Below are 200,936 nucleotides of genomic sequence, written 5' to 3'. Positions count from 1 at the left end.
ATGAATCACTTCATAAACCTGACTTACTTTAGTGTGAGACTCTTGATACTTTTGCTATCTGATCCGAAGATCAGCTCGCTGCCATCAAGCGCCCACACTTATCGGCTGTTAATTTTTAAAGAGCATTTCTGCGAGGAACTTCGTGTTTCCCAGCAGCGCTGCGTTTTCAGCAGCAGAGAAGCGAGATTATGAACCGCCTTTCTTCGCTCGTCAACAACTTTCTGAACTGCTTCGTTGCGACCGCGAGGGGTTCAGCTTTGTATGCCCAAGGCCGCTACCGCTGACCCAATCGCACCGCCTCCCTTCTTCTCCCGCGCCGCGTTTCCGTTGGCGCGAAAGAGGCGTGATTCTAGGCACCCGCCCGCGGCCGCGCAACCCCTTTTTTGAAATTATTTTGACGCGCGCTACCAAGGGGCCGTTGAGCCGCTCCATTGATCATATGCAAGCAAAGCGGCGGAATCCGTGTCGGTCACCCGTGAACAGTCCCGCCGCCCTTGCATGACGCGCCGTCGCTCACCGCCCGACCATTGCCCTCACCACACCATCCCGCCGGATCAACCCGTGATACAGCGCAGCCGCAAAGTGCGCGATGAACGTCAGGAAGAACAGGTAAGCCAACACACGGTGCGCGACCCGAAGCCACGCAAACGTCACTGGATCAGCGGAGACTAGTGCCGGCAATTGCACGCCGCCGCCCAACGTCACCGGATAGCCGCCAGCCGACAGCATCGCCCACCCGATCAGCGGCATCGCGACCATCAGCGCATACAGCACCAGGTGCGACCCATGCGCGGCCACCTTCTGCCACCAGGGCAAATCGTCAGGCAGCCCCGGTGGCTTCGATGAAAGCCGCACCGCGATCCGGACGCAAACCATCACCAGCACCGCGATTCCCAATGGTTTGTGCAAAGCCACCAAAAAGTCATGCCGCCGGGAAACCGACGCCACCATCCCCACGCCGACGAACAGCATCGTGAGAACCATCGCGGCCATCACCCAATGCAGCACCCTCGCCGGCAAACTAAACGTCGTAGCAGACTTCATCACCGTCCCTCCGCACTCAACCGTGCCACACCGGCTACGCCGGCCTCTTCACTCGTCCTGCGCAGATACGAATCCGCATACGCGGCCGACCGCGCCGCCAGCAACGGATCGCCCGACGCCTGAATCCCCTGCGGCAGCACCGTCGGATCGTAATTCACGTCCCGGCACGGCCCGCTGTCCTGCGGTTCCACGCGATCGAGCACGAACGTGCCCGCGTCGATCGTCGTCCGCTGCGCGGGCCACGTCTTGGTCGCGTCGTCCACCGGGTCGCCGGGCTCGGCCAACGTGACCAGCAACTTCCATTTCTGCGCACCTTCCGCGATGCGCCGCGTCAGGTCCTGCTGAAGCACGTTCGGATCCGCGGCCGTCGCGACATCGCCGGCACCCGCCGTCTGCTCCGGCACGACCCGCCACCGCACCGCCTGACGCTTGCCGGCCGCGTCGACAAAGTAGAACGCGTTCAGCCCGTAATAGCTTTCGGTGACGTAGCTCGCGCTCGGTTTCGCACCCTTCACCCATGCGCGGAACGCGGCCGTCTCCGGATGTGCGCCGAAAAACGCCTTCACCTTCGCCGGATCGGGCTTGCCCGTCGCCGGATCCGGCTGCGTCGCGCGCAATTGCGCGTAGAACGCCTGCGGCGTTGCCACCGGAAACACCGGCATCGCGTTCATCCCGGTCCGCCATTGCTGGCCGTCCGGCGCGGTGAGCTTCAGCGCCAGGCTGCGGATCGGCACGCTGCTGTCCGGCGCATACGGATTGCCGCCAGGCAGCGCGAACCGGCCGACCACCGGCGTACGCACCGCCTTGAAAAACGGCGCCACCGAATACGCGCTCGCGGCGCCGTTGCCTTCGAAGTAGCCGGTCACGCATACGCCCTTCGCGTGATTGCGCCGAAAGCCCGGATGCTCGCCGCCGCCGGCCGTCTGCAGCGCGTCGACGAGCCGGTGCGGCGTCAGGCGCGCCGGCGCGAGCCAACCGCCGACATACCCGAACGCGACGGCCACGCCGGCCACCGCGCCGCCGATCGCTGCCCAGCGCCACCATCCGCGCGCCGGCTCGCGCGGCGGCGAGGAAGAGGAAGATTGCTTCATGGATGCACTCCCGATCGTCTGATCATTGTCGAACGCACGTAGGACGCCGCCCGCACCGCTTTATTCCATCAACACATTTTTCGTATGCTGACGGAATAAGCGGCGCCGACCGGCGTCCTACGCGGTATCTCCACGCTTATCGGCTCGCGCCCCGGCCATGCCCTCAAACGCCCCCGACGACGACGCATTGCGCGAACTCATTCCCCGGCTGCGACGCTTCGCGCTCTGGCTGGCGCGCGACGTCCATGCAGCCGACGATCTCGTCCAGTCGACGCTCGAGCGCGCGCTGTCGCGCTGGACGAGCCGCCGCGACGACGCGTCGCTGCGCAGCTGGCTGTTCACGATCCTTTACCGGCAGTTTCTCGACGGCAAACGCAGCGCGAAGCGCTATGCGTGGCTGCTGGGCCGCATCGGCTCCGACGACGAGCCGCACTGGCCGTCCGCCGAACGCGAAGTGGCCGCGCGCGCAACGCTGGAGGCGTTCGGGCGCCTGTCCGACGAGCAGCGCAGCCTGCTGCTGCTGGTCGCGGTCGAAGGCTTCACGTATCAGGAAGTCGCCGACCTGCTCGACGTGCCGATCGGCACGGTGATGTCGCGGCTATCGCGCGCGCGGCAGGCGCTGCGCCAGCTCAGCGACGGCGAACTTCCTGCCCCTTCCTTGCGGTTGATGAAGAAATGAACATTCCTCCCGACGAACACGATCTTCAAGCCTATGTCGACGGGCAACTCGACAACGACGCACGCGCCGCGGTCGAGCGGTATCTCGCGCTGCATCCCGAGCGCGCCGAACAGGTGAAGCAATGGCGCCAGGATGCGCAGCGACTGCGCGCGGCGCTGGAGCGCGCGCGGATGCCCGACGACAATCCGGCGCTCGATCCGGCAGCGATTCGCGCGCGGCGAGCGGAGCGCACGCGGATGCGGTTCGCGATGGCCGCTTCGTTCGTGTTCTGCATCGGGCTCGGCACGTTCGGTGGATGGCAGGCGCGTGGCCTGGACGCGCAGCCGGCTGTCGCGCCGATGAGCGACGCGGTCAGCGCTTACCGGATGATGGCGGTCGACCGGACGGCAAAGGCCGATTACCGGCCGACCGGTGCGAACGATCTGCAACGATGGTTCACCGCGCGCGTCGGCGCGTCGGCGAAGCTGCCGGATTTGAGTGCGGCCGGGTTCATGCCGGTTGGCGGCCGGTTGTTTACAACGGATCGTGGAGCCACGGCGGTGATGGTGCTCTACGAGGACGATGCCGGGCGGACGCTGAGTTTTTATGTACGGCCCGCGGAATCGTCTCACCGGTTGCTGCCGCCCGGGCAACGCGTGGACGGCGCGCTGCTGGCGCGGTATGGATCGGTGAACGGGCTCAACTTTGCGGTGGTCGGGCCGGCCGGTAATCTGGGGGAACAGGCCGTTCAGCGGGCGCTCGATCAGCAGATTTGAGTGCGGCTATGCGCGGCCCGTTGGTGGCCGACATGTACTGCTACGGCTCGGCGATGCGGTTGCGCCCGACGAACCGATACACAGCGTTCCGATTCGTTTGCGCGGTGATTGTCCACAACGGTCGCAACCGCGCCGCCTGTTGAACCGCTCGCCTTGTGAGCTGCACAGCATTCGCAGTGATTCCGAGTGTCAATACCCGCAACGCCTCTGCCGGTTCGGTGCACAGGATTTGGATTCGTTTGGTCTCGGATTATCCATAGGCTCGCGTCAGCCCTCGGTGGATGCCAACGACGAGCTGCACAACGTTTCCGTTCGTTTTTTGTCCGGCATTTCTGCGCGTCCCGACTTGCCGAACGACGCATACGGGGCAACCTCTTTGCCACAAGCGTTACACAGATGACGTCGAGGTGCTCGAACCCGATGTCACCCGAGCGTTTCTGCATCCGGTGTACGACGGTGTCGGTATCGAGGGTATCGATTCGCGTCGATGAGGAATCAGCCGACGGTCCGGCGTTCGAGGTCCAGGCTCTACGGAGCAATCGGTCCCCCGACTGACCGCTGGTCTCACAGACCGCCGATCCGTTTGTCGATCCGTCCGGCAGTGCACATCTTGCGCCGAGCACAGTCGTCTCACTGTGCTTATCCAAAGGTGTTAACAGAGAACGTATACATACGTAGTGATAGTTAACAAGTGCGCGGCAGCACAGTGGATAAGCTCCGTAACAGCTTGAATTCTCAGGCCGACCCGGAATGCATAACCACCGGCAATGCACAGGCAAATCTCTGTGGAGCGCAGAACAACTTTCCGTCGATTCACGGCTGCCTCGACATATCCTCAATCGTTCCACTGTGAATCCAGAGGCTTGCCGGATGGTTATCCAGAGGCGAATGTGGATAACGTCACAGTGCATCGACGCGTTTTGCTGTGACGAGAGCGCGTGAAGCCGGCGCACTTGCATCGAGGACACACATCGATCTGCAGCGTCGTCACGCGTACGATTAAAAAAATTTTCACGAAGGGGCTTGTGCTCCGTACGAAGCGTCTCTATAATTCGCGGCTTCTTAGGCTCGTAGCTCAGTTGGTTAGAGCACCACCTTGACATGGTGGGGGTCGTTGGTTCGAATCCAATCGAGCCTACCAACGAACAAATCGAAGGGGTCGGCAGCACGCATTGCCTTAAGGCAATCCGGCCGCCAAACATACGAACGCCACGCGGCAACATCGCGTGGCGTTTTTCTTTTTCGACACGAAAACGCACGTGCACCGTCCGCGCACGATGCAATCCGCGGGCGCTCCCTTCGTCGCCGGTCCCGACTTCATCGCGCCACTCAGCGGCCACTGCCGGCCGAGTAGAATCACGTTCGCATCGCCGAGGCCGCGTCGAACGACGCACGATGCACGACCCATCAAAACGACAACGCGCGTCGCGCGCGACCGAGAGCACGCCATCATGTCCGAGATCACGACAACCGCATCGCCCGCGAACAACGAAGAAATCGCCGCCTATGTCGGCAAGAAAGCGGCGTGGTACGAGAACAAATGGGCAATCGCCGCATCGCGCAAGAACCGCCTGTCGTGGAACTGGGCTGCGTGCTTTCTCGGTCCGGTGTGGATCGCGTATCGCTGCATGTACTGGCAAGCGGCCGCCGTGCTCGGCGCGACGATGGCGGTCCTGTTCGTCGAGTTGCTGTTCTTCCCGAAATACGTCGAATCCACGTCACTCGATCCGGTCACGATCGCGATCGCCGTTACGCTCGGCTGGTGTGCGAACGGCATCTACAAGGCGCACGTCGAGCGTCGGATCGAGAAGCTGCGGCCCAGCGCGACATCGCGCGAATCGTTTCTTGCGCTGTTGAGTGCAGAGGGCGGCACGAACTGGCTCGCGGCGATCGGCTTCGCGATCGCGACGCCCGCGCTCGGCTATCTGATCCTGATCCTTTGCAATGCCGCCGGCGGCATCGAATAAGCGCCAAAGGCACCGGCGCAAAAAACGAGGAGGGCGACGACGCGGAGCGCAGCCGCCGCCTCGAACGCCCGTGCCGCGATGCGCGGCCATGCATCAATGCAGATGCTTCAGCTTGTCCGGATTGCGCACCACGTAGATCGCGACGATCTTGCCGCCCTCGATCTCGAGCGCAGTGGTCTGCAGCTCGCCATCGGCTTCCAGCGTGACGAATCCCGGCAGCCCATTGACGAATCCGGCGCGCACGAGCTTCGACGCGTGCGTCGCGAACAGCCCGGCCAGATACTCGTGCACCTTCATCACACGCTCGAAGCCGAACACCGGCTTGCCGGCGGCCACGCGCTTACCGCCGCCGTCCGAATGCAGGCTCACGTCCTCGGCGAGCATCGCGCCGAGCGTGCGCATGTCGCCGCTGCGTGACGCCGCGAAGAACGCCTCGGCCAGCTCGATCCCGCGCTGCTTTTCGACGTGGAACCGCGGCCGCGCGTCGCGCACGTGCGTGCGCGCCCGCGCGGCGAGCTGCCGGCACGCGGCCGGATCGCGTTGGATCGTCGTCGCGATCTCGTCGAATTCGACGCCGAACACGTCATGCAGCAAAAACGCCGCGCGCTCCAGCGGCGAGAACCGCTCGAGTGCGAGCATCAGCGGCAGCGTGACGTCTTCCTGCTCGTCTTCGTCGACGACCGGTTCTGGCAGCCACGGGCCGATATACGTTTCACGCTGGCGCCGCGCAGACTTCAATTGATCGAGACACATGCGCATCACCATGCGGCGCAGGAACGCTTCGGGCACGCGCACCTCGGTGCGATCGACCTCCATCCAGCGAATGAACGCCTCCTGCACGATGTCCTCGGCGTCCGCGACGGAACCGAGCATCCGGTACGCGACGCGGATCAGCGTGCGACGCAGCGGGTCGAAGCTCGCCGCCGCATCGGCATGGTGTGCGGCGCTGCCGGGCGCCGGATCGACGCTCGTCATCAAGCGACCATCTTCGCGGCAGCAGCCTTCGCGTCGGCCGGATCGATCCACAGCCCGAAGCCGACGGCGAGCCGGTTCCAGCCGTTGATCACGTTGATCATCAGCGTGAGTTTCACTTGTTCCTCCTGGCTGAAGTGGTCGTTGAGCGCCGCGTACGCGGCTTCGTACCCGCCGCGGCCTTCCGACAGCCGTGTCAGCGCATCGGTCCAGCCGAGCGCCGCGCGTTCGCGGTCGGTATAGCAGGGCGCTTCGCGCCACGCGGCAAGCAGGTTGATGCGCTGCTCGGTCTCGCCTTGCTCACGCGCCTCGGTCGTGTGCATGTTAAGGCAGTTCGCGCAGGCGTTGATCTGCGACGCGCGGATCTTGACCAGCTCGATCAGCGTCGGCTCGAGGCTCCCGGCAGCGGCGACCGATACGGCCATCCAGTTCTTCATCAGCGCGGGCGCAGCGGCAAACGGATTGAGTTTCGCAGCCATGATTCCTTCTCCTTTCGTGTGGGTTCCGTCGGTATGACGAGCGAGCACCCCGCGCGTGTGACATCGGCGCAAAAAATTTTCAAAAGCAGGGAAGAACAGGGCGGCAAGCGAGGTTGTCCGGCACACCGAAGGTCGCGGCGTGCGGCGCTTCGCGCAGCACCCTGGCCGACACGAAGCCGCGTTGCCGGGGTACCGACGCGACCGGACCTTTCGTGCATACCGCGCGGCTGTCACGAGGCGTCGGCAGGCTGGCGTGCAGGCACGACGCTTGCGTACCCCGGCCTGGCGCCGCGCCGACGGGGGCACGCGATCGATCACGTCGCCAGATCCTGCAATGCGATTCCTTTCATTTTCATTTCTGTTTTGTTTCACCCGAAATCCGATTCGCGACGTTCACATTTCTGGCCCATACTGTTCTGCACGGGCAGATGGAGTGGTGCCGCATCGGCGGCCCGGCGCGCGCGCCGGTTGCCCGACGACGCAGCAACGAAGGACGCACGTCAGCCGCGCGCATTCAAGCGCAAGGCTTTCCTTTTTCCGGCAACGCAACGCAGCGAATCGCGACGTGGACGGTAAACCGATGAGCCTCCCAGCATCCGAGCTTCAGCGCCGTTACCAGGACGTGCGCAACCATAGCGTCGAATTGACGGCGACGTTGTCCGCCGAAGACCAGGCCGTGCAGTCGATGCCCGACGCGAGCCCGACGAAGTGGCACCTCGCGCATACGACCTGGTTCTTCGAAACAGTCGTGCTGATGCGTCGCGTGCCCGGCTACGCGCCGTTCAACGACGCATTCCAGTTCCTGTTCAACTCGTATTACGAAGCGCTGGGTCCGCGTCACCCGCGGCCGCAGCGCGGGCTGCTCACGCGTCCGTCGCTCGCCGAAGTGCATGCATATCGACAGCACGTCGACGAAGCGATGTTGAATGCGCTCGCCGGTGCCGATTCGACGCTCTTCGACACGATCGCGCCGGAGGTCGAGCTCGGGCTGCATCACGAGCAGCAGCACCAGGAGCTAATCACGACCGACATGCTCCATGCGTTCTCGTGCAATCCGCTGAAGCCGGCGTTCCGGCCGCGCCGCGAAGCGGACCCGCACGCACTCGCCGCCGGCGACGCCGGCCCGCTGCGCTGGCTGCGTCAGCCGGGCGGCCTCGTCGAAATCGGCCACGACGGCGACGCGTTTTCGTTCGACAACGAGCGGCCGCGCCATACGGCACTCGTGCGGCCGTACGAGATCGCGAACCGGCTCGTGACGAACGCGGAGTTCGCGGCGTTCATCGCCGACGGCGGCTACGCGCGCCCGGAGTTCTGGCTGTCGGACGGCTGGGCGACCGTGCAGCGGGAAGGGTGGCAAGCGCCCGCATACTGGCTGTCCTCCGACGACGGCGCGACGGCGCCGCACGAATGGCGCACGTTCGGGCTGCACGGCGTCGAGCCGTTTGCACCCGATGCGCCGGTGTGCCACGTGAGCTTTTACGAAGCCGCCGCGTATGCGGAATGGGCGGGTGCGCGGCTGCCGACCGAGTTCGAATGGGAAGCGGCGTTCGGCGCGGACGGTATTCGCGAAATGCTCGGCCACGTGTGGCAGTGGACACGTTCGTCGTACGAACCGTATCCAGGCTTTCGGCCGCTTGCCGGGGTAGCGGCCGAATACAACGGCAAGTTCATGGTCGGTCAGCAAGTGCTGCGCGGCAGCAGCATCGCAACGCCGCCCGGGCACGAACGGCCGACGTACCGCAATTTCTTTCCGCCGGCCGCGCGCTGGCAATTCACGGGAGTGCGACTTGCGCGAGACGTCTGACCTGACGGCCACGAGCGGTGGCCTGCAACCCGCCCGCGATTCGCGGCCCAGCGCGTTCGAGCGCGACCTGATCGACGGGCTGTCGCGCACGCCGCGCAGCATACCGCCGAAATATTTCTACGATGCGGCGGGTTCCGTGCTGTTCGATCGCATCTGCGAACTGCCCGAGTATTACCCGACGCGCACCGAACTCGCGATTCTGCGCGATCGCGCGGCCGAGATCGTGCAGCGCGTCGGCCCGCACGCGGATATCGTCGAATTCGGCGCGGGTTCGCTCGAGAAGATCCGCATCCTGCTCGACGCGTTCGCCGGCAACTACGCGAATGCACCCGCGCGCTACGTGCCAATCGACATCTCGGCGGACTATCTGCATGGCGCGGCCGCCCGGCTGCGCGCAGCGTATCCGTGGCTCGACGTCGCGCCGATCGCGGCCGACTACACGAGGGCCGAGCAACTGGCCGAGCTGACGGAGACGCCGCGGCGGCGCATCGGCTTTTTCCCGGGATCGACGATCGGCAACTTTTCGCCGGAAGAAGCCGATGCGTTCCTGCGCGATGCGGCGCGACTGTTGCGCGGCGGCGGCCTGCTCGTCGGCGCGGATCTCGTCAAGGACGAACGCACGCTGCATCACGCGTACAACGACGCGCAGGGCGTGACCGCGCAGTTCAACCTGAACTTGCTCGCGCGCGCGAACGCGGAGCTCGGCGCGGACTTCGACCTCGACGCGTTCTCGCATTGTGCGTTCTACGATCGCGAGCGGCAACGCATCGAAATGCATCTCGTCAGCGATATCGCGCAGACAGTGCACGTTCGCGGCCACGTGTTCCGCTTCGAGGCCGGCGAGCGCATTCATACGGAGAATTCGCACAAGTTCACGATCGACGGTTTCCACGTGATCGCGCGGCGCGCGGGATTCGAGCCGGACACCGTATGGACCGATGCGGACAATCTGTTCAGCGTGCACTGGCTGCGCAGCGTCGACGACATCCGCGCGTAGCGCCGTTGCGAGGCGCAATCGTGCGGGCGAAAAGTTCGCATGCCGGCTGCGTCCCCACGCTCGATTTCCGGGAAATATTCCCGCCTTTACCGATTCGACGCGCCGTCGCAACGGCGTGTCGAATCGCGGCTCTCCCTTTCTCCGCAACGCGTTGCGCCGCCTCGTAAACGGCCGTTACCGGTCTCGCAGACCGGTTTCACCTGTGTCTGCCCGCGATGCCTAGACTCCAAACCGTAGTCACATCAAGCACGACACGTGCAGGGAGTCGCGAAATGAGCAAGAAACTTATTCTCGGTGCAGTTCTCGGTGTAGCCGCGCTCGCAGCGTCGGGCGTGGCATCGGCCCATGTCGACCTGTCGGTGGGAATCGGTGTGCCGGGCGTCTACGCCGCGCCGGCGCCCGTGTACGTCGCGCCGCCTCCGCCGGTGATGTACGCACCGGTCGGCTATCGCGACGACGATTGGCGTGCGCGTCAGTGGCGTGAACACGAGTGGCGTCGCCGCGAATGGCGCGAACACGAGTGGCGCGAGCGCGGCTGGCGTGACGGCGGCGGCTGGCGCGGCCGCTGGGACTGACGGCCGGCGACTGACCGGCGACGGCAGCATCGACCCGACCTCACGACGACAAGGAGTGTGAGCGCATGAAACCCATTCGACACATCAGGTTGTACGCCACGGCAGCAGTCGTTGCGTTCGCAACGATCGGCAGTGCGCACGCAGCGGGCTGCATGAAGGGTGCGGTGGTCGGCGGCGTCGCCGGCCACTACGCGGGACATCACGCCGTGGCCGGCGCGGTTGGCGGTTGCGTCGTCGGCCACCACATGGCGAAGAAACACGAGAAGGAGCAGGCCGCGCAGCGCAAGGCCGCCGCGCACGACGATCAGGCGTCGCAGTAAGCGCGTCCACCGTCGCAGCGGTGAACGCCGCTGCCGACTTTCAAGTTCCTTGTTCGAGGGCGCGCGGCCGCGCAGTCCGCGCACGCGGCAGCCACCCCGGAATTGATCGGACGAATGAGCTGCGGCGCATGCCGTTACGATCATTTACAACGCCGCGTAGCGCGGAAACGGCGCGTTCCTAGAATGCAATCATTCCAATGCGCTCCAGGGAGCAACAATGAAAACGCAACGATATCTGTCCGTCCTCGCAGCCGCGCTGCTCGCACTCGGCGCCGTCTCCGCGAATGCGGCGGGCGGGGGCAACGGCGGTGGTGGCGGTGGCGGCAACGGCGGTGGTCATGGCGCCGGCGGCATGGGCGGGATGAGCGGCAACGCGGGCGGCATGTCCGCGGGCCATATGAGCGGCCAGGCGCTGAGCAATTCGAAGAGCTTCAGCGCAGGCGACCGCGACAAGGGCCTCGCGCGTGCAGCCGACCGCTCCGACACGATCGCAGACCGCGCGGGTACGCAGCCAGGCCATGGGCATACGCACGGCCATACCGCGCATACGAAGACGTCGACGCATCACGGCCATCGCAACGCGTTCGGCCGCACGCTGTAAACCGGCGCACCACACATCGGGACGGGCGCTCGATTCGGCTACTTTTCTCGGCGCGGCGGTCAATATGCGTGTCGCGGTGAAACATCGAACCGACCCGATTTGCAACCAGCCGTAACCGCTCGGCTGCGCCGCCGACAATGCGAATCGCTTTCAGCGGGATGACAACTGGATTGGCGTATCGAAACGGAGCAGCAGGGGACACATGAAAAAAGGGCGGCTCGTCGCCGCCCTCCGCCCGTCGTTTCAGCGCGCCGCGCCCGCGCGCGGCGACCCGACCGATGCCGGCTCGAACAGCGCATCGACCCGCGTCACGCGGACGAAGCGCGCCGCGTCTTCACCATCCACCAGCGCACGGAAATGCGCTTCGCCGCAAGCGAGCTTCGCGCGTTCGTGCTCGGTCGCGACATCGCCATCCGCGTTCGGCGTATCGACGACGAAGTACAGCCGCTCGCCGCCTTCGTGCTCCGCGAGCACGGCCCAGTCGGGATGATAGCTGCCGAGCGGCGTCGGCACGCGGAACCACGCCGGCAGCTTCGCATACAGCTTCACGCCGTCGTGCGCTTCGAGCGCATCGGCGAACGCGCGCTCCGCATCCGTATCGCACACCACCGCCTCGTGGATCGACTTGCGCGCATCGAGCCGCAGGCTGCGCAGATAACCAGTCAGTGCTTCGCTTTCGAACGACTCGAGCGCATGCACGTGGCGATCGCCGAGCTTCCGGTAGGCGATGCCCGCGACCAGCGCGAGCCGCTTGCAGCGGTTGATCGCCTCGGCGGCCAGCGCGATGAACTGCTGCGGATTCACGCGGAAGTCGTCGAGCCTGCCGCTGTCGGCCAGGATCGTCGCGAGCGAACGGCGCGTGAGCTGCGTGCGGTCCTGCAGCTCGGTGAGCAGGTCGGGGAGCGGGAGCTCGCCTTCGTCGATCAACACCGTGCCGGCACCGGCGACTTCGATTGCTTCGATGCCGGCCTTGCCGATATCGATCTCGGCCTTGCGCCATTGCAGCCGGGCACGTGCGATGTCCGGCGCGTCGCGCAGCGCGGCCGTGCAGTCGCGCACGAGCTTCGCGTTGTCGAACTCGACGCTGTACACGGTGCGATGGCGGATGCGGTCCCACAGCGCGCGGAAGTCGTCGCCGAACACGACGGCCTTGCCAGCAGCATCGCGCCGCAACGCGATCGCGCGACGTTCGTCCGCATTGCGCACCGCGAAGCGGCCCGACAGCTTGCGCAGCGTTGCGACGATCGGCGCGCGCAGCGTCTCGAACGCTTGCGGCAGCACGAGCGCGCTCTGGCGCAGCGCGTCCTTCAGCCGGTCGAGCACCTTGCCCTGCGCGTCCACGTAGCCCTGCTCGTGCAGATGCGTCCACAGCACGCGCGACAGCTCGACGCCGAGTGCATGCGCGGGCCCGTCGCCTTCCTGCACCGGCAACGCCGCGAACTGGTGTTGCTCGACGATGCCGAAACGGATGCCCGTATCGGCCTCGATTTCCTTCTGCAGATTCTCCGCGAACGACTCGTAGCGCTCGGTCGCGATCACGGTGAGCGTATTCACTCCCGGGTCGCGCACGCGTTCGCCGTCCTGGTCGACCGCGAGGCGCAGCCCGCGGCCCAGCGTCTGACGGCGCTCGCGTTCGGTCTGGATGTCGCGCAGCGTGCAGATCTGGAACACGTTCGGGTTGTCCCAGCCTTCCTTCAGCGCCGAGTGCGAGAAGATGAACTTCAGCGGCGTGTCGAACGACAGCAGCGCTTCCTTCTCGCGCATGATCAGGCCGTACGCGCGCTCCGCGTTCTCGCGGGCCGCGGCACTGCTTTCGCTCGTGTCGGTCCAGCCGCCCTTGCGGTCGATCGAGAAGTAGCCGTTGTGCGCACGCTCGACTTCGCGCGCGATGTCGACGCCGTCGAACAGCGCACGGTAGGCCGGCACGCGGGCCGCACGCGCGTATTCCTCTTCGAAGATCAGCGCGTAGTCGCCCTTCACGGGCATCCCGTTCTCGTCGTAGCGGCGATAGCGCTCGACCGAATCGACGAAGAACAGCGACAGCACCTTCACGCCGCGCTCGGCCAGCCGCAACTCCTTGTCGAGATGCTCGCGGATCGTGCGGCGGATCATCTCGCGCTGCACGGCGAGCGTGTCGATGTCGCCGAAGGCCTCGCCGAGCGACAGAAACGCCTCGCCTTCCGGATGGCGCAGCTCGACGTACTCGGCGCCCTTCGCCGCATGCACTTCGCCGATCCGAAGCCCCGCATACAGCGCGCGCTTCGTCAGGCGCTCGAGATCGTCGCCGTCGGTCGCCGACACGATCTGGCGCTTCACGCCGGCCGCGGTCGCGACGTCGAGCTCGATGCGCGCGCTGATCGCGCCGCGCCGGTTCGATACACCGACGAGCCGCACGTAAGGCTTGTTGTGCGCGTCCTCGACGATCGCCGATGCGATCTCGATCTGCTTCACGAGCTTGCGCTCGTACGCGTCGACCGCATCGAGCCGATACACCATGTGGTGACGATCGACGTGCGTGGCCGAATAGCGCAGCGTGCAGAGCGGCGCCATCGCGGCCAGCGCTTCACGCCCGCGCCCTTCGAGCCCGCCGTCGACACTCTGGGGCTCGTCGACGATCACGATCGGCCGCGTCGCGCGGATCAGGTCGATCGGCTTCTCGCCGCCGGTCTTCTCGCTGTCCTTGTAGAGGTTGTTGATCTCTTTCTTGTTGATCGCCGCGACCGTCATCACCATGATCTGGATCGCCGCGCTCGCCGCGAAGTGGCGCACCTGGCCGAGCTTCGCGGAGTCGTACAGGAAATAGTCGTACGGCACGCCCGCGTACAGCGCGCGGAAGTGATCCTCGGTGATCGAGAGCGTCTTGTGCACGCCTTCCTTGATCGCGATCGACGGCACGACGATCACGAACTTCGTGAAGCCGTAGCGGCGGTTCAACTCGAAGATCGTGCGCAGGTACACGTAGGTCTTGCCGGTGCCGGTCTCCATCTCGACGGTGAAGTCGCGCGAGCCTGGCTGGCCGGATGGCGGCAGGCCGCCGCGCAATTGCACGTCAGCGAGATTGCGTGCGAGCGCGTCGTCGGTCAGCGACAGCCGGTTGCCGACGCCTTGCTCCGATACCGCGAAGCCGAGCGAGCCTTGCGCGGCGGCCGTCGTGCCAGGTGCGGCGTTCGCGAGCACGCTGAAGTCGCCGCGATACGACTCCTGGCCGCGGAACAGGTCGCAGACGGCGTCGATCGCCTCGCGCTGGTAGTCGAGATCCGCTTCGAAATGCAGCCGCATCACAGGCTCCGCACGCGCTTCACGCCGTGCTGTTCGAGCAGCGCGGCGAGATTGAGCTTCGCAACGTCGTCGACGAAACCGCTATCGCGGAACAGGCACGTGACGTCGCGCGTCGCGCCGGTCGCATCGAGCAGGTCGACGATGCCGTCGGCGAGCGGGCCCGCGTCGTCGCGCGACAGCCGCGCGTCGAAGCACGCGACGATCGCACGGCCGATCAGGTGCACGGTCTTGCCGGCCACCTGATGATGCTCGACCGGTGTGCACAGATCCAGGCCGAGCTTCAGCGTCAGCTCGGCGAGCAGGTCGTCTTCGGTGCGGCCCGTCTTCACGTGCTCGACAGACGCGAACAGCGCGTGATCGAAATCGTCGCGGCGCGGATCCCATTCGATCACGTTGGTCGTGTCGAGCCGGTATACGCGAAAACCGAGGTCGCCATAGCTTTCCGGATAGTCGCGCGCGACCTGTTGCGCAGCGCGGCGCAGGCGCTCCTTCGTGATTTCCGCGAGCGTCAGCGGCTTCTTCAGCTTCGCGCAAAAATCGGCGGCGGCGGCTTGCGTCTTGTCGCGGCGATCCAGCGCTTCCGGCAGCTGCACGAGGATGTAGCGGCGCGCGCCGCCGTCGGTCGCGTTCACCTGCATCACCGCGTGGCCAGTGGACCCGGAGCCCGCGAAGCAGTCGAGCACGATGTCGTCGCCGCGCGTGCACCAGCCGATCACGGCCGCAGCGAAGTCGACCGGCTTCGGCTGGTCGAACGGAATCCCGAGCGCCTTCAGCAGCGCGTCGTCGGAGCCCGCGAACGGCAGCACCGACGGCACGTTCTCGTACATGTTCTCGTCGAGGTAGTAGATGCGTTGCGGCTGCGTGGTTTCATCCGGGCCGAATTCGATCTGGCCGCGCTCGATCAGCGCCTGCATCGTCGCGGGCGGATTGCGCCAGCCCCGCGCCGGCATCGCGCACGGCTTGCCCGTGACGGGATGGATCAGCGGCGTGAAATATTCGTCCGGCGCCTTCTTCTTGTTCGGCCATGCCATCGACACAAGCCGGTACACGCGCCCGTCGGCCGACAGCCGGTCGTACATCGCTTCGCCGCCGGACAGGTTGGTCTGCGCCTTCATCCACGCGCGGTACGCCTTTTGCGCGTCTTTCGCGTTGCCGCTGCGGTACACCGCGTCGTGTGCGGCATCGAGCATGCGCTGCGCGTTGCGCTTCGGGCGCTTCAGCGGCGCCTGTTCGAGCAGCGTCTCGGCGTTGCGCGCGAACAGCACCAGCGATTCGTGCTGGTACGCAATGCCGCGCGCGTCGCCCTTCGGGTTGCGCTTGTCCCACACGGCCACGCCGAGCTCGTTTTCCTCGCCGAAGATTTCGCGCAGCATCAGCACGAGCGCATGCACCTCGTGCTCGTCGATGTGGACGGCGATCAGCCCTTCATCGGACAGCAGCGCATGCGCAAGCTTCAGGCGCGGGTACATCATGTTCAGCCAGTCGGTGTGGAACCGGCCGTTCGCCTCGGTATTGGTGCTGCGCTTCACGCCGCCTTCGGTCTGGCCCGTCATCGACAGGTAGTGACGAATGCTGTCGCTGAAGTCGTCCGGATAGACGAAATCGCTGCCGGTGTTGTACGGCGGGTCGATGTAGACGAGCTTCACCTTGCCCGCGTAGCTCTTGTGCAGCAGCTTCATCACGTCGAGGTTGTCGCCCTCGATCACTAGATGGCGCGTGTCGTCCCACGCGACGCTGTCGTCGGGACACGGGCGCAGCGTGCCGGTCGAAGGCGTGAGCGCGGCCTGGCGCGCGCTGCGCTTGCCGTGCCAGTGGAAGCCGTAGCGTTCGTCGGCATCGCCGACGGCGCGCTCGCCGACCAGCGCCTTCAGCACGTCGACGTCGACCGATGCGCCGTGCGGGCCTTCGGTCACGAGTTCGGGGAACAGCGCCTTCAGGCGCGCGACGTTGTCGGCGATGAAATCCGTCGACATCGCCTGCGGGCTCTCCGCATCGAGTTTCTGCATCGTTTTTTCCATCGAAGCCCGGCCGCGGCGCCACGACATCGGGCGCACACGCGGCAGCGGCGGCAATGGCCACCCGGGCAAACCCGAAACGCTAGCGAGTCGGTCGGCGCAGGTCAAGCACCGATGTGACGCGATCGTGCGCGCATCGGCCGCGAAACCCCGCCACACGGGCCGCCAGCGGCTTCCGGCCGCTTCCCGTGGGGGCAGGCCGGCGCTCGGGTGCAGGGCGCCCGGGAACCGCGCGACGCAGGTGAAACGTCGACGAAAAAAGGGCACGGTCGGCGCAGTGCGCCGGCGTGCCCGCATGGAAAATCCCGGATGGAGGATGCGGCGGGGCCGACGGGCCCCGCCTGGTGTCAGAACCGCGTACGAATGCCCGACGTCAGTTCGAGCTGGTTCTTTGCGCCGAACGTCGACGACACCGTGTAGCCGCCGTGCAGCTTCATGTAGTCGCCGGCCAGGTACAGTTCCGTGCGCTTGCTCAGGTGATAGAACACCGACCCGTAGATCGTCTCCTTGAAGCCGTTGCCGACGCCGTTCGTCAGGCTGAACGCGCCGAGGTTCGCGTTCGGCGTGAAGCCGTCGGCGTTGTACGCGGCATTCTTCACGCGCATCTGCTGGTAGCCGAGCTCGTAGTCGAGCGGGCCCGTCGGCGCGATTTTCATCGACACCGTCCACGAGTCGTCGTGACGCTGGCCGAGCGAGCCCTGGTCGCCGTTGTAGCGGAAGTAGCCGGCATTCAGGCGCACGATGCTGAACGAGTAGTTGCCACCGACCGAAAACGTCTGGTTGCGGAAGCCGTTGTGATTCACGTGGTTGTAGAAGCCCGACACGGCGAATGGCCCGCCGTTGTAGCCGAGCGCGACCTGGTATGCGGAGCCGGTTGCGAACGAGGTCGAGTTGCTGAACTGGTAACCGGCGCTCGCGAAGATGCCGTTGCTGAACAGTTTCTTCCACGCGATGCCGTTGTTGTAGCGCGTGCCGGTCGGGCCGGCGGCGTAGAAGATCATCTGCTTGAAGTTGTTCGAGTTGGTCCAGCCGCCTTCCTCCGTCGTCAGCTTCGCGGAGCCGTACGCATCGCCGTAGATCGCCGATGCGTCGCGCGCGATCGTATTCTGGAAGCCGGCCGTCAGCTTGCCGAAGCGCTCGTCCTCGACGCCGACCCACGCGTCGCGATCGAAGATCTGGCCTTCGTCTTCCATCTGTCCGTTCGCAACCACGTATTCGCTTTCGAGGCGGAAGATGACCTTCGTGCCGCCGCCGATGTCTTCCGCGCCTTTCAGGCCCCAGCGGCTGCCGCTGAACCACGGCTCGCCTTCGTTGCCCATCCCGATTACGTGATTGCCGTTCGCGTCGGCGTGGGTCCGGTATGTCGGAAAGCTCAGGTCCATCAGCCCGTACAGCTGTACGCTCGACTGCGCGTACGCGTGGGTGGCGCCGCACAGGCCGGCCGCCGCGATGGAAAGGGCAAGGGTTTTTCGTTTCAAGATCGTCTCCTCCGAGCTGCCGCATTGAAATCTGTTCGTTGGCAGTACGTAATGTATGCCGAGTATTGCCGACCACAGCGAGAGGCCGACGCATGGCATCGTAGAGGGTGCAATCCTTCACCACGCTTTCCCGGAGGAAAGAATCGGATCGGTGAAAACACCGAATCCGCAATAATCGTGAATCGGGCACGCGTAATCGAGCCCGAATCCGACGACAGTATCCACCGGGTACGCACCGCACCACGTTTCGTGCTACGAATCGGTTTTCGACCTGCGGTGCGACGCGCGGGTCAGTCCTGCGCGCTCTTCGCGCGCAGGATATAGCCGAGCCCGCGCAGCGTAATGATCTCGGCCGTACTGCCCGCAAGATGCTTGCGCAACCGATGGATGTAGATGTCGATCGCGTCGGCGCTCGGCTCGTCGTCCAGTGCGAACACGCTGTCCATCAGCCGCGCCTTCGACACCGTCTTGTTCTGCTGCAGCATCAGCGTTTCGAGAATCGCGTGCTCGCGGCGGCGCAGCGCGAGCACCGCGTCGCCGCAGCGGAACTCGCGCGTGCCGAACGCGTAGACGAGATCGCCGCATACGAGCTGCGTCGTGCCGACGCCGGCCTGCCGTCGGATCAGCGCGCGGATCCGCGCGACCAGCTCGCGCGATTCGAACGGTTTCACCACGTAGTCGTCGGCGCCCGCACCGAAGCAGTCGACCTTGTCGTCGACCGAGCCGTGCGCGGTCAGCATCAGCACCGGCACGTTGTCGTTGCGGCGGCGCAACCGCGCGAGCACTTCCTTGCCGCTGATCCCCGGCAGCCGCATGTCGAGCAGCACGGCGTCGTAGCGTTCGGTCTTCAGCACCGCGTCCGCGCGTTCGCCGTCGCCGACGCAGTCGACCGCGAAATCTTCGCCGCGCAGCAGATTCACGATCCAGTGCGCGAGCTCGGCGTTGTCTTCGACCAGCAGGAGTTTCATGGCGACTTCATCTCTCAAGGAACGCCGGGCGCCCCGAGTTTCGTTAATCCCGTTGGAGGGCCGGGCGCTCAGCGACGGCGTTGGGTCGACTTTTCAATCGTACGCGGGCAACCGCACGGTCACGACGATACCGCGATTGCCGGCCCCCGGCGCAAGCGTCGCGGTGCCGCCGTGCGCCTGCGCGATTTCGCGGACGATCGCGAGGCCGAGGCCGGAGCCTTCGGTATCCGCCGACACGCGGTAGAACCGTTTGAACACGTGCGGCCGCGCCTCGGCCGGAATGCCCGGGCCGTTGTCGATCACGTCGAGCACGACCGCGTCGCCGTCGCGGCGCGCGGCCACCGTCACGCAGCCCCCTGCCTGCGTGTAGCGCACCGCATTGTCGACGAGATTCATGACCAGCGCGGTCAACAGGCTGTCGCTGCCCGCGACGTCGAGCCGCTCGCCGAGATCGGCGCCGAGATCGATGTTGCGGCGCTGCGCGAGCACGATCGTTTCCTCGAGCACGCTCGATATCACGGCCGCGAGATCGACGCGATGCGTGAGCAGCGTCGACGGCGTCGCCTCCGCATGCGCGAGCAACAGCAGTTTGTCGGTCACGTCGGCCATCTTGCGGCTGCTGCGCTGCATGCTGTCGAGCACCGCAGCGAGATCCGCATCGTCGTTGCCGCGCTGCTGCGCGTACTGGATCTGCGTGTCCAGCACCGCGATCGGCGTGCGCAGCTGGTGCGCGGCATCGGCGATGAAGCGGCGCTGCGTGGCCGTGTGCGTGTTGAGCCGCGCGATGCACTGGTTGATCGCGTCGACGATTGGCCGCAGTTCATGCTGTAACCGCTCCGGGCGGATCGGCTCGAGCTCCATCGGTCCGCGGTCGGCGACGTCGTCTTTGAGCTTCATCAGCGGTCGCAGCTCGAACGTGAGGCCGAGATAGACCAGCACGATCGCGAGCACCAGCATCAGCGACAGCCGCACAAGCTGCGGCCGCCAGATTGTCGCGACCATCGCGTCGTCCGAGCGAGTCGTCTTCGCGACGACCACCGTGACCGTCTCCACCTGCCCCTCGTCGTACAGCTGGCGGTCGTAGGCAGCCGCGCGCAGCCGCTCGCCGTCGAGCGACGTGTCGTACAGCGTCGGCTCGACGCCGTGCCGCGCCGGCACGTCGAGCGTCGGATTGCCTGCGAGCAGCCGGCCGTGGCTGTCGATCACCTTGTAGAAGACCGAATCGCGCGACGGCGATTCGAAGATCTCGAGCGCGGCGGGCGGCACGTCGGCCGCCGGCATCCCGTTGCGCCATTCGACGTCCTCGCCGATCGTGCGCGCCGACGCGACGAGCGCGCTGTCCTGCACGAGCGCGGCCGTGCGCCGCGCGGTGTCGTACGACATCGCGCCCGCGATCAGCACGAAGGCCGCGAGCGGCAGCAGCAGCCACCACAAGAGCCGCCCGCGCAGGCTGTGCGCCATTCCGTCTCCTCAATGCCGAACCGCGCCGGGAGCGCCGGCGCGGTTCGGGCGTGTCATCCGATATCGCGTGCGTTGCTCAGAAAGCGGCGGGCCGCCACTTCAGCAAGCGCTTCTCGAGCCAGGTCAGCAGATAGTCGGCGGCCAGCGCGACGACGGCCAGCACGATCATCGCCGCGAACACGCCGCTCGCATTGAACGCGCCCTGGGCGGTGGAGATTAGCAGGCCGATCCCTTGCTTGGAACCCAGGAATTCGCCGACCACCGCACCGACGAGCGCGAAGCCGAAGCTCACGTGCAGGCTCGCGAGAATCCAGCTGAGCGCGGACGGAATCACGACGGATGTGGTGATCTGCCGACGCGACGCGCCGAGGATTTGCGCGTTCGCGATCAGGTAGCGATCGGCTTCGCGCACGCCCTGGAATGCGTTGCCGAACACGACGAAGAACACCATCACGACGGCCAGCGCGATCTTCGACGCCATCCCGAGGCCGAGCGCGATCACGAACACCGAGCCCAGCACGACGCGCGGAATCGAGTTCGCGATCTGGATGTACAGGCCGAACACGTCGGCCATCAGCTTGTTGCGGCCGAGCACGATCCCGCAGATCACGCCGGCGACCGAGCCGATCAAAAAGCCGATCGCGGTTTCCTCGAGCGTCACCCATACCTGCGTGAGCAGCGGGCCCTGCGACGTGCCGTTTACGAACCAGTCCTGAATCTGCTCGAAGATCAGCGACGGCATCGAGAAGAAGAACGGATCGATCCACTTGAGCCGCGCGGCGAGTTCCCAGCCGCCCAGCACGACGACGAGCACGGCAATCCGCAGGCCGATGATCAGTTGCCGGCGGCGGCGCAGCCGGGTTTGCGCGGCGCGCGACTCGTCCTCGAGCGACGTCGCCGCAATGGCGGTGGGGGGAAGCGTCATGTCGGTCATGCTCCTGTCCTTGCTGCTGTCAGCCGATCTGCACTTCTTCGCGCAGGTCGTGCCAGATGTCCTTGGAAATCTCGATGAAGCGCGCGTCGTAGCGAATCTCGGATGTGACGCGCGGACGCGGCAGGTCGATCTCGTACACGCGCTTGAGCGTCGCGGGGCGTGCGGTCAGCACGAACACGCGGTCGGCGAGTGCGATCGCTTCCTCGAGATCGTGCGTGACGAATACGACGGAGCCCTTGTTCGCGGACCACAGCTGCAGCAGCTCGTCCTGCATCAGCGTGCGGGTCTGCATGTCGAGCGCCGAGAACGGCTCGTCCATCAGCAGGATTTCCGGCTGGTTGATGAAGGTCTGCGCGAGCGCGACGCGCTTTCTCATTCCGCCGGAGAGCTGATGCGGGTAATGCTTCGTGAACTTGTCGAGGCCGACCTTGCGGATCCATTCCTCGGCCTGTGCGTACGCGACGTCCTTCGAGCGGCCGCGGAACAGCGGGCCCGCCGCGACGTTGTCGATCACGTTGCGCCACGGGAACACGGCGTCCGCCTGGAACACGAAGCCGATGCGCGGGTCGATCCCGTCGACCGGGCGGCCCATCACGCGCACCTCGCCAGACACGGGCTTCAGCAGCCCGGTGATCAGGTTCAGCGTGGTCGACTTGCCGCAGCCGGTCGGCCCGACGATCGCGATGAACTCGCCGCGCGCCACGCTCATGCTGAAATCGCGCAGCGCGACGGTGGCCTTGCCTTCCGGCGAAATGAAGCGGCACGACACGTTGCGAAACTCGATCGCCGGTGTGCTCGGGGAAACTGCCTGGTTCATTGCATTCGTCCTGCGGGTGAGGAGGGCGTCGCATCGTGGCGCCGCCGGGCCGGCCAGCCGGGCCGGAACGGGGCGCGCGCGGCGGCGGGATCGCCGCGGCCGGCGCGTCTGCGACGGTCGATTACTTTGCGTTCACGAAATCGTTGGTATAGGTGCGAGCCAGGTCGATATGCTTGCCCTTCACCGAAGGGTTGAATGCCGACAGCACCTTCAGCACGGTTGCCGGGCCGTCGGCCGGCATCTTCGCGTCGGCGGTGTACATCGGCAGCGACGCCTTCAGCGCGGCCACGTAAAGGCCCTTGTCCTTCTGATAGTCGGCCGGCATCTTCGCGGCGATTTCCTCGGCGCTGTGCGTGTGGATGAACTGCATCGTCTTCGCGAACGCGTGCGCGAGCTTGGTCGCTTCCGCCTTGTGCGAATCGGCCCATGCGGACTGCACGTACAGGCTCGCGGCCGGATAGACGCCGCCGAGCGCGGCACGCGTGCCGTCGACGGTGCGCAAGTCGACCAGCACCTTCGCGTCGCCCATCTTCTCGAGCGCGGACACCGTCGGCTCGGTCGTCATCCCGGCGTCGATGCGGCCCTGCTTGATCGCGGCGATGAAGCTCGCGTCGGCGCCGACCGGCAGCATCGTGTACTGCGTCGACGGCACACCGTGCTGCAGTGCGAGATATTGCGTGAGGAAGCTCGTCGACGAGCCGAGGCCCGTCACGCCGAGCGTCTTGCCTTTCGCGTCGGCCATCGACTTGAACGTCGGGGCCGCCTTCGTCGACACCATCTCGACCTCGCCCGGCACCTGGCCGAACACGGCGATCGCCTTCACGTCCTTGCCCTTGCTCTGCAGGTCGATCGTATGGTCGTAGAAGCCGACGACGCCCTGCACGGCGCCCGCGAGCAGTTCGTTCTCCGCGTCGACGCCGGCCGGCTGCGACAGCAACTCGACGTCGAGCCCTTCGGCCTTGAAATAGCCGAGCTCCTGCGTGAGCCGCGCGGGCAGGTAGATCAGCTTCGCGATCCCGCCGACCATGATCGTGATCTTGCCGCCGTCGTCGGCGAAAGCGGGATGAGCGGCAAGCGCGCAGCTCAGGCTGGCTGCAACGGCGAGGGTGCGCAGGGCGGGTCGCATCGGGTCGTCTCCTTCGTTGTATTCGTATGGCGCGATGCTTGCTGCATCGTCACGACGAGTATAGGGACGCGAAACCTTCCGCAACCTTTCGCGGGCCGGCGATTCCGTTAGGGGTTTTCCACGAAGCCGGCGCGGATGCTCGAAGAGCGCTGCGCGAGGCGGTTTGGGCGGCGGGGGGGGGGGGCTAGCGGGCCTATCTATGCCGATTTCTCGGCATTACGCTTTGGCGAGCACAAAGAGACTCATCCATTGCGCTCCAACCAACTGCGGCAGCATGGCATCACGACAAAGGTGCTGGTCGACGGGGACGCATCGCGTAGCGCACCGTGCCGACTGTGATTTCTGGTCCGCGGTTCGCCTACTGACCTGATATTTCGTTTCGACGATCCAATGAGACCAACCACCATCGCCATTGCCGACGACCATCCGTTGGTGATCGAAATGCTGAAGCGCTTGCCGCAATGGGAGCCGGATTTCCTCATCTCGCAGTGCTGCAATAGCGGGGAGGGGCTGATCGACGCATTGGCGCGCTCCCCGGCCGATCTCATCGTCGTGGACTATTCGATGAATCGCGGCGAGAAATCGACAGACGGTCTGAGGTTGCTGCGCAAGCTGCGCGACATCGCGCCTAGTGCGCACTGCGTGATGCTGACCGCGCAAAAAAATCCGAGCATCTTCGCGGCTGCGCTGCGACTGGGAGTGAAAGCGATCGTCAGCAAGGAAGACGGAATCGATGAGGTCGTGCATGCGTGCCGACATGTGCGCGCAAGTCGAACGCGATATTTTTCGCCGACGGCCCGTGCGATCCTGGGGCAGTCAAGCGCGAACGGCGGCGATGCACTTCCAACGTTGACGCAGAAGGAGCTTGACGTCGTGCGCCTGTTCGCGTTGGGCTACTCGCTCGCGAGCATTGCGAAGATGCTCGGGCGCTCGGTCAGCACCGTGTCGACGCAGAAATACACGGCGATGAAGAAACTGCAGGCGGATACGAATGGGTATTTTACGATGCCCGAATTTCCATCGGGCAAGTACGCTTCATATCCGGCGTTTCCGTTTAAAAAACTGCCGACAACATTACGAGGGGTGGGCGCATGATTTTTGTCGCCAGAATAATCAACGCGATTCTCTCGATTGTCGCGATTAATTTTCTAAATATGAAGTTCACGATCCTGCCGGCGGGAACGGCATATACGCTGCTGGCCACGGCGATAGGTGTCGCATTGAGCGAGTGGTTCTTTTATCTTTTTAATCGAAGGAGATAATAAAATTGGCATATTTGGTCCATAGCAAGGAAAGGATGCTTGCCTGCGATGCGCTCGATACCAGCGATATACCTTCGGCAATATTCACATTCTGTTCATGATGGGTTCCCCGCGGAAGGCGCTGGGTCGTCAGCGCGGCAGCCGATGCTGGCGACGTCATCGTCGCTGAGCGTGCCGAGCGCGGCGGAGCGTTGCAGGCGCGCCCGCAGGTAGCGATCGCGGACGTCGGCGAGATCGCAGATCGCTTCGAAATAGTGCTGCTGCGCATCCAGTTCGTCGATCTGCGTGCGTAGCCCGACTTCGCGCCCGAGGCGGGTCGATTTCACCTTTCCACGGAACCGGGCCGAGGTTATGCCGCAAAGCAGAGGATTATTCAGCAGTGCATGACAGAACGATATCGTCGTTCGTCCAATTCCGGCGGGTGCCTGCACAATCGCGAATCGTGGAATGCGACTGAGGACCGAGCGGAAATGGCGACGCGCGGCGCAAAGCAGGCCGACCGGCAGAGTCGTCGCCAACCCCCCCGGGCTGAAAAGCCCCCGACTCCCCACGAAACCCTGGCCGCCCGGCCGAAGCAGCGCCCATCGCTCGGGACGAACGTCCCGCTCGTCACCGCCACCCTGACAACACCCGCCCCATCGCATCGAGCCCCATGTCGAACAGGTGCGACACGAACGGCACGAGGTTCGGGATCATCAGTTGCACGAGCAACAGCCCCACCAGCATCGTGACCGGGAAGCCGATCTGGAAGATGCCGATCTGCGGCGCCGCGCGATTCAGGATCCCGAGCGCGAGGTTCGCGATCAGCAGCGCGGCCACCACCGGCAACGCGAGCAACAACCCCATCTCGAACACGGTGGCGCCGAACGCCGCGAGCGTGCGCCAGCCGGGCGCATGCAGCAGGTCGGCAGACACCGGCAGCGTTTGGAACGACGCGGCCAGCGCCGCGAACACCTGCAGGTGCCCGTCCACCGCGAGGAACGCGAGCATCGCGATCGCGTTCAGGAAACGGCCCATTACCGGCGTCGCGCCGTTCGAATGCGGGTCGAAGAACGTCGCGAAGCCGAGCCCCATCGACAGCCCGATGAAGTCGCCGGCCGCCTCGACGGCCGCGAACACGAGCTGCATCGTGAAGCCCATCGCGATGCCGACCAGGAACTGCGTGACGACGATCCAGACGCCCTGCGCGGAGAACACGGTGACGCCCGGCATCGCGCCGAGCGTCGGCGCGACGACCAGCGCCATGAACGCGGCAACGCCGATCTTCACGCGCACCGGCACCGCCGCGTGGCCGATCACGGGCGCCGTCGCGACAAGCGCGAGCATTCGCACGAACGGCCACAGGAACGCGGTGAGCCAGCCGTTGAGCTGCGCGTAGGTAACCGAGAACATCGTCGGATAACGAAAGCCGGGCGCGCGGCTCAGCCGGCGCCGAGCGTCGCGACGTGCAGCAGCGTTTGCCGCAGGTAGTCGAGCATCGTCGTCAGCATCCACGGGCCGGCGATCACGAGCGTCGCAGCCACTGCGAGCAGCTTCGGGATGAACGACAGCGTCGATTCGTTGATTTGCGTCGCGGCCTGGAACAGGCTCACGACGAGGCCGACCGCGAGCGCGACCAGCAGCAGCGGGGCGGCCAGCAACAGGCCGACCATCATCGCCTGGTGCGCCAGCGTCATCACCTGTTCGGGCGTCATCGCGCGTTTCCTCCGCTTACGTGAAGCTCTGCGCGAGCGAGCCGATCAGCAGTTGCCAGCCGTCGACGAGCACGAACAGCATCAGCTTGAACGGCAGCGACACCGTCGACGGCGACACCATCATCATCCCCATCGACATCAGCACGCTCGCGACGACCATGTCGATGATCAGGAACGGGATGAAGATCGTGAAGCCGATCTGGAAGCCGGTCTTCAGCTCGCTCGTGGCGAACGCGGGCACCAGCAGCGACAACGGCACGTCTTCCGGCCCTTGCATCGGCGCGGCCTTCGAGATCTTCGCGAACAGTGCGAGATCGGTCTCGCGCGTCTGCTTCAGCATGAACGCCTTGAACGGCGCAACGCCGCGCTGCACGGCCTGCTCCATCGGCAGCGAACCCTCGGAGAACGGCTTGTAGCCGTCGGTGTACGCGCGGTCGAGCACCGGCGACATCACGAAGAACGTGACGAACATCGCGAGGCCGACCAGCACCTGGTTCGGCGGCGTCGTCGCGGTGCCGAGCGCCTGGCGCAGCAACGACAGCACGATGATGATGCGCGTGAAGCTCGTCATCATTAGCAGCATCGCCGGCAGGAACGACAGCATCGTGAGCAGCAGCATCGTCTGCACGCTCAGCGAATAGGTCGTGCCGCCGTTCGGGCCCGGGCTCGTGTTGAAGGCGGGCAGGCCGGTCGCTTGCGCGCACGCGAGCGCCGGGGCAAGGCCGAGGATCAGCACGGGCGCGACGCGCGCCGCGCGACGCAGGAATTCGTGTTTCATCGGAATGCGGAGACGAAAATGGGGCGCGACGGCATGTCAGTGGTCCTTGCCGCGCCCGAAGCGCTTTGCGGCTTCGCCGGCGAGCGCGTCGCGAAACCGCGCGCCGAACGTGCCGGGCTGCGCGGGCTGGCCGGGAGCGGCCGATGCGGCATCGGCGGGGGCGGCCGCCGCGGGCGCAAGCGTCGCAGGCACCGAACCGGCGGGCAGCGAATGCAGCAGCCGCACGTTGCCAGGCGCGACGCCGAGCACGAGCCACGTATCGCCGATCTCGACGATCGTCGCGCTTTCCTTCGCGCCGAGCCCGACGCTCGACACGACCTTCAGCGGGCCGCCGCGCCGCGCGGGCTGGAACCCGAAGCGGCGGGCGAGCCACGCGCAGCCGAACACGAGGCCGATCACGACCGCAAGCCCGACGAGCGTCTGCAGCACCGCGCCGACACCGAGCGACGGCGCGGCCGAGCCGACCATCACGCTCGACGCGATCGAACCGGGATGGTTGACCGCGTTCATGTCGGCCGCGCCGGCCGATGCGCATGCGAGCAATAAGCCGACGGCTACCGCCGACGCTGCAGCGCTCGCCGGAACGCGTACACCGCGGCCGGCCTTCGCAACGTTCATCGATTGAGCTTCCGGATACGTTCGGCCGGCGTGATGATGTCGGTCAGCCGGATGCCGAACTTGTCGTTGACGACCACGACTTCGCCCTGCGCGATCAGGCACCCGTTCACGAGCACGTCCATCGGTTCGCCGGCGAGGCCGTCGAGTTCGACGACCGATCCCTGCGCGAGCTGCAGCAGGTTGCGGATCGCGATCTTCGTGCGGCCGAGCTCCACGGTCATCTTCACCGGGATGTCGAGAATCATCTCGATGTCGTTGTGCGTCGAGCTGGGCGCCGCCTTCGACAGCGGCTGGAACACGCCGGCGCCCGTCGCGCCGGCCTGCACCGGCTGATGGTTCTGTTCGGCGAGCGCGGCGGCCCAGTCGTCCATGCTCAGCTCTTCGTCCGCAGCGGCGGGCGCCTTCTCGGCGGCCGCCGGCGATGCCGCCAGCGCCGCGTCGGCGAGTGCCTGCGGGTCGAGTTCGGGCGTCGGGTTCAGCTCACTCATATCCACCTTCCTTCATCGTGTCGCTCGCGCTGATCATCTTCTGCACGCGCAACGCATATTGACCATTGAAAATGCCGTAGCCGCATTCCATCACCGGCACGCCGTCGACCTTCGCGGTGATCGTGTCTTCGATCTCCAGCGGCAGCACGTCGCCCGCGCGCAGGTTCAGGATCTTCTCGAACGTCACCGGGATCTCCGCGAGATCGGCGGTCAGCTCGACCTCGGCCGACTGCACCTGCTGCGACAGCACGCGCACCCAACGGCGATCGACTTCGAGCGCCTCGCCCTGGATCGGCGACGCGAGCACGTCCCGAATCGGCTCGACCATCGAATACGGCATGCAGATGTGCAGCGTGCCGCCGGTCGGGCCGAACTCGATCGAGAACTGCGTGACGATCACGATCTCGTTCGGGGTAGCCACGTTCGCGAACTGCGTATGCATCTCCGAGCGCACGAACTCGAACTGCAGCGGCCGCACGCTCTTCCACGCGGTCGTGTAATGCTCGAACACGAGGTTCAGCAGCTTGCCGATGATCCGCTGCTCGGTGGCCGTGAAGTCGCGGCCCTCGACGCGCGTATGGAAGCGCCCGTCGCCGCCGAACAGGTTGTCGACGACGAAGAACACGAGGTTCGGGTCGAACACGAACAGCGACGTGCCGCGCAGCGGCTTCACGTGCACGAGGTTCAGGTTCGTCGGGATCGGCAGATTGCGGGTGAACTCGCTGTACTTCTGCACCTTCACCTGGCTCACGGAGATTTCCGCCGTGCGCCGCATGAAGTTGAAGATGCCGATCCGCAAAAGGCGCGCGAAGCGGTCGTTGATGATCTCGAGGCCGGGCATCCGGCCGCGGACGATCCGCTCCTGCGTCGCGATGTTGTAGGGGCGGACGCCCGACGTGTCGCGCTGCTCGTCGACTGAGTCGGATTCGCCGGTGACGCCCTTGAGGAGGGCATCGACCTCCTCCTGGGACATGAACTCCTGGTGGCCCATGCGCGCTCCTTGTCCGGCCGCGTTACTGGACGACGAATTCGGTAAACAGCACGTCGTCGATCTTCGCGCGCTGGTTGCCGGGCTGCGTTGGCTGCTCGATCAGCGTCCGCAGTTCCGTCGCGAGCGAACGCTTGCCGTCCGGCGTCGCGAGATCCTCGGGATGCTTGTTCGACAGCGCGAGCAGGATCCGGCTGCGGATCTCCGGCATCCGCGCGGTCAGCTGTTCCTGCGCTTTCGGGTCGGTGAGCTTCAGCGACAGGCCGACGCGCAGGTAATGCTGCATGCCGTCGTCCGACTGCAGGTTCACGGTCAGCGGGTCGAGCGGAAAGAACACCGGCGCGGCGAGCGGTGCCGGCTCGGCGGGCGCGCTCGCGTGGCCGACGCCCGCCTTGCTCAGGAACACGTACATGCCGCCGGCAGCGGCGGCAGCCGCGCCCAGCGCGATGACGGCGATGAGCGCGATGCGCTTGAACTTGCCGGACGAAGCCGGCTTGTCGGCGGTCGGGTTTGCGGTCGTGGAGGCCATGTGAATGCGTGCGTGATGTCTCGTAGCATGCATTGTTCGGCATCCGGGCCGACGCCGATGGGCGGAAAAGAGGGGGGAATTGCGGCTATCTCAGCCGATTGTCGGTTGGCCGCCGGCCCGGTGCAGGGCCGCAGCGACGGGGAAAACGGCCCGCCGGGGGCGGGCCCCGAAGGCGGGGATGCGGGGAGGCGGGCGGCGGCGCCGCCCGCGTCGCATCAGATCGGCAGCAGCGACAGCAGGGGCGCGATCAGTACCATCGCAACGCCCGCGATCATCATCGTGAGGCTCGACACGACGCCTTCCTCGCTGCCGATCTCGCGCGCCTTCGCGGTGCCCACGCCGTGCGCCGCCGCGCCGAACAGCGCGCCACGCGCGAGCCGCGTGCGCATCGGCACCAGCGCGAGCACGATCTCGCCGAGCAGCATCCCGCAGATGCCGGTCGCGATCACGAACAGCGCGGTGAGATCCTTCGGCGCATGGATCTTGTCGGACACGGCGAGCGCGAACGGGGTGGACACCGACCGTGTCATCAGCGAGCGCTGCAGTTCCGGGGACAGGTGGAGCAGCTTCGCGAGCAGCAGCGACCCGCACACGCCGGCGCCGATCCCGACCGCGACGCCCACCGACAGCGACAGCCAGTGCCGACGAATCAGGTCGCGATATTCGTAGATCGGCACCGCGAACGCGATCGTTGCCGGGCCCAGCAGCCACATCAGCCAGCGCGTGTCGCGGAAGTAGACGGAATACGGGATGCCGGTCAGCAGCACCAGCAGCACCAGCACGGCCGGCACGAACACGAGCGGCGAGAACAGCAGCGTCTTCTTGTACGCGTAGAGCCGCTTCGACGCGAAATACAGCGCGACCGTCAGCACGAAACAGCCGACGGAGATCGCGGTGTTCACGTGATCGGCGGACAGGTTCGACAGCAGCGCATGCATCGCAGGCTCCCGCTCAGTGCGCGGACACCGTCGCGATGCGCGCGCGACGGCGCTCGGCGAACACGCGCTGCGCGGCGAGCCGGCGCTCGAGCCTGGCGGCAAGATCGACCGCGACGGCCACGGCGACCATCACGAACGCGGTGCCGGCAAGCATGACCAGCGCGATGCGCCAGCCGTCCTCGCGGAACAGCCCGCCGTACTGGACGGCCGCGACGGCGGCCGGCACGAAGAACAGCAGCATGTCGGACAGCAGCCAGTTCGCGCCGTCCTTGATCCACGCCGGCGCGACGCGGCCCGAGAACAGCAGCGCAAGCAGCACCGCAAGGCCGATCACGCCGGACGGCACCGGCAGCCGGACCGCGCGCACCGCCCAGTCGACGCCCATCCACAGCACGCCGAGCGCGGCGGCCTGCAGCACGATCCGGCCCGTGCGCGCGACGTTGCCGGAAGCGGCGGGGCGAGCGGCGGAGGCGGTGGTCGGCGTGGTCATGGCGGGCTCCATACGGATAGTGCTGTCAATGGCCCAAGTATAGGGTTTCCCCTAACCATAAATAAAATGACTTGTCTCTATCCTTATCATTCCAATTCGGAATTCCGGTGCGCGTTGGCGCACCAAACTGGGGAGTGATCGATGGAATTGCGCGCGCTGCGGTACTTCGTCGAGGTCGTGCGTCAGCAGAGCTTCACTGCGGCGGCCGACCGGCTGTTCGTCACGCAGCCGACCATCAGCAAGATGGTGAAGGCGCTGGAGGACGAGATAGGCTCCCCGCTGCTGTTGCGCGACGGCCGGCAGATGGTGCTCACCGACGCGGGACGGATCGTGTTCCAGCGCGGCCAGGACGTGCTCGCCGCACAGGCGCAGCTGCAGTCGGAGTTGAAGGATCTCGGCACGCTCGGCCGCGGGGAGTTGACGATCGGGATTCCGCCGCTCGGCGGCTCGCTGTTCACGCCGATCATCGCCGCGTACAAGCAGCGCTATCCGAACATCGAGCTGAAGCTGTTCGAGCAGGGCGCGCGGATGATCGAGGCGGCGCTGGTGTCGGGCGAGCTCGAACTCGGCGGACTGCTGGAGCCCGTCGATCCCGGCACGTTCGACCGCCTGCCGATGGTGCGCGCGCCGCTGTGGCTGGTCGCGCCGCGCGAGTCGCGCTGGGAGGATCACGCGGCCGTGCCGCTCGCGGACCTCGCGCGCGAGTCGTTCGTGTTCTACGCGGAAAGCCTGGCGCTGCACGACGCGGTGCTCGATGCGTGCCGGCAGGTCGGCTTCACACCGTCGATCGTGAGCCGCAGCGGCCACTGGGATTTCATGGCGGCGCTCGTGCATGCGGGCGTCGGCATCGCGCTGTTGCCGGAACCGTATTGCCGTCGGCTCGACACGCGGCAGTTCACGTGCCGGCCGATCGTGGAGCCGGAGATCACGTGGGCGATCGCGCTCGGCTGGCTGAAGAAAGGCTATCTGTCACACGCGGCGCGCGCGTGGCTCGATGTCGCGCGGGCGACGCTGCCGATCGCGTCGGGCGACGATCTTGCGTTCGGCGGATTGCGGGCGCGGGAGTGAGGTCGCGCGCCGCATGCGCTCAGCCGGGCGGCGCCGGGGGCCGGATCTCGGGCAACGGTATGAGGGGCGACCGTCCCGAGAACACCGGACACGCCAAGTGATCAATGCCCCATCGCCGGCCCCGCGCCCTTCTTCGGCTTCGTGATCCACACGAGAGCCGCGAGCGCGATGAACACGCCCGCCGACAGGTGGAAGAAGTCGTTGGTCGCCATCATGAAGCCCTGCTGCGTGACGAGCTGGTTAAGCTGCGCATTCGCCGTCTGCCCGACGATGCCGAGTTGCGCGAGCGCGCCCTGGTAGTCGGTGGTGTTCTGCGCGTAGATGCTCACCGATTCCGACAGCCGCGCATGGTGGTAGATCGCATCGTTCTCCCAGAACGTCGAGCTGGCCGCGGTGCCGATCGCGCCGGACAGCGTGCGCAGGAAGTTGGACAATCCCGACGCGCTCGCGAGCCGTTCGTCGGAGATGCTCGACAGCGTGATCGTCGTCATCGGCACGAAGAAGCAGGCGACGCCGATCCCCTGCACGAGCCGCGGCAGAATCACGTGATTGAACGGCACGTCGAGCGTGAACGTCGAATTCCACACCGACACGATCGCGAACACGATGAATGCGAAGCTGGCGACCATCCGCAGGTCGAGCCGATGCATGTTGCGCCCGATCAGCGGCGACAGCACGAGCGCGAGCAGCCCGACCGGCGCGGTCGCGAGGCCCGCCTTGCCGGCCGTGTAGCCCATCACCGTCTGCAGCCACAGCGGAAAGATCACGACCGAGCCGAAGAACGCCATGAAGCCGAACGAGATGATGAGCGCACCGAGCGCGAAGTTGCGGTCCTTGAAGAGCGACAGGTCGACCACCGGCTCCTTCTCGGTTGCTTCCCACACGAGCATGAACGCGAGCGACACGACCGCGATCAGCGCGAGCGCGACGATGAACGTCGAGTTGAACCAGTCGCGGTCCTTGCCGAGGTCGAGCATCATCTGCAGGCACGACACGCCGATCACGAGCAGCGCGAGGCCGACGGCGTCGATCCGCTGTTTCGTCGTCTTCGTCTCGCGGCCGCGCAGCAGGAAGAACGCGCAGGTCGCGGAGAACACGCCGATCGGCAGGTTGATGTAGAAGATCCACGGCCACGTGTAGTTGTCGCTGATCCACCCGCCCAGCAACGGCCCGAAAATCGGCGCGACGATCACCGTCATCGCCCATAGCCCGAGCGCGAGCCCGCGCTTCGCAGGCGGATAGCTGCGCATCAGGATCGTCTGCGACAGCGGCACCATCGGGCCGGATACCAGACCCTGCAGCAGCCGGAACGCGATCAGCGTCTCGAAGTTCGACGCGAGGCCGCACATCGCCGACGCAATCGTGAACGCGAGCACCGACAGCGTGAACAGGCGCACCTCGCCGACTCGCCGCGCAAGCCAGCCGGTCAGCGGCACCGCGATGGCCGACGCGACCGAATACGACGAGATCACCCACGTGCCTTCGCTCGTCGCGACGCCGAGGCTGCCCGAGATGGTGGGCACCGCGACGTTCGCGATCGACGTGTCGAGCACTTCCATGAAGGTGCCGAGCGCGAGCCCGACGGTGAGCAGCGCGAGCGCCCCGCCGGAAAGCGGCGCGGGTTCGGCGGCGGGGGAGGCGGCGGATGCCGTGGTGGCGGACATCGGAATTCTCCTAGATGCGGCGCGCACAACGCGCCGGCACAACGCACGGGTGCGCGATACCGCGCGGCCCGGCCGGGTGGAACGGGGAAACGGATAAACGAAGCGCGTGTCTCGTCATCTTCTGCCCAGACAGACAAATAAGCGAACGCTTAACCTAGACATCGTGCCCCCGCGTTCAGCAGTCGGATTCGTCGGGCTTCGGGCAGCCGAGGTCGTCTGGCCCGTTCGCGATAAAGCGCTGCAGCAGCGCGGTGAGCGTCGTCAGTTCGTCGGCCGAGAAGCCGGCGAGCTGCGCGTTCAGCGCGGTAGCAATCAGCGACGGCAGCGCGCGCGCCGCATCGGCGCCGCGTTCGGTCAGCGTCAGCTCGATCACACGTCGATCCTGTTCGCTGCGCGAGCGCGCCACGAGGCCTTTGCGTTCGAGGCGATCGAGCATGCGCGTCATCGAACCGCTGTCGTACGACATCTTGCGGGACAGCTCGAACGGCGTGCGCGCATAGCCGCGCGACAGCAACAGGATCACGCCGATCTGCTGCGCGGTGAGATCGAGCGGCTCGAGCGCGCGATCCATCCTCTCGACGAGCGCCTGCCGGGCCTTGGTCAGGTAGTAACCCAGGCTCGTTTCCAGCTCGATGGTGTCGGGATCGTAGAGGCCGCCGTTCATGCGATTGCACACGCAGCAACAGTGCGTTTCAGGTCAAAACGCGCCCAGTATCTTGAAAAATGATTGCTTAGTCAATATTATTTCAGGCAACCAGTTACGACGTGCATGTTGCACTGCCGGAGACTATGTTCTGACCGCTTAGCCCGCGCTGCCGGGCCCCCGAGGATGTTCGCGATGCTGTTCCTGAAAAATGCCGCCGGCGTGCTGCGCCGCAACCTGACCGATACCGCTCATCACGTGTTCTCCGGGCCGCACCGCGGCTGGAAGATTGCGCTGTACGTGACGATGCTGGTGGTACCCGGCGGCTCGCTCGCGGCGCTCGGGTTTGCGTGGCTCGATCATCGGCGGCAGCGCCGCGCGGACGGCGCCGGCCGCCGCGCGAGTCAGCCGGCGGCCACGGACGCGTCGTCATGGCGGTCCGCCGCCAAACCTGTTCCCCTTCCGGTGCGCTGCCATTGAAGCCGCGCGGCCCACGCCATTCCGATTGAACGGCTGACGGCTTCACGCCCGCTGGCGGTCGCTCGTCGCGCTTTCGTCGCACGTTTGTCGCATATGCCGCGCGTCATTCCCGTCGCGCCCGCACACGCGCGGTAACGACCGGTAAACCGCGCGGCCGTGCCGGTAACACATGCGCGCCAGCGCGCACCGTACCCTTACGACTGCGCAGCTTTCCCGCCGTCAGTTACCATTTCTCCGCCAGCGGCCAACGACCGCACCGCAGGATCGCACCGCGCGACGCCGCTCGCCGGCCGTCGCGCCCAGACAGGAACATCACGATGCCGTACGCCCCCCTCCCGCGCGCCTTTCGCCCGCTGAGCGCCGCCGTCGCCGTTGCGACGGCCGTGCTGCTCGCCGGCTGCGCCGTCGGGCCCGACTATCACCGGCCCGACACGTCGATCCCCGCCGCGTTCAAGGAAGCGCCGGCCGGCTGGAAGGTTGCGCAGCCCGCCGACCGTGCCGACCGCGGCCCGTGGTGGACCGTCTACAACGATCCGCAGCTCGACGCGCTGATCGGCAAGCTCAATGCATCGAACCAGACCATTGCGCAATCGGCGGCCGCGTACCGGCAGGCACGCGCGCTCGTCACCGAGGCGCGCGCCGCGTACTTCCCGACGGTCGGCCTGACCGCGTCGGGCTCGCGCTCGCGCACGGGCCGCACGTCCACGTCGTCGAATTTTGGCGGCAGTTCGTCGATCAGCAACAGCTACAGCGTCGGCCTCGATGCGAGCTGGGAGCCCGACCTGTGGGGCAAGGTGAGCCGCAGCGTCAGCGCGCAACGCGCCGGCGAAGCGGCTGCCGCGGCCGATCTCGCGAATGCGCGGCTGTCGCAGCAGGCGTTGCTCGCGCAGACCTACTTCCAGCTGCGCACGTCGGACGCGCTGCAGAAGCTGCTCGACGATACCGTGAAGTCGTACGGCGAATCGCTGAAGCTTACGCAAAACCAGTACGCGCAGGGCGTGGCCGCACGCGCGGACGTAATCCAGGCGCAGACGCAACTCCAGAGCGCGCAGGCCGCGGCGATCGACAACGGCGTCGCACGCGCGCAGTACGAACATGCGATCGCGACGCTGATCGGCGAGCCGGCGTCGACGTTCTCGCTGCCGCCGAACCCGCTGACGGCGGAACCGCCGATCACGCCGGTGGACGTGCCGTCCGCGCTGCTCGAACGCCGCCCCGACATCGCGGCCGCCGAACGTCGGGCCGCCGCCGCTAACGAGCAGATCGGCGTCGCGATCGCGGCGTTCTTCCCGACGCTGACGCTGTCGGCAAGCGGCGGCTTCCAGAGTTCGGTGTGGTCGCAACTGTTCACGCTGCCCGCGCGATTCTGGACGGTCGGCCCGCAACTGGCGGCAACGCTGTTCGATGCCGGCCTGCGTGCCGCGCAGACCGATGCCGCGCGCGCGACGTACGACCAGGACGTCGCCGCGTACCGCCTCGCGGTGCTGATCGCGTTTCAGGACGTCGAGGACAACCTGGCGTCGCAGCGCATCCTCGCGCAGGAAATCGACGTGCAGCGTCAGGCCGTCGACAGCGCCGAGCATTCGCTCGCGATCGTGACAAACCAGTACAAGGCCGGCACGGTTGCGTATCTGAACGTGTTGACCGCCCAGACCACCGCGTTCACCGCGCAGCAAAAGCTCGCGACGATCGCCGGCCAGCGGATGGTGTCGTCGGTCGGGCTTGTGAAGGCGCTCGGCGGCGGCTGGAATGTCACGGACATCGCGCGCGAGACGGGCGACGTGGCGGCGCCGGCGCCCGCGCCCGCGAGCGGTGCGGGGGCCACGCCGGTCGCCCAGCAATGAATGTCACGCGCGGTTGAACGACTGCGCGCCAGATCGATGGGCAATCGACACATAAATGCCGAACGCGCGTCGCCGTATTGCATCGCTGCCGGCGACGCTTTCAGTAAACGCCATTCCGCCCGAGCGCACGTTGACGCGTGCGCGAAACCCGCGCGCGCTCAGCGCATCGCATCGCCGAAGATCAGCGAAACCTGATTGTTGCCGATCGGATGGCCCAGCAGGTTCAGCAGCCCGGCGAGGTTCGCCTGCTGCTCCGGCGCCGCATGTGCGGTGCCGCGAAACGAGCCGCGGCCAGGGCCGAAGCTGCCGTGCCCGTCGAGGAACAGCGGGCCTTGCGTGGTCGACAGGTCGAGATCGGCGTCGGTGCCCTTCGCCTGCAGCACCGCCCGGTACGAGCCGAGCGGCTTCACGCGCGACACGCGCGAACTCATCGAATCGATCGTCACCGTCATCTGGCCGAACGCGTTACGGCCGATCATCCGCCAGTCGGTCCAGCCGACCCGCACGTCGCCCTGCAGGTCGAGCGTGTTGAACGGCGTGCCGAGCCCCGCGAGCAGCGACGCGGGCACGGCCATCGAGCCCGCCGACAGCGTCGCGCCGCGCCACGTCGCGTCGAGCGTGACCGCGTCGGGCATCGCCTCGGTCTGCCGCATGCGCATCTGCACGCGCCCTGTCAGCAACGGCCAGAAGCGCGTCGCCCATTCGACGCGGCCCGGCAGCAGCGTCGCCGCGCTCTGGTCAGCGCCCGGCGCGAGCATCAGCGTGCCCGAACCGCGCCACAACGAGCCCTCCGGATCGACGAGATTCACGTGGCCGCCGGTCGCGCGCGCAAACTGCGGCGCGATCCACGCGGCCGGCGCAAGCGCGACGAGCGTCGCCGCCGTCGCGAGGCCGCCGGCGAGCAACCACGGCAACACGGCGACGAGCCGCCTGATGCCCGGCCTCATCGGCCGACCGCCGCTGGTTTCGTCCACTGCGTCATTTCTGCGTCGACGGTTGCATCACGGCCGTCAGGTCGACCTGGCCGTCTTCCTTCAGTGCGGTCACGTGCGCTTCGCCGACCTGCACCTTGAACTGCCGGCGCGCGTCGTCGAGCCACTGCGTCCACACCGGGAACGGCACGTTCTTCATCTGGATCTGCACGCCGTTGCCGACGACCTGCAACTGCGCGCCCTGCAGCCCGTGGTCGGACAACGATGCGGTGAGCGCATCCTTCAGCGCGAGGCCGGTCGGCGCAACGCCCTGCGCGGCCGCCGTCAGCGACTTCGCCTCGTTGGCCTGCGCGGTCATCTGCGCGAGCTCGCGGCGCATCGTCGGCAATTCGCTGCGAATGCGCGCGCGGCCTTCCTGCGCAGGCGCCCACAGCACCGAATACGCGATGGCGACGGCCAGCACGGCGCCGCCCCAGCCGAGCAGCATGCGTTCGCGCGGCGTGCGCTCGCCCCAGAACTGCGCGAGCGTCTGATTCAGTTGTGCGGTGTTCATGAGCGGCTCCGGATCGTCCATTTGCCGGTACTGCTGTCGACTTCGCCGGCCAGCCCGTTGCGCGCGAGACGCTGCGGGAAATCGGGGTCGACCTTGACCTCCGGCTTGAAGCCGACGTCGAGCCGCCGGTCGTGATAATCGAGCGACGCGATGCCGTTCAGCGGCAGCGCGCCCATCGAACGCGACAGTCCGCTCGACAGCGCGAGGAAATCGTTCGGCGACAGCTCGCCCGCCGCAAGCCGCAACTGGTCGAGCTGGCGCTGCATCTGCGCGGGCGGATCGAGCACCGTCGTCGTCTTCGGAAACGCGGACAGCAGCGTCTCGGTGATCTGCGCGGACAGCGCATCGCGTTCGCGCGACAGCTTCCACCAATGCAGATTCATCCCGATCACCGCGACGCCGAGCGTTGCGGCAGCGAGCGCAATCGGCACGCGCAGCCGCTTCACCGTCGCGCGATCGAAGCGCCACGGCTGCGACTCGAATTCGAACTGGCACAGATCGAAGCGCTCGGTCAGCGCGCGACGCGCGAACGCGTCGAACGACAGCGGCTGCGCGCCCGGCAGCAACGGGCCGTCCGCGCGTCCGGCCGACGCGAGACGCGGCTCCGCACCCGGTTCGCCGAGTTCGTACAGTTCGACGTCGGCGCCCCCCGCAAGCGCGGCCAATGTACCGGCGGCCCGCGACGCGGGCGCGGCGAAGCCTTCGCCGAGCGCGCCGCGCGCGATCGCGAGCTCGAGACGCGGCGCACCGGCCGCGGCCGGCTGCGCGCCCGCTTCGACGAGCGCCGGTTCGACCGACGTCGCAATGCCGAGCACCGCGGCCACCGCCGGCGCGCGCGCGGGCGGCTCGCTCGCCACGGTGACCGGATCGGGCTGCGGGAGCTCACCATCGACGGGCGCGGGCGGCACGGCGCCCGCCGCCTGCGCACGCGGTGCGGGCAGGCAGCGCGTCGCGGGCACCGCGCTCACGTGGCGGTGGCCGGCCGCGGCGAACGCGTCGCAGATTGCGCGGAACCACGCGCGGTCGACAACGGCCAGCACGCGGCGGCCGTCGGGCAGCGCAACCGGGTCGAGCGCGATATGGCAGCCGAGCGGATCCTGAATCAGCTGATCCTCGACGATGTTCGGCAGCGCCTGGCGCAGCTTCGGCCCCTTGAGCGGCGGCACGGTCGCGGCGAGCAGCAGCACGTCGCGCGCGGCGACGATCAGCAGCGTCGCGTTCGCGCGCGGCAGCAGCGCGAGCGCGGCACGGCCCGCGCGCTGCACCTGGCCGGCCTTGTCCACGAGCGTAAACGGCAGCTCCGGCCACTGCCACTCCTGCAATGGCGCGGCCGGCTCGCGCGGCGGCAAAGAAACAATCAGCGTGCTCAAGAGCTCCTCTCCCGAATGGCGTCGTTATAGCTGGTCGCGGATGCGCACGACCCGCGTCGAATGCGTGGTCGGATCACGATACACGAGCGAAGTCCGATCGACCTCCGCGCGATCGTGCTGGATCCTGCCATGCACGATGAAATAACTGGAATTCACGTCGACGAGGCTCGAGTCGATCGTCGCGTTCGGCGCGCCGGCGCCGCGCAATGCGAGCTGTACGTCGCCGACGTTGCGGAAAAACACGGTTTCCCGGCGCGACACGAGCGCCTGCGCGGACGACACGCTCATCCCCGGCACCAGCGCCGCGATCACCTCGGCCGGCGCGGTGTTCATGTTCACCGGCGTCGTGGTCGGCAGCACGGTGACGAACGGCCGCAGACGCGCGACCATTTCAGGTGTGACGCCATCGACGTCGAGCAGGCTGTCGACGCTCGTCATCACGAGCGGTGCGGGCCCGCGGTCGCTGTCGGACATGCCGGGCTCGTCGGTGAAGTTGCCGGTCATGTCGCCGCCGGGCACCGGCGCGGTCGCGGCCGTCGCGGCGCCCGGCAGCGTCGGCGTCTGGAAGCGCGTGGCCGAATGCATCAGCCCCGCCCGCATCTGCAGCGCGATCCGCTTCGCGAACGCGCCGTCGTAGCCGAGCGTCGCGAGCAGCCGCTGGAAGGCCTGCAGCTGCATCGCGTTGAGCTGCAGCACGCCGGGCGCCGGCGACGACACGAGATTGCGCAGGTTGTACTTCGCCTGCGCGTCCTCGATCGATCCGGAAATGTAGGTGTCTTCGCCGCCGCTGTCGTTCGGCGCACCGATCCGGCCGAGGAAGTCCGACAGCTTGGTCTTCGCGATCGGCACAGCCCAGATTCCGCCCAGATACGTGATGCCGGGCGCCGTATCGCCTTCGGAGCGCAGGATCATGCGCGTCCAGTCGAGCGCGCCGCGCGCGACCCACTGCGCCTGCGCGATCACGCGCTGGTTCTCGATGCGGCGGATCTGCACCTGCTGGCGCCACAGCATCCCGGACACGAGAATCGCCGACAGCGCAACGACGAGCAGGGCGGTGATGATCGCCGCGCCGCGCTCGCGGCGCGCGCGCACGGGTGCACGAGCGGGGCGGCGGGACCGATGAAGACGCGCGCGCATCGTCATTCCCCGACGAGGAAGATGCGCGTGACGGGGACGCGCAGCGACGTCGCGCCAATGCTTACCTGCAACCCCGTGACCGCGCGCGCCGGCGGCGCGTTGCCGATCTGCGGCACCTTCAGCGCGTCGTTGTTCTGCGACAGCGCGTCGTTGGCCGCCTGCAGGTTCGTGGTCCAGCCGACGCGCGGCACGTACAGCTTCGCATCGATCGCGCCGACGCCGCCCATCAGCGCGACCCAGCTCCAGCCGTCGACGCCGCTGTCCTTGAGCACGTCGCGCAGACGGTTCGCGTCGTCGAGCGGCGGCGATGCATAGCGCACGACGCGTCCGCCGGCGATCCGGTAGCGAATCACCTGCAGCCGCGGCGCGGCGCCCGGCACGTCGAGGTTGCGGACGATCTGCAGCGTATTGCCGGCGACCCCGATCGCCGGCTGGCCGGCTTCGTCGTCGGTCGCGGCGAGCCGCGCGTCGATGCGCATCTGGTCGAACATCTGCGCGAACACGCGCTCGTCTTCCATCGCGGACGCGACCTTGTCGCGGCCGCGCATGATCTGGTCGAGCCCGCGCCACGACAGGATCGCGACCACCGCGAGGATCGCGATCGCGATCATCAGCTCGATCAACGTGAAGCCCCGCGCGCGGCGGCGCCGCGGCGGCACATCAGAGCGGACGGCTGGTTTCATTCGCGACCACCGTCACCATTTGCGCGAGCACGCCGGCGTGCCCCGGCATGCTCACCGATACCTGCACGCGCCGGAACACCGGGTTCGGCGTCGTGCTCACACGCTGCGTGCACACGAGCTGCACGTTGCCCTGCGAACAATCGAAACTCTGCTCGCCGACTTCCGGCCACGCATGCGTGAGGCGCAGTTGCGCGAGCGCGTTGTCGGCGCTCCAGCCGGCGAGCAGCCGGCGATGGAGATCGGAGGCGTTGGTCGCCATCGTACCGACCGCGCGGATCGACGCGGCGAGCGCGACCGCGATGATCGCCAGCGCGACCAGCACCTCGATCATCGTGAAGCCTTGGGAACAGGAAGCGGGGAGGGGCAGGCGACGACGCATCGTCATTGCACCTCATAGCGGCCGTTGCCGGTACCGACGATCGTCGCGCTGCCGACCGCCGAATGCAGCGTCACGCGCACCGGCGTGTCGATGCTTTCCGTACCGAACACGACGCGGCTCGCGCGCGTGTCCGACCCGGGATAGTCGATGTCGGCGCCGGTGACGCCGCCGTCCCAGTCCCGCGCGCGCAGCACGTCGTCGCGCAGCATGCGCCAGCCATCGGGCGAGCTCACCTCGAAACGGAAACCGTGCGCAGTCGGTTGCCACGCGATCGGACGCGCGCGCACCTGCGCTTCGTCGCCAGCCGTCTCGAACAGCAGCGCGATGCGCTGCGCTTCCTCGCGCAGGTCCGTGCGTGGATTGCGCGTCAGCGACAGCGACGCGAGCGACACAAGCAAGCCCGCGATCACGAGCACGACCAGCATCTCGAGCAGCGTGAATCCGCGCGCACGTGCCGCGGTCACGGTCGCGCCGCGCTCCACGCAACGCACGCGGCGGTCGCGGGCGGCGCGGCGAGCGCGAGCGGAGCGCAGGGGCGTGCGAAGGGCGGGCATGAAACTCGGAGCGGGGAGAACGCGGGGCCGGTCAGCGCGTGCTTACTGCCACGACCCGATGTCGGTGTCGTTCCCTTCGCCGCCTTCCTTGCCGTCGGCGCCGTAGCTGAACACGTCGATCTCGCCGTGCACGCCCGGATTCAGGTACTTGTACCCGTTGCCCCACGGATCGTTCGGCAGGCGCTCGAGATAGCCGCCGTCCTTCCAGTTGTTCGGGATCGGGTCGGTGGTCGGCTTCTGGATCAGCGCGTTCAGGCCCTGTTCCTGCGTCGGATAGCGGCCGTTGTCGAGACGGTACAGCTTGAGCGCCTGCATGATCGTGCCGATGTCCTGCTTCGCGGCGATGCGGCGCGCCTCGTCGGGACGGCTCATGATCTTCGGCACGATCAGTGCCGCCAGGATCCCGAGGATCGCGACCACCACCATGATCTCGATCAGCGTGAAACCGCGCTGACGGCGCACGGCCGCATTGCGGCGAGTGATCCACGTTTGCATGACTGACTACCTCTTTCCAAAAAATGTCGTCGATTGAGTGACGCACCCTGCGGATCACGGCATGCGTGCCTGACGGCAAGCTTCCGATACCCGGGGCGCGGAGCACGCATTGTAAGGCGCGCTTTGCCGAGGGCTTTCACCCAACGCAAATTTCATATTGATCCGTACAATAGCGCGCATGAACGCGCTCTCGATCCGGATCCTCTCCCTTGCCCTCTTCGCGGGTTTGTGCGCGACGGCCACTTACTGGGTCGTCACGCTGTCCGCACGCGAAGCGCCGCTGCCCGCCGCCGCCGCGCGGCTGCCGATCCGCACCGAGGACGCCGCCGCGCTCTTCGGCGGACAGCTCGACAAGAATCCCGTCCAGGACATCCACCTGTTCGGCATTCTCGCGCTCGATCATGGCGGCGCCGCGATCGTCGGCATCGGCGGCGAACCGCCGCGCGCCGTGTCGCTCGGCGCGGAGCTCACGCCCGGCGCGAAGCTCGCCGAAGTCCGCAGCCGCTCGATCGTCATCGACCGCAACGGCGCCCGCGCCGAAGTCCAGCTCCCCGCCAACACGCCGTCCCCGGCGATCTACATGCGCTGAACGGGGGCGGCCTGACAGGCGGTCGGGCCGTTACTGCACCATGTTGTTCAGCTCGATGATCGGCAGCATCACGGCCAGCACGATCACGAGCACGATCCCGCCCATCGCCAGGATCAGCAGCGGCTCGAGCAGGCTCGTGAGGAACATCGTGCGCCGCTCGAGCTCGCGTGCCTCGCCTTCGGCCGCGCGATCGAGCATCGTCGTCACGTCGCCCGTCGCTTCGCCGGAACGGATCAGGTGCACGAGCACCGGCGGAAACGTCTTCACGTTGTTCAGCGCGCGCGACAGCGCGGAGCCTTCGCGCACGCGCACGATCGCATCGTCGATGTTCGCGCGCATCGCGCGGTTCGACAGCGTCTCGCCGGCCGCCTGCAACGCGCGCAGGATCGGCACGCCGGCCGCGGTGAGAATGCCGAGCGTGCTCGCGAAACGCACCGTGTTGTAGCCGCGCACGAGCTTGCCCGCGAGCGGCGCGGTCAGCACCCAGCGGTCGAACGCGAGCCTGGGCCCGACGCGCGACAGCGTCGCCTTCACGAACCACACGACGAGCGCGACCGCGATCAGGATCGCCCACCACCAATGCCGCACGAAGTCCGAAAGCGCCATCATCAGGATCGTCAGCAGCGGCAGCTGCTGCTTCGTGCTCGCGAACACGTTGACGACCTGCGGTACCACGTAGCTCAGCAGAAACGTGACGATGCCGAACGCGATCAGCGTGACGATGCCCGGATACGTGAACGCGAGCAGGATTTTCTGCTTCAGCGCGTTGCTCTGTTCGATGTAGTCGGCCAGGCGCGACAGCACGATGCCGAGCTTGCCCGTATGCTCGCCCGCCGCGACGAGCGCGCGGTAGATTTCCGGAAAGTCGCGCGGATGCTGGCCGAGCGCATTCGCGAGCGAATGGCCGCCGAGCACTTCGGCGCGGATCGCGGCCATCAGTTCGCGGATGTAGTCGCGCTCGGCCTGCTCGGTGAGCACGCCGAGCGCTTCGTCGAGCGGCAGCCCCGCGATCAGCAGGCTCGCGAGCTGGCGCGTGAGGATCGCCTGCTCGCGCTGCGACAGCTTGCGGCCGAACGCAAGACGCTGCGAACGCGCGCCGCGGCCCGCGCTCGCGGCCGGCTCGACGACGAGCGGCGTGAGCCCCTGCGTGCGCAGCTGCCCGCGCGCGGCGCGCGCGCTGTCGGCATCGACCACGCCTTTCTGCGCGCGCCCCGCCGAATCGATGGCTTCGAAACGGAATGCCGGCATCGCGCTATGCGCCTCCCGTCACGCGCAGCACTTCCTCGAGCGACGTCGCACCGGCCGCGAGCCAGCGCTCGGCGTCGTCGCGCAGCGTGCGCATTCCTTGCGCGCGGCCCGCGGCGAGAATTTCAGCATCGGCCGCGTTGCGGTGGATCAGCGAGCGGATCGAATCGTCGATCACCAGCAGCTCGTACACGCCGCGCCGGCCCGCGTAACCCGAGTGTCCGCACTTCGCGCAGCCAACCGGATGCCATACGGCGCGGCCGTCCTCGTGCCGCTCCTCCTTGCACACCGGGCAGAGCTGGCGCACCAGGCGCTGCGCGAGCACGCCGAGCAGCGACGACGCGAGCAGGTACGGCTCGACGCCCATGTCGGTCAGGCGCGTGACGGCCGACGCGGCGTCGTTCGTGTGCAGCGTCGCGAGCACGAGGTGGCCGGTCAGCGACGCCTGCACCGCGATCTGCGCGGTTTCGAGGTCGCGGATCTCGCCGATCATGATCACGTCCGGATCCTGACGCAGGATCGAGCGCAACGCCCGCGCGAACGTCATCCCGATCCGCTCGTTCACCTGCGTCTGGCCGATGCCGGACAGGTCGTATTCGATCGGATCCTCGACGGTCATGATGTTCGTCGTCGCCGTTTCGAGGCGCGACATCGACGCATACAGCGTCGTCGTCTTGCCCGAGCCGGTCGGGCCCGTCACCAGTACGATCCCGTGCGGGCGGCCGATCAGCTTGTCGAATTGCACGAGCGTGTCGCGGCCCATCCCGAGCGCTTCGAGGTTCAGCCGCTGCGCGTCCTTCTCCAGCAAACGCAGCACCGCGCGTTCGCCGTGCCCGGTCGGCAGCGTCGACACGCGCACGTCGACCGGCCGGCCGCCGACGCGCAGCGTGATGCGACCGTCCTGTGGCAGGCGCTTCTCGGCGATGTCGAGCTGCGCCATGATCTTGATCCGCGAGATCAGCGCGCCGTGCAGCGCCTTTTTCGGGCGCACGACGTCGCGCAGCGTGCCGTCGACGCGAAAGCGCACGACCGACGCGTTCTCGAACGGCTCGATGTGAATGTCCGACGCCTGCTCGCGCGCCGCCTGCGTGAGCAGTGCGTTGATCATCCGGATGATCGGCGCGTCGTCTTCCGACTCGAGCAGATCCTCGACCTCGGGGATGTCCTGCATCAGCCGCGACAGGTCGACTTCGCCCTCGACTTCGCCGACGATCTGCGCGGCGCTGCCGTCCTGGCGCGCATACGCGTGGTTGATCGCCTGCGCGAGCTCGTCGGCCGGCACACGGTGCACGGAGATCGAGCCGAAGTTGCGCGCGATTTCGGCGAGCGCCGCATCGTTCGTGCGTTCGCTGATCCACACCTCGAGCGTGTCGTCGAGCTGGTGCGCAATCAGTACCTGGCCACTTTTCGCGAAGCCGTACGGCAGCAGGCGAGCGGCGAGCGGCGACGGCGGCTGCCGTTCGCCCGGCGCACCGTCTGCGGCTGAAGACGCGAGCACGTCGCTCACTGCGTGGCTCCCGGCGTGGCGGTCAGCGGTTGCTGCGGCACCGACTGCTGCGGCACGCTTTGCGGCTGCACGGGCGTCTGCTCCGGCAGCGGCTGCGCAGGGACGGGCGCCACCTGGCGCTGCGCCTGCTGGCGGCGCATCTTGTCGAGGTCGAACAGGTTGCCCGCGGGCGTGCCGCCCTGGCTCGGTCCGATCGGCATCGGCGGGACGACCGGGTCGTCCTTGTCGCGCATCACGTTGTTGTCGGACTTGTACGCGCCCGTCACGCCCTGGATGTAGTCGTAGCGATTCGCCGTGACTTCCTGCGCGACGTTGCGATCGGTAATGATCACCGGGCGCAGGAACACCATCAGGTTGGTTTTCGCGCGCTGCTTCGTTTCCGAGCGGAACAGCTGGCCGATCCACGGGATGTCGCCGAGCAGCGGCACCTTGCTGTTCGACACCTGGTAGTTGTCCTGCATCAAGCCGCCGAGCACGATGATCTCGCCGTTGTCCGCGAGGATCGTCGACTGGATCGAACGCTTCGTGAAGGTCGGCCCCGTCTGCGCGCTCGTCGTGCCGGCGACGACCGCCGAATCCTCGGTATAGAGCTGCAGCTTCAGGATCCCGCCGTCGGTGATCTGCGGCTTCACGTGCAACGTCAGGCCGACGTCGCGGCGATCGTACGTGTTGAACGCATTGCTCGTCGTGCCGCTCGTCAGGTTCGAATAGGAGCCGGTCGCGATCGGCACGTTCTGGCCGACGACGATCTTCGCTTCCTCGTTGTCGAGCGTGATCAGGTTCGGCGTCGACAGCACGTTTGCGTCGCTCACGCCGGAGAAATACTGCAGTAGCGCGCCGAGCCCCTGCACCCCGAACATGTTGTGCAGCCAGCCGATGTTGAGGCCCTGGCTCAGCGTCCCGAGATTGGCGGCCAGCCCGGGCGTCGTGGCGCCCGCGGTGCCCGCCGTCAGATTGATGATGCTGTTGCCGAGGCCGGACGTCGGGTTCAGGTTCGTGCCGCCGAGGAACTGGCCGCTCGCCACCTGCCACTGGATGCCGAGGTTGCCCTGCGTCGTCGAGTTCAGCTCGACGATCAGCGCTTCGATGTAGACCTGCGCGCGCCGCGCATCGAGCTGGTCGATCACCGAGCGCAGATTCCGGTACACCGGATCCGGCGCGGTGATGATCAGCGAGTTGGTCGCCGCATCGGCCTGGATCATCCCGCCCGGCTGGTTGTCGTCGCCCTTGTCCTTGTCGCCGCCAAGCAGGCCGCCGCTGCCCAGGCCGCCTGCGGACGACGAGCCGTTGCCGTACGACGACGACGAGCCGCCGAGGCCGCCCGACGGCAGCGGCGGGGTGCCCGACGTGCCGGTCGAGAAGTTGCCGCTCGACGACGAGCCGCCGTTCTGGTTGAAGCTGTTCGCATCGTTGGACGACGCCGACGAGCCGCTGTCGTTGCCGCCCTTGCCGAGCATCCCGCGCAGTGTCTTCGCGAGCTTGACCGCGTCGGCGTTGCGCAGCGGCACGACGTGCATGTTGCCGGGCACCGCGCTCGGCGCGTCGAGCTGCTGCGCGAGGCGTTTCGCAGCGGCCAGACGCGCGCCGCTCGACGCGCGCAGCATCAGCGAGTTCGTGCGCGGATCGGCCGTGACCGACACTTTCAGCGTCGCGTCGCTGTTGCCGATCGCGCCCGGGTCGAGCATCTTTTGCATTTGCGCGGCGAGATCGATCGCGTTCGCGTTGCGCAGCGGCACGACCTGCACCTGCGCGCCCGCGGCGCTGTCGACGCCCGCGATGATTTGCGCGATGCGGCGCACGTTGTCCGCGTAGTCGGTGACGACGATCGTGTTGTTCGCCGGGTACGCGGTAACCGTGTTGTTCGGCGAGATCAGCGGCCGCAGCACCGGCAGCAGGTTGTTCGCCGATTCATTGTGCAGTTCGAACACCTGCGTGATGACCTGGTCGCCGCGCGCCTGCGGCGCATTGCCGACGTAGGTCGGCACGCCCTGCAGCTTCGCATCGGCTTCGGGCACGACCTTCAGCACGCCGTGGTCCTGCACGAGCGCGAAGCCCTGCATCCGCAGCGCCGACTGAAGCGTCTTCAGCGCCTGGCCCTCCGGCACCGGCCGTTCGGCCACAAGATTGAGCTGCCCCTTCACGCGGGGGTCGACGATGATGGTCTTGCCGGTTGCGGCGCCGATCGCCTTGGCGACCTGGTCGATGTCCGCATTCACGAAATTGAGCGTCACCTGGGCGTAGGCGGCCTGCGAAACGATGATGCCCGCGACGATCAGAGTCGTGGCGACGCGCCGCATAACGAAGCGATTTCTTGTCATGGATGAATGGGTCGATGCCGGCTCGGGCCACTTCCGGCGGTAGTGCTGGGATCCAAGTCCTAAAGAGGCGACATTAGCAGTTTTTCATGTCCGGAATATCACATTGATCCGAGGACTGTCTCACATACGACATCCATTCGGCACGGCGTATGCAATATGTAAGCTTGTGGCGCCGTATCGACATTCCGGCCATCGCCGCCCCTTTTGCGATGAATCGACCCGGAAATGCGCTATAAACGGGCTGCCGTCTGGCCCACTGTCGCAACGCGACGGACTGTCGGTATGATACGGGCGGCGGGTTGCCAGTCGTACGAATCACGGGCACGGGTTTTCCCGACCCGTGCATCATTCCCTTATCGTTTTCGCACCATGAAGAGACGGTTCGCTTCGATTGCGTTGATTGCCGCCGGCGTGTGGTTCGCCTGCGGAAACGCTCGCGCGGATTGTTTCGACGAGGCGGCGCGATATCAAAAGGTCAATCCGCTGATCCTGCGCGCGATCGCGTGGCAGGAATCGCGCAATCGCCCCGATGCGCTGAACAAGAATACGAACGGCTCCGTCGATTACGGGCTGATGCAGATCAACTCGATCCATCTGCCAACGCTGTCGCGCTACGGCATCGGCCGCGACACGCTGATGGAGCCGTGCAAGAACGTCTATATCGCCGCGTGGCATCTGCGCCAGAAGATGAATCGCTACGGCAACACGTGGCAGGCCGTCGGCGCCTATCATTCTGAAACGCCGTCGCTGCGCGACAAGTATGCGCGGCAGATCGCCGGAATCCTGTCGCAATGGAAGCTGCTGCCGCCCGAGCAATGACGCCGCGGCGACCCGCGGGCTGACGCCGGGCCGCTCGAGCGCCGCGCGTTTGATGCACAATGCGGGTCTCACGCGGCGATTTCGATGCGCTCCGGGGCGACCGGCTCCGGGCCGATCGCGCCCCGCCAGGGCGCCGCGGCCGCTTTTTCATCCTTTCCGTTGGTGCAAATCGTTATGATTCCGGCAATGAACCAGCCGTTGCCCGTCACCGTGCTGTCCGGTTTCCTCGGCGCCGGCAAGACCACGCTGCTCAATCACATCCTCGCGAACCGTGCAGGGCTGAAGGTCGCCGTGATCGTCAACGACCTCGCGGCCGTCAACATCGACGCGTCGGTCGTGCGCGATGCGCAGGCGCTGTCGCACGTTGAGGAGCGTCTCGTCGAGATGTCGAACGGCTGTATCTGCTGCACGCTGCGCGACGATCTGCTCGTCGAGATCCGCAATCTCGCGGCGGACGGCCGCTTCGATGCGATCGTGATCGAGTCGACCGGCATCGCGGAGCCGATGCCGATCGCCGAAACGTTCACGTTCGTCGACGACGACGGTGCATCGCTGTCGAGCATTGCGCGGCTCGACACGCTCGTCACCGTGGTCGATGCGTACAACTTCCTGCGCGATTACGGTTCCGACGATGCACTCGCGGCGCGCGGCATTGCCGCGTCGGACGAAGACGACCGTACGCTCGTCGAATTGCTGATCGAGCAGATCGAATTCTGCGACGTGCTGGTGATCAACAAGGCCGATCTCGTCGCACCCGACGATCTCGCGCGGTTGCAGCACATCCTCGCGCGCCTCAACCCGCGCGCGCATCAGGTCGTGTCGACGTTCGGCAACGTGCCGCTCGACGAAGTGCTGAATACCGGCCGCTTCGATTTCGACGAAGCAGCGAACGCACCGGGCTGGCTCGCGTCGCTCGATCACGATCACACGCATTGCGACGACCCCGAGTGCCACGATCCGCATCATGCGCACGTGCACGGCGAAGCCGACGAATTCGGCATCGGCAATTTTGTTTACCGCGCGCGCCGGCCGTTTCACCCGGCGCGGCTCTGGGCGCTGCTGCATCAGGAGTGGCCGGGCGTGCTGCGCAGCAAAGGCTTCTTCTGGCTCGCCACGCGAAACGACATCGCGGGTTCGCTGTCGCAGGCGGGCGGCGTGTGCCGGCACGGCCCCGCAGGCCTCTGGTGGGCCGCGCAGGATCGCGCGGAATGGCCGGACGACGACGAGCTGCTCGCCGAAATTCGCACGGAGTGGCAGGGTGACCTCGACGATCGCTCGATCGGCGATCGCCGTCAGGAACTCGTGCTGATCGGCATCGGGCTCGATGTCGACGCCTGGCGCGCGAAACTCGACGCATGCCTGCTCACCGATGCGGAGTTTGCGCTCGGTGCCGCACACTGGGCTGCGTTCGACGATCCGTTCCCGGTGTGGGACGTGGACGCGCATGACGACGATCCCGACGCGCAGATCGTTCACGCGTAATGCGCGGTAAAAACCGCTCGCAAAACGAAACCGTTAAATCTTGAAAGAGTGGCGCGAACTGTGGCGAAAATGCCGCGCGCGCCAACAAAAAACCCGCCGAAGGCGGGTTTTTTTCCTGGAACAGGCGCTGGATTAACGCTTGTTGACGGCGTCCTTGAACGCCTTGCCAGCCGTGAACTTGACCGTCTTGGCTGCCGGGATCTTGATGGTTTCGCCGGTCTTCGGGTTGCGGCCCGTACGTGCTGCGCGCTTGCCCGAACCGAAGCTGCCGAAGCCGATCAGCTGAACCGCATCACCCTTCGACACGGCTTTCTTGATTACTTCGAGCAGCGTGTCCAGCGTTTCGCCGGTTTGAGCCTTGCTGGCGCCCGTTTGGGCGGCGACGGCGTCGATCAGTTCCTGTTTGTTCATTAAGGTTCCTTTTTCAGGTTAGGTTTGACACGAACAGCGCGAACGCGCCGATTATACGTGCGCGAACCGTGCCGTCGAGAGTCGGACTCCGATGGCACAGCGCCGAATCCTGGCCCGCGCGACGCGCCGTCCGGCTTGGCCGGCGGCCACCCCGCGGTACGGCGTTGCTATGATAGCGCAGCGCAAACCCAATAACGACAAGGGTTTCAAAGATTTTCATCGGTATTTCGCCGAATGAATCGTCGATTGCCCGTTTTTTGACCTGCGCCAACCGGACAGGATACGCAGCCGGATCCGCCTGCGCGCCGCGTCGTTGGTTTTTGCCAACGCGGCGCCCGATGCCTCCGCGCAAACCCTTGCCAGGCTTGGCTGCCACGTTTTTTGTTTCGCATGCCCGACCGACTTGTACCCGCCACGCTCGCGTTTCGCGACGACGGCACTCTCATCTCGCCCGCATACGGCGACATCTATCACAACGTCGCGGGCGCGCTCGCCCAGGCAAACTACGTGTTCATCGCCGGCAACGCGCTGCCGGCGCGCTGGCAGGGCCGCCGCACGTTCACGGTCGTCGAGACCGGCTTCGGCACGGGTACCAACTTCCTCGCGACGTGGGCCGCGTGGCGCGACGACCCGGCACGCTGCGAACGGCTGCATTTCGTGTCGTTCGAGAAGCATCCGTTTACGCGCGACGACCTGCGCACGGCACTTTCCCATATCGTTGCGAACACAACCATATCGGCGCAAGCCGCGATGCTGGCCGATGCGTGGCCCACACCGGTGCCCGGTTTCCATCGCATCGAATTCGACGGCGGCCGCGTCGTGCTCACGCTCGCGCTCGGCGAAGCGTGCGAGACGCTGCCGAAACTCGTCGCACGCGCCGATGCGTTTTATCTGGACGGCTTCGCGCCGGCGAAGAACCCCGACCTCTGGTCGGCCGACGTGTTCCGCGCGCTCGCACGCGTCGCTGCCGAAGACGCGACCTTCGCGACGTATTCAAGCGCAGGCGTCGTGAAGCAGGCGCTTGTCGAAGCCGGTTTCACGTATCGCAAGGTCCCTGGCCTGGGCGGAAAGTTCGCAATGCTCGTCGGCGAATATGCGCCGCGCTGGCGCATGCGCCGGCACGAACCGCCGCGCGCGTTGCCCGTCGCCGCGCGCGACGCGATCGTGATCGGCGCCGGCCTGGCCGGCTGCGCGGTCGTCGAACGGCTCGCCGCGCGCGGCTGGAACGTCACGCTGATCGAACGGCACGAGGGGATCGCGCAAGATGCATCGGGCAATCCGGCCGGTGTATTCCATCCGCTGATGACGCGCGACGACAACGTCGCGAGCCGGCTCACGCGCAGCGGCTTCCTGCATGCGCTCGCACGGTGGCGTGCGCTCGAACACGCCGGTCATGCATTCGCGCGCAGCATGCACGGGATGATCCACCTGGCGGAATCGGCGGACGATTTCGCGCGGATGCACGACGCGTTCGATGCGCTTGGCGCACCGCCCGACTACGTCACGCTGCTCGACGCCGCGGCGGCCCGCGCACATCTGAACCTCCCGGTCGCGCACGGCGGCCTGCTGTTCCCGCACGGCGGCGCGGTTTGGCCGGCTGGCGTTTGCGCCGCGCAGCTCGCGGCAGCGGGCGACCGCCTGAAACTGCTGACCGGTGCCGCCGTCGAGCGGCTCGAACGCGATGGCGACACGTGGCGCGCAATCGATGCGGCCGGCGCGACACTCGCGCAAGCGCCGGTCGTCGTGCTCGCGAACGCGGGCGACGCGGTGCGTCTTGCCGGGCTGCGGCATGTCGCGCTGCAACCGGTGCGCGGTCAGCTCACGCTGCTGCCGGCCGGCAGCACGGCGCCGCTACCGTGCCCGGCGATCGGCGACGGCTACGCGGTACCGCTCGACGACGGCACGCTGCTGATCGGTGCGACGTTCGAGCCGGACGACACCGATTCGGCAATGCGCCCCGCCGGACATATCGAAAATATCGAGCGCGTGCGCGATCTGTTGCCAGGCCTGATCGGCGCGCTGCCTGACGTCGAGACGCTGCGCGGGCGGGTCGCATTCCGGTGGGTCGTCGCCGACCGCGTGCCGGTGATCGGCGCACTCGCCGACGAAGCGCAAGCCGTCGCCAATGCGCGCGCGCTGAGCGGCGCGAAGGCGCGCGACCTGCCGCGCACCACGGGCCTTTATGGCGCATTCGGCTACGGCTCCCGCGGCCTCGTGTGGGCGGCTCTCGGCGCGGAGTTGATCGCGTCGCAACTCGAAGGCGAACCGCTGCCGCTCGAGCGCGACCTCGCCGATGCCGTCGATCCGGCCCGGTTCCTGATCCGCGCGCTGCGTGGCCGCCGCCTCGGCTGATCGGCTGATTCCGTCGAGCGCCTCCTCACAGTTCTTCGATTTTTTCACGCGATGTTATCCACGGGATGCTGTGGATAACCGCGCGAAATGCGTGCGTACTCCGTGTGCAATCACAGTGGACGTAAACTGGGCAACTCGGCACAGCTGTGAAGCGGCCCAAAAGTTGCTCAACTCGAACCGCTGTGAGCGAACAGTCTGTGCAACGGGTTATGGCTACGCCAACGCATTGATCTTGTTGCGTAAACTCGAGTTATCCACAGAACTGTGCGCGCCTTGTTAACTTCTACTACGTATATATACAGATAAACCTTTGAAACCAAAGACCTGTGGTGCCTCACAGCGCCACGAGTCGATTCGGTCGGTTCCGGAGCGAAAAAGCTGTGGCACAATCGGTTTCCTTCGCGTTCGTTCGGCCATGCGCCGGACATGCTTCAATGGAACGGTCGGCACGATTTCGAATCTGAACCTTCGAGACTGCGCAGTCCGTTCACACACCAGGCCGACAATCCAGATCGGCAGCCTGAACGACAACCCGCCGGATGGCGGAAAAGGCGGATCCCATGTCCCGCCGTCGTCGAACACAACAATCACATTCGGGGCGATACCCAGTCGGCGCGCATCTCATTTCTGACGCTTGAATCCGCGCCGCTGGCGATTGCTTCCAAAGGAGAAGTCACCACGATGAAGTCGGCGTTCTCATTCCTGCCCAACTGGCCGCTTGCGCCGGATGCCGTGTTCTGGGCCGGGCTCGCGTTGTTCGCGGCCGGGCTTTGCGGCGAGCTGTGCTATCGCGCGTGGCGGTTGCCTCGCATTACCGGTTATGCGGTGATCGGTTTGATCGCCGGGTCGTTCGGATTCGGCGTGATCGACGCGAGCACCGACGAAACTTCGCGGCTCCTGATCGACGTCGCGCTCGGGCTGCTGCTGTTCGAGCTCGGCAGCCGTCTCGACCTGAAGTGGATTCGGCGCAATCCATGGCTGATCGCATCGAGCCTCGCGGAGGCGACGCTCACGTTCGTGCTCGTGCTGTTCGTGATGCTCGCGCTCGGCGTGTCGGGCATGGTCGCGCTGGTGCTGTCGGCGATCGCGATCGCGACGTCGCCGTCGATGGTGATCCAGCTGAAGACGGAACTGCGCGCGGAAGGGCAGGTGTCGCAGCGTCTGATCACGCTGACCGCGCTGAACAGCGTGTATGCGATCGTGCTGACCAAGCTCGTCACCAGCTGGCTCCACCAGGAAGCGTACGGCAACGTTTTCGCGACGATCCTGCAGCCGGTCTACCTGATCGCCGGCTCGTTCATCGTCGCGTATCTGGTCGCGCGGGCCTGCAATTACCTGTTCCGCCACATGACCGCGACGATGCGCGACGAGCATTCGTTCGTCGCGCTGTTCGGGCTCGTGATGCTCGCGATCGCGGTCGCGCAGGCGCTGAAGCTGTCGACGCTGCTCACGCTGCTGCTCGCCGGCATCATCGTGAAGAACCTCGAAGCGCGTCCGCAGCTGTGGCCCGAGCATTTCGGCACGGCCGGCTGGCTGCTGACGGTGACGCTGTTCGTGCTCACGCTCACGTCGTTCACGTGGGGCGACATCGCGCTCGGCGGGCTGCTCGCAATCGCGCTGATCGTCACGCGGCTCGCCGCGAAGCTGGCCGGCGTCGTCGTGTTCGCGAAGCCGAGCGGGCTCGGGATGAAGCAAGGCGTCGCGCTCGGCATCGCGCTCACGCCGATGTCCGCGCTGTCGTACCTGCTGGTCGACGACACCTACCAGCTCTATCCGAATTTCGACCCGCATCTGCGCGCGATCGTGATGTGCACGATCGTGATCCTGCAGCTCGTCAGCCCGTTCGTGGTCTACCGCTGCCTGTCGGCGGTCAGCGAACGCAGCGACAGAAACTGATTCCGGAACCTGCCATGGCACTCGAAACTTTCGTCAATTCCGAGCCGTTCACGTTCGGCGTCGAACTGGAGATCCAGGTCGTCAACACGCACAACTACGACCTCACCAAAGCGGCGTCCGACTTGATGCGCCTGATCCAGGGCGAGACTTTCCCCGGCAACATCACGCCGGAAATCACCGAGAGCATGATCGAGCTGTCGACCGGCATCTGCCATTCGCACGAGCAGGCGCTGACGGAGCTGCATGCGATCCGCGACGTGCTCGTGAAGGCGGCCGACCAGCTCAACGTCGGGCTCGGCGGCGGCGGCACGCACGCATTCCAGCAGTGGAGCGACCGGCAGATCTACGACGCACCGCGCTTCCAGTACATTTCCGAGCTGTACGGCTATCTCGCGAAGCAGTTCACCGTGTTCGGCCAGCACGTGCACATCGGCTGTCCCGATCCGGACAGCGCGCTGTTCCTGCTGCACTCGATGTCGCGCTTCATTCCGCATTTCATCGCGCTATCCGCATCGTCGCCGTTCGTGCAAAACGTCGATACGGGCTTCCATTCGGCGCGCCTGAACTCGGTGTTCGCGTTCCCGCTGTCGGGTCGCGCGCCGTTCGTGCTGACCTGGGACAGCTTCGAGGAATACTTCACGAAGATGGTCAACACGGGCGTCGTCAACTCGATGAAGGACTTCTACTGGGACATCCGGCCGAAGCCCGGCTACGGGACGATCGAGGTGCGCGTGATGGATACGCCGCTGTCGGTCGACCGCGCCGCCGCGATCGCGTGCTACATCCAGACGCTCGCGCGCTACCTGCTGACCGACCGGCCGCTGAAGCTGTCGGAAGACGACTATCTCGTCTACACATTCAACCGTTTCGAGGCGTGCCGCTTCGGGCTCGAGGGTACCTGCGTCAATCCTCAGACAGGCGAGCGCCGCACAATCGCGGAAGACATCCTCGACACGCTCGACCGCATCGCCCCGCATGCGGCCGCGCTCGGTTCGCGCGCGGCGCTCGACGAGATCGGCGCGCTCGCGAAAGCGCGCGTGAACGACGCATCGTGGTTGAGAACCGTTTTCAAACAGGAGAAATCGCTGAACGAGACGGTTCGCCAGCAGTGCCTGCGCTGGCGCGAATGAAAAAATGTTTTGCAGATTACGGGCTCGACCGCGCGGCAATTCGCTGAACCGCGGTCGGCGCCGATCCGCGCACGCCACGTCGCCAGTCCTCCTGAAAATCTGTGGATAACCGTACATTCCGCTGCAAAGTCAACGCTCTGCAGGCCGGATAACCCGGTGGACACGCGCGCTCGAAGCGCTTGCCGATCCGGACGGGAAAATGTTTTCGCGTGCGGTGAAGGTGCCGGTCGAGATGGGCGGCACAACGAAAAAATGCGGTTATCCAGCGATTTTCCACAGAACGAAGGGGATAACTTAGCTGTGCGATTTTCCGCTCTCGCTTAGAATGTCGGCTTTGCGGACACCGGGACGACCTGTGTCTCACCGGTCGCCGCGAACGCGACCGCCGCGTGTGCCTCGCGACGGCCGTGTCGACGCTCTTCAACGAGCGTCTGTTTTGAGATAGACATTCGATCTCCACACTACGGCCGCTCGGCAGTCCGGGCGGCGGCAAAGCGAAAAGACTATGAGCGAAGGCGTTTACGGGAATCAGGCTTCGGGACGTGTGACCCACAGCTTGCTGCGGTTGAGTACGGCCATGCGAAGCCAGGCATGGGATTGGGCGGAGGGCGCAGGCCTGACGCCGACGCAGGGCGAGATCCTCGTGCTGCTGCTGCAACGCAAGGGTCCGATGCGGCTCGGCGAGATCGCGCGCGAGACGCAGCTCACCGCTGCGACCACCAGCGACGCGGTCAGCACGCTCGAGACGAAGGGGCTCGTCGAGAAGCGCCGTGCACTGGACGACGGCCGCGCGCTCGCGGTGCGCCTGTCGGCCCGCGGCCGTACCGCGGCGAAGAAGGCGCTGCAATGGCCGGAATTCCTGACGAAGGCCGTCGGCAAGCTCGGCGCGGACGAGCAGAGCACGTTGTATCGCGCACTGCTGAAGACGCTGCGCGAACTGCAGGTGGCGGGTGCGACGCCGCCGCAGCGCATGTGCGTCACGTGCACCTCCTTCGAGCCGGGCAAGCCGTCGAAGAAGACAGTTCACCACTGCGCGACGCTCGACCTCGGCATGTCCGACAGCGATCTGCGTCTCGACTGTTCGGTGCACGAAGAAGCCGACGCGGCGACGCAAAAGAAGACCTGGAAGATTTTCGCCGGCTGACGTCCGTCGATCGACCGGGAGGCCGATGATGAACGCTGAAGTCGTGGCGATCCGCCACGTGCATTTCGAGGATCTCGGCAGCTTCGAGCAGGTGCTCGGTGAGCGCGGCCGGCGCGTGCGCTATGTCGACGTCGGCTCGTCGCGCGTCGAGGTGCTCGACGCGCTGCAGCCGTCGCTGCTCGTCGTGCTCGGCGGCCCGCTCAGCGTATACGACGATGCGCAGTATCCATCGATCGCGCCGCTCGAGGCGCTCGTGCGCCAGCGCATCGACGCGGGGTTGCCGATCTTTGGTATCTGCCTCGGTGCGCAGTTCATTGCCCGCGCGCTCGGTGCGCGCGTGTATCCGGCGGCGCGCAAGGAACTCGGTTGGGCGCCGCTGACGCTCACCGACGCGGGCCGCGCATCGCCGATGCGCCATCTCGACGGCGCCGCGACGTCGATGCTGCATTGGCACGGCGATACGTTCGACCTGCCCGGCGGCGCGATTCATCTCGCGTCGACGCCCGCATGCCGTCACCAGGCATTCGCGTGGGGCCAGCACGTGCTCGCGCTGCAATGCCATCCGGAAATCCGCACCGATCGCTTCGAACCCTGGCTGATCGGCAACGCCGGTGAAATCGCGGCGACGCCCGGCATCGACGCGTGCCAGCTGCGCGCCGATACCATGCAGCACGGCCCCACGCTCGAGGCGGCCGCGCGCCGCATGTTCGCGGAGTGGCTCGACAGCGTCGGGCTTTGAAGTCACGGCGTGACACCACGCGAGCGTGCGCCGAGGCCGGCCGGTGCGGCTCGGTTGCGGCGTGCCGCGCGCGTCGCATCGCCAGCGCGACCGCGGTCATGCCGGCCCCAACCTGACCAACCGCTTACTGCCGATCCGGCCGCCTGCACGCTTCGAGCCCGCGTGCTACGCTCGTTCGCTCTTTCGTTTACTCGCGAGCGGCTGCCATGACTGCGCTGTTTTCTCCGTTCACGCTGCGCGGCGTGACCCTTCCGAACCGGATCGTGATTTCCCCGATGTGCCAGTACTCGGCCGAGCGCGGCGAGGCGACCGACTGGCACATGATTCACCTCGGCCATCTCGCACTGTCCGGCGCGGGCCTGCTCTGTATCGAAGCGACCGCGGTCGAGCCAGACGGCCGCATCACCGCAGGCGACCTCGGCTTGTGGGACGACGTGACCGAAGCGGCACTGAAGCCGGTGCTCGCGGCGATCCGCAAGCACTCGCCGGTCCGCATCGCGATGCAGTTGTCGCATGCAGGGCGCAAGGCGTCGAGCGAGGTGCCGTGGAAGGGCGGTCAGCTCGTGTCGGTGGCCGATGGCGGCTGGCTCCCGCACGCGCCGTCCGCCGTACCGCACAAGGAAGGCGAGACGCCGCCGCTCGCACTCGACGCAGCCGGCCTGAACCGGATCCGCGAAGCGTTTGCGGCTTCCGCGAAACGGGCCGCGCGCATCGGCATCGACGCGATCGAAGTGCATGCGGCGCACGGTTACCTGCTGCATCAGTTCCTGTCGCCGCTTGCGAACCAGCGCACCGACGAATACGGCGGCTCGCGCGAAAACCGGATGCGTTTTCCGCTCGAGATCTTCGACATCGTGCGCGCGGCGTTTCCGCAGGATCGGCCGGTGGGCGTGCGGGTGTCGGCGACCGACTGGGTCGAAGGCGGCTGGGAGCTCGACGATACGATCGCGTTCGCGCACGAACTGAAGCAGCGCGGCTGCGACTGGATCGACGTGTCGTCCGGCGGCGTGTCGCCGTTGCAGAAAATTCCGCTGTCGCCGGGCTACCAGGTGCCGTTCGCGCAGGCAGTGAAGCGGGCGGTCGGGATGCCGACGATCGCGGTCGGCCTGATCAACGAGCCCGCGCATGCGAACCGGCTGATCGAGGCCGGCGACGCCGATTTCGTCGCAATGGCGCGGGCGATGCTGTACGACCCGCGCTGGCCGTGGCATGCGGCCGCGGAGCTCGGCGCGCAGGTGTCGGCGCCGCCGCAGTACTGGCGTTCGCAGCCGCGCGAGCACAAGGCGCTGTTCGGCGACATTGCATTCGGCCAGCGCTGAGCACCGTGCGCACGTGAGTACGGAATAGTGCGCGCGATGTTGAACGAAGCAATCTCGAACGTGTAGGATGCGGGTGATTCGCCGCATGGTCCGACGCGGCACCGCCCGGTGCCGCGTTTTCGTTTTGCGCGACACCCGGCCGTGACGCGGCCGTCTTCCATTCAAGTCGTCTTCACAAGGATTCGTTCGATGAGTTCACGCAGGATCGCGGTGCGCCGCTCGGGAGTACACGGCAAGGGCGTATTCGCCGTGGAACCGATCAAGGCCGGCGAGCGCGTCGTGGAATACAAGGGCGAGCGGATTTCGTGGAAGGAAGCGCTGCGCCGCCATCCGCACGATCCGAACGAACCGAACCATACGTTCTACTTCGCGCTGGAAGAGGGCGGGGTGATCGACGGCAAGGTCAACGGCAACAGCGCGCGCTGGATCAACCATTCGTGCGCGCCGAACTGCGAAGCCGAGGAGATCAAGGGCCGCGTGTTCATTCACGCGCTGCGCGACATCGGACCGGAAGAGGAGCTGTTCTACGACTACGGCCTCGTGATCGACGAGAAGCTGACGAAGAAGCTCAAGCGCGAATACGCGTGCCATTGCGGTGCGCCAACGTGCCGCGGCACGCTGCTCGCGACGCCGGACGAAGACAAGAAGAAAAAGAAGAAGGACAAGAAGGACGGCAAGTCCGAGTCCGGCGCGAAGGACAAGAAAAAGAAGAAGTGACCGCAGTCGGCCGCGCAGCACGCGGCGGCGCACCAGACGGCCCCGCGCGCCGCGTTGCATTGCCGCGCGGCCGTTCGTTCCTCTACCACTGCCGACGCGCGGGCCGGCGCGATTCAGTGTGTCGGCGCGGCGGCCGGCGTTTCGGTCGCAGGCTTCCCGGTGCGCTTCGCGATCGGCACCTTCACCACGAAGCGCGAACCGCCTTCCGGCGCATCTTCGTACGACACCGTGCCGCCGTGCATCGCGATGATGTCGTGCACGATCGCAAGACCGAGCCCCGCGCCTGTCTCGACTCCGTTGCCGCTTTGCGCATCGCCGCGGAAGAAGCGCTTGAACAGGTCGGCCTGCTGGTTGGCCGGTACGCCCGGGCCATTGTCCTCGACGACGATTTCCGCCGCCGGCTGGCCGTCTTCGAGCGCGCCGCGTGCGACGTTCACGGTAATTCGCGCGCCGTCCGGACGCGCGAGCGGCACGTATTTCAGTGCGTTGTCGAGCAGGTTCGCGATCACCTCGCGCAGCAGCACCGGGTTGCCGCGCACGTTCAGCGTTTCGTCTTCGCCGGGATCATCACTGCGCTGAAAACCGAGGTCGACATGCGACGCGAGCGCGCGCGGCACCCATTCGGCGCCCGTCTCGAATGCCATCGCGGCAAGGTCGACGTCGACGAAGCGCGCGGCCTGTTCGCCCGGCTCCGCGCGCGCGAGCGACAGCAACTGGTTGGACAGCCGCACCGCGCGGTCGGCGGCCGCGCGCAGTTCGCGCACCGCCGCATAGGTTTGCTGCGGATCGCGCGCGACGGCGGCCTGCTCGGCATGCAGCTTCACGGCAGTGAGCGGCGTGCGCAACTGATGCGCGGCGTCGGCAATGAATTTGCGCTGCGCGTCGAGCGCGGTCTTCAGGCGGCCAAGCAGTGCGTTCATCGCGCTCGTCAGCGGGCGAATCTCGAGCGGCACGTCGGTTTCGTCGACGGGTTCGAGCGACGTGTGGGTCTGCCGGTTCAGCGAATCGGCAAGATGCGTGAGCGGGCCCAGCTGCTGGTTCACGACGCGCCACACGATGCCCCAGCCCGCGAGCAGCAGCAGCAGCAGCGGCATCATGATCGCGACGAGGAATTCGGCCGCGATCCGGTAGCGGTGCCGCACCGGCTGCGCGACCTCGACCACCATCGGCTTGCCGCCTTCGACGTTGTCGACGCGCACCTGCGCGACCCGCACTGCGCGGTTGTCGTACTCCGCTTCGAATACGTACGCATGGTGCATGCGGCGCACGTTGATGCCGCGCAGCGGCAGCTTCGGGTCGCCCGCGAGTTCCTGTTCGCCGTCGCTGATCCGGTAGATGAGCGCTTCAGCGGGATCGGAGAACATCGCCTGCGCGAGCGGCGGCACCGTGAACGGTGCGTCGGGGCCTGCGATCTGGATCTGCTTCGAGATGGCGGTTGCGAGATCGGCGAGCGAGCGGTCGATCACGTGCTGCGTGTATTGCCACGCGAGCCAGTACGCAATCAGGCCGCTCATCAGCGCGAGCATCGACAGCGGCGCGGCGAGGCGCCGCAGCAGCGATCGGCGCAGGCTGGTGGTCACAGCCGGATCAGAAGACATTTCGACGGGCAAATGGATAAGCGCCGCTCACGGGGAGCGGCGCGGTCGTGCGTCGGAACGCGACACGGGGAGGGCGGTGCGCCTGCGGCACCGGTCCGCCCGGCGCGCGCAACGTTCAGACGCTCGCGGTCTGGCGGATTTCCTGCAGCAGGTAGCCGAAGCCGCGCACCGTGACGATTTCGACACGGCACTGCTCGAGCTTCTTGCGCACGCGGTGCACGTAGACCTCGATCGCGGTGTCGCCGAGATCGCCGCCGAAGTGCGTGAGGTGATCCTGCAACTGAGCCTTGCTGACGACGCGGCCGTGGCGCAGCAGCAGCATTTCGAGCACCGCGAATTCGCGCGGCGACAGTTCCAGCGGCTTGTCGTCGTTGAAGATGCGACGATCGACGCCCGACAGGCGAACGCCGCCGAGCGACACTTCCGGACGCGGCATGTCGCTGTGCGGGCCGCTGCGGCGCATCACCGCGCGGATGCGCGCTTCAAGCTCCGCCGGCTCGAACGGCTTGAGCATGTAGTCGTCGGCGCCGGAGTTCAGGCCCTGGATCCGGTCGTTCAACTCGTCGCGCGCGGTCAGCACGATGACGGGCGTATGGCGGTTGGTCTGGCGGAAGCGCGTGAGCAGCGTCATCCCGTCGATGCCCGGCAGGCCGAGATCGAGGATCACGAGTTCGTGGCGGTTTTGTGCCAGCGCCTGTTCGGCAAAGATGCCGTCATGCACCATGTCGACGGTGAAGCCAGCCTGTTCGAGGCTGCTCTGGATACCGCGTGCGATGGGGCGGTCGTCTTCGATCAGAAGGAGTCGCATGAAGTTCGCTCAAGTACAATGGGTTGGCGGTTCAGGCACGCGGACAGCACGACGCCGTTTCCACAGGGGGCGCCGCATCGCCTGACATCAAGCATGGCGGCCAGCGAACGATTAAATCCAATCATGTCCGATATTTCGATCCACGACCTCGAAGCCGCGATCAATTTCTGGCGCGCACGCTCGCCGTCGAGCGGCGACGAACTCAAACTCTGCGAAGAGGCTAGCGCGCTCTCCAAGCCGTATGCGCTGCTGATTGTACAGCGCGAAAGCGCGCTGCAACTGGAAGGTTTAGACCCCAAGGCGCGGAAAGCGTACGACACTTACGTGCGCCTTAAGGATGGCTTGGAAAGCTGAAGGCTTTCGCTCAGTACATCCTAGAAAACGTTTAGCGAAATGAAAAGTTGACGCGCCGCGCCTCTCTTTCGACGCGCGGCGGTGGAGGCGTGCCTCAGGCGGCCGGGCGCGTGTGTGCGCACACCTGGTCGATGAACTGCGCGAGTTCGATGTCGCGCTCGGTCAGCCCGTCGGCATCGTGCGTCGACAGCGTCACGTCGACGCGGTTGTACACGTTGAACCATTCGGGATGGTGGTTCATTTCCTGCGCCTTGATCGCGACGCGCGTCATGAAGCCGAACGCCTCGTTGAAATCGGCGAAGCGCAGGGTGCGCTGGATCGCGTCGCGGCCCGACACGGCCGTCCAGTGCGGCAGGCCTTCCAGCCGGGTCTTGCGTTCTTCTGATGTGAGCTTGTGGATCATGTTGCACCTCGTTCGGTTGCGGCGCTTGCGCGCGGGCCAGGCCGCGCGGCCTGGCCGATACCGGTCATTGTTTCATAGTTGCGCGCCGGGCAGCGGGACGCGAGCCCCGCGGCTTCAGGCATCCGCGTCGTCCGGCCAGCCTTCGCCCGTGCCGCGCTGCAGCACGACGTCGGTATCGAGCACCGCGCCCGCCGGGAATTCCGGCAGCGCGGCCAGCCGGTCGGCCAACGCGCGGCCGTCGACGTCGGCAAGCGCGAACAGCTGCGCGAAATCGTCGATCACGAAGTAGGTCTTCTGGAACGTGTCGATCCGGTACTTCGTGCGCATTACGCGTTCCAGGTCGAAGCCGAGCCGGTTCGGTGCCGCGCTTTCGAGGCTGTACAGGCTCTCGCCCTTGCTCGAAACGATTCCGGCGCCGTAGATCGACAGCCCGTTCGTGCCGTTCGGGTCGCGGATCAACCCGAATTCCACCGTATACCAATAGAGGCGCGCGAGACGCGCGAGCGCCGCCTCGTCATCGGCAACGGCGAGCGCGGTGCGGCCGTATGCCTGCATGTAGTCGGCGAATACCGGTTCGATCAGCAGCGGGACGTGACCGAACAGGTCGTGGAAGCAGTCGGGTTCCTGTAGATAGTCGAGCTGATCCGGGCGGCGCATCCACCATGTGACGGGGAAACGCCGGTTCGCGAGGTGCTCGAAGAACACGCGATCGGGCACGAGGCCCGGCACTGCGACGATTTCCCAGCCGGTCGCAGGCTTCAGCTGGCGGTTCACGTCCGCGAACGACGGCACGCGGTCGGCCGGCAGGTCGATCTTGCCGAGCCCGGCGACGAACGCGTCGCACGCGCGCCCGCGCAGCAGCTCGGACTGGCGCGCATAGAGCTGATGCCATACCGCGTGGTCGACCTGCCCGTAGCGTTCGAGCGGCTGGTCGATGGTGAAATCGGCGCGGGTTTCGAGGCCCGCTTCGAATTGCTCCTGCAATTTCGCGGTGACGACGGTGGACATGGTGACGCTCTGCCTGCAGTGACGGGAACCGTGCAAGTGTAGAGCGGGGCACGCGCGGAATGGGCGCAAAGGTGGCGTCGATTCGTTCGCCAATGCGATAATCTCGCATCAAAACCAAAATTGATGCGGAGAATACTCATGCTGGAACTCGATCACTTCGACCTCGCGCTTCTCGACGTGCTGCAGCGCTTCGGGCGCGCGACGCATCAGCAACTGGGCGAAGAGGTGCCGCTGTCGCCGTCGCAGATCGGCCGGCGCCTGCAGCGGCTTGAAGCGTCCGGCGTGATCGAAGGCTACCGCGTGATGCTGCGTCCCGAAAAGCTCGGCCTCGGCGTCACCGCTTTCACGAGCCTGAAGCTCAAGCACCACGGCGATTCGATCATCGAGCAGTTCCAGCAGCAGATCGACGTGCTGCCCGAGGTGCTCGAATGCCACGCGGTGGTGGGCGATGCCGATTATCTGCTGCGGATCGTCGCGCCGGATCTGAACGCGCTGTCGCAGTTCGTGATGAAGAAGCTGATGCGGGTGCCGGGAGTCGACAGCGTGCGCTCGAACATCGTGCTGACGACTTTCAAGCGCAACGGCGCGCTGCCGCTTGCGCATCTGGCACCCGGCGCCGCCTGACGGGCAGCCGCGGCTGGCCGGGCGCGCGGCCCGGCAACGCGTAGGGCCAGATCAGGCCGCTTCGGACTGCGCGTCGGCGTTCAGCAGGTCGACGTATGCGACCGCGACGAGATCCTCCTGCGCGACGCCGAGCTTCGCGAACACGTCATGTGCTTCGGCTTCGCCGCCGGCTTCGTCGTCGTCCGGGCCGAGCACCACTTCCAGTTCGATGAAATCCCCGAGGCCGTCGACGCGGTCCAGGTGGATGCGCGTGCGGCCGGCGAGATACACGTGCCGTTCCTTCGTCACGATCCCGCGCGTGGTGAGCGCGGTCGCGAGCAGCGCATGCATCGCGTCCGGGTTCGTCACCGGGCTGCGCGTGTAGTACGACGCTTTCGGGCCGTCACGGTCATCGCGCTGGTAGAAGATCAGCTCGGCCGGCGTGCCGTCCTCGAAGCGGCGCAGCTTCAGCCGGCCGCGCGGCACGTCGTAGAAGAAATCCTGCTGGCGGTAGAAGAGCGGCGCTTCGGTCGCGAGCTGCGCCGCCTGTTCGCGCAGCCGGTCGAATTCGCGGGCGCGGGCTTTGATCTCGATGTTGCGGGCCATGCGGGTCTCCTTCAATCAGGGGTCTCGCGGTGTGCGAACGCACAATCTAGCAAAAACCCTGCGATGGTGGCGTGACGCTCGGCAGGCGTTCGGGCGGAAAACGGCCCGGCGGACGCGTTGAATATGGCTGCGTGACAGAGAATGACGAAAAGCAGCTACGGCGTGCTCGACGCTGGCGTTTCGATAAGCGGCCACGCGTTTAACGACGCGGCGCCGAACGAAAGTTGCAATGCCGGTCGATGAATCCGCGCGGTCTTTTCGCCAGGCGATCCCGGTCACGCACGATGAGCGCCGCTCATATCGCCCACTGCGCTTCGACCAATCGCAGCGCGGCCGCGATCGCCGGTTCGTCGCGCCGCTCGGCGAGCGCCACGAACGTCAGTTCGGTCGGCACCGTCACCTGTTCGACGATCGTCAGCGCATGCGCATGCGCCTCGGCCAGCGCAATCGAATCGCGCGCAAGCGTCAGCCCGATCCCCGATTTGACGAGATCGAGCATCGACTGCTCCTGATCGACCTCGGCGACCTTCACCGGCTGCGCGCCGGCCGCCGCGAACAGCCGCGACAGCAGCCGGTGGTGGGCGGACGCGGGCGGCGTCCAGATCCACGGCAGCAGGGCGAGCGCACGCCAGTCGTGCGCGCGCTGCACCCGCTCCTTCCAGCCGGCCGGCGCCAGCACGCGGTATTCGAAGCGCGTGAGCGTGACGGTGTGGAACCGCGCGTCGTCGCGCGGCGAGTCCTCGTCAGGGCAGCCGATGTAGTAGCCGACGTCGAGCGCGTGCGCTCGCACCTGTTCGAGCACCCAGCCCGACATCCCGTGCCGCAGCGCGGTTTCGATCTGCGGATGGGTTTCGACCAGCGCGCGCAGGAAGCCGCCGAGCCGCAGGAAACCGGGATCGAGGATCGTGCCGATGCGCAGCCGGCCGCGCACCTCGTGCCGCAGCGCGGCTGCGGCGCGCTCCACGTCGGCCGCCGCGGCCAGCGCGCGCTCCGCGTGCGGCAGCAGCGTCTGGCCGTCGCGGGTGAGCGCGAGCCCGCGCGACGTGCGCGTGAACAGGACGACGCCGAGCGCCTCCTGCAAATGCTTGATTTGCAGGCTGACGGCCGGCTGCGTCAGATGCAGCTGCACGGCCGCGCGCGTGAGGTTGCCTTCGCGGGCGACCGTCGTGAACGCGCGAAGCAGGGTGAGATCCATTGTCGTGATATGAGCGCGGCTTATAACGCAGTTCAGCATAACTCATTGGACCGGCGGCCGGCAGCGGGAGTACGCTGCTTCGATCGCACCGCCCGCGACGCACTATGCTGAAAGCGGCGCGCCGAATCGATGCGCGATACACAGCGCGCGGTACAAAACAAATCAGGAGACACGTCGTGACGACTCAACGCACGCTCGAGGGCGAATTCGATTACGTGATCGTCGGCGCGGGCACTGCGGGCTGCGTGCTCGCGAACCGCCTGACCGAGGATCCCGAGATCCGCGTGCTGCTGCTCGAAGCGGGCGGCAAGGACGACTATCACTGGATCCACATCCCGGTCGGCTATCTGTACTGCATCGGCAATCCGCGGACCGACTGGCTTTACAAGACGCAGCCCGAGGCGGCGCTCAACGGTCGCGCGCTGTCGTATCCGCGCGGGCGCGTGCTCGGCGGCTGCTCGTCGATCAACGGGATGATCTACATGCGCGGCCAGCGCGAGGATTACGACGGCTGGGCGCAGGTAACCGGCGACGCCGGCTGGTCGTGGGACAGCGTGCTGCCGATCTTCAAGCGCAGCGAGGACCACCACGCGGGCGCGAGCGACGCGCACGGCGCCGGCGGCTACTGGCGCGTAGAGAAGCAGCGCCTGCGTTGGGAGATTCTCGAATCGTTCGCGCAGGCCGCGCAGCAAACGGGTATCCCTGCCACCGACGATTTCAATCGCGGCGACAACACCGGCGTCGGTTATTTCGAGGTGAACCAGAAGCGCGGCGTGCGCTGGAATACGTCGAAGGCATTCCTGAAGCCCGCGATGACGCGCCCGAACCTGACCGTGATCACGGGCGCGCATGCGCAGCGCGTGGTCTTCGACGGGCGGCGCGCGATCGGTGTCGAGTATCACGGCGGAGGCACCGACTACGTCGCGCGGGCACGCGCCGAAGTGCTGCTCACGTCCGGCGCGGTAAATTCTCCGCAGCTGCTCGAATTGTCGGGTGTCGGTGATGGCGCGCGGCTGCACGCGCTCGGCATCGACGTCGTGCACGATCTGCCGGGCGTAGGCGAGAACCTGCAGGACCACCTGCAGCTGCGCATGGCATTTCGCGTCGACGGCGTGCGCACACTCAATACGCTGTCCGCGCACTGGTGGGGCAAGCTGATGATCGGCGCCGAATATGCGCTGCTGCAGCGCGGGCCGATGTCGATGGCGCCGTCGCAGCTTGGCGCATTCGCGAAGTCCGATCTCGACGATCCGGCGCTCACGCGTCCCGATCTCGAATACCACGTGCAGCCGCTGTCGCTCGACCGGTTCGGCGAGCCGCTGCACAGCTTCAACGCGTTCACGGCGTCCGTCTGCAATCTGCGGCCGAGTTCGCGCGGCAGCGTGCATATCGCGAGCCCCGACGCGGGCGTGGCGCCGACGATCGCGCCGAACTACCTGTCGACGGACCACGATCGTCATGTCGCCGCGAACGCGCTGCGCCTCACGCGCCGGATCGCGTCCGCGCCGGCGCTCGCGCGCTATCGTCCGCAGGAGATCCTGCCGGGCGCGCAGTACCAGAGCGAAGCGGAACTTGTCGCCGCGGCCGGTGCGGTCGGCACGACGATCTTCCATCCGGTGGGCACATGCCGAATGGGCCGCGCGGACGACGAACGTGCGGTCGTCGACAGCAGGCTGCGCGTGCGCGGCATCGCCGGGCTGCGGGTCGTCGATGCATCGGTGATGCCGTCGATCACGTCAGGCAACACGAATTCGCCGACGCTGATGATCGCGGAGCGCGCGAGCGACATGATTCGCGCCGATCGCCGCGCAGCGCAAGAAGCGACGCAGGTTCGAACGGAAGCGGCGATGACGGCCGCGTGACACGACGCCGGCGCGCACGACAGTAGCCGGCAATCCGTGCGTTCGCCGGTTCTCCTTCGCGATGCGAAGCAAGCGTGCGCGTACGCGACGTGCCGCGCGGCAGCGACGACCTGAAATGAGCCGTCCTTTCGCAGCGCGCCGTGCCCGCACGCGGCACTGTGCTGCGCGACGACATGACGAGCGGCGCCCCGCATACGTGCGCGCCGTGCACACGCTGCACACAGGCACGCACCGTGCGCACGCGCGTGCACCGGTACTGCGCGCATCAAAAAAACATCGACGATTCATGCGCGTCCGCGTCCTATATGGTGGCCAGCCCTATAAGTGCAAATCCCGATGATTGCACTGCACCAACGGGGCGACAATGGCCAGCAGTGTGCATACGCGTCGGCGCGGGAGACCACCCTCGATGCGTACTACGGCGTCCGGGGACAGCCCGCTCATCCGCTGAACTGCTCGCGGCCGCTTGCGCGAATCTCCCCGGTGCTTCGCCTGACTTCGTACGGAAGGGAACATGATTCTCGGCGACACGATTCTGGAAACACGCGGCCTGACGAAGGAATTCAGGGGCTTCACCGCCGTCAACGGTGTGAACCTGCGTGTGCGCCGCGGCGCGATCCATGCGTTGATCGGACCGAACGGCGCGGGCAAGACCACCTGCTTCAACCTGCTGACCAAGTTCCTGACACCGACGGCCGGCCAGATCGTCTTCAACGGCATCGACATCACCGACGAGCGGCCCGCGCAGGTCGCGCGCCGCGGCATCATCCGCTCGTTCCAGATCTCCGCGGTATTCCCGCACCTGACCGCATTGCAGAACGTGCGCATCGGCCTGCAGCGCGCGCTCGGAACCGAATTCCATTTCTGGCGCAGCGAGCGCACGTTGCGGCGTCTCGACGATCGCGCGATGGACCTGCTCACGCAGGTCGGCCTCACCGATTTCGCGCACGTGCCGACCGTGGAGCTCGCGTATGGCCGCAAGCGCGCGCTCGAGATCGCGACGACGCTCGCGATGGAACCCGAACTGATGCTGCTCGACGAGCCCACGCAGGGGATGGGACACGAGGACGTCGATCGCGTGACCGCGCTGATCAAGAAAGTCGCGAGCGGCCGCACGATCCTGATGGTCGAGCACAACATGAACGTGATCGCGGGCATTTCCGACACGATCACCGTCCTGCAGCGCGGCGAGGTGCTGGCCGAGGGCTCGTATGCGGAAGTGTCGAAGAATCCGCTCGTGATCGAAGCGTACATGGGCAGCGCCGACGCGGCGCTCGCGGGGGCGCACGCATGAAGCACAGCGAACGGGAGGAGCGCGAATTGAGCGGCGTCGAAAGCGGCACGCCCGCGCTGGAGATCGCGGGGCTCGAGGCCTGGTACGGGGAATCGCACATACTGCACGGCGTCGACCTGACCGTTCATCGAGGCGAGGTCGTCACGCTGCTCGGCCGCAACGGCGCGGGCCGCACCACGACGCTGCGCGCGATCATGGGCCTCACCGGCCGCCGCAGCGGCTCGATCAAGGTCGCAGGCAACGAGACGATCGGCCTGCCCACGCATCGCATTGCGCATTTCGGCGTCGGCTACTGCCCGGAGGAACGCGGGATCTTCTCGAGCCTGTCCTGCGAGGAGAACCTGATGCTGCCGCCGCCGATCGGCCCGCGCGAACACGCGATGTCGCTCGACGAGATCTACGCGATGTTTCCGAATCTCGCGTCGCGCCGGCAGAGCCAGGGCACGCGGCTTTCCGGCGGCGAGCAGCAAATGCTCGCGGTCGCGCGGATCCTGCGCACCGGCGCGAACCTGCTGCTGCTCGACGAAATTTCCGAAGGCCTCGCACCGGTGATCGTGCAGGCGCTCGCGCGGATGATCGTCGCGCTGAAGGCACGCGGCTATACGGTGGTGATGGTCGAACAGAATTTCCGTTTCGCCGCGCCGCTCGCCGATCGCTTCTACGTGATGGAGCACGGCCGCATCGTCGAGCATTTCCGTTCGTCCGAACTGGAAGGCAAGATGCCGATTCTTCACGACCTGCTTGGGGTGTGACGCCGCCCCGTTTCCCTTGCCGCTAGCCGTGGCGGCCCTCGAACAACCACAACGCAACAGAACAACAGGAGACGTCAATGAAAATGAAGACCCTCGCACACGCGTGTCTGGCGGTCGCGACCGCAGCGTTCACCGCCGGCGCCGCACACGCCGCTGATAGCGTGAAGATCGGTTTCATCACCGACATGTCGGGGCTTTACGCGGACATCGACGGACAGGGCGGCCTCGAGGCGATCCGGATGGCCGTCGCCGATTTCGGCGGCAAGGTGCTCGGCAAGCCGATCGAAGTCGTTTATGCCGACCACCAGAACAAGGCGGACATCGCCGCGTCGAAGGCGCGCGAATGGATGGACCGCGGCGGCCTCGACCTGCTGGTCGGCGGCACGAACTCCGCGACCGCGCTGTCGATGAACCAGGTCGCGGCCGAGAAGAAGAAGGTCTACATCAACATCGGGGCGGGCGCCGACACGCTGACCAACGAGCAGTGCACGCCGTACACGGTTCACTACGCGTACGACACGATGGCGCTCGCGAAGGGAACCGGCTCGGCAGTCGTGAAGCAGGGCGGCAAGAGCTGGTTCTTCCTGACCGCCGACTACGCGTTCGGCAAGGCGCTCGAGAAGAACACGTCCGACGTCGTGAAGGCGAACGGCGGCCAGGTGCTCGGCGCGGTGCGCCACCCGCTGTCCGCGTCGGACTTCTCGTCGTTCCTGTTGCAGGCGCAATCGTCGAAGGCGCAGATTCTCGGCCTCGCGAACGCGGGCGGCGACACCATCAACTCGATCAAGGCCGCGAAGGAGTTCGGCATCACGAAGACGATGAAGATCGCCGCGCTGCTGATGTTCATCGACGACGTGCACAGCCTCGGCCTCGACACGACGCAGGGCCTCGTGCTGACCGACAGCTGGTACTGGAACCGCGATGCGGCGTCGCGCCAGTGGGCGCAGCGCTACTTCGGCAAGATGAAGAAGATGCCGTCGAGCCTGCAGGCGGCTGATTACTCGTCGGTGACGACCTACCTGAAAGCCGTGCAGGCGGCCGGCACGACCGACTCCGACAAGGTGATGGCCGAGCTGAAGAAGATGAAGATCAGCGACTTCTACGCGAAGGGCTACATCCGCCAGGACGGCAGCATGATTCACGACATGTATCTGATGGAAGTGAAGAAGCCGTCGGAATCGAAGGAGCCGTGGGACTACTACAAGGTGCTTGCGACGATTCCTGGCGAGCAGGCGTTCGGTACGAAGCAGGAGACGCGCTGCGCGCTGTGGAAGTGAAGCGGGGCGTCGCGCGGCGCGGCGGCGGGCGTAGCGATGCGCGCGCCGCACCGCCCGCGTGCGCGACCGCCTGACGGTTGCGCACGCAACGAAACTCACACTGACGGCTAAGTCGATGGAAATCTTTGGCATTCCGTTGCCGGCGATGCTGAGCCAGCTGCTGCTCGGGCTCGTCAACGGCTCGTTCTACGCGATCCTGAGCCTCGGGCTCGCGGTGATCTTCGGGCTGCTCAACGTGATCAACTTCGCGCACGGCGCGCTCTTCATGCTCGGCGCGATGCTCGCGTGGATGGGGCTGTCGTACTTCGGGCTGCCGTACTGGGCGATGCTCGTGCTCGCGCCGGTGCTCGTCGGCGTGTTCGGGATCCTGATCGAGCGCTCGATGCTGCGCTGGCTGTACAAGCTCGATCACCTGTACGGGCTGCTGCTCACGTTCGGGCTCACGCTCGTCGTCGAAGGCGTGTTCCGGTCGATCTACGGATCGTCGGGCCAGCCTTACGACGTGCCGTCGCAGCTGTCCGGCGCGACGAATCTCGGCTTCATGTTCCTGCCGAACTACCGCGCGTGGGTGGTCGTCGCGTCGCTTGCGGTGTGTCTCGCGACCTGGTTCGTGATCGAGAAGACGCGCCTGGGCGCGTATCTGCGCGCCGGCACCGAGAACCCGAAGCTCGTCGAGGCATTCGGGGTGAACGTGCCGATGATGATCACGCTCACCTACGGCTTCGGCGTAGCGCTCGCGGCGTTCGCGGGCGTGCTCGCCGCGCCGGTCATTCAGGTGTCGCCGCTGATGGGGCAGCCGATGATCATCACCGTGTTCGCGGTGGTCGTGATCGGCGGGATGGGATCGATCCTCGGTTCGATCATCACCGGACTGCTGCTCGGCGTGATCGAAGGCTTCACGCGCGTGTTCTATCCGGAAGCGTCGGCCACGGTCGTGTTCGTGATCATGGCGATCGTGCTGCTGATCCGCCCGGCGGGCCTGTTCGGCAAGGAAAAATGATGCAGAGAAAAGTGCTCTACGGCGTGCTGCTCGCCGCACTGCTCGCGGCGCCGTTCGTCGGCGCGTATCCGGTATTCGTGATGAAGGTGCTCGCGTTCGCGCTGTTTGCGGCCGCGTTCAACCTGCTGATCGGCTATACGGGGCTGCTGTCGTTCGGCCATGCAATGTTCCTCGCGACCGCCGGCTACACGACGGGCTATGCAATCCAGACGCTCGGTTTCACGCCCGAACTCGGCGTGCTCGTCGGCACAGCCGCGGCGACGATGCTCGGGCTCGTCGTCGGGCTGTTCGCGATCCGCCGCCAGGGGATCTATTTCGCGATGATTACGCTCGCATTCGCGCAGATGGTGTACTTCATCTATCTGCAGGCGCCGTTCACGCACGGCGAGGACGGGCTGCAGGGCGTGCCGCGCGGCCGCCTGTTCGGCGTGCTCGACCTGTCGAACGACATCGCGCTGTACTACGTCGTGCTCGCGGTGATCGTCGCCGCGTGCGCGTTCATCGTGCGGATCGTGCATTCGCCGTTCGGCCAGGTGCTCGTCGCGATCAAGGAGAACGAGGCGCGCGCGATCTCGCTCGGCTACGACACCGATCGCTTCAAGCTGCTCGCGTTCATTCTGTCGGCGGCGCTCGCAGGGCTTGCCGGTTCGCTGAAGGTGCTGGTGCTTGGCTTCGAGACACTGTCGGACGCGTACTGGACGATGTCCGGGCTCGTCGTACTGATGACGCTCGTGGGCGGGATGGGCACGCTGTTCGGGCCGCTGCTCGGCGCGGCGCTGATCGTCGCCCTCGAGGACCGGCTCGGCGACATCGGCGAATGGCTTGCGTCGATCACCGGGATCGGCTGGTTTCATTCGCTCGGCGAATCGGCGACGATCGTCACCGGGCTGATTTTCATCGCATGCGTGCTTGCGTTTCGGCGCGGGATCGTCGGCGAGATGGTTGCGCGAGTCAAGACGCTCCGGCCGTCGTGAGCGCGTCGCGCGTGTAGTCGGGCCGTGTTGGTGCGAGGCACCATCGCGTGCGGTCGGAAACGGTGCCGCGACGCGCATCGGCCGGCGCCGCGCAGTGGCACTGGTGCCCCATTTTCGTGCGGCGATGCACCATAGGGGTAAATGCTAAGTTGTCGCACCGTGAAAGCTCCTTTAATCTTCGTTTCAGTTCTGATGCACCGCGAAACGAATTTGCAGGTGGAGAACGAGGAGACAATCGAGGCACAAAGTGCCCGGACCCCAAAGCGCTGTTGGACGGAATCCAACAGCGCTTTTTCATTTGCGTGCGCGAATTTCCGTCGATGGTGCAGACGCGAGCCGCCGCGTTCTCCGCGCCCCAGCCAAGTCTTGCAGCGCCGGCTCTTAACCGGTCCCCGTTCTCTTTTTGTCCGATGTTGCCCGTCGCTCGCGCCCGTGGCGCCGATCGTCGTTCGGGCTTACCCGGTTAGCGTGCGCAAAACGGGTCCGTTACACTCAGCTTTCGCCGACCGCGCGGTCGGGAAAATCGGTCGGCAGTTCTCCTACAAGCACAATGCAGAAGAGGGAGTACGGTTGGATGACAAGCGCAGCACGATGGATCGGGGCACGAGCGGGCGTGGGCGCCTGTCGTTCGGCGTCGGGCAAGCATCGGCATGCCCGGGCTGTCGCCGGCCGTCCTGCGGGTGGCATACGCGTCTCGGCGCGAGCCGCGACAGTGTCGGCAGCCGCGCCGGTCATTGCGTGCGCATCCACTGCGCCGTGCGCGCCGTCGTTCGCCGTTGCGTGCGCATGAACTGCCGGTACTTCGACGTTACGCCATTCTTGCATGTGGCCCAGCCGGCCACGGCCGCCCGGCCTTCGCGCGGTCGTTGCATTCCCATCGGTCGCGTGTCGCGCACCACGGCCTTTCGACGCTTGCTTCATCCGGACGACACTGCCGGCGTGCATCGTGGCCGCCGGACGGCCGTTTCGACGGATACGGTCGCGCACGTGCGCGGTGCCCGCGCGGTTCATCGCGGCGCCGCCGGTTCACGGGAAAACGAGCGTAGACGCGGTATGACGAGATAGTTAATGTATTAACTTGTTTGGGGACCGGGAGCCGCCGAGCGACCCGCGGATTTTTCGAGCAGCGTTTGGAGACAACGTAAATGAAGATGAATCGATGGATGGAGGTTCTGCTTGCCGCGGGCCTCGTGTGTGCGGCGGCCACGGCGTCGGCGCAGGTGAAGATCGGCGTCACGCTGTCGGCCACGGGGCCGGCCGCGTCGCTCGGAATTCCGGAAAAGAACACGATCGCGTTGCTGCCGAAAGAAATCGCGGGCAAGAGCGTCCAGTACATCGTGCTCGACGATGCGTCCGACACCAGCCGCGCGGTGCAGAACGTGCGCAAGCTGATCGACGAGGATCACGTCGACGCGATCATCGGTTCCTCGGTGACACCGAACTCGCTGGCGATGCTCGACCCCGTGTCGCAGGGCAAGACGCCGACGATCTCGCTCGCCGCGAGTGCGCAGATCATCGCGCCGATGGACGCGAAACGCGCATGGATGTTCAAGGTGCCGCAGAACGATCAGCTGATGGCCGACGCGATCGCCGGGTACATGGCGAAGCACGGCGTGAAGACAGTCGGCTTCATCGGCTTTGCCGATGCGTATGGCGACAGCTGGTACAAGACGTTCGATGCGGCCGCTGCGAAGAACGGCCTGAAGGTCGTGTCGAGCGAGCGCTACAACCGAACCGACGCGTCGGTGATGGGGCAGGTGCTGAAGCTGATGGGCTCGAATCCGGACGCGGTGCTGATCGCCGGCTCCGGCACGCCAGCCGCGCTGCCGGCGAAGACGCTGAAGGAGCGCGGCTACAAAGGCAAGGTCTACCAGACGCACGGCGTCGCGAACAACGACTTCCTGCGCGTATGCGGCAAGGACTGCGAAGGCGAGATCCTGCCGGCGGGCCCGGTGCTGGTGACTGACCAGCTGCCGGATTCGAACCCGGTGAAGAAGCCGGCGCTCGGCTACAAGGCGGCGTACGAGAAGGCGTACGGCGCGGGCTCGCTGTCGACCTTCGGCGGGCATGCATGGGATGCGGGGCTGCTGCTGCAGCGGGCGATTCCGGACGCGCTGAAGAAGGGCCAGCCGGGAACCGAAGCATTTCGCGAGGCGCTGCGCGCGTCGCTCGAGAGCGTAAAGGATCTGCCGGTGTCGCACGGCGTGATCAACATGACGCCGACCGACCACAACGGTTTCGATACGCGTGCGCGCGTGATGGTGCAGATCGTCGACGGCAAGTGGAAGCTGCAGGCCGAGTGAGCATCACGTGAAACGGTGGGCGCGGCGCGCATGGCGCCGTGCATGCCGTCGGCGGCGCGGCGGGCCTCGCGGCCCGTCTTCGCGCCGCATGGAATCTCCGGGGAGCCGCCGCGCGACGCCTGACGCCTGGTCTTGCCGTCCGCGCGCGCCGTTCCCGTCGCCGTTTCTCCGCAGCATTTTCGATACACGAAACGTATGGATCTCTCGATTGCGGCGATCCTCGCGCAAGACGGCATCACGACCGGCGCCATTTATGCATTGCTGTCGCTGGCGCTCGTGCTGGTGTTTTCCGTCACGCGGGTGATCTTCATTCCCCAGGGCGAATTCGTCGCCTATGGCGCGCTCACGCTCGCGGCGTTGCAGGCGCAGAAATTCCCCGCCACCTGCTGGCTGCTGTTCGTGATGGGTATCGCATGCTTCCTGCTGGAAGTCGGCGCGCTGGTTCGTCATCGCGAGCGCCGTCATCAGCTCGGCCGCACGCTTGCGACGCTCGCGAGCCGCTACGTGCTGCTGCCGCTCGCGGTGTTCGCGCTGACGCGCAGCTTTGCGGCGCAGCCGCTGCCGATGCTCGCGCAGATCGCGCTGACGCTCGCGATCGTCGTGCCGATGGGGCCGTTCGTCTACCGGCTCGTGTATCAGCCGATCGCCGAGGGCACGACGCTGCTGCTGCTGATCGTGTCGGTTGCCGTCCATTTCGCGATGGTCGGCCTCGGGCTCGTGATGTTCGGTGCGGAGGGCTCGCGCACCAACGGATTCTCGGACGCATCGCTGGCGATCGGCGGCATGACGGTGTCGGTGCAGAGCATCCTCGTGGTCGCGACGGCGCTGGTGTTGATCGGTGCGCTTTACGTGTATTTCGGCCGCACGATCGCCGGGAAGGCGTTGCGCGCGACGTCGGTGAACCGGCTCGGCGCGCGGCTCGTCGGCATCGGCACGACCGAAGCAGGACGGCTCGCATTCACGTTCGCCGCAGGGCTGGGCGTGCTGTCGGGCATCCTCGTTGGCCCGCTGACAACAATCTATTACGACTCCGGCTTCCTGATCGGGCTGAAGGGTTTCGTCGGCGCGATCATCGGCGGGCTCGTCAGCTATCCGCTCGCGGCCGCCGGCTCGCTGCTCGTCGGCGTGCTCGAATCGTATTCGTCGTTCTGGGCGAGTGCGTACAAGGAAGTGATCGTGTTCACGCTGATCATCCCGGTGCTGCTGTGGCGCAGCTTCGCAACGCCGCACGCGGAAGAGGAAGAGGAGTGACACGATGAAGACGATCGTACGCAACAAGACCTTCTGGCTGTTTCTCGTGGTGCTGTTCGCGCTGCCCGTGTTGCCCGGCGCGCTGCAGGTGCCCGAATACTGGATCACGCTGCTCAACTACATCGGCCTCTACGCGATCGTCGCGATCGGGCTCGTGCTGCTGACGGGCGTCGGCGGGATGACGAGCTTCGGACAGGCTGCGTTCGTCGGCGTCGGCGCGTACGCGACCGCGTTCCTGACGACGCGCTATGGCGTGTCGCCGTGGCTCGCGCTTGTCGTCGGCGTCGTGTTGACGGCGCTGGTCGCGCTTGTGCTCGGCGCGGTGACGATGCGCCTGTCGGGGCACTTCCTGCCACTCGGCACGATCGCGTGGGGCCTTGCGCTGTTCTATCTGTTCGGGAATCTCGAACTGCTCGGCAAGTACGACGGGATCAACGGGATTCCGGCGCTGAACCTGTTCGGTATCGAGCTCGGAAGCGGTCGCAGCTTGTATTTCCTGATCTGGGCCGTCGTGCTCGCCGCGATCGTGTCGGTGCAGAACCTGCTCAACAGCCGGCCTGGCCGCGCAATCCGTGCGCTGCGCGGCGGCGGCGTGATGGCCGAAGCAATGGGCGTGAACACCGCGTGGATGCGCGTCGTGATCTTCGTCTATGCGGCGGTCCTCGCGGCGGTGTCGGGCTTCCTGTATGCGCACCTGCAGCGCGCGGTGAACCCGACCCCGTTCGGTCTGAACCACGGGATCGAATTCCTGTTCATGGCCGTGGTCGGTGGGGTGTCCCACGTATGGGGCGCGGTGCTCGGCGCGGCGATCCTCACGGTGCTGCAGGACTACCTGCAGACGCTGCTGCCGAAACTGCTCGGCTCCGAAGGCAACTTCGAGATCATCGTGTTCGGCGTGCTGATGGTGCTGCTGCTGCAGTATGCGCGGCAGGGCGTGTGGCCGTTCGTCGCGAAGCTGTTTCCGCGCGGGCCGCGCGCGCATGTGCCCGATCGTGCGGATCCGCTGCCGCAACGGACGAAGCCGGTCGCAGGTGAACCGCTACTCGTCGTCGATAACGCACGCAAGCAGTTTGGGGGCCTGGTGGCCGTCAACGATGTCAGCTTCGACGTGAAAGCGGGGCAGATCATCGGGCTGATCGGTCCGAACGGTGCCGGCAAGTCCACGACGTTCAACCTCGTGACCGGCGTGCTGCGGCCGACGGGCGGCACCATCACGTTTCGCGGTGAGCGAATTGACGGGCTCACGTCGCGGCAGATCGTCCGGCGCGGAATCGGCCGCACGTTCCAGCACGTGAAACTGCTGCCGACGATGACGGTGCTCGAGAACGTCGCGATCGGCGCGCATCTGCGCGGCCGTACAGGCGTGTGGCGCAGCGTCGCCCGACTCAATGCACGCGAGGAAGCGCAGTTGCTGGCCGAAGCGGCGCGGCAGATCCGCCGTGTCGGGCTGGAAAAACACATGTACGACGAAGCGGGCAGCCTCGCGCTCGGCCAACAGCGGATCGTCGAAATCGCGCGCGCACTGTGTTGCGACCCGACGCTGCTGTTGCTCGACGAGCCGGCCGCCGGCCTGCGCTACCAGGAAAAACAACAGCTCGCTGACCTGCTGCGGCGGCTCAAAGGCGAAGGAATGAGCGTGTTGCTCGTGGAGCATGACATGGATTTCGTGATGAATCTCACCGACCGGCTGGTCGTGATGGAGTTCGGCACGCGCATTGCCGAGGGGTTGCCGCACGACGTGCAGCAGGATCCGGCCGTGCTCGAGGCGTACCTGGGCGGGGTGGAGTGATGGCGGACACGACGATGCCGATTCTCGAGGTGCGCGGACTGGCGGTCCGATACGGGAAAGTGGAGGCGTTGCACGGCGCTGCGATCAAGGTCGGCGCGGGTCAGATCGTCAGCGTGATTGGCCCGAACGGAGCCGGCAAGTCGACGCTGCTGAACGCGATCATGGGTGCGCTGCCGGTGACCGGGCACGCGTCCGGCGCCGTGGTGTACCGTGGCCACGACGTGAGCCCGCTGCCGATCGAGCAGCGCGTTGCACGCGGAATGTGCCTCGTCCCGGAAAAACGGGAGTTGTTCAGCACGATGACGGTCGAAGACAACCTCGTGCTCGGCGCATATCGGCGCAAAGTCGCCGGAGAATCGAACTTTCTCGATCAACTCGATCACGTGTTTGCGCTGTTTCCGCGGCTGAAGGAACGGCGCAAGCAGGCGGCCGGCACGCTGTCGGGCGGCGAACGGCAAATGCTTGCGGTGGGTCGCGCGCTGATGGGCAAGCCGGACTTGCTGATGCTCGACGAGCCAAGCCTGGGGCTTGCGCCGCTGATCGTGAAGGAGATCTTTCATATCATTAGCGCGCTGCGCGGCACGGGCGTCGCGACGCTGCTGATCGAGCAGAACGCGCGGGCCGCATTGCAGATCTCGGACTACGGCTATGTGCTGGAAACCGGCGAATTCGCGCTCGAGGGGCCCGCGGCCGAGCTGGCACAGAATCCACAGGTGATCGAGACGTACCTCGGACTCGCTAAGAAAACGGCTTGATTGCCGCGTAGTCGGTGGCAACGGACGGCGTGTTTCACGTGAAACACGCCGTTGTTGTTTCCGGCAGCATGCCGATGTTTGGTGAGCGCCCGGGGGATAAGTGCCGGATTGCACAGCGCGAGCACTGTGAGTGAAGGGGCCGCGTTGCGGGGCGGAATCATCCTATCGCCCGGCCGAAGGCGGGTCACAGGGGATAAGTGCCGGGATACCCATCGAAAAGACTGTGATTATGCAAACCCGTTGCGCTCGGCAACACGGATCGCGATATCGGGAGCGGTGGTAGACGGTGCCGGCTGGTTGGTAGGGGCTGAACTCGGCCATTCGGCCGAAAACCGCCTAAACGTACGGACCCTACCAATCGGACGGTCTTCGAGTGAAAAGCGAACCCGCTATAATTCGGCCCATACATTTCTCTGATAGGTTCGTGCGCACCCCTGCGCGCGGAATCCACCATGCTTTTTCCCACAGAATTTGACGTCATCGTCGTCGGTGGCGGGCACGCCGGCACGGAGGCTGCGCTGGCATCCGCGCGTATGGGCGCGAAGACACTGCTGCTGACCCATAACATCGAAACGCTCGGGCAGATGAGCTGCAATCCGTCGATCGGCGGCATTGGCAAGGGCCATCTGGTCAAGGAAGTCGACGCGCTTGGCGGTGCGATGGCTGCCGCGACCGATGAGAGCGGTATTCAGTTCCGGATCCTGAACTCGTCGAAGGGCCCGGCCGTGCGTGCGACGCGCGCGCAGGCGGACCGCATCCTGTACAAGGCTGCGATCCGCCACCGGCTCGAGAATCAACCGAATCTCTGGCTGTTCCAGCAGGCAGTCGACGATCTGATGGTTGAGGGCGACCGTGTGGTCGGTGCTGTCACGCAGATCGGCATCCGCTTCCGCGCGCGCGCGGTGGTGCTGACGGCCGGTACGTTCCTCGATGGCAAGATCCACGTTGGCTTGAACAATTACACGGGCGGCCGCGCGGGCGATCCGGCGGCCGTGTCGCTGTCGTCGCGCCTGAAGGAGCTGAAGCTGCCGCAGGGCCGCTTGAAGACAGGGACGCCGCCGCGTATCGACGGCCGCACAATCGACTTCTCAAAGCTCGACGAGCAGCCGGGCGACCTCGATCCGATTCCCGTGTTCTCTTTCCTGGGCCGCGCGGAGCAGCATCCGCAGCAGCTGCCATGCTGGGTCACGCATACGAACGAGCGTACGCACGACATCATTCGCGGCGGTCTCGACCGTTCGCCGATGTATACGGGTGTAATCGAAGGCGTCGGCCCCCGTTACTGTCCATCGATCGAGGACAAGATCCACCGCTTCGCATCGAAAGAATCGCACCAGATCTTTCTCGAGCCGGAAGGGCTGACGACCAACGAGTTCTACCCGAACGGGATCTCGACGAGCCTGCCGTTCGACGTGCAACTCGAGCTCGTGCATTCGATGCGCGGCCTCGAGAACGCGCACATCTTGCGTCCGGGCTATGCGATTGAATACGACTACTTCGATCCGCGCGCGCTGAAGGCGTCGCTTGAAACGAAGGCGATCAACGGCCTGTTCTTTGCGGGCCAGATCAACGGCACGACGGGCTACGAGGAAGCGGCTGCGCAAGGGCTGCTGGCCGGCCTGAACGCCGGCCGTTACGTGCAGGAGAAGGAAGCGTGGTGCCCGCGCCGTGACCAAGCGTACCTGGGCGTGCTGGTCGACGACCTCGTCACCCGCGGTGTGGCCGAGCCTTACCGGATGTTCACGAGCCGCGCCGAATACCGGCTGAGCCTGCGGGAAGACAATGCGGACATGCGCCTGACGGAGATCGGCCGAGAACTCGGGCTGGTCGACGACGCGCGTTGGGACGCATTCAGCCGGAAGCGTGACGCTGTTTCACGTGAAACCGAACGGCTGAAGTCCACGTGGGTCACGCCGAAGACACTGCCCCCGGAAGAGGCGACCGCGCTGCTCGGCAAGGCGATCGACCACGAATACAGTCTCGCCGAATTGCTGCGCCGTCCGGGCATCAGTTACGACGGCGTATGCGGGTTGAAGGGCGGCGAGTGCGGCCCCGTCGAGCCGCTGGCGGACGATCCGGTCCTGCTTGAGCAGATCAAGGAGCAGGTCGAGATCGGCATCAAGTATCAGGGCTATATCGAGCGCCAAGCGAACGAGATCGAGCGCAATGATGCGAACGAGAACACACGTCTGCCTGACGGGATCGATTACCGTGAGGTGCGTGGATTGTCTTTCGAGGTGAGCCAGAAGCTCAACGAGTTCCGGCCGGAAACGATCGGGCAGGCATCGCGGATCTCGGGTGTTACGCCGGCCGCGATCTCGCTGCTGATGGTGCATCTGAAGCGCCGCGGGCTGGGCCGTCGCAACGGCAATGCCGCAGAGGCCACCGCGCAGGGGGACGGCGCCGTCCCGACGCAACAATGACGGCGCGTCGCGCGCCGGCGGTTAATCGGGACGTACTTGAACAGATGCTCGTCGACGGCACGGCCGCCCTCGACGTTGCATTGACGGAAGCACAACGCGGCCAATTGCTCGACTATGTGGCGCTCCTCGGTAAGTGGAACGCGGTCTACAACCTGACCGCGATCCGCGACCCGAAGCAGATGCTGATCCAGCACATTCTCGATTCGCTGTCGATCGTTCCGCATCTGCGCGGCCGGGCGTCGGCTCGCGTGCTCGACGTCGGCTCGGGCGGCGGATTGCCCGGCATCGTACTGGCGATCGTACAGCCGGACTGGCAGGTGACGCTGAACGATATCGTGCAGAAAAAATCTGCATTCCAGACACAAATGCGCGCGGAGTTGAAGCTCGCGAACCTGTCGATCGTCACCGGGCGTGTCGAATCGCTGCAGCCGGGTGTCGAAGTGCCGGAAAAATTCGACATGATCGTATCCCGCGCTTTCGCGGATCTATCCGACTTCGTTAAACTTGCTCGACATCTCGTCGCGCCCGGTGGATCGATCTGGGCGATGAAGGGTGTCCACCCGGACGATGAAATTGCGCGCCTGCCAGAAGGCAGCCACGTGAAGCAGACGATCCGGCTGGCGGTACCGATGCTCGATGCCGAACGGCATCTGATCGAGGTTATCGTCGACGACGCGAATTGAAGGCGCGCGATGGCGCGTCGTTTGTTTGAAGGTAAAGGGAACACACCAACGATGGCAAAGATCTTCTGCGTTGCGAACCAGAAGGGGGGCGTCGGCAAGACGACGACATCGGTCAATCTCGCCGCGAGCCTTGCAGCGCAGGAGCAACGAGTCCTGCTGATCGATCTCGACCCGCAGGGCAACGCGACGATGGGCAGCGGGATCGACAAAGCCGCTTGCGAGTCAACCGTGTACGAAGTGCTGGTCGACGGCGTATCGATCTCGGACGCGCGAGTGCGCCCGGACGGCGTCACGTACGACGTGCTGCCGGCCAACCGCGAGTTGTCCGGTGCCGAGATCGAGCTGATCAGCATCGACAACCGCGAACGGCGGCTGAAAGCCGCACTGGAGCGTGTGGCCGACGATTACGACTTCGTGCTGATCGACTGCCCGCCGACGCTGTCGCTGCTGACGCTGAACGGCCTGTGCGCGGCGCACGGGGTCGTGATTCCGATGCAGTGCGAGTACTTCGCGCTCGAAGGGCTGTCGGATCTCGTCAACACGATCAAGCAGGTTCACGCGAACATGAACCGCGATCTGAAGATCATCGGCTTGCTGCGCGTGATGTTCGATCCGCGCATTACGCTCCAGCAGCAAGTCTCCGATCAATTGAAAGCGCACTTCGGCGACAAGGTGTTCGACGCGGTGATTCCGCGCAACGTGCGCCTCGCGGAAGCGCCGAGTTACGGGTTGCCGGGCGTCGTGTTCGACCGTAACTCGCGTGGTGCGCAGGCCTATCTGCAGTTCGGCGCCGAGATGATCGATCGCGTGCGCGCGTTCGAGGTGTCGTGATCCGGACATGAGCGAAGCGAGGAAGAAAGACATGAACGCGGTACCAAAGAAGAAGGGCTTGGGACGTGGCCTCGAGGCGCTGCTCGGCGGCAGTGCGGACATCACCGAAGCGGTGAAGATCGAAGGCGCGCCGAACACGCTCGCGCTCGGCAAGCTGCAGGCCGGCAAATATCAGCCGCGTACCCGAATGGACGAGGGCAGCCTGCAGGAACTGGCGGCCAGCATCCGCGCACAAGGTGTGATGCAGCCGATCCTGGTGCGGCCCATTTCGTCTGACAAATACGAGATCATCGCGGGCGAGCGGCGCTTCCGCGCAGCGCGCCTGGCGGGTCTCGACGAAGTGCCGGTGCTGGTGAAGGACGTGTCCGATCAGGCCGCCGCCGCCATGGCGCTGATCGAGAACATCCAGCGCGAGGACCTGAACCCGCTGGAAGAGGCGCACGGCATCCAGCGCCTGCTCGACGAATTCGGTTTCACGCACGAACAGGCCGCGGAGTCGGTCGGCCGCTCGCGCAGCGCGGTGTCGAACCTGCTGCGCCTGCTGAATCTCGCATCGCCGGTGCAGACGATGCTGCTCGCCGGCGATCTCGACATGGGGCATGCGCGTGCGCTGCTCGCGGTCGATGCGGCGACGCAGATCACGCTCGCGCACCAGGTCGTCAACAAGCGCATGTCGGTCCGCGAGACCGAGAAGCTGGTCGCGCACACGACGAAGGAAGCGCCGGCCGTGAAGGCGCGCGCGAAGGATGACGGCGGCCGCGATACGCGCCGTCTCGAGGAAGAACTGTCCGACCTCCTCGCATCGACGGTGAAAATCAAACTCGGCCGTCGTGGGCGAGGGCAGGTGATGATCGACTTCGGCAACCTCGACGCGCTCGAGGGCATTCTCGCGCGCCTGCGCGGCAACGTCGCGACTGAAGAGTAAAGAGGCGCAATCGATGGAACGTACGGGCGCGCCGGCGCCGCGCCGGTGGCTCGGTTGGCTTGCGAAGGAGCCGGTGCTCACGGTGCTGGCAGTTGCGCTGATTCTTCTTCAATGGTTGCGTCCGCAACCAATCGCCGCATTGACCGCGCTCGTGGACTGGCAGACGGTTGCGACACTCGCGGGTCTGTTGATGCTGACGAAGGCGCTGGAGCTGTCTGGTTGCCTGATGTGGCTCGCGCATCGCATCGTGCATCACGTGCATTCGGAGCGCGGGCTCGCGATGTTGCTCGTCGTGTTCTCGGCGGTACTCTCGATGTGGCTCACCAACGACGTTGCGCTGTTCGTCGTGGTGCCGCTGATGGTGTCGCTGCGCGCGTTGACGCCGCTGCCGTTCCGGCGGCTCGTCATCGTCGTCGCGCTCGCGGTCAACGCGGGCTCCGTCGCGACGCCGCTCGGCAATCCGCAGAACCTGTTCCTGTGGCAATTGAGCGGCGTGTCGTTCGGCCGCTTCGTGGTCACGCTCGGGCCGCTCGCGCTGGCGCTGATGGCGCTGCTGCTTGTGCTGACGGCCTGTGCGTTTCGCGCGAAGCCGCTCGATCTTTCGGGCGACGTCGAGATCGTACGCGTGCAACGCATGCACGCGCTGCTTGCGGCGGTGCTGTTCGCCGCATTCGTGCTGCTCGCGGACGCGCACCATCCGGTGCCGGGCCTGATCGCCGTCGGGGTCGCGCTGCTCCTCGCGAAACGTGATGCAGTGCTGAAGATCGACTGGCTGCTCCTGTTGATCTTCGTGCTGATGTTCGTCGTGTTGCGCAGCGCGGCCGCATTGCCGGTCGTGCACGACACGATTGCACACGCGCAACTCGACTCGCCGCTACGCGTCTATGCCGCCGGCGCGGTGCTGTCACAGGGCATCAGCAACGTCCCGGCAGCGATCTTGCTGTCGGAATTCACGCACGACTGGCGCGCGCTCGCATTCGGCGTATCGGTTGGGGGCTTCGGTTTCGCGATCGGCTCGCTCGCGAACCTGATCGCGGTGCGTCTCGCGAAGGAGCCGCGGATGTGGCTGCCGTTTCACGCGGTGTCGATTCCATTCGCGCTCGCGAGTGCGGCACTGGGCGCGTGGTTGCTCGCTCACGCTTGAGCGGCACTCGGCACTCAGCACTCAGCACTCAGCACTCAGCACTCAGCTGCGGCTGCGGCTGCGGCTGCGGCTACGGCTGCGGCGAGCGGGGCGGGCCGTGCGCGGCAATCGCGATCGTCACAATGCAGCGGCTGTTGATAAGTGCCGCGCATCACAGTCGATCTTCTGTGGCGGCACAACAACTGATTCGCGACGTCGGCGCGCGGCCAGCCTCGCTTATCGAGAGCGTCGCGCTCGCGCGATGACCACAGCGCATCCTCCGTTTCGCATCGTCGTGCCGGCCTCTTTTCCGTCACTGCGTCACAGCAGCTTTCCTGTCGCAATTGCGTCGCGAACGGTGCGCCCGCACCAGGCATCGATGTCACGCGATTTCGTTGCCGACGCACTTTTCCGTGCCGGAAATGGCGGAGCAAAACCTCGACCTTACAACTGTCATCGTACGTCGTTGATTCGCGCGTTTTTCACATGATGAGGCGTCGTTTTACACAGGTTTTTGTCGCGTCTAAAGCCTTGAATCACTTGCAACTATCGCTTACAATCGCCCGGATTTGTTAGCTAGGCACCCCTGAAAGCTTTCGGAAAGCTTGGGGCCGGGTTCAAGGATTTTGCGGAAGATTGCGATGGCGGGTCAGGCGCCGAACGACAGGCACGATGATCACCGAACGCAACGCACCGCTTCAGCGGCCGGCGAGCGGCGCGAATCCGATGGCGACGACTGGGATGCCGAGCAGCAAGATAACAACATCGTTCCGCTCACGCGGACGGAAGCCGAGAGGCTGTTCGGTCCGAACGTGAGCAAGCCGTCGCGCGTGACGCCGTACAAAGTGGTGATCGCGCAGGTGGTCTTGTCCCTGGTTGCAACGCTGGCGTGGTGGCTGTTTTCAAAGTCGCCGGGCGCCGCTGCGCAGTCCGCGTTTCTGGGCGGGGCGATCGGCTGGGTGCCAAGCGCGTTGTTCGTGGCACGACTGAAGGCAGGTGGTTCGGCCACCGTGATGAGCTGGGTAATGGGCGAAGCCCTGAAGCTCGGCGTGACGATCGGGATGTTCGCCGCGGTGGCGTACGGCTATGCCGGCGTGCACTGGCCGGCGCTCCTCGTCACCTACCTCGTCGTGCTGAAGACGTACTGGATCGCGCTGGCCTGGCGGTAAAACAAGCAGCGTGCGGTTTCGACAACGAACCGCGCCGGCCCGTTCCCGCAATAGCGTATTGCGGAACGGGGCAAAACGATTTTCGACAATTTGGGTGGCATTAACGATATGGCAGCTAGCGAAGGCACGCGCGGTCCGGATCCGTCCGAGTACATTGCGCACCACTTGCAGAACTTCTCCACCTCGCATCAGACGTCGATTTTCGACATTCACGTCTGGAACCTCGACACGCTGTTCTGGTCGATCGTGTGCGGCATCGTAACGATCATCCTGCTGCGTCTGGCCGCCCGCAAGGCGACGTCCGGCGTGCCGGGCCGCTTCCAGTGCGCGATCGAGATGCTCGTCGAGATGGTCGAAGACCAATCGAAGGCCATCGTCCACGGCAACCGTACCTTCATCGCACCGCTCGCCCTCACGGTCTTCGTGTGGGTCGCGCTGATGAACTCCCTCGACTTCCTGCCGGTCGACCTGCCGGGCCGCGTGATCGGCCTGCTCGGTCTGTCGGACGTGATTTCCCACCATCGCATCGTCCCGACGGCCGACCTGAACGGCACGCTCGGCATCGCGCTCGGCGTGTTCGTCCTGATGATCTACTACAGCATCAAGATCAAGGGCGCAGGCGGTTTCGCGCATGAACTGCTGTCGGCGCCGTTCGGCGGCCACCCGCTGCTGTGGATCCCGAACCTCGCGCTGAACATCGTCGAATACGTCGCGAAGACCGTCTCCCTCGGCATGCGGCTGTTCGGCAACATGTACGCAGGTGAGCTGTTGTTCCTGTTGATCGCCCTGCTCGGCAGCATGTGGAGCTTCGGTGGCGACGCAACGTTCCTCGGCTTCGTTGGTCATGTGATCGCGGGCAGCGTCTGGGCAATCTTCCACATCCTGATTGTTCTGTTGCAGGCATTCATTTTCATGATGCTGACGCTGGTGTATCTCGGCCAGGCGCACGACAAGCACTAAGCGCGGCGTGCAAAAAGAGTTTCCGTTTTAGTTTTTTAAATCTCAGTTCCAAGTCTTTTCACAAAGGAGTGATCATGCAAGCTTACATCGCCAACATCCAGGGTCTGACCGCCATCGGTATCGGCATCATCATCGGCCTGGGTGCAATCGGCGCCTGTATCGGTATCGCGCTGATGGGTGGCAAGTACATCGAAGCCTGCGCGCGTCAGCCGGAACTCATCAACCCGCTGCAAACGAAGATGTTCCTGCTGGCCGGCCTGATCGACGCTGCATTCCTGATCGGCGTTGGTGTCGCAATGCTGTTCGCGTTCGCGAACCCGCTCCTGTCGAAGCTCGCAGGCTAAGGTTCCTCGGAAATATGCGCCCGGCGTGAGCCGGCGCAGGGCGGAACGGAGACTTGGGGCGCTGATCGAATGCAACTCGATGAGCGCCTTACCGTTTCATTTTTCCGGAATAGCAGATAAGGAAACACCGTGAATCTCAACGCAACTCTGTTTGCGCAAATGGTCGTGTTCCTGGTCCTCGCGTGGTTCACGATGAAATTCGTGTGGCCGCCGTTGATCAACGCCCTCGACGAACGTTCGAAGAAGATCGCCGACGGCCTCGCCGCCGCGGAGAAGGGCAAGGCGGAACTCGAAGCAGCGCACAAGCGCGTGGACCAGGAACTCGCGCAGGCCCGCAACGACGGCCAGCAGCGCATCGCCGACGCTGAAAAGCGTGCACAGGCGGTCGCCGAGGAAATCAAGGCCAACGCCCAGGCTGAAGCCGCCCGCATCGTCGCCCAGGCGAAAGCGGAAGCAGAACAGCAAATCGTGAAGGCGCGCGAAGCGCTGCGTGGCGAAGTCGCCGCGCTGGCCGTGAAGGGCGCCGAGCAGATCCTGAAGCGCGAAGTCGATCAAACGGCCCACGCCCAACTGCTGAATCAACTGAAAGCCGAGCTCTGATCATGGCCGAACTTGCAACCATCGCCCGCCCTTACGCAGAAGCGCTGTTCCGCGTGGCCGAGGGAGGTGACATCGCCGCCTGGTCCACGCTCGTGCAAGAGCTGGCCCAGGTTGCGCGTCTGCCGGAAGTACTGTCGGTCGCGTCGAGCCCGAAGGTGACGCGCACGCAAGTGGCCGAGCTGCTGCTTGCTGCGGTGAAGTCGCCGCTCGCGGCTGGCGCCGAAGCGAAGAACTTCGTGCAGATGCTGGTCGACAATCATCGCATCGCGCTGCTGCCGGAAATCGCCGAGCAGTTCGAGGCGCTCAAGAACGAACGTGAAGGTGCAGCCGACGCCGAGATCGTGAGCGCGTTCCCGCTGAACGGCGCGGATCTCGAAAGCCTCGTCTCGGGCCTCGAACGCAAGTTCAAGCGCAAGCTGAAGCCGACGGTCGAAGTCGATTCGTCGCTGATCGGCGGCGTGCGCGTGACGGTCGGCGACGAAGTGCTCGACACCTCGGTTCGCGCGCGCCTCGCATCGATGCAGGCTGCGTTGACCGCCTGAGCGCCACGCCGGCACGCAACAGAATTGACTATCAGGAGCGAATAATGCAACTCAATCCCTCTGAGATCAGCGAGCTGATCAAGAGCCGGATCCAGGGCCTTGAAGCGAGCGCAGACGTTCGCAACCAGGGCACCGTGATCTCCGTGACCGACGGTATCGTGCGCATCCACGGCCTGTCGGACGTGATGCAGGGCGAAATGCTCGAGTTTCCGGGCAACACGTTCGGCCTCGCGCTGAACCTCGAGCGCGACTCGGTCGGCGCGGTGATTCTCGGCGAATACGAACACATTTCGGAAGGCGACATCGTCAAGACGACGGGCCGCATTCTCGAAGTCCCGGTCGGTCCGGAACTCGTCGGCCGCGTGGTCGATGCGCTCGGCAACCCGATCGACGGCAAGGGCCCGGTCAACGCGAAGCTGACCGACGCGATCGAAAAGATCGCCCCGGGCGTGATCTGGCGCAAGTCGGTGTCGCAGCCGGTGCAGACGGGCATCAAGTCGATCGACGCGATGGTGCCGATCGGCCGCGGCCAGCGTGAGCTGATCATCGGCGACCGTCAGTGCGGCAAGACCGCGGTGGCGCTCGACGCGATCATCAACCAGAAGGGCAAGGACCTGATCTGTATCTACGTCGCGATCGGCCAGAAGGCTTCGTCGATCATGAACGTGGTGCGCAAGCTCGAAGAAACGGGCGCGCTCGAATACACGATCGTCGTCGCCGCTTCGGCGTCGGATTCGGCTGCGATGCAGTACCTGGCACCGTACGCCGGCTGCACGATGGGCGAATACTTCCGCGATCGCGGCCAAGACGCGCTGATCATCTATGACGACTTGACCAAGCAGGCTTGGGCATACCGTCAGATCTCGCTGCTGCTGCGCCGCCCGCCGGGCCGTGAAGCATATCCGGGCGACGTGTTCTATCTGCACTCGCGTCTGCTCGAGCGTGCGGCTCGCGTGTCGGAAGAGTACGTCGAGAAGTTCACGAACGGCGAAGTGAAGGGCAAGAGCGGCTCGCTGACGGCACTGCCGGTCATCGAAACGCAGGCTGGCGACGTGACCGCGTTCGTTCCGACGAACGTGATCTCGATTACCGACGGCCAGATCTTCCTGGAAACCGACCTGTTCAACGCAGGCATCCGCCCGGCAATCAACGCCGGCGTGTCGGTGTCGCGCGTCGGTGGCGCGGCTCAGACGAAGGTCGTGAAGAAGCTGTCGGGCGGTATCCGTACCGACCTCGCGCAGTACCGTGAACTGGCCGCATTCGCGCAGTTCGCGTCGGACCTCGACGAAGCGACCCGCAAGCAGCTCGAGCGCGGCCGCCGCGTGACGGAACTGCTGAAGCAGCCGCAGTACCAGCCGCTGCAGGTGTGGGAACTGGCCGTGTCGCTGTACGCCGCGAACAACGGCTACCTCGACGATCTCGACGTCAAGCAAGTGCTGTCGTTCGAGAAGGGCCTGCGCGACAACCTGAAGACCAGCCACGCTGACCTCATCAAGCGCATCGAAGACACCAAGGATCTCTCGAAGGACGACGAAGGCGCGCTGCGCGCGGCGATCGAATCCTTCAAGAAGTCGGGTGCCTATTGATCCGCGAGTGACACACTGAGGCCGCGCGGGCCGCGTGATGCGCCCGCGCCGCTTCGGTCAAGGAGCAAGCTATGGCTGGAATGAAGGAAATTCGCGGCAAGATCAAGAGCGTGCAGAACACGCGCAAGATCACGAAGGCGATGGAGATGGTGGCCGCATCGAAGATGCGCCGCGCGCAGGAACGCATGCGCGCCGCTCGTCCGTATGCGGACAAGGTCCGTGCCATCGCCGCGCACATGAGCCGTGCGAACCCGGAGTACCGCCACCCGTTCATGGTGGCGAACGACGGCGCGCAGACGGCCGGCATCATCCTCGTCACGACGGACAAGGGTCTTTGCGGCGGTCTGAACACCAACGTGCTGCGCGCGACGGTGCAGAAGTTCAAGGAGCTGGAAGAGAAGGGCCAGAAGGTCGAAGCCACCGCAATCGGCGGCAAGGGTCTCGGGTTCCTGAACCGCTTCGGCGCGAAGGTGATGTCGCAGGTCGTGCACCTCGGCGACACCCCGCATCTGGACAAGCTGATCGGCGCCGTGAAGACGCAGCTCGATTTGTACTCGGAAGGCAAGCTGTCGGCGGTCTATATCGCTTACACGCGCTTCATCAACACGATGAAGCAGGAAGCCGTGATCGAGCAGCTGCTGCCGCTGTCGTCGGACCACTTCGACGCCAATGACGGTACGCCGGCCACGTCGTGGGACTACATCTACGAGCCGGACGCGCAGGCAGTCGTCGACGAACTGCTCGTGCGTTACGTCGAGGCGCTGGTGTACCAGGCCGTCGCGGAAAACATGGCGTCCGAGCAATCGGCGCGCATGGTCGCGATGAAGGCCGCGTCCGACAACGCGAAGACGGTGATCAGCGAACTGCAGCTCGTGTACAACAAGAGCCGCCAGGCCGCGATTACGAAAGAACTGTCGGAGATCGTCGGCGGCGCAGCCGCTGTTTAAGCGCGCGCCCGGGACGACAACTGCGCCTTTGCGCGAGTAAAGAATCAGGTATTTAAAGGAAAAGCGATGAGTACTGCTGCTTTGGTAGAAGGCAAGATCGTACAGTGCATCGGCGCCGTTATCGACGTGGAATTCCCGCGCGACAGCATGCCGAAGATCTACGACGCGCTCATTCTCGATGGCTCGGAACTGACGCTCGAAGTCCAGCAGCAGCTGGGCGACGGCGTGGTCCGTACCATCTGTCTGGGTGCATCCGACGGCCTGCGCCGCGGCCTGACCGTGAAGAACACGGCAAAGCCGATTTCGGTGCCGGTCGGCAAGCCGACCCTCGGTCGTATCATGGACGTGCTCGGCCGTCCGATCGACGAAGCCGGCCCGATCGAGAGCGAAACGACGCGTTCGATCCACCAGAAGGCTCCGGCGTTCGACGAACTGTCGCCGTCGACCGAACTGCTCGAAACGGGTATCAAGGTTATCGACCTGATCTGCCCGTTCGCAAAGGGCGGCAAGGTCGGCCTGTTCGGCGGTGCCGGCGTGGGCAAGACCGTCAACATGATGGAGCTCATCAACAACATCGCGAAGGAGCACGGCGGTTACTCCGTGTTCGCGGGCGTGGGCGAGCGTACCCGTGAAGGGAACGACTTCTACCACGAAATGAAGGACTCGAACGTTCTCGACAAGGTCGCGCTGGTGTACGGCCAGATGAACGAGCCGCCGGGCAACCGTCTGCGCGTCGCGCTGACCGGCCTGACGATGGCCGAGCACTTCCGTGACGAAGGCCTCGACGTGCTGTTCTTCGTCGACAACATCTACCGTTTCACGCTGGCCGGTACCGAAGTGTCGGCACTGCTCGGCCGTATGCCGTCGGCAGTGGGCTATCAGCCGACGCTGGCTGAAGAAATGGGCAAGCTGCAGGAACGCATCACGTCGACGAAGAAGGGCTCGATTACGTCGGTTCAGGCCGTGTACGTCCCTGCGGACGACTTGACCGACCCGTCGCCGGCTACGACCTTCGGCCACCTGGACGCAACCGTCGTTCTGTCGCGTGACATCGCGTCGCTGGGTATCTACCCGGCGGTCGACCCGCTCGACTCGACGTCGCGCCAGATCGACCCGAACGTGATCGGTGAAGAGCACTACTCGATCACCCGTCGCGTTCAGCAGACGCTGCAGCGCTACAAGGAACTGCGCGACATCATCGCGATTCTGGGCATGGACGAACTGTCGCCGGAAGACAAGCTGTCGGTCGCACGTGCGCGTAAGATCCAGCGTTTCCTGTCGCAGCCGTTCCACGTCGCTGAAGTGTTCACGGGTTCGCCGGGCAAGTACGTGCCGCTGAAGGAAACGATCCGTGGCTTCAAGATGATCGTCGACGGCGAGTGCGACCACCTGCCGGAACAGGCGTTCTACATGGTCGGCACGATCGACGAAGCCTTCGAAAAGGCCAAGAAGATCCAGTAAGGGCTTGAGTGAGTAGCACGCCGGCGTGGCCGGGTCGGGATCGACAGTCGAACTGCTGATTCCGGCTCCCGCGCCGATCGCAATACGCTCAACCCGCCGTGCATGGGACGAGGACAGGCGCCGCACGGCGTTCGTACTCGTCGACAGGAGTCGATATGGCAACCATCAAAGTAGACGTCGTCAGCGCGGAAGAGCAGATCTTCTCGGGCGAGGCGAAATTCGTCGCGCTGCCGGGCGAAACGGGTGAGCTGGGTATTCTGCCGGGTCACACGCCGCTGATCACGCGGATTCGTCCGGGTGCGGTGCGCATCGAAGTCGAGGGCGGCAACGACGAATTCGTGTTCGTCGCAGGCGGCATTCTCGAAGTGCAGCCGGGTGCCGTGACGGTGCTCGCCGATACCGCGATCCGCGGCAAGGACCTCGACGCGGCGAAAGCCGAGGAAGCACGCAAGCGTGCCGAGGAAACGCTGCAGAACGCGAAGTCGGACCTCGACCTCGCAAAGGCGCAATCCGAGCTCGCGACCGCGATGGCGCAGCTCGAGGCGATCCAGCGTCTCGCGAAGATTCGCAGCCGGCACTGAGCCGCGCGCGTATCCCCGCGAAAGAAAGCAGCCTTCGGGCTGCTTTTTTTTCGTCTGCCCGTTTTCGTCTGTTTTTACGGGCCGGATCGTATCGTCCGGTCGTGCTATTTCATCCGTCCGCTGCGGTTTGATGTCAGAGTATCGTCAGCAGAGCGCGGCATCATCCGCTTGGAGGCGGGCGCGCCATGCGCGGCGGCGCAGCCGCGCGAGCCGCGTGCCGCGGCCGATCAGACAAAACGGACGGAGACATCGATGGCAGCAGACCTTGGCAAGGGGGCGCTGATCGCGCCCGAAAACGGACTGTCGTATGTGCGCGGCGCGACCGACGTGCCGCTATCCGAAGCGACGATCAGCCGGTTCCTGCTCGACACGGCCGACCGCTTTCCGCAGCGACCGGCCGTCGTATTCCGCGAACAGCGGGTGCGTTGGACCTGGCGCGAGTTCGCGCACGAGATCGACGTGCTGGCCGCCGGCCTCGCCGCGCTCGGGATCGGGCGGGGCGATCGCGTCGGCATCTGGTCGCCGAACCGCAGCGAATGGCTGCTCACGCAGTTCGCGACCGCACGCATCGGCGCCATTCTCGTCAACATCAACCCGGCGTACCGGCTTGCGGAACTCGAATACGCGCTGAACAAGGTCGGGTGCAAGGCCGTGATCGCGGCCGAGCGCTTCAAGAGCTCCGCGTACGTCGAGATGCTGCAGACGATCGCGCCGGAGCTCGCGAGCGCGGCGCCGGGCGACCTGCACGCGGCGCGCGTGCCGAGCCTGCGCACGATCGTGTCGATGGGCGATGTGGCGCCAGCGGGGATGTTCCGGTTCGCGGACGTAATGGCGCGCGGTCGCGACACGCTGGACGCTGCACGGCTCGACGCAATCGGTGCAACGCTCGCATCGACCGATCCGATCAACATCCAGTTCACGAGCGGCACGACCGGCAATCCGAAGGGCGCGACGCTCACGCACCGCAACGTCGTCAATAACGCGCGCTCGATCGCGATGGCGATGCGCTTCACCGAACAGGACGCGCTGTGCATTCCCGTGCCGCTGTATCACTGCTTCGGGATGGTGCTAGCCGTGCTCGCGTGCGTGTCGACGGGCGCGGCGATGGTGTTTCCCGGCGAAGCGTTCGACCCGGTCGCGACACTCGCGTCCGTCGCAGAAGAACGCTGCACCGCGCTGCATGGCGTGCCGACGATGTTCATCGCCGAACTCGATCATCCGGACTTCGCGAAGTTCGATCTGTCGACGCTGCGCACCGGGATCATGGCAGGCTCGCCGTGTCCGATCGAGACGATGAAGCGCGTGGTGTCGCAGATGCATTTGTCCGAGATCACGATCGCCTACGGAATGACGGAGACGAGCCCCGTGTCGTTCCAGAGTTCGACCGACGATCCGCTCGAGAAGCGCACGACGACGGTTGGCCGCATCCAGCCGCATCTGGAGGTGAAGATCGTCGGGCCGGACGGCGACATCGTGCCGGTCGGCGCGACCGGCGAGCTGTGCACGAAGGGTTATTCGGTGATGCTCGGCTATTGGGACGACGACGCGAAGACGCGCGAAGTGCTGATCGACGGCTGGATGCACACGGGCGATCTGGCGACGCTCGACGCGGATGGCTACTGCAACATCGTCGGCCGGCTGAAGGACATGGTGATCCGCGGCGGCGAGAACGTGTATCCGCGCGAGATCGAGGAATTCCTGTTCCGCCATCCCAAGATTCAGAGCGCACAGGTATTCGGCGTGCCCGATCCCAAATATGGCGAGGAGCTGTGCGCGTGGATCGTGCTGCGCGCGGACGAGCAGATGACCGAGGACGACGTGCGCGCGTTCTGCCAAGGGCAGATCGCGCACTACAAGATTCCGCGCTATATCCGGTTCGTCGACGAGCTGCCGATGACGGTGACGGGCAAAGTGCAGAAGTTCGTAATGCGCGAGCGGATGATCGACGAACTGAAGCTCGACGTGCAGAAGACCGCGTAAGCGGTTCGGCGGGCGGGAAAATGCGGCGGCCTGCGGGCCGTCGCATGTCGACGGCGCGGCGGTTGCGTTTTCGATGGACGAAAAAAAGCGGGCTTATTAGCCCGCTAAAAACCACACGCTACGGGGTTAGCGCGAGGAGACCAAAGATGAAACCGGATCCGGCGGGGGGCCGGAAACGACTCCAACAGGGATGCCCCTCGGAAGGGCTTCGGTACGTGACCGACTGGCTCGCAGCGCTTCGCGTCCGCTCACACTTGGCACACGAGACCGCATCCGTGTTGAAACCGTTGAGGCCATTGTGGGCGAATTGACGTGCCATCGCGGTAACAAAGTGTTTCAGGTTGTAACGCCCGCCAGATAAGGCTTTGCGGGATTTTTTGCTGTTTTCGGGGTACTGAGAAAGGTCATATTTACCCATTTATTCCGCAGAGTTTTCATCATATGCGTATCACGCGTTTTTTATGCGTTTTCACGCCGGTGAATGGCGCATTTACACGCCCGAACGTGCATCGCGTGATAGCGACCGTGTATGACGATTCATTCGTCAGAAAGATTTTGAAACGCGATCGGTGTAAGCGGTAGTCGGCCATTCGGCCGGTTTTTTCGATTTCGCGCCGGTCGGCGCTGCGGAAGCTGTAACGGCAGCGCGCCGATCGGGGCGCCGGACACGCCGCATCCCGTGTTCGCCGCCGGCACTGGCGAGCCCGATACCCGCTGCCGGCGGCCCAGGCCGCGCACGCGCGTGATTACTTCAGCCACCGGTCCGACGTTGCCTGGTATTCGCCGGCCAATAGTGCGAGATGCAGCCACTGATCGACGTACTGCTGGAACACGACGTCGCCGCGCGGCACCATGTACGCCTTTTCGCCGAACTGGAACGGCTTGTCCGGATGCACCGAACACAGGCCCGGATTCAGCTTCTGCTGCAGCAGCGTCTCGGACGCGTCGGTCACCATCACATCGGCGTTGCCGGCGAGGATCTGCTTGAAGATCGTCACGTTGTCCGGATAGACGCTCAGCTTCGCGTGCGTGAAGAATTGCTTCGCGAAGCGCTCGTTGGTGCCGCCGGGGTTGACGATCACGCGCGTGTCGGGCCGGTCGATCTGTGCGACGGTCTGGTACTTGTCGACGTCCGCGCAACGCACGATCGGCGTCTTGCCGTCGACGACATACGGCTGCGTGAAGAACGCGCGCTTCTGCCGCTCGAGCGTCGTCGATACGCCGCCCACCGCGATGTCGCACTTCGCGACGAAGTCGTTCGTCAGGTTCGACCAGCTCGTCTTCACGAATTCGGCCTTCACGCCGAGCGATTTCGCGAGCGATTCCGCCATGTCGATGTCGATGCCCTCGAAGCGGCCGTCCGTTCGGTAGTACGAATACGGTTTGTAATCGCCCGTCGTGCAGACGCGCAGCGTGCCGCGCGCGAGCACGTCGTCGAGCCGCGAGCCGGTCGACGCGGCGGCCGGCGCAGCGGAAGTCGCGCTCTGCGCGTGCGCGGCAGCACAGAACAGGGTGACGGCGGCGAGCGCGGCCAGCGTGGCGAATGTCTTCATTGGTCTCCTCCTGGTTCGGTTTGATATCAGCGTCCGATCATAACGGACGCATCGCGCGCGTCATATGGCCGCCATCGCATCGGCATACGCGGCCGCGCGACGCTGCTCCGGTAAAATGCCGGTTTGCTCTCGCTTCGTCGCTCCTACCGTGGCCCATACCCTGCTCAACGACACCTTCCTGCGTGCGCTTCTGCGCGAGCCGACCGACTACACGCCGATCTGGCTGATGCGTCAGGCGGGCCGCTATCTGCCCGAGTACAACGCGACGCGCGCGCGCGCCGGCAGTTTCCTCGGGCTCGCGAAGAATCCCGACTACGCGACCGAGGTGACGCTGCAGCCGCTCGAGCGCTTTCCGCTCGATGCCGCGATCCTGTTCTCGGACATCCTGACGATTCCCGACGCAATGGGGCTCGGCCTCGACTTCCAGGTGGGCGAAGGGCCGAAGTTCGCACACCCGGTGCGCACGGAGGCCGACGTCGCGAAGCTCGCGGTGCCCGACATCGACGCGACGCTCGGCTACGTAACGGGCGCCGTGCGCGAAATCCGCCGCGCACTGACCGACGGCCAGGGGCGGCAGCGCGTGCCGCTGATCGGCTTCTCGGGCAGCCCGTGGACACTCGCGTGTTACATGGTCGAAGGCGGCGGGTCGGACGATTTCCGCACCGTGAAGTCGATGGCGTACTCGCGGCCCGACCTGATGCACCGGATCCTCGACGTGAACGCGCAGGCGGTGGCCGCGTACCTGAACGCGCAGATCGAAGCCGGCGCGCAAGCCGTGATGATCTTCGATACGTGGGGCGGCGCGCTGGCGGACGGTGCGTACCAGCGCTTCTCGCTCGACTACATTCGTCGCGTAGTCGCGCAGCTCAAGCGCGAGCATGACGGCGAGCGCGTGCCGGTGATCACGTTCACCAAGGGCGGCGGGCTGTGGCTGGAGGAAATTGCAGCGACCGGCGTCGACGCGGTCGGGCTCGACTGGACGGTCAATCTCGGTGCCGCGCGCGAACGCGTCGCGGGGCGCGTTGCGCTGCAGGGCAACCTCGACCCGACGATCCTGTTTGCGCCGCCGGCGGCGGTGCGCGAACAGGCGCGGGCGGTCCTCGACAGCTACGGCAACCATCCGGGCCACGTGTTCAACCTCGGCCACGGCATCTCGCAGTTCACGTCGCCGGATCACGTCGCCGAGCTGGTCGACGAAGTCCATAGCCACAGCCGGAAGATCCGTAGCCGAGCCGCGGGCTGAGCGCAAGCGCCGTCGTGCTGCGGTGCGGGGTGACGGCGTTTCGTTGCGCGCACTAAACAGGGCGCAACCCCGCACCGGTTGCCGATTCCCGGCTTGTCAAGACTTGACTTATGCACATTTTCCACGTTGCAGCGCGGTAGAGCCCTGCATCGGTCGAATTGTCTCGCTATGGTTTGGGAATTTGAATAGCAGCCTTATGGAATAAGGCTTCGCGGGGCATCACCGGCAGCGGGCCAAAGCAGCGGAAAGCACGGCCCCGCGCGCTTCGCGGCCGTCGAGCGCCGAGTTCTCAACAAAGTTATCCACAGGCTGGCCAGGGTATACGGCGATTCCTAATGCGAATCCAAAACTTAGCGCCGAATCTGAAGTTTTACTTTAAGTTCGCGCCCGTGACGAGGACGCGGGTTCAGGCCGTCTGCGTCGTGCTGGCCCTTATGCGGGACGGAGCATCACGATGAGCGATACCTATCTGCGCGTCGCCCTCGACCATCCGCTCGCGACACTGTTCGACTACCGTTGCGATGCGCAGCCCGCGCCCGAACCCGGCACACTGGTGCAGGTGCCGTTCGGCAAACGCCAAGTGGTCGGGCTCGTTTGCGAAGTAACGACTCACACCGATGTACCGCCGTCGCGGCTGCGGGCGATCGACGCGATCTGCACTGAACTGCCGCCGCTGGCGCCGGATTGGCTCGCGCTCGTGTCGTTCGCGGCCGATTATTACCAGCGCGGTCGAGGCGAAGTCGCGCTGCCGGCGCTGCCGCAGGCGCTGCGCGACGCCGACCGCTGGGGGCGGTTGCTCGCGCCGGAAGTGCGCTACCGGCTGACCGACGCCGGCCGTGCCGCGCTTCCCGACGCACTGCCCGCTCGCGGCGCCGCGTTGCGCCGACTCGCGCAGGCGCTCGCGGACACCGATTCGTTGACGTTGCCCGATGCGCGCGCATTGCATCCCAAGGCAGTTGCGACGCTCGACGACTGGGCGACGCGCGGCTGGGTCGCAATCGACGAGATCGGCTGGGCCGATACGCCTGTGCCCAAAGCTGTGGATAACCTGCCGACAACCAGTGGACGAGCTGTGCCGCCGGCGCTCACCGACCAGCAAGCCGAGGCGCTCGACGCGATCCGCGCGGCGCAGGGTTTCGCGCCTTTCCTGCTGCATGGCGTGACGGGCAGCGGCAAGACCGAGGTCTATTTGCATGCGCTTGCGGCGCTGCTCGATGCGCGCGCGGACGCACAGGCGCTCGTGCTCGTGCCCGAAATCAATCTGACGCCGCAGTTCGAGGCCGCGTTTCGCGCACGCTTCGCGGGTACGCTCGCCGACGATGCGATCGTCACGTTGCACAGCGGGCTCGCCGAGGGTGAGCGTGCGCGCAATTGGCTCGCCGCGCACACCGGCCGCGCGCGGATCGTGCTCGGCACACGACTCGCGGTGCTTGCGTCGCTGCCGACGCTCGCGCTGATCGTCGTCGACGAGGAACACGAACCCGCGTACAAGCAGCAGGAAGGGCTGCGCTATTCGGCGCGCGATCTCGCGGTGTGGCGCGCGAAGCATCTTGGGATACCTGTCGTGCTCGGCTCGGCGACGCCGTCGCTGGAGAGCTGGTGGCAGGCCGAACAAGGCCGTTACACGCGGCTCACGCTGTCGCGCCGCGCGGTGGCCGACGCGACGCTGCCGACCGTGCGGCTGATCGATCTCGAGGAGGAGCGGCGGCGCGGCCGTGCGTCGATGGGCGGGCTGTCGGGGCCGCTGGTCGCGGCGCTGAAGGCGCGGCTCGAGCGCGGCGAACAGAGTCTCGTTTTCCTGAATCGGCGCGGCTACGCACCGCAGCTCGCATGCGACGCATGCGGCTGGGTCGCCGGCTGTCCGCGCTGCAGCGCATACGTGGTGTTGCACAAGCCCGAGCACGCGTTGCGCTGCCATCACTGCGGGTGGGAAGCGCGCATTCCGCGCTCGTGCCCCGAATGCGGAAACATCGATATCGCGCCGCTCGGGCGCGGCACGCAGCGTATCGAGGAGGCGCTTGCCGACGCTGTGCCGGGCGCGCGGATCCTGCGAATCGACGCGGACAGCACGCGGCGCAAGGGTAGCGCGCAGGCGCTGTTCTCGGACGTGCACGCCGGCGAGGTCGACATTCTGGTCGGCACGCAGATGATCGCGAAAGGGCACGACTTCCAGCGCGTGTCGCTCGTCGGCGTGCTCAATGCCGACACCGCGCTGTTTTCGCACGACTTCCGCGCGAGCGAGCGGCTGTTCGCGCAGCTGATGCAGGTGAGCGGCCGCGCGGGGCGCGCAGGCCTGCCGGGCGAGGTGCTCGTGCAGACGCGCTATCCGCGTCACGCGCTGTACCACGCGCTCGGCCGACAGGATTACATCGGCTTTGCGAATTCGACGCTCGGCGAGCGCCGCGACGCGCATCTGCCGCCGTTCGTCTACCAGGCGCTGCTGCGTGCCGAAGGACGCACGCTCGATGCGGCGCTCGCGTTCCTGCTGCAGGCCGCGGCCGCGTTGCCGGGGTTGCCGGGCGCCGATCGCGTGACCGTCTACGATGCGGTGCCGATGACGATCGTGAAGGTCGCGAATGTGCATCGCGCGCAGTTGCTGCTCGAAAGTGCGTCGCGCAGCGCGCTGCAGCATGCGCTCCGTGCATGGCAGCCGGAGCTGCGCGCCCTGAAGGGCGTGCTGCGATGGAGCGTCGAGGTCGATCCGCTGGATATCTGACCAAAGCGTCGCGGTGGCGGACGCGGGTGTTTAGGCGCCCGGACGAGCTCGCCGAGCGCCGCGACCGCACCGGCCCACTCGCTTACTCGCCCACTCGCCCACTCGCCCGACGGCCCCCCACGCGCACGCGCCGCGCGATTCCCGCTCCCGCTTAGGCCGCCGGATTCAACTGGCGTCCACAGTGCAACCCACCTTTTCGCGCAAGCGCGCCCCCAAAAGGTTGCTCCGCGCCCGGCAAACCTGCCCGCTCAGGGAAAACACCGATCCGCCGACCGCGGGCAACCCCTAGGTTGCAACCCGCTAAGTGGCTGATTATATTGGCTAACTTGTGGGTGCAACCGATCGCGCAATTTGGTTGCACCTTTTTATTGCGTGCCGTAGGATTTCGCGCATCCTCTCACACCATTTCGCCGGCCCTGCACCGGCGCACGAACCCACCATGGCAAGCACGACCCTCGGCGTCAAAGTCGACGACCTCCTCCGCTCGCGCCTGAAAGACGCGGCGACGCGTCTCGAGCGTACTCCCCACTGGCTGATCAAGCAGGCGATCTTCGCGTATCTGGAGCGGATCGAGCACGGTCAACTCCCGCCCGAGCTGTCGGGCAGCAGTGGCGTGACGGAGCTCGCTGACGGCCACGCGACGGACGACGACGACAACTCGCCGCATCCGTTCCTCGAGTTCGCGCAGAACGTGCAGCCGCAATCGGTGCTGCGTGCGGCGATCACGGCCGCGTATCGCCGCCCCGAGCCGGAATGCGTGCCGTTCCTGTTGGGTCAGGCACGCCTGCCCGCGAACCTGCAGGCGGACGTGCAGGCGCTCGCGACGCAGCTCGTCGAAGCGCTGCGCGAGAAGAGCTCGGGGGGCGGCGTCGAAGGCCTGATCCACGAGTTCTCGCTGTCGAGCCAGGAAGGCGTCGCGCTGATGTGCCTCGCCGAAGCGCTGCTGCGCATTCCCGATCGCGCGACGCGCGACGCGCTGATCCGCGACAAGATCAGCAAGGGCGACTGGCGCTCGCACGTCGGTCACGCGCCGTCGCTGTTCGTGAACGCGGCGACCTGGGGCCTGATGATCACCGGCAAGCTCGTGACCACCAATAGCGAAGCCGGGCTGTCGTCGGCGCTCACGCGCCTGATCGGCCGCGGCGGCGAGCCGCTGATCCGCAAGGGCGTCGACATGGCAATGCGGCTGATGGGCGAGCAGTTCGTCACTGGCGAGACGATTTCCGAAGCGCTGGCGAACAGCCGCAAGTACGAAGCGCGCGGCTTCCGCTACTCGTACGACATGCTCGGCGAAGCGGCGACGACCGAAGAGGACGCGCAACGCTACTACGCGTCGTACGAGCAGGCGATCCACGCGATCGGCAAGGCGGCCGGCGGGCGCGGCATCTACGAAGGCCCGGGCATCTCGATCAAGCTGTCGGCGCTGCACGCGCGCTACTCGCGCTCGCAGCAGGACCGCACGATGAGCGAGCTGTTGCCGCGCGTGCGTGCGCTCGCGCTGCTGGCGCGCCGCTACGACATCGGCCTGAACATCGACGCGGAAGAAGCCGACCGTCTCGAACTGTCGCTCGACCTGCTGGAAGCGCTGTGCTTCGACCCGGAACTCGCGGGCTGGAACGGCATCGGCTTCGTCGTGCAGGGCTATCAGAAGCGCTGTCCGTTCGTGATCGACTACCTGATCGACCTCGCGCGCCGCAGCCGTCATCGCCTGATGATCCGCCTCGTCAAGGGCGCGTACTGGGACACCGAAATCAAGCGGGCGCAGGTCGACGGCCTCGAAGGCTATCCGGTCTACACGCGCAAGATCTACACGGACGTGTCGTACCTCGCATGCGCGAAGAAGCTGCTCGCGGCGCCCGACGCCGTCTATCCGCAGTTCGCGACGCACAACGCGTACACGCTGGCCGCGATCTATCACCTGGCCGGCCAGAACTACTACCCGGGCCAGTACGAATTCCAGTGCCTGCACGGGATGGGCGAGCCGCTGTACGAGGAAGTCACGGGCCGCGACAAGCTGAACCGTCCGTGTCGCGTGTACGCACCGGTCGGCACGCATGAGACGCTGCTCGCGTACCTCGTGCGCCGTCTGCTCGAGAACGGCGCGAACACGTCGTTCGTGAACCGCATCGCGGACAAGACGGTGTCGGTGAAGGAGCTGGTCGCCGATCCGGTCGACGAGGCATCGAAGGTCGTGCCGCTCGGCGCGCCGCACGCGAAGATCCCGCTGCCGCGCAACCTGTACGGCGACGAGCGCCCCAACTCGATGGGCCTCGACCTGTCGAACGAACACCGTCTCGCGTCGCTGTCGTCGGCGCTGCTGGCAAGCGCGCACCATCCGTGGCGCGCGGCGCCGATGCTCGCCGACGACGCGCTCGCCGACGCACCGGCGCGCGACGTGCGCAACCCGGCCGACCTGCGCGACGTGGTCGGCACGGTCAGCGAAGCCACGGCCGAGCACGTGAGCGCAGCGCTTGCGCACGCGGTGGCTGCGGCGCCGATCTGGCAGGCGACGCCGGTCGACGCGCGCGCCGACTGCCTGGTGCGCGCGGCCGACCTGCTCGAAGCGCAGATGCACACGCTGATGGGCCTGATCGTGCGCGAAGCCGGCAAGTCGCTGCCGAACGCGATCGCCGAAATCCGTGAAGCCGTCGACTTCCTGCGCTATTACGCCGCGCAGATTCGCGACGAGTTTTCGAACGACACGCACCGTCCGCTCGGCCCCGTGGTCTGCATCAGTCCGTGGAATTTCCCGCTCGCGATCTTCATGGGCCAGGTCGCCGCTGCGCTCGCGGCCGGCAACACGGTGCTCGCGAAGCCGGCCGAACAAACGCCGCTGATCGCCGCACAAGCGGTGCGGCTGCTGCGCGAGGCCGGCGTGCCGGCCGGTGCGGTGCAGCTGCTGCCGGGCACCGGCGAGACCGTCGGCGCGGCGCTGGTCGCCGATCCGCGCACGCGTGCGGTGATGTTTACCGGCTCGACCGAAGTCGCGCGCCTGATCAACAAGACGCTGTCCGCACGCCTCGACCCGGACGGCAAGCCGATTCCGCTGATCGCGGAAACGGGCGGCCAGAACGCGATGATCGTCGACTCGTCGGCACTCGCGGAGCAGGTCGTCGCGGACGTGCTGCAGTCGTCGTTCGACTCGGCCGGTCAACGGTGCTCGGCGCTGCGCGTTCTGTGTCTGCAGGACGACGTGGCGGACCGCACGTTGACGATGTTGAAGGGCGCCATGCACGAGCTGGCGCTCGGCAACCCGGACCGGCTGTCGACCGACGTCGGCCCGGTGATCGACGCCGAAGCGAAACAGACGATCGACACGCACGTCGCCGCGATGAAGGAAAAGGGCCACGCGGTCACGCAGCTGCCGATGCCCGACGCGTGCGCGCACGGCACGTTCGTGCCGCCGACGCTGATCGAAATCGGCAGCATCGACGAGCTGAAGCGTGAAGTGTTCGGCCCGGTGCTGCACGTCGTGCGCTACCGCCGCAGCCAGCTCGACAAGCTGCTCGACCAGATCCGCGCGACCGGCTACGGCCTGACGCTCGGGATCCACACGCGGATCGACGAGACGATCGCACACGTGATCTCGAACGCGCACGTCGGCAACATCTACGTGAACCGCAACGTGATCGGCGCGGTGGTCGGCGTGCAGCCGTTCGGCGGCGAAGGGCTGTCGGGTACCGGCCCGAAGGCCGGCGGCGCGCTGTATCTGCAGCGCCTGCTTGCGACGCGTCCGTCGGGGCTGCCGCGTTCGCTCGCGGCGTCGCTGGTCGCGGACGGCGCGCCCGGCGGCGACGCGCGCGGCAATCCGGCGGCGGCGCTCACCGCGCTGCGCGACTGGCTGATCGAGCAGCGCGAGCCGGCGCTGGCTGCACGCTGCGACGGCTACCTCGCACAGGTGCCGGCCGGCGCAACCGCGGTGCTGACGGGCCCGACGGGCGAACGAAACACGTATACACTCGGCCCGCGCGGCACGGTGTTGTGTGTCGCGGCGACGCCGGGCGGCGCGCGCGCGCAGTTCGCGGCGGTGCTCGCGACGGGCAACCGCGCGTTGTTCGCAGGTGCTGCGGGCGAGGCGCTGGTCGCCGCGCTGCCGGCTGCGCTGAAGGCGCACGCGGCCGTGCGCAAGCAGGCGGACGCGCCGTTCGATGCGGTGCTGTTCGAAGGCGACAGCGACGAACTGCAGACGCTCGTGAAGGACGTCGCGCAGCGCCCGGGCCCGATCGTGTCGGTGCAGGGCGTGTCGGCGGGCGCGTTCGAGAACGGCGATGCGGAAGACTACGCGCTCGAGCGCCTGCTGACGGAGCGCTCGGTGAGCGTGAACACGGCGGCGGCGGGCGGCAATGCGAATTTGATGACGATCGGCTGACCATCCTTGCCGTTCGGATCAAACAAAGGAAGCGGCTAGGCGATCCCGAAGCCGCTCCATTTACCCTGGTACCAAGGAGATGCTATGCAACACACGATGAAAAAGCTGGCAGGCGCGACGTTCGTCGCTGTCATGTCGCTGGCGGGGACGGCTCACGCGGACGACGTGAAAATCGGTTACGCAGGGCCGATGACGGGCGCGCAGGCGCACTACGGCAAGGATATGCAGAACGGGATCGCGCTCGCGCTGGAAGACTTCAACGCGACCAGCCCGAAGATCGGCGGCAAGCCGGTGAAGTTCGTGCTCGAGACGCAAGACGACCAGGCTGACCCGCGCACCGGCACGACGGTCGCGCAGAAGCTCGTCGACGACGGCATCAAGGGCATGCTCGGCCACTTCAACTCGGGCACGACGATTCCCGCATCGCGCATCTACGCGAACGCGGGCATCCCGCAAATCGCGATGGCGACGGCGCCGGAATACACGCAGCAGGGTTACAAGACGACCTTCCGCATGATGACGTCCGACACGCAGCAGGGCTCGGTGGCGGGCACGTTCGCGTCGAAGGACCTCGGCATGAAGAAGATCGCGATCGTCGACGACCGCACGGCCTACGGCCAGGGTCTCGCCGACCAGTTCGAGAAGGCCGCGAAGGCCGGCGGCGCGACGATCGTCGACCGCGAATTCACGAACGACAAGGCCGTCGACTTCAAGGCGATTCTGACGAAGCTGAAGGCAGCGAAGCCGGACCTCGTCTACTACGGCGGTGCGGATTCGCAGGCCGCGCCGATGGTCAAGCAGATGAAGGCGCTCGGCATCACCGCCCCGCTGATGAGCGGCGAAATGGTGAAGACGCCGACGTTCCTGAAGATCGCGGGCAACGCGGCCGAAGGCACGATCGCATCGCTGGCCGGTCTCCCGCTCGACGAAATGCCGGGCGGCAAGGCGTACGCCGACAAGTACAAGAAGCGCTTCGGCGAAGACGTGCAGACGTACTCGCCGTACGCGTACGACGGCGCGATGGCGATGCTGAACGCGATGAAGAAGGCCGATTCGACCGATCCGGCGAAGTACCTGCCGGTGCTCGCGAAGACCGACATGGCCGGTGTCACGTCGACGCACGTCGCGTACGACGCGAAGGGCGACCTGAAGAACGGCGGCATCACGATGTACAAGGTCGAGAAGGGCGAGTGGAAGCCGCTGAAGAGCATCGGCGGCAAGTAAGCTCGACGTGAGCTGCGGGCGGCGTCGAACGGCGCCGCTTCGCCGATCATGCGACAAAGCCACCGGGCCGTCGGCTCCGGTGGCTTTTTTCTTTGGGCGGCCGCGCGAGGCGATCGCGCGTCGCCGCTATTCGCGACGCGTGCGCAGCAGGAACTTCTGCAGCTTGCCCGTTGGCGTACGCGGCAGCGTTTCCGCGAACACGAATTCGCGCGGGATCTTGTACGCGGCGAGCCGCTCGCCGCAGAACGCGCGCAACGCGTCCGCGTCCGGCGCGGCACCGGCGCGCGGTACGACGTGTGCGACGACCGTCTCGCCCCAGTCCGGATGCGGGACGCCGACCACCGCGGCTTCCGCGAGGCCCGGATGCGCGCCGAGCACATCCTCGACCTCCTTCGAATAGACGTTCTCGCCGCCTGTCACGATCATGTCCTTCAGCCGGTCGACGATGAACAGATAGCCATCCTGATCGATCCGTGCGATGTCGCCCGTGCGGTACCAGCCGTCCGGCGTGAACGCGGCGCGCGTCGCGGCCGCGTCGTCGAGATAGCCGAGCATCATGCTGTCGGCCTTCAGCCAGATCTCGCCGGTGTCGCCCGGCAGCGCGTCCGCGCCGTTGCCGCGCACGACCCGCAGGTCGACGCCCGGGCCGCCGTGACGGCCGATCGAGCCGGCCTTCGCGATCTGCTCGTCCGGATACAGCGTGGTGCCGGCCGGCCCCGTTTCCGTCATCCCGTAGACCTGGAAGAACGCGCTGCTGCGATACGCGCGTGCGAGCCGTTCGGCTTGCTCCGCGCCGATCGGGCCGCCGCCGTACAGCCATGCGCGCACGCTCGACAGGTCGAATGCCGCGAAGCGCTCGACCGTGTCGAGCGGCAGCATATACGACACCGGCGCGCCGAAATAAAGCGTCACGCGTTCGCGCTCGATTGCTTCAAGGAAGCGCAATGGATGGTATTCGCGCAGCAGTACGACGGTGCCGCCCGCGTACAGCGTGCCGCCGAACCAGTTGTTCAGCGGCGACGAATGCCAGATCGGCATTGCCATCAGCGTGCGCTCGTTGCGACCGATGCCGATCGCGAGCGCGGCCGACATCGCCGCGAACGTCACCGCGCGGTGGCTGAGCACACAGCCTTTCGGGCGGCCCGTCGTGCCGGACGTGTAGAGAATCTGCGCGACCTCGCCGTCGGCCGGTTCGATGCCCGCGACGCCGTCCATCGCCGCACGCATTGCATCGAAGGCCGGCACGCCGGCCGCATCGCCTTCGGTAACGAGCCGCCGCGCCGGATGCGTCACACGTGCGAGCACCGGCGCGAGGGCCGCGTCGAACAAGATCACCTTGCTGCGGCTGTGATCGAGCACGTAGTCGACCTCCGGAGCCTGCAGCTTGTGGTTGACCGGCACGAACGCGGCGCCGAGCCGCCATGCGCCGAACATCAGGTCGACGAACGCCGGCGTGTTCAGGCACATCGCGGCGACACGGTCGCCGGCCGCGACGCCCAGCGCGCTCAGCACGGCCGCCGAGCGGTGCGAGCGCTCGCGCGCGGCGGCGTAGGAAATCGTCGTGTCGTCGTGGATCAGAAACGGCTTGTCGGGCGTCGCGCGGGCGGCGCGGTCGAGGGCGGCGACGAGGTTCATCGAGCCTCCTGGCGAGGAGAACGAGCGGGCAGGGCGTCAGGCCGGATAGGCCCGTTGCAGCAGTGCGGCGACGTCGACCGCCCGCGGATCGAAGCCGCCGGCGATGCGTCCCCAGTCCGGCGCGGCGAGCCGCGTCGCGATGAACGCGTCGGCGACGGCCGGCGGCGCATCGCGCCGCAGCAGGCACGCCTGCGCGAGCAGCGCGAGCCGTTGCGCGAACACGCGAGCCGACGCCTCCAGCGCATCGGCCGGCGCCGCGAGCATCGCACGCAACGCGTCGAGCGCCGCGCGAATGCGCGGTTCGCCGGCGCCGAGATCGGACAGCTCGGCAACCAGCGCTGCGGCCGCGTCCGGCTCGCGCGACACCGCGCGCAGCACGTCGAGACACATCACGTTGCCGGAGCCTTCCCAGATCGAGTTGACCGGCGCTTCGCGGAACAGCCGTGCGATCGGCCCGTCGTCGACGTAGCCGTTGCCGCCGAACACTTCCATCACCTCTCCGGTCAGCTCGACCGCGCGCTTGCAGACCCAGAATTTCGCGGCGGGCGTGACGATTCGCTTCCATGCGCGTTCGCGCGGCGAGTCGTCGCGCTCGAACGCGTCGGCGAGCCGCATCGCGAGCGCAAGCGCGGCCTCGCTCTCGAGCGCGAGATCGGCAAGCACGGTGCGCATCAGCGGCTGTTCGGCGAGTGCGCGGCCGAATGCGTGGCGCTGCCGCGTGTAGGCGATCGCCTGCACGACGCCCTGGCGCAGCATCGCCGCGCTGCCGAGCACGCAGTTCAGCCGCGTGTACGTGGCCATCTCGATGATGGTCGGAATCCCGCGCCCTTCGTCGCCCAGCATGATGCCCCACGCGTCGTCGAGCTCGATCTCGCTGCTCGAGTTGCTGCGGTTGCCGACCTTGTTCTTCAGCCGCTGGATCTCGACCGCGTTCTTCGTGCCGTCCGGTCGCCAGCGCGGCACGTAGAAGCACGACGGGCCGCCGGCGTCGGTCCGCGCGACGACGAGGTGCGCATCGCACATCGGCGCGGAGAAGAACCACTTGTGGCCGCGCAGCCGGTATTCGCCGCCGCGGCCGCCCGCACCGACGGCGGTCGCGAGTGTCGTGTTCGCGCGCACGTCGGAGCCGCCCTGTTTCTCGGTCATCCCCATCCCGAGCCAGACCGAGCGTTTGTCGGCGATCGGCACGTCGCGCGGATCGTAATCGTCGCTGTACAACTTGTCGCGCAGCAAGCTCCATAGCGCAGGTTCCTTCTGCAGCACCGGAATCGCGGCCTGCGTCATCGTCGCCGGGCACAGCGTGCCGGCCTCGATCTGGCCGTGCAGGTAGAAGCCGGCGGCCGTTGCGGCCCAGCGCCCCGGGCGCGCGTCTCGGAATGCGAGCGACACGAAGCCTTCGCGGCGGTACATGCCGAGCAGCGTGTGCCACGCCGGATGGAAGTCGACGCGGTCGATGCGCCGGCCGCGCCGGTCGAATGCGTTCAGCTCCGGCGTGTGGCGGTTCGCTTCGTCGGCGAGCCGGGCGGTGTCGGCACTGCCGAGCCGCGCGCCGTACGCGTCGAGCTGCGGCACGGCCCAGTCGGCGCCCGCGCGCACGAGCGCATCGCGCAACGCGACGTCGGTCGCGAAGAGGTTATAGTCGATCAGTTCGTCGAACTGGTTCGTGACTGCATGGGTCGCTTCGGTCATCGGCTTGTCTCCGGTGTCGTGCTTCGCGGTCGGTCGGCCCGCCGGGCGCCGCGCCGGCTCCCCGTTCGACCTGTTCCCCGCTGAATTTCAGAGTAGCAAATATGCCGCCGCGACATGTTCAGGTTCCGGCGCCGCCCGGCCAGCCGGCGGCGCAACCCGCGCCCGCGTTGCGCCGCCGGCCGCGGCAGCGGCGCGCGCAGGCCACGTCGGATGCGCTGCAGCAGGCGTTCGTTCAGCTTTTGCTCGAACGCGGCTACGCGAAGGCGACGATCCGCGAGATTGCGGCCGTAGCCGGCGTCAGTATCGGCACCTTCTACGAATACTTCGGCGACAAGCAGAGTCTTGCCGCACTGTGCATCCACGGGCGCGTGCTGACGCTCGCCGACCGGCTGCGCGTCGCCGCGCACGGGCTGCGTGGCGCGACCCGCGTCGAACTCGCGGCCGCGCTCGTCGATCTGCAGATCGATGCGATTGCCGCCGACGCCGCGCTATGGGCCGCGCTTTTCTCGCTGGAGCGGCAGGTGTCGCCGCTGGCCGCATACCGCCGGCATTACGACGCGTATGTCGCGCTATGGCGCGACGCGCTTGCGCACGCCGCCGATCCGCCGCCAACGGCCCGGCTCGACGGCTGCGCGCGGATGGCCCACTCGGTCTGCTACGGCGGCGTGTCGCAGGCGCTGTTGACGCTCGGGCCGGCGCTCGACTTCGCAATGTTGCGCGGCGAATTGCAGGCCGTACTGCGCGCGTATCTGGCAGCGGCCGGCGCATGACGCGGGCAGCGGCCGCCGCGCGGCCCCTGCAAATGCCCGATACGCATGCATTGCGGGAGGCGCGACTTTGACTTCGCGGCTCCGGAATTCACGGCCATGAGAAAAATGCATGGCCGCCATGACGAACTTTCGTTTGTCCGCTGATATTGGCTCAGGCTAAATCGCTGGGCATGAGTCGGGCGGCGTGCATCGCGCGCGCACATCCGACGGACATCAGGAGGAGAAGTCATGCGAAGTGCCACCACGCCCCGTTCGAAACTGCCGGACGTCGGGACGACCATCTTCACGGTGATCGGCCAGCTCGCCGCGCAGCACGATGCGCTGAATCTGTCGCAGGGCGCGCCCAATTTCGCGCCGGATCCGGCGCTTGTCGACGGCGTCGCGCGGGCGATGCGCGACGGCCACAACCAGTACGCGCCGATGGCCGGCATCGCGTCGCTGCGCGAGCGGCTCGCGGAGAAGACGGAGGCGCTGTACGGCACGCGCTACGACCCGGGCTCCGAGATCACGGTGATCGCGAGCGCGAGCGAGGGGCTGTACGCGGCGATCAGCGCGCTCGTGCACCCGGGCGACGAAGTCATCTATTTCGAGCCGTCGTTCGACAGTTACGCGCCGATCGTGCGGATGCAGGGGGCGACGCCGGTTGCGATCAAGCTGTCGCCCGAGCATTTCCGCGTGAACTGGGACGAAGTGGCCGCGGCGATCACGCCGCGCACGCGGATGATCATCGTCAACACGCCGCACAACCCGACCGCGACCGTGTTCTCCGCCGACGACCTCGAGCGGCTCGCGCAGCTCACGCGCAATACGGACGTCGTCGTGTTGTCGGACGAGGTGTACGAGCATGTGGTGTTCGACGGTGCGCAGCACCAGAGCGTCGCACGCCACCGTGAACTTGCCGAGCGCAGCGTGATCGTGTCGTCGTTCGGCAAGTCGTTCCACGTGACGGGCTGGCGTGTCGGTTATTGCATCGCGCCGGCCGCGCTGATGGACGAGATTCGCAAGGTGCACCAGTTCATGGTGTTCTCGGCCGATACGCCGATGCAGGTCGCGTTCGCGGAAATACTCGCGCGGCCGGAACACTATCTCGGCCTGTCGGCGTTCTATCAGGCCAAGCGCGATCTGCTCGCGCGCGAGCTGGCCGGGTCGCGTTTCGAGCTGCTGCCGAGCGAAGGCTCGTTTTTCATGCTCGCGCGTTTCCGCCACTTCTCTGACGAGCGCGACAGCGACTTCGTGCTGCGCCTGATTCGCGATGCGCGCGTCGCGACGATTCCGCTGTCGGCGTTCTATACCGACGGCACCGACGCCGGCGTGATCCGGCTCAGCTTCTCGAAGGACGACGCGACGCTGATCGAGGGCGCGCGGCGGTTGCGTTCGCTGTAACTCGCGGGGTGACCCGCACACAGGCAGGCGGCTCGACGGTCGCCTCGCAAGCCACGGATGGGACGGTCGTACGTGCCGATGCACGGCGCCGGCCGACAAGTCAGGAGATCACGATGAAGCATGCACACACCCTGAAACTCGCGCTCGCATTCGCGTGCGCGCTCGGCTCCGGCGCGGCGCTCGCCGACGGGCAGACGTTGCGTTTCGGCCTCGAAGCGCAATACCCGCCGTTCGAATCGAAGGCGCCGAACGGCGACCTGCAGGGCTTCGACATCGACGTCGGCAACGCCGTCTGCCAGAGCGCGAAGCTGACGTGCAAGTGGGTCGAGACGTCGTTCGACGGGCTGATTCCGGCGCTGAAGGGCCGCAAGTTCGATGCGATCAATTCGGCGATGAACGCGACCGAACAGCGGCGCCAGGCGATCGACTTCACGACGATCATCTACCGCGTGCCCACGCAACTGATCGCGCGCACCGGCAGCGGCCTGCTGCCGACGGCGGAATCGCTGAAGGGCAAGCGCGTCGGAGTGCTGCAGGCGTCGATCCAGGAAACCTACGCGAAGGCGCACTGGGAGCCGGCGGGGGTGTCGGTCGTCGCGTACCAGGACCAGAACCAGGCATACGCGGACCTCGTCGCGGGCCGCCTCGACGCGACGCTGGTGCTTGCGCCGGCCGGCCAGCGCGGCTTCCTGTCGCGTCCGGACGGCAACGGCTTCTCGTTCGTTGGCCAGCCGGTGCGCGACGACAAGATTCTGGGCAGCGGAATCGCGTTCGGGCTGCGCAAGGGCGACGACGCGCTGAAGACGAAGCTCGATGCGGCGATCGACAAGCTGAAGGCGGACGGCACCGTGAAGGCGCTCGGCCAGAAGTACTTCGGCGACATCGACATCTCTACAAAGTAAGCGGGCCTGCACGATGCAGAGCCTGCACACGGCTGGCGCGCAACACGGCGATGGCACGGCTGCGCCGGCGGACGACGCGCTCGACGCTGCGTTCGCCGCCGAGCTGGGCGACGCGCTCGTCACGCGGTCGGCCGACATCGATCCGCGCTACTTCACCGCGTACAACGAACCGGCCGGCGTGCGTCCGCGCGCGCTAGTGCGGCCGCGCAGCGTCGACGACGTGGCGCGCACGCTTGCGCTGTGCACGCGGCTCGGGCTGCCGGTCGTGCCGCAGGGCGGCCTCACCGGGCTCGCGCGCGGCGCGGTCGCGCTGGGTGGCGAGATCGTGCTGGCGATGGAGCGCTTCGCCGGCGTCGACGCGATCGACGTGGCGGCGGGCACGATGACGGTACGCGCCGGAACGCCGCTGCAGACCGTGCAGGAAGCGGCGGACGCGGCGGGCTTCACGTTCGGCGTCGATCTCGGCGCGCGCGGCTCCTGCCAGATCGGCGGGATGCTCGCGACCAACGCGGGCGGCACGCGCGCGATCCGCTACGGGATGATGCGCGAGCAGGTGCTCGGGCTCGAGGCGGTGCTCGCGGACGGCACGGTTGTGTCGTCGATGAACCGGATGCTGAAGAACAACGCCGGCTATGATCTGAAGCAGCTGTTCATCGGCAGCGAAGGCACGCTCGGCGTCATCACGCGCGCGGTACTGCGGCTGCATCCGAAGCTGGCCGAGCCGGCCACCGCGTTGTGCCGCGTGCACAGCTACGATGCCGTCGTCGCGTTGTGGAATCGCGTGCGCGTGCTGCAGGAACTCGTCAGTTTCGAAGCGATGTGGCCGGCCTTCTACGACTACGTCGCGCGTCACACGCCGGGCGTTGCCGCACCGTTCGCGGGCGAAGGCGGCTTCGCGGTGCTGATCGAGTGCGCGACAAGCGCACCGGGCAGCGATGCGCGCGCCGCGCTCGAAACCGCGCTCGCGGATGCGTTCGACGCGGGCCTCGTCGACGATGCGGCGCTCGCGACGTCGGAGCGTCAGGCACGCGACCTGTGGACGCTGCGCGAAGGTCTCGCGATCGATGCGCTGCCGCATTTGATCAACTTCGACGTGAGCCTGCCGACCGGCGAACTGGGCGCGTTCGCCGCGCGCTGCGAGGCGGCATTGCGCGGACGCTGGCCCGACATTGCGTGCCTGTTCTTCGGGCACGTGGGCGACGGCAACGTGCATATCGGCGTTTCGCTCGCCGGCATGCGCGCGACGGATCCGGAGGAGATTGACGATTGCGTCTACGCGGTCGTGCGCGACATGAGCGGTTCGGTGTCGGCGGAGCACGGGATCGGCGTGCTGAAGCGCCGTTATCTCGCGCACACGCGCAGCGACGCCGAGATCGCGCTGATGCGGCGCCTGAAGGCCGCCCTCGATCCGGCCGGCGTGCTCAATCCCGGCAAGGTGCTCTGATCGGCGCGCGCTCGCGGACGGGCGTCAACCGTCGACCCAGCGCAGCGCGCCAATTTTCAGGTGTTCGACGACGCTGCGCACCCAGTCGAGCTCCGCGTTCAGCAGCACCAGTGCATGCTCGTTCTGCAGCAGGAACAGGCGCGACACCTGATCGTTCTGCGCGGCGTTGCGCAGCGCTTCGAGACGCTCGCGTTCGGCTTCGAGCGCGGCGATACGGCGCTCGAGCTGGTGCCGCGCATCTTCCGCGTCCAGCAGCGGCAGGAACGCGAGGCCGGCGCCGAATGCCGGAAACTCGCGCGCGGGTTCCGCGAGCAGTGCATGCAGCCACGTCTGGCCGGCCGTATGGCCGGCCTCGGTCAGCGTGTACAGCGTGCGCTCGGGAAACGCGCCGTCGCGCTGGGTATCGTGCACGGCGATCAGCCCGTCGCGCAGCAGCCGATCGATCGTCTGGTACAGGCTGGTGCGCTGCCGCACGTTGATGGCCTCGTCGTAACCGCGCGCCTTCAGCTGCTGCAGCATCCCGTACGGATGCATCGGCGTTTCGGTGAGGGTCGCCAGGATCGCGAGCGCGAGCGGAGACGGGCGGGCAGATGACATGAATAGTTTGGATATATCTAGTAATACTATGACTAGTATTGGCTAGACCATCATATTCCGCAAGGGTTTCAGCCGAGGTGCGAGCGCTTCGCGGCCGGCGCGAGCGTTTCCATCGTTGCAAGGCCATGGACGATTCCGCAGTCCTCGACCGAATGCTCGCCGACGCACTGGCGGCGCAATTCGGTGAGCTGGTCGCGCAGATGTGTCAGTTCCGCAAGCCGCGCATCGACGTGGCCGATGTGTTCGTCGAGCAGCGCGTTCACCGAATCACACGGGTCGGCCGGCGTGTCCGTGAGCTGCAGCAGCGTACGGATTTCGTCGTGCGCCATGTCGAGCGCGCGGCAATTGCGAATGAAGCGCAGCCGTTCGACGTGCACGTCGGTGTAGTTGCGGTAATTCGAATCGGTGCGCTCCGCGTCCGGAATCAGTCCCTCTTTTTCGTAGAAGCGGATCGTTTCCGGCGTGCAGCGGGCGGCCTTGGCCAGTTCGCCGATCTTCATGACCTTTCTCCGTTGTAAGGGTTGACCTTGTAGTGGCTTCAGGGTGTTAACTCTACATCGTCAAGCCATAGAGGATGTTGTCATGACCGACGCCCAGCGTACCCGCGACACACGACACCGCGATGCCGACGGCGCAGATGCCTGTTGCGCCGAGTCGCGCGCCAACCATGCGGCTGCCGTTGCCGATACGGTGCCGGCAGCCGGCGAGCACACGTATTGCGATGCGGCGGCGCGCGGCGCGCCGCGGCACGAATGTGGCCGCGACCATGACGACGGGCTCGGTCATGGAGTCGCGCGCGGAGAACGGCAGGATGATGACCGCGGCGGCCATTCCGGGCACGCACACGGCGATGCACATGAGCACGGCGCTGCCTGTTCGCATGCGCGCGCGTCGGACGACCGCGCAGGGCACGCCCACGCCCACGGCCACGGCCACGCCCACGCCCACGCTCGCGACCACGCGGCCGGCGCGTGCTGCGCGCCCGCCGCGGTTGCGCTCGCGCCGCTGCCCGCCACGCGGGCGACCGCGTCGGGTCACGTGCGTTCCGCGTTCCGGATCATGCAGATGGACTGCCCCACCGAGGAGACGCTGATCCGCAAGAAGCTCGGCGGAATGCAGCAGGTGTCCGCGCTCGAATTCAACCTGATGCAGCGGATGCTGACCGTGGACCACGCGCCGGGCGCGCAACCGGCGATCGAAAGCGCGATCCGCACGCTCGGCATGACGCCGGAGACCGCGTCGGCCGATACGCCCGCAGCGCCCGTCGCGCCGCCGCCCGCGAAGCCATGGTGGCCGCTGGCGCTGGCCGGCGTTGCGGCAGTCGCGTCGGAGGCCGTGAGCTGGGCCGGCTTGCCGGTGTGGCTGTCGGCGGTGCTGGCGCTCGCGGCGGTACTCGCATGCGGGCTGACGACGTACAAGAAAGGCTGGATCGCGATCCGCAACGGCAACCTGAACATCAATGCGCTGATGAGCATCGCGGTGACGGGCGCGATGGCGATCGGCCAGTGGCCTGAAGCCGCGATGGTCATGGTGCTGTTCACGATCGCGGAGCTGATCGAGGCGAAGTCGCTCGATCGCGCGCGCAATGCGATCCAGGGATTGATGCAGCTGGCGCCCGATACGGCGACCGTACAGCAGGCCGACGGCTCGTGGCGCACGATCGAGGCCGCGCAGGTCGTGCCGGGCGCGATCGTGCGCGTGAAGCCGGGCGAGCGGATCGGGCTGGACGGCGAGGTCGTCGCGGGCCGCTCGACAGTCAACCAGGCGCCGATCACCGGCGAGAGCCTGCCCGTCGACAAGACCGCCGGCGACGCCGTGTACGCCGGCACGATCAACGAATCGGGTTCGTTCGACTATCGCGTGACGGCAGCGGCGGCCAACTCGACGCTCGCGCGGATCATCCACGCGGTCGAGGAGGCGCAGGGCGCGAAGGCGCCGACGCAGCGTTTCGTCGACCGGTTCGCGCGCGTGTACACGCCGATCGTGTTCGCGATCGCGCTGCTGGTCGCGGTGGCGCCGCCGCTCGTGACGGGCGGCGCGTGGCACGACTGGATCTACCGTGCGCTGGTGCTGCTCGTGATCGCGTGCCCGTGCGCGCTCGTGATCTCCACGCCGGTGACGATCGTGTCGGGCCTCGCGGCGGCCGCGCGGCGCGGGATTCTCGTGAAGGGCGGCGTGTATCTGGAAGGAGGCCGCAAGCTCGCATGGCTCGCGCTCGACAAGACCGGCACGATCACGCACGGCAAGCCGGTGCAGACCGATTTCGACCTGCATGCGACGGACGTCGACGCCGAGCACGTGCGCCGGCTCGGCGCGAGCCTCGCGGCGCGCTCCGATCATCCGGTGTCGCAGGCGATCGCCATGGGTGCCCGCGAGGCGCAGCCGGCACCGTTCGCCGATGTGCAGGAGTTCGAAGCGCTGCTCGGCCGCGGCGTGCGCGGCACCATCGACGGCACGCGCTACTGGCTCGGCAATCACCGGCTCGTCGAAGAGCTCGGGCGCTGCTCGCCGGCACTGGAGGCGAAGCTCGACGCGCTCGAGCGGCAGGGCAAGAGCGTCGTGATGCTCGTTGACGACGCGCGCGTACTCGGGATCTTCGCGGTGGCCGACACGATCAAGGACACCAGTCGCGCGGCGATCGCCGACCTGCACGCACTCGGCATCCGCACCGCGATGTTGACGGGCGACAACCCGCACACCGCGCAGGCCATTGCGCGGCAGGCGGGCATCGACGATGCGCGCGGCAACCAGCTGCCCGAGGACAAGCTCGCGGCGGTCGACGAATTGGCGGCGGGCGGCGCGGGCGCGGTCGGGATGGTCGGCGACGGGATCAACGACGCGCCGGCGCTCGCGCGCGCCGACATCGGCTTCGCAATGGGCGCGATGGGCACCGATACCGCGATCGAGACGGCCGACGTCGCGCTGATGGACGACGACCTGCGCAAGATTCCCGCGTTCGTGCGGCTGTCGCGCGCGACGCATCGCGTGCTGGTGCAGAACATCGGCTTCGCGCTCGGCGTGAAGGTCGTGTTCCTCGGCCTCACGGTCGCGGGGCTCGGCACGATGTGGATGGCCGTGTTCGCCGACGCCGGCGCGAGCCTGATCGTCGTCGGCAACGGCTTGCGGCTGCTGTCGGCGAGCGGTGTGTTCGACCGCGCGGCGGCGAAGCGGTGACGCGATGGCGATGAGTTTTCTGAGGCGGCTCTTGGGCCGGCACGGTGGCGGCCGTGCAGGCGGGCATCACGGCGGCGTCGGGCGCGACGGCCATGGCGGTCACGTCGGTCACGGCGGTCACAACAGCCACAGCAGCCACGGACGTCACGGCGCGCGCGGGCGTGATCGTGACGGCTGGGGCTGGCCGTCGTCGGCCGATGCGCCGATCGGTTCCGGCAGCACCGTACCGCTGCGCCAGCTCGGATGCGCGGGCTGCGGCGCGTTGAATGCGGCGGATGCGCGGTTCTGCGCACAGTGCGGCGTATCGCAGCGAGGCAGGGCCTGCGGCAGGTGTCACGCGGCGCTGGCCGCCGACGCGCGCTTTTGTCCCGGTTGCGGGGCGCAGGCCGGCTAACGCCCGATCGTCGCCTTCGTGGGCGCCGCGGCAGCCGATTTCGGCGACGGCGTGGCGTCTGCGGCAGGCCTTGCGTCGCGCGGTGCGCGGCTTTGTGACAAGTGTTGAAGCGGCGAGCCCCGAGCCCCGCCGCTCAACGCAGCGGCAAATGAATCTCGGTGCGCAGATCCGCTGGCGCCGCGTCCATCGGCGTATTCAGATACAGCTCAAACGGCGGCGCATCGGCCGCTTCGCGGCCCGAGTGACGAAGCCAGTCTCCGTACAGCCAGTGGTAGGCGGCTTTCAGATCCGCATACGGTCCCGTGTGCAGCAGGACCGCATATTCGCCGGCGGCGATCGCGATGCGCTCGACCGGCGGCGCGGGCTCGACGTCCGGCGCGCCGGCGGCCGGCACGACGCACGCTTTCGCGCGCAACTGCGCTTCGGGCGTCGTATCGGGATCGTCGTAGTAGAGGGCGATCATTTGCGCGCCGGGCCCGAGCAGCCCGCGCTGCCCGGCCCACGCGCCGATCTGCGCGAACGCATCGCCGACCTTCAGATACGCGCCCGTATGCGCGACCGCATAACCGCGCAGTTCCGGCACCCGCCGGATCTCGACCTCATGCTCGAACATGTCTTCCTCTCCTCGCTGTAACGGGTAAATCGGCCGGTGGACGCCGGCGCGCCGGTGCTGCGCGGGCGGCACGCCGTAAGCATCGCGAAACGCGCGGCCGAACGCGTGCGTCGACCCGTAGCCGGCGCGCCGCGCAATCGCATCGAGTGGCAGCGCGGTGCACACGAGATCCTCGGACGCGCGCACGATCCGCATCCGCCGCACCGTCAGCACGACCGACTCGCCGTACAGCGCGCGATAGACGCGCTGCCAGTGGTACGGCGACAGACACGCAATGTCGGCGAGCCGGTTCAGGTCGAGCGGGTCGTCGAGGTGCATGCGGATGTAGTCGTGAACCCGCGCGATGCGGGCCGCATAACGCGCCCACGCGGGCGTTGCGGTTTTCGTGTCGACGGTCATGCGCGAGCTCCGCGGCGGAAATCGACGTCACGGTAGCACGCGGCGGATTGATAAATCTTGCGAAGATGCGGGCCCCGCCACGAAGGCCGGCGAAAGCAGGCCCTTTTTATTTCGGCGAAATTGGGTCTCGTCCCCGTCGATCTATGACTAAAGTTAAAGACGGTGAAATCAGGTGATCGCGTCATTTTTCTCCGGTAAGTTGCCTACGGCGGCAACGCACGTTTCGAAGTACGCAGGTAGTTCGTCGATGTTCAATCGCAACGCCACGTTTTTCGGGAGAAGAAGAAATGGATGCTTCCAGCTTCATCACGTCGCTGCAGACCACGCTGGGCGGATACCTGCCGAAGATCGCCGGGGCGCTCGGCATCCTGGTGATCGGCTGGCTGATCGCGGTGGGCGTGCGGGCCGGCGCGCTTCGGCTGCTCAACGCGCTGAAGGTCGACGAGCGGATCAGCGCAAGCACCGGGCAGGGCGCGTGCGTCGAGCGCATCATCGCGGGCGGGCTGTTCTGGCTGGTGCTGCTCGTCACCGCGGTGGGCATCTTCAACGTGCTCAACCTCTATGCGGTATCCAATCCGTTCTCGTTGCTCGTCACGCACATCGTCAACTACTTGCCGAACCTCATCGGCGGCGCGGCGCTGACACTGATTGCGTGGCTCATCGCGTCGCTGCTGCGCAGTCTCGCGAACCGTGCGCTCAGAGCGAGCAAGGTCGACACCGCGTTGTCCGAAAGCGCGGGCATGCAGCCGATGAGCGGCTATCTCGGCGACGTGCTGTTCTGGCTCGTGATCCTGATGTTCCTGCCGGCGATCCTGTCGGCGTTCGCGCTGTCCGGCCTGCTGTCGCCGGTGCAGGGAATGGTCGACAAGCTGCTCGCGATCGTGCCGAACATCTTCGCGGCTGCCGTGATCGGCTTCGTCGGCTGGATCGTCGCGCGCGTGCTGCGCGGCCTCGTGACGAATCTGCTCGTGGCCGCCGGCGCCGACCGGCTGACCGCGCGCCTGGACAGCCCGACGCCGGTGCGCGTGTCGAGCCTGGTCGGCACGATCGTCTACGTGTTCGTGTTCGTGCCGACGCTGATCTCCGCACTCGACGCGCTGAAGATCGACGCGATCTCGATTCCCGCAACCAACATGCTGAACCAGTTCCTCGGCGCGGTGCCGGACATCGTCGCGGCGATCGTGATCGTGCTCGTCACGTTCTACTTCGCGCGCTTCGTTGCGTCGCTCGCGCAGCGTCTGCTCGAAGCCGCCGGTGTCGACGGGCTGCCGGCCGTGCTCGGCGTCGAGCGGGTGTTCTCGGGCTTTCTGCAGCCGTCGGTGCTGGTCGCGCGGCTGATCGTGTTCTTCGCGATGCTGTTCGCGTCGGTCGAGGCCGCGAACCGGCTCGGCTTCACGCAGGTGCGCGACGTCGTCACGCTGTTCATCGAGTTCGGCGGCCACGTGCTGATGGGGGGCGTGATCCTCGTGATCGGCGTGTGGCTCGCGGGGCTCGCGCGCCGCGTGATCGAGCAGGCCGACCGCGAGCACAGCGTGCTGTTCGCGCGGATCGCGCAGTTCGCGATCCTCGGCCTCGTGTTCGCGATGGGGCTGCGCGCGATGGGCATCGCAAACGAGATCGTGCAACTCGCGTTCGGCCTCGTGCTCGGTGCGATCGCGGTGGCCGTCGCGTTGTCGTTTGGCCTCGGCGGCCGTGAAGCGGCCGGCAAGCTGCTCGATCGCTGGTTCAATCAGCGCGGCGGCGGGCAGTAACGCAGGCGGCCCGGCCGTCATGGGCGGCCGGGCGGTCATGCAGCGCGGCGCGCATGGCGACTTCGAGCGCTCGCTGCCATCGCGCGGGACGGGCGACGCCTGCGATGTGTGAGGCAATGCCACCCGCGCCAGGCAAGCCGGCCCGCGAGCGTGGTCGCCGGTACGCTGACGAACGAGATTGCCAGCCGGAATGCGTCGTGGACGCGTTCGACATCGCCTGCTCCGGTCGATGGCGCAATTCGGGCGTGTTTCCGCAAGCGAAACGTCAGCTGCGATCTTTGCCGAATTTCGATAACACGTCGTTTAATGACTCTCTAGCATCGATTCTCAGTCGCGCGGCCGGCAGGCCGGCGCCTTTCAGGAGAATCCGATGAAAGCAGAGTCGAATGGCCGGCCCGCCGCCGGCGCCAAGTCGTCCGGCCAGCCTGCGCTGCAGCAGACGCTCGGGACCTGGCAACTGTGGGGCATTGCGGTCGGCCTCGTGATTTCCGGCGAATACTTCGGCTGGAGCTACGGCTGGGCCAGCGCGGGCACGCTCGGTTTCGTCATCACCGCGCTGTTCGTCGCGGCGATGTACACGACCTTCATCTTCAGCTTTACCGAACTGACGACGTCGATCCCGCATGCGGGCGGCCCATTCGCGTATGCGCGCCGCGCGTTCGGTCCGACGGGCGGCTACCTCGCCGGCGCGGCGACGCTTGTCGAGTTCGTGTTCGCGCCGCCCGCGATCGCGCTCGCGATCGGCGCGTACCTGCACGTGCAGTTTCCGGGGCTCGAACCGAAGCATGCGGCGATGGGCGCGTATCTCGTGTTCATGGCGCTGAACATCGTCGGCGTGCAGATCGCCGCGACGTTCGAGTTGGTCGTCACGCTGTTCGCGATCTTCGAGCTGCTGGTGTTCATGGGCGTCGTGTCGCCGGGCTTCTCGTGGAGCAACTTCATGAAGGGCGGCTGGTCGGGCGCCGATCACTTCAGCGTCGGCGCATTCCACGGCATGTTCGCCGCGATCCCGTTCGCGATCTGGTTCTTCCTCGCGATCGAAGGCGTCGCGATGGCCGCCGAGGAAGCGAAGAATCCGAAGCGCTCGATCCCGATCGCGTACGTTGCCGGTATCCTGACCCTCGTCACGCTCGCGATCGGCGTAATGGTGTTCGCCGGCGGCGCGGGCGACTGGACGAAGCTCGCGAACATCAACGATCCGCTGCCGCAGGCGATGAAGTACATCGTCGGCGCAAACAGCGGCTGGATGCACATGCTCGTGTGGCTCGGGCTGTTCGGTCTCGTCGCGTCGTTCCACGGGATCATTCTCGGCTATTCGCGCCAGATCTTCGCGCTGGCTCGCGAGGGCTACCTGCCGGAGTGGCTCGGCAAGGTGCATCCGCGCTTCAAGACGCCGCATCGCGCGATTCTCGCGGGCGGCGTGATCGGGATCGCCGCGATCTACAGCGACGAGCTGATCCAGTTCGGCGGCCAGACGCTCACCGCGAACATCGTGACGATGTCGGTGTTCGGCGCGATCGTGATGTATATCGTAAGCATGGCGGCGCTGTTCAAGCTGCGCCGCTCGCAGCCGAACATGGCGCGGCCGTTCCGCGCGCCGCTGTACCCGTTGTTTCCGGCGTTCGCGATCGTGGCGGCTCTGATCTGCCTCGGGACGATGGTGTACTTCAACGGGTTGGTCGCAATGGTGTTCGTCGCGTTCCTCGCGCTCGGCTACGCGTATTTCCTCGCGACCCGTTCGCAGCGCGCGAGCGCGCCGGGCGACGCGCTGCTCGAGGAATGAGCGGCGCAAGCGCGAGCGGCCGTTTCTGACGGCCACCGGCGCGCGCTGCCGAGCGGCGCGCGCCGGTGGCATTTGGCAAGGAGATTCGAACGATGTCCTATACGGAGACGATCGGCCCGCGCACGTACCGTTTCGCGGACCTGAAGACGCTGCTCGCGAAGGCGAGCCCGCTGCGCTCCGGCGACCAGCTCGCCGGCGTCGCGGCTGCGAGCGAGGAGGAGCGCGTCGCCGCGAAGATTGCGCTCGCGGGCGTGCCGCTGAAGGCGTTCCTGAACGAAGCGCTGATTCCGTACGAACACGACGAAGTCACGCGGCTGATCGTCGACGATCACGATGCGGCCGCGTTTGCGGAGATCTCGCACCTCACCGTCGGCGATTTCCGCAACTGGCTGCTGTCGCCCGCGGCCGACGGCGCGGCGCTCGAGCGGATTGCGCCCGGCCTCACGCCCGAGATGGTCGCGGCGGTGTCGAAGCTGATGCGCAACCAGGACCTGATCGCGGCCGCGCGCAAGCGCCGCGTCGTCACGCGGTTTCGCAACACGGTCGGGCTGGCCGGCCGGATGTCGGTGCGGCTGCAGCCGAATCACCCGACCGACGACGTGAAAGGCATCGCCGCGTCGATGCTCGACGGGCTGATGTACGGCTGCGGCGATGCGATGATCGGCATCAATCCGGCGACCGACAGCCTCGCGGCGATCGTGAAGCTGCTCGCGATGATCGACGGATTCCGCGAGCGCTACGGCGTGCCGACGCAGTCGTGCGTGCTCACGCACGTGACCAACACGATCGCGGCGATCGAAAAGGGCGCGCCGGTCGATCTGGTGTTCCAGTCGATCGCCGGCACCGAGAAAGCGAACGCGAGCTTCGGGATCTCGCTCGCGCTGCTCGGCGAGGCGCGCGACGCCGCGTTGTCGCTGAAGCGCGGCACCGTCGGCAACAACCTGATGTATTTCGAGACCGGGCAAGGCAGTGCGCTGTCGGCGAACGCGCATTTCGGCGTCGATCAGCAGACGTGCGAGGTGCGTGCATATGCGGTCGCGCGCAAGTTCGATCCGTTCCTCGTGAACACCGTGGTCGGCTTCATCGGGCCGGAATACCTGTACGACGGCAAGCAGATCATCCGCGCGGGGCTCGAGGATCACTTCTGCGGCAAGCTGCTCGGCGTGCCGATGGGCTGCGACATCTGCTACACGAATCACGCCGAAGCCGATCAGGACGACATGGACACGCTGCTCACGCTGCTCGGTGCGGCCGGCATCAACTTCATCATGGGAATTCCCGGCGCGGACGACGTGATGCTGAACTACCAGAGCACGTCGTTCCACGATCAGCTGTACGTGCGCGAGGTGCTCGGGCTGCGCCGCGCGCCCGAGTTCGAGGAATGGCTGGAGACGATGGAGATCGCCGACGCGCATGGCGCGCTGCGTGCCGCGAGCGCACGCGTGCCGCTGCTCGCGGGCGCGAACGACTGGATGGGGATTTCCGCATGAGCGACGCCGTCGAGAAAAATCCGTGGGCGCAGCTGAAGTCGTTCACGAACGCTCGGATCGCGCTCGGCCGAGCGGGCAGCAGCCTGCCGACCGCGCCGCTGCTCGCGTTCAATCTGTCGCACGCGCAGGCGCGCGATGCGGTGCACCAGCCGCTCGACGCCGATGCGCTGCGCCGCGAGATCGATGCGGCGGGGTTCGCGACGCTCGGCGTGCAGAGCGCGGCGCCCGACCGTCAGCATTACCTGCGCCGGCCGGATCTCGGCCGCAAGCTGTCCGACCACGGGCGCGCGCTGCTGGCCGGCTATGGCGCGGCGCTCGACGAACCGCCGGACGTCGTGTTCGTGGTCGGCGACGGGCTGTCGGCATTCGCGGCCGCGAAGCAGGCGCTGCCGCTGCTGCAGGCCGTATGCCCGCGGCTGCACGCGGACGGCTGGCGGATCGGGCCGGTGGTGGTCGCGACGCAGGCGCGCGTCGCGCTCGGCGACGAGATCGGCGAGTTGCTGCGCGCGCAGGTCGTCGCGATGCTGATCGGCGAGCGGCCGGGCCTCAGTTCGCCGGACAGCCTCGGTGTTTATCTGACGTGGGCGCCGAAGGTCGGCTGTCACGACGCGCAGCGCAACTGCATCTCGAACGTGCGGCCTGAAGGTTTGCCGCATGCCGCCGCCGCGCACAAGCTGCATTACCTGATGACGCATGCGCGCCGCCTCGGGCTCACCGGTGTCGGATTGAAGGACGACAGCGACGCGCTGTTGCCGCAGCAGGAAGCCGAGCGGATCGGCGCGGCGTGAGCGCGCGCCGGCCGGCTACGTGAACAGCCGCTCGCACAGGAAGTCGACGAATACGCGCAGCTTCGGCGACAGCTGCCGGCTCGACGGCCACACGATCGAGAACTGGCCGGGCGCGATCCGGTAATCGTCGAGCACGGTGACGAGCGCGCCGCTTTCCAGCGCATCGCGCGCGAGAAAATCCGGCATGTAGCCGATGCCGAGCCCCGCCATGACCGCGCCGCGCAGCGCTTCCATGTTGTTGCAGGTCATCGCGGTGCGCAGCTTCAGCGGCGTGCCGTCGTCGGCGGCGAGCGCCCAGTCCTGCAGCTTGCCGGTGGTCGGGAAGCAGTAGCGCACGCAGTCGTGCGCTTCGAGATCGCGCGGTGCCCCCGGCGTGCCGGCCTGCGCGAGGTACGCGGGCGTCGCGCACAGCACGAACGCGAACGGGCCGAGCCGCCGCGACATCAGGCTCGAATCCGACAGCGGTCCGCTGCGGATCACCGCGTCGAAGCCGCCTTCGACGACATCGACCATCCGGTCATTGAAATCCAGATCGAGCTCCACGTCCGGGTAGCGCCGCCTGAATTCGGGCAATACCGGCAGCAGGAACCGGTAGCCGATCACCGGCAGGCTCACGCGCAGCTTGCCGCGCGGGCGCTGCGCGGAGGCCGTCACGGTGGCTTCCGCATCGCGCAGATCCTCGAGGATCCGCTGGCAGCGTTCGTAGAAGTGGCGGCCTTCGTCGGTCAGCGTGACGCGCCGCGTCGTGCGGTTGAACAGGCGTACGCCGAGCGATTGTTCGAGCCGCGCGATCGTCTTGCCGACCGCGGACGCCGAGATGCCGAGCGTGCGGCCGGCCGCGACGAAGCTCAACGCTTCGGCGGTGCGGACGAAGGCGGCGATGCCGTTCAGGTTTTCCATCGGTGCAGGCGGAATCGGGTGTGAAGACGCAGATTGCGGAATTTTAGTCCGTTATATGAGGAAGCCAGCACGGTTTTTCGAATATTGAATCGGAATTATCTTTGATCGCCGTTGACGCGCGTTCGCGCGGGCTTTTCGAGGAGCGATGATGGATCAGCCGTTTTCAACCGTTGCCGCGGCGTCGGCACGCCGACGCGCGTGGGTGCTGGCAGCCGTATGCATGGCGGCCGTCGCGCTGCCGCTGTCGTTTTCGGGCGGGGCGGTCGCGACGCCGGCGATCGGCCGCGACCTGCATGGCGGGCCGGTCGCGATGAACTGGATCACCAACGCGTTCATGCTCGCGTTCGGCAGTTTCCTGATGGCCGCGGGCGCGCTGGCCGACCAGTTCGGGCGCAAGCGCCTGTTTGCGTGCGGCGTCGGCGGTTTCACGCTGATGTCGGCCGCGCTCGCGTTTGCGCCGTCGATGCTCGCGGTCGACCTGCTGCGCGCCGCGCAGGGGCTCGCGGCGGCCGCGGCGCTTGCGGGCGGCACGGCCGCGCTCGCGCAGGAGTTCGACGGCGCGGCGCGTACGCGCGCATTCAGCCTGCTCGGCACGACGTTCGGGATCGGGCTCGCGTTCGGGCCCGTGCTCGCCGGATGGCTGATCGCGCAGCACGGCTGGCGCGCGATCTTCGTCACGGGCGCGGCGGCCGGCGTGCTGTCGCTCGCATTGGGGCTGCCGCGCATGCACGAGTCGCGCGATCCGCACGCGACCGGGCTCGACTGGCCGGGCACGACCGCGTTTACTGCCGCGCTCACGCTGTTTACGTGCGGCGTGATCGAGGCGCCCGCGCGCGGCTGGACGCATCCGCTCGTCGTTGCGCTGCTGGCCGGCGCGGCGCTCGGCGTGTGCGCATTCGTCGCGATCGAGACGCGCGTCGCGCGGCCGATGCTCGATCTGTCGCTGTTCCGGATTGCTCGCTTCGTCGGCGTACAGGTGCTGCCGGTGTCGACGTGCTGCTGCTACATCGTGCTGCTCGTCGTGCTGCCGCTGCGCTTCATCGGCATCGACGGCTTCAGCGAAATCGACGCGGGCTGGCTGATGCTCGCGATCTCCGCGCCGATGCTCGTCGTGCCGCTCGTCGCGGCGACGCTTACGCGCCGGCTGTCTGCCGGCGTGATTTCCGGGTTCGGGCTGCTCGTTGCCGCTGCAGGCCTCGTGTGGCTCGGCGTCGCGCTGCGCGGCGGCGCGGGTCCGGCGGCGATCGCGCCGATGCTCGCGATCGGCGTCGGGGCCGGCATGCCGTGGGGGCTGATGGACGGGCTGTCGGTCAGCGTCGTGCCGAAGGAGCGTGCGGGGATGGCGACCGGAATCTTCAGCACGACGCGTGTCGCGGGCGAGGGAATCGCGCTCGCGATCGTCGGCGCGGTGCTCGCGACGCTCACCCATGCCGATTTGCGGCACGCGGCGGCGGCCGCGGCCGGTGCGCCCGATGCGACGCTGCGCGCCGCCGCGCGGCTCGCGACCGGCGATCTCGCCGGCGCCGCGGCCGTATTGCCGGGTGTCGATCGCGCGGCGCTGCTCGCGAGCTATACGCATGCGTTCGATCGGTTGCTGATCGGGCTCGCGGTCGTGACGGTGCTGTGCGCGGGCGTGGTGTTCGCGTTTCTCGGCGCGCGGCCGGCGTGCGAGGAAGGGCGCGGCGATGAAGGCGCGCAGATGCGCGGTGAAGCACCGGCGCGGCGCCGCGCGGAACCGGCGTGTGCGGACACGACGGGGCGGTAAGCGTTGCGTTGCGTCGACGGCGAGCTGGCCGGCGCGCGGATAACGCATCCGAACATGTGTCGAGTCATGCCGGACGTCGTAGCGTGCCGACGATCCGGCACGGGCGCCCGTCATCGCGCGCCGCCGTCACGCCAGCACGAGCGCCGGCAGCCCCGCCTCGACTCGCGCGTGCGCGCTTTCCACTTCGACGACCACGTAACGCTGCGCATCGGGCCATAGATGCGCATGGCTTCCCGCCTCTTCGACGATCGTCGCGCGCCCTTGCACGAGCCACGTCGTCTGCCGGACGAAGTCGACGAACAGCAGCGCGATCGCCGGATTCACGAGCAGGTTGCCGATCGTGTTGAACAGGTTGTTGCCCGTGAAATCGGGCAGCACGAGCGTGCGCCGATCGGGCAGGTCGACGAGCGGCTCGAACGAGCCGTCCGCGCGCGGCTGCCGGCCTCGATACGAGCAGTCGCTGTCGCCGGCGGCGTTTGCGGTCGCGACGATCAGGAACGCCTGTTCGCGGATGAAGGCGACGGCATCGTCGCTCAGGGTAGCCGGATCGGTCATGGGTCGGTGGGCGCGTGGCCGGTGCGTGCAGATTCGCGATCGTCACGCAAGCGACATGCCACGCGGCGAGCGCGGCTGCGCATGTGCCGATGCGCAACGGCGCTGTGGAAAATCCGAACACCGGCCGCGCCGCTGCGCCGTCGCGTTGTTCAGAATCGGCACACTCGTTTTCGATGCGCCGGCACCGCCCGCGGCGGGCGCCCGCGCGCACCGCTGCGGTTCGCTTGCCGGCCGGTTTGGCACGCATGTTGCGTAAATCGTGCAGCGCGATCCAACCGGCGCTGTATCCACACAAGCACGATGAACAGGAGACATGTATGAACCCGTTTGACCTGAAGCAACTGGGCCTCGACGTCGAATATCCGTATCGTCAGCAGTACGACAACTACATCGGCGGCAAGTGGGTTCCGCCGGTGAAGGGCGAGTACTTCGAGAACGTGTCGCCGATCAACGGCAAGCCGTTCTGCCGCGTGCCGCGCTCGGGCGCCGACGACATCGAACTCGCGCTCGATGCCGCGCACGCCGCTCGCCGCAAGTGGGGCAAGACTTCCGTCGCCGAGCGCGCGAACCTGCTGCTCGCCGCCGCCGACCGGATGGAAAAGAACCTGAAACTGCTGGCGGTGGCCGAGACGATCGACAACGGCAAGCCGCTGCGCGAGACGATGGCGGCCGACCTGCCGCTCGCGATCGATCACTTCCGCTATTTCGCGGGTTGCATCCGCGCGCAGGAAGGCGGGATTTCGGAGATCGACGACAACACCGTCGCGTATCACTTCCATGAGCCGCTCGGCGTGGTCGGCCAGATCATCCCGTGGAACTTCCCGCTGCTGATGGCTGCGTGGAAACTCGCGCCGGCGCTCGCGGCCGGCTGCTGCATCGTGATGAAGCCGGCCGAGCAGACGCCCGCGTCGGTGATGGTGCTGATGGAGCTGATCGGCGACCTGTTCCCGGCCGGTACGATCAACATCGTCAGCGGCTTCGGCAAGGAAGCGGGCGAGGCGCTCGCGACCAGTACGCGGATCGCGAAGATCGCGTTCACCGGCTCGACGCCGGTCGGCAAGCACATCCTGCGTGCGGCCGCCGACAACCTGATCCCGTCGACGGTCGAGCTGGGCGGCAAGAGCCCGAACATCTTCTTCGCGGACGTGCTCGATCAGGACGACGCGTTCCTCGACAAGGCGCTCGAAGGCCTCGCGATGTTCGCGCTGAACCAGGGCGAGGTGTGCACGTGCCCGTCGCGGATCCTGATCCAGGAGTCGATCTACGATCGCTTCATCGAGAAGGCGGTCGCGCGTGTCGAGCGCATCAAGGCCGGCCATCCGCTCGACCTGCAGACGATGATCGGCGCGCAGGCATCGCAGCAGCAGCTCGACAAGATCCTGTCGTACATCGACATCGGCCGCGACGAAGGCGCGCAATGCCTGACAGGCGGCGAGCGCACGGCGCCGGCGGCCGAACTCGGCACGGGCTATTACGTGAAGCCGACGATGCTGCTTGGCAACAACAAGATGCGCGTGTTCCAGGAGGAGATCTTCGGGCCGGTCGCGTCGGTGATGACGTTCAAGGACGAGCAGGAAGCGATCGAACTCGCGAACGACACGTTCTACGGGCTCGGCGCGGGCGTGTGGACGCGCAACGGCACGCGTGCCTACCGGATGGGCCGGGAGATCGAGGCCGGCCGCGTGTGGACCAACTGCTATCACCTGTATCCGGCGCACGCGGCATTCGGCGGCTACAAGCAGTCGGGCATCGGCCGCGAGACGCACAAGATGGCGCTGTCGAACTATCAGCAGACGAAATGCCTGCTGGTCAGCTACCAGGCGGAGGCGCTCGGGTTCTTCTGATCGCCGCAGGGGCGAAGGGCCCGCCGTGGGCGGCCGGGCGGCGGTGGAGCGCCGCCCGGTCGTGTGGCGGTGGCGGAGCGCCCGTTGCGAAGGGGCCGATGCCGGAGGGCGTTTCCGGTTGGAGCTGTCCGACGGCGCTTCCGGAGCGTGCTTCGGAGGGTGCTCTCGGACGGTGCTTCCGGACGGTGCTTCCGAATGGAGTTTCGGGGGGCTGCTTTCGGGGCATTTCCGCAGGACCGCTTCCGAAGGATGGCTTCCGGCGGGCGCTTTGCAGAGGGCCGGCCGCGGAAAGCAGTGAGGCCTGCGCCGGATTGACGCAGCAGAGAGACGGCGGGGCGATGTCTGCCCGGCCGTTGAACGGCGCCCGTACCGCTTGCCCGGTGCCGTGCCGGCGGCCGGTGCTGTCCCGCCGCCGACCCTGGCACTTCGCGTTTTTTTCACCTTTCGACATTGAACAAGCGGCGTGGGCCGCGCGCGATCCCGGCCCGCATCGCGCCGATACCGGCCTTCGCGCGTTCGCAGCCGCATCGTGCGCCCGCAGGCCTGACGGAAACCAGCATGGCAGAACCGCCCCGATCCTTTCCACGCCACCCGGTGTTTCACGCGGGCGAGCTCGACGCGCACCACCGGTTCGGCGTCAGCGACGAAGCCGAGCGGATGAGCGACGTCGTGACGACGCGACTGAGCATCGGCGTGCGCCAGTTCGTCGAATCGCAACCGTTCATGTTCGTCGGCACGATGTGCGGCGAACCGGCGCGCGTGACCTGCGACATCGTGCAGGGCATCCGCGACGCGAACGGCGATCTGTGGCCGGTCGTGCGCGTGATCGACACGAAGACGCTGCGCTTCGCGCTGCCCGTCCATCCGGATGGCGACGGCGCCAGGATCGACCCGCGCACGTGCGACGGCAGCGGTGTCGGTCTGCTGTTCGTCGATTTCATGCGCGGCGTCCGTTACCGAATCAACGGCCGCGCGACGCTGCGCACCGACCTGCCGGCAGCGGATATGGCCCCGTGGCCGCCCGGCAGCCCGATCGTCGAGCTGGCGGTCGCGCAGGCGTACGGCAACTGCGGCACGCGCGTCGTGCGGTTGCGGCCGGGCGCGTAGCCGATGGCCGCCGGCGGCGCGCATTCCGCACCCGTGCGGTGCGCGGTACGCCGCCTCCGGGTGCGCCCCCATGGCGCGCACGGGCCGGAGCGCGTGGAATGACGGGCTGGTCGCCGGAATCGCGCGATTCGGCACGGGACTTGCGTGATGGAGGCCGTCCCGCGCAGGTGAGGAGAACACGATGGAACAACGAGTGCAGTGCATGGACGAGCCGACGGCCGAGGACACGCGGCGCAGCGCGCAGGGCAACGACGCGCTGGCCGGCCAGGCCGTGGTCAGCGTCGCGCACGACGCCGACGAGCAGGCGCGCAACCTGATCGGCTGGCGGCAGACCTACGACCAGCTCGCGGCCGGCCGCTTCGTCGGCACGCTGACCGAGCTGCCGCTCGACACGATGAAGCTGTTTCGCGAATCGACCAGCCACCTGCTGCGGCAGGCGTGCGAGGTGCGCGGCGACGCTTACTGGTTCGGAATCCCGCTCGCGAGCGACGGCACCGCGCGCGTCGACGCGTGCCGCATCGGCCCCGGCGCGCTCGCGTTCCGGCCCGGCAACGTCGAATTCGAATTGCTGACGCCGGCGCAGTTCTCGATTTACGGGGTGGTCGTGCGGGGCGACGTGCTGCGCCGCTATGCGGAAGAAGTCGAACACCGCGCGCTCGACGAGCGGCTGTTCACGCAACGCGTGATCCAGATCGGCGACGCGCGGCTCGCGCGCCTGTGCACGCTGCTCGGCCACCGGCTCGACGGCGCGGCGGCCGCGGGGGGGCCGTTGCCCGATGCGCAGCGCGACGACCTGCAGGCCGAGGTGCTGGCCGCGCTGTTCGACGCGTGCGCGCAACCGGCGGACGACGGCGCGGGCGGCGCGCCGTCCACTCGGCGCTGGATCGTCGAGCAGGCGCGCGAATACGTGCTTGCGCACCGCACGCGGCCGGTCGGCGTGCCCGAGCTGTGCGAGCAACTGCACGTGAGCCGTCGCACGTTGCAGTATTGCTTCCAGGATGTGCTCGGCATGGCGCCGGCAACCTATCTGCGCACGCTGCGGCTCAACGGCGCGCGGCGCGATCTGTGCGGGCGGGCGGCCGGTTCGGTGCAGGACGTCGCGGAGGCGTGGGGTTTCTGGCATCTGAGCCAGTTCGCGACCGATTACCGGCGGCTGTTCGGCAAGCGGCCGTCGGAGACGCTGCGCGAGCGGGCGACAATGATCGCCGCCGGGTGAGCCGCGTGGTGGCGGCGCGTGGAAGCTGCCGCACGCGCCGTCTCGTTATCCCGCTGTAGCCGCCGCGTCGCGCGGTGCCGGCCACGGCAACGCATCCCAGTCGATCGCCCGGTAGGCGGATTCGACCGCCGCGAGATCGTCCGGCCGTTCGCTGCGATGCAGCCCGTGCAAATCCGCGGGCACGTCGAGCGAGACCGGCACGCAGTGCGGATAGTCGCGCACGCGCAGCGCCGGATCGATCGTCGTGAAACAGCCGAGCGTCGGCACGTCGAAGCCGTCGGCGACATGCAGCGCCGCCGTGTCGGGCGCGAACAGCACGCTCGCCCCCTTTACCCAGGCAAGGAAGCGCGCGGTGTCCGTCGCGTCGCGGCTCACGTCGACATAGGCGGCGTGCGCGACGGCGCCGAAGCCGACCACGGGCAGCCCGTAACGCTGCGCGAGCCGCTCGACGCAGGCGGCATGCAGCGCCCGCGGCACGCTGCGCACCGCGGTGCTTGCGGTCGGGCAGAACAGCACGTACGGCCGCTGCCATTCGGCCGGCAGTGCGGGCAGCGTCAGCCGGGCGAGCCAGCGATTGCGCTTCGCGGCGGCCGGCACCGCGGCCGGATCGGCGCCGAGCGCGTCGACGAAGAAATCGATCATCGGCTGCCGCGCGAACGCGGGCCAGTACAGGTGATTGCCGACATCGATGCACGGCGCGCCGGCAGGCAGCGCATCGGCCGGATACGGCAGCGCGCGCGACGGTGCGACGACGTCGGCCGCGAGCGCATACAGTGCGTCGACGTAGCGCGGCGCGCGGGCCGGCCGGTACAGCGTGAAGCGCAGGCCCGGATGCATCGCGCGCAGTGCGGCGAGCGCGGTCAGCCCGATCACCGAATCGCCGAGCGCGACGCCCATCCCGTTGATCACGTGCACGTCCGTCATGCGCTCGTAGTCGAGCCGGAACGGTCGGGATGCGGCATGCAGCAGGCCAAGCGCGGGCGCGGCCTGTGCGTGACGTTCCGCGCGCTCGCTGCCGTGCTCGATGTCGTACGGTGCGACGAGCGTGCCGTTGGGCGCGAGCAGCGTGCCGGGATGGACGAGCGCGCGATCGTGCGACAGCACGAGGCCGGCCGGTGTGATGTGCCGCGCCATGGTCATGCGCCGCGGGCGCGGCGGCCCTGCTCTCGGATCTGCTCGAGCGTCGCGGCCGGCGTGCTGGCTTCCTGCGGGATCCGGATCTCGATCACGGCCGGCAGCCCGCAACTCAGTGCGCGCTCCAGCGCGGGCGCGAAGTCGGCGGTGCGCTCGACCGTCTCGCCATGCGCGCCGAACGCACGCGCGTACGCGGCGAAATCGGGGTTCGTGAGCCCTGTGCCGTGCACGCGGCCCGGATAGTTGCGTTCCTGATGCATGCGGATCGTGCCGAAATGACCGTTGTTGACGACGATCGCGACGATGTTCAGCCCGTATTGCATCGCGGTCGCGAGTTCGTTGCCTGCCATCATGAAGCAGCCGTCGCCGGCGAGCGCGACGACCGCGCGCGACGGATACAGCGACTTCGCCGCGAGCGCCGCCGGCAGCCCGTAGCCCATCGCGCCGCTGGTCGGGGCGAGTTGCGAGCGGAAGTGGCGGTACGCGAAGTGGCGATGCAGCCAGATCGCGTAGTTGCCGGCGCCGTTGGTGAGGATTGCATCGTGCGGCAGGCGCTCGCGCAGCTGCACCATCACGTCGCCGAGCTGGACGTCGCCGGGCATCGGCAGCGGCGCATGCCATTCGCGATACGCGCGGTGCGCGGCTGCGGCCGCGCCGGCCCACGCGAGCTGCGACGGCGGCTCCAGCGCGGCGAGCGGCGCGGCGATTTCCGGCATCCCCGACACGATCGGCAGGTCGGGCGCATACACGCGGCCGAGCTCGTCCGCGCCCTGATGCACGTGGATCAGCGTCTGGCGCGTTTTCGGAATGTCGAGCAGCGTATAGCCGCCTGTCGTCGCCTCGCCGAGACGCGGGCCGAGCACGAGCAGCAGGTCCGCATCGCGGATCCGCTTGCCGAGCGCCGGATTGATCCCGAGGCCGACGTCGCCGGCGTAGTTCGGGTGCGCGTTGTCGAACGTGTCCTGGAAGCGGAACGCGCATGCGACCGGCAGTTCCCAGCGCTCGACGAAGGTGCGCAGGTTCGCGCATGCGTCCGGCGTCCAGCCGCTGCCGCCGACGATTGCGAACGGCCGCTCCGCACGCGCGAGCCGCTCGCGCAGCTCGTCGAGTTGCGCGGCCGACGGCGACGCCGCGACGCGTTTCGCGGCCGGCACGACCGCTTGCGGCGCGCACGCTTCGGACAGCACGTCCTCCGGCAGCGCGAGCACCACCGGGCCGGGGCGGCCGGATGTGGCGACATGGAATGCATGGCTCAGATATTCGGGAATGCGGCGCGGATCGTCGATCTGCGCGACCCATTTAGCCATCTGGCCGAACATCCGGCGGTAGTCGATTTCCTGGAAGGCTTCGCGGTCGAGGTGCTCGCGCGCGCACTGGCCGACGAACATGATCATCGGCGTCGAATCCTGGAAGGCGGTGTGCACGCCGATCGACGCGTGCGTCGCGCCGGGGCCGCGCGTCACAAACGCGATGCCGGGACGGCCCGTCAGTTTGCCGACCGCTTCGGCCATGTTCGCGGCCGCCGCTTCGTGGCGGCAAACGACCGTCTGGATGCGCGCGGTGTCGTCCGCGAGCGCATCGAGCACGGCGAGAAAGCTCTCGCCCGGCACGCAGAATACGCGTTCGACGTGATTGGCGAGCAACGCGTCGACGAGCAGTCGCGCGCCAGTGGTGGCGCGCGGCTCGAGATCCTTGGAATGCGACATGGGCTGCCGTCTCCCTGGGTAGCGGGACGTACAGCTTACGCCTGTTGCCGGGGCGCCGGCACACCGGCCGATGAAAAGTGCCGGAACGCGGTTCGCCGCGTGCGTCGTCGCTTCGGGCGGCTGAACCGCGAGTTCGCGCAGCCTGAGCAAGTCGCGAAACGATTGGCGCGGTGTTACACGGAGGATGTGCTGATGTCGGCGATCACGTCCGCCAAGCTGGAGGACGGCGTCGCCGCATGGGCGACGCCTGCGCGGGAGCGTCGCCGTCTCGCCGCGCTGATCGACGATATCCCCGGTGCTCCGTTCGACGTCGCGGCCGCGCCAGCGTACGGTCCGGTTCGCGACGCAACCGGCGAGCGGAAGAGGATCATCTCGACGAGCGGATCGCCGCGCACGCGGTGTCGCCCGACGTCGCGCTCGTGACCAACGACGAGCGCTAATTCCTCCGCTATCCGGGATTGCGGCCGGAGAACCGGCTGAACGATTGATGGCGATGGGCGCGTCCGGCGGCCATGCGGGATATCGATCCGCTCCGCATGACCGCCGAACCGCGCGTCAGCACTCGACGATGTTCACCGCGAGCCCGCCGCGCGACGTTTCCTTGTACTTGGTCTTCATGTCGGCGCCCGTTTCGCGCATCGTCTTGATCACCGAGTCGAGCGACACGTAGTGCGAGCCGTCGCCGCGCAGCGCCATGCGCGCCGCGTTGACGGCCTTCACCGAAGCCATCGCGTTGCGCTCGATGCACGGGATCTGCACCATCCCGCCGACCGGGTCGCACGTGAGGCCGAGGTTGTGCTCCATCCCGATCTCGGCTGCGTTCTCGACCTGGCGCGGCGTGCCGCCGAGCACGGCCGCGAGCGCGCCGGCCGCCATCGAACATGCGACGCCGACTTCGCCCTGGCAGCCCACTTCCGCGCCGGAAATCGACGCATTGAGCTTGTACAGGATGCCGATCGCGGCGGCCGTCAGCAGGAAGTCGATCACGCCCTGTTCGTTCGCGCCCGGCGTGAAGCGCGTGTAGTAGTGCAGCACGGCCGGGATGATGCCGGCCGCGCCATTGGTCGGCGCGGTGACGACGCGGCCGCCGGCCGCGTTTTCTTCGTTGACCGCGATCGCATACAGGTTGATCCAGTCGACCATCGACAGCGGATCCTGCAGCGCACGCTCCGGGTTGCCGGTCAGTGCGCGATACAGCTGCGGCGCGCGGCGCTTGACCTGGAACGGGCCGGGCAGGTTGCCGTCGGCGTCCGGGTTGCCGATCCCGCATCCGCGCGACACGCACGATTGCATCACCGCCCAGATTTTCAGCAGCCCGTCGCGCGTCTCTTGCTCGCTGTGCCACGCACGCTCGTTTTCCCACATCAGCTGCGCGATCGACTTGCCGGTCGACTCGGTCAGCGCGAGCAGCTCGGCGCCGGTGCGGAACGGATGCGTCATTTGCTCGGCCGCGCTCAGCACTTTCGTGTTCGGCGCGCCGGCCGTCACGACGAAGCCGCCGCCGACCGAAAGGTACGTGCGCTCGACGAGCACGTTGCCGCTTGCATCGGACGCGCGCAGCTTCATCCCGTTCGGATGCTCGGGCAGCGCCTGCCGGTAGAACGCGATGTTGTCCTTCAGCACGAACGGCACCGGATGCGTGCCAAGCAGCGCGAGCTTTTTCGTCGTGCGGACGTCTTCCAGCCGCGCGTCGATCGTGTCGGGATCGACGGTGTCGGGGGCGTCGCCGAGCAGGCCGAGCATCACGCCGCGATCGGTGCCGTGGCCCTTGCCGGTCGCGCCGAGCGAGCCGTACAGTTCGACCTTCACGTTGGCCGTCGCGTCGAGCAGCCCGTCGCGCTCGAGGCCCTGGACGAACATCAGCGCCGCGCGCATCGGTCCGACCGTGTGCGAGCTCGACGGGCCGATGCCGATCTTGAAGAGGTCAAACACGCTGACTGCCATTTCGATTCCTGCCTTGCTTTGAGAGTAGTGCTAGCGCGCCTGCAATGGCAGGCACGCGGCCAGCCATGCGGGCGGCATGACGGATAGCTGGCGCGCGACACGGGCATAGCGCCCGTCGAGCCGCGCGGCCAGGTGAAAGAGTTCGGTGGCGTTTTTCGGGTCCCACTGCCCCGTGTAGCCGGGCAAGCCGGCTTCGCGGCGCTTCGCGTCGAACGGCACCGGCGAATGCACGAATTCCTCGTGCGTCTTTTCGCCGAGCGCGTACGGCACGAGCCAGTCGAGCGCGGCCGCCAGCGTCGCGCCGTTCGCGCCGCGCTCGCGCAGCCAGTTGCGGTTGAAACGGCGCGCGGCGAGTGCGGCCGTCACCAGCGGCTGGAGGTCGTACACCGCGTAGTGCAGCGCGTCGCGCTCGTCGAAGTCCCAGGTCTTGCCGTCCGGGCCGATGTTGTCGGCGAGATGCTCGACGAACAGCCGCTGCGCCGCGTTCATCATCTTGCGATCGCCGAGCGTGAACGCGGACAGCGCGATCAGCTTGATCCGGTGGCTTTGCCAGTTGTTGCGCCACGTGCCGGTGAGCGGCCGCTTCTGCGCGTCGATCTGCGCGACGTAGCCGGCGCCGAGCTTCGCGATGAATGCGGCCGTCGCGTTGCGGGTCTTGACCGGCAGCGCGCTCGCCGTCATGTCGTACGCGATGATCAGGCTGTCGAAGCGCGTCTCGTCGATCGGGTTGAAGCTCGGCTGGTAGGTCGACACCCACGCGGACAGGAAGCGGTCGACGAGCTGCAGATAGCGCGGCGCATTCGTCACGCGCCACGCGAGCGCGGCGTCGCGCATCAGCTCCATGTCCTTCAGCGCTTCGGCGCTCTGGTCGTAGATGCCTTCATGCGGCAGCGTGCCCTCGGTATGCACGCGCGGCATCGCTTTCGGCTGCTCGCCGATGCGCGCGTCGACGCTGTGAATCAGCGCCTGTACGCCCGGTTCGGCCTGCGTCGTCTCGCTCGCCTGCAACGCGGGCGCCGCGCAGAAATTCATCGCCGCGCGTGCGCTGCCGGCCGCGCCGAGGCCGGCGGCGGCAAACGACAGCGACGCGACGAACAGCGGCACGAAGCGGTGCGTGCGCGGCCGCTCCTGCGTTGCACCATGGCCCGGAAACATCGGACGCACCATGCGGAACTCCTTGATTGGCTGGATCGCGTTGATGTTAGCCGGATTGGCGGGCAAGCGTGAACAGATTGGCCGGCCGGCGAACGCAAACACCGCACGCAACCGGCGGTTGCGTGCGGTGTGATCGCGGCCGGACGCCCCGCTGCGACGCGGGGGTTACGCGCGTTACGCGTATTCCGACATCGGCACGCACGAGCAGAACAGGTTGCGGTCGCCGTACGCGTTGTCCGCACGACCGACCGGCGGCCAGTACTTGTTCGTGCCGAGCGACGCGACCGGGTAGGCGGCCTGCTCGCGCGAGTACGCATGCGGCCATTCGTTCGCGGTGACGACGGCTGCCGTGTGCGGCGCGTGGCGCAGCGGGTTGTCCTCGCGGTCGGCGCGGCCTTCCTCGACCGCGCGGATTTCCTCGCGGATCGCGATCATCGCGGCGATGAAGCGGTCGAGTTCTTCCTGCGATTCCGATTCGGTCGGCTCGACCATCAGCGTGCCCGGCACCGGGAAGCTCATCGTCGGCGCGTGGAAGCCGTAGTCCATCAGGCGCTTCGCGACGTCGTCGACGGTGATGCCGCTCGTTTCCTTGATCGGACGCAGATCGAGAATGCACTCGTGCGCGACCAGCCCGCCCGGGCCCGAATACAGCACCGGATAGTGCGGCGCGAGGCGCTTCGCGATGTAGTTCGCGTTGAGGATCGCGGTTTCGGTGGCGGCGGTCAGATTCTTCGCGCCCATCATCGCGATGTACATCCACGAGATCGGCAGGATCGACGCCGAGCCGTACGGCGCGGCGGACACCGCACCGATGCCTTCTTCGCCGCGCGCGTAGCCGGTCGAACGCTGGTTCGGCAGGAACTTCGCAAGGTGCGCGCCGACCGCGACCGGGCCGACGCCCGGGCCGCCGCCGCCGTGCGGGATGCAGAACGTCTTGTGCAGGTTCAGGTGCGATACGTCGCCGCCGAACCGGCCCGGCGCGGTCAGGCCGACCATCGCGTTCATGTTCGCGCCGTCGACGTACACCTGGCCGCCGTGCGCATGGACGATCTCGCAGATCTCGCGCACGTTCTGCTCGAACACGCCGTGCGTCGACGGATACGTGATCATGATCGCCGCGAGGTCCTTCGAATGCTGCTCGGCCTTCGCCTTCAGATCGGCGATGTCGACGTTGCCCTGCGCGTCGCACGCGACGACCACGACCTTCATGCCGGCCATGTGCGCGGACGCCGGGTTCGTGCCGTGCGCGGACGCCGGGATCAGGCACACGTCGCGATGCGCTTCGCCGCGCGATGCGTGGTACGCGTGGATGATCAGCAGGCCCGCGTACTCGCCCTGCGAGCCGGCGTTCGGCTGCAGCGACACGGCCGCGTAGCCGGTGGCCGCGACGAGCATCTGCTCGAGCTGGTCGATCATTTCGCGGTAGCCGACGGTCTGCTCGGCCGGCGCGAACGGGTGGATTCGGCCGAACTCGGGCCACGTCACCGGCAGCATTTCCGATGTCGCGTTCAGCTTCATCGTGCACGAGCCGAGCGGGATCATCGAGCGATCGAGCGCGAGGTCCTTGTCCGACAGGCTGCGCAGGTAGCGCAGCATTTCGGTTTCGGAATGGTGGCGGTTGAACACGTGATGCGTGAGGTACGCGCTCGTGCGCTCGAGGCCGGCCGGCAGCGCGGCGACGCCGGCGAGGCCCGCGTCCAGCGCGTCGACGGCCGGCGCCGTGCCGCCTGCGGCCTGCGCGAATACGTCGAGCAGATCGGCGAGGTCGTCGCGGGTCGTCGTTTCGTCGACCGATACGCCGACTTGCGTGTCGCTCACGCGGCGCAGGTTGATGCGCTTGGCCTTCGCGAGTTCGTGGATCTGCGCGGTGCGCGCGCCGGTATCGATCGTCAGCGTGTCGAAGAACGTGTCGTTGACGGTCGCGAAGCCGAGCTGCTTCACGCCGGCGGCGAGCAGCGCCGCGATGCGGTTCACGCGCAGCGCGATCGTCTTCAGGCCGTGCGGGCCGTGGTAGACCGCGTACATGCTCGCCATGATCGCGAGCAGCGCCTGCGCGGTACACACGTTCGACGTCGCCTTCTCGCGGCGGATGTGCTGTTCGCGCGTCTGCAGCGCGAGGCGCAGCGCCGGCTTGCCCTGCGCGTCGACGGTCACGCCGACGAGACGGCCCGGCATCTGGCGCTTGAATTCGTCACGCACGGCCATGTAAGCGGCGTGCGGGCCGCCGAAGCCCATCGGCACGCCGAAGCGCTGCGTGTTGCCGACCGCGACGTCCGCGCCCCATTCGCCGGGCGGCGTCAGCACGGTCAGCGCGAGCAGGTCGGCCGCGACGACGACGTGGCCGCCCGCCGCGTGAATCGCGTCGGTGAGCGCGCGGTAGTCGCGCACGTCGCCGTTCACGCCCGGATACTGGAGCAGCACGCCGAATGCGTCGGCCTGCGCGGCGTCGGCCGCCGGACCCGTCTTGACTTCGATGCCGACCGGCAGCGCGCGCGTGCGGATCACTTCAAGCGTTTGCGGCAGCACGTCGTCGGCGACGTAGAACACGTTCGACTTCGGCTTGCCGGTGCGTTGCAGCAGCGTCATCGCTTCGGCGGCGGCCGTCGCTTCGTCCAGCAGCGATGCGTTCGAGATCGCGAGGCCCGTCAGGTCGGCGACCATCTGCTGGAAGTTCAGGAGCGCCTCGAGGCGGCCCTGGGAAATTTCAGGCTGGTACGGCGTGTAAGCCGTGTACCACGCCGGGTTTTCGAGCACGTTGCGCAGGATCACGGCCGGCGTATGCGAGTCGTAATAGCCCTGGCCGATATACGAGCGGAACACCTGGTTCTTGTCCGCGAGCGCGCGCAGCGCGGCGAGCGCTTCCGCCTCGCTCTTCGGTTGCGCGAACGGGCCGAGCGGCAGCGTTTCGGTGCGGCGGATCGAGGCCGGGATCACGGCGTCGATCAGCGCGGCGCGCGACGCGAAGCCGAGCGTGTCGAGCATGGCCTGCTGGCTGGCGGCATCGGGGCCGATGTGGCGTTCTGCGAACGCGTCGTGCGTTTCGAGCGCGGCGAGCGAGAGGGGCGTGCGGTTCATCAGGCGGTCCGGGTGTTCGAGCTTCATGGCGTGACTCTGGTCCCGCGCGGGCCGGTCGCCCGGCCGCACGCGGTTCGGGTAAGGAAAATTAGTCGATCAGCTTGCTGTACGCGTCGGCGTCGATCAGCTTGTCGGTCGATGCACCGTCCGCGAGCTTGATCTTGAACAGCCACACGCCATACGCGTCGCTGTTCACTTCTTCCGGCGAGTTGGCGGCATCTTCGTTGATCGCGACGACTTCGCCGGACACCGGCGAGTAGATGTCGGATGCGGCCTTCACCGATTCGACGACGCCGACGGCGTCGCCCGCCGTCACCGACTTGCCGACTTGCGGCAGTTCGAGGAAGACGATGTCGCCGAGCGTGCTCTGCGCGTGATCGGTGATGCCGACCGTCAGCGTGCCGTCCGCCTCGGTGCGGATCCACTCGTGTTCGTCGGTGTACTTCAGATCGGCCGGGACGTTGCTCATCGGATGCTCCTGGATAAAAGGTGTGTTCGTTATGCTGGCGCGCCGCCGGGGGCGCGCCGGGTGGGGTTGCGCCGGGCGCCATTTCCCGGCTTTACCGGGACGCGGCCTGCCGGTCGCTTCCCGGTCGTTACGCAGCGAGGACCTTGCCGTTGCGCACGAACGGCAGTTTTACCACGCGCGCGGGAAGTTGCTTGTCCCGAATCTGCACCTGAACGGTGTCGCCGATCTGGACGGCGGCCGGCACGCGCGCGAACGCGATCGATTCCTGCATCGACGGCGAGAACGTGCCGCTCGTGATCTCGCCTTCACCGTGCGGCGTGACGACCTTCTGATGCGCGCGCAGCACGCCGCCCGCCTTGCCGTTTTCCTTCTGCAGGATCAGGCCGACGAACGCGGCGCGGGAGCCGTCGCGCTCGAGCGCGGCGCGGCCGACAAATTCGCGCGGCGCCGACAGGTCGACCGTCCATGCGAGGCCCGCGTCGAGCGGCGACACGGTTTCGTCCATGTCCTGCCCGTACAGGTTCATGCCGGCCTCGAGGCGCAGCGTGTCGCGCGCGCCGAGCCCGCACGGACGCACGCCGTTTTGCTGCAGCGCCGTCCACAGCGCTTCGACGTGCGCGGCCGGGACGATCACTTCGAAGCCGTCTTCACCGGTATAGCCGGTGCGCGCCACGGTGAGATCGCCGAACGGCGTGCCGGCGACTTGCGCGGCGTTGAACGGCTTCAGTTCGCTGGTCGCGGCGCGCGCGGCGGGCACCGTGGTCCAGACCTTTTCGCGGGCGTTCGGACCCTGCACGGCGACGATCGCGAAATCGCGGCGCGGCGCGATCGTCAGGCCGAAGCCGCCTTGTTCGTTGAGCTGGTTGAACCACGCGATGTCCTTCTCGGCCGTGCCGGCGTTGACGACCACGCGGAAGAAGTCTTCGGTGAAGTAATAGACGATCAGGTCGTCGATGACGCCGCCTTCCGGATTGAGCAGGCAGGAGTAGAGCGCCTTGCCGGGCGTCTTGAGCTTGCCGACGTTGTTCGCGATCGCGTGTTCGAAGAACGCGCGCACGCGGCTGCCGGTGAAATCGACGACGCACATGTGCGATACGTCGAACATGCCGGCGTCGGTGCGCACGGCCTCGTGCTCTTCGATCTGCGAGCCGTAGTTGACGGGCATGTCCCAGCCGCCGAAGTCGACCATGCGGGCATTGAGCGCGCGGTGCGCGGCGTTGAGCGGGGTGTGATTCAGTGCAGTCATCGAGGCCTCAGGCAAGGCGCTTGCGCGCGGGTCAGAACGGCCATGTGCGGACCGTCGCGGCCTGGGCCTGCGACGCGATCCGGTACATGCCCCTCTGTCCTCGATACCTGAGAGATTGCGCTGCGGCTGCAAGCCGGCGAACGCGCGCCCCTTCGGTGGGCAGCCTGCCCGCGCTGCTTGTGCGCAGCGGGCTACTGCCGCTCTCCAGAGTGCGGGGAAGGCGGCCCGCGCAATGCGCGGACGGGAATCCCCGACGCGGTCGGTCCTTTTGCCTGAGAGTTTGCGGGTGTGCCCCTTCGGCGGCGCGACCGGCGTTGCACAAGCGACGCGGTCACGCGCTCTCCCGACGCGTGCGGGCGACTGTACGCGAGCAGGTCGGCATTGTCAATTTGGGCAAAAGAATGTCGCTTCGCGACAAGCGGCGGTAAGCGGCAGCAGGCGGCGGCAAGCGGTGCCGCCGCTCTCAAGGCGCCGGCCGAGCCGGGATTACTCGCCGATCGCGCGCGCGGCCGTGTCGAGCTCCTGGTTCAGCACGCGCTGTTCGTCGCCGGACAGGCCGCCGTTGTGCTGCGCGGACATGTCGTTCGCTTCCTGGCGGATCACGTCGAGCCGGTGGTGCAGCTGCGCGCCGTACGGCGGCGGGTAGTAGCCGCCGTTCACGCGCGCGTCGATGCGGCGGTGCAGGTTGTCGATCCGCCCCTGGACCTCCTGCAAACGGTCGTTGGCGACGACCTGAGGGTTCGGCCGGGGCGGGGGCGCCTGTCGGGCCGGCCGCTGCGGCTGCACGACACAGGCCGCGAGCGAGGAAACCAGGACGCAGCATGCCGCTGCGCGAATCAACCGTTGCATCACATTCTCCTGACGGTTTGGTGTCGGATCGACTTTTTGAGAAACGCGTCAGACCCGACGACCGCTGACTTTCGTTCCCGCACTGTTTGTAACGGAATGTTTGGAAGGGGGCGGGGCGACCGCGACGCGCGGCCGCCGCGGCAAGCCCGCCGCGCGACTGGGGACGGCGGCGGCATCGTGCGGGCTGCGCCAGCCGTGCGCCGGTCACACCGTGCGGCGCACGAACGGTACCCGGCGGCCTTCGTGCTCGCTTTGCGCGGCGAGCTCGATGATCGTCATCACGTCGACCGCGTCCTGCGGCGCGACCGGGAACGGTGCGCCGTCGTGGACCGACGCGGCGAGCGCGCGATAGAACTCCGCGTACTGGCCGTCGAGCGTCGGCACCGGGCGTTCGACTTCGAGGTCGCCCTCGAGTACGCGCAGCACGCCGGGCGGGTTGCCGCCGCCGAACTCGACGTGGTCCGGCGTGAGGCCGGCTTTCAACTGATCTTCCTGCGTGTCGAGCCCGAACTTCTGATAGCTGCCGCACGTGCCGTGGAGCGTGAAGCGCGGCGGCTCGATCGCCGACAGCGCGCTCGCGTGCAGCGCGACGTCCTTGTCCGGATAGCCGAGCAGCAGATGCACCAGATCGGGCGCGGCGCCGTTGTCGCGGCGCGTTTTCACCGTGGCGCTGACCGTCTGCGGCAGCCCGAACAGCACGAGCGCCTGGTCGATCAGGTGCGGGCCGAGATCGAGCAACAGGCCGCCGCCGCGCGCGGGTTCCTCGCGCCAGCGCGTGCGCGGCGTCGGGCGGAAGCGGTCGAAGTGCGACGCGAACCAGGTCACCCGGCCGAGTTCGCCGGATTCGACGATGCGGCGCACGGTGAGGAAGTCGCCGTCCCAGCGGCGATTGTGAAATGGCGCGAACAGGCGGCTGCGCGCGTTCGCGAGCCGGGCGAGCGCGAGCGCCTCGTCGGCGGTGAGCGTAACGGGCTTGTCGACGACGACGTGGCGGCCGGCTTCGAGCACCCGCCGCGCGAGCGTGAAGTGCGTGTCGTTCGGCGTGGCGATCACCACGCAATCGATGTCGTCGAGGGCGAGCAGCGCATCGAGATCGGGAACGATGCGCGCGCCTGGATACGCGGCGCGCGCGCGATCGGGCTGACCCGTCGCGATCGCGGCGACCTCGGTGCGGCCGCTCGTGGCGATTACGGGCGCGTGGAACGTCGCGCCGGCGAAACCGAAACCCATCAAACCAATCCTGAGCAATGACGACATGGCAATCCTTGGCTGCGTACGAAACGAAAGGACGGTGCGCCGTGAGAGGCGCGGGAACGACCGGCTATTTTGGCATGACGCCGTCGCATACACTGGCGCGTTCGGCAAAACGCGCGACGCCGGCCGGCGACGTGCGCGCGGCGAGCGGCATTTGGCGCGGTGCGGGCGCAACCGCACCCGGCCCAGCGCGTGGGGCGTGTGCCGGCCGTGATCGCGTCGGCCGGCGGCGACGCGCCGCGGGCCGAACGCCGTCGGCAGTGCAGGCGTGGCGGCGCATGCGTGAAGAAACGCAGCCGGCCGAGGGCGGCCGTGGCAAGCCGGTGTCCGATGCAACCGATCCGATCGTGGTTGGCGGTGCGCGCCGACGTGCTGCCATTGTGGCTGATCGAACCGGAAGCGGGGCCGGATTGGCCGTCGGGACAAGAAGCGGACCGGCAGCGGCCGCCGGGCGAAACGCCGGCACTGCCGCGCGGGCGCATTCGCGCGCGCTTCGGAAAAGCGCGTCGCCGACGTGTTAACATGCGCGTCCTGCCCCGCGTGTCCGCCTGCGTTCCAGGCCTGTCGCGCGGGGCATCCTCCCGGCGTTCCGCCGTCAACCGCAACATCATCCGTCATCATGTCCGCAGGCCTCAACCCCGCTCAGAATGAAGCGGTGCGCTACCTCGACGGTCCCTGCCTCGTGCTCGCCGGCGCGGGCAGCGGCAAGACCCGCGTGATCACGCAGAAGATCGCGCACCTGATCGAAGCGAAAGGCTTCGAGCCGCGCCACATCGCGGCGGTCACGTTCACGAACAAGGCCGCCGCCGAAATGCGCGAGCGCGTGTCGAAGCTGCTGGAAGGCAAGACGCTCACCACGCCCGGCAAGGAAGGCCGCAAGGTGCCCGTCAACCAGCTCACCGTGTGCACGTTTCACTCGCTCGGCGTGCAGATTCTGCGTCAGGAGGCCGAGCACGTCGGCCTGAAGCCGCAGTTCTCGATCATGGATTCGGACGACTGCTTCGGGATGATCCAGGAGCAGATCGGCACCACCGACAAGGGCCTGATCCGCAAGATCCAGAGCACCATCTCGCTGTGGAAGAACGGCCTGATCATGCCCGAGGAGGCGATGACGATCGCCGCCAACGAAGACGAGCACCAGGCGGCGCTCGTCTATCGCAACTACGTCGCGACGCTGCACGCGTACCAGGCGGTCGACTTCGACGACCTGATCCGGCTGCCTGCCGAGCTGTTCGCGAAGAACGAGCAGGTGCGCGACCGCTGGCAGAACAAGCTGCGCTATCTGCTGATCGACGAATACCAGGACACCAACGCGTGCCAGTACGAGCTGCTGAAGCTGCTCGCGGGCCCGCGCGCCGCGTTCACCGCGGTGGGCGACGACGACCAGGCGATCTACGGCTGGCGCGGCGCGACGCTCGAGAACCTCGCGCAGCTCGGCAAGGATTTTCCGAAGCTGCACGTGATCAAGCTCGAGCAGAACTACCGGTCGACGGTGCGGATCCTGACCGCCGCGAACAACGTGATCGCGAACAACCCGAAGCTGTTCGAGAAGAAGCTGTGGTCCGAGCACGGGATGGGCGACTCGATCACCGTCACGCCGTGCAACGACGAGGAGCATGAGGCCGAATCGGTCGTGTTCCGGCTGTCCGCGCACAAGTTCGAGCGGCGCGCGCAGTTTCGCGACTACGCGATCCTGTATCGCGGCAACTTCCAGGCGCGGATTTTCGAGCAGGTGCTGCGGCGCGAGCGCATTCCGTACGTGCTGTCGGGCGGCCAGTCGTTTTTCGACAAGGCCGAGATCAAGGACCTGTGCGCATACCTGCGCCTGATCGCGAACGCCGACGACGATCCCGCGTTCATCCGCGCCGTCACGACGCCGCGCCGCGGGATCGGCAACACGACGCTCGAGGCGCTCGGCTCGTTCGCTGGCCAGGCGAAGGTGTCGCTGTTCGAGGCCGTGTACATGGGCGGGATCGAGGCGCGGCTGTCCGCCCGGCAGATCGAGCCGCTCAGGATGTTCTGCGACTTCATCCAGCGGCTGACCGACCGCGCAGACAAGGAGCCCGCGAGCGTCGTGCTCGACGACATGATGGAGGCCATCCATTACGAGGCGTACCTGTACGACGCGTTCGACGAGCGGCAGGCGCAGTCGAAGTGGCAGAACGTGCTCGAATTCCTGGAATGGCTGAAGCGCAAGGGCACCAAGCCGGAGACGGAGGCCGTCGACGGCGAGGCTGACGGCTTCCACAACGCGGACGGGCTCGCGGACACCGGCAAGAACCTGCTCGGCCTGATCCAGACCGTCGCGCTGATGTCGATGCTCGAAGGCAAGGACGAGGATCCGGACGCGGTGCGGCTGTCGACCGTCCATGCGTCGAAGGGGCTCGAGTATCCGCACGTGTTTTTGGTCGGCGTCGAGGAGGGCATCATGCCGCACCGCGGCGGCAGCGACGACGACGGCCCGATCGACAACGAGCGGATCGAGGAGGAGCGCCGGCTGATGTACGTCGCGATCACGCGCGCGCAGCGCAGTTTGCACCTGAACTGGTGCAAGAAGCGCAAGCGGGCGCGCGAGACGGTCGTGTGCGAGCCGTCGCGCTTCATCCCCGAGATGGGCCTAGACGACGCGCCGCCGCCGACGCCGGAAGAGGCGCCGATGTCGCCGAAGGACCGGCTCGCGAGCCTGAAGGCGTTGCTGCAGAAGTAGGCGGCGCGCGGCTTCGGCCGGCATGCCGGATCGAGTTCGGGTTTCCGCAAAACAAAACCCCCGCGATGCGTATGCATTGCGGGGGTTTTTTACGGCAGCGCGGCGGGACGGTTACTTCGCTGCGTTGACCATGTAGTCGACAGCCGCCTTCACGTCGGCGTCAGACGCGTTCGACCCGCCTTTCGGCGGCATCGCGCCCTTGCCGTGCAGCGCGTAGTTGTAGACGGTGTCCATCGAATCCTTCAGGCGCGGCGCCCAGTCTTCCTTGCTGCCGAACTTCGGCGCGCCCAGCACGCCGGCTGCGTGACACGCCTGGCACACCTGCGTGTACAGCGCCTTGCCGGCCGATGCGGCGTCGGCGCTCGTTGGCGCGGCAGCGGGTTTCTCGCCCGTCTTCGGAATCGCGGCGATCGCGGCCATTGCGGCGGCGGCCTGCGCGTTCGACGCGTCCGCGCCCGATGCACCGGCCGCGCCGCTTGCTGCCTGCGCCGCGTTGGCGGCCGGTGCGGCGGGTTCGGGGAAGTTCGCACCGTCGTTGTTCGCCATGTAGACGATCGCGCGGGCGATCTCGTAGTCGCTGACGTCGTCGGGGCTCGTGCCGCCGCGCGGCGGCATCGCGCCCTTGCCGGACAGCGCCGTTTTCAGCAGTGTGTCGAAGCCTTGCGCGATGCGCGGCGCCCAGTCGTCCTTGTTGCCGAACTTGGGTGCGCCGGCCGCACCCGTGCCGTGACAGGTCACGCAAACGGCTTTGTAGACTTCCTCGCCGGTCTTGTACGTGCGGGGCGCGTTGGCGTCCTTCACCTCGACCTGTGCGATCGGCGCGATCCGCGCGGCGACCTGTGCGTCGGAGAGCGCGTCGGTGCCTGCGCCGGAACGGAATGCATGGTTGGCATAGGTGGCAAACAGGACGATCAGCGCAATCGGAATCGCGAATGATGCAATGACAACGGCAATCAGCTGCCCGGGAGTTTTGACGGGAGATTCGTGGGGTGCTTCGCTCATGCTTGCCTCGTCTCCGTGAATAGGAATTGTGAGCGCGGTGCAACGGCAAAATGGCAGTCCAATGAAGCACGGACGATTATAGACGGAACGTTTACATCACGGCGAGCGGCGCGAAGGCGCGTGTTTACCCGCACGAATGAGGGCCGGACGACGATTCTGCAGCCAAGGTGGACGCGTCATGGGAAACCGGGTATCCTTGCCGTCTTGCCAATGGTGGGCGGCCGGTTTATTGGGGTCGTTTCACTGTCACAGGCGCCCGTAGCTCAATGGATAGAGTACTGCCCTCCGAAGGCAGGGGTTGCTGGTTCGATCCCAGCCGGGCGCGCCAAGTCTGACAAGCCTCTCAGCGATTTCACCCGTCTCCCTGCCTTACTTGGTGTAGCTAAAGTACACCTACGCTGCCGTTATCCGGTCATCCGCATTGCCTCTCGTTCCGCTGGTACCGGCATCGGGATTACCGCCGCGACGGGCGTGTGCGGCGTCACCCACTGCGCGAGTCGGTCGGCCGAAAGGTGCGCGTATCGTTGCACCATCTCCATCGTTTCCCAACCGCCGAGTTCCGTCAGCACCTGCAGCGGTGTACCGCGCTGCACATGCCAGCTCGCCCTGCTGAAACCGGGTTGCGTAGGGCGTCCAGCGCATGATCGGGATACGGCGCCTGCGCTTCCCATTCATCGTGTTCGTCGATCCTAGTGGACGACGGCGAGGGTGGGGCAGGGGTCCGAGGGGAGTGGGTTGATCTTGGTCGCGAGCCAATAGCACCCGAACGCGAACATGGCGACGAGGACGAAGGTCAGGCCGACCAGTATGGCGATGTAGAGACTCGAATTCACGAAGTCTCCTGAGCGAAGTGTGCGCCGACGCGGAAGTACTTCGGCGGAGCGGCCGTAGCTGGCCGTGCTCAGGAAGGTGATATGTGATTTAAAAAATCTGGCTTACGAATAAGCGGAAATTTTTTCCTGAAAGATTGTGAGATTGCGGCCATTTCACGCTCGAACGTCAGCTCGCCATTTTTCGAGATAGTTCGGTATGCGAGGCGCACTATCGTCTTGTTCCGAAAGGCATTTATAATCAGCCCTCGGCAGAAACCCCACCTGAATACCAACCAAGGGAAAGCTGCATGGGCCACACCGCACTTTATAAGACGTTGCGTCTGGGCGACGCGCAATACAATCGTCTTGTCAAACTCGACACGCCGCTTGGCGTCGACTGGTTATTGCCACTCTATGTGAAGGGCACCGCTCGACTCGGTCGCGATTACGAATTCGTGATTGATGCCGTTTCACCACGCGGTAGCCAGATTGAACTGGGTGCGTTGCTCGCCAAGCCGGTCACGCTCTGGATTCAGCAGACGGACGGCTCGTACATGCCGATCCATGGCTACGTTCACCGATTCAGCAGGCTGGGCGCGGATGGGCCGCTGACCTTTTACAAGTTGGCGTTCTCGTCCTGGCTCTATTTCTTGCGTCTGCGCCGCGACATGCGTGACTGGCAGGAGCAGAATGGCGAACAGATTCTGACCGACGTCTTCAACGAGCATCCTCAAGCGCGTGGCGCGTTTCGCTACGAGCTTCATAAGCCGCTGCCGTCCTATTCCAATCGCGTGCAGTGGGAATACGACCTGAATTTCGTCTATCGCAGCATGGAAGAGGTCGGCGTATTTCCGTACTTCGAGCAAGCCGAAAATGGCCGGTCGCACACGATGGTTTTGACGGACGACGTTTATTTCGTTCCTCAACTGAAACAACCCGTTGTCGAGTTCGGTCGTACGGAAATCAGTGGGGAACTGGACGGGTTCGCGCAGTGGAAGGAGCAGCTTCAGATCGACAGCGCGCAGCTGACGTCGCGCTCGTTCGACTACAAGCGCCCGGATCTTCCTCGGCAGGTGCAGGGTGTGACGGACGTGAACGGCGAGTTGCCGACCGATGGGGAAATCTACGACTACCCTGGCGCGTACATGTGGTCGGACCGCGAGCAAGGTGAGCGTCTTGCCCAGATTCGGCTTGAAGAGCGCAAATCGCGGATGAAACGTTTTCACGGAATAGGCGGCTTGCGCTGCGCGATGCCGGGGCGGCGCTTCGAACTTCGCGGTCATCCGGTGCATGACGCGGGCAGCCAACCGGATCGGGAATTTGTTCTGCTCGGGGTTGACTGGCTGATTTGCAATAACCTGCCCGGTCTGGACGAGGCGGATCAATTTCCCGACGGGCTGGCTGCGGAAGTTGCGCAAGCGAAGGCTGGCGCGACGGTTCGCCACGCAGACGGCAGCGAAGGTTTTTTTCAGGTGGTGGTCGAGGCGCAACCGCGCAACGTCCCGTTCCGTAGCCCGTTCGAACACAAGAAGCCGGTGATGCAGTTGCAGAATGCAATCGTCGCCGGCCCGAGCGGGGAAGAGGTGTACACCGATTCACTGAACCGGGTGAAGGTGTGGTTCCACTGGAACCGCCGCAATGGCCAGGATGAACGTGCATCGTGCTGGGTGCGCCCGACGTTCCTGGATGCAGGCTCGAATCGAGGTGGAATTCAGCCGCTGCGCAAGGGCGACGAAGTGGTCGTCGGTTTCATGGAAGGTGACTGTGACCGGCCCGTCATCATCGCGAGAATGTACGGGGGGGCTACGCAGCCGGTGTGGCATACGAACGGCCTCTTGTCCGGCTATCGTTCTCGCGAGTACAACGGCACTGGGTACAACCAGCTCGTGATGGACGACTCGACGCAGCAAAATCGGGTTCACCTTTACTCGAGCAGCTATCAGTCCCACTTGCACCTGGGGTACCTGATCCAGCACACGGACAACACGCGCGGCGCGTTTCTCGGCAGCGGTTTCGATCTCAAATCGGACGCATACGGCGCCATTCGGGCAGGGCAGGGCCTGTTCGTGTCAACCCACCCGACGGCAACGAACCAGCCATTGAACGTGACCGCTGCTTCTGAGCAGCTGGCCAGCGCGGAAACCGTTGTGGATTTGACGTCGCAGGCGAGCTCGGCGAACCAGGCCGAAAGTTTGCAGGAAGGGCACGACGCACTCAAGAAGTTCACCGACGCGACGCACTATAGCGTGAGCGGCGGCGCTGGCAGCGGCGGTCGGACCGGCGGCGGCGGCACGGGTAACGCAAACGGCTTTTCGACACCGATCATGTTGATGGCGAGTCCTGCGGGCTTGGGGCTGTCGACTCAGGATTCAGCGCAACTGACGGCCAATCAGCAAGTCAATATCGTCAGCGGTAAGAGTACGCATGTGGCGGCCGGCAAATCGCTGATCGCGAGTGTGATGGAGAAGATCAGCCTGTTCGCGCAGAACGCGGGGATCAAGCTCTTTGCCGCGAAAGGCAAGGTCGAGATTCAGGCGAAAAGCGATGCAATGGCCTTGACCTCGCAGCAGGATTTGAGCATCACGAGCGTGGACGGCCGCGTGGTGATTTCAGCGGACAAGGAAATCTGGATTGGAGCAGGCGGTTCGTATATCAAGATCACGCCCGATCTGATCGAGAATGGGACGACCGGGCAGATCCTCGAGAAGGGTGCATCGTGGAGCAAACAGGGGGCATCGTCCATGCGCCTGCCGGCTCAGATTACGAGCGTGACGAAGGGTTGTTCGTGGCAGACGGCATCGGCATCCGCCAATAGCGCGTCAACGGTCGTGCTGGGGTAAGCCGATGTCATCTATGCAAATGCAAGGACATGATCGTGTCGATGCGGACGATCCCGTGGCGGAATCGGTCAAGATCCGCGAGCACGCCAATACGTTGAAGGCTTGGTTCAAGCAGCATCCAGATATGCGTTGCCTGCTGATCGTCGACCCGACCCAGCGAGACCCGATGGCTGGCGACGCCGGCGACAACTCGCCATTCGCCAGTATGCCCAGGTCGGATGTGGCAATCGATCACGAGGCGGTCTCGCCGTCGCATTATCCCTACCTTCTCGAACTGGATCTCAAAACTGATTCAGGTGTCGCCGCGCTGGAAGAAAGTGTACGGCTGGCGTTCGAGGACCGGCGCCCGCAATCGATGGCTGAAGGACTGGGGCAACGGATCGGGGGTTGGCTCGCAAGTTTCGCATCAGCGGCGGAGGTCGCGGCACATTGTGCTCGTCTCGCGCTTCAGAACGACGATCAAAGCCGCCTTTGCTTGCTCAGATTTTACGATTCTCGCTCACAGGCGCTGCTCTGGCCCGTGTTGACCCCGGCGCAGCAGCATGCCTTGCTGGGGCCGATCCAGGCGTGGCATACGCTCGACGCTGGCGCGACCCCCGTCACGCGGATGAACACCACGGGCCGGCGGGAAGACTTTGTACTGGAGGTCGTGCAATGGCAGGCCCTCCATCTCCATGGCATCGTCAATCGCGCGCTTGCGCTGCACGCATATGAGCACGATCGCCAGCCTCATCAGCATGAGGTTAATTCGGCTGTCGCAGCAGCGGCGAGGGCTCGAAGCTATGGCTTGATCGACGAGGAGGACCAGGTGGCGTTTGTTGGCCACGCGCTCTCGTGGCATCCGGAGTTCGACCTGCATCCGCAGGTTCTGCAATTACTGGGTAACAGGGCCGACGGGGACCTCTATGCCGAATGTATCGGCGAACTCACGTCGGACGAGATTGCGGAGATTCGTCAAGGCGCGTGGCATGAGCGCCTGCGAGTCTCGGATAGCGCCGGTGGCCGCGCCTGAACCTTATAACGAAACAGATCATGGCAAACACTTCCCTGACTTGTACTGCGACCTGCCCGAACTGCATGAAATCCGGGCTCGCAATCTTGCCAGTCCGGTACGCCGTCGTACCGAAAACCATGCCGAATGCAATTCCGCCCGGCATTAGTGGCCCAGGCACGCTGGATGTCGCATTGAGCGCGCATCATTACAGCCTGAGAACCCTCCGTGAAGGCTGGCTCTATCTCTTCTACGAGAAAGGCGCGCGCGGCAACAATTACTGGGAGGCTTACCGGGTGACCGAAGATGGTCGACTCTGGAAGCAGACGATTCCCCTGCCGTCGGAGCCGAAAACGGACCCGGCGTGCGCGCAGCGCGGCGGTGCTGTACCCATGGATGTCATCGCCATCGAGAAACCGGAGAAGGCGACGCGGGTGTTCATCGCGTTTTCCGAATATCCGTGGATCAAAGAGGTTTTCCAGAAGTACGCGACGTCCCCGAAGCTGCGCACCGAACGCATGCAGGTCATCATGCCGGCGACGTGGATCAAGACCGGAAGCGGCATGTTCGGCATGAACAAGGGCGAGGCCGGGCATGCGACGGTTGCTACCCAAGCTGGAATAGACCAGATCGTCGAGTACCAGCCTGGCCTGAAGGCGGACTTGCTCGCGCCGCCCGCCAAGCCGATCGCGACAGACGAGTATGGGCGTGCGACCGACGATAGCATTTGGGAGCAGGAAGCCACGCGCTATCCGCTGCATATCCGTCAAACGTCGCCGTCGGGCTCGGCCAGCAAAGATCTGGTCAAGCTGATGAACGAAATTGGTGAGAATGCCGGCGGTACGCCGCATAAACCGATGCTGCTGGCGTTGTGGGACGGGATCGGTATCACGCACGAACTCGCCGGGTTTCACAACGATCCGGCTGGCATGCTGATGCGCTACACCAGCATGCAGCCGCTTCGCGTGGACGCCACCCAGTCCATCGAAGCAGCCGAAAGGGCGGTTCGCAGTGGTGCGGCGCTTAGCGAGAGCATGCTCCGCCAGGGGATGATGAGTGCGGCACTTGGCGCAGGCGATGGCGGGATCATGCCGCCCAGCGCGTTAGAGTTGATCGATAACGCGGGCAAGCTCACGCCCGAGGAAAAGCAGGCAGCAGGCGACAAGGCTTGGCGCAAATATCAGGCCAGCCTCAAAGGTGGAAAGTGGCCGAACAACTTCAGCATTTGGTTTGATAAGGTCACCAGCAAGTGCGAGGAGTTGCAGAAGCAGCGCGTACCCGACCGCGATGCTTGGCTCGCTGCAGATACGTTTCGGCATGCACTCAACGACTATCATCCGGATGACCCGGCTGATGGCATGGCGTTTCACGGTGTGATCGATGAGGCGTATGCCGGATTGTCTGCGACGAGCACGGGGCTGCGTATTGTCGAAAAACTCATCAACAACATGGACCCCACCGATGAGCGCAGCTACTTCTGGAGGGCGTTTGCCTATAACCAGACGGATATTCGCGATGAACTGAAAACGTTCCTGATCAGGGTGCAGGCCACCAAGAGCGAATCGATCGTGGATCAGGCAGTGTCGTGGTACGAGTTGAAACAGGCGTCGATCGCCGCCGATCTTGGCTATCTGAAGTCGTTTGTGAAGTTTTACGAAAAGGTCGAAGACATCTTCAAGCATGAGCGCGCGGGGTCGGCGACCGAGCGACCGCTCAAGGCTCTGGGGATCGAGCGATTGACGCTGTGGTCGGGACGTGCGCTGATAAATGTCTTCGGGCCAATTTCTCGTTCCGTTGGCGGCATCCTGATCAAGGGAGCGCTGATGGTTCGTGGGGGGCTCGTACTGGAAGACGCGAAGCGAATCGTGGTGAAGCTGGCTGCTTGGGAGGGCCAAATGGATGCCGCGATGAGCAAGACGATATGGGAAATCAAGGCGAAGAATCCGAGCTTGAATCCCATGCAGATTCGGGCACAAGCATATGCAACGTTGGCGAATGATGATCGTGGCGCGCTCGTTCGCAAGCTGTATGCGGAGGCGCGGTTTACACCGAACGCCGCGCGAGACAAGGCCGCTGCGTCGGTCAAAATCTCTGGGGCGTTGTTCATCATCGAGATGATGAATTACTTCCTGCTCTGGACAAAGCCGAACAAGACCGCTACTGACGAATTGGCTATTGCCAGCGGAACCTTATCCCTGATTGGTGCAGGACTTAATACTTATAACAAATGGCTCAGCGGGTTCGGGAAGTCGTCGGCCACTGCGACACTGGCCAGCATGAAAGTTGCGGCGAGCTGTTTGGGGGGGATTTCATCGTTCATATCAGTGACGACCGATGGGATGAAAGTGAGCTCTGGATTGTCGTCCGGTAATTATAAGCAGGCGGCATTTTATTTTATTAAAGGAGGAATTGATCTTGGATCGGGTATTGCTACCGTTCTAACGGCTATCAGTTCCTCTGCGCCATTGCTTATGCGATCGACCAGCCTCTCTCCTGGAAAAATGCGGTTCCTTGGGCGGCTGTCGGCCGGCATGGCAGGTGCTCAGGCCCGCATCGAGGGCAAGGCTGCCGGTCTTGCTGCCGAAAAGCTGGAAGGATTTGTGAAGAGCACGGTGCTCAAAGGCGCTAGGACATATGCTGGCGAGACAGTTGCACTCGGACTTGCGACTGAAGTATCCGCAGGCGGATGGCTCATGCTCAGCGGACGTTTGATCCTGATCGCAACGGGCTGGGAAGTGGCGGTAATCTTGACGGTAATTACGCTGATCTACAATTACTTTACGCCGGACGATCTTGAAAACTGGCTGTCGAGTTCCCCTTTCGGAACCGCACCAGATAAAGCACTCACATTGGAAAAGCAGCAGGCCAGTTTTGAAGCGGCGCTTGCTGTAACGGGGAATTAACGATGGACAGTAAGCAGGCTAGTGCCCCGATGCTTCTGCGCGGAACCATTACGGAACTGACGAAACGTCGTGCAGCCTACGAGGCAGTTTTTACGGAAGCGGACAAGCAAGCGATGGAGCGAACCGCGGTCGTTGCGGCGCTGGCGGGCCTGAACGATATTGCGCTCAACCTCAGTACGTCCACCGAGTTCACGGATACGGTGGGGGATCTAGTGACGTTCAGACTGAACGGTGAGGAAGTCCGCGCATGGATCTGGCTATCTGTCTTTGAAAATGGCGATGAAGTCGAAGTCGTTGCGGAGCGGGCAGAATCTGGATGGATTGGATATGCGATCCGGCGGTGTAGTGATGGCATTTTGTCCGTTCACCCTCATTGTGAACGTGGCAGTCGAGCGCTGTTTAAATATTTCCTTAAATTGTCGACGCTATTCTGGGGAGGGTGTGCGTTGGCGATGATGTTGCTTGTAACGGCAATGACAATGCGTGATAGCTCCTTTGATAATTGGGAGTTGATGCTGGAGGTCTATCTGACTGGCGGGGTGGTGCTGGAGGGAATTGCTGTATTCGTGGCATTCAGAATATGGTTAAGATTTAAAAGGCAGTTGCCAATGGCAAACAAGATATTTGCGACATTTGGCTGGAAGGATCCGCCAAATGTTAACTTGTCGAAAACTTCGAAGAAGCTACGGCAGCCTGGAGATACCTGGCAGATGGGTAAGCTGATTTTCCGCTATGCCGAGTCCTGATTTTTCTTTGAATGAAGACGTAGGAGTGTCGGCTCCAACAGGATACACAGATGGACAGTAAGCAGGCTACTGCCGCGGTGCTTCTGCGTGGAACCATTATGGGACTCGAGAAACGTCGTGCAGCCTACGAGTCGGTTTTCACGGAACCGGACAAGCAAGCAATGGAGCGAACCGCGGTCGTGGCGGCGCTGGCGGGCCTGAACGATATTGCGCTCAACCTCAGTACGTCCACGGAGTTCACGGATACGGTGGGGGATCTAGTGACGTTCAGACTGAACGGTGAGGAAGTCCGCGCATGGATCTGGCTATCTGTCTTTGAAAACGGCGATGAAGTCGAAGTCGTTGCGGAGCGGGCAGAGTCTGGGTGGGTTGGATATGCAATCAGGCGGTGTAGTGATGGCATTTTGTCCGTTCATCCTCATTGCGAGCGTGGGAGTAGGGCGCTATTTAAATTTTTCCTGAAATTTTCGGTGCTATTCTGGAGCGGGTGTGCATTGGCTGTGACGCTGCTGGTGGCGTCACTTATGCTTTACGGCGGCGTGCATAATCGATGGATATTTTTTATTAAAACTTTTATTGTTTCATGGGGTGTTATTGAGGCGATGGCGGTCTTTATTGCCTATAATGTTAGTCGAAGATTTAAGAGGCAATTGCCCATGGCAAACAAGATATTTGCGACATTTGGCTGGAAGGATCCGCCTAATGTTAACTTGCCGAAAACTTCGAAGAAGCTACGGCAACCTGGAGATACCTGGCAGATGGGTAAGCTGATTTTCCGCTATGCCGAGTTCTGATTTTTCGTTGAATGAAGACGCAGGAGTGTTGGCTCCAACAGGATACACAGATGGACAGTAAGCAGGCTACCGCCCCGGTGCTTCTGCGTGGAACCATTACAGGACTGACGAAGCGTCGTGCAGCCTACGAGGCTGTTTTCACCGAAGCGGACAAGCAAGCAATGGAGCGAACCGCGGTCGTGGCGGCGCTGGCGGGCCTGAACGATATCGCGCTCAACCTCAGTACGTCCACGGAGTTCACGGATACGGTGGGGGATCTGGTGACGTTCAGACTGAACGGTGAGGAAGTCCGTGCATGGATCTGGCTGTCTGTCTTTGAAAATGGTGATGAAGTCGAGGTCGTTGCGGAGCGGGCAGAGTCTGGATGGGTTGGATATGCAATCAGGCGGCGTAGTGATGGAATTTTGTCCGTTCATCCTCATTGTGAGCGTGGTAGCCGAGCGCTTTTCAGGAATATTCTAAAATGGTCGATGCTATTTTGGGGTGCGTGCGCGTCGATCATAACGTTAATTCAAATCGTGATGTTGGTTAATGATAGCGACGGCTGGCAAATTTTATTGAAGGCAGGGCTTCTCGCATGGCTGGTGATTGAGGTCATGGCTGTCTTTATTGCGTATAGGGTTTGGGGGAGGTTCAAGAGCCAATTGCCGATGGCTAATCGGATATTTGCGACATTTGGCTGGAAAAATCCGCCCAACGTAGACTTGCCGAAAGCATCGAAGAAACTACGGCAACCTGGAGATACCTGGCATATGGGTAAGCTGATTTTTCGCTATGCCGAGTCCTGATTTTTGCTTGAATGAAGACGTAGGAGTGTTGGCTCCAACAGGATACATAGATGGACAGTAAGCAGGCTACTGCCCCGGTGCTTCTGCGTGGAACTATTACGGGACTAACGATACGCCGTGCAGCCTACGAGGCTGTTTTCACCGAAGCGGACAAGCAAGCAATGGAGCGAACCGCGGTCGTGGCGGCGCTGGCGGGCCTGAACGATATCGCGCTCAACCTCAGTACGTCCACGGAGTTCACGGATACGGTGGGGGATCTGGTGACGTTCAGACTGAACGGTGAGGAAGTCCGCGCATGGATCTGGCTGTCTGTCTTTGACAATGGTGATGAAGTCGAAGTCGTTGCGGAGCGGGCAGAGTCTGGATGGGTTGGATATGCAATCAGGCGGTGCAGTGATGGCATTTTGTCCGTTCATCCTCATTGTGAGCGTGGTAGTCGAGCGCTTACCAAATTTTTCATAAAATGGTCGGTGCTATTTTGGAGTGTGTGTGCATTGGTTCCGACATTTTTTTTAATGCAAACGCTGCCTCAGGACCGAGATCAATGGTTCTTTGTGGCGAAATCCCTGTTTGGTATCTGGCTGGTGGTGGAGATTTTGGCAGTTTTTGTTGCATTTAGAATTGGCCATAGATTCAAGAGGCAATTGCCGATGGCAAATAGGATTTTTTCGACATTTGGCTGGAAAAATCCGCCCAACGTAGACTTGCCGAAAGCATCGAAGAAACTACGGCAACCTGAAGATACCTGGCAGATGGGTAAGCTGATTTTTCGCTATGCCGAGTCCTGATTTTTGGTTGAATGAAGACGTAGGAGTGTTGGCTCCAACAGGATACATAGATGGACAGTAAGCAGGCTACTGCCCCGGTGCTTCTGCGTGGAACTATTACGGGACTAACGATACGCCGTGCAGCCTACGAGGCGGTTTTCACGGAATCGGACAAGCAAGCGATAGAGCGAACCGCGGTCGTGGCGGCGCTGGCGGGCCTGAACGATATTGCGCTCAACCTCAGCACGTCCACAGAGTTCACGGATACAGTGGGGGATCTAGTGACGTTCAGACTAAACGGTGAGGAAGTCCGCGCATGGATCTGGCTATCTGTCTTTGAAAACGGCGATGAAGTCGAAGTCGTTGCGGAGCGGGCAGAGTCTGGGTGGATTGGATATGCAATCAGGCGGTGTAGTGATGGCATTTTGTCCGTTCATCCTCATTGCGAGCGTGGGAGTAGGGCGGTTTTAAAATTTTTCCTTAAATGGTCTATATTGTTTTGGACTGGCTGTGGGTTGGTAGTTACACTACTCGTCGTAGTGTTCGCTATGTCTAACGGCATGCCGAATGGTTGGGGTGGGAGTGTCGGGGTGTTTGCGTCTGCATGGACGGTATGGGAAGTCACGGCTGTCTTGATTGCTTATAGAGTCAGCCGTAGATTTAAAAGGCAGTTGCCAATGGCAAACAAGATATTTGCGACATTTGGCTGGAAGGATCCGCCTAATGTTGACTTGCCGAAAGCATCGAAGAAGCTACGGCAACCTGAAGACACCTGGCAGATGGGTAAGCTGATTTTTCGTTATGCCGAGTCTTGAGTCCTCATCGATCGGTATCGAACTGCTACCGCCAGTCAATTGACGAGAGAGTATTGTGAGCAAGGCATTGGTATGTGATGGCGATTTGACTACGACAGGCGGCCACGTTATCGCGACCGCTTCGAGTATGTATGATGGCGACAGACGTATCGCCCTGGATCACGAAATGGCAACGTGCACCAAATGTCCTGGCGAGCATCCGATCCAAGGTAGCGGTACCGATATGCAAGAGGACGGTCGGTCATGCGTCTTGGATGGCGATCTGGTTCTGTGCCCGTGCGGAACGAACCACGTTAAGGCAGGCAGTGGATCGGGATGTTCGACGGTCTGAAGAAGAAATGCGCTCTATGCTGACAAGGCATGCGCCTATCTGTTTTTGCGGACTATGCCATAGCCTGCCAAGCGAGCGGAATTGTGCCAGGTCGCGGTGCACAGCGTCTAATTTCTCCACCAGTGTTGGCCGACATCACGACGAGTTGAACAAAGCTGATCGTCGGCGCGTGCACCGTGAAGCAGTGATCCATCACGCTGATGAACGCGTTCAAACTGACGGCGGCAAACGCTTGTTCGTCGACCGTCAACGTCACTTCCAAGCTCCAAACGAAACTCGGCATTGGTTTTCCTGGAAGCCAGAGCTGTTTGGCTCGATGGCTCAGGTTCGTCAGTCCGTCAACCCGTTTCGTGTGTACTTCGGAGTAAGCGGTGAACTGGCGGAACGGGCGGTTCACCTCCGCAAGCCCGGTGCGGGTCAATTCGATCGAGTGCGGGGAAAACTGTGTGATGAGTCGCCAAGCTGCGTCGCCTTCGCACGACAATCGCACGACTTCTGTTGGCGCATCCAGCATCACGATGCGAGAAACCATCGTTCCTTGCTCGTTGACCAGATCGCCATCCTCGGCGCCTGCTCGCATCGTTCTAGGGAAATTGCCATTCGAGCAGATGACGTCTGCAGTTTGATTGCTGCGCCATGTGAGTTGGTGAATTCCTGGCATCGGATGTCGGAAGCCAAGGACGAAGATACCAACGCCAAGTTGATCAAGTCTGGCGCATCACTCAGTGCGTCGATCATCACAATTACGATGACTCCGTATTACGGGACGCTGAAGAAGGCTGTTCGGACGATGAGTTGGAAGATGGTAGGTGGCTTTTTGTCGGGGGCTGGGGCATTTGCGGCGGCGTGGTTAGATGCTGGGGCAGGGAGTAAGAAGGAAAAGGCCGGCCAATATGATGTGATGGCAGTGTTATTCGTGAAGGCTGGGTTAGGGGTGGCCAGCGGCACAGCGTTCGTGATCGATGCCATTAGTACTGCAGCGCCACTGTTTAAGAAACTGGCAGCCCGTACTGGAAGCCGCGTCGTTATTATGGCGGTCGAGACAGTGGCGCCGCGAGTGGTAATGATTGCATCACTGCGAGCGGTGAGCATGCTAATCACGTGGGAAGCGACGATTGGATTGTTTGCATTGCAGGTACTTGCCGATACCCTAACCCCCGATGAGTTGGAGTCCTGGTGTTCTCGGTGTGCATTTGGTACCGGTAAAGAGGCTATCCTTCGAGTGAAAGATCATGGCGTCGAGAAATACACAGATATGGAGCAACAGGAAAAAGACTTTGATAAGGCAATGACGGAGATGGCATGAGTTCCGAGCGAGAATATGCAGTTCAGGTGCTGCGAGGCACGATCAGTAACCTTAAGTGCCGGCGTCGCCAGCAGGATTTCGTTTTAAGTGAAGCGCAGCATGCCTACATACAAGCGACGGCTGCTGGGGCAGCGTTGGCGGGCATGGGTGCATCTGCAATTGGGTTAATTCAATCTTCCGCGAATTCGGAGGAAGAAGCGGACTGGGTGGAATTTGAACTCGACGGCAAGCAGATCGAGGGATGGCTCTGGAAAATGCCGATGAAAGACGGTGATGAGGTCGAGATCGTTGCCGAACCGAGGCCGCGTGATCGGTACTTTACCTATTCAATCCGGAGAGTTCAGGACGATATGGTGGCGGTGTATCCACATGCGACGAGAGGGCGATCGGCACTTTATCGCTGGCTTATGAAATTCATGTTAATCGCCTGGGGGTTTTGCAGTGGTATTGTAACGGTCTTTATGTTCCGGAACCATGAGGGGATTGATTTAAGTACGCATATTCTGGTAATGACCGGTGCTTGGGGTTTTTCATTGATTGTTTTTTGGATATTATTCCACCGTGCTTATCTGAAGATGAAGCACTTCGCTAGATTGGCCGAGGTCGTTTTCTCGTGCTACGGCTGGAGTGACGTACGTAGGATTAATCTCGTACGTTCGTCGAAGCAGATGAGGCCGGAGAATCGAGATCTCGAATATGGTATTCACTATTTTCGCTATCGTTCGTAAGGTATTCTGCGATGATGAATCTCATCCGTGTCGGCGATGATACAGACCACGGCGGCAAAGTGATCACGGGTTCGTCGACGATGCGTTTCGACGGTCGTTTCGTTGCTCGCAAGGGGGATGAGGTAACTTGCCCCCAACACCCGGACGTCAAACCGAATTTGATCGAAGAGGGCGATGAATCGATGACAGATAACGGTGTTCCGATTGCCCGGCACGGTCACCGGGCGACCTGCGGTTGTCATCTGATTTCGAGCCTTACCTGATCGGCATGGGCTACAGAGTGACTTGATCTTCGCGGTTTAGAGGCAGGAAAATCAGGCGAGCATGGTTGTGCCTGGTCGTGGCGCGCAACGTCGAATTTCCGCGCCGGAATTGGCCGACATCACGACGAGTTGAACAAAGCTGGTCGTCGGCGCGTGCACGGTGAAGAAGTGCTCCATCACGCTAATGAAAGAGTTCAAACTGACGGCGGCAAACGCTTGTTCGTCGACCGTCAACGTCACTTCCAAACCCCGAACGAAACTCGGCATTGGTTTTCCCGGAAGCCAGAGCTGTTTGGCTCGATGGCTCAGATTGGTCAGTCCGTCGAGGAGTTTCGCGTGTCCAGTGGATTGAGCAATGAACTGGCGGAACAGGCGTTTCAGCTCCGCAAGCCCGGTGCGGGACAATTCGATCGAGTGCGGGGCCAACTGCGTGATGAGCCGCCAAGCAGCGTCGCCATCACTTGACAATCGCGCCACTTCTGTCGGCGCGTCCAGCATCACGATGCGAGAAACCATCGGTCCCTGCTCGTTTACCAGATCACCATCCTCGGCGCCGGCCCGCATCGTGCGAGGGAAATTGCCATTCGAGCAGGTGACATCTGCCGTTATCTGTTCGATTCCGGTGTCGGCCGCCGGTCGGCCGTCGAGTTCGACCAAGCTGAGCGCGGTTTCCTTCTTTCCCGATGGCAAGGCCGCGTTATGGCGCATGAGGACCCAATAGGGGCCCGCTGGTTTGCCGGAATCGCCGTGCATGAGTGACGTGAACGGATGAATGATATTCGCTCTGGAACTGCCTTTCGTGGCGCGGACCGACTCGACAGACCAAACTTCGACACCCGCAACACCCGTATTCTGGGATTGCACGGGATACGTGTTCGTGAGCGGACTCCGCTTGAGTGGCAGCGACGTAAGCCGGAACAGGTTGACGATTGGCGTGCAAAAAAGCCTCAGATTGTCCGCCGATAGATTCTTTAGTCGCTGTGCCGTCCACGAATCTGGATGAACGTCGCAAATGGCGAGATGCAAGGTGAGTTGCCGGCTGGAGCCCGCCGTATGTGCGAGCGCTGCGAGGTCGACGTCAACGAAATCGAATTTCTTCGGAAACGCAAAATATTCGGTGAGCAGCCGCAGGGCTGGTGGCCCGTCGTCTTCGTCGAGCAGCTTCTCGGCCTCATCGTAGCCGGCGGCGGCGAGCGGCGGCGCGATCAGCGTTGACCAGCGATGTTCGGCGTTCTCGACGAAGGCAGCTGCCGCGTGCATTGTCATCGTATCCATTGCCGCGCCGACGACTTCGCGAGGGCCGTCGACATGGATGCGCAACGGACGGGGAACGGCGTCGATGCGGAAGTCGGGGCGGGCAACCTCAAAGGTGATGGAAAGCAGACCGGTTGTGCAGGCGGGCAGGACGACGTCGGCGGGAACGGCAGTTGTCGGAGCGTAGCGTGCAGTCGAAATCCGCACGGGAGCTAACGTTACGTCATATACGGTTCGGAAAAGGCAGTCTTCCGTTTTGCTCGCCAGTTCCGTGCCGAGGGCAATGAGCGACGGCTCAGTGAGCTTCTCGAACATGTCTGAGACATCGAACTGCGCGATTGCACACGCAGGAACCGTTCGGAGATACTGGGGATACAGCATGCCGAGGAGGGACTCGGCGAATTCCGGATAGTTGTCGTCGAGCCGGCTTCCTATATCCGCAGCAAGGAGAGCGAACGACTGCAGCATCCGTTCGACGTGGGGATCTTCGGAGCGGTCGCCGGAAATCCCGAGACGAACGGCGATTTTGGGATAGCGTGTCGCAAAGATCGCAACTGACCGGCGCAGCACGGAAAGTTCTCGTTCGTAGTGCGGAAGCAGATGATCCATTGCGTGAAATAATGAACCGGCCGGACAGTAAAATGCCGAGTCTTCCTCTGGCGCGGTTGCGCTGAATGTGTCGGGCACGCCAACGTTTGACGTTGCTATGATAACCGCTTAGCCGGAAGGGGCCTGCACGTCGATCGTCGCGCAGGCCCGCTGGATTCCGCGATCAGCGGGAACGGAACGCCACGAGCCTGTCAGATTTTTAGTGTGCCGAGGTCATGAGACGATAACGGAGCTAACGTCCTATGACCGATGCAACAGTGAGCAAGATGAGCAAGAATCCGAAGGCACCAAAGCTGTTTCCCGATGAGCTGATCGGTCAGTCGCTTGCCCAGGTTCAGGGCAAGGATGCCGAGTCGATCCTGGGCGAATCGGGGCTGGCCGGTCAGCTCAAGAAGCAACTGGCCGAGCGCATGCTCGCGGCCGAGTTGAGCCACCATCTGGACGCCGAGACCGAGCAAGGCAGGGGTAACCACCGCAACGGCACCAAGCCGCAAGACGGTCCTGACGCCCAACGGCGAACTGAAGCTGGATATTCCGCGCGATCGACAGGCGACGTTTGAGCCGCAGTTGGTCGGCAAGTACCAACGCCGGCTGCCAGGCTTCGACGATCACGTGATCACCATGTATGCGCGCGGCATGAGCGTTTGCAAGATTCAGGGCCATCTGCTGGAACTGTACGGGTTGCAGGTGTCGCCCGACCTAATTTCGACGGTCACCCACGAGGTGATCGACGTCGAACAGTGGCAGCAGCGCCCGCTCGAGGCCATGTATCCGATCTTCGACGCGCTGCGGCTGAAGATCCGCGACGAAGGCATGGTCTAAAACAAGGCGGTCTATTTTGCGCTGGGCATCGGCGCCGACGGCCGCAAGGAAGTACTGGGTTTGTGGATCGAGCAAACCGAAGGCGCCAAGTTCTCGCTGAAGGTCTTCAACGAGCTGAAGAACCGCGGCTTGCACGACATCCTGATCGCGGTGGCCGATAGGTTGCGCGGCTTCCCCGAAGCGATCGAGGCGGTCTATCCGGCGCCCAAATCCAGGCCTGCATCGTGCATCTGATCCGAAATTCGCTGAACCTGGCTAGCTGGAAGGACCGCAAGCCGCTGGCTGCCGGGATCAAGCCGATCTACCAGGCCGCCACGGCCGAGGCGGCGGCAGCAGCGCTCGACGTCTTTGCGCAAAGCGAGTGGGGCCGCGAATTCCCGACCGTCGCGGCCATGTGGCAGCGCCAATGGGAACAGGTGATTCCCTTCTTTGCCTATCCGCCCGAGGTGCGCCGAATCGTATATACGACGGATGAAATGCACGAGTCCCGCACCGCGAACCTGCACCGACCCGCGCACAGCGTCAGTCGATCACCGCGTCCGCAGCCACCGCTTCCAGCGAAGCGTTACCCACCTCGATATCCGCCACATCGACGATCGCAACCCAGTCGAACGCCGGCATCGCCGCGAGCTGGTCCGCGGTGGCCGCGTATTCCTGCGTCGACGTGCTCACGTAACGCAGCCGCTCGGTCCACTCGGGCAGCGCTCCGGCCGCCGTCGTCAGCACCACGCTCAGCAGATCCCGTTCCGCCCGCGTCGCGACGACGCGCAGCGCGGCCTCCACGCGTTCGGCGTCGCCCTTCGCGTCAAGAATCAGCACACCGGGAATCGGCGCATCGCGCGGCGGCAACGGCACGGCCGCACCCTTGCGGTCGACGCACCGCCGGTAGGTCTCGCGAATGATCGGCACGCGCGCTTGCAGCGCACCGTGCTTGCGCACACGAGCCTGAGCGGTACGCGCGATCCGCCTGCGCAGCGCGGGCTGCTTGACGACGCGATCGAGCGCGTCGTCCCATGCGTGCGCGGCATCGCCGGCAAACAGTACGTCGTCGCCGTCGTCCAGTTCGGCGCGCAGCGCCGGCCGGTCGCTTGCGACGAGCGCAATACCGGCGGCAGCGAACTCCTGCCGCTGGATCGCGCTCGCCGCACCGTCGTCGGTATCCGCAAGCGGCATTAACGCAACGTCCCATTCCAGCGTGCGCAGTTGCTGCGCATACGCGCGGTATCCCTCCGGCGCGTGCACGAATTCGCTCGCCGGATGCTGCTCCCAGCCGGCCGGCACGTGCGCGCCGAAGAATTGCACGGCGATGCGGCCCGGATGGCGCGCACACGCGGCGCGCAGTGCGGCATCGACCAGCGCGAAGTTATCCGGCAGCAGCGCCGCGCCGGCGACGCCAATCGTCACGCGCGCGTCATTGCAGGCCCGCACCGGGCGCAAAAACAGTTCGAGATCGACACTGTCGGGCAGCACGAACACGTTCGGATTCCACGGCCGGTACTGGCGCGCGAGATCCGGTGTCGGCACGACGATCGCGTGCGCGTTGCCGATCGTGAACGCAATGCCGGCGAGCGCCGGGTCGGCCGCCATCGGCTGCGCGGGCGGCTGAATATCGGTTGCGTAGATCACCGGCTTGTCGAATTCGAAGATCGCGCTCAGCGCCGTCAGCGGCAGCAGGCCCGGCGTGTGGCGATCGAGCAGCACGGCGTCGGCGGTGGCGATCGCAGCTGCGTCGGCCAGGCCGCTGACGAGCGTCCACTCGTCAGCGAGCCGCGCGAACGGCAACACGAGACGGCGCTGCATGGATGCACCATCGACGGGGTCGACAGCGTACGCGACGAGCCGCTTCGCCGATCGCGTCTGCGGTGCGGGCGAGCCACCCGGCGCCGGTGCCGCTGCAGCGGCTCGCCGTCCGTGTTCGGACAGTCGCGCATACAGCGCGCCATGGCGCGCCGGCTCCGCATCGACCGGCAGCACGTGTACCGCCGCGTTGACGTGCCGGTACGTGGCAGCGATCGCGTCCGAGCGCACCACCAGTGCGTCGGCACGACGGATCGCGTCGCGCATGGCGGCGCGTCGGCGAGCGCTTCCCGCGATGTCCGGATCGGCGAGCACGATCGCGTCGAACGGTCGGTCCAGGTCGCACACCACCGGCTTGCCGAGCGCGAACAGTTGCTCGAGCGCGGCGCCGGACAGCAGCGCCGCGGTCGCGTCATGCAGCACGATCACGTCGGCGCGCTGTAGCGCGTCGAGATCGATGCCGGTGTCGCCGACAGGAAATTCGACGTTCCATTCGCGCGCAAGCGCATGAAATGGCGCGGCGAACCGCGCGGCGATGTGCGGATCGGTTACCGGCGCGGCGCACACGACGGCCATGCTCCGCGCCGCGGAGCCGGCGGCCGGCCGTGCAGTGGTCACGGTCCCCGCGCCGGCCGCGCACTGCGCCGCCGGCAGCACGTCGAGCTCGTCGGCGCGCGCCTGCGTCTTCTCGACGAACGCCCGCAGTTGCCGCCAAAACAGTGCTTCTTCTTCGCGATATACGTCGCGCGCTTCGTGCACGGTCGCTTTCGCGTGCGCGATCTCGCGCGGATCCAGCCCCCACGCGATCCCCTTGCCGTTCATGACCCACCGCTCGGCCTTCGGCATCGACGCGTCGTTCAGGATGCACACGACCGGGCAGCCGCACATCAGCGCCTCGAATACCGCCGTCGACCATTCGTACAGGTACAGGCATTCGACACGGCGAAACAGCTCGGCGAGTTCGTGCGCGGAGCGCTCAAGCACCCGACGCGAGATCTCGATCGACTCGGCCGTCGCCGAATGGAGCGCACCGCCGCGGCGCAGATGGCGATTCAGGAACACGGCCGTGCCGTGGCGCGTCGTGTCGTCGACACCGTCGCAATGAAAGATGCGCGTGTCGACGAGAGGCACCCTGAGCAGATCGGCGTGCCAGCCGTCGGGCACGATCGACGGCCCGAACGTGAACACGAGATCGGTCGGCGCGAGATCGATCGGCTTCCCGTTGATGCGCCCGGGCTCCGCGAGCAGGTAGCGTGCGACGCAGCGTGCGTTGAACGGATTGCCTTCGACGATCTCCGGATAGACGGCGACCGGGCTACGGCCCGCGACGAAATGCGCGCGCGCGATCTCCTCGGTCAGCAACGGCGTGCGGAGATCGGGATGCACGTTAGCCGTGTTGATGTAGGCCTCGCAGCCGAGCAGGTTCAGCGCGTGGCACAGGTAGTGCATTGCGCGCACACCGCCGGACGTCTGCAGGTACGGCGGCGCGGACACGTAGTACGGATGGCCGAGCGGCGCGAAGATGCGGGGCGAGTCGTTCATGGGAGGGACGGCGCGAGGCTCGGTGAAGGGCGGCGGGCAACCGGTCGTGCGGCCGTCCGGTAGAAGTCGGATACCACCTGCAGCACGCGCTCCTGTTCCGCGTCGCTCATCGCGTGGTACAGCGGCAGGCGCACGAGGCGGTCGGCAACGTCGTCGGTCACGTGCATGCCCGAGCCGCAACGGCCGTAGCGGCGGCCGGCCGGCGAACTGTGCAGCGGCACGTAATGGAACACGGCAAACACGCCCGCGTCGCGGATTCGCTCGAGCAGCGCCGTGCGCTCCGCGAGGTCGCGCGCGAGGAAATAAAACAGGTGGCCGTTGCCCGCTTCGCTCAGCGGCACGGCAGGCAATGTCAGGCGGCCGGCATCGTGGAGCGGCCGCAACGCATCCTCGTAGCGCTTCACGGTCGCGCGCCGTTGCTCGGTGATCACGTCCGCGTGCTCGAACTGCGCGTACAGGAACGCGGCGATCAATTCGCCGGGCAAGTAGGACGAGCCCACGTCGACCCACGTGTACTTGTCGACCTGGCCGCGAAAGAACTGGCTGCGGTTCGTGCCTTTTTCGCGGATGATCTCCGCACGCTCGACGAGCCGCTCGTCGTTGACGAGCAGTGCGCCGCCTTCACCGGCGATCACGTTCTTGGTCTCGTGGAAGCTCAGGCACGCGAGATGCCCGAGGCTGCCGAGCGGCTTGCCGTTCCAGGTCGACTGGATCGCCTGCGCGGCATCCTCGACGACCCATAAGCGGTAGTCGTCGGCGAGCTGCATGATCGCATCCATGTCGCACGCGACGCCTGCATAGTGGACGGGGACGATCGCACGCGTGCGCTCGGTGATCGCGGCGGCCACCAGCTTCTCGTCCAGGTTCAGCGTATCGGGACGGATGTCGACGAACACGGGCGTCGCGCCGCGCAGCGCGAACGCGTTGGCGGTCGACACGAACGTGTAGGACGGCATGATGACTTCGTCGCCGGGACCGACGTCGGTGAGGATCGCGGCCATCTCCAGCGCGGCCGTGCACGAGTGAGTGAGCAGCGCGCGATGACAGCCGATCCGCGCTTCGAGCCACTGGTGACACAGCTTCGTGAATGCCTGGTCGCCGGCAAGGCCGCCCTGTTCGACAGCCTTCGCGATGTAGTACAGCTCCTTGCCGACGATGAACGGCCGGCCGAACGGAATGCGGTCGAGATTGGGTGGAGCGAACATGACGGAACTCCGCGAAGGCGTGAACAAGGGCATCGGGGCCGGCGGCATGCGCGTGCGCGCTTAGCCGTCCTTCCGGACGAGGATCGTGAATTCATACAGCCCGTAGTCGTGCAGCAGCGCGACGTGGCGCGAGTAGCGGCGCTTGCAGCGGTCGAACAGCGCGCATGGATCGGCGTAGTACAGCCGCTCCGGACGCATGTGCGGCGGGTCCGAATATGACGTCAGGCAGTTGAACGCGAAGCCGGCGCGGCTCGTTTCGTGCAGCGTGTCGAGCGTCGCATGGATGTAGTCGAGCCACGCGTCGTCGTCGTGGCCGCGGTGCACGTTGAAGATGCCCGACGCGATCCCGTAGTCGGCAGCCGACCGTGGCGCGTCGTCGACGTGGAACGTCACGTCGGCGCGATCGCGATAGCGCTCGCGAGCCGCGTCGATCATCGCCGCCGACACGTCATTGCCCGCGTAAGTGTGACTGCGCCCTGCCGCGTGCTCGTCGAGAAAATCGACCAGCGCGCCGTAGCCGCAGCCGAGATCGTTGACCGAGAAGCCGCCGGCCCCGGGCGCGACGATCTTCGTCAGCTGTGCGAACCGCAGCCGCTGGCTGTCCTCGCCGTTCCAGTCCACGCCGCGCGCGGTCTGGCCGTGCTCGGCGAGGCGCGCGCTGTAATACGCGGCGACGTCTGCCAGCAGGCTCGAGTGTCGGGAATCGTGCATCGCATCGTCCTCAGGGTCGGCCGGTCACGACATGCCGGCGCGCATCGGGGCCGCAATGGAACAGCACGTCGAGCACCGTCACGCCGTGGACGAACTCGCCCCACAGCTGCGGGTACGCCGGATAGGCCGGATAGTCGAACCAGCGCACCGCGACGCGTTCGGCCGCGAAGCGGCTCTCGTCGAGGTAGTCGCGCGCGGCGGGGCCCGACAGGTATTCGGTCGCGCCAGCCTGCAGGCACAGGTTCAGCAGCTTGTCGGTGCGATCGCCTTCCAGCGTGTAGTCGGACGACGACGAAATGCGCGTGTCGATGCCGAGCTGCCGGTTGATCCACGTCAGCATCACGAGGTTCAGCGCGCTCAATGTGCGGTGAGTGCCGTTCAGATACAGCGCCTCGAGCTCGCCCGCGTAATGCGCGAAATGCGGCGCGCGCGCATAGTTCTGCCGCAGCCGCGTCCAGTGCTGTTCGGCCCAGTCGGCGCCGTCGATCTCGGTGTCGCGAATGCTCTGGTAATAGCGTCCCTTCACCTTGACCGGCACGGTCAGCCACTGCACGCCCTGCGGCGTCTTGATCTGGTTGCGATTCCGCCAGTCGCGCCGCGTGTACTGCGCGTCGTCGTACAGGATGAACTCGTCGGTTGCGGCGATCAGGTCGAAGTAACCCTTCCACGGGATGTAGTTCGACTGGACGATCGCGATGCGTTTCGGCTGCACGGTCATGTCGGTCACGCGGGAATGTGACCGTACCGGTACATGTCGACGAGTTCGGGCGGAATACCCCAGTCGGTCGCGCCGAGCCGGTCGTGCAGCGCTTCGAGATCGGCGCGGATCGCGCGTTCGAGCTGCTCGACCATCCGGTTGCGTGCGGGCACGAAATCGTGCTGGTAAGCGGCGTTGATCTGGTGTCGGACCGTCTTCGCGATCGCCGCTTCGCGCGACAGATTGCGAATCAGCGGCCGCTCCGGCGCGAGTTCCGCATAGCGCGGATCGATCGGCTGGCCGCGCATCGCTGCGACGAGATCGCGGCACAGCACCGGCGACAGGTGGAAGCCGTCGCGCTTGGTGCCGCCGAGAATCCACAGGTCGCGCACGCTGGTCTCGCCGAACAGCGGATACAGGTCGGACGTGGTCGGCCGCCAGCCGACGTTCACGTTGACGAGATTCGCACGCGAGAAGCGCGAGTTGATCTGGTCCATCGCGGATTTCAGCAGCGTGTACGCACTGCCCGCGTGCCCGTGCTCGTGCGGCACCGGGCTGATGTAGTTGCTTGCGCCGACGAGCGTGCGATCGGGCCCGTACGGCGCCGAATACACGCCGCATGCGAGGCCTCGATTGGTCGTGCGCACGCAGTGCGTATGCACGTTCTCGCTGCTCTGCAGTTCGATCGACATGCCGATCCCGTAGAACAGCCGCTGCACGGGCAGATCCGGCACGCTTGCCTGCAGCACCTTCGTCAGGTTCGCGCCGTTGCAGAGCACGAACCGGTCGGCGTCGAGCGTCGTGCCGTCGCTCAGCCGCGCACCGGACACACGTCCGCCGGCGACGTCGAGCCGCTCGACCTCGGCCGACACGAACGTGACGTTGCCGGCCGCGGCGACGCATGCCTGCAGCGCATCGAGAAACTGCTTCGGGTTCGCCCAGCCTTCGCGCTTCAGATACACGGCGTTCAGCGCGCGGAACTGCGGCTGCGGATGATAGTTCGGAATGCCGGCCGGATCGACCGCCTCGCACGGTTCCTCGAACTCGCGGCAAAAGCGCCGCATCGCCGCGAAGTTCTCGTCGTCGAGTGCGTCGGTCGCGGCGTTGTTCAGCACATAGGTGCCGAAGCCATGCGCGACCGCGCGATCCGGCGTGCAGACCTGCGCGAACACTTCAGGCCAGGCCGCGGTCGCCGCTCGGCTCAGTTCGAACTTGAAGCGGTCGATCGGCGTGCCGAGCGAATCGCCTTCCAGTTCGGTGAACGAGTTGAGCATCGCGGCGGCCGCGCGCGTCGCGGAGCCGGGACGCTGCGCAGGGCCGACGACGGCCAGCTCGACGTCCGGGTCGGCGCGCTGCCATGCGCGGGCCGTCATCAGCCCGAGGATGCCGTTGCCGAGGATCGCGATCTTCATGTGCGCACCCCGCCGCCTTCAGGGAACGTCAGATAGCACAGCGACGGATACGACTTCGCCTTGTGCACGCGGTGCGGGTATTTGCCGAGCAGCTCGCGCACGTAGTGGATGCCTTCGGCCGGTGTCTGGCCGCCGCGCGTGAGCTGCCAGAACGCGACCACGCCGCCCGGCACGAGTCGCCTCATTACCGTTTCGAATGCGTGACGGGTCGGGCCCGGCACGTTCAGGTCGAACCACGCGAGCGCGACCGGTTCGCCCGGATGCGCTTCCTCGTACGCGGCCAGCGTGTCCCGGCAGTCGCCTTCCCACACGTGGTGCTTGCCGTTCACGTGGCCCATCGCGTTGTTGCGCTCGTGCAGCGACAGCAGGTTGCGCAGCAGGTCCGCATAGTCGCCGGCGAGCGAGTACGTGCCGTCGGAGAACAGTTTGCGGTCGCGCGAATCGCTGTCGGAGAAGCCCGCGTAGCCGGTGAACGTATCGAACGCGTGAATGCGGCGCTGGAAGTTCAGCGGCTCGAGGATCGCGCGGAAGTTCTCGCACAGCACGGCCGTCTGGCCGCGCCAGGTGCCGAGATCGAGGATCGAACCCGGCAGCGGCACGATCTGTTCGTAGACCTCGAACGTCGCGAGTATCCGCGCCAGCAGCGAACCGCGCACGAACAGGCCGAGCGAGCGCTCGAGTTCCTCCTGCGTCGCCGGATAGGTCTGCATCAGATCGAAGAGTTCGCGTCGTGCGGCGAGCTGGTCGTCGTTCGAGTTGGAGATGATTGAGGACTCGTGCATACACATGGCTCCAGGCGCTGAGAGGGGAATCGGGGCACCCCGGCCGCGTCGGGCAAGCGGCTTGCGCCCTGCGCGATCGTCCGCGCGGTGGACGCCTCCAAGTCTGTGCCCGAGTCTATCGACCCGCGCCCGGGATCAAATGGCGGATTAGCGGGTCGTTTTCCCCCGCATTTCCGTGAATGCCCGCGTGCGCGGCTGCCAGCCGGCGGCCGGGTCCGCGCGCGCGGGCGGTCGCCGGCCATTGACGGGCAAGGCTTCGCGCGATGGTGCGGCGAATGGCCGGCGCGCCGGGCGGGCCGCCGTGCGCGCGAACCGCGACGTTGATCGCCGTCAAGGCGACAGCCGCGCCGTCACATGAAAAGCGACCAAATCCCCCACCTGCTCCGCCGATTGGAACGCCGTGCGCACGCCGAGAATGCTGGCATGTCGAGGGCCGTCCGTGCGTGCGCGGCGGCGGCCTCCGCGCGTGTCGCGCGCTCCGTATCGAACCCACGCTGGCTTACCACGATGACTGATCTCACGCTGTCCGACTCCCCCGTCGCCACGATCGAAGCGGCGCTGGCACTCCACCAGGCCGACCGCCTGGAAGAAGCCGAGACGCTGTACCGCCGCATCCTCGACGCCGAGCCGCGGCACGCGGACGCGCTGCATCTGCTCGGCCTGATCGGTCACCAGTACGGGCGCTATCACGAGGCGTCCGAGCTGATCATGGCCGCGATCGAGATCAAGCCCGACGCGATCTACTACTACAACCTCGGCAACGTGATGCAGGCGAACAATCGTCCGGCCGCCGCCGCCGAGTGCTTCCGTCTCGCGATCGAGCTGCGGCCCGGCTACGTCGACGCTTACAACAACCTCGGCAACGCGCAGCGGCTCGCGGGCAACGCACGCGCGGCCGTCGACGCGTTCTGTCAGGTAATCGCACTGCAACCCGACCACGGCCAGGCATACAACAACCTCGGCAATGCGCTGCTCGACCTGAACGAGATTCCAGCCGCGCTCGAGGCGTACCAGCACGCGGTGGCGCTGCGTCCGGAACTGCCGGAGCCGCGCAGCAACCTGCTGTTCGCGTACCACTACAGCGATGCGTTCGATCCGCGCGCGTATCTCGACGAAGCGATGCGGTTCGACGCGCTGGTCACGCAGCGCGCGCAGCCGTACACGACGTGGCGGGTCGACCTTGCGCCGCGCATCGGCCGGCCGCTGCGCGTCGGCATCGTGTCGGGCGACCTGAAGGCGCACCCGGTCGGCTACTTCATCGAAGGGATGCTCGCGCATCTGAAGCGCGAGCGCGTCGAGCTGCACGCGTATGCGACGCGCGACGTCGAGGACGACGTCACCGCGCGCATCAAACCGCGCTTCGCGTCGTGGACCTCGCTTGCCAGCCTCGACGATGCGGCCGCGGCCGCCCGCATTCGCGACGACGGCATCGACGTGCTGATCGATGCGTCCGGCCACACGATCCATAACCGGCTGCCGCTGTTCGCATGGACGCCCGCGCCGCTGCAGGTGAGCTGGCCCGGCTACTTCGCGAGCACCGGGATGCGCGCGATCGACTACGTGATCGGCGACCGCTACGTGATGCCGGCCGACGAGGCCGCGCATTTCGTCGAACGCGCGTGGCACCTGCCCGACAGCTATCTGTGCTTTACGCCGCCCGCGATCGAGCTCGACGGCGGCCCGCTGCCGATGCTCGCGAACGGTTATCCGACCTTCGGCTATTTCGGCAAGCTCGCGAAGCTTACCGATCATGTGATCGACGTATGGTCGCGCGTGCTGCGCGACGTGCCGGATGCGCGATTGTTCGTGAAGGCGCCGCATCTGGACGATGCGCGCGAGCAGCACGCGCTTGCGGCCCGCTTCGCCGCGCACGGCATCGATGCGGCGCGACTGCAGTTCGAAGGCCGTTCGCCGCGCGACGAATATCTGGCGGCCTACCGGCGCGTCGACCTGATGCTGAGTCCGTTCCCGTACCCGGGCGGCACGACGACGGCCGAAGCGCTGTGGATGGGCGTGCCGGTGCTCGGCCGCCGCGGCGCGCGCTTCCTGTCGCATATCTGCGAAAGCCTGCTGCAGGCGGCGCGCTTGCCCGAATGGATCGCCCACGACGACGACGCATACGTCGCGAAGGCCGTCGCGTTCGCGCGCAATCCGGCCGAGCTTGCGGTGTTGCGCACGACGCTGCGCGAGCAGGTGCTCGCCGCCCCGTTGTGCGATGCGCCGCGCTTCGCGCGCCATTTCGAAGACGCGCTGCACGCGATGTGGGCGCGCCGCGTCGATGCCGCGCCGAGGGCCGCATCGTGACCGGCCAGTCCGTCCTCATCACCGGCGGCGCGGGTTTTCTCGGCTCGCATCTGTGCGAGCGGCTCGTGCGTGCCGGCTACGACGTGATGTGCGTCGACAACTTTCACACCGGCAGCAAGCGCAACATCGAGCACCTGCTCGGCCAGGTCAATTTCGAGCTGATCCGCCATGACGTGTGGCTGCCGCTCTACGTCGAAGCCGACCGCGTGTTCAACATGGCGTGCCCGGCGAGCCCCGTGCACTATCAGAGCGACCCGGTGTCGACGGTGAAGACGGCCGTGCTCGGCGCGATCAACATGCTCGGCCTCGCGAAGCGCTGCGGCGCGCGCATCCTGCAGGCATCGACGAGCGAAGTGTACGGCGACGCGCAGCAGCATCCTCAGCAGGAGACCTACTGGGGCAACGTGAATCCGAACGGGCTGCGCGCGTGTTACGACGAGGGCAAGCGCTGCGCCGAGACGCTGTTCTTCGACTACCACCGCCAGCACGGCGTCGATATCCGCGTGGTGCGGATCTTCAACACGTACGGCCCGCGCATGCGCGCGGACGATGGCCGCGTCGTGTCGAACTTCATCATGCAGGCGCTGCGCGGCGAGCCGATCACGCTGTACGGAGACGGCAGCCAGACGCGTTCGTTCTGCTACGTCGACGATCTCGTCGAAGGGTTGATGCGGATGATGGACCAGGACGACGAAACCGGCCCGATCAATCTCGGCAACCCGAGCGAGATCACGATCCGCGAGCTCGCCGAATGCGTGCTGCGCCTCACCGGCTCGAAAAGCCGCATCGAATATCGGCCGCTGCCGGCCGACGATCCGCTGCAGCGCCGCCCCGACATCGGCCGCGCGCGCCGGCATCTCGACTGGCAGCCGGGCGTCGCGCTCGAGGACGGCCTGAAGGAGACGATCGCCCATTTCCGCAAACAGGTGAACGCATGAGTCCCGACCTGATCGACGCTACCTGCCCCGTCTGCGCGCACACGGTGGCCGCGCCGTTCTTCGCGGCAGGCGAGCGCACGCTCGCGACGCTTGCATGGCCGGCGTCCGCCGAAGCTGCGCGCGCGCTGCCGCGCCACGCGCTCGACTTCGTCCAGTGCCCGCAGTGTTCGCACGTGTGGAATCACCGCTTCAGCTACGACGCGATTCCGTACCAGAGCAACCCGAACCGGATGTTCAACAGCGGCGGGATCTGGAAAGGCCATCTGGCAGCGACGCGCGACCTGCTGCTCGGCGCGCTGCCGGCCAATCCGACGGTCGTCGAGATCGGCTGCGGCGAAGGCCATTTCGTACGCGGTCTCGCGCACGCGAGCGGCGGCGGCCGTTTCGCCGGCTTCGATCCGAACGCGTGCGCGGGTACCGGCAACGGCATCGAATTCCACGCGCGCTTGTTCGCGCCGCTGGCCGACATGCCCGAATTCCGCCCCGATGCGATCGTGATCCGGCACGTGCTCGAACACCTGACCGAACCGGCGAAGCTCGTCGAGCAGCTCGCGTGGGGCGCATCGCGCCAGCCGAACGCGTGCTGGCTGTTCGCGGAAGTACCGTGCATCGATCGCGTGTTCGAAACCGATCGCCTCGCCGATTTCTTCTACGAACACGTGTCGCAGTTCACCACCGAGTCGTTCCGCACGCTGATGGCGCGCGCCGGCGAGATCGTGACGCTCGCGCACGGTTACGACGGCGAGGTCGTCTATGCGCTGGTCCGGCTCGGCGTGCCCGCGCATGCGCGCACGCGCGCGGACGCGTCGCTGCGGTTCGCGGCGCGCACGGTCGAGAACCGTGCGGCGATCGCCGAACAGCTCGCGGCGCTGGCCGAATCGGGCCGCCGCATCGCGATTTGGGGCGGCACGGGCAAGGCCGCCGCGTTCATCCATCACTTCGATGCCGATGCCGCGCGCTTCCCGCTCGTCGTCGATTCCGATCCGGACAAGGTCGGCACCTACGTGCCGGGCACCGGCCAGAAAATCGAATTCCGCGACGCGCTGAAGGCGGCGCCGGCCGACGTGATCATCATCCCGACGCAATGGCGCGCGCGCGACATCGTCGCCGAGATGTCGCGCGAAGGGATCGCGGCGGCAGCCGTGATGATCGAGCACGACGGCCGCCTGATCGATTTCGGGCGCGAACCGCATCCGTATTGAGCGCCGCGCGCAATGGAGCCGATTGAACTGCAGTTGCGCGACGCGCTCGCGCATCATCAGGCGGGCCGTCTCGCGCAGGCGAAGACGCTGTACGACGCGATCCTGCATGCGCAGCCCGGGCAGCCGGACGCGATGCATTTCCTCGGGCTGCTCGCTTGCCAGCTGAAGCAGTACGACGCGGGGCTCGCGCTGATGGAGCGCTCGCTGGCCGCGCGGCCCGACGCGTCGTACTTCAACAACCTCGGCAACATGCTGCGCGAATGCGGTCGGCTCGACGACGCAATCGCGCATTATCGCCGCGCGGTCGCGCTGCGCCCGGACTATCCGGAAGCGCACAACAATCTCGGCAACGCGCTGCGCGACGCACGCGAGCCGGCCGCCGCGATGCAGAGCTGCGCGTGCGCGATCGAGCTGCGTCCCGGTTACGCGGAGGCGTACAACAATCTCGGCAACGCGCTGCAGGATCTTGGCGAACTCGATGCCGCCGCCGCGAGCTACGGCAAGGCGATCGCGTTTCAGCCGTCCTATGCGGACGCGCACAGCAACCTCGGCAACGTGCTGCGCGCGCAACAGCGCCACGCGGACGCGATCGCGCATTACCGCCGCGCGCTCGAACTGAGTCCCGCGTTGGCTGCCGCATCTCACGGTCTCGGCTTGTCGTTGTGGGCACTCGGCGAACTGGCGCAAGCCGCGAGCGTGCTGCGTGCCGCCGCGGCGGAATCCGGCGACGCGGCCCTGCACAACAACTATGCCGGCGTGCTCCGCGACGCGGGCGACCTCGACGGGGCCGCCGCGCATTACGCACGCGCGATCGCGCTCGATGCATCGATGGCCGCCGCGCATGCGAACCTGAGCGGCGTGCGCCGCCGTCAGGCGCGCTATGCGGAAGCGCTCGCGCACGCGCTCGACGCGATCCGGATCGCGCCCGGCCTGGCCGACGCACACAACCAGGCGGGCAATGCCTACCACGGGCTCGGCGATCTCGCGGCTGCGCAAGCGTGCTACCGCACCGCGCTCGAACTGAACCCCGCCGACAGCGGCGTCTGTCACAACCTGTCGGTCGTGCTGCTCAAGCGCGAGCAACTCGACGAAGCACTCGCGTATTGCCGGCAAGCGCTCGCGGCCGGCCGCCCGACCGTGTCGATGTACGTGAATCTCGGCGACATCCTGCGCGCGCAGGGCAACGTCGACGCCGCAGTGCCCGCCTATCGCGACGCGCTGGCGCTCGTGCTCGACGACGCGAGCGACGAAGCGGCCGACGTGCTCGGCCGCCTGCTGTTCGCCGCGGCCGCATCGGCGAGCGTATCGCCTGCGGCCTACCTGAACGACGCCCGCCGCTACGGACGCCACATTGCCGCCCGTTCGACGCGCTACCCGCACGATCCGCGGGAACGCGCGGCGCGGGCGCGGCACCGCCCGCTACGGGTGGGCTTCGTGTCGGGCGATTTGCGGCAGCATCCGGTCGGCATCTTTCTCGAGAGCGTGTTCGCGCATCTCGATCGCACGCGCATTGCGCCGTACGTGTACGTGACATCGGATGAGGAGGACGCAATCACCGCGCGGCTGAAACCGCACGCGGCTGCCTGGCGTTCGATCGCGGCGTGCACCGCGGCCGCTGCCGCGCGCACGATCCACGACGACGGCGTCGACGTGCTCGTCGATCTCGCCGGTCATACGCAGGCGAGCGGCCTCGCCGTGTTCGGCTGGAAGCCGGCGCCGGTGCAGGCAAGCTGGCTCGGTTTCTTCGCGTCGACGGGCAGCGACGCAATCGACTATTTCATCGGCGACGCGAAGACGTTGCCGGCCGACGAAGCCGATCACTTCGTCGAGCGGCCGTGGCGCCTGCCGGACAGCTACCTGTGTTTCACGCCGCCCGCATATGACGTCGCGATCGGCCCGCTGCCGATGACCGCGAACGGCCACGTGACGTTCGGCTGCTTCGGCAAGCTCGTGAAGCTGGGCGACGACGTCGTGCGCGTGTGGTCGCGGGTGCTGCACGCGCTGCCCGGTGCGCGGCTGTTGCTGAAGGCGCGGGAACTGGAGCAGGCGGCGGTGCGCGATGCGACTGTCGCGCGTTTCGCGCGGCACGGGATCGACGCGAGCCGGCTGCTGTTCGACGGCGCATCGCCGCGCGCCGAGTATTTTGGCGCATACAACCGGATCGACGTCGCGCTGAGCCCGTTCCCGTATCCGGGCGGCACGACCACGGCCGAAGCGCTGTGGATGGGCGTGCCGGTGCTCGGGATGAAGGGCGGACGGTTCGCCACGCACATCTGCGAGAGCCTGCTGCACGCGGCGGGGATGCCCGACTGGATCGCAGGCAATGAGGACGACTATGTCGAGAAGGCGGTCGCGGCCGCGCAGGACGGCGTGCGTCTTGCCGCGCTGCGCGCGACGTTGCGCACGCGCATGCTCGCATCGCCGCTGTGCGATGCCGCGCGCTTCGCACGCAATCTCGAAGATGCCTTCGTCGGCATGTGGACACGCTATACGGAAACGGCACAGACAGCATGAACGATATCCAACGCGCGTTGCAGCAGGCGCTTGAACACCACCAGGCGGGCCGTCTCGCGCAGGCGAAGACGCTGTACGACGCGATCCTGCATGCGCAGCCCGGGCAGCCGGACGCGATGCATTTCCTCGGGCTGCTCGCTTGCCAGCTGAAGCAGTACGACGCGGGCCTCGCGCTGATGGAGCGCTCGCTGGCCGCGCGGCCCGACGCGTCGTACTTCAACAACCTCGGCAACATGCTGCGCGAATGCGGTCGGCTCGACGACGCAATCGCGCATTATCGCCGCGCGGTCGCGCTGCGCCCGGACTATCCGGAAGCGCACAACAATCTCGGCAACGCGCTGCGCGACGCACGCGAGCCGGCCGCCGCGATGCAGAGCTGCTCGCGCGCGATCGAACTGCGCCCCGGTTACGCGGAGGCGTACAACAATCTCGGCAACGTGCTGCAGGACCTTGGCGAACTCGATGCCGCCGCCGCGAGCTACGGCAAGGCGATCGCGTTTCAACCGTCCTATGCGGACGCGCACAGCAACCTCGGCAACGTGCTGCGCGCGCAACAGCGCCACGCGGACGCGATCGCGCATTACCGCCGCGCGCTCGAACTGAATCCCGCGCTGCGCGTCGCGCATCGCGGGCTGGCCGCCGCGTTGCGCGCCACCGACGATTTCGACGGCGCGCTCGAGCATGCGCGCGAGGGGCTCGAGCCGGACGATGCGGAGGGCCATTGCGCGCTCGGCCGATCGCTGCGCAGCATGAACGATTTCGATGGCGCGGCGCGGCTGTTCCAGCGCGCATGCGAGATCGATCCCGGCTACGCGCCCGCATGGTGCCGGCTCGGCGAGCTGCGTTGCCAGCAGGGCGAGTACGAGGAATCGATGCGACTGTGCCGCCACGCGATCGAACTCGATCCCGCGCTCGCGGACGCATACAACTTCCTCGGCCTCGCGTATCACAACCTGGACCGCATGGCGGCCGCCGAGCTCAGCCATCGCCACGCGATCGACCTGAACCCGGATGACGCCGACGCGCACCACAATCTCGCGGCGGCGCTGTTTCGCCTCGACCGCCTCGATGAAGCGATGAGCGAATACCGGATCGCACAAGAGCTCGGCGTCGATCCGGCGAAAATCCAGCTGACGCTCGGCGACATCCTGTGGGCGAAGCGCGATTACGCCGGGGCGGTCGACGCTTTTCGCGACGCCATCCAGCACGATCCCCATCGCGCTTATGCGCGGCTGCTGTTCAACATGTCGAGCTCGCCTGCGTTCGCGCCCGAGGAGTGGGTTGCCGACGCGCAGCGTTACGGCGACTATCTCGCGCGCGACGCGCGGCAGCTGCCGCACGATCGCGAGCAGCGCGCGCGGCAGGCGCGCGGCCGGCCGTTGCGGGTCGGCTTCGTGTCCGGCGACTTGCGTCAGCATCCGGTCGGGATCTTCCTCGAAAGCGTGCTCGCGCATCTCGATCGCACGCGCATCGAGCCGCACGCGTACGTGACGTTCGTCGTCGAGGACGACGTCACCGCGCGATTGAAGACGGGTTTCGCGAGCTGGAAGAAGCTCACGTGCCTGAATCGCGAGCAGGCCGCGCAGATGATTCACGACGACCAGATCGACGTGCTCGTCGATCTCGCCGGCCACACGAACTGGAGCGGGCTGCCCGTGTTCGCGCACCGGCCGGCCCCCGTTCAGGCGAGCTGGCTCGGCTTTTTCGCGACGACGGGCTGCCGTGCGATCGACTACTTCATCGGCGACCCGCACACGTTGCCGGCCGAAGAGGCCCATCACTTCGTCGAACGGCCGTGGCATTTGCCGGATAGTTACCTGTGCTTCACGCCGCCCGCGTACGACGTCGCGGTCGGCCCGCTGCCGATGGAACGCAACGGCGGCGTGACGTTCGGCTGTTTCGGCAAGCTCACCAAGATCAGCGACGACGTGATCGCGCTGTGGTCGCGGCTGCTGCACGCACTGCCCGATGCGCGGCTGATGCTGAAGGCGCACGAGCTCGGCGCGAGCGACCTGAGCCGCGCGACGCTCGAGCGTTTCGCGCGGCATGGTATTGGCGCGCACCGTCTGATCCTCGAAGGCGGTTCGCCGCGCGCGGAGTATTTCGACGCGTACAACCGGATCGACATCGCGCTGAGCCCGTTCCCGTATCCCGGCGGCACGACGACGGCCGAAGCGCTGTGGATGGGCGTGCCGGTGATCGGGATGAAGGGCGGCCGCTTTGTCACGCACATCTGTGAAAGCCTGCTGCATGCGGCCGGAATGGGCGACTGGATCGCTGCAGACGAGGACGCATACCTCGCGAAGGCGATCGCGTTCGCAAGCGACCGCGACGCGCTCGCGGCGCTGCGCGCGACGTTGCGGGAACGCACGCTCGCATCGCCGCTGTGCGATGCGGCGCGCTTCGCCCGCAATCTCGAGGATGCGTTCGACGGGATGTGGGCACGCTACGTGGCCGGCGACACGGACGGAACACGCGCATGAGCGGCGCCGTCGCGGAGCGACTGAACGCGGCGCTCGTGCATCACGAGGCCGGGCGTTTCGACGACGCGCGCGCGTTGTACGAGGCCATCCGTCGCGACGAGCCCGATCAGCCGGATGCGACGCATTTCCTCGGGCTGCTCGCGTGTCAGCTGGGCCAGTTTTCGGCCGGTCTCGCGCTGATGGAGCGCGCGATCGCGCTGCGCGCCGATCCCGTGTACCTGAACAACCTCGGCAACATGCTGCGGGCGCACGGCCGCCTCGACGACGCGACGGCCGCATACCGGCGCGCGGTCGCGCTCGCGCCCGACTACGCGGAGGCGCACAGCAACCTCGGCAACGCGCTGCGCGACGCGGGCGATGCCGATGCGGCGATGCTGAGCTGCGCGCACGCGCTCGCGCTGCGCCCGGACTATGCGCCGGCCTTCAACAATCTCGGCAACGCGCTGCAGGACAAGGGCGAACTCGACGCCGCGGCGCGTGCGTACGAGAAGGCGATCGCACTCGATCCCGGCTACGCGCAGGCGTGCTTCAACCGTGGCAACGTGCTGCGCGCGCAACGCCGGCTCGACGACGCGATCGCGTGTTACCGGCGTGCGATCGCGCTGCAACCGACGCTGAACGCCGCGCATCATGCGCTCGGCATACTGCTGTTCGAGCGCGGCGAACTCGACGCGTCGATCGCAAGCCTTGCCCGCGCGGCGGAATCGGGTGAAGTCGATTGCCTGCTCCACCTCGCGGCGGCGCTCGAACGCGCGGGCGATCTCGACGGCACGGCTGCGAGCCTGCAGCGCGCGCTGGCCGCCGCACCCGATCGGGCCGATCTGCATCTCCACCTTGCGCAGACGCTGGTGCAGCAAGGCAAGCGGCGCGACGCGCTCGACCGTTGCAGGATCGCGCTGTCTCTGCCGAATCCGACCGCGCAGATGCATGCGATCGAGGGCGACCTGCTGTGCGCGATGTGGCAGCCCGATGCGGGCCTCGCGAGCTATGATCGCGCGCTCGACGTCGATCCCGCGTTTCGCAACGCGCACTCGGGCAGCATGTTTCACGCGGCCGGCAGCGACCGGCTGTCGCCCGCGCAGCTGCTGGAGCGCGCGCGTGCGTTCGGCACGCAGATGGCCGCGCAGGCATCGCCGCGTACGCATGCGCCGCGGCCGGCCGCCGGGCGCGTGCTGCGCGTCGGGTTCGTGTCCGGCGACCTGAAGTCGCATCCGGTCGCGGTGTTTCTGTCGAGCGTCGTAGCGGCGCTCGATCCGTCGCGCGTCGAAGCGCTCGCCTATGCGACGCAGTCGGTGCAGGACGACACGACCGCCATGCTCAAACGCCACTTCGCGGTATGGCGCGACATCACCGCGCTTGACGATCGTGCGGCCGCGGACCTGATCGCGAACGACCGCGTCGATGTGCTGGTCGACCTGAGCGGCCATACCGCGTCGAACCGGCTGCCGCTGTTCGCATGGAAGCCGGCGCCGGTGCAGGCGACCTGGCTCGGCTATTTCGCGACGACGGGTATCGCCGCGATCGACTATGTGATCGGGGATCGACACGTATTGCCCGAAAACGAGGCGCACCACTTCGTCGAGCGGCCGTGGCGGCTGCCGGACAGCTATCTGTGCTTCACACCGCCCGACCTCCCGCTCGACGTCGGCCCGCTGCCGGCCAGTCGCGAACGTGTCGTCACGTTCGGCTGCCTGAACAACGCGAACAAGATCGGCGATGCGGTCGTCGCGCTGTGGTCGCGCGTGCTGGATGCGGTTCCCGGTTCGCGGCTGCTGCTGAAATCGGCGCAGCTCGACGAGGCCGCGCTGCGCGCGAGCGTCGCCGCGCGCTTCGCGGCGCACGGGATCGCCGCCGGGCGGCTGGTGCTGCGCGGCGGATCGACGCGGCTCGAGCACCTCGGCACGTTCAACGACATCGACATCGTGCTCGATCCGTTCCCGTACCCGGGCGGGACGACGAGCGTGGAAGGACTGTGGATGGGCGCACCGTTCATCACGCGGCGCGGCGACCGCTTCCTGTCGCATATCGGCGAAAGCATCCTGCACACGCTCGGGATGCCCGAATGGATTGCCGACAACGACGACGACTATGTCGCGAAGGCGGCCGCGTTCGCCCGGGATTTGCCGCACGTCGCCGAGGTGCGGGCGGGGCTGCGCGAGCGGCTGCTGCGCTCGCCGCTATGCGATGCGCAGCGGTTTGCGCGCAATCTCGAAGCGGCGTTCGCGCAAATGGTCGATGCGGCCGCCGCTGCGCGGTAGCGTTCGCGCCATCGCAGCCTCGCGCTGCCCGGCCGGCATGATGCGCGCGCAGCTCGGCGGTGACGCGGATTGCGCGCTCCCCCATTCCCACATCTTTTCGTCCACTAAAAAAAATGACCGCCCGAAGGCGGCCAGACATCGCGACGTCGGCGCACGCTCGATCGCGTGCGCGTTGTTGTTCGAACGCTTACAGCATGCCGGTCGCCTGATAGAGGCCGGCCGCGCGGATCCGGTCGCGCGATTCGGTGAACTGCTGCGCGAGGCGGTCGCGATCGGACTGCGCGTCGTGTGCGATCGACGCGTCGATATCCATGATCCGGCGGATCGTGTCGAGCGCTTCCGGCGTTTGCTCGGGCGACAGGCCCATCAACAGCGGCGAGCGCGCGTCGGCGAGCGCCGCGACGCGTTCCCAGTCGCGCAGCGCGGTGGCCGTCTGCATCGCCTCGGTCAGGTGGAGCGCCTGGTTCAGCGTATCGGTCGTCATGGTCGTCGTCCGGATCCGTCGTATGAAAATGCGGCTTACTTGTTGGTTGCGAGCGCACCGGCGCTGTTCGAACCGCCGAACAACTGCGTCAGGTATTTCGTGTTGTTCGCCATCGTCGCCATCAGGTTGTTCAGTGCGGTGAACTGCGCGTTGTATTGCGCGGTCAGCTGGTCCGAGTAGTTCTTCAGCTGCGTTGCCTGATCCGACAGGTTCTTCAGGTCCGCGTTGATCGCCGTCGTACGCTGGTCGATCAGGCCGTTCGTCTGCGTGTACGTGTTGACCAGAGTGTTGAGGGTCTTGCCGACGCCGTTCGTCGTGTTGAACAGCGCGGCCACGGCCGGGCTGTTCGACGTCAGTGCGGTATTCAGCGCGGTCGAGTCGACCTGCAGCGTGCCGTCGGACTGCAGGTTGATGCCGATCGCCGCGAGCGAATAGGTCTTGCTCGGGCTGCCCGTCGTGACGCCGCCGCTGATTGCAGTGGCGAGGCCGTTCGAAATCGTGTTCAGCATCGAGTCGCCGAGCAGCGGGCCGGCCGTCGACGTGTTCGGATCGTACGAAGACAGCGACTGCGACGTCGTCACGTAGCTGTTGTACGCGTTGACGAACGCGTTGATCGCGTTCGTCGTGGCGGTCGTGTCCGGCGACAGCGTGACCGTCTGGGTCGTGTTCACCGCAGCGGCCGTCAGGTTCAGCGTGACGCCCGTCAGCACGCCCGACACGCTGTTGGATGCGCTGCTGACCGGCGTGCCGTCGACCGTCAGTTTGGCGTCGGCGGCCGGCGTCACGGTCGTGTAACCCGACGTCAGTTTGGCATTTACGCCGGTGCCGCTCACCGATACCTGGTTGGCCGCGCCCGTGTTGTTCGACTGGATCACGAGGTGCTGGCCGTCGGAGCCGGTGATGACCGACGCGGTGACCCCCGGGTTGCCGGCCGTCGTATTGATCGACGTCGCGATGTCGGACAGCGATGCGCCGGCCGCGACGTTGACGTTGAATGCTGCGTTGGTGCCGAGCGTGATGCTCAGCGAACCGCCCGCGATCGCGTCGGTCGACGTGAGCCCCGCCGACGACAGCTTGTTCGCGGTCGCGAGCTGCGTGACGTTGACCGAGTACGAACCGGCCACCGAACCGCCGCCGCTCTTGACCGATGCGGTAATGCCGTTGCCGCTGGCGGTCGCCGCGAGACCGCTCAGCGTGGTGCCGTTCGCGAGACCGGCGATCGCGGTCTGCAGCGCGGACAGCGCCGATTTCAGTTTGCCGACCGCCGACAGCTCGGTGTTGTCCGCTGCCTGCTTGGTCGTGAGTGTTTGTGTCTGACCGGCCGTCTTCGCGGTGACCAGTGCCGACACGAGCGAATTGACGTCGAGCGTCGAATTGGTCGCGCCGCTGATGATCGATTGCCCGGCCTGCGCCAGAAGGCTGCCGATATCCGTCGTGCTTGTGCTCGTGCTCGTCGTGGTCATGCGGGTGCTCCAGTCGTTTGCGCGGTGGCGCGCGTTCCGGCGGGTCGCCGTGCTTCGGATTCAATGCAAGCAGGGAGGCGAGCCTCCCTGACGTATCGGGTTCGACGAATCGCGAACCGGCGTCGTCGCGCGCCGCAACGCGGACGACGCCTCGTGCGCGGGCGATGCGCCCGGCGCCGGTGTACCCGATTACTGCAGGAGCTTCAGCACTTGCTGCGGCAGCGAGTTCGCTTGCGCGAGCACCGAGATGCCGGCTTGCTGCAGCACTTGCGCCTTGCTCAGGTTCGCCGTTTCCGTCGCGAAGTCCGCGTCGGTGATCTGCGAACGCGCTGCGCTCATGTTGGTTGCCTGCGTTTGCGTCGTCGTGATTGCAGCCTGGAACGTGTTCTGTGCTGCACCCAGCGTTGCCTGGAACGTGTTGACGTTCTTCAGTGCTGCGTCGATCGCCGTGATTGCCGACTGTGCGCTCGTCTGGTCGCTGACCGTCAGGCCGCTCAGGCTCAGGCCTGCGCCCGTGCTCGTCCACACGGTTGCGCCGAAGTTGACGGCAACGGTCTGGTTCGCCGATGCGCCGACCTGGAACGTGACGTTGCCGGCGTTGCTCAGGATGGTCTGGCCGTTGAACGTCGTTTGCGTTGCGACGCGGTCGATTTCGCCCAGACGCGTCGTAACTTCAGCTTGAAGGTTTGCACGTGCGTTCGAGTCCAGCGAGCCGTCGCCAGCTTCGACTGCCAGCGTACGGATACGCTGCAGGTTGTCGACGGTCGACTGCAGCGCGCCGGCGGCGGTCTGGATCATCGAGATACCGTTGTTCGCGTTCGCAACGCCTTGCGTCAGCGCGTTGATCGCCGCCGTTTGCGTCGTCGAGATCGCGAGACCTGCTGCGTCGTCGGCTGCGGTGTTGACGCGCTTGCCCGACGAGAGGCGGTTGATCGCTTGCGACAGTGCGTTTTGCGAGCCCGACAGGTTCGTCTGCGTCGTCAGCGAAAGGATGTTGGTGTTGATGTTCAGCATTTGCTTCCTCGTTTTGGAAAATGCCTGAGTACAGACAGGGGTCGTTTTCGGCGTTGCGCTTTATCGCGAGTGGCGCTGCCCGCCTTTCCTGGTTGACGGCGGCACCCGGCGAAAACTTTAGAGGGATGTTCGATGAAATTCGGGACGGAAGAGGCCGATGGCTGCGAAATCCACGCCCGACGCGGGTCGCAGCGATTTCGGCGGCCCGAGCGAACGTGTTCGCTGCCGGTCTGAACGGCGGCGGGCGGTGCGGCGACGCGCGGGGATCGACAAAAGGATGGTTTTGTCTGTGATTTCCTGATATGATGGCGGGCTGAATTGAGATTTTCTGTCACGCCTATGCCGTTGCGGCATTCCTGCTGGCAGTCAAACGCGGCGCTGCACGCGGCTTGTGAAGCGTACTCGCGGTGCTTTCCGCCTCTCTTTTCCGGCCTCCGAGGCCGTATTTCCGCTCGTTTCGCCTGTTGTGGGGACGCCCGGATGGCCGGTGCGTGGCGCTTGGCCGCTACGTTTTTGACCGTTTAAGCAATTTAGGAACGACATGACGACGATTCTTCTGAAAGAAAACGAGCCGTTCGAAGTGGCGATTCGCCGCTTTCGCCGTGCTATCGAAAAAAATGGCCTGATCGCTGAACTGCGCGAACGCCAGTCCTACGAAAAGCCGACCGCAGTCCGCAAGCGCAAGAAGGCAGCAGCCGTCAAGCGCCTGCACAAGCGCCTGCGCAGCCAGATGCTGCCGAAGAAGCTCCACTAAGAGCGTCTGACGGTTCGCCGCGAAACGGCGGAGCGTGCTTCGAAAGAAGCCGCTCCGCCGTTTTGCTTTTCCGGGCCGGGAAACGCGCTTTCGGCGTTGGCGTGTCGGCGCTCGGCCAGCCGTGTAGCGCGCGCGAGCGTGGTCGTACGGGCGGGCGGCGGCTGACGGTGTATCGGAGCGTCACGCGTGGCGCGCGAATGTGAAGATGTGCTGCGTGTCGACGCGTGCGTGCAGGCAGGGGCGGCGCGAAGGCTCGGCAGCACGCCGGCCTCGGTCTTCCGGCGCCGCGGACCTTGGACTGCGTGCGGCACTGCGACACTGCCGCATGGAAGCGCGCAGGTGTACGGCCCCCGGCACGAGCAGCCGCCCGCCGCCGCGTTGCCCTCAGCCCGCCTTGCGGTGCCGTGCCGTTTGCTTGCCGCCGAGTGCCGCGCATTTCGCGTGACACGGGCAGCCGACCTCGTGGTCGTTGACCATTCCGGTTGCCTGCATCAGCGCATAGCAGATCGTCGAGCCCACGAATTTGCAGCCATATACCTTCAGCGCTTTGCTGAGCGCGTCCGACTGAGCGGTCGACGCGGGCGCGTCGCGGTACGACGTCCACGCATTCTGAACCGGCGCGTAATCGACGAACGACCACAGGAATTCCGCGAGCGAGCCGTGGTCCTCGCGAATGCGCTGGACGGCCCGCGCATTGGTCACTGCGGATTCGACCTTCGCGCGATTGCGCACGATGCCCGGATTCTCGAGCAGTTTCTCGATGCGCTTGGGCGTGAAGCGCGCGACGATGTCGACGTCGAAGCCGGCGAACGCGTCGCGATACCCGTCGCGCTTGTTCAGGATCGTCGACCACGACAGCCCCGCCTGCGCACCTTCGAGGATCAGCATTTCGAACAAGTGGCGATCGTCATGCGACGGCACGCCCCACTCGGTATCGTGATAGTGAGCGTCCGCTTCCGTCTTGACCCAATTGCACCGCTGCGACATCGTCAGCCTCGTTCCAGTGTCGATTTCGATCGTGCCAGCATAACGGAACGCCCATTCGCGGGGTAGCCGGCCGAACGGCAGATGGGCGCGCGGCGCCGATGCGGTTAAGCTTGGCGCCTGTTCGAATCAGCAGGATCTACGCATGACGGCATTACTTTTTGCGATCGGCATCGACGGCGGCGGCACCGGCACGCGCGCGGTGCTGGCAGACCGCCACGGGCACGAGCTCGCGCAGGGGCGCGGCGGCCCGTCGGGGCTCGGTCTGGGCATCGAGCGCGCATGGGCGTCGATCGGCGCGGCGTGCGCCGACGCATTCACGCGGGCCGGGCTCGCGTTCGACTGGTCGCAATGCGCGCTCGGCTGCGGGCTCGCGGGCGTCAACAATGCCGCTTGGCTCGCCGCGTTCGGCGCGCAGGCGCCGCTTGGCGCGCTCGCGATTGAAAGCGATGCATATACGACGGTCGTCGGTGCTCACGGCGGCGCGCCGGGGCTCATCGTCGCGCTCGGCACCGGCAGCATCGCGGCGGCGCTCGACGCGGCTGGCGACTGCCGCATCGCCGGCGGCTTCGGCTTCCCGTCCGGCGACGAGGCGAGCGGCGCGTGGCTCGGTATGCGCGCGCTCGCGTATGCACAGCAGGCGCTCGACGGCCGCGTGCCGCGCGACGCGCTCGCCGATGCGCTGCTCGCGGAAACCGGCGCGGGCGACCGCGACGCGCTCGTCCAGTGGTCGTGCGACGCCAACCAGACGGCCTACGCGCGCCTCGCGCCGATCGTGATCGCGCACCGCGACCATCCGTATGCGGCCGGGCTCGTCGCGCAGGCCGGCGACGAGATCGGCAAGATGATCGACGCGCTCGATCCGGCCCAGGTTCTGCCGGTCGCGCTGTGCGGCGGCCTGGCCGACGCGCTTGCGCCGGCCGTGCCGGTCCGTCACGCGGCCCGGCTGCGCGCGCCGCTCGACGATTCCGCACATGGCGCGCTGCGGCTCGCGCTGCGGGCATTGGCAGCGGCCGACGCGGGCTGACGGCGTCAGCCGCTCGAACCGCCCGGCGCGCGTGCGGCCGCGACGTTAAAATGGCTGTCCCGCAGCATCCTGCGTTGCCCGCGCCCCTTCCTCATGTACAAAGTCATTGCCACCGATCTCGACGGCACCTTGCTGAACAGCGACCACCAGCTCGATCCGTACACGATCGAGACCGTCCGCCGGCTCGACCGCGACGGCGTGCAGTTCGTGATCGCGACGGGGCGCCACTACGCGGATGTCGCCGGCATTCGCGACGTGCTCGGCATCCGGCCGTACCTGATCACGTCGAACGGCGCGCGCGTGCATGCACCGGACGATACGGCGATCCACGCGCAGGACATCGATCCCGCGATCGTCCGCGGCCTCGTCCAGCCAGGCGTGACGGGCGCGCACGGGCGCGTGATCGTCAATCTGTTCACCGACCGCGGCTGGCTGATCGACCGCGAAGCGCCGCACCTGCTCGAATTCCACCAGGATTCCGGCTTCCGGTACGAAGTGATCGACATGTCGGCGCACGATGGCGCGGACATCGCGAAGGTGCTGTACATCGGCGAGCCGGCCGACCTGGCCGTGGTTGCCGAACAGATGCGCGCGCAATTTGGCGATGCGTTGTACGTCACGTACTCGTTGCCCGATTGCCTCGAAGTGATGACCGCGAACGTGTCGAAGGGGCGCGCGCTGCGCACGGTGCTCGCGCGGCTGGGTGTGGACGCCGGCCACTGCGTCGCGTTCGGCGACAACATGAACGACATCGACCTGCTCGAAACGGCCGGCCATGCATTCATGATGAACAACGCGAATCCCGACCTGATCGCGCAATTGCCGCATATCCCGCGGATCGGCAACAACTTCGACGCAGGCGTCGCCCGCCACCTGCGCACGCTGTTCGCACTCGAGGACACGCTCGACGGCGTCGCCACGTCCTGAACGGACATGAAAAACGGGCGCCAGCGGCGCCCGTTCAAATTACCTGCCTCGATGTTGTTCGACAGCGTGAGGCTCGCTGTTCTGCTCGCGTGACCCCGTAGCGTATTTATTCGATGGTGCGAGCGGATGCGGGGAGCGCGACGGCATCGTCGCGCCCGGCGACCAGTGGGTAGACGATCCCGGCGATCGCCGCGCCGATGATCGGCGCGATCCAGAACAGCCACAGCTGGCCGATCGCATCGCCGCCGACGAACAGCGCGGGGCCGGTCGAGCGGGCCGGGTTCACCGACGTGTTCGTGACGGGAATCGAGATCAGGTGGATCAGCGTCAGGCACAGGCCGATCGCGATCGGCGCGAAGCCCGCCGGCGCGCGCTTGTCGGTGGCGCCGAGAATCACGAACAGGAAGAAGCCGGTCATCACCACCTCGCAGATGAACGCCGCGCCGAGCGAGTAATGGCCGGGCGAGCGCTCGCCGAAGCCGTTCGTCGCAAAGCCGCTGCCGACGACGTCGAAGCCCGGCTTGCCGGTCGCGATCAGATACAACACGAACGCGCCGAGCGTCCCGCCGACGACCTGCGCGACGATGTACGGCGCGAGATCGCGTGCCGGAAAGCGGCCGGCGACGGTCAGGCCCACGCTCACGGCCGGATTCAGATGGCAGCCCGAAATGTGTCCGATCGCGAATGCCATCGTCAGTACGGTCAGGCCGAATGCGAGCGCAACGCCGGCAAAGCCGATGCCGAGGCCCGGAAACGCGGCGGCCAGCACCGCGCTTCCGCATCCGCCCAGCACCAGCCAGAACGTGCCGAATGCCTCTGCAGCCAGGCGCTGAGAAAGATTCATGTAAGACCTCGTCCAAGTGTGTTGAAGACGACCGGGCGGCTCGCTGATTTAATCCGACGCCCGGAATTGGTCTGGATTATAGGAAATGAATCGGGTACGCGAGGGTCAACGATTGTTAAATTTGAATGGGCGGCGAATGGTCTTTATTAGAATAAGTCCGCATTCTCGATATAGCCGAACTGGTTAAAGATGACGGCATTAATTACGACGAGCAGGGCGGCAGTGCGCATGACGTAACGGGGTGTTGGCGTTCCGGCAGGCTCGCCGGAGCCGCATCATGGAAAAGAGGGAGTCGAAAAATGTCTCAATACGCGAAACTCAAGGCGCAGATCGCCGATCTGCAGGCCCAGGCGGACGAGGTGCGTCGTCAGGAAGTGGCGGCGGTAATTGCCGACGTGCAGCGAATGATTGCCGAATATGGGCTGACGGCCCAGGATCTGGGCTTTGCCGAGCGAGCCCGGCGCGGGCGTCCGCCGAAAAAGGCGCCGCTGCCCCCGAAATACCGTGACCCGAAGTCGGGCGCGACCTGGAGCGGCCGCGGCAAGCCGCCGAATTGGATCGTCGGAAAAAACCGCGATCGTTTCCTGATCGAATGACCGCGCAAAAAGAAAGAGCCGCATCGTCGATGCGGCTCTTTGGTTTTTGCGACGATTTCGACGCGGATTTTCCCGGATATTTGCTGACGAATTTCGGCGTCAGGCGCCGGCGACTTGACGCAAGGTCGGCTGTTTTGCACCCGCGCAAAGCGTTTCGTAAGTTTCGACGTAGCGCCGCGCCATCGCCTTCGAACTGAAACGCGTTTCGAAGCGTGCGCGGATCGCTTCGCGCGACAGGCTGTCGATCCGGTGCAGCGCGCCGACCGCGCCCTGGACGTCCTCGACGATGAAGCCGCTCACGCCGTCCTCGATCACTTCCGGCACCGAGCCGCGGTTGAACGCGACGACCGGCGTGCCGCAGGCCATCGCTTCGATCATGACCAGCCCGAACGGCTCCGGCCAGTCGATCGGGAACAGCAGCGCCTTTGCGCCCGACAGAAACGCCGGCTTCTGCGCCTCGTTGATTTCGCCGATGAATTCGACGTGCGCCTCGCCGAGCAGCGGCTCGATCACTTCCTTGAAGTAATCGGCGTCGGCCTTGTCGACCTTCGCCGCGATCTTCAGCGGCAGCCCGCTTTGCGCGGCGATCCGGATCGCGGTGTCGACGCGCTTTTCCGGGCAGATCCGGCCGAGAAACGCGAGATATTCGGGCTTCACGTCCGGCTGGGGCGTGAGCAGCGTGTCCGGCAGCCCGTGATAGACGGTGCCGGCCCACGCGGCCTGCGGCAGCGGCTTGCGCTGCGAGTTCGAGATCGACACGACCGGTGCGTTCGGGAACGCATCGAACACCGGCTGCAGCTCGGGCAGGTCGAGACGGCCGTGCAGTGTCGTCAGGTACGGCGTATCGAGCCGAGACATCAGCGGGAACGGCAGGTAGTCAAGGTGAAAGTGAAGCACGTCGAATTCGTGCGCGACCCGGGCGACCTGCTCGATCAGGCGCATATGGGGCGCCATCGAGTCCCGGATCGACGGGTCGAGCCGCAATGCGCGCGGCCACGCCGCCTCGAGACGGGCGGACGTGACGGAATCGCCGCTCGCGAACAGCGTCACGTCGTGGCCGAGCTCGACGAGCGCCTCGGTCAGGTACGACACGACGCGCTCGGTGCCGCCGTAGAGTTTCGGCGGGACGGCTTCGTAAAGCGGCGCGATCTGGGCAATACGCATGGCGTTCTCCGGTGTCGACCAGCGGAGCGCTCCAGTGCGCATGCTGGCCGGATACAGGTTGCGGAACTCGCCGACACACGCTTTCTGCGGTACGTGAGCGGGCCCGTGGCGGGATGCGCGGGCGCCGGGCGGCAAGCTGCGGGGCGGGGCGGCGCGGCTGACGCCGCCGCCCATTGGAGTCCATTATCGATATCGCCTTCAGGGGTTCGAGTGTTTTTTCAAACACTTAAGGCTTGTTACACGCTGAAATACGCAAAAACCCCGAGAAAAAGGGCGCGCAAACAAGAAGCGAGATGGCCACAACTATTGTTGCGCTATTGTGAAAAACCACTATAATTTTTACCGATTCGATCTCCGGCAGCCTTGCCGGACGGCCTTCCTCAGAATTCGTCGCATGTGGCACCACATTGCTTGCGAATTCGCGCATCGCCCCCCGCCGTTTGCGCCCTTTTCAATGCATCTTGTCGGAAAAATTCCTACACGGTTTACAGACAAATCCTGCATGGCATACGCCACTTCGCTGATACCGGCATAAATCCCGTTTAGCCAAAATTCGCCCTGTAAGACTGATAAACGTGCCGACGCGGCGATATTGAGCGCCTGATCGAGCAAACGTTTTCATAACATGAAAGGCCAAAGCAAAGCTCTTAACGGGGGAATCATGAGCGCCACCAGCGAAATGCTCAGTGAGATCAAAGAGGTCAACCTGTCGTACCTCCTCCTCGCGCAGCGCCTGCTGCGGGAAGACAAAGCGATGGGCATGTTCCGCATGGGCGTGTCCCAGGAACTGGCCGACGTGCTCGCGAACCTCACGCTCGCCCAGACCGTGAAGCTCGCCGCGTCGAATCAGATGCTGTGCCGTTTTCGCTTCGACGATCATGCGTTGCTGTCGTCGCTCGCCGACAAAGGCCGCAGCGACGTCGTCACGCACGCGCACTCGGCCATCCTGATGGCAGGCCAGCCGGTCGAAAGCGTCCGCTGATTCTTTCCCGCCGTTGCGTTCGTCCCGGTGCGCCGCGCCGGCGGGCGGCGTATCGGTCATTCATCCGTACCACGTCAAGCGGACGATTTTTCACCATGGCAAGCAAAAGCGTCGTGATCGAGGTGAAGGAAATCACCCTCGCCATCGAACTGATCGAACTGGGCGCCCGGCTGCAGCTGCTGGAGGCGGAGACGAGCCTGTCGCGCGACCGCCTGATCAAGCTGTACAAGGAACTGAAGGGCGTGTCGCCGCCGAAGGGCATGCTGCCGTTCTCGACCGACTGGTTCATGACGTGGCAGCCGAACATCCACTCGTCGCTGTTCTACAACATCTACCGGTTCATGCAGGACCACGGCCGCTGCGAGCCGATCCAGTCGATCGTGAAGGCGTACCGGCTCTATCTGGAGCACGTGAACCTGTCCGGCGACGAGGCGGCGCTGAGCCTCACGCGCGCATGGACGCTCGTGCGCTTCTTCGACTCGGGGATGCTGCAGATGACCCCGTGCACGCGCTGCGGCGGCCACTTCGTCGCGCATGCGCATGATCCACATCAAGGTTTCGTGTGCGGCCTCTGCCAGCCGCCGTCGCGCGCGGGCAAGACCCGCAAGGCAGCCGCCGCGCGCGCCGAACTGGCCGCCGCAGCGGCCTGAGCGCCCCGCCGGGCCGGCCCGGGCCCGTCGCGTGCCCGCATGCGGGCGCCGTGCGCGCGCTGCGCGAACCGGCCGCCGCTTGCTGGTAAACACCGCCGTGCCGCCGCCGCGCGGCCGCGAAAGTTTTCCTGCCGACTGCCGTAAACCTGATTAACGGCGGTCTCCCCGCCGGTCATTCGTGAGGGACAGGCAGTGCTGATTATCGTGGGAACACTCGTGACGCTCTTGTCCGTCTTCGGCGGTTACGCGCTGGCAGGCGGGCATCTGGGCGCATTGGTCCAGCCGCTCGAGATCCTGATGATCGTCGGCGCAGGCGTCGGCGCGTTCATCCTCGGCAACGGCATGAAGACCATCAAGGCGACGCTGCGCGTGCTGCCGACGCTCTTCAAGGGCTCGAAGTACACGAAGGACGTCTATATGGAACTGATGGCGCTTCTGTACGTGCTGCTCGCGAAGGCGCGCAAGGAAGGCACGCTGACGCTCGAGGCCGACATCGACGATCCGGACAAGAGCCCGATCTTCACGCAATACCCGAAAATCCTCGCCGATCGCCACATCGTCGAGTTCCTGACCGACTACCTCCGGTTGATGGTGGGCGGCAACATGAACGCGTTCGAGATCGAAAGCCTGATGGACGAGGAGATCGAGACGCATCACACCGAAGGCGAAGGGCCCGCGCACGCGCTGATGCGCGTCGGCGACGCGATGCCGGCGTTCGGGATCGTCGCGGCCGTGATGGGCGTGGTGCACACGATGGCGTCGGCTGACAAGCCGCCCGCGGTGCTCGGCGCGATGATCGCGCAGGCGCTGGTCGGCACGTTCCTCGGGATCCTGCTGTCGTACGGGCTGATCGGGCCGCTCGCGAGCCTCGCGGAGCAGCGCGTCGCCGAATCGACCAAGATGTTCCAGTGCATCAAGGTGACGATTCTCGCGAGCCTGAACGGCTACGCGCCGGCGATCGCGGTCGAGTTCGGCCGCAAGGTGCTGTTCTCGACCGAGCGCCCGTCGTTCACGGAGCTCGAAGAGCACGTGCGCCGCGTGAAGGCGAAGTGACGCGGAGCGGGCAATGAGCAAGAGCAAGGATCACGCGATCGTCGTCAAACGGGTGGCCCCGCAGAAGAAGGGTCATCACGGCGGCGCATGGAAGCTCGCGTATGCGGACTTCATGACCGCGATGATGGCGTTCTTCCTGCTGATGTGGCTGCTGAGCTCGGTCACGCCGGTGCAGCTGAAGGGGATCGCCGAATACTTCAACACGCCGCTGAAGGCCGCGCTGTTCGGCAGCGGCGATCGCAGCTCGCAGGACTCGAGCATCATCAACGGCGGTGGCCGCGACCTGTCGAGTGCCGACGCCGGCACGCTGCGCCGCACCGACGGCTCGACCAACCTCGCCGACCGCATCGCGAAGGCCGGCGACGACAAGACGCGCTCGCAGGCGCAGGGCGCTCAGGACCGCCTCGAGCAGATGCGCCTGCACGACCTCCAGATCAAGCTGATGGCGGCGATCGAGGCGAATCCGACGCTGCGCCAGTTCAAGCAGCAGATCCGCATCGACTCGACGCTGATGGGGCTGCGCATCGAAATCGTCGATTCCCAGAAGCGGCCGATGTTCGCGATGTCGAGCGATCACGTGGAGCCGTACATGCGCGACATCCTGCGCGAGATCGGCAAGACGCTGAACGACGTGCCGAACCGGATCATCGTCCAGGGCCATACCGACGCGGTGCCGTATGCGGGCGGCGAGGGCGGCTACAGCAACTGGGAGCTGTCGGCCGACCGCGCGAACGCGTCGCGCCGCGAGCTGATCGCGGGCGGCATGGACGAGTCGAAGGTGCTGCGCGTGCTCGGCCTCGCGTCGACGCAGAACCTGAACAAGGCCGATCCGCTCGATCCGGAAAACCGCCGGATCAGCGTGATCGTGCTGAACCGCAAATCCGAAGACGCGCTGATGCGCGACGACGCGACGACCACGACGCTGTCGGCCGATGCCGCGGGCTCGAAGCTGCTCGCGCAGCAGCTCGGCGGCGCGGCGCCGGCGGCGCGACCGGCGCTCGCGAGCGCCGTCGCGGTCGCGCCGAAACCCTGACGTTTCCAAGATTCCGAGACAGACATGATCCGAACCATTCTCGCCATCGACGATTCCGCGACCATGCGTGCACTGCTGCAGGCGACGCTTGCGCAGGCCGGCTACGACGTGACCGTGGCGCCGGACGGCGAAGCCGGCTTCGACATGGCGGCCACCATGCCGTACGACCTGGTGCTGACCGACCAGAACATGCCGCGCAAGAGCGGGCTCGAGGTGATCGCGGCGCTGCGCCAGCTCACCGCGTATGCGGACACGCCGATCCTCGTGCTGACGACCGAAGGCAGCGACGCCTTCAAGGACGCCGCGCGCGACGCGGGCGCGACCGGCTGGATCGAAAAGCCGATCGACCCGGCGGTGCTGATCGACCTGGTCGCGACGCTCTCCGAGCAGACCGCCTCCTGACATGAACGCGACGAATCCAACCGGTGACCGGGCATGACTCTCGATATCACGCAGTTCTACCAGACCTTTTTCGACGAAGCGGACGAGCTCCTCGCACAGATGGAGCAGCTGCTGCTGAACCTCGACGTCGGTTCGCCCGACCCCGAGGATCTCGCCGCGATCTTCCGCGCCGCGCATTCGATCAAGGGCGGCGCGGCGACGTTCGGCTTCTCCGCGCTGACCGAAACGACCCACATTCTCGAGTCGCTGCTCGACCGCGCGCGCAACCATGAGCTGACGCTGACCAAGGAGATGGTCGACGCGTTCCTCGAGACCAAGGACGTGCTGTCCGACCAGCTGGTCGACTACCGTGCGAGCGCGGAACCGGACGCGGCAGCCGCCGCGGCGATCTGCGCGAAGCTCGAGCGGCTGAAGGCAGAAAGCGGTGCGGGCGCGCCCGCGGACGCGGCGCCTGCCGCGCCGGTCGTGGCCGCCGCACCGGCGCCCGCGCCCGCGC

At 66.0% G+C, this 200,936-nt stretch carries 173 protein-coding genes, 2 tRNA genes, 3 pseudogenes and 2 riboswitches; of the genes and pseudogenes, 101 read left to right on the top strand and 77 right to left on the bottom strand.

The features are described from left to right. The coding region (locus KDW55_RS22105; RefSeq protein ID WP_212198037.1) for a hypothetical protein at positions 1-192 on the top strand (192 nt) is incomplete at its 5' end. 321 nt (positions 193-513) lie between these two features. Here the strand turns inward: KDW55_RS22105 and KDW55_RS22100 are convergent. Beyond that, positions 514-1,044 carry a cytochrome b gene (locus tag KDW55_RS22100; RefSeq protein ID WP_174554663.1) on the bottom strand — a complete coding sequence of 177 codons (531 nt, stop codon included), beginning with the start codon at positions 1,042-1,044 and terminating at the stop codon, positions 514-516. Next, positions 1,044-2,135, bottom strand: a complete 1,092-nt coding sequence (locus tag KDW55_RS22095; RefSeq protein WP_069240942.1) for a catalase family peroxidase — start codon at positions 2,133-2,135, stop codon at positions 1,044-1,046. The genes KDW55_RS22100 and KDW55_RS22095 overlap by 1 nt, the downstream gene beginning before the upstream one ends. A gap of 157 nt (positions 2,136-2,292) precedes the next feature. Between KDW55_RS22095 and KDW55_RS22090 the strand changes: the two genes are divergently transcribed. From KDW55_RS22090 to KDW55_RS22075, 4 genes are all read left to right on the top strand, one after another. Then, entirely contained in the window at positions 2,293-2,814 is a 522-nt protein-coding gene (locus KDW55_RS22090) for a sigma-70 family RNA polymerase sigma factor (protein WP_040142633.1), read from the top strand. Continuing rightward, positions 2,811-3,569: a hypothetical protein gene (locus KDW55_RS22085; RefSeq protein WP_059548166.1), complete on the top strand. Its 759-nt coding sequence runs from the start codon at positions 2,811-2,813 to the stop codon at positions 3,567-3,569. Before KDW55_RS22090 ends, KDW55_RS22085 begins: the two co-directional genes overlap by 4 nt. Positions 3,570-4,633: 1,064 nt before the next feature. Beyond that, positions 4,634-4,710: transfer RNA gene (locus KDW55_RS22080), tRNA-Val, on the top strand. Positions 4,711-5,020: 310 nt separating this feature from the next. Beyond that, positions 5,021-5,536: a DUF2628 domain-containing protein gene (locus KDW55_RS22075; protein ID WP_059548192.1), complete on the top strand. Its 516-nt coding sequence runs from the start codon at positions 5,021-5,023 to the stop codon at positions 5,534-5,536. Positions 5,537-5,629: 93 nt separating this feature from the next. Here the strand turns inward: KDW55_RS22075 and KDW55_RS22070 are convergent, their stop codons facing one another. Next, positions 5,630-6,511 (bottom strand): sigma-70 family RNA polymerase sigma factor, encoded by an 882-nt coding sequence (locus tag KDW55_RS22070; RefSeq protein WP_212161019.1) that lies wholly within the window; start codon positions 6,509-6,511, stop codon positions 5,630-5,632. Then, positions 6,511-6,987, bottom strand: coding sequence for a carboxymuconolactone decarboxylase family protein (locus KDW55_RS22065; protein ID WP_212161020.1), 477 nt, complete (start codon positions 6,985-6,987; stop codon positions 6,511-6,513). The genes KDW55_RS22070 and KDW55_RS22065 overlap by 1 nt, the downstream gene beginning before the upstream one ends. Before the next feature lie 580 nt (positions 6,988-7,567). On the opposite strand from KDW55_RS22065, the gene egtB reads away from it, so the two are divergent. The 5 genes from egtB (at position 7,568) to KDW55_RS22040 (ending at position 11,284) form a co-directional block, all read left to right on the top strand. Further along, positions 7,568-8,791, top strand: coding sequence for an ergothioneine biosynthesis protein EgtB (gene egtB / locus KDW55_RS22060; RefSeq protein ID WP_069240941.1), 1,224 nt, complete (start codon positions 7,568-7,570; stop codon positions 8,789-8,791). Continuing rightward, complete coding sequence (gene egtD, locus KDW55_RS22055; RefSeq protein WP_209824797.1) at positions 8,775-9,788, top strand: L-histidine N(alpha)-methyltransferase; 1,014 nt, start codon at positions 8,775-8,777, stop codon at positions 9,786-9,788. The genes egtB and egtD overlap by 17 nt, the downstream gene beginning before the upstream one ends. 272 nt (positions 9,789-10,060) lie before the next feature. Continuing rightward, entirely contained in the window at positions 10,061-10,363 is a 303-nt protein-coding gene (locus KDW55_RS22050; RefSeq protein ID WP_040142646.1) for a hypothetical protein, read from the top strand. 65 nt (positions 10,364-10,428) lie between these two features. Next, complete coding sequence (locus tag KDW55_RS22045) at positions 10,429-10,683, top strand: glycine zipper 2TM domain protein (protein ID WP_040142648.1); 255 nt, start codon at positions 10,429-10,431, stop codon at positions 10,681-10,683. Positions 10,684-10,900: 217 nt separating this feature from the next. Continuing rightward, positions 10,901-11,284 carry a hypothetical protein gene (locus KDW55_RS22040; RefSeq protein ID WP_209824799.1) on the top strand — a complete coding sequence of 128 codons (384 nt, stop codon included), beginning with the start codon at positions 10,901-10,903 and terminating at the stop codon, positions 11,282-11,284. Between the two features lie 243 nt (positions 11,285-11,527). Here KDW55_RS22040 and KDW55_RS22035 read toward each other — a convergent pair whose 3' ends face one another. The 8 genes from KDW55_RS22035 to KDW55_RS22000 all read right to left on the bottom strand — a co-directional run bounded on the left by KDW55_RS22035 (position 11,528) and on the right by KDW55_RS22000 (position 23,362). Next, positions 11,528-14,563: a DEAD/DEAH box helicase family protein gene (locus KDW55_RS22035; RefSeq protein ID WP_059548155.1), complete on the bottom strand. Its 3,036-nt coding sequence runs from the start codon at positions 14,561-14,563 to the stop codon at positions 11,528-11,530. Beyond that, complete coding sequence (locus KDW55_RS22030) at positions 14,563-16,581, bottom strand: site-specific DNA-methyltransferase (RefSeq protein ID WP_040144840.1); 2,019 nt, start codon at positions 16,579-16,581, stop codon at positions 14,563-14,565. Before KDW55_RS22030 ends, KDW55_RS22035 begins: the two co-directional genes overlap by 1 nt. A gap of 344 nt (positions 16,582-16,925) precedes the next feature. After that, entirely contained in the window at positions 16,926-18,056 is a 1,131-nt protein-coding gene (locus KDW55_RS22025) for a porin (RefSeq protein WP_040142654.1), read from the bottom strand. Positions 18,057-18,346: 290 nt separating this feature from the next. After that, complete coding sequence (locus tag KDW55_RS22020) at positions 18,347-19,024, bottom strand: response regulator (RefSeq protein WP_040142656.1); 678 nt, start codon at positions 19,022-19,024, stop codon at positions 18,347-18,349. A gap of 93 nt (positions 19,025-19,117) precedes the next feature. Next, a complete protein-coding gene (locus KDW55_RS22015; RefSeq protein WP_212161021.1) occupies positions 19,118-20,485 on the bottom strand; it encodes a sensor histidine kinase in 1,368 nt (455 codons plus the stop codon). Positions 20,486-20,561: 76 nt separating this feature from the next. After that, entirely contained in the window at positions 20,562-21,419 is an 858-nt protein-coding gene (locus tag KDW55_RS22010) for an ABC transporter permease (RefSeq protein ID WP_144245414.1), read from the bottom strand. Between the two features lie 19 nt (positions 21,420-21,438). After that, a complete protein-coding gene (locus KDW55_RS22005; protein ID WP_040142661.1) occupies positions 21,439-22,236 on the bottom strand; it encodes an ABC transporter ATP-binding protein in 798 nt (265 codons plus the stop codon). A gap of 121 nt (positions 22,237-22,357) precedes the next feature. After that, complete coding sequence (locus tag KDW55_RS22000) at positions 22,358-23,362, bottom strand: ABC transporter substrate-binding protein (RefSeq protein ID WP_040142664.1); 1,005 nt, start codon at positions 23,360-23,362, stop codon at positions 22,358-22,360. Positions 23,363-23,752: 390 nt separating this feature from the next. Here KDW55_RS22000 and KDW55_RS21995 point away from each other — a divergent pair, with 390 nt between their 5' ends. Then, positions 23,753-24,457 carry a response regulator transcription factor gene (locus tag KDW55_RS21995; protein ID WP_212149249.1) on the top strand — a complete coding sequence of 235 codons (705 nt, stop codon included), beginning with the start codon at positions 23,753-23,755 and terminating at the stop codon, positions 24,455-24,457. 262 nt (positions 24,458-24,719) lie between these two features. Here KDW55_RS21995 and KDW55_RS29500 read toward each other — a convergent pair whose 3' ends face one another. From KDW55_RS29500 to KDW55_RS21945, 10 genes are all read right to left on the bottom strand, one after another. After that, complete coding sequence (locus KDW55_RS29500) at positions 24,720-25,142, bottom strand: hypothetical protein (RefSeq protein ID WP_249181336.1); 423 nt, start codon at positions 25,140-25,142, stop codon at positions 24,720-24,722. Between the two features lie 91 nt (positions 25,143-25,233). Then, a complete protein-coding gene (gene fliR / locus KDW55_RS21985; protein WP_040142674.1) occupies positions 25,234-26,016 on the bottom strand; it encodes a flagellar biosynthetic protein FliR in 783 nt (260 codons plus the stop codon). 29 nt (positions 26,017-26,045) lie between these two features. After that, positions 26,046-26,318, bottom strand: coding sequence for a flagellar biosynthesis protein FliQ (gene fliQ / locus KDW55_RS21980; RefSeq protein WP_006750427.1), 273 nt, complete (start codon positions 26,316-26,318; stop codon positions 26,046-26,048). A gap of 16 nt (positions 26,319-26,334) precedes the next feature. Further along, positions 26,335-27,096: a flagellar type III secretion system pore protein FliP gene (gene fliP / locus KDW55_RS21975; RefSeq protein WP_040142678.1), complete on the bottom strand. Its 762-nt coding sequence runs from the start codon at positions 27,094-27,096 to the stop codon at positions 26,335-26,337. A gap of 36 nt (positions 27,097-27,132) precedes the next feature. After that, positions 27,133-27,714, bottom strand: a complete 582-nt coding sequence (fliO, locus tag KDW55_RS21970; protein WP_209821366.1) for a flagellar biosynthetic protein FliO — start codon at positions 27,712-27,714, stop codon at positions 27,133-27,135. Beyond that, complete coding sequence (gene fliN, locus KDW55_RS21965; RefSeq protein WP_040142682.1) at positions 27,711-28,202, bottom strand: flagellar motor switch protein FliN; 492 nt, start codon at positions 28,200-28,202, stop codon at positions 27,711-27,713. Before fliN ends, fliO begins: the two co-directional genes overlap by 4 nt. After that, positions 28,195-29,193: a flagellar motor switch protein FliM gene (fliM, locus tag KDW55_RS21960; RefSeq protein ID WP_040142684.1), complete on the bottom strand. Its 999-nt coding sequence runs from the start codon at positions 29,191-29,193 to the stop codon at positions 28,195-28,197. The genes fliN and fliM overlap by 8 nt, the downstream gene beginning before the upstream one ends. Before the next feature lie 22 nt (positions 29,194-29,215). After that, positions 29,216-29,752: a flagellar basal body-associated protein FliL gene (gene fliL / locus KDW55_RS21955; protein WP_052111020.1), complete on the bottom strand. Its 537-nt coding sequence runs from the start codon at positions 29,750-29,752 to the stop codon at positions 29,216-29,218. A 182-nt stretch (positions 29,753-29,934) separates the two neighbouring features. Beyond that, entirely contained in the window at positions 29,935-30,657 is a 723-nt protein-coding gene (locus KDW55_RS21950) for an LrgB family protein (protein ID WP_040142688.1), read from the bottom strand. A gap of 13 nt (positions 30,658-30,670) precedes the next feature. Continuing rightward, positions 30,671-31,147, bottom strand: coding sequence for a CidA/LrgA family protein (locus tag KDW55_RS21945; RefSeq protein WP_040142690.1), 477 nt, complete (start codon positions 31,145-31,147; stop codon positions 30,671-30,673). A gap of 141 nt (positions 31,148-31,288) precedes the next feature. Here KDW55_RS21945 and KDW55_RS21940 point away from each other — a divergent pair, with 141 nt between their 5' ends. Then, positions 31,289-32,215, top strand: a complete 927-nt coding sequence (locus tag KDW55_RS21940; protein ID WP_040142692.1) for a LysR family transcriptional regulator — start codon at positions 31,289-31,291, stop codon at positions 32,213-32,215. A gap of 101 nt (positions 32,216-32,316) precedes the next feature. Here the strand turns inward: KDW55_RS21940 and KDW55_RS21935 are convergent, their stop codons facing one another. Further along, entirely contained in the window at positions 32,317-33,879 is a 1,563-nt protein-coding gene (locus KDW55_RS21935) for a DHA2 family efflux MFS transporter permease subunit (protein ID WP_040142694.1), read from the bottom strand. Between the two features lie 175 nt (positions 33,880-34,054). Then, the gene (locus KDW55_RS21930; RefSeq protein WP_059548131.1) at positions 34,055-34,543 is read right to left on the bottom strand and encodes a MarR family transcriptional regulator; all 489 of its coding nucleotides are present in this window, start codon (positions 34,541-34,543) and stop codon (positions 34,055-34,057) included. 174 nt (positions 34,544-34,717) lie between these two features. Between KDW55_RS21930 and KDW55_RS21925 the strand changes: the two genes are divergently transcribed. Together KDW55_RS21925 and KDW55_RS21920 are read left to right on the top strand one after the other, a co-directional pair. Beyond that, entirely contained in the window at positions 34,718-35,002 is a 285-nt protein-coding gene (locus tag KDW55_RS21925) for a multidrug ABC transporter ATPase (protein WP_212161022.1), read from the top strand. A 317-nt stretch (positions 35,003-35,319) separates the two neighbouring features. After that, complete coding sequence (locus tag KDW55_RS21920) at positions 35,320-36,846, top strand: efflux transporter outer membrane subunit (protein WP_212161024.1); 1,527 nt, start codon at positions 35,320-35,322, stop codon at positions 36,844-36,846. 158 nt (positions 36,847-37,004) lie between these two features. On the opposite strand, the gene KDW55_RS21915 is transcribed toward KDW55_RS21920, so the two are convergent. The 8 genes from KDW55_RS21915 to gspG are packed head-to-tail and all read right to left on the bottom strand — an operon-like array spanning position 37,005 to position 42,949. After that, entirely contained in the window at positions 37,005-37,793 is a 789-nt protein-coding gene (locus KDW55_RS21915) for a type II secretion system protein N (RefSeq protein ID WP_212161075.1), read from the bottom strand. A gap of 31 nt (positions 37,794-37,824) precedes the next feature. Beyond that, complete coding sequence (locus KDW55_RS21910) at positions 37,825-38,331, bottom strand: type II secretion system protein M (protein ID WP_040144843.1); 507 nt, start codon at positions 38,329-38,331, stop codon at positions 37,825-37,827. Then, positions 38,328-39,701, bottom strand: coding sequence for a type II secretion system protein GspL (gene gspL, locus KDW55_RS21905; RefSeq protein ID WP_212161025.1), 1,374 nt, complete (start codon positions 39,699-39,701; stop codon positions 38,328-38,330). Before gspL ends, KDW55_RS21910 begins: the two co-directional genes overlap by 4 nt. A gap of 24 nt (positions 39,702-39,725) precedes the next feature. Continuing rightward, positions 39,726-40,838: a type II secretion system minor pseudopilin GspK gene (gene gspK / locus KDW55_RS21900; protein WP_212161026.1), complete on the bottom strand. Its 1,113-nt coding sequence runs from the start codon at positions 40,836-40,838 to the stop codon at positions 39,726-39,728. 2 nt (positions 40,839-40,840) lie between these two features. Then, positions 40,841-41,521 (bottom strand): prepilin-type N-terminal cleavage/methylation domain-containing protein, encoded by a 681-nt coding sequence (locus KDW55_RS21895; RefSeq protein ID WP_040142704.1) that lies wholly within the window; start codon positions 41,519-41,521, stop codon positions 40,841-40,843. Next, complete coding sequence (gspI, locus tag KDW55_RS21890) at positions 41,499-41,906, bottom strand: type II secretion system minor pseudopilin GspI (protein WP_080294551.1); 408 nt, start codon at positions 41,904-41,906, stop codon at positions 41,499-41,501. Before gspI ends, KDW55_RS21895 begins: the two co-directional genes overlap by 23 nt. Continuing rightward, entirely contained in the window at positions 41,903-42,454 is a 552-nt protein-coding gene (locus KDW55_RS21885; RefSeq protein WP_212161028.1) for a GspH/FimT family pseudopilin, read from the bottom strand. Before KDW55_RS21885 ends, gspI begins: the two co-directional genes overlap by 4 nt. A gap of 42 nt (positions 42,455-42,496) precedes the next feature. After that, on the bottom strand, positions 42,497-42,949 hold the full coding sequence (gene gspG / locus KDW55_RS21880; RefSeq protein ID WP_040142708.1) for a type II secretion system major pseudopilin GspG: 453 nt from the start codon (positions 42,947-42,949) through the stop codon (positions 42,497-42,499). A gap of 178 nt (positions 42,950-43,127) precedes the next feature. Between gspG and KDW55_RS21875 the strand changes: the two genes are divergently transcribed. Next, positions 43,128-43,538 carry a type II secretion system protein N gene (locus KDW55_RS21875; protein ID WP_040142710.1) on the top strand — a complete coding sequence of 137 codons (411 nt, stop codon included), beginning with the start codon at positions 43,128-43,130 and terminating at the stop codon, positions 43,536-43,538. 30 nt (positions 43,539-43,568) lie between these two features. Here the strand turns inward: KDW55_RS21875 and gspF are convergent, their stop codons facing one another. Genes gspF through gspD form a run of 3 tightly spaced genes read right to left on the bottom strand, consistent with a single transcriptional unit; the run spans position 43,569 to position 48,608 of the window. Continuing rightward, entirely contained in the window at positions 43,569-44,786 is a 1,218-nt protein-coding gene (gene gspF / locus KDW55_RS21870; protein ID WP_040142712.1) for a type II secretion system inner membrane protein GspF, read from the bottom strand. A 4-nt stretch (positions 44,787-44,790) separates the two neighbouring features. After that, positions 44,791-46,281: a type II secretion system ATPase GspE gene (gene gspE, locus KDW55_RS21865; RefSeq protein WP_319000779.1), complete on the bottom strand. Its 1,491-nt coding sequence runs from the start codon at positions 46,279-46,281 to the stop codon at positions 44,791-44,793. Between the two features lie 5 nt (positions 46,282-46,286). Continuing rightward, complete coding sequence (gene gspD / locus KDW55_RS21860; RefSeq protein WP_059548116.1) at positions 46,287-48,608, bottom strand: type II secretion system secretin GspD; 2,322 nt, start codon at positions 48,606-48,608, stop codon at positions 46,287-46,289. 369 nt (positions 48,609-48,977) lie between these two features. Between gspD and KDW55_RS21855 the strand changes: the two genes are divergently transcribed. Next, on the top strand, positions 48,978-49,427 hold the full coding sequence (locus KDW55_RS21855) for a lytic transglycosylase domain-containing protein (protein ID WP_040142718.1): 450 nt from the start codon (positions 48,978-48,980) through the stop codon (positions 49,425-49,427). Positions 49,428-49,601: 174 nt separating this feature from the next. After that, positions 49,602-50,909 (top strand): GTP-binding protein, encoded by a 1,308-nt coding sequence (locus KDW55_RS21850; RefSeq protein WP_212161030.1) that lies wholly within the window; start codon positions 49,602-49,604, stop codon positions 50,907-50,909. A gap of 132 nt (positions 50,910-51,041) precedes the next feature. Here the strand turns inward: KDW55_RS21850 and KDW55_RS21845 are convergent, their stop codons facing one another. After that, positions 51,042-51,320 carry an HU family DNA-binding protein gene (locus tag KDW55_RS21845; protein WP_006401505.1) on the bottom strand — a complete coding sequence of 93 codons (279 nt, stop codon included), beginning with the start codon at positions 51,318-51,320 and terminating at the stop codon, positions 51,042-51,044. Positions 51,321-51,333: 13 nt separating this feature from the next. Beyond that, positions 51,334-51,696 carry a hypothetical protein gene (locus KDW55_RS21840; protein WP_144245415.1) on the bottom strand — a complete coding sequence of 121 codons (363 nt, stop codon included), beginning with the start codon at positions 51,694-51,696 and terminating at the stop codon, positions 51,334-51,336. Positions 51,697-51,710: 14 nt separating this feature from the next. On the opposite strand from KDW55_RS21840, the gene mnmC reads away from it, so the two are divergent. The 7 genes from mnmC to KDW55_RS21805 all read left to right on the top strand — a co-directional run bounded on the left by mnmC (position 51,711) and on the right by KDW55_RS21805 (position 60,617). Then, positions 51,711-53,672, top strand: a complete 1,962-nt coding sequence (gene mnmC / locus KDW55_RS21835; RefSeq protein WP_212161031.1) for a bifunctional tRNA (5-methylaminomethyl-2-thiouridine)(34)-methyltransferase MnmD/FAD-dependent 5-carboxymethylaminomethyl-2-thiouridine(34) oxidoreductase MnmC — start codon at positions 51,711-51,713, stop codon at positions 53,670-53,672. 681 nt (positions 53,673-54,353) lie between these two features. Beyond that, positions 54,354-55,568 carry a cation:proton antiporter gene (locus KDW55_RS21830; protein ID WP_040142724.1) on the top strand — a complete coding sequence of 405 codons (1,215 nt, stop codon included), beginning with the start codon at positions 54,354-54,356 and terminating at the stop codon, positions 55,566-55,568. A gap of 14 nt (positions 55,569-55,582) precedes the next feature. Then, complete coding sequence (locus tag KDW55_RS21825) at positions 55,583-56,698, top strand: YbdK family carboxylate-amine ligase (protein ID WP_040142726.1); 1,116 nt, start codon at positions 55,583-55,585, stop codon at positions 56,696-56,698. Between the two features lie 505 nt (positions 56,699-57,203). Continuing rightward, positions 57,204-57,842: a MarR family winged helix-turn-helix transcriptional regulator gene (locus tag KDW55_RS21820; RefSeq protein WP_040142728.1), complete on the top strand. Its 639-nt coding sequence runs from the start codon at positions 57,204-57,206 to the stop codon at positions 57,840-57,842. Between the two features lie 28 nt (positions 57,843-57,870). After that, positions 57,871-58,581 (top strand): glutamine amidotransferase, encoded by a 711-nt coding sequence (locus KDW55_RS21815; RefSeq protein WP_040144846.1) that lies wholly within the window; start codon positions 57,871-57,873, stop codon positions 58,579-58,581. Between the two features lie 206 nt (positions 58,582-58,787). Further along, the gene (locus KDW55_RS21810; RefSeq protein ID WP_040142730.1) at positions 58,788-59,900 is read left to right on the top strand and encodes an NADH:flavin oxidoreductase/NADH oxidase; all 1,113 of its coding nucleotides are present in this window, start codon (positions 58,788-58,790) and stop codon (positions 59,898-59,900) included. Positions 59,901-60,089: 189 nt separating this feature from the next. Further along, positions 60,090-60,617, top strand: coding sequence for an SET domain-containing protein-lysine N-methyltransferase (locus tag KDW55_RS21805; protein WP_040142732.1), 528 nt, complete (start codon positions 60,090-60,092; stop codon positions 60,615-60,617). A gap of 113 nt (positions 60,618-60,730) precedes the next feature. On the opposite strand, the gene KDW55_RS21800 is transcribed toward KDW55_RS21805, so the two are convergent. Further along, on the bottom strand, positions 60,731-62,215 hold the full coding sequence (locus tag KDW55_RS21800) for a sensor histidine kinase (RefSeq protein ID WP_040142734.1): 1,485 nt from the start codon (positions 62,213-62,215) through the stop codon (positions 60,731-60,733). Positions 62,216-62,330: 115 nt separating this feature from the next. Continuing rightward, the gene (locus KDW55_RS21795; protein ID WP_006401494.1) at positions 62,331-63,023 is read right to left on the bottom strand and encodes a response regulator transcription factor; all 693 of its coding nucleotides are present in this window, start codon (positions 63,021-63,023) and stop codon (positions 62,331-62,333) included. A 123-nt stretch (positions 63,024-63,146) separates the two neighbouring features. Between KDW55_RS21795 and KDW55_RS21790 the strand changes: the two genes are divergently transcribed. Continuing rightward, complete coding sequence (locus tag KDW55_RS21790; protein ID WP_040142736.1) at positions 63,147-63,377, top strand: DUF3717 domain-containing protein; 231 nt, start codon at positions 63,147-63,149, stop codon at positions 63,375-63,377. Between the two features lie 94 nt (positions 63,378-63,471). On the opposite strand, the gene KDW55_RS21785 is transcribed toward KDW55_RS21790, so the two are convergent. Then, a complete protein-coding gene (locus KDW55_RS21785) occupies positions 63,472-63,780 on the bottom strand; it encodes a 4a-hydroxytetrahydrobiopterin dehydratase (protein WP_209821360.1) in 309 nt (102 codons plus the stop codon). A 114-nt stretch (positions 63,781-63,894) separates the two neighbouring features. Beyond that, positions 63,895-64,788: a phenylalanine 4-monooxygenase gene (gene phhA, locus KDW55_RS21780; RefSeq protein ID WP_222189865.1), complete on the bottom strand. Its 894-nt coding sequence runs from the start codon at positions 64,786-64,788 to the stop codon at positions 63,895-63,897. Positions 64,789-64,926: 138 nt separating this feature from the next. Between phhA and KDW55_RS21775 the strand changes: the two genes are divergently transcribed. After that, positions 64,927-65,412, top strand: coding sequence for an Lrp/AsnC family transcriptional regulator (locus KDW55_RS21775; protein WP_040142743.1), 486 nt, complete (start codon positions 64,927-64,929; stop codon positions 65,410-65,412). 51 nt (positions 65,413-65,463) lie between these two features. Here KDW55_RS21775 and KDW55_RS21770 read toward each other — a convergent pair whose 3' ends face one another. Further along, positions 65,464-65,997: a class IV adenylate cyclase gene (locus KDW55_RS21770; protein ID WP_040142745.1), complete on the bottom strand. Its 534-nt coding sequence runs from the start codon at positions 65,995-65,997 to the stop codon at positions 65,464-65,466. Positions 65,998-66,292: 295 nt separating this feature from the next. Next, entirely contained in the window at positions 66,293-67,192 is a 900-nt protein-coding gene (locus KDW55_RS21765) for a LysR family transcriptional regulator (protein WP_059548113.1), read from the bottom strand. 176 nt (positions 67,193-67,368) lie between these two features. Between KDW55_RS21765 and KDW55_RS21760 the strand changes: the two genes are divergently transcribed. The 25 genes from KDW55_RS21760 (at position 67,369) to KDW55_RS21640 (ending at position 96,604) form a co-directional block, all read left to right on the top strand. Further along, a complete protein-coding gene (locus KDW55_RS21760) occupies positions 67,369-69,054 on the top strand; it encodes a GMC family oxidoreductase N-terminal domain-containing protein (protein ID WP_069241914.1) in 1,686 nt (561 codons plus the stop codon). A 514-nt stretch (positions 69,055-69,568) separates the two neighbouring features. Next, on the top strand, positions 69,569-70,348 hold the full coding sequence (locus tag KDW55_RS21755) for an ABC transporter ATP-binding protein (RefSeq protein ID WP_040142748.1): 780 nt from the start codon (positions 69,569-69,571) through the stop codon (positions 70,346-70,348). Further along, on the top strand, positions 70,345-71,100 hold the full coding sequence (locus tag KDW55_RS21750; RefSeq protein WP_040142750.1) for an ABC transporter ATP-binding protein: 756 nt from the start codon (positions 70,345-70,347) through the stop codon (positions 71,098-71,100). The genes KDW55_RS21755 and KDW55_RS21750 overlap by 4 nt, the downstream gene beginning before the upstream one ends. Before the next feature lie 77 nt (positions 71,101-71,177). Further along, positions 71,178-72,377: an ABC transporter substrate-binding protein gene (locus KDW55_RS21745; RefSeq protein WP_040142752.1), complete on the top strand. Its 1,200-nt coding sequence runs from the start codon at positions 71,178-71,180 to the stop codon at positions 72,375-72,377. A 115-nt stretch (positions 72,378-72,492) separates the two neighbouring features. Next, positions 72,493-73,377 carry a branched-chain amino acid ABC transporter permease gene (locus KDW55_RS21740; protein ID WP_040142754.1) on the top strand — a complete coding sequence of 295 codons (885 nt, stop codon included), beginning with the start codon at positions 72,493-72,495 and terminating at the stop codon, positions 73,375-73,377. After that, positions 73,377-74,351 (top strand): branched-chain amino acid ABC transporter permease, encoded by a 975-nt coding sequence (locus KDW55_RS21735; RefSeq protein WP_040144848.1) that lies wholly within the window; start codon positions 73,377-73,379, stop codon positions 74,349-74,351. Before KDW55_RS21740 ends, KDW55_RS21735 begins: the two co-directional genes overlap by 1 nt. Positions 74,352-75,496: 1,145 nt before the next feature. Further along, the gene (locus tag KDW55_RS21730; RefSeq protein WP_040142757.1) at positions 75,497-76,654 is read left to right on the top strand and encodes an ABC transporter substrate-binding protein; all 1,158 of its coding nucleotides are present in this window, start codon (positions 75,497-75,499) and stop codon (positions 76,652-76,654) included. Positions 76,655-76,849: 195 nt separating this feature from the next. Beyond that, on the top strand, positions 76,850-77,905 hold the full coding sequence (locus KDW55_RS21725) for a branched-chain amino acid ABC transporter permease (protein ID WP_040142758.1): 1,056 nt from the start codon (positions 76,850-76,852) through the stop codon (positions 77,903-77,905). 4 nt (positions 77,906-77,909) lie between these two features. Further along, positions 77,910-79,694, top strand: coding sequence for a branched-chain amino acid ABC transporter ATP-binding protein/permease (locus tag KDW55_RS21720; RefSeq protein ID WP_059548109.1), 1,785 nt, complete (start codon positions 77,910-77,912; stop codon positions 79,692-79,694). Beyond that, the gene (locus tag KDW55_RS21715) at positions 79,694-80,449 is read left to right on the top strand and encodes an ABC transporter ATP-binding protein (RefSeq protein ID WP_040142760.1); all 756 of its coding nucleotides are present in this window, start codon (positions 79,694-79,696) and stop codon (positions 80,447-80,449) included. Before KDW55_RS21720 ends, KDW55_RS21715 begins: the two co-directional genes overlap by 1 nt. Positions 80,450-80,901: 452 nt before the next feature. Further along, positions 80,902-82,872: a tRNA uridine-5-carboxymethylaminomethyl(34) synthesis enzyme MnmG gene (gene mnmG / locus KDW55_RS21710; RefSeq protein ID WP_059548105.1), complete on the top strand. Its 1,971-nt coding sequence runs from the start codon at positions 80,902-80,904 to the stop codon at positions 82,870-82,872. Then, positions 82,869-83,555: a 16S rRNA (guanine(527)-N(7))-methyltransferase RsmG gene (gene rsmG, locus KDW55_RS21705; protein ID WP_040142765.1), complete on the top strand. Its 687-nt coding sequence runs from the start codon at positions 82,869-82,871 to the stop codon at positions 83,553-83,555. The genes mnmG and rsmG overlap by 4 nt, the downstream gene beginning before the upstream one ends. A 51-nt stretch (positions 83,556-83,606) precedes the next feature. Next, positions 83,607-84,386, top strand: a complete 780-nt coding sequence (locus KDW55_RS21700) for an AAA family ATPase (RefSeq protein ID WP_040142767.1) — start codon at positions 83,607-83,609, stop codon at positions 84,384-84,386. Positions 84,387-84,417: 31 nt separating this feature from the next. Then, complete coding sequence (locus KDW55_RS21695) at positions 84,418-85,311, top strand: ParB/RepB/Spo0J family partition protein (protein ID WP_034183983.1); 894 nt, start codon at positions 84,418-84,420, stop codon at positions 85,309-85,311. A gap of 13 nt (positions 85,312-85,324) precedes the next feature. Continuing rightward, positions 85,325-86,455, top strand: coding sequence for an SLC13 family permease (locus KDW55_RS21690; protein WP_212161035.1), 1,131 nt, complete (start codon positions 85,325-85,327; stop codon positions 86,453-86,455). A gap of 620 nt (positions 86,456-87,075) precedes the next feature. Beyond that, positions 87,076-87,603: an ATP synthase subunit I gene (locus KDW55_RS21685; protein WP_069240927.1), complete on the top strand. Its 528-nt coding sequence runs from the start codon at positions 87,076-87,078 to the stop codon at positions 87,601-87,603. A 108-nt stretch (positions 87,604-87,711) separates the two neighbouring features. Further along, positions 87,712-88,563 carry a F0F1 ATP synthase subunit A gene (gene atpB / locus KDW55_RS21680; RefSeq protein WP_034209647.1) on the top strand — a complete coding sequence of 284 codons (852 nt, stop codon included), beginning with the start codon at positions 87,712-87,714 and terminating at the stop codon, positions 88,561-88,563. A 74-nt stretch (positions 88,564-88,637) separates the two neighbouring features. Then, positions 88,638-88,907, top strand: coding sequence for a F0F1 ATP synthase subunit C (atpE, locus tag KDW55_RS21675; protein WP_006482730.1), 270 nt, complete (start codon positions 88,638-88,640; stop codon positions 88,905-88,907). A 129-nt stretch (positions 88,908-89,036) separates the two neighbouring features. Then, positions 89,037-89,507: a F0F1 ATP synthase subunit B gene (locus tag KDW55_RS21670; RefSeq protein ID WP_006401466.1), complete on the top strand. Its 471-nt coding sequence runs from the start codon at positions 89,037-89,039 to the stop codon at positions 89,505-89,507. Between the two features lie 2 nt (positions 89,508-89,509). Beyond that, a complete protein-coding gene (locus tag KDW55_RS21665) occupies positions 89,510-90,049 on the top strand; it encodes a F0F1 ATP synthase subunit delta (protein WP_040142773.1) in 540 nt (179 codons plus the stop codon). Between the two features lie 44 nt (positions 90,050-90,093). Next, on the top strand, positions 90,094-91,635 hold the full coding sequence (gene atpA, locus KDW55_RS21660; RefSeq protein ID WP_040142775.1) for a F0F1 ATP synthase subunit alpha: 1,542 nt from the start codon (positions 90,094-90,096) through the stop codon (positions 91,633-91,635). Between the two features lie 71 nt (positions 91,636-91,706). Next, entirely contained in the window at positions 91,707-92,582 is an 876-nt protein-coding gene (gene atpG / locus KDW55_RS21655; protein WP_040142777.1) for a F0F1 ATP synthase subunit gamma, read from the top strand. A gap of 66 nt (positions 92,583-92,648) precedes the next feature. Further along, entirely contained in the window at positions 92,649-94,043 is a 1,395-nt protein-coding gene (gene atpD, locus KDW55_RS21650; protein ID WP_031397079.1) for a F0F1 ATP synthase subunit beta, read from the top strand. 155 nt (positions 94,044-94,198) lie between these two features. Beyond that, positions 94,199-94,624 carry a F0F1 ATP synthase subunit epsilon gene (locus KDW55_RS21645; protein ID WP_006477288.1) on the top strand — a complete coding sequence of 142 codons (426 nt, stop codon included), beginning with the start codon at positions 94,199-94,201 and terminating at the stop codon, positions 94,622-94,624. Between the two features lie 252 nt (positions 94,625-94,876). Then, positions 94,877-96,604: an AMP-binding protein gene (locus KDW55_RS21640; protein WP_212161036.1), complete on the top strand. Its 1,728-nt coding sequence runs from the start codon at positions 94,877-94,879 to the stop codon at positions 96,602-96,604. Positions 96,605-97,350: 746 nt separating this feature from the next. Here the strand turns inward: KDW55_RS21640 and KDW55_RS21635 are convergent. Continuing rightward, complete coding sequence (locus KDW55_RS21635; RefSeq protein ID WP_212161037.1) at positions 97,351-98,157, bottom strand: transporter substrate-binding domain-containing protein; 807 nt, start codon at positions 98,155-98,157, stop codon at positions 97,351-97,353. Positions 98,158-98,305: 148 nt separating this feature from the next. On the opposite strand from KDW55_RS21635, the gene hemE reads away from it, so the two are divergent. The 4 genes from hemE (at position 98,306) to KDW55_RS21615 (ending at position 107,709) form a co-directional block, all read left to right on the top strand. Beyond that, positions 98,306-99,400 carry a uroporphyrinogen decarboxylase gene (hemE, locus tag KDW55_RS21630; RefSeq protein ID WP_280902597.1) on the top strand — a complete coding sequence of 365 codons (1,095 nt, stop codon included), beginning with the start codon at positions 98,306-98,308 and terminating at the stop codon, positions 99,398-99,400. Between the two features lie 454 nt (positions 99,401-99,854). Next, on the top strand, positions 99,855-102,116 hold the full coding sequence (locus KDW55_RS21625) for a primosomal protein N' (RefSeq protein WP_212198036.1): 2,262 nt from the start codon (positions 99,855-99,857) through the stop codon (positions 102,114-102,116). A 439-nt stretch (positions 102,117-102,555) separates the two neighbouring features. After that, positions 102,556-106,485: a trifunctional transcriptional regulator/proline dehydrogenase/L-glutamate gamma-semialdehyde dehydrogenase gene (gene putA, locus KDW55_RS21620; RefSeq protein WP_209821349.1), complete on the top strand. Its 3,930-nt coding sequence runs from the start codon at positions 102,556-102,558 to the stop codon at positions 106,483-106,485. Positions 106,486-106,569: 84 nt separating this feature from the next. Then, entirely contained in the window at positions 106,570-107,709 is a 1,140-nt protein-coding gene (locus KDW55_RS21615; protein ID WP_040142790.1) for a branched-chain amino acid ABC transporter substrate-binding protein, read from the top strand. Between the two features lie 126 nt (positions 107,710-107,835). Here the strand turns inward: KDW55_RS21615 and KDW55_RS21610 are convergent, their stop codons facing one another. Together KDW55_RS21610 and KDW55_RS21605 are read right to left on the bottom strand one after the other, a co-directional pair. Continuing rightward, entirely contained in the window at positions 107,836-109,344 is a 1,509-nt protein-coding gene (locus tag KDW55_RS21610) for an AMP-binding protein (protein WP_040142792.1), read from the bottom strand. Between the two features lie 36 nt (positions 109,345-109,380). Then, entirely contained in the window at positions 109,381-111,033 is a 1,653-nt protein-coding gene (locus tag KDW55_RS21605) for an acyl-CoA dehydrogenase family protein (RefSeq protein ID WP_209821347.1), read from the bottom strand. Positions 111,034-111,134: 101 nt separating this feature from the next. On the opposite strand from KDW55_RS21605, the gene KDW55_RS21600 reads away from it, so the two are divergent. The 4 genes from KDW55_RS21600 to KDW55_RS21585 all read left to right on the top strand — a co-directional run bounded on the left by KDW55_RS21600 (position 111,135) and on the right by KDW55_RS21585 (position 115,532). Then, positions 111,135-111,803, top strand: coding sequence for a TetR/AcrR family transcriptional regulator (locus KDW55_RS21600; protein WP_212161040.1), 669 nt, complete (start codon positions 111,135-111,137; stop codon positions 111,801-111,803). Positions 111,804-112,031: 228 nt separating this feature from the next. Then, positions 112,032-113,186 carry a pyridoxal phosphate-dependent aminotransferase gene (locus KDW55_RS21595; RefSeq protein WP_059548092.1) on the top strand — a complete coding sequence of 385 codons (1,155 nt, stop codon included), beginning with the start codon at positions 112,032-112,034 and terminating at the stop codon, positions 113,184-113,186. A 113-nt stretch (positions 113,187-113,299) separates the two neighbouring features. After that, entirely contained in the window at positions 113,300-114,088 is a 789-nt protein-coding gene (locus KDW55_RS21590; protein ID WP_040142798.1) for an ABC transporter substrate-binding protein, read from the top strand. Between the two features lie 13 nt (positions 114,089-114,101). Further along, the gene (locus tag KDW55_RS21585; protein ID WP_212161041.1) at positions 114,102-115,532 is read left to right on the top strand and encodes an FAD-binding oxidoreductase; all 1,431 of its coding nucleotides are present in this window, start codon (positions 114,102-114,104) and stop codon (positions 115,530-115,532) included. Positions 115,533-115,556: 24 nt separating this feature from the next. On the opposite strand, the gene KDW55_RS21580 is transcribed toward KDW55_RS21585, so the two are convergent. The 3 genes from KDW55_RS21580 to KDW55_RS29775 form a co-directional block, all read right to left on the bottom strand. Beyond that, on the bottom strand, positions 115,557-116,129 hold the full coding sequence (locus KDW55_RS21580; RefSeq protein WP_040142802.1) for a PadR family transcriptional regulator: 573 nt from the start codon (positions 116,127-116,129) through the stop codon (positions 115,557-115,559). A gap of 68 nt (positions 116,130-116,197) precedes the next feature. Then, positions 116,198-116,629 (bottom strand): Cd(II)/Pb(II)-responsive transcriptional regulator, encoded by a 432-nt coding sequence (gene cadR / locus KDW55_RS21575; RefSeq protein WP_212161042.1) that lies wholly within the window; start codon positions 116,627-116,629, stop codon positions 116,198-116,200. A 52-nt stretch (positions 116,630-116,681) separates the two neighbouring features. Next, entirely contained in the window at positions 116,682-117,089 is a 408-nt protein-coding gene (locus KDW55_RS29775; protein WP_349252609.1) for a hypothetical protein, read from the bottom strand. Positions 117,090-117,194: 105 nt separating this feature from the next. Between KDW55_RS29775 and KDW55_RS21570 the strand changes: the two genes are divergently transcribed. Both KDW55_RS21570 and KDW55_RS21565 read left to right on the top strand, forming a co-directional pair. Further along, on the top strand, positions 117,195-119,303 hold the full coding sequence (locus tag KDW55_RS21570; protein ID WP_349252608.1) for a heavy metal translocating P-type ATPase: 2,109 nt from the start codon (positions 117,195-117,197) through the stop codon (positions 119,301-119,303). A 10-nt stretch (positions 119,304-119,313) separates the two neighbouring features. Further along, positions 119,314-119,697 carry a zinc ribbon domain-containing protein gene (locus KDW55_RS21565; RefSeq protein WP_212161077.1) on the top strand — a complete coding sequence of 128 codons (384 nt, stop codon included), beginning with the start codon at positions 119,314-119,316 and terminating at the stop codon, positions 119,695-119,697. Between the two features lie 133 nt (positions 119,698-119,830). Here the strand turns inward: KDW55_RS21565 and KDW55_RS21560 are convergent, their stop codons facing one another. Continuing rightward, entirely contained in the window at positions 119,831-120,709 is an 879-nt protein-coding gene (locus KDW55_RS21560; protein WP_212161045.1) for an AraC family transcriptional regulator, read from the bottom strand. 287 nt (positions 120,710-120,996) lie between these two features. Here KDW55_RS21560 and KDW55_RS21555 point away from each other — a divergent pair, with 287 nt between their 5' ends. The 4 genes from KDW55_RS21555 to eutC all read left to right on the top strand — a co-directional run bounded on the left by KDW55_RS21555 (position 120,997) and on the right by eutC (position 126,521). Then, complete coding sequence (locus tag KDW55_RS21555) at positions 120,997-122,460, top strand: mechanosensitive ion channel (RefSeq protein WP_059548083.1); 1,464 nt, start codon at positions 120,997-120,999, stop codon at positions 122,458-122,460. Positions 122,461-122,830: 370 nt separating this feature from the next. Beyond that, positions 122,831-124,243 (top strand): ethanolamine permease, encoded by a 1,413-nt coding sequence (gene eat, locus KDW55_RS21550; RefSeq protein ID WP_059548081.1) that lies wholly within the window; start codon positions 122,831-122,833, stop codon positions 124,241-124,243. A 92-nt stretch (positions 124,244-124,335) separates the two neighbouring features. Then, positions 124,336-125,733 (top strand): ethanolamine ammonia-lyase subunit EutB, encoded by a 1,398-nt coding sequence (locus KDW55_RS21545; protein ID WP_040142815.1) that lies wholly within the window; start codon positions 124,336-124,338, stop codon positions 125,731-125,733. Then, positions 125,730-126,521, top strand: a complete 792-nt coding sequence (gene eutC, locus KDW55_RS21540; RefSeq protein WP_040142817.1) for an ethanolamine ammonia-lyase subunit EutC — start codon at positions 125,730-125,732, stop codon at positions 126,519-126,521. The genes KDW55_RS21545 and eutC overlap by 4 nt, the downstream gene beginning before the upstream one ends. A gap of 15 nt (positions 126,522-126,536) precedes the next feature. Here eutC and KDW55_RS21535 read toward each other — a convergent pair whose 3' ends face one another. Next, positions 126,537-127,421, bottom strand: a complete 885-nt coding sequence (locus tag KDW55_RS21535) for a LysR family transcriptional regulator (protein ID WP_212161046.1) — start codon at positions 127,419-127,421, stop codon at positions 126,537-126,539. 148 nt (positions 127,422-127,569) lie between these two features. On the opposite strand from KDW55_RS21535, the gene KDW55_RS21530 reads away from it, so the two are divergent. Next, positions 127,570-129,186, top strand: a complete 1,617-nt coding sequence (locus KDW55_RS21530; RefSeq protein WP_212161048.1) for an MFS transporter — start codon at positions 127,570-127,572, stop codon at positions 129,184-129,186. A 126-nt stretch (positions 129,187-129,312) separates the two neighbouring features. On the opposite strand, the gene KDW55_RS21525 is transcribed toward KDW55_RS21530, so the two are convergent. Then, entirely contained in the window at positions 129,313-129,741 is a 429-nt protein-coding gene (locus KDW55_RS21525; RefSeq protein WP_212161049.1) for a pyridoxamine 5'-phosphate oxidase family protein, read from the bottom strand. A 317-nt stretch (positions 129,742-130,058) separates the two neighbouring features. Here KDW55_RS21525 and KDW55_RS21520 point away from each other — a divergent pair, with 317 nt between their 5' ends. The 3 genes from KDW55_RS21520 to KDW55_RS21510 all read left to right on the top strand — a co-directional run bounded on the left by KDW55_RS21520 (position 130,059) and on the right by KDW55_RS21510 (position 133,908). Next, positions 130,059-131,585, top strand: coding sequence for an aldehyde dehydrogenase family protein (locus KDW55_RS21520; RefSeq protein ID WP_040144852.1), 1,527 nt, complete (start codon positions 130,059-130,061; stop codon positions 131,583-131,585). A 558-nt stretch (positions 131,586-132,143) separates the two neighbouring features. Beyond that, positions 132,144-132,692 (top strand): hypothetical protein, encoded by a 549-nt coding sequence (locus KDW55_RS21515; RefSeq protein ID WP_040144853.1) that lies wholly within the window; start codon positions 132,144-132,146, stop codon positions 132,690-132,692. A gap of 181 nt (positions 132,693-132,873) precedes the next feature. Beyond that, positions 132,874-133,908: a helix-turn-helix domain-containing protein gene (locus tag KDW55_RS21510; RefSeq protein ID WP_040142823.1), complete on the top strand. Its 1,035-nt coding sequence runs from the start codon at positions 132,874-132,876 to the stop codon at positions 133,906-133,908. A gap of 45 nt (positions 133,909-133,953) precedes the next feature. Here KDW55_RS21510 and KDW55_RS21505 read toward each other — a convergent pair whose 3' ends face one another. Beyond that, positions 133,954-135,048 (bottom strand): ADP-heptose--LPS heptosyltransferase, encoded by a 1,095-nt coding sequence (locus tag KDW55_RS21505; RefSeq protein WP_212161051.1) that lies wholly within the window; start codon positions 135,046-135,048, stop codon positions 133,954-133,956. Next, on the bottom strand, positions 135,045-136,748 hold the full coding sequence (locus KDW55_RS21500) for a thiamine pyrophosphate-binding protein (protein WP_212161052.1): 1,704 nt from the start codon (positions 136,746-136,748) through the stop codon (positions 135,045-135,047). Before KDW55_RS21500 ends, KDW55_RS21505 begins: the two co-directional genes overlap by 4 nt. Positions 136,749-136,847: 99 nt before the next feature. Between KDW55_RS21500 and KDW55_RS21495 the strand changes: the two are divergent. After that, a pseudogene (locus KDW55_RS21495) lies at positions 136,848-137,188 on the top strand (PIN domain-containing protein). Positions 137,189-137,303: 115 nt separating this feature from the next. On the opposite strand, the gene KDW55_RS21490 reads toward KDW55_RS21495, so the two are convergent. The 7 genes from KDW55_RS21490 to KDW55_RS21460 form a co-directional block, all read right to left on the bottom strand. Beyond that, positions 137,304-138,692, bottom strand: coding sequence for an L-serine ammonia-lyase (locus KDW55_RS21490; protein ID WP_040142828.1), 1,389 nt, complete (start codon positions 138,690-138,692; stop codon positions 137,304-137,306). 30 nt (positions 138,693-138,722) lie between these two features. Then, positions 138,723-139,859: an alginate lyase family protein gene (locus KDW55_RS21485; RefSeq protein WP_212161054.1), complete on the bottom strand. Its 1,137-nt coding sequence runs from the start codon at positions 139,857-139,859 to the stop codon at positions 138,723-138,725. Between the two features lie 162 nt (positions 139,860-140,021). Then, positions 140,022-142,949, bottom strand: a complete 2,928-nt coding sequence (gene gcvP, locus KDW55_RS21480) for an aminomethyl-transferring glycine dehydrogenase (protein WP_212161055.1) — start codon at positions 142,947-142,949, stop codon at positions 140,022-140,024. Positions 142,950-143,010: 61 nt separating this feature from the next. Beyond that, positions 143,011-143,391, bottom strand: a complete 381-nt coding sequence (gene gcvH / locus KDW55_RS21475; protein WP_040142830.1) for a glycine cleavage system protein GcvH — start codon at positions 143,389-143,391, stop codon at positions 143,011-143,013. A 127-nt stretch (positions 143,392-143,518) separates the two neighbouring features. Beyond that, on the bottom strand, positions 143,519-144,637 hold the full coding sequence (gene gcvT, locus KDW55_RS21470; protein WP_040142832.1) for a glycine cleavage system aminomethyltransferase GcvT: 1,119 nt from the start codon (positions 144,635-144,637) through the stop codon (positions 143,519-143,521). Between the two features lie 84 nt (positions 144,638-144,721). Beyond that, positions 144,722-144,855: riboswitch (glycine riboswitch) on the bottom strand. 32 nt (positions 144,856-144,887) lie between these two features. Continuing rightward, positions 144,888-144,993: riboswitch (glycine riboswitch) on the bottom strand. A gap of 130 nt (positions 144,994-145,123) precedes the next feature. Continuing rightward, positions 145,124-145,486 (bottom strand): hypothetical protein, encoded by a 363-nt coding sequence (locus tag KDW55_RS21465; RefSeq protein ID WP_040142834.1) that lies wholly within the window; start codon positions 145,484-145,486, stop codon positions 145,124-145,126. A gap of 204 nt (positions 145,487-145,690) precedes the next feature. Further along, entirely contained in the window at positions 145,691-146,743 is a 1,053-nt protein-coding gene (locus KDW55_RS21460) for an oxidoreductase (RefSeq protein WP_069240911.1), read from the bottom strand. A gap of 616 nt (positions 146,744-147,359) precedes the next feature. Here KDW55_RS21460 and KDW55_RS21455 point away from each other — a divergent pair. Next, positions 147,360-149,447, top strand: a complete 2,088-nt coding sequence (locus KDW55_RS21455) for a UvrD-helicase domain-containing protein (protein WP_212161056.1) — start codon at positions 147,360-147,362, stop codon at positions 149,445-149,447. Positions 149,448-149,558: 111 nt separating this feature from the next. Here KDW55_RS21455 and KDW55_RS21450 read toward each other — a convergent pair whose 3' ends face one another. Then, on the bottom strand, positions 149,559-150,449 hold the full coding sequence (locus tag KDW55_RS21450) for a c-type cytochrome (RefSeq protein ID WP_040142842.1): 891 nt from the start codon (positions 150,447-150,449) through the stop codon (positions 149,559-149,561). Between the two features lie 252 nt (positions 150,450-150,701). Between KDW55_RS21450 and KDW55_RS21445 the strand changes: the two genes are divergently transcribed. Further along, a tRNA-Arg gene (locus KDW55_RS21445) sits at positions 150,702-150,777 on the top strand. A 76-nt stretch (positions 150,778-150,853) separates the two neighbouring features. On the opposite strand, the pseudogene KDW55_RS29495 reads toward KDW55_RS21445, so the two are convergent. Next, positions 150,854-151,054, bottom strand: a pseudogene (locus tag KDW55_RS29495) (site-specific integrase); the annotation flags it as partial. A 515-nt stretch (positions 151,055-151,569) separates the two neighbouring features. On the opposite strand from KDW55_RS29495, the gene KDW55_RS21440 reads away from it, so the two are divergent. From KDW55_RS21440 to KDW55_RS21400, 9 genes are read left to right on the top strand one after another with little or no spacing between them, the layout of a single operon-like run. Next, positions 151,570-154,101, top strand: coding sequence for a type VI secretion system Vgr family protein (locus KDW55_RS21440; protein ID WP_212161058.1), 2,532 nt, complete (start codon positions 151,570-151,572; stop codon positions 154,099-154,101). 13 nt (positions 154,102-154,114) lie between these two features. Further along, entirely contained in the window at positions 154,115-155,113 is a 999-nt protein-coding gene (locus KDW55_RS21435; RefSeq protein ID WP_249174021.1) for a DUF4123 domain-containing protein, read from the top strand. A gap of 20 nt (positions 155,114-155,133) precedes the next feature. Further along, the gene (locus KDW55_RS21430; protein ID WP_212161060.1) at positions 155,134-157,995 is read left to right on the top strand and encodes a T6SS effector BTH_I2691 family protein; all 2,862 of its coding nucleotides are present in this window, start codon (positions 155,134-155,136) and stop codon (positions 157,993-157,995) included. A 2-nt stretch (positions 157,996-157,997) separates the two neighbouring features. Next, positions 157,998-158,741: a putative type VI secretion system effector gene (locus KDW55_RS21425; protein ID WP_069240866.1), complete on the top strand. Its 744-nt coding sequence runs from the start codon at positions 157,998-158,000 to the stop codon at positions 158,739-158,741. A gap of 50 nt (positions 158,742-158,791) precedes the next feature. Then, positions 158,792-159,535 (top strand): putative type VI secretion system effector, encoded by a 744-nt coding sequence (locus KDW55_RS21420; protein ID WP_212161061.1) that lies wholly within the window; start codon positions 158,792-158,794, stop codon positions 159,533-159,535. A 50-nt stretch (positions 159,536-159,585) separates the two neighbouring features. Then, a complete protein-coding gene (locus tag KDW55_RS21415; protein ID WP_069241907.1) occupies positions 159,586-160,323 on the top strand; it encodes a putative type VI secretion system effector in 738 nt (245 codons plus the stop codon). Between the two features lie 50 nt (positions 160,324-160,373). Next, positions 160,374-161,111, top strand: a complete 738-nt coding sequence (locus KDW55_RS21410) for a putative type VI secretion system effector (RefSeq protein ID WP_212161063.1) — start codon at positions 160,374-160,376, stop codon at positions 161,109-161,111. Between the two features lie 50 nt (positions 161,112-161,161). Further along, positions 161,162-161,905, top strand: coding sequence for a putative type VI secretion system effector (locus KDW55_RS21405; RefSeq protein WP_083252943.1), 744 nt, complete (start codon positions 161,162-161,164; stop codon positions 161,903-161,905). A gap of 55 nt (positions 161,906-161,960) precedes the next feature. Further along, positions 161,961-162,236: a PAAR domain-containing protein gene (locus tag KDW55_RS21400; protein WP_082721606.1), complete on the top strand. Its 276-nt coding sequence runs from the start codon at positions 161,961-161,963 to the stop codon at positions 162,234-162,236. A gap of 52 nt (positions 162,237-162,288) precedes the next feature. Here the strand turns inward: KDW55_RS21400 and KDW55_RS21395 are convergent, their stop codons facing one another. Continuing rightward, entirely contained in the window at positions 162,289-162,816 is a 528-nt protein-coding gene (locus tag KDW55_RS21395; RefSeq protein WP_069240863.1) for a type VI secretion system baseplate subunit TssF, read from the bottom strand. On the opposite strand from KDW55_RS21395, the gene KDW55_RS21390 reads away from it, so the two are divergent. From KDW55_RS21390 to KDW55_RS21380, 3 genes are read left to right on the top strand one after another with little or no spacing between them, the layout of a single operon-like run. Next, a complete protein-coding gene (locus KDW55_RS21390) occupies positions 162,775-163,542 on the top strand; it encodes a hypothetical protein (RefSeq protein WP_249181337.1) in 768 nt (255 codons plus the stop codon). The two genes, KDW55_RS21395 and KDW55_RS21390, sit on opposite strands and share 42 nt — an antisense overlap. Then, positions 163,539-164,270 (top strand): putative type VI secretion system effector, encoded by a 732-nt coding sequence (locus KDW55_RS21385; RefSeq protein ID WP_069240861.1) that lies wholly within the window; start codon positions 163,539-163,541, stop codon positions 164,268-164,270. Before KDW55_RS21390 ends, KDW55_RS21385 begins: the two co-directional genes overlap by 4 nt. Positions 164,271-164,281: 11 nt before the next feature. After that, positions 164,282-164,533, top strand: a complete 252-nt coding sequence (locus KDW55_RS21380; RefSeq protein WP_038789787.1) for a PAAR domain-containing protein — start codon at positions 164,282-164,284, stop codon at positions 164,531-164,533. Between the two features lie 51 nt (positions 164,534-164,584). Here the strand turns inward: KDW55_RS21380 and tssF are convergent, their stop codons facing one another. Continuing rightward, entirely contained in the window at positions 164,585-166,396 is a 1,812-nt protein-coding gene (tssF, locus tag KDW55_RS21375) for a type VI secretion system baseplate subunit TssF (protein WP_212198035.1), read from the bottom strand. Between the two features lie 242 nt (positions 166,397-166,638). Between tssF and KDW55_RS21370 the strand changes: the two are divergent. Further along, a pseudogene (locus KDW55_RS21370) lies at positions 166,639-167,697 on the top strand (IS256 family transposase); the annotation flags it as partial. Between the two features lie 43 nt (positions 167,698-167,740). Here KDW55_RS21370 and KDW55_RS21365 read toward each other — a convergent pair. Genes KDW55_RS21365 through KDW55_RS21340 form a run of 6 tightly spaced genes read right to left on the bottom strand, consistent with a single transcriptional unit; the run spans position 167,741 to position 175,364 of the window. Further along, a complete protein-coding gene (locus tag KDW55_RS21365; protein WP_212198034.1) occupies positions 167,741-170,557 on the bottom strand; it encodes a glycosyltransferase in 2,817 nt (938 codons plus the stop codon). Beyond that, positions 170,554-171,762, bottom strand: coding sequence for a dTDP-4-amino-4,6-dideoxygalactose transaminase (gene rffA, locus KDW55_RS21360; protein ID WP_040142850.1), 1,209 nt, complete (start codon positions 171,760-171,762; stop codon positions 170,554-170,556). Before rffA ends, KDW55_RS21365 begins: the two co-directional genes overlap by 4 nt. A gap of 60 nt (positions 171,763-171,822) precedes the next feature. Continuing rightward, entirely contained in the window at positions 171,823-172,473 is a 651-nt protein-coding gene (locus KDW55_RS21355) for a class I SAM-dependent methyltransferase (RefSeq protein WP_059548047.1), read from the bottom strand. Positions 172,474-172,483: 10 nt separating this feature from the next. Beyond that, positions 172,484-173,191, bottom strand: coding sequence for a WbqC family protein (locus tag KDW55_RS21350; protein ID WP_212161078.1), 708 nt, complete (start codon positions 173,189-173,191; stop codon positions 172,484-172,486). 5 nt (positions 173,192-173,196) lie between these two features. Beyond that, a complete protein-coding gene (locus tag KDW55_RS21345; RefSeq protein WP_212198033.1) occupies positions 173,197-174,582 on the bottom strand; it encodes an FAD-binding oxidoreductase in 1,386 nt (461 codons plus the stop codon). After that, positions 174,579-175,364: a class I SAM-dependent methyltransferase gene (locus KDW55_RS21340; RefSeq protein ID WP_040142858.1), complete on the bottom strand. Its 786-nt coding sequence runs from the start codon at positions 175,362-175,364 to the stop codon at positions 174,579-174,581. Before KDW55_RS21340 ends, KDW55_RS21345 begins: the two co-directional genes overlap by 4 nt. A 507-nt stretch (positions 175,365-175,871) precedes the next feature. On the opposite strand from KDW55_RS21340, the gene KDW55_RS21335 reads away from it, so the two are divergent. The 6 genes from KDW55_RS21335 to KDW55_RS21310 are packed head-to-tail and all read left to right on the top strand — an operon-like array spanning position 175,872 to position 187,063. Next, positions 175,872-177,668 (top strand): glycosyltransferase family 41 protein, encoded by a 1,797-nt coding sequence (locus KDW55_RS21335; protein ID WP_040142862.1) that lies wholly within the window; start codon positions 175,872-175,874, stop codon positions 177,666-177,668. Beyond that, on the top strand, positions 177,665-178,606 hold the full coding sequence (locus KDW55_RS21330) for a UDP-glucuronic acid decarboxylase family protein (protein WP_174554660.1): 942 nt from the start codon (positions 177,665-177,667) through the stop codon (positions 178,604-178,606). Before KDW55_RS21335 ends, KDW55_RS21330 begins: the two co-directional genes overlap by 4 nt. After that, positions 178,603-179,808, top strand: a complete 1,206-nt coding sequence (locus KDW55_RS21325) for a class I SAM-dependent methyltransferase (protein ID WP_212161068.1) — start codon at positions 178,603-178,605, stop codon at positions 179,806-179,808. The genes KDW55_RS21330 and KDW55_RS21325 overlap by 4 nt, the downstream gene beginning before the upstream one ends. A 12-nt stretch (positions 179,809-179,820) precedes the next feature. Continuing rightward, complete coding sequence (locus KDW55_RS21320; RefSeq protein ID WP_212198032.1) at positions 179,821-182,322, top strand: tetratricopeptide repeat protein; 2,502 nt, start codon at positions 179,821-179,823, stop codon at positions 182,320-182,322. Next, a complete protein-coding gene (locus tag KDW55_RS21315) occupies positions 182,319-184,805 on the top strand; it encodes a tetratricopeptide repeat protein (RefSeq protein WP_040142868.1) in 2,487 nt (828 codons plus the stop codon). The genes KDW55_RS21320 and KDW55_RS21315 overlap by 4 nt, the downstream gene beginning before the upstream one ends. Next, complete coding sequence (locus KDW55_RS21310) at positions 184,802-187,063, top strand: glycosyltransferase family 41 protein (RefSeq protein ID WP_212161071.1); 2,262 nt, start codon at positions 184,802-184,804, stop codon at positions 187,061-187,063. Before KDW55_RS21315 ends, KDW55_RS21310 begins: the two co-directional genes overlap by 4 nt. 187 nt (positions 187,064-187,250) lie before the next feature. Here the strand turns inward: KDW55_RS21310 and KDW55_RS21305 are convergent, their stop codons facing one another. From KDW55_RS21305 to KDW55_RS21295, 3 genes are all read right to left on the bottom strand, one after another. After that, on the bottom strand, positions 187,251-187,547 hold the full coding sequence (locus KDW55_RS21305; protein ID WP_040142872.1) for a flagellar protein FliT: 297 nt from the start codon (positions 187,545-187,547) through the stop codon (positions 187,251-187,253). A 35-nt stretch (positions 187,548-187,582) separates the two neighbouring features. After that, positions 187,583-189,010 carry a flagellar filament capping protein FliD gene (fliD, locus tag KDW55_RS21300; RefSeq protein ID WP_069240851.1) on the bottom strand — a complete coding sequence of 476 codons (1,428 nt, stop codon included), beginning with the start codon at positions 189,008-189,010 and terminating at the stop codon, positions 187,583-187,585. Between the two features lie 189 nt (positions 189,011-189,199). Then, positions 189,200-190,024 carry a flagellin domain-containing protein gene (locus KDW55_RS21295; protein ID WP_040142876.1) on the bottom strand — a complete coding sequence of 275 codons (825 nt, stop codon included), beginning with the start codon at positions 190,022-190,024 and terminating at the stop codon, positions 189,200-189,202. Between the two features lie 541 nt (positions 190,025-190,565). Here KDW55_RS21295 and rpsU point away from each other — a divergent pair. Then, positions 190,566-190,778, top strand: coding sequence for a 30S ribosomal protein S21 (rpsU, locus tag KDW55_RS21290; protein WP_006401410.1), 213 nt, complete (start codon positions 190,566-190,568; stop codon positions 190,776-190,778). Positions 190,779-191,162: 384 nt separating this feature from the next. Here rpsU and KDW55_RS21285 read toward each other — a convergent pair whose 3' ends face one another. Beyond that, entirely contained in the window at positions 191,163-191,765 is a 603-nt protein-coding gene (locus KDW55_RS21285; protein ID WP_040142878.1) for a DNA-3-methyladenine glycosylase I, read from the bottom strand. 142 nt (positions 191,766-191,907) lie between these two features. On the opposite strand from KDW55_RS21285, the gene KDW55_RS21280 reads away from it, so the two are divergent. Together KDW55_RS21280 and KDW55_RS21275 are read left to right on the top strand one after the other, a co-directional pair. Next, positions 191,908-192,789, top strand: a complete 882-nt coding sequence (locus tag KDW55_RS21280; protein WP_212161072.1) for a BadF/BadG/BcrA/BcrD ATPase family protein — start codon at positions 191,908-191,910, stop codon at positions 192,787-192,789. Between the two features lie 93 nt (positions 192,790-192,882). Then, on the top strand, positions 192,883-193,716 hold the full coding sequence (locus KDW55_RS21275; RefSeq protein ID WP_059548036.1) for a Cof-type HAD-IIB family hydrolase: 834 nt from the start codon (positions 192,883-192,885) through the stop codon (positions 193,714-193,716). Positions 193,717-193,822: 106 nt separating this feature from the next. On the opposite strand, the gene aqpZ is transcribed toward KDW55_RS21275, so the two are convergent. Next, on the bottom strand, positions 193,823-194,560 hold the full coding sequence (gene aqpZ, locus KDW55_RS21270; RefSeq protein ID WP_209821308.1) for an aquaporin Z: 738 nt from the start codon (positions 194,558-194,560) through the stop codon (positions 193,823-193,825). Between the two features lie 299 nt (positions 194,561-194,859). On the opposite strand from aqpZ, the gene KDW55_RS21265 reads away from it, so the two are divergent. After that, on the top strand, positions 194,860-195,156 hold the full coding sequence (locus KDW55_RS21265; protein WP_040142885.1) for an H-NS histone family protein: 297 nt from the start codon (positions 194,860-194,862) through the stop codon (positions 195,154-195,156). Between the two features lie 99 nt (positions 195,157-195,255). Here KDW55_RS21265 and KDW55_RS21260 read toward each other — a convergent pair whose 3' ends face one another. Further along, the gene (locus KDW55_RS21260; RefSeq protein WP_059548032.1) at positions 195,256-196,320 is read right to left on the bottom strand and encodes a glycosyltransferase family 4 protein; all 1,065 of its coding nucleotides are present in this window, start codon (positions 196,318-196,320) and stop codon (positions 195,256-195,258) included. Positions 196,321-196,981: 661 nt separating this feature from the next. Between KDW55_RS21260 and flhD the strand changes: the two genes are divergently transcribed. The 6 genes from flhD to KDW55_RS21230 form a co-directional block, all read left to right on the top strand. After that, on the top strand, positions 196,982-197,302 hold the full coding sequence (gene flhD, locus KDW55_RS21255; RefSeq protein WP_014895554.1) for a flagellar transcriptional regulator FlhD: 321 nt from the start codon (positions 196,982-196,984) through the stop codon (positions 197,300-197,302). A gap of 95 nt (positions 197,303-197,397) precedes the next feature. Then, positions 197,398-197,952 carry a flagellar transcriptional regulator FlhC gene (flhC, locus tag KDW55_RS21250; RefSeq protein ID WP_034209584.1) on the top strand — a complete coding sequence of 185 codons (555 nt, stop codon included), beginning with the start codon at positions 197,398-197,400 and terminating at the stop codon, positions 197,950-197,952. Positions 197,953-198,144: 192 nt separating this feature from the next. After that, entirely contained in the window at positions 198,145-199,005 is an 861-nt protein-coding gene (motA, locus tag KDW55_RS21245; protein ID WP_040142890.1) for a flagellar motor stator protein MotA, read from the top strand. A 13-nt stretch (positions 199,006-199,018) separates the two neighbouring features. Continuing rightward, positions 199,019-200,038: a flagellar motor protein MotB gene (gene motB / locus KDW55_RS21240; protein ID WP_040142891.1), complete on the top strand. Its 1,020-nt coding sequence runs from the start codon at positions 199,019-199,021 to the stop codon at positions 200,036-200,038. Positions 200,039-200,062: 24 nt separating this feature from the next. Then, positions 200,063-200,440 (top strand): response regulator, encoded by a 378-nt coding sequence (locus KDW55_RS21235; protein WP_040142893.1) that lies wholly within the window; start codon positions 200,063-200,065, stop codon positions 200,438-200,440. A 33-nt stretch (positions 200,441-200,473) separates the two neighbouring features. Then, positions 200,474-200,936: Hpt domain-containing protein (locus KDW55_RS21230; protein ID WP_212198031.1), on the top strand; the 463-nt coding region annotated here is incomplete at its 3' end.

The sequence above is a fragment of the Burkholderia sp. AU19243 genome (assembly GCF_018148075.1).
GTDB lineage: Bacteria > Pseudomonadota > Gammaproteobacteria > Burkholderiales > Burkholderiaceae > Burkholderia > Burkholderia latens_A.
This window is presented reverse-complemented; position numbering and strand designations above follow the sequence as displayed.

What these genes read in the sequence shown, in the direction of transcription:
- KDW55_RS22100 (WP_174554663.1), bottom strand. Translation starts at nt 1,044, where the DNA reads ATGAAGTCTGCTACGACGTTTAGTTTGCCGGCGAGGGTGCTGCATTGG.
- KDW55_RS22095 (WP_069240942.1), bottom strand. Translation starts at nt 2,135, where the DNA reads ATGAAGCAATCTTCCTCTTCCTCGCCGCCGCGCGAGCCGGCGCGCGGA.
- KDW55_RS22090 (WP_040142633.1), top strand. Translation starts at nt 2,293, where the DNA reads ATGCCCTCAAACGCCCCCGACGACGACGCATTGCGCGAACTCATTCCC.
- KDW55_RS22085 (WP_059548166.1), top strand. Translation starts at nt 2,811, where the DNA reads ATGAACATTCCTCCCGACGAACACGATCTTCAAGCCTATGTCGACGGG.
- KDW55_RS22075 (WP_059548192.1), top strand. Translation starts at nt 5,021, where the DNA reads ATGTCCGAGATCACGACAACCGCATCGCCCGCGAACAACGAAGAAATC.
- KDW55_RS22070 (WP_212161019.1), bottom strand. Translation starts at nt 6,511, where the DNA reads ATGACGAGCGTCGATCCGGCGCCCGGCAGCGCCGCACACCATGCCGAT.
- KDW55_RS22065 (WP_212161020.1), bottom strand. Translation starts at nt 6,987, where the DNA reads ATGGCTGCGAAACTCAATCCGTTTGCCGCTGCGCCCGCGCTGATGAAG.
- egtB (WP_069240941.1), top strand. Translation starts at nt 7,568, where the DNA reads ATGAGCCTCCCAGCATCCGAGCTTCAGCGCCGTTACCAGGACGTGCGC.
- KDW55_RS22050 (WP_040142646.1), top strand. Translation starts at nt 10,061, where the DNA reads ATGAGCAAGAAACTTATTCTCGGTGCAGTTCTCGGTGTAGCCGCGCTC.
- KDW55_RS22045 (WP_040142648.1), top strand. Translation starts at nt 10,429, where the DNA reads ATGAAACCCATTCGACACATCAGGTTGTACGCCACGGCAGCAGTCGTT.
- KDW55_RS22040 (WP_209824799.1), top strand. Translation starts at nt 10,901, where the DNA reads ATGAAAACGCAACGATATCTGTCCGTCCTCGCAGCCGCGCTGCTCGCA.
- KDW55_RS22035 (WP_059548155.1), bottom strand. Translation starts at nt 14,563, where the DNA reads ATGCGGCTGCATTTCGAAGCGGATCTCGACTACCAGCGCGAGGCGATC.
- KDW55_RS22030 (WP_040144840.1), bottom strand. Translation starts at nt 16,581, where the DNA reads ATGGAAAAAACGATGCAGAAACTCGATGCGGAGAGCCCGCAGGCGATG.
- KDW55_RS22020 (WP_040142656.1), bottom strand. Translation starts at nt 19,024, where the DNA reads ATGAAACTCCTGCTGGTCGAAGACAACGCCGAGCTCGCGCACTGGATC.
- KDW55_RS22015 (WP_212161021.1), bottom strand. Translation starts at nt 20,485, where the DNA reads ATGGCGCACAGCCTGCGCGGGCGGCTCTTGTGGTGGCTGCTGCTGCCG.
- KDW55_RS22010 (WP_144245414.1), bottom strand. Translation starts at nt 21,419, where the DNA reads ATGACCGACATGACGCTTCCCCCCACCGCCATTGCGGCGACGTCGCTC.
- KDW55_RS22005 (WP_040142661.1), bottom strand. Translation starts at nt 22,236, where the DNA reads ATGAACCAGGCAGTTTCCCCGAGCACACCGGCGATCGAGTTTCGCAAC.
- KDW55_RS22000 (WP_040142664.1), bottom strand. Translation starts at nt 23,362, where the DNA reads ATGCGACCCGCCCTGCGCACCCTCGCCGTTGCAGCCAGCCTGAGCTGC.
- KDW55_RS21995 (WP_212149249.1), top strand. Translation starts at nt 23,753, where the DNA reads ATGAGACCAACCACCATCGCCATTGCCGACGACCATCCGTTGGTGATC.
- fliR (WP_040142674.1), bottom strand. Translation starts at nt 26,016, where the DNA reads ATGTTCTCGGTTACCTACGCGCAGCTCAACGGCTGGCTCACCGCGTTC.
- fliQ (WP_006750427.1), bottom strand. Translation starts at nt 26,318, where the DNA reads ATGACGCCCGAACAGGTGATGACGCTGGCGCACCAGGCGATGATGGTC.
- fliP (WP_040142678.1), bottom strand. Translation starts at nt 27,096, where the DNA reads ATGAAACACGAATTCCTGCGTCGCGCGGCGCGCGTCGCGCCCGTGCTG.
- fliO (WP_209821366.1), bottom strand. Translation starts at nt 27,714, where the DNA reads ATGAACGTTGCGAAGGCCGGCCGCGGTGTACGCGTTCCGGCGAGCGCT.
- fliN (WP_040142682.1), bottom strand. Translation starts at nt 28,202, where the DNA reads ATGAGTGAGCTGAACCCGACGCCCGAACTCGACCCGCAGGCACTCGCC.
- fliM (WP_040142684.1), bottom strand. Translation starts at nt 29,193, where the DNA reads ATGGGCCACCAGGAGTTCATGTCCCAGGAGGAGGTCGATGCCCTCCTC.
- fliL (WP_052111020.1), bottom strand. Translation starts at nt 29,752, where the DNA reads ATGCATGCTACGAGACATCACGCACGCATTCACATGGCCTCCACGACC.
- KDW55_RS21950 (WP_040142688.1), bottom strand. Translation starts at nt 30,657, where the DNA reads ATGCATGCGCTGCTGTCGAACCTGTCCGCCGATCACGTGAACACCGCG.
- KDW55_RS21945 (WP_040142690.1), bottom strand. Translation starts at nt 31,147, where the DNA reads ATGACCACGCCGACCACCGCCTCCGCCGCTCGCCCCGCCGCTTCCGGC.
- KDW55_RS21940 (WP_040142692.1), top strand. Translation starts at nt 31,289, where the DNA reads ATGGAATTGCGCGCGCTGCGGTACTTCGTCGAGGTCGTGCGTCAGCAG.
- KDW55_RS21935 (WP_040142694.1), bottom strand. Translation starts at nt 33,879, where the DNA reads ATGTCCGCCACCACGGCATCCGCCGCCTCCCCCGCCGCCGAACCCGCG.
- KDW55_RS21930 (WP_059548131.1), bottom strand. Translation starts at nt 34,543, where the DNA reads ATGAACGGCGGCCTCTACGATCCCGACACCATCGAGCTGGAAACGAGC.
- KDW55_RS21925 (WP_212161022.1), top strand. Translation starts at nt 34,718, where the DNA reads ATGCTGTTCCTGAAAAATGCCGCCGGCGTGCTGCGCCGCAACCTGACC.
- KDW55_RS21920 (WP_212161024.1), top strand. Translation starts at nt 35,320, where the DNA reads ATGCCGTACGCCCCCCTCCCGCGCGCCTTTCGCCCGCTGAGCGCCGCC.
- KDW55_RS21915 (WP_212161075.1), bottom strand. Translation starts at nt 37,793, where the DNA reads ATGAGGCCGGGCATCAGGCGGCTCGTCGCCGTGTTGCCGTGGTTGCTC.
- KDW55_RS21910 (WP_040144843.1), bottom strand. Translation starts at nt 38,331, where the DNA reads ATGAACACCGCACAACTGAATCAGACGCTCGCGCAGTTCTGGGGCGAG.
- gspK (WP_212161026.1), bottom strand. Translation starts at nt 40,838, where the DNA reads ATGCGCGCGCGTCTTCATCGGTCCCGCCGCCCCGCTCGTGCACCCGTG.
- KDW55_RS21895 (WP_040142704.1), bottom strand. Translation starts at nt 41,521, where the DNA reads ATGAAACCAGCCGTCCGCTCTGATGTGCCGCCGCGGCGCCGCCGCGCG.
- gspI (WP_080294551.1), bottom strand. Translation starts at nt 41,906, where the DNA reads ATGACGATGCGTCGTCGCCTGCCCCTCCCCGCTTCCTGTTCCCAAGGC.
- KDW55_RS21885 (WP_212161028.1), bottom strand. Translation starts at nt 42,454, where the DNA reads ATGCCCGCCCTTCGCACGCCCCTGCGCTCCGCTCGCGCTCGCCGCGCC.
- gspG (WP_040142708.1), bottom strand. Translation starts at nt 42,949, where the DNA reads ATGCAAACGTGGATCACTCGCCGCAATGCGGCCGTGCGCCGTCAGCGC.
- KDW55_RS21875 (WP_040142710.1), top strand. Translation starts at nt 43,128, where the DNA reads ATGAACGCGCTCTCGATCCGGATCCTCTCCCTTGCCCTCTTCGCGGGT.
- gspF (WP_040142712.1), bottom strand. Translation starts at nt 44,786, where the DNA reads ATGCCGGCATTCCGTTTCGAAGCCATCGATTCGGCGGGGCGCGCGCAG.
- gspD (WP_059548116.1), bottom strand. Translation starts at nt 48,608, where the DNA reads ATGACAAGAAATCGCTTCGTTATGCGGCGCGTCGCCACGACTCTGATC.
- KDW55_RS21855 (WP_040142718.1), top strand. Translation starts at nt 48,978, where the DNA reads ATGAAGAGACGGTTCGCTTCGATTGCGTTGATTGCCGCCGGCGTGTGG.
- KDW55_RS21850 (WP_212161030.1), top strand. Translation starts at nt 49,602, where the DNA reads ATGATTCCGGCAATGAACCAGCCGTTGCCCGTCACCGTGCTGTCCGGT.
- KDW55_RS21845 (WP_006401505.1), bottom strand. Translation starts at nt 51,320, where the DNA reads ATGAACAAACAGGAACTGATCGACGCCGTCGCCGCCCAAACGGGCGCC.
- mnmC (WP_212161031.1), top strand. Translation starts at nt 51,711, where the DNA reads ATGCCCGACCGACTTGTACCCGCCACGCTCGCGTTTCGCGACGACGGC.
- KDW55_RS21830 (WP_040142724.1), top strand. Translation starts at nt 54,354, where the DNA reads ATGAAGTCGGCGTTCTCATTCCTGCCCAACTGGCCGCTTGCGCCGGAT.
- KDW55_RS21825 (WP_040142726.1), top strand. Translation starts at nt 55,583, where the DNA reads ATGGCACTCGAAACTTTCGTCAATTCCGAGCCGTTCACGTTCGGCGTC.
- KDW55_RS21820 (WP_040142728.1), top strand. Translation starts at nt 57,204, where the DNA reads ATGAGCGAAGGCGTTTACGGGAATCAGGCTTCGGGACGTGTGACCCAC.
- KDW55_RS21815 (WP_040144846.1), top strand. Translation starts at nt 57,871, where the DNA reads ATGAACGCTGAAGTCGTGGCGATCCGCCACGTGCATTTCGAGGATCTC.
- KDW55_RS21810 (WP_040142730.1), top strand. Translation starts at nt 58,788, where the DNA reads ATGACTGCGCTGTTTTCTCCGTTCACGCTGCGCGGCGTGACCCTTCCG.
- KDW55_RS21805 (WP_040142732.1), top strand. Translation starts at nt 60,090, where the DNA reads ATGAGTTCACGCAGGATCGCGGTGCGCCGCTCGGGAGTACACGGCAAG.
- KDW55_RS21800 (WP_040142734.1), bottom strand. Translation starts at nt 62,215, where the DNA reads ATGTCTTCTGATCCGGCTGTGACCACCAGCCTGCGCCGATCGCTGCTG.
- KDW55_RS21795 (WP_006401494.1), bottom strand. Translation starts at nt 63,023, where the DNA reads ATGCGACTCCTTCTGATCGAAGACGACCGCCCCATCGCACGCGGTATC.
- KDW55_RS21790 (WP_040142736.1), top strand. Translation starts at nt 63,147, where the DNA reads ATGTCCGATATTTCGATCCACGACCTCGAAGCCGCGATCAATTTCTGG.
- KDW55_RS21785 (WP_209821360.1), bottom strand. Translation starts at nt 63,780, where the DNA reads ATGATCCACAAGCTCACATCAGAAGAACGCAAGACCCGGCTGGAAGGC.
- phhA (WP_222189865.1), bottom strand. Translation starts at nt 64,788, where the DNA reads ATGTCCACCGTCGTCACCGCGAAATTGCAGGAGCAATTCGAAGCGGGC.
- KDW55_RS21775 (WP_040142743.1), top strand. Translation starts at nt 64,927, where the DNA reads ATGCTGGAACTCGATCACTTCGACCTCGCGCTTCTCGACGTGCTGCAG.
- KDW55_RS21770 (WP_040142745.1), bottom strand. Translation starts at nt 65,997, where the DNA reads ATGGCCCGCAACATCGAGATCAAAGCCCGCGCCCGCGAATTCGACCGG.
- KDW55_RS21765 (WP_059548113.1), bottom strand. Translation starts at nt 67,192, where the DNA reads ATGGATCTCACCCTGCTTCGCGCGTTCACGACGGTCGCCCGCGAAGGC.
- KDW55_RS21755 (WP_040142748.1), top strand. Translation starts at nt 69,569, where the DNA reads ATGATTCTCGGCGACACGATTCTGGAAACACGCGGCCTGACGAAGGAA.
- KDW55_RS21750 (WP_040142750.1), top strand. Translation starts at nt 70,345, where the DNA reads ATGAAGCACAGCGAACGGGAGGAGCGCGAATTGAGCGGCGTCGAAAGC.
- KDW55_RS21745 (WP_040142752.1), top strand. Translation starts at nt 71,178, where the DNA reads ATGAAAATGAAGACCCTCGCACACGCGTGTCTGGCGGTCGCGACCGCA.
- KDW55_RS21740 (WP_040142754.1), top strand. Translation starts at nt 72,493, where the DNA reads ATGGAAATCTTTGGCATTCCGTTGCCGGCGATGCTGAGCCAGCTGCTG.
- KDW55_RS21735 (WP_040144848.1), top strand. Translation starts at nt 73,377, where the DNA reads ATGCAGAGAAAAGTGCTCTACGGCGTGCTGCTCGCCGCACTGCTCGCG.
- KDW55_RS21730 (WP_040142757.1), top strand. Translation starts at nt 75,497, where the DNA reads ATGAAGATGAATCGATGGATGGAGGTTCTGCTTGCCGCGGGCCTCGTG.
- KDW55_RS21725 (WP_040142758.1), top strand. Translation starts at nt 76,850, where the DNA reads ATGGATCTCTCGATTGCGGCGATCCTCGCGCAAGACGGCATCACGACC.
- KDW55_RS21720 (WP_059548109.1), top strand. Translation starts at nt 77,910, where the DNA reads ATGAAGACGATCGTACGCAACAAGACCTTCTGGCTGTTTCTCGTGGTG.
- KDW55_RS21715 (WP_040142760.1), top strand. Translation starts at nt 79,694, where the DNA reads ATGGCGGACACGACGATGCCGATTCTCGAGGTGCGCGGACTGGCGGTC.
- mnmG (WP_059548105.1), top strand. Translation starts at nt 80,902, where the DNA reads ATGCTTTTTCCCACAGAATTTGACGTCATCGTCGTCGGTGGCGGGCAC.
- rsmG (WP_040142765.1), top strand. Translation starts at nt 82,869, where the DNA reads ATGACGGCGCGTCGCGCGCCGGCGGTTAATCGGGACGTACTTGAACAG.
- KDW55_RS21700 (WP_040142767.1), top strand. Translation starts at nt 83,607, where the DNA reads ATGGCAAAGATCTTCTGCGTTGCGAACCAGAAGGGGGGCGTCGGCAAG.
- KDW55_RS21695 (WP_034183983.1), top strand. Translation starts at nt 84,418, where the DNA reads ATGAACGCGGTACCAAAGAAGAAGGGCTTGGGACGTGGCCTCGAGGCG.
- KDW55_RS21690 (WP_212161035.1), top strand. Translation starts at nt 85,325, where the DNA reads ATGGAACGTACGGGCGCGCCGGCGCCGCGCCGGTGGCTCGGTTGGCTT.
- KDW55_RS21685 (WP_069240927.1), top strand. Translation starts at nt 87,076, where the DNA reads ATGGCGGGTCAGGCGCCGAACGACAGGCACGATGATCACCGAACGCAA.
- atpB (WP_034209647.1), top strand. Translation starts at nt 87,712, where the DNA reads ATGGCAGCTAGCGAAGGCACGCGCGGTCCGGATCCGTCCGAGTACATT.
- atpE (WP_006482730.1), top strand. Translation starts at nt 88,638, where the DNA reads ATGCAAGCTTACATCGCCAACATCCAGGGTCTGACCGCCATCGGTATC.
- KDW55_RS21665 (WP_040142773.1), top strand. Translation starts at nt 89,510, where the DNA reads ATGGCCGAACTTGCAACCATCGCCCGCCCTTACGCAGAAGCGCTGTTC.
- atpA (WP_040142775.1), top strand. Translation starts at nt 90,094, where the DNA reads ATGCAACTCAATCCCTCTGAGATCAGCGAGCTGATCAAGAGCCGGATC.
- atpG (WP_040142777.1), top strand. Translation starts at nt 91,707, where the DNA reads ATGGCTGGAATGAAGGAAATTCGCGGCAAGATCAAGAGCGTGCAGAAC.
- atpD (WP_031397079.1), top strand. Translation starts at nt 92,649, where the DNA reads ATGAGTACTGCTGCTTTGGTAGAAGGCAAGATCGTACAGTGCATCGGC.
- KDW55_RS21645 (WP_006477288.1), top strand. Translation starts at nt 94,199, where the DNA reads ATGGCAACCATCAAAGTAGACGTCGTCAGCGCGGAAGAGCAGATCTTC.
- KDW55_RS21640 (WP_212161036.1), top strand. Translation starts at nt 94,877, where the DNA reads ATGGCAGCAGACCTTGGCAAGGGGGCGCTGATCGCGCCCGAAAACGGA.
- KDW55_RS21635 (WP_212161037.1), bottom strand. Translation starts at nt 98,157, where the DNA reads ATGAAGACATTCGCCACGCTGGCCGCGCTCGCCGCCGTCACCCTGTTC.
- KDW55_RS21625 (WP_212198036.1), top strand. Translation starts at nt 99,855, where the DNA reads ATGAGCGATACCTATCTGCGCGTCGCCCTCGACCATCCGCTCGCGACA.
- putA (WP_209821349.1), top strand. Translation starts at nt 102,556, where the DNA reads ATGGCAAGCACGACCCTCGGCGTCAAAGTCGACGACCTCCTCCGCTCG.
- KDW55_RS21615 (WP_040142790.1), top strand. Translation starts at nt 106,570, where the DNA reads ATGCAACACACGATGAAAAAGCTGGCAGGCGCGACGTTCGTCGCTGTC.
- KDW55_RS21610 (WP_040142792.1), bottom strand. Translation starts at nt 109,344, where the DNA reads ATGAACCTCGTCGCCGCCCTCGACCGCGCCGCCCGCGCGACGCCCGAC.
- KDW55_RS21605 (WP_209821347.1), bottom strand. Translation starts at nt 111,033, where the DNA reads ATGACCGAAGCGACCCATGCAGTCACGAACCAGTTCGACGAACTGATC.
- KDW55_RS21600 (WP_212161040.1), top strand. Translation starts at nt 111,135, where the DNA reads ATGCCGCCGCGACATGTTCAGGTTCCGGCGCCGCCCGGCCAGCCGGCG.
- KDW55_RS21595 (WP_059548092.1), top strand. Translation starts at nt 112,032, where the DNA reads ATGCGAAGTGCCACCACGCCCCGTTCGAAACTGCCGGACGTCGGGACG.
- KDW55_RS21590 (WP_040142798.1), top strand. Translation starts at nt 113,300, where the DNA reads ATGAAGCATGCACACACCCTGAAACTCGCGCTCGCATTCGCGTGCGCG.
- KDW55_RS21585 (WP_212161041.1), top strand. Translation starts at nt 114,102, where the DNA reads ATGCAGAGCCTGCACACGGCTGGCGCGCAACACGGCGATGGCACGGCT.
- KDW55_RS21580 (WP_040142802.1), bottom strand. Translation starts at nt 116,129, where the DNA reads ATGTCATCTGCCCGCCCGTCTCCGCTCGCGCTCGCGATCCTGGCGACC.
- cadR (WP_212161042.1), bottom strand. Translation starts at nt 116,629, where the DNA reads ATGAAGATCGGCGAACTGGCCAAGGCCGCCCGCTGCACGCCGGAAACG.
- KDW55_RS21570 (WP_349252608.1), top strand. Translation starts at nt 117,195, where the DNA reads ATGGACTGCCCCACCGAGGAGACGCTGATCCGCAAGAAGCTCGGCGGA.
- KDW55_RS21565 (WP_212161077.1), top strand. Translation starts at nt 119,314, where the DNA reads ATGAGTTTTCTGAGGCGGCTCTTGGGCCGGCACGGTGGCGGCCGTGCA.
- KDW55_RS21560 (WP_212161045.1), bottom strand. Translation starts at nt 120,709, where the DNA reads ATGACCGTCGACACGAAAACCGCAACGCCCGCGTGGGCGCGTTATGCG.
- KDW55_RS21555 (WP_059548083.1), top strand. Translation starts at nt 120,997, where the DNA reads ATGGATGCTTCCAGCTTCATCACGTCGCTGCAGACCACGCTGGGCGGA.
- eat (WP_059548081.1), top strand. Translation starts at nt 122,831, where the DNA reads ATGAAAGCAGAGTCGAATGGCCGGCCCGCCGCCGGCGCCAAGTCGTCC.
- KDW55_RS21545 (WP_040142815.1), top strand. Translation starts at nt 124,336, where the DNA reads ATGTCCTATACGGAGACGATCGGCCCGCGCACGTACCGTTTCGCGGAC.
- eutC (WP_040142817.1), top strand. Translation starts at nt 125,730, where the DNA reads ATGAGCGACGCCGTCGAGAAAAATCCGTGGGCGCAGCTGAAGTCGTTC.
- KDW55_RS21535 (WP_212161046.1), bottom strand. Translation starts at nt 127,421, where the DNA reads ATGGAAAACCTGAACGGCATCGCCGCCTTCGTCCGCACCGCCGAAGCG.
- KDW55_RS21530 (WP_212161048.1), top strand. Translation starts at nt 127,570, where the DNA reads ATGGATCAGCCGTTTTCAACCGTTGCCGCGGCGTCGGCACGCCGACGC.
- KDW55_RS21525 (WP_212161049.1), bottom strand. Translation starts at nt 129,741, where the DNA reads ATGACCGATCCGGCTACCCTGAGCGACGATGCCGTCGCCTTCATCCGC.
- KDW55_RS21520 (WP_040144852.1), top strand. Translation starts at nt 130,059, where the DNA reads ATGAACCCGTTTGACCTGAAGCAACTGGGCCTCGACGTCGAATATCCG.
- KDW55_RS21515 (WP_040144853.1), top strand. Translation starts at nt 132,144, where the DNA reads ATGGCAGAACCGCCCCGATCCTTTCCACGCCACCCGGTGTTTCACGCG.
- KDW55_RS21510 (WP_040142823.1), top strand. Translation starts at nt 132,874, where the DNA reads ATGGAACAACGAGTGCAGTGCATGGACGAGCCGACGGCCGAGGACACG.
- KDW55_RS21505 (WP_212161051.1), bottom strand. Translation starts at nt 135,048, where the DNA reads ATGACCATGGCGCGGCACATCACACCGGCCGGCCTCGTGCTGTCGCAC.
- KDW55_RS21500 (WP_212161052.1), bottom strand. Translation starts at nt 136,748, where the DNA reads ATGTCGCATTCCAAGGATCTCGAGCCGCGCGCCACCACTGGCGCGCGA.
- KDW55_RS21490 (WP_040142828.1), bottom strand. Translation starts at nt 138,692, where the DNA reads ATGGCAGTCAGCGTGTTTGACCTCTTCAAGATCGGCATCGGCCCGTCG.
- KDW55_RS21485 (WP_212161054.1), bottom strand. Translation starts at nt 139,859, where the DNA reads ATGGTGCGTCCGATGTTTCCGGGCCATGGTGCAACGCAGGAGCGGCCG.
- gcvP (WP_212161055.1), bottom strand. Translation starts at nt 142,949, where the DNA reads ATGAAGCTCGAACACCCGGACCGCCTGATGAACCGCACGCCCCTCTCG.
- gcvH (WP_040142830.1), bottom strand. Translation starts at nt 143,391, where the DNA reads ATGAGCAACGTCCCGGCCGATCTGAAGTACACCGACGAACACGAGTGG.
- gcvT (WP_040142832.1), bottom strand. Translation starts at nt 144,637, where the DNA reads ATGACTGCACTGAATCACACCCCGCTCAACGCCGCGCACCGCGCGCTC.
- KDW55_RS21465 (WP_040142834.1), bottom strand. Translation starts at nt 145,486, where the DNA reads ATGCAACGGTTGATTCGCGCAGCGGCATGCTGCGTCCTGGTTTCCTCG.
- KDW55_RS21460 (WP_069240911.1), bottom strand. Translation starts at nt 146,743, where the DNA reads ATGTCGTCATTGCTCAGGATTGGTTTGATGGGTTTCGGTTTCGCCGGC.
- KDW55_RS21455 (WP_212161056.1), top strand. Translation starts at nt 147,360, where the DNA reads ATGTCCGCAGGCCTCAACCCCGCTCAGAATGAAGCGGTGCGCTACCTC.
- KDW55_RS21450 (WP_040142842.1), bottom strand. Translation starts at nt 150,449, where the DNA reads ATGAGCGAAGCACCCCACGAATCTCCCGTCAAAACTCCCGGGCAGCTG.
- KDW55_RS21440 (WP_212161058.1), top strand. Translation starts at nt 151,570, where the DNA reads ATGGGCCACACCGCACTTTATAAGACGTTGCGTCTGGGCGACGCGCAA.
- KDW55_RS21435 (WP_249174021.1), top strand. Translation starts at nt 154,115, where the DNA reads ATGCAAATGCAAGGACATGATCGTGTCGATGCGGACGATCCCGTGGCG.
- KDW55_RS21430 (WP_212161060.1), top strand. Translation starts at nt 155,134, where the DNA reads ATGGCAAACACTTCCCTGACTTGTACTGCGACCTGCCCGAACTGCATG.
- KDW55_RS21425 (WP_069240866.1), top strand. Translation starts at nt 157,998, where the DNA reads ATGGACAGTAAGCAGGCTAGTGCCCCGATGCTTCTGCGCGGAACCATT.
- KDW55_RS21420 (WP_212161061.1), top strand. Translation starts at nt 158,792, where the DNA reads ATGGACAGTAAGCAGGCTACTGCCGCGGTGCTTCTGCGTGGAACCATT.
- KDW55_RS21415 (WP_069241907.1), top strand. Translation starts at nt 159,586, where the DNA reads ATGGACAGTAAGCAGGCTACCGCCCCGGTGCTTCTGCGTGGAACCATT.
- KDW55_RS21410 (WP_212161063.1), top strand. Translation starts at nt 160,374, where the DNA reads ATGGACAGTAAGCAGGCTACTGCCCCGGTGCTTCTGCGTGGAACTATT.
- KDW55_RS21405 (WP_083252943.1), top strand. Translation starts at nt 161,162, where the DNA reads ATGGACAGTAAGCAGGCTACTGCCCCGGTGCTTCTGCGTGGAACTATT.
- KDW55_RS21395 (WP_069240863.1), bottom strand. Translation starts at nt 162,816, where the DNA reads ATGCGAGCAGGCGCCGAGGATGGCGATCTGGTCAACGAGCAAGGAACG.
- KDW55_RS21385 (WP_069240861.1), top strand. Translation starts at nt 163,539, where the DNA reads ATGAGTTCCGAGCGAGAATATGCAGTTCAGGTGCTGCGAGGCACGATC.
- KDW55_RS21380 (WP_038789787.1), top strand. Translation starts at nt 164,282, where the DNA reads ATGATGAATCTCATCCGTGTCGGCGATGATACAGACCACGGCGGCAAA.
- tssF (WP_212198035.1), bottom strand. Translation starts at nt 166,396, where the DNA reads ATGGATCATCTGCTTCCGCACTACGAACGAGAACTTTCCGTGCTGCGC.
- KDW55_RS21365 (WP_212198034.1), bottom strand. Translation starts at nt 170,557, where the DNA reads ATGAACGACTCGCCCCGCATCTTCGCGCCGCTCGGCCATCCGTACTAC.
- rffA (WP_040142850.1), bottom strand. Translation starts at nt 171,762, where the DNA reads ATGTTCGCTCCACCCAATCTCGACCGCATTCCGTTCGGCCGGCCGTTC.
- KDW55_RS21355 (WP_059548047.1), bottom strand. Translation starts at nt 172,473, where the DNA reads ATGCACGATTCCCGACACTCGAGCCTGCTGGCAGACGTCGCCGCGTAT.
- KDW55_RS21350 (WP_212161078.1), bottom strand. Translation starts at nt 173,191, where the DNA reads ATGACCGTGCAGCCGAAACGCATCGCGATCGTCCAGTCGAACTACATC.
- KDW55_RS21345 (WP_212198033.1), bottom strand. Translation starts at nt 174,582, where the DNA reads ATGAAGATCGCGATCCTCGGCAACGGCATCCTCGGGCTGATGACGGCC.
- KDW55_RS21340 (WP_040142858.1), bottom strand. Translation starts at nt 175,364, where the DNA reads ATGCACGAGTCCTCAATCATCTCCAACTCGAACGACGACCAGCTCGCC.
- KDW55_RS21335 (WP_040142862.1), top strand. Translation starts at nt 175,872, where the DNA reads ATGACTGATCTCACGCTGTCCGACTCCCCCGTCGCCACGATCGAAGCG.
- KDW55_RS21325 (WP_212161068.1), top strand. Translation starts at nt 178,603, where the DNA reads ATGAGTCCCGACCTGATCGACGCTACCTGCCCCGTCTGCGCGCACACG.
- KDW55_RS21320 (WP_212198032.1), top strand. Translation starts at nt 179,821, where the DNA reads ATGGAGCCGATTGAACTGCAGTTGCGCGACGCGCTCGCGCATCATCAG.
- KDW55_RS21315 (WP_040142868.1), top strand. Translation starts at nt 182,319, where the DNA reads ATGAACGATATCCAACGCGCGTTGCAGCAGGCGCTTGAACACCACCAG.
- KDW55_RS21310 (WP_212161071.1), top strand. Translation starts at nt 184,802, where the DNA reads ATGAGCGGCGCCGTCGCGGAGCGACTGAACGCGGCGCTCGTGCATCAC.
- KDW55_RS21305 (WP_040142872.1), bottom strand. Translation starts at nt 187,547, where the DNA reads ATGACGACCGATACGCTGAACCAGGCGCTCCACCTGACCGAGGCGATG.
- fliD (WP_069240851.1), bottom strand. Translation starts at nt 189,010, where the DNA reads ATGACCACGACGAGCACGAGCACAAGCACGACGGATATCGGCAGCCTT.
- KDW55_RS21295 (WP_040142876.1), bottom strand. Translation starts at nt 190,024, where the DNA reads ATGCTGAACATCAACACCAACATCCTTTCGCTGACGACGCAGACGAAC.
- rpsU (WP_006401410.1), top strand. Translation starts at nt 190,566, where the DNA reads ATGACGACGATTCTTCTGAAAGAAAACGAGCCGTTCGAAGTGGCGATT.
- KDW55_RS21285 (WP_040142878.1), bottom strand. Translation starts at nt 191,765, where the DNA reads ATGTCGCAGCGGTGCAATTGGGTCAAGACGGAAGCGGACGCTCACTAT.
- KDW55_RS21280 (WP_212161072.1), top strand. Translation starts at nt 191,908, where the DNA reads ATGACGGCATTACTTTTTGCGATCGGCATCGACGGCGGCGGCACCGGC.
- KDW55_RS21275 (WP_059548036.1), top strand. Translation starts at nt 192,883, where the DNA reads ATGTACAAAGTCATTGCCACCGATCTCGACGGCACCTTGCTGAACAGC.
- aqpZ (WP_209821308.1), bottom strand. Translation starts at nt 194,560, where the DNA reads ATGAATCTTTCTCAGCGCCTGGCTGCAGAGGCATTCGGCACGTTCTGG.
- KDW55_RS21265 (WP_040142885.1), top strand. Translation starts at nt 194,860, where the DNA reads ATGTCTCAATACGCGAAACTCAAGGCGCAGATCGCCGATCTGCAGGCC.
- KDW55_RS21260 (WP_059548032.1), bottom strand. Translation starts at nt 196,320, where the DNA reads ATGCGTATTGCCCAGATCGCGCCGCTTTACGAAGCCGTCCCGCCGAAA.
- flhD (WP_014895554.1), top strand. Translation starts at nt 196,982, where the DNA reads ATGAGCGCCACCAGCGAAATGCTCAGTGAGATCAAAGAGGTCAACCTG.
- flhC (WP_034209584.1), top strand. Translation starts at nt 197,398, where the DNA reads ATGGCAAGCAAAAGCGTCGTGATCGAGGTGAAGGAAATCACCCTCGCC.
- motB (WP_040142891.1), top strand. Translation starts at nt 199,019, where the DNA reads ATGAGCAAGAGCAAGGATCACGCGATCGTCGTCAAACGGGTGGCCCCG.
- KDW55_RS21235 (WP_040142893.1), top strand. Translation starts at nt 200,063, where the DNA reads ATGATCCGAACCATTCTCGCCATCGACGATTCCGCGACCATGCGTGCA.